The 222,632-nt window shown below is 64.6% G+C and carries 219 protein-coding genes, 2 tRNA genes and 2 pseudogenes (2 of these 223 running past the window's edge); 117 read left to right on the plus strand and 106 right to left on the minus strand.

The genetic code is table 11. The features are described 5' to 3' along the window. Together FJ979_RS05270 and FJ979_RS05275 are read left to right on the plus strand one after the other, a co-directional pair. On the plus strand, positions 1 to 219 hold the 3' portion of the coding sequence (locus tag FJ979_RS05270) for an ABC transporter permease (protein ID WP_140580181.1). The gene continues 729 nt to the left of window position 1, outside the view; only the last 219 of its 948 coding nucleotides appear in the window; the start codon falls outside the window, past its left edge; the stop codon is at positions 217 to 219. 145 nt (positions 220 to 364) lie between these two features. Continuing rightward, positions 365 to 2,437 (plus strand): 3-hydroxyacyl-CoA dehydrogenase NAD-binding domain-containing protein, encoded by a 2,073-nt coding sequence (locus tag FJ979_RS05275; RefSeq protein ID WP_140580182.1) that lies wholly within the window; start codon positions 365 to 367, stop codon positions 2,435 to 2,437. 27 nt (positions 2,438 to 2,464) lie between these two features. Here FJ979_RS05275 and FJ979_RS05280 read toward each other — a convergent pair whose 3' ends face one another. Further along, positions 2,465 to 3,271, minus strand: coding sequence for a LuxR C-terminal-related transcriptional regulator (locus tag FJ979_RS05280; protein WP_140513972.1), 807 nt, complete (start codon positions 3,269 to 3,271; stop codon positions 2,465 to 2,467). A 119-nt stretch (positions 3,272 to 3,390) separates the two neighbouring features. Between FJ979_RS05280 and FJ979_RS05285 the strand changes: the two genes are divergently transcribed. The 6 genes from FJ979_RS05285 to FJ979_RS05310 all read left to right on the plus strand — a co-directional run bounded on the left by FJ979_RS05285 (position 3,391) and on the right by FJ979_RS05310 (position 9,211). Continuing rightward, positions 3,391 to 4,527: an ABC transporter ATP-binding protein gene (locus FJ979_RS05285; RefSeq protein WP_140513973.1), complete on the plus strand. Its 1,137-nt coding sequence runs from the start codon at positions 3,391 to 3,393 to the stop codon at positions 4,525 to 4,527. Continuing rightward, on the plus strand, positions 4,508 to 5,671 hold the full coding sequence (locus tag FJ979_RS05290) for a spermidine/putrescine ABC transporter substrate-binding protein (protein WP_140492580.1): 1,164 nt from the start codon (positions 4,508 to 4,510) through the stop codon (positions 5,669 to 5,671). Before FJ979_RS05285 ends, FJ979_RS05290 begins: the two co-directional genes overlap by 20 nt. 77 nt (positions 5,672 to 5,748) lie before the next feature. Then, positions 5,749 to 6,606 (plus strand): ABC transporter permease, encoded by an 858-nt coding sequence (locus FJ979_RS05295; protein ID WP_140580183.1) that lies wholly within the window; start codon positions 5,749 to 5,751, stop codon positions 6,604 to 6,606. After that, entirely contained in the window at positions 6,606 to 7,418 is an 813-nt protein-coding gene (locus FJ979_RS05300) for an ABC transporter permease (protein WP_140580184.1), read from the plus strand. The genes FJ979_RS05295 and FJ979_RS05300 overlap by 1 nt, the downstream gene beginning before the upstream one ends. Before the next feature lie 10 nt (positions 7,419 to 7,428). Beyond that, complete coding sequence (locus FJ979_RS05305; RefSeq protein ID WP_140580185.1) at positions 7,429 to 8,190, plus strand: glucose 1-dehydrogenase; 762 nt, start codon at positions 7,429 to 7,431, stop codon at positions 8,188 to 8,190. 325 nt (positions 8,191 to 8,515) lie between these two features. Next, positions 8,516 to 9,211, plus strand: coding sequence for a hypothetical protein (locus FJ979_RS05310; protein WP_140580186.1), 696 nt, complete (start codon positions 8,516 to 8,518; stop codon positions 9,209 to 9,211). Positions 9,212 to 9,240: 29 nt separating this feature from the next. On the opposite strand, the gene FJ979_RS32445 is transcribed toward FJ979_RS05310, so the two are convergent. Next, a complete protein-coding gene (locus FJ979_RS32445) occupies positions 9,241 to 9,435 on the minus strand; it encodes a hypothetical protein (RefSeq protein ID WP_181167274.1) in 195 nt (64 codons plus the stop codon). A gap of 222 nt (positions 9,436 to 9,657) precedes the next feature. Between FJ979_RS32445 and FJ979_RS05320 the strand changes: the two are divergent. The 8 genes and pseudogenes from FJ979_RS05320 to FJ979_RS05355 form a co-directional block, all read left to right on the plus strand. After that, positions 9,658 to 10,035 (plus strand): annotated as a pseudogene (locus FJ979_RS05320) (nucleotide disphospho-sugar-binding domain-containing protein); the annotation flags it as partial. A 54-nt stretch (positions 10,036 to 10,089) separates the two neighbouring features. Next, on the plus strand, positions 10,090 to 11,463 hold the full coding sequence (locus FJ979_RS05325; RefSeq protein WP_140524685.1) for a glutamine synthetase family protein: 1,374 nt from the start codon (positions 10,090 to 10,092) through the stop codon (positions 11,461 to 11,463). A gap of 2 nt (positions 11,464 to 11,465) precedes the next feature. Beyond that, entirely contained in the window at positions 11,466 to 12,764 is a 1,299-nt protein-coding gene (locus FJ979_RS05330; RefSeq protein WP_181165198.1) for an FAD-binding oxidoreductase, read from the plus strand. A 199-nt stretch (positions 12,765 to 12,963) separates the two neighbouring features. Further along, positions 12,964 to 14,169 carry a 3-oxoadipyl-CoA thiolase gene (gene pcaF, locus FJ979_RS05335; protein WP_140524646.1) on the plus strand — a complete coding sequence of 402 codons (1,206 nt, stop codon included), beginning with the start codon at positions 12,964 to 12,966 and terminating at the stop codon, positions 14,167 to 14,169. 150 nt (positions 14,170 to 14,319) lie between these two features. Beyond that, complete coding sequence (locus FJ979_RS05340; protein ID WP_140513977.1) at positions 14,320 to 15,351, plus strand: BMP family protein; 1,032 nt, start codon at positions 14,320 to 14,322, stop codon at positions 15,349 to 15,351. A gap of 164 nt (positions 15,352 to 15,515) precedes the next feature. Beyond that, the gene (locus FJ979_RS05345) at positions 15,516 to 17,027 is read left to right on the plus strand and encodes an ABC transporter ATP-binding protein (protein WP_140580187.1); all 1,512 of its coding nucleotides are present in this window, start codon (positions 15,516 to 15,518) and stop codon (positions 17,025 to 17,027) included. Then, on the plus strand, positions 17,027 to 18,082 hold the full coding sequence (locus tag FJ979_RS05350; RefSeq protein ID WP_140492557.1) for an ABC transporter permease: 1,056 nt from the start codon (positions 17,027 to 17,029) through the stop codon (positions 18,080 to 18,082). Before FJ979_RS05345 ends, FJ979_RS05350 begins: the two co-directional genes overlap by 1 nt. Next, positions 18,079 to 19,023 carry an ABC transporter permease gene (locus FJ979_RS05355; RefSeq protein ID WP_140492554.1) on the plus strand — a complete coding sequence of 315 codons (945 nt, stop codon included), beginning with the start codon at positions 18,079 to 18,081 and terminating at the stop codon, positions 19,021 to 19,023. Before FJ979_RS05350 ends, FJ979_RS05355 begins: the two co-directional genes overlap by 4 nt. Positions 19,024 to 19,066: 43 nt before the next feature. On the opposite strand, the gene FJ979_RS05360 is transcribed toward FJ979_RS05355, so the two are convergent. Further along, entirely contained in the window at positions 19,067 to 19,834 is a 768-nt protein-coding gene (locus FJ979_RS05360; RefSeq protein WP_140580188.1) for an SDR family oxidoreductase, read from the minus strand. Between the two features lie 292 nt (positions 19,835 to 20,126). Between FJ979_RS05360 and FJ979_RS05365 the strand changes: the two genes are divergently transcribed. Together FJ979_RS05365 and FJ979_RS05370 are read left to right on the plus strand one after the other, a co-directional pair. Next, positions 20,127 to 20,282 (plus strand): hypothetical protein, encoded by a 156-nt coding sequence (locus FJ979_RS05365; protein ID WP_140492547.1) that lies wholly within the window; start codon positions 20,127 to 20,129, stop codon positions 20,280 to 20,282. A 137-nt stretch (positions 20,283 to 20,419) separates the two neighbouring features. Further along, positions 20,420 to 21,367: an LLM class flavin-dependent oxidoreductase gene (locus tag FJ979_RS05370; protein WP_140580189.1), complete on the plus strand. Its 948-nt coding sequence runs from the start codon at positions 20,420 to 20,422 to the stop codon at positions 21,365 to 21,367. Between the two features lie 98 nt (positions 21,368 to 21,465). Here the strand turns inward: FJ979_RS05370 and FJ979_RS05375 are convergent, their stop codons facing one another. Then, positions 21,466 to 22,140: an isochorismatase family cysteine hydrolase gene (locus FJ979_RS05375; protein ID WP_140580190.1), complete on the minus strand. Its 675-nt coding sequence runs from the start codon at positions 22,138 to 22,140 to the stop codon at positions 21,466 to 21,468. 219 nt (positions 22,141 to 22,359) lie between these two features. Between FJ979_RS05375 and FJ979_RS05380 the strand changes: the two genes are divergently transcribed. Genes FJ979_RS05380 through FJ979_RS05395 form a run of 4 tightly spaced genes read left to right on the plus strand, consistent with a single transcriptional unit; the run spans position 22,360 to position 25,548 of the window. Further along, positions 22,360 to 23,151, plus strand: coding sequence for an ATP-binding cassette domain-containing protein (locus FJ979_RS05380; RefSeq protein WP_181168544.1), 792 nt, complete (start codon positions 22,360 to 22,362; stop codon positions 23,149 to 23,151). Positions 23,152 to 23,206: 55 nt separating this feature from the next. After that, the gene (exbB, locus tag FJ979_RS05385; protein WP_140580192.1) at positions 23,207 to 24,127 is read left to right on the plus strand and encodes a tonB-system energizer ExbB; all 921 of its coding nucleotides are present in this window, start codon (positions 23,207 to 23,209) and stop codon (positions 24,125 to 24,127) included. A 12-nt stretch (positions 24,128 to 24,139) separates the two neighbouring features. After that, the gene (gene exbD / locus FJ979_RS05390) at positions 24,140 to 24,607 is read left to right on the plus strand and encodes a TonB system transport protein ExbD (protein ID WP_140492534.1); all 468 of its coding nucleotides are present in this window, start codon (positions 24,140 to 24,142) and stop codon (positions 24,605 to 24,607) included. Beyond that, positions 24,604 to 25,548 (plus strand): energy transducer TonB, encoded by a 945-nt coding sequence (locus FJ979_RS05395; protein WP_140580193.1) that lies wholly within the window; start codon positions 24,604 to 24,606, stop codon positions 25,546 to 25,548. The genes exbD and FJ979_RS05395 overlap by 4 nt, the downstream gene beginning before the upstream one ends. 74 nt (positions 25,549 to 25,622) lie before the next feature. Here the strand turns inward: FJ979_RS05395 and FJ979_RS05400 are convergent, their stop codons facing one another. The 5 genes from FJ979_RS05400 to FJ979_RS05425 form a co-directional block, all read right to left on the minus strand. Next, positions 25,623 to 25,946 (minus strand): hypothetical protein, encoded by a 324-nt coding sequence (locus FJ979_RS05400; protein WP_140580194.1) that lies wholly within the window; start codon positions 25,944 to 25,946, stop codon positions 25,623 to 25,625. A 252-nt stretch (positions 25,947 to 26,198) separates the two neighbouring features. Beyond that, the gene (locus FJ979_RS05405) at positions 26,199 to 26,450 is read right to left on the minus strand and encodes a hypothetical protein (protein ID WP_140513987.1); all 252 of its coding nucleotides are present in this window, start codon (positions 26,448 to 26,450) and stop codon (positions 26,199 to 26,201) included. A 69-nt stretch (positions 26,451 to 26,519) separates the two neighbouring features. After that, positions 26,520 to 27,614 carry a SagB/ThcOx family dehydrogenase gene (locus tag FJ979_RS05410; RefSeq protein WP_224655812.1) on the minus strand — a complete coding sequence of 365 codons (1,095 nt, stop codon included), beginning with the start codon at positions 27,612 to 27,614 and terminating at the stop codon, positions 26,520 to 26,522. 401 nt (positions 27,615 to 28,015) lie between these two features. After that, complete coding sequence (locus FJ979_RS05420; protein ID WP_140524635.1) at positions 28,016 to 28,762, minus strand: helix-turn-helix transcriptional regulator; 747 nt, start codon at positions 28,760 to 28,762, stop codon at positions 28,016 to 28,018. Positions 28,763 to 29,087: 325 nt separating this feature from the next. Next, a tRNA-Ala gene (locus FJ979_RS05425) sits at positions 29,088 to 29,163 on the minus strand. Between the two features lie 136 nt (positions 29,164 to 29,299). On the opposite strand from FJ979_RS05425, the gene FJ979_RS05430 reads away from it, so the two are divergent. Further along, positions 29,300 to 29,590: a YggT family protein gene (locus tag FJ979_RS05430; RefSeq protein WP_140492518.1), complete on the plus strand. Its 291-nt coding sequence runs from the start codon at positions 29,300 to 29,302 to the stop codon at positions 29,588 to 29,590. 13 nt (positions 29,591 to 29,603) lie between these two features. Beyond that, positions 29,604 to 29,921, plus strand: coding sequence for a DUF167 domain-containing protein (locus tag FJ979_RS05435; protein ID WP_140580195.1), 318 nt, complete (start codon positions 29,604 to 29,606; stop codon positions 29,919 to 29,921). A gap of 3 nt (positions 29,922 to 29,924) precedes the next feature. Here FJ979_RS05435 and FJ979_RS05440 read toward each other — a convergent pair whose 3' ends face one another. Genes FJ979_RS05440 through FJ979_RS05450 form a run of 3 tightly spaced genes read right to left on the minus strand, consistent with a single transcriptional unit; the run spans position 29,925 to position 32,671 of the window. Continuing rightward, the gene (locus tag FJ979_RS05440) at positions 29,925 to 30,806 is read right to left on the minus strand and encodes a MurR/RpiR family transcriptional regulator (RefSeq protein WP_140492512.1); all 882 of its coding nucleotides are present in this window, start codon (positions 30,804 to 30,806) and stop codon (positions 29,925 to 29,927) included. A gap of 24 nt (positions 30,807 to 30,830) precedes the next feature. Continuing rightward, positions 30,831 to 31,898 (minus strand): sn-glycerol-3-phosphate ABC transporter ATP-binding protein UgpC, encoded by a 1,068-nt coding sequence (gene ugpC, locus FJ979_RS05445; protein WP_140580196.1) that lies wholly within the window; start codon positions 31,896 to 31,898, stop codon positions 30,831 to 30,833. 2 nt (positions 31,899 to 31,900) lie between these two features. Beyond that, positions 31,901 to 32,671, minus strand: a complete 771-nt coding sequence (locus FJ979_RS05450; RefSeq protein ID WP_140580197.1) for an SDR family oxidoreductase — start codon at positions 32,669 to 32,671, stop codon at positions 31,901 to 31,903. A 281-nt stretch (positions 32,672 to 32,952) separates the two neighbouring features. Between FJ979_RS05450 and FJ979_RS05455 the strand changes: the two genes are divergently transcribed. The 4 genes from FJ979_RS05455 to FJ979_RS05470 all read left to right on the plus strand — a co-directional run bounded on the left by FJ979_RS05455 (position 32,953) and on the right by FJ979_RS05470 (position 37,607). After that, on the plus strand, positions 32,953 to 34,185 hold the full coding sequence (locus FJ979_RS05455) for a sugar ABC transporter substrate-binding protein (RefSeq protein ID WP_140580198.1): 1,233 nt from the start codon (positions 32,953 to 32,955) through the stop codon (positions 34,183 to 34,185). Positions 34,186 to 34,311: 126 nt separating this feature from the next. Next, positions 34,312 to 35,181 carry a sugar ABC transporter permease gene (locus tag FJ979_RS05460; RefSeq protein WP_140580199.1) on the plus strand — a complete coding sequence of 290 codons (870 nt, stop codon included), beginning with the start codon at positions 34,312 to 34,314 and terminating at the stop codon, positions 35,179 to 35,181. Then, positions 35,178 to 36,002 (plus strand): carbohydrate ABC transporter permease, encoded by an 825-nt coding sequence (locus tag FJ979_RS05465; RefSeq protein ID WP_140580200.1) that lies wholly within the window; start codon positions 35,178 to 35,180, stop codon positions 36,000 to 36,002. Before FJ979_RS05460 ends, FJ979_RS05465 begins: the two co-directional genes overlap by 4 nt. 78 nt (positions 36,003 to 36,080) lie before the next feature. Next, complete coding sequence (locus FJ979_RS05470; protein WP_140580201.1) at positions 36,081 to 37,607, plus strand: M81 family metallopeptidase; 1,527 nt, start codon at positions 36,081 to 36,083, stop codon at positions 37,605 to 37,607. A 113-nt stretch (positions 37,608 to 37,720) separates the two neighbouring features. Here FJ979_RS05470 and FJ979_RS05475 read toward each other — a convergent pair whose 3' ends face one another. The 6 genes from FJ979_RS05475 to FJ979_RS05500 all read right to left on the minus strand — a co-directional run bounded on the left by FJ979_RS05475 (position 37,721) and on the right by FJ979_RS05500 (position 42,985). Beyond that, positions 37,721 to 39,775 carry a M3 family metallopeptidase gene (locus FJ979_RS05475; protein ID WP_140580202.1) on the minus strand — a complete coding sequence of 685 codons (2,055 nt, stop codon included), beginning with the start codon at positions 39,773 to 39,775 and terminating at the stop codon, positions 37,721 to 37,723. Between the two features lie 85 nt (positions 39,776 to 39,860). Beyond that, positions 39,861 to 40,271 (minus strand): nuclear transport factor 2 family protein, encoded by a 411-nt coding sequence (locus FJ979_RS05480; protein WP_181168552.1) that lies wholly within the window; start codon positions 40,269 to 40,271, stop codon positions 39,861 to 39,863. 20 nt (positions 40,272 to 40,291) lie between these two features. After that, entirely contained in the window at positions 40,292 to 40,936 is a 645-nt protein-coding gene (locus FJ979_RS05485; protein WP_140492485.1) for a carbonic anhydrase, read from the minus strand. A 138-nt stretch (positions 40,937 to 41,074) separates the two neighbouring features. After that, positions 41,075 to 41,845 (minus strand): DUF429 domain-containing protein, encoded by a 771-nt coding sequence (locus FJ979_RS05490; protein WP_140524621.1) that lies wholly within the window; start codon positions 41,843 to 41,845, stop codon positions 41,075 to 41,077. Beyond that, a complete protein-coding gene (pdxY, locus tag FJ979_RS05495) occupies positions 41,842 to 42,726 on the minus strand; it encodes a pyridoxal kinase PdxY (protein WP_140524619.1) in 885 nt (294 codons plus the stop codon). Before pdxY ends, FJ979_RS05490 begins: the two co-directional genes overlap by 4 nt. A 7-nt stretch (positions 42,727 to 42,733) precedes the next feature. After that, positions 42,734 to 42,985 carry a hypothetical protein gene (locus FJ979_RS05500; RefSeq protein ID WP_140524617.1) on the minus strand — a complete coding sequence of 84 codons (252 nt, stop codon included), beginning with the start codon at positions 42,983 to 42,985 and terminating at the stop codon, positions 42,734 to 42,736. A 162-nt stretch (positions 42,986 to 43,147) separates the two neighbouring features. Here FJ979_RS05500 and FJ979_RS05505 point away from each other — a divergent pair, with 162 nt between their 5' ends. The 5 genes from FJ979_RS05505 (at position 43,148) to ppa (ending at position 46,638) form a co-directional block, all read left to right on the plus strand. Then, entirely contained in the window at positions 43,148 to 43,783 is a 636-nt protein-coding gene (locus FJ979_RS05505; RefSeq protein ID WP_140514006.1) for a LemA family protein, read from the plus strand. A gap of 51 nt (positions 43,784 to 43,834) precedes the next feature. Continuing rightward, on the plus strand, positions 43,835 to 44,644 hold the full coding sequence (locus FJ979_RS05510) for a YgcG family protein (protein WP_181165206.1): 810 nt from the start codon (positions 43,835 to 43,837) through the stop codon (positions 44,642 to 44,644). An 8-nt stretch (positions 44,645 to 44,652) separates the two neighbouring features. Then, positions 44,653 to 45,291 (plus strand): TPM domain-containing protein, encoded by a 639-nt coding sequence (locus FJ979_RS05515; RefSeq protein WP_140514007.1) that lies wholly within the window; start codon positions 44,653 to 44,655, stop codon positions 45,289 to 45,291. A gap of 116 nt (positions 45,292 to 45,407) precedes the next feature. Beyond that, entirely contained in the window at positions 45,408 to 45,914 is a 507-nt protein-coding gene (locus FJ979_RS05520; protein WP_140492466.1) for a GNAT family N-acetyltransferase, read from the plus strand. Between the two features lie 190 nt (positions 45,915 to 46,104). Continuing rightward, positions 46,105 to 46,638 (plus strand): inorganic diphosphatase, encoded by a 534-nt coding sequence (gene ppa, locus FJ979_RS05525; protein ID WP_140514009.1) that lies wholly within the window; start codon positions 46,105 to 46,107, stop codon positions 46,636 to 46,638. Between the two features lie 14 nt (positions 46,639 to 46,652). Here the strand turns inward: ppa and FJ979_RS05530 are convergent, their stop codons facing one another. From FJ979_RS05530 to ccmA, 5 genes are all read right to left on the minus strand, one after another. Beyond that, entirely contained in the window at positions 46,653 to 47,234 is a 582-nt protein-coding gene (locus FJ979_RS05530) for a DsbE family thiol:disulfide interchange protein (protein ID WP_140580203.1), read from the minus strand. After that, positions 47,231 to 47,404 (minus strand): heme exporter protein CcmD, encoded by a 174-nt coding sequence (gene ccmD, locus FJ979_RS05535; RefSeq protein ID WP_140524611.1) that lies wholly within the window; start codon positions 47,402 to 47,404, stop codon positions 47,231 to 47,233. Before ccmD ends, FJ979_RS05530 begins: the two co-directional genes overlap by 4 nt. Beyond that, complete coding sequence (locus FJ979_RS33310; protein ID WP_281405998.1) at positions 47,401 to 47,529, minus strand: hypothetical protein; 129 nt, start codon at positions 47,527 to 47,529, stop codon at positions 47,401 to 47,403. Before FJ979_RS33310 ends, ccmD begins: the two co-directional genes overlap by 4 nt. 7 nt (positions 47,530 to 47,536) lie before the next feature. Further along, entirely contained in the window at positions 47,537 to 48,202 is a 666-nt protein-coding gene (gene ccmB / locus FJ979_RS05540; protein ID WP_140524610.1) for a heme exporter protein CcmB, read from the minus strand. A gap of 196 nt (positions 48,203 to 48,398) precedes the next feature. Continuing rightward, the gene (gene ccmA / locus FJ979_RS05545) at positions 48,399 to 49,007 is read right to left on the minus strand and encodes a heme ABC exporter ATP-binding protein CcmA (RefSeq protein ID WP_140580204.1); all 609 of its coding nucleotides are present in this window, start codon (positions 49,005 to 49,007) and stop codon (positions 48,399 to 48,401) included. Between the two features lie 284 nt (positions 49,008 to 49,291). On the opposite strand from ccmA, the gene acnA reads away from it, so the two are divergent. After that, positions 49,292 to 51,982, plus strand: coding sequence for an aconitate hydratase AcnA (gene acnA / locus FJ979_RS05550; protein ID WP_140580205.1), 2,691 nt, complete (start codon positions 49,292 to 49,294; stop codon positions 51,980 to 51,982). 38 nt (positions 51,983 to 52,020) lie between these two features. Here acnA and FJ979_RS05555 read toward each other — a convergent pair whose 3' ends face one another. After that, complete coding sequence (locus FJ979_RS05555) at positions 52,021 to 52,698, minus strand: ceramidase domain-containing protein (protein ID WP_140580206.1); 678 nt, start codon at positions 52,696 to 52,698, stop codon at positions 52,021 to 52,023. A gap of 180 nt (positions 52,699 to 52,878) precedes the next feature. On the opposite strand from FJ979_RS05555, the gene FJ979_RS05560 reads away from it, so the two are divergent. Further along, on the plus strand, positions 52,879 to 53,694 hold the full coding sequence (locus tag FJ979_RS05560; RefSeq protein WP_140580207.1) for a thioredoxin family protein: 816 nt from the start codon (positions 52,879 to 52,881) through the stop codon (positions 53,692 to 53,694). A 91-nt stretch (positions 53,695 to 53,785) separates the two neighbouring features. On the opposite strand, the gene FJ979_RS05565 is transcribed toward FJ979_RS05560, so the two are convergent. From FJ979_RS05565 to FJ979_RS05590, 6 genes are all read right to left on the minus strand, one after another. Next, a complete protein-coding gene (locus tag FJ979_RS05565) occupies positions 53,786 to 55,171 on the minus strand; it encodes an FAD-binding oxidoreductase (protein WP_140580208.1) in 1,386 nt (461 codons plus the stop codon). A gap of 125 nt (positions 55,172 to 55,296) precedes the next feature. After that, positions 55,297 to 56,409: an ABC transporter ATP-binding protein gene (locus tag FJ979_RS05570; protein ID WP_140580209.1), complete on the minus strand. Its 1,113-nt coding sequence runs from the start codon at positions 56,407 to 56,409 to the stop codon at positions 55,297 to 55,299. Then, a complete protein-coding gene (locus FJ979_RS05575; protein WP_140492241.1) occupies positions 56,406 to 57,203 on the minus strand; it encodes an ABC transporter permease in 798 nt (265 codons plus the stop codon). Before FJ979_RS05575 ends, FJ979_RS05570 begins: the two co-directional genes overlap by 4 nt. Next, complete coding sequence (locus FJ979_RS05580) at positions 57,203 to 58,066, minus strand: ABC transporter permease (RefSeq protein WP_140580210.1); 864 nt, start codon at positions 58,064 to 58,066, stop codon at positions 57,203 to 57,205. Before FJ979_RS05580 ends, FJ979_RS05575 begins: the two co-directional genes overlap by 1 nt. A 23-nt stretch (positions 58,067 to 58,089) precedes the next feature. Beyond that, positions 58,090 to 59,160 (minus strand): extracellular solute-binding protein, encoded by a 1,071-nt coding sequence (locus tag FJ979_RS05585; protein WP_181165196.1) that lies wholly within the window; start codon positions 59,158 to 59,160, stop codon positions 58,090 to 58,092. Between the two features lie 35 nt (positions 59,161 to 59,195). Beyond that, positions 59,196 to 59,858, minus strand: coding sequence for an XRE family transcriptional regulator (locus FJ979_RS05590; RefSeq protein ID WP_140514019.1), 663 nt, complete (start codon positions 59,856 to 59,858; stop codon positions 59,196 to 59,198). Positions 59,859 to 60,395: 537 nt separating this feature from the next. On the opposite strand from FJ979_RS05590, the gene FJ979_RS05595 reads away from it, so the two are divergent. Continuing rightward, complete coding sequence (locus FJ979_RS05595; RefSeq protein ID WP_140524596.1) at positions 60,396 to 60,782, plus strand: DUF2794 domain-containing protein; 387 nt, start codon at positions 60,396 to 60,398, stop codon at positions 60,780 to 60,782. Between the two features lie 51 nt (positions 60,783 to 60,833). Here FJ979_RS05595 and FJ979_RS05600 read toward each other — a convergent pair whose 3' ends face one another. The 4 genes from FJ979_RS05600 to FJ979_RS05615 all read right to left on the minus strand — a co-directional run bounded on the left by FJ979_RS05600 (position 60,834) and on the right by FJ979_RS05615 (position 65,785). Further along, positions 60,834 to 61,403, minus strand: a complete 570-nt coding sequence (locus FJ979_RS05600; protein ID WP_140524595.1) for a GNAT family N-acetyltransferase — start codon at positions 61,401 to 61,403, stop codon at positions 60,834 to 60,836. A gap of 123 nt (positions 61,404 to 61,526) precedes the next feature. Beyond that, on the minus strand, positions 61,527 to 62,300 hold the full coding sequence (locus FJ979_RS05605; RefSeq protein WP_140492223.1) for a Bax inhibitor-1/YccA family protein: 774 nt from the start codon (positions 62,298 to 62,300) through the stop codon (positions 61,527 to 61,529). A gap of 240 nt (positions 62,301 to 62,540) precedes the next feature. After that, positions 62,541 to 65,090: an ABC transporter permease gene (locus tag FJ979_RS05610; protein WP_140580211.1), complete on the minus strand. Its 2,550-nt coding sequence runs from the start codon at positions 65,088 to 65,090 to the stop codon at positions 62,541 to 62,543. Further along, the gene (locus FJ979_RS05615; RefSeq protein WP_140580212.1) at positions 65,090 to 65,785 is read right to left on the minus strand and encodes an ABC transporter ATP-binding protein; all 696 of its coding nucleotides are present in this window, start codon (positions 65,783 to 65,785) and stop codon (positions 65,090 to 65,092) included. Before FJ979_RS05615 ends, FJ979_RS05610 begins: the two co-directional genes overlap by 1 nt. 82 nt (positions 65,786 to 65,867) lie before the next feature. On the opposite strand from FJ979_RS05615, the gene FJ979_RS05620 reads away from it, so the two are divergent. Both FJ979_RS05620 and thpR read left to right on the plus strand, forming a co-directional pair. Beyond that, a complete protein-coding gene (locus tag FJ979_RS05620; RefSeq protein WP_140580213.1) occupies positions 65,868 to 66,512 on the plus strand; it encodes an arylesterase in 645 nt (214 codons plus the stop codon). A 127-nt stretch (positions 66,513 to 66,639) separates the two neighbouring features. Beyond that, the gene (gene thpR / locus FJ979_RS05625) at positions 66,640 to 67,236 is read left to right on the plus strand and encodes an RNA 2',3'-cyclic phosphodiesterase (protein ID WP_140559221.1); all 597 of its coding nucleotides are present in this window, start codon (positions 66,640 to 66,642) and stop codon (positions 67,234 to 67,236) included. Here thpR and FJ979_RS05630 read toward each other — a convergent pair. Next, positions 67,140 to 67,658, minus strand: a complete 519-nt coding sequence (locus FJ979_RS05630) for a low molecular weight protein-tyrosine-phosphatase (RefSeq protein ID WP_140492208.1) — start codon at positions 67,656 to 67,658, stop codon at positions 67,140 to 67,142. The two genes, thpR and FJ979_RS05630, sit on opposite strands and share 97 nt — an antisense overlap. Before the next feature lie 51 nt (positions 67,659 to 67,709). On the opposite strand from FJ979_RS05630, the gene FJ979_RS05635 reads away from it, so the two are divergent. From FJ979_RS05635 to FJ979_RS05645, 3 genes are all read left to right on the plus strand, one after another. After that, positions 67,710 to 68,003, plus strand: a complete 294-nt coding sequence (locus FJ979_RS05635) for a 4a-hydroxytetrahydrobiopterin dehydratase (protein WP_140554789.1) — start codon at positions 67,710 to 67,712, stop codon at positions 68,001 to 68,003. A gap of 426 nt (positions 68,004 to 68,429) precedes the next feature. Further along, complete coding sequence (locus FJ979_RS05640) at positions 68,430 to 68,792, plus strand: YkvA family protein (RefSeq protein ID WP_140492202.1); 363 nt, start codon at positions 68,430 to 68,432, stop codon at positions 68,790 to 68,792. Between the two features lie 275 nt (positions 68,793 to 69,067). Next, positions 69,068 to 69,571, plus strand: a complete 504-nt coding sequence (locus FJ979_RS05645; protein WP_140492199.1) for an invasion associated locus B family protein — start codon at positions 69,068 to 69,070, stop codon at positions 69,569 to 69,571. 54 nt (positions 69,572 to 69,625) lie between these two features. Here FJ979_RS05645 and FJ979_RS05650 read toward each other — a convergent pair whose 3' ends face one another. Together FJ979_RS05650 and FJ979_RS05655 are read right to left on the minus strand one after the other, a co-directional pair. Further along, positions 69,626 to 70,981, minus strand: coding sequence for a chloride channel protein (locus FJ979_RS05650; RefSeq protein WP_140492196.1), 1,356 nt, complete (start codon positions 70,979 to 70,981; stop codon positions 69,626 to 69,628). Between the two features lie 307 nt (positions 70,982 to 71,288). Continuing rightward, positions 71,289 to 71,588 (minus strand): hypothetical protein, encoded by a 300-nt coding sequence (locus FJ979_RS05655; protein ID WP_140580214.1) that lies wholly within the window; start codon positions 71,586 to 71,588, stop codon positions 71,289 to 71,291. Between the two features lie 266 nt (positions 71,589 to 71,854). On the opposite strand from FJ979_RS05655, the gene rlmN reads away from it, so the two are divergent. The 3 genes from rlmN to FJ979_RS05670 are packed head-to-tail and all read left to right on the plus strand — an operon-like array spanning position 71,855 to position 73,985. Beyond that, positions 71,855 to 73,090: a 23S rRNA (adenine(2503)-C(2))-methyltransferase RlmN gene (gene rlmN, locus FJ979_RS05660; RefSeq protein WP_140580215.1), complete on the plus strand. Its 1,236-nt coding sequence runs from the start codon at positions 71,855 to 71,857 to the stop codon at positions 73,088 to 73,090. After that, positions 73,087 to 73,536 carry a hypothetical protein gene (locus FJ979_RS05665; RefSeq protein WP_140580216.1) on the plus strand — a complete coding sequence of 150 codons (450 nt, stop codon included), beginning with the start codon at positions 73,087 to 73,089 and terminating at the stop codon, positions 73,534 to 73,536. The genes rlmN and FJ979_RS05665 overlap by 4 nt, the downstream gene beginning before the upstream one ends. Continuing rightward, on the plus strand, positions 73,533 to 73,985 hold the full coding sequence (locus FJ979_RS05670; protein ID WP_140580217.1) for a hypothetical protein: 453 nt from the start codon (positions 73,533 to 73,535) through the stop codon (positions 73,983 to 73,985). Before FJ979_RS05665 ends, FJ979_RS05670 begins: the two co-directional genes overlap by 4 nt. A 79-nt stretch (positions 73,986 to 74,064) precedes the next feature. On the opposite strand, the gene FJ979_RS05675 is transcribed toward FJ979_RS05670, so the two are convergent. Further along, on the minus strand, positions 74,065 to 74,706 hold the full coding sequence (locus tag FJ979_RS05675; protein WP_140550602.1) for a LysE family translocator: 642 nt from the start codon (positions 74,704 to 74,706) through the stop codon (positions 74,065 to 74,067). A 192-nt stretch (positions 74,707 to 74,898) separates the two neighbouring features. On the opposite strand from FJ979_RS05675, the gene FJ979_RS05680 reads away from it, so the two are divergent. After that, positions 74,899 to 76,122 carry an argininosuccinate synthase gene (locus FJ979_RS05680; RefSeq protein WP_140492178.1) on the plus strand — a complete coding sequence of 408 codons (1,224 nt, stop codon included), beginning with the start codon at positions 74,899 to 74,901 and terminating at the stop codon, positions 76,120 to 76,122. Positions 76,123 to 76,307: 185 nt separating this feature from the next. Here FJ979_RS05680 and FJ979_RS05685 read toward each other — a convergent pair whose 3' ends face one another. Next, complete coding sequence (locus FJ979_RS05685; protein ID WP_140559214.1) at positions 76,308 to 77,108, minus strand: lytic transglycosylase domain-containing protein; 801 nt, start codon at positions 77,106 to 77,108, stop codon at positions 76,308 to 76,310. Between the two features lie 255 nt (positions 77,109 to 77,363). On the opposite strand from FJ979_RS05685, the gene FJ979_RS05690 reads away from it, so the two are divergent. The 6 genes from FJ979_RS05690 (at position 77,364) to rpsP (ending at position 82,924) form a co-directional block, all read left to right on the plus strand. Beyond that, complete coding sequence (locus FJ979_RS05690) at positions 77,364 to 78,461, plus strand: putative zinc-binding metallopeptidase (RefSeq protein WP_140580218.1); 1,098 nt, start codon at positions 77,364 to 77,366, stop codon at positions 78,459 to 78,461. Positions 78,462 to 78,523: 62 nt separating this feature from the next. After that, on the plus strand, positions 78,524 to 79,120 hold the full coding sequence (locus FJ979_RS05695; protein ID WP_140559212.1) for a DUF1236 domain-containing protein: 597 nt from the start codon (positions 78,524 to 78,526) through the stop codon (positions 79,118 to 79,120). 172 nt (positions 79,121 to 79,292) lie between these two features. Next, on the plus strand, positions 79,293 to 80,258 hold the full coding sequence (locus FJ979_RS05700) for a type II CAAX endopeptidase family protein (protein WP_140580219.1): 966 nt from the start codon (positions 79,293 to 79,295) through the stop codon (positions 80,256 to 80,258). Between the two features lie 289 nt (positions 80,259 to 80,547). Continuing rightward, positions 80,548 to 82,131, plus strand: coding sequence for a signal recognition particle protein (ffh, locus tag FJ979_RS05705; protein ID WP_140514036.1), 1,584 nt, complete (start codon positions 80,548 to 80,550; stop codon positions 82,129 to 82,131). 7 nt (positions 82,132 to 82,138) lie between these two features. Further along, positions 82,139 to 82,465: a chorismate mutase gene (locus tag FJ979_RS05710; protein WP_140492160.1), complete on the plus strand. Its 327-nt coding sequence runs from the start codon at positions 82,139 to 82,141 to the stop codon at positions 82,463 to 82,465. A 57-nt stretch (positions 82,466 to 82,522) separates the two neighbouring features. Beyond that, positions 82,523 to 82,924, plus strand: coding sequence for a 30S ribosomal protein S16 (gene rpsP, locus FJ979_RS05715; protein ID WP_140492156.1), 402 nt, complete (start codon positions 82,523 to 82,525; stop codon positions 82,922 to 82,924). 83 nt (positions 82,925 to 83,007) lie between these two features. Here the strand turns inward: rpsP and FJ979_RS05720 are convergent, their stop codons facing one another. Beyond that, a complete protein-coding gene (locus tag FJ979_RS05720; RefSeq protein WP_140492153.1) occupies positions 83,008 to 83,271 on the minus strand; it encodes a glycine zipper domain-containing protein in 264 nt (87 codons plus the stop codon). A gap of 275 nt (positions 83,272 to 83,546) precedes the next feature. Here FJ979_RS05720 and FJ979_RS05725 point away from each other — a divergent pair, with 275 nt between their 5' ends. Then, positions 83,547 to 83,954, plus strand: a complete 408-nt coding sequence (locus FJ979_RS05725; protein ID WP_140524566.1) for an ACT domain-containing protein — start codon at positions 83,547 to 83,549, stop codon at positions 83,952 to 83,954. A 176-nt stretch (positions 83,955 to 84,130) separates the two neighbouring features. On the opposite strand, the gene FJ979_RS05730 is transcribed toward FJ979_RS05725, so the two are convergent. Next, positions 84,131 to 85,165, minus strand: a complete 1,035-nt coding sequence (locus FJ979_RS05730) for an aspartate-semialdehyde dehydrogenase (RefSeq protein WP_140580220.1) — start codon at positions 85,163 to 85,165, stop codon at positions 84,131 to 84,133. Between the two features lie 463 nt (positions 85,166 to 85,628). Between FJ979_RS05730 and FJ979_RS05740 the strand changes: the two genes are divergently transcribed. The 3 genes from FJ979_RS05740 to FJ979_RS05750 all read left to right on the plus strand — a co-directional run bounded on the left by FJ979_RS05740 (position 85,629) and on the right by FJ979_RS05750 (position 89,065). Continuing rightward, positions 85,629 to 87,491: a DEAD/DEAH box helicase gene (locus tag FJ979_RS05740; protein ID WP_140580221.1), complete on the plus strand. Its 1,863-nt coding sequence runs from the start codon at positions 85,629 to 85,631 to the stop codon at positions 87,489 to 87,491. 116 nt (positions 87,492 to 87,607) lie between these two features. Continuing rightward, complete coding sequence (locus tag FJ979_RS05745) at positions 87,608 to 88,321, plus strand: DUF805 domain-containing protein (RefSeq protein ID WP_140580222.1); 714 nt, start codon at positions 87,608 to 87,610, stop codon at positions 88,319 to 88,321. Positions 88,322 to 88,393: 72 nt separating this feature from the next. Continuing rightward, the gene (locus tag FJ979_RS05750; protein WP_140580223.1) at positions 88,394 to 89,065 is read left to right on the plus strand and encodes a DUF805 domain-containing protein; all 672 of its coding nucleotides are present in this window, start codon (positions 88,394 to 88,396) and stop codon (positions 89,063 to 89,065) included. On the opposite strand, the gene FJ979_RS05755 is transcribed toward FJ979_RS05750, so the two are convergent. The 5 genes from FJ979_RS05755 to FJ979_RS05775 all read right to left on the minus strand — a co-directional run bounded on the left by FJ979_RS05755 (position 89,055) and on the right by FJ979_RS05775 (position 92,858). Continuing rightward, positions 89,055 to 89,537 carry a GNAT family N-acetyltransferase gene (locus tag FJ979_RS05755; protein ID WP_140580224.1) on the minus strand — a complete coding sequence of 161 codons (483 nt, stop codon included), beginning with the start codon at positions 89,535 to 89,537 and terminating at the stop codon, positions 89,055 to 89,057. The two genes, FJ979_RS05750 and FJ979_RS05755, sit on opposite strands and share 11 nt — an antisense overlap. A gap of 4 nt (positions 89,538 to 89,541) precedes the next feature. Next, positions 89,542 to 90,645 carry a 3-isopropylmalate dehydrogenase gene (gene leuB / locus FJ979_RS05760; RefSeq protein ID WP_140514043.1) on the minus strand — a complete coding sequence of 368 codons (1,104 nt, stop codon included), beginning with the start codon at positions 90,643 to 90,645 and terminating at the stop codon, positions 89,542 to 89,544. Between the two features lie 249 nt (positions 90,646 to 90,894). After that, a complete protein-coding gene (locus tag FJ979_RS05765) occupies positions 90,895 to 91,245 on the minus strand; it encodes a VOC family protein (RefSeq protein ID WP_140492127.1) in 351 nt (116 codons plus the stop codon). A 13-nt stretch (positions 91,246 to 91,258) separates the two neighbouring features. Continuing rightward, positions 91,259 to 91,642: a RidA family protein gene (locus FJ979_RS05770; RefSeq protein ID WP_140580225.1), complete on the minus strand. Its 384-nt coding sequence runs from the start codon at positions 91,640 to 91,642 to the stop codon at positions 91,259 to 91,261. 112 nt (positions 91,643 to 91,754) lie between these two features. Beyond that, entirely contained in the window at positions 91,755 to 92,858 is a 1,104-nt protein-coding gene (locus FJ979_RS05775) for a saccharopine dehydrogenase family protein (RefSeq protein WP_140524555.1), read from the minus strand. Between the two features lie 126 nt (positions 92,859 to 92,984). Here FJ979_RS05775 and FJ979_RS05780 point away from each other — a divergent pair, with 126 nt between their 5' ends. Continuing rightward, complete coding sequence (locus FJ979_RS05780) at positions 92,985 to 93,413, plus strand: Lrp/AsnC family transcriptional regulator (protein ID WP_140559207.1); 429 nt, start codon at positions 92,985 to 92,987, stop codon at positions 93,411 to 93,413. A gap of 40 nt (positions 93,414 to 93,453) precedes the next feature. Here the strand turns inward: FJ979_RS05780 and FJ979_RS05785 are convergent, their stop codons facing one another. Then, positions 93,454 to 93,939, minus strand: a complete 486-nt coding sequence (locus tag FJ979_RS05785; protein ID WP_140580226.1) for a hypothetical protein — start codon at positions 93,937 to 93,939, stop codon at positions 93,454 to 93,456. Between the two features lie 212 nt (positions 93,940 to 94,151). Between FJ979_RS05785 and FJ979_RS05790 the strand changes: the two genes are divergently transcribed. Continuing rightward, entirely contained in the window at positions 94,152 to 94,517 is a 366-nt protein-coding gene (locus tag FJ979_RS05790) for a RidA family protein (RefSeq protein ID WP_140524551.1), read from the plus strand. 40 nt (positions 94,518 to 94,557) lie between these two features. Continuing rightward, the gene (locus tag FJ979_RS05795; protein WP_140580227.1) at positions 94,558 to 95,793 is read left to right on the plus strand and encodes an amidohydrolase/deacetylase family metallohydrolase; all 1,236 of its coding nucleotides are present in this window, start codon (positions 94,558 to 94,560) and stop codon (positions 95,791 to 95,793) included. A 232-nt stretch (positions 95,794 to 96,025) separates the two neighbouring features. Here the strand turns inward: FJ979_RS05795 and FJ979_RS05805 are convergent, their stop codons facing one another. Together FJ979_RS05805 and FJ979_RS05810 are read right to left on the minus strand one after the other, a co-directional pair. Continuing rightward, a complete protein-coding gene (locus tag FJ979_RS05805) occupies positions 96,026 to 97,816 on the minus strand; it encodes an NAD(P)/FAD-dependent oxidoreductase (RefSeq protein WP_140580228.1) in 1,791 nt (596 codons plus the stop codon). A 195-nt stretch (positions 97,817 to 98,011) separates the two neighbouring features. Next, positions 98,012 to 98,956, minus strand: coding sequence for a MurR/RpiR family transcriptional regulator (locus FJ979_RS05810; protein WP_140492084.1), 945 nt, complete (start codon positions 98,954 to 98,956; stop codon positions 98,012 to 98,014). Between the two features lie 327 nt (positions 98,957 to 99,283). On the opposite strand from FJ979_RS05810, the gene FJ979_RS05815 reads away from it, so the two are divergent. The 5 genes from FJ979_RS05815 to FJ979_RS05835 all read left to right on the plus strand — a co-directional run bounded on the left by FJ979_RS05815 (position 99,284) and on the right by FJ979_RS05835 (position 105,098). Beyond that, positions 99,284 to 100,117 carry an ABC transporter ATP-binding protein gene (locus FJ979_RS05815; RefSeq protein ID WP_140554767.1) on the plus strand — a complete coding sequence of 278 codons (834 nt, stop codon included), beginning with the start codon at positions 99,284 to 99,286 and terminating at the stop codon, positions 100,115 to 100,117. Continuing rightward, positions 100,114 to 100,968 carry an ABC transporter permease gene (locus FJ979_RS05820; protein WP_140492076.1) on the plus strand — a complete coding sequence of 285 codons (855 nt, stop codon included), beginning with the start codon at positions 100,114 to 100,116 and terminating at the stop codon, positions 100,966 to 100,968. The genes FJ979_RS05815 and FJ979_RS05820 overlap by 4 nt, the downstream gene beginning before the upstream one ends. Positions 100,969 to 101,046: 78 nt before the next feature. Then, the gene (locus tag FJ979_RS05825) at positions 101,047 to 102,219 is read left to right on the plus strand and encodes an ABC transporter substrate-binding protein (protein WP_140514055.1); all 1,173 of its coding nucleotides are present in this window, start codon (positions 101,047 to 101,049) and stop codon (positions 102,217 to 102,219) included. Between the two features lie 172 nt (positions 102,220 to 102,391). Further along, positions 102,392 to 103,483: a Gfo/Idh/MocA family oxidoreductase gene (locus FJ979_RS05830; RefSeq protein ID WP_140580229.1), complete on the plus strand. Its 1,092-nt coding sequence runs from the start codon at positions 102,392 to 102,394 to the stop codon at positions 103,481 to 103,483. Between the two features lie 178 nt (positions 103,484 to 103,661). Further along, positions 103,662 to 105,098 (plus strand): amidase, encoded by a 1,437-nt coding sequence (locus tag FJ979_RS05835; protein ID WP_140580230.1) that lies wholly within the window; start codon positions 103,662 to 103,664, stop codon positions 105,096 to 105,098. A gap of 238 nt (positions 105,099 to 105,336) precedes the next feature. Here FJ979_RS05835 and FJ979_RS05840 read toward each other — a convergent pair whose 3' ends face one another. Both FJ979_RS05840 and FJ979_RS05845 read right to left on the minus strand, forming a co-directional pair. After that, positions 105,337 to 106,578, minus strand: a complete 1,242-nt coding sequence (locus tag FJ979_RS05840) for a Xaa-Pro peptidase family protein (protein WP_140580231.1) — start codon at positions 106,576 to 106,578, stop codon at positions 105,337 to 105,339. Positions 106,579 to 106,727: 149 nt separating this feature from the next. After that, positions 106,728 to 107,291 (minus strand): invasion associated locus B family protein, encoded by a 564-nt coding sequence (locus FJ979_RS05845; protein WP_224618147.1) that lies wholly within the window; start codon positions 107,289 to 107,291, stop codon positions 106,728 to 106,730. A gap of 284 nt (positions 107,292 to 107,575) precedes the next feature. On the opposite strand from FJ979_RS05845, the gene FJ979_RS05850 reads away from it, so the two are divergent. The 6 genes from FJ979_RS05850 (at position 107,576) to FJ979_RS05875 (ending at position 123,743) form a co-directional block, all read left to right on the plus strand. Then, positions 107,576 to 120,037 carry an S-layer family protein gene (locus tag FJ979_RS05850; protein WP_140580232.1) on the plus strand — a complete coding sequence of 4,154 codons (12,462 nt, stop codon included), beginning with the start codon at positions 107,576 to 107,578 and terminating at the stop codon, positions 120,035 to 120,037. A gap of 239 nt (positions 120,038 to 120,276) precedes the next feature. Beyond that, positions 120,277 to 120,780 carry a tail fiber protein gene (locus FJ979_RS05855; protein WP_140514061.1) on the plus strand — a complete coding sequence of 168 codons (504 nt, stop codon included), beginning with the start codon at positions 120,277 to 120,279 and terminating at the stop codon, positions 120,778 to 120,780. 12 nt (positions 120,781 to 120,792) lie between these two features. Beyond that, the gene (locus FJ979_RS05860) at positions 120,793 to 121,296 is read left to right on the plus strand and encodes a tail fiber protein (protein WP_140514062.1); all 504 of its coding nucleotides are present in this window, start codon (positions 120,793 to 120,795) and stop codon (positions 121,294 to 121,296) included. A gap of 12 nt (positions 121,297 to 121,308) precedes the next feature. Then, on the plus strand, positions 121,309 to 121,836 hold the full coding sequence (locus FJ979_RS05865; RefSeq protein WP_140514063.1) for a tail fiber protein: 528 nt from the start codon (positions 121,309 to 121,311) through the stop codon (positions 121,834 to 121,836). A 30-nt stretch (positions 121,837 to 121,866) separates the two neighbouring features. Then, the gene (locus FJ979_RS05870; protein ID WP_140514064.1) at positions 121,867 to 123,189 is read left to right on the plus strand and encodes a hypothetical protein; all 1,323 of its coding nucleotides are present in this window, start codon (positions 121,867 to 121,869) and stop codon (positions 123,187 to 123,189) included. An 11-nt stretch (positions 123,190 to 123,200) separates the two neighbouring features. Continuing rightward, positions 123,201 to 123,743 (plus strand): GNAT family N-acetyltransferase, encoded by a 543-nt coding sequence (locus FJ979_RS05875; RefSeq protein WP_181168545.1) that lies wholly within the window; start codon positions 123,201 to 123,203, stop codon positions 123,741 to 123,743. A gap of 146 nt (positions 123,744 to 123,889) precedes the next feature. On the opposite strand, the gene FJ979_RS05880 is transcribed toward FJ979_RS05875, so the two are convergent. After that, the gene (locus tag FJ979_RS05880; protein WP_140492044.1) at positions 123,890 to 124,165 is read right to left on the minus strand and encodes a hypothetical protein; all 276 of its coding nucleotides are present in this window, start codon (positions 124,163 to 124,165) and stop codon (positions 123,890 to 123,892) included. Positions 124,166 to 124,663: 498 nt separating this feature from the next. Here FJ979_RS05880 and FJ979_RS05885 point away from each other — a divergent pair, with 498 nt between their 5' ends. Beyond that, positions 124,664 to 125,461 (plus strand): SapC family protein, encoded by a 798-nt coding sequence (locus tag FJ979_RS05885; RefSeq protein ID WP_140514066.1) that lies wholly within the window; start codon positions 124,664 to 124,666, stop codon positions 125,459 to 125,461. 51 nt (positions 125,462 to 125,512) lie between these two features. Here the strand turns inward: FJ979_RS05885 and FJ979_RS05890 are convergent, their stop codons facing one another. From FJ979_RS05890 to FJ979_RS05925, 8 genes are all read right to left on the minus strand, one after another. Further along, positions 125,513 to 126,076, minus strand: coding sequence for a type 1 glutamine amidotransferase domain-containing protein (locus FJ979_RS05890; protein WP_140514067.1), 564 nt, complete (start codon positions 126,074 to 126,076; stop codon positions 125,513 to 125,515). 297 nt (positions 126,077 to 126,373) lie between these two features. Beyond that, on the minus strand, positions 126,374 to 127,189 hold the full coding sequence (locus tag FJ979_RS05895; protein ID WP_181165194.1) for a transporter substrate-binding domain-containing protein: 816 nt from the start codon (positions 127,187 to 127,189) through the stop codon (positions 126,374 to 126,376). Between the two features lie 38 nt (positions 127,190 to 127,227). After that, the gene (locus FJ979_RS05900) at positions 127,228 to 127,887 is read right to left on the minus strand and encodes an amino acid ABC transporter permease (RefSeq protein WP_140492032.1); all 660 of its coding nucleotides are present in this window, start codon (positions 127,885 to 127,887) and stop codon (positions 127,228 to 127,230) included. Then, complete coding sequence (locus FJ979_RS05905) at positions 127,884 to 128,528, minus strand: amino acid ABC transporter permease (protein ID WP_140514069.1); 645 nt, start codon at positions 128,526 to 128,528, stop codon at positions 127,884 to 127,886. The genes FJ979_RS05900 and FJ979_RS05905 overlap by 4 nt, the downstream gene beginning before the upstream one ends. Further along, positions 128,525 to 129,286 carry an amino acid ABC transporter ATP-binding protein gene (locus tag FJ979_RS05910; RefSeq protein ID WP_263483292.1) on the minus strand — a complete coding sequence of 254 codons (762 nt, stop codon included), beginning with the start codon at positions 129,284 to 129,286 and terminating at the stop codon, positions 128,525 to 128,527. The genes FJ979_RS05905 and FJ979_RS05910 overlap by 4 nt, the downstream gene beginning before the upstream one ends. A 39-nt stretch (positions 129,287 to 129,325) precedes the next feature. After that, complete coding sequence (locus tag FJ979_RS05915) at positions 129,326 to 130,495, minus strand: FAD-binding oxidoreductase (RefSeq protein ID WP_140514070.1); 1,170 nt, start codon at positions 130,493 to 130,495, stop codon at positions 129,326 to 129,328. A 62-nt stretch (positions 130,496 to 130,557) separates the two neighbouring features. Further along, entirely contained in the window at positions 130,558 to 131,856 is a 1,299-nt protein-coding gene (locus tag FJ979_RS05920) for an aspartate aminotransferase family protein (RefSeq protein ID WP_224618152.1), read from the minus strand. An 86-nt stretch (positions 131,857 to 131,942) separates the two neighbouring features. After that, positions 131,943 to 133,490 (minus strand): aldehyde dehydrogenase family protein, encoded by a 1,548-nt coding sequence (locus FJ979_RS05925; RefSeq protein WP_140580233.1) that lies wholly within the window; start codon positions 133,488 to 133,490, stop codon positions 131,943 to 131,945. Positions 133,491 to 133,782: 292 nt separating this feature from the next. Here FJ979_RS05925 and FJ979_RS05930 point away from each other — a divergent pair, with 292 nt between their 5' ends. After that, positions 133,783 to 134,625 (plus strand): IclR family transcriptional regulator, encoded by an 843-nt coding sequence (locus tag FJ979_RS05930; RefSeq protein WP_140554757.1) that lies wholly within the window; start codon positions 133,783 to 133,785, stop codon positions 134,623 to 134,625. Between the two features lie 381 nt (positions 134,626 to 135,006). Here FJ979_RS05930 and FJ979_RS05940 read toward each other — a convergent pair whose 3' ends face one another. Further along, positions 135,007 to 135,768 (minus strand): IclR family transcriptional regulator C-terminal domain-containing protein, encoded by a 762-nt coding sequence (locus tag FJ979_RS05940; RefSeq protein ID WP_140580234.1) that lies wholly within the window; start codon positions 135,766 to 135,768, stop codon positions 135,007 to 135,009. A 123-nt stretch (positions 135,769 to 135,891) separates the two neighbouring features. Between FJ979_RS05940 and FJ979_RS05945 the strand changes: the two genes are divergently transcribed. Genes FJ979_RS05945 through pcaF (FJ979_RS05955) form a run of 3 tightly spaced genes read left to right on the plus strand, consistent with a single transcriptional unit; the run spans position 135,892 to position 138,491 of the window. Next, the gene (locus tag FJ979_RS05945; RefSeq protein ID WP_140524516.1) at positions 135,892 to 136,614 is read left to right on the plus strand and encodes a 3-oxoacid CoA-transferase subunit A; all 723 of its coding nucleotides are present in this window, start codon (positions 135,892 to 135,894) and stop codon (positions 136,612 to 136,614) included. Next, positions 136,611 to 137,282, plus strand: a complete 672-nt coding sequence (locus FJ979_RS05950; RefSeq protein WP_140580235.1) for a 3-oxoacid CoA-transferase subunit B — start codon at positions 136,611 to 136,613, stop codon at positions 137,280 to 137,282. The genes FJ979_RS05945 and FJ979_RS05950 overlap by 4 nt, the downstream gene beginning before the upstream one ends. After that, the gene (pcaF, locus tag FJ979_RS05955) at positions 137,283 to 138,491 is read left to right on the plus strand and encodes a 3-oxoadipyl-CoA thiolase (protein ID WP_140580236.1); all 1,209 of its coding nucleotides are present in this window, start codon (positions 137,283 to 137,285) and stop codon (positions 138,489 to 138,491) included. Positions 138,492 to 138,734: 243 nt separating this feature from the next. Here the strand turns inward: pcaF (FJ979_RS05955) and FJ979_RS05960 are convergent. Beyond that, positions 138,735 to 138,809, minus strand: a tRNA-Gly gene (locus tag FJ979_RS05960). Between the two features lie 216 nt (positions 138,810 to 139,025). Here FJ979_RS05960 and FJ979_RS05965 point away from each other — a divergent pair. The 4 genes from FJ979_RS05965 to FJ979_RS05980 all read left to right on the plus strand — a co-directional run bounded on the left by FJ979_RS05965 (position 139,026) and on the right by FJ979_RS05980 (position 141,697). Next, on the plus strand, positions 139,026 to 139,523 hold the full coding sequence (locus tag FJ979_RS05965) for a prolyl-tRNA synthetase associated domain-containing protein (protein ID WP_140554753.1): 498 nt from the start codon (positions 139,026 to 139,028) through the stop codon (positions 139,521 to 139,523). A 78-nt stretch (positions 139,524 to 139,601) separates the two neighbouring features. Further along, positions 139,602 to 140,594: a thioredoxin gene (trxA, locus tag FJ979_RS05970; protein WP_140580237.1), complete on the plus strand. Its 993-nt coding sequence runs from the start codon at positions 139,602 to 139,604 to the stop codon at positions 140,592 to 140,594. 163 nt (positions 140,595 to 140,757) lie between these two features. Next, positions 140,758 to 141,429, plus strand: coding sequence for an LON peptidase substrate-binding domain-containing protein (locus tag FJ979_RS05975; RefSeq protein ID WP_140580238.1), 672 nt, complete (start codon positions 140,758 to 140,760; stop codon positions 141,427 to 141,429). Between the two features lie 19 nt (positions 141,430 to 141,448). After that, complete coding sequence (locus tag FJ979_RS05980) at positions 141,449 to 141,697, plus strand: Trm112 family protein (RefSeq protein WP_140514079.1); 249 nt, start codon at positions 141,449 to 141,451, stop codon at positions 141,695 to 141,697. A 281-nt stretch (positions 141,698 to 141,978) separates the two neighbouring features. Here the strand turns inward: FJ979_RS05980 and FJ979_RS05990 are convergent, their stop codons facing one another. The 3 genes from FJ979_RS05990 to FJ979_RS32885 are packed head-to-tail and all read right to left on the minus strand — an operon-like array spanning position 141,979 to position 147,804. Then, positions 141,979 to 145,335, minus strand: coding sequence for an error-prone DNA polymerase (locus FJ979_RS05990; RefSeq protein WP_140580239.1), 3,357 nt, complete (start codon positions 145,333 to 145,335; stop codon positions 141,979 to 141,981). After that, the gene (locus FJ979_RS05995; RefSeq protein WP_140491985.1) at positions 145,332 to 146,807 is read right to left on the minus strand and encodes a DUF6504 family protein; all 1,476 of its coding nucleotides are present in this window, start codon (positions 146,805 to 146,807) and stop codon (positions 145,332 to 145,334) included. The genes FJ979_RS05990 and FJ979_RS05995 overlap by 4 nt, the downstream gene beginning before the upstream one ends. After that, complete coding sequence (locus FJ979_RS32885) at positions 146,749 to 147,804, minus strand: hypothetical protein (RefSeq protein ID WP_140514081.1); 1,056 nt, start codon at positions 147,802 to 147,804, stop codon at positions 146,749 to 146,751. The genes FJ979_RS05995 and FJ979_RS32885 overlap by 59 nt, the downstream gene beginning before the upstream one ends. Positions 147,805 to 148,054: 250 nt before the next feature. Here FJ979_RS32885 and FJ979_RS06005 point away from each other — a divergent pair, with 250 nt between their 5' ends. Beyond that, positions 148,055 to 148,477: a metallopeptidase family protein gene (locus tag FJ979_RS06005; RefSeq protein ID WP_140491980.1), complete on the plus strand. Its 423-nt coding sequence runs from the start codon at positions 148,055 to 148,057 to the stop codon at positions 148,475 to 148,477. A 19-nt stretch (positions 148,478 to 148,496) separates the two neighbouring features. Here the strand turns inward: FJ979_RS06005 and FJ979_RS06010 are convergent, their stop codons facing one another. Further along, entirely contained in the window at positions 148,497 to 149,126 is a 630-nt protein-coding gene (locus FJ979_RS06010; RefSeq protein ID WP_140524507.1) for a TetR/AcrR family transcriptional regulator, read from the minus strand. 170 nt (positions 149,127 to 149,296) lie between these two features. Between FJ979_RS06010 and FJ979_RS06015 the strand changes: the two genes are divergently transcribed. Continuing rightward, positions 149,297 to 149,974 (plus strand): hypothetical protein, encoded by a 678-nt coding sequence (locus FJ979_RS06015; protein WP_210239597.1) that lies wholly within the window; start codon positions 149,297 to 149,299, stop codon positions 149,972 to 149,974. Here the strand turns inward: FJ979_RS06015 and FJ979_RS06020 are convergent. Together FJ979_RS06020 and FJ979_RS06025 are read right to left on the minus strand one after the other, a co-directional pair. Next, entirely contained in the window at positions 149,961 to 150,167 is a 207-nt protein-coding gene (locus FJ979_RS06020) for a DUF1737 domain-containing protein (protein WP_140493464.1), read from the minus strand. The two genes, FJ979_RS06015 and FJ979_RS06020, sit on opposite strands and share 14 nt — an antisense overlap. Before the next feature lie 55 nt (positions 150,168 to 150,222). Beyond that, the gene (locus tag FJ979_RS06025; RefSeq protein WP_140580240.1) at positions 150,223 to 151,119 is read right to left on the minus strand and encodes a CoA ester lyase; all 897 of its coding nucleotides are present in this window, start codon (positions 151,117 to 151,119) and stop codon (positions 150,223 to 150,225) included. Positions 151,120 to 151,182: 63 nt separating this feature from the next. Between FJ979_RS06025 and FJ979_RS06030 the strand changes: the two are divergent. Then, positions 151,183 to 151,305, plus strand: a pseudogene (locus tag FJ979_RS06030) (ATP-binding protein); the annotation flags it as partial. 28 nt (positions 151,306 to 151,333) lie between these two features. Next, positions 151,334 to 152,500, plus strand: a complete 1,167-nt coding sequence (locus tag FJ979_RS06035) for an FAD-binding oxidoreductase (protein ID WP_140580241.1) — start codon at positions 151,334 to 151,336, stop codon at positions 152,498 to 152,500. A gap of 60 nt (positions 152,501 to 152,560) precedes the next feature. Here FJ979_RS06035 and FJ979_RS06040 read toward each other — a convergent pair whose 3' ends face one another. From FJ979_RS06040 to FJ979_RS06055, 4 genes are all read right to left on the minus strand, one after another. Continuing rightward, positions 152,561 to 153,064 (minus strand): SRPBCC domain-containing protein, encoded by a 504-nt coding sequence (locus FJ979_RS06040; RefSeq protein ID WP_140580242.1) that lies wholly within the window; start codon positions 153,062 to 153,064, stop codon positions 152,561 to 152,563. 42 nt (positions 153,065 to 153,106) lie between these two features. Next, positions 153,107 to 153,553, minus strand: a complete 447-nt coding sequence (locus FJ979_RS06045; protein WP_140580243.1) for an SRPBCC family protein — start codon at positions 153,551 to 153,553, stop codon at positions 153,107 to 153,109. Beyond that, positions 153,553 to 153,864 carry a metalloregulator ArsR/SmtB family transcription factor gene (locus FJ979_RS06050; protein WP_210241463.1) on the minus strand — a complete coding sequence of 104 codons (312 nt, stop codon included), beginning with the start codon at positions 153,862 to 153,864 and terminating at the stop codon, positions 153,553 to 153,555. The genes FJ979_RS06045 and FJ979_RS06050 overlap by 1 nt, the downstream gene beginning before the upstream one ends. Before the next feature lie 90 nt (positions 153,865 to 153,954). Further along, positions 153,955 to 154,374 (minus strand): GNAT family N-acetyltransferase, encoded by a 420-nt coding sequence (locus tag FJ979_RS06055; protein WP_140491962.1) that lies wholly within the window; start codon positions 154,372 to 154,374, stop codon positions 153,955 to 153,957. 154 nt (positions 154,375 to 154,528) lie between these two features. Between FJ979_RS06055 and leuD the strand changes: the two genes are divergently transcribed. Then, positions 154,529 to 155,134: a 3-isopropylmalate dehydratase small subunit gene (leuD, locus tag FJ979_RS06060; RefSeq protein WP_140491959.1), complete on the plus strand. Its 606-nt coding sequence runs from the start codon at positions 154,529 to 154,531 to the stop codon at positions 155,132 to 155,134. 69 nt (positions 155,135 to 155,203) lie between these two features. Beyond that, complete coding sequence (locus tag FJ979_RS06065) at positions 155,204 to 156,127, plus strand: hypothetical protein (protein ID WP_140580245.1); 924 nt, start codon at positions 155,204 to 155,206, stop codon at positions 156,125 to 156,127. Between the two features lie 111 nt (positions 156,128 to 156,238). On the opposite strand, the gene lpdA is transcribed toward FJ979_RS06065, so the two are convergent. From lpdA to FJ979_RS06090, 4 genes are all read right to left on the minus strand, one after another. Further along, a complete protein-coding gene (gene lpdA / locus FJ979_RS06070; protein ID WP_140580246.1) occupies positions 156,239 to 157,636 on the minus strand; it encodes a dihydrolipoyl dehydrogenase in 1,398 nt (465 codons plus the stop codon). 234 nt (positions 157,637 to 157,870) lie between these two features. Then, positions 157,871 to 159,250: a dihydrolipoamide acetyltransferase family protein gene (locus FJ979_RS06080; protein ID WP_140580247.1), complete on the minus strand. Its 1,380-nt coding sequence runs from the start codon at positions 159,248 to 159,250 to the stop codon at positions 157,871 to 157,873. A 16-nt stretch (positions 159,251 to 159,266) separates the two neighbouring features. Continuing rightward, entirely contained in the window at positions 159,267 to 160,280 is a 1,014-nt protein-coding gene (locus FJ979_RS06085; RefSeq protein ID WP_140524493.1) for an alpha-ketoacid dehydrogenase subunit beta, read from the minus strand. Positions 160,281 to 160,283: 3 nt separating this feature from the next. Further along, positions 160,284 to 161,516 carry a 3-methyl-2-oxobutanoate dehydrogenase (2-methylpropanoyl-transferring) subunit alpha gene (locus tag FJ979_RS06090; RefSeq protein ID WP_140580248.1) on the minus strand — a complete coding sequence of 411 codons (1,233 nt, stop codon included), beginning with the start codon at positions 161,514 to 161,516 and terminating at the stop codon, positions 160,284 to 160,286. Positions 161,517 to 161,954: 438 nt separating this feature from the next. Between FJ979_RS06090 and holA the strand changes: the two genes are divergently transcribed. Then, positions 161,955 to 162,998, plus strand: a complete 1,044-nt coding sequence (holA, locus tag FJ979_RS06095) for a DNA polymerase III subunit delta (RefSeq protein ID WP_140524492.1) — start codon at positions 161,955 to 161,957, stop codon at positions 162,996 to 162,998. A 50-nt stretch (positions 162,999 to 163,048) separates the two neighbouring features. Here holA and FJ979_RS06100 read toward each other — a convergent pair whose 3' ends face one another. The 7 genes from FJ979_RS06100 to mnmE form a co-directional block, all read right to left on the minus strand. Continuing rightward, the gene (locus tag FJ979_RS06100) at positions 163,049 to 163,837 is read right to left on the minus strand and encodes a DUF2182 domain-containing protein (RefSeq protein ID WP_140514094.1); all 789 of its coding nucleotides are present in this window, start codon (positions 163,835 to 163,837) and stop codon (positions 163,049 to 163,051) included. 34 nt (positions 163,838 to 163,871) lie between these two features. Beyond that, positions 163,872 to 164,498 carry a DUF1326 domain-containing protein gene (locus FJ979_RS06105; RefSeq protein ID WP_140491936.1) on the minus strand — a complete coding sequence of 209 codons (627 nt, stop codon included), beginning with the start codon at positions 164,496 to 164,498 and terminating at the stop codon, positions 163,872 to 163,874. Positions 164,499 to 164,812: 314 nt separating this feature from the next. After that, entirely contained in the window at positions 164,813 to 165,700 is an 888-nt protein-coding gene (locus tag FJ979_RS06110; RefSeq protein ID WP_140491933.1) for a ParB/RepB/Spo0J family partition protein, read from the minus strand. A 57-nt stretch (positions 165,701 to 165,757) separates the two neighbouring features. After that, the gene (locus tag FJ979_RS06115; RefSeq protein ID WP_140491929.1) at positions 165,758 to 166,558 is read right to left on the minus strand and encodes a ParA family protein; all 801 of its coding nucleotides are present in this window, start codon (positions 166,556 to 166,558) and stop codon (positions 165,758 to 165,760) included. A gap of 57 nt (positions 166,559 to 166,615) precedes the next feature. After that, complete coding sequence (gene rsmG / locus FJ979_RS06120) at positions 166,616 to 167,248, minus strand: 16S rRNA (guanine(527)-N(7))-methyltransferase RsmG (protein ID WP_140580249.1); 633 nt, start codon at positions 167,246 to 167,248, stop codon at positions 166,616 to 166,618. After that, positions 167,245 to 169,119: a tRNA uridine-5-carboxymethylaminomethyl(34) synthesis enzyme MnmG gene (gene mnmG, locus FJ979_RS06125; protein WP_140580250.1), complete on the minus strand. Its 1,875-nt coding sequence runs from the start codon at positions 169,117 to 169,119 to the stop codon at positions 167,245 to 167,247. The genes rsmG and mnmG overlap by 4 nt, the downstream gene beginning before the upstream one ends. A gap of 543 nt (positions 169,120 to 169,662) precedes the next feature. Next, the gene (mnmE, locus tag FJ979_RS06130; RefSeq protein WP_140580251.1) at positions 169,663 to 170,985 is read right to left on the minus strand and encodes a tRNA uridine-5-carboxymethylaminomethyl(34) synthesis GTPase MnmE; all 1,323 of its coding nucleotides are present in this window, start codon (positions 170,983 to 170,985) and stop codon (positions 169,663 to 169,665) included. 64 nt (positions 170,986 to 171,049) lie between these two features. Here mnmE and FJ979_RS06135 point away from each other — a divergent pair, with 64 nt between their 5' ends. After that, the gene (locus tag FJ979_RS06135) at positions 171,050 to 173,071 is read left to right on the plus strand and encodes a thioredoxin domain-containing protein (protein WP_140580252.1); all 2,022 of its coding nucleotides are present in this window, start codon (positions 171,050 to 171,052) and stop codon (positions 173,069 to 173,071) included. 183 nt (positions 173,072 to 173,254) lie between these two features. Here FJ979_RS06135 and rho read toward each other — a convergent pair whose 3' ends face one another. The 3 genes from rho to hemE form a co-directional block, all read right to left on the minus strand. Next, positions 173,255 to 174,520 (minus strand): transcription termination factor Rho, encoded by a 1,266-nt coding sequence (gene rho, locus FJ979_RS06140; protein ID WP_140491913.1) that lies wholly within the window; start codon positions 174,518 to 174,520, stop codon positions 173,255 to 173,257. 174 nt (positions 174,521 to 174,694) lie between these two features. Then, a complete protein-coding gene (hemJ, locus tag FJ979_RS06145; RefSeq protein WP_140491911.1) occupies positions 174,695 to 175,231 on the minus strand; it encodes a protoporphyrinogen oxidase HemJ in 537 nt (178 codons plus the stop codon). Continuing rightward, the gene (hemE, locus tag FJ979_RS06150; protein WP_140514100.1) at positions 175,231 to 176,262 is read right to left on the minus strand and encodes a uroporphyrinogen decarboxylase; all 1,032 of its coding nucleotides are present in this window, start codon (positions 176,260 to 176,262) and stop codon (positions 175,231 to 175,233) included. The genes hemJ and hemE overlap by 1 nt, the downstream gene beginning before the upstream one ends. Positions 176,263 to 176,666: 404 nt before the next feature. Here hemE and FJ979_RS06155 point away from each other — a divergent pair, with 404 nt between their 5' ends. The 5 genes from FJ979_RS06155 (at position 176,667) to dnaQ (ending at position 180,371) form a co-directional block, all read left to right on the plus strand. Next, the gene (locus FJ979_RS06155) at positions 176,667 to 177,488 is read left to right on the plus strand and encodes a pyruvate, water dikinase regulatory protein (RefSeq protein WP_140491905.1); all 822 of its coding nucleotides are present in this window, start codon (positions 176,667 to 176,669) and stop codon (positions 177,486 to 177,488) included. Between the two features lie 57 nt (positions 177,489 to 177,545). Continuing rightward, the gene (locus FJ979_RS06160; RefSeq protein ID WP_140514101.1) at positions 177,546 to 178,145 is read left to right on the plus strand and encodes a Maf-like protein; all 600 of its coding nucleotides are present in this window, start codon (positions 177,546 to 177,548) and stop codon (positions 178,143 to 178,145) included. After that, positions 178,138 to 178,980 (plus strand): shikimate dehydrogenase, encoded by an 843-nt coding sequence (locus FJ979_RS06165; protein ID WP_140514102.1) that lies wholly within the window; start codon positions 178,138 to 178,140, stop codon positions 178,978 to 178,980. The genes FJ979_RS06160 and FJ979_RS06165 overlap by 8 nt, the downstream gene beginning before the upstream one ends. Next, positions 178,977 to 179,558 carry a dephospho-CoA kinase gene (coaE, locus tag FJ979_RS06170; protein WP_140514103.1) on the plus strand — a complete coding sequence of 194 codons (582 nt, stop codon included), beginning with the start codon at positions 178,977 to 178,979 and terminating at the stop codon, positions 179,556 to 179,558. The genes FJ979_RS06165 and coaE overlap by 4 nt, the downstream gene beginning before the upstream one ends. Before the next feature lie 108 nt (positions 179,559 to 179,666). Then, complete coding sequence (dnaQ, locus tag FJ979_RS06175) at positions 179,667 to 180,371, plus strand: DNA polymerase III subunit epsilon (RefSeq protein ID WP_140514104.1); 705 nt, start codon at positions 179,667 to 179,669, stop codon at positions 180,369 to 180,371. Positions 180,372 to 180,478: 107 nt separating this feature from the next. Here dnaQ and secB read toward each other — a convergent pair whose 3' ends face one another. After that, complete coding sequence (gene secB, locus FJ979_RS06180) at positions 180,479 to 180,976, minus strand: protein-export chaperone SecB (RefSeq protein ID WP_140491875.1); 498 nt, start codon at positions 180,974 to 180,976, stop codon at positions 180,479 to 180,481. 167 nt (positions 180,977 to 181,143) lie between these two features. After that, positions 181,144 to 181,644: an FxsA family protein gene (locus FJ979_RS06185; protein ID WP_140491873.1), complete on the minus strand. Its 501-nt coding sequence runs from the start codon at positions 181,642 to 181,644 to the stop codon at positions 181,144 to 181,146. Between the two features lie 213 nt (positions 181,645 to 181,857). Between FJ979_RS06185 and FJ979_RS06190 the strand changes: the two genes are divergently transcribed. The 4 genes from FJ979_RS06190 to FJ979_RS06205 are packed head-to-tail and all read left to right on the plus strand — an operon-like array spanning position 181,858 to position 184,596. Beyond that, positions 181,858 to 182,562 carry a Tim44/TimA family putative adaptor protein gene (locus tag FJ979_RS06190; protein WP_140514105.1) on the plus strand — a complete coding sequence of 235 codons (705 nt, stop codon included), beginning with the start codon at positions 181,858 to 181,860 and terminating at the stop codon, positions 182,560 to 182,562. A 24-nt stretch (positions 182,563 to 182,586) separates the two neighbouring features. Continuing rightward, on the plus strand, positions 182,587 to 183,690 hold the full coding sequence (locus FJ979_RS06195; RefSeq protein WP_140514106.1) for a murein transglycosylase A: 1,104 nt from the start codon (positions 182,587 to 182,589) through the stop codon (positions 183,688 to 183,690). Beyond that, the gene (locus FJ979_RS06200; protein ID WP_140491867.1) at positions 183,687 to 184,217 is read left to right on the plus strand and encodes a Smr/MutS family protein; all 531 of its coding nucleotides are present in this window, start codon (positions 183,687 to 183,689) and stop codon (positions 184,215 to 184,217) included. The genes FJ979_RS06195 and FJ979_RS06200 overlap by 4 nt, the downstream gene beginning before the upstream one ends. A gap of 10 nt (positions 184,218 to 184,227) precedes the next feature. Further along, positions 184,228 to 184,596, plus strand: a complete 369-nt coding sequence (locus FJ979_RS06205) for a helix-turn-helix transcriptional regulator (protein ID WP_140514107.1) — start codon at positions 184,228 to 184,230, stop codon at positions 184,594 to 184,596. Positions 184,597 to 184,684: 88 nt separating this feature from the next. Here FJ979_RS06205 and FJ979_RS06210 read toward each other — a convergent pair whose 3' ends face one another. From FJ979_RS06210 to FJ979_RS06230, 4 genes are all read right to left on the minus strand, one after another. Beyond that, the gene (locus FJ979_RS06210; protein WP_140514108.1) at positions 184,685 to 184,924 is read right to left on the minus strand and encodes a hypothetical protein; all 240 of its coding nucleotides are present in this window, start codon (positions 184,922 to 184,924) and stop codon (positions 184,685 to 184,687) included. 333 nt (positions 184,925 to 185,257) lie between these two features. Continuing rightward, positions 185,258 to 185,878, minus strand: a complete 621-nt coding sequence (locus tag FJ979_RS06220; protein ID WP_140491861.1) for a transglutaminase-like cysteine peptidase — start codon at positions 185,876 to 185,878, stop codon at positions 185,258 to 185,260. Between the two features lie 173 nt (positions 185,879 to 186,051). Continuing rightward, a complete protein-coding gene (locus FJ979_RS06225; RefSeq protein ID WP_140514109.1) occupies positions 186,052 to 187,329 on the minus strand; it encodes a polyhydroxyalkanoate depolymerase in 1,278 nt (425 codons plus the stop codon). Positions 187,330 to 187,561: 232 nt separating this feature from the next. Next, positions 187,562 to 187,930 carry a septal ring lytic transglycosylase RlpA family protein gene (locus FJ979_RS06230; RefSeq protein WP_140491856.1) on the minus strand — a complete coding sequence of 123 codons (369 nt, stop codon included), beginning with the start codon at positions 187,928 to 187,930 and terminating at the stop codon, positions 187,562 to 187,564. 309 nt (positions 187,931 to 188,239) lie between these two features. Between FJ979_RS06230 and FJ979_RS32450 the strand changes: the two genes are divergently transcribed. Beyond that, positions 188,240 to 188,425 (plus strand): hypothetical protein, encoded by a 186-nt coding sequence (locus tag FJ979_RS32450; protein WP_181165190.1) that lies wholly within the window; start codon positions 188,240 to 188,242, stop codon positions 188,423 to 188,425. Between the two features lie 7 nt (positions 188,426 to 188,432). Here the strand turns inward: FJ979_RS32450 and FJ979_RS06240 are convergent, their stop codons facing one another. The 4 genes from FJ979_RS06240 to tauA form a co-directional block, all read right to left on the minus strand. Beyond that, entirely contained in the window at positions 188,433 to 188,621 is a 189-nt protein-coding gene (locus FJ979_RS06240; protein ID WP_140580253.1) for a hypothetical protein, read from the minus strand. Positions 188,622 to 188,640: 19 nt separating this feature from the next. Beyond that, a complete protein-coding gene (tauC, locus tag FJ979_RS06245) occupies positions 188,641 to 189,504 on the minus strand; it encodes a taurine ABC transporter permease TauC (protein WP_140580254.1) in 864 nt (287 codons plus the stop codon). Further along, positions 189,501 to 190,274, minus strand: a complete 774-nt coding sequence (locus FJ979_RS06250; RefSeq protein WP_140514111.1) for a taurine ABC transporter ATP-binding protein — start codon at positions 190,272 to 190,274, stop codon at positions 189,501 to 189,503. Before FJ979_RS06250 ends, tauC begins: the two co-directional genes overlap by 4 nt. A gap of 153 nt (positions 190,275 to 190,427) precedes the next feature. Continuing rightward, complete coding sequence (tauA, locus tag FJ979_RS06255; protein ID WP_140580256.1) at positions 190,428 to 191,444, minus strand: taurine ABC transporter substrate-binding protein; 1,017 nt, start codon at positions 191,442 to 191,444, stop codon at positions 190,428 to 190,430. 611 nt (positions 191,445 to 192,055) lie between these two features. Between tauA and FJ979_RS06260 the strand changes: the two genes are divergently transcribed. From FJ979_RS06260 to FJ979_RS06300, 8 genes are all read left to right on the plus strand, one after another. After that, positions 192,056 to 192,547, plus strand: a complete 492-nt coding sequence (locus FJ979_RS06260) for an Rrf2 family transcriptional regulator (protein ID WP_140580258.1) — start codon at positions 192,056 to 192,058, stop codon at positions 192,545 to 192,547. 25 nt (positions 192,548 to 192,572) lie between these two features. Then, positions 192,573 to 193,913: an FAD/NAD(P)-binding protein gene (locus FJ979_RS06265; protein ID WP_140580259.1), complete on the plus strand. Its 1,341-nt coding sequence runs from the start codon at positions 192,573 to 192,575 to the stop codon at positions 193,911 to 193,913. Positions 193,914 to 194,117: 204 nt separating this feature from the next. Further along, the gene (locus tag FJ979_RS06270) at positions 194,118 to 195,575 is read left to right on the plus strand and encodes a pyridoxal-phosphate dependent enzyme (protein WP_140524460.1); all 1,458 of its coding nucleotides are present in this window, start codon (positions 194,118 to 194,120) and stop codon (positions 195,573 to 195,575) included. After that, positions 195,572 to 196,741: a PLP-dependent aspartate aminotransferase family protein gene (locus FJ979_RS06275; protein ID WP_140554727.1), complete on the plus strand. Its 1,170-nt coding sequence runs from the start codon at positions 195,572 to 195,574 to the stop codon at positions 196,739 to 196,741. Before FJ979_RS06270 ends, FJ979_RS06275 begins: the two co-directional genes overlap by 4 nt. Positions 196,742 to 197,023: 282 nt before the next feature. Continuing rightward, positions 197,024 to 197,989, plus strand: coding sequence for a GlxA family transcriptional regulator (locus FJ979_RS06285; protein ID WP_140514117.1), 966 nt, complete (start codon positions 197,024 to 197,026; stop codon positions 197,987 to 197,989). 168 nt (positions 197,990 to 198,157) lie between these two features. Continuing rightward, the gene (locus tag FJ979_RS06290) at positions 198,158 to 199,462 is read left to right on the plus strand and encodes a Xaa-Pro peptidase family protein (protein ID WP_140580261.1); all 1,305 of its coding nucleotides are present in this window, start codon (positions 198,158 to 198,160) and stop codon (positions 199,460 to 199,462) included. A 115-nt stretch (positions 199,463 to 199,577) separates the two neighbouring features. Continuing rightward, positions 199,578 to 200,258, plus strand: coding sequence for an isochorismatase family protein (locus FJ979_RS06295; protein ID WP_140491835.1), 681 nt, complete (start codon positions 199,578 to 199,580; stop codon positions 200,256 to 200,258). Positions 200,259 to 200,292: 34 nt separating this feature from the next. Next, positions 200,293 to 201,249 carry an alpha/beta hydrolase gene (locus FJ979_RS06300; RefSeq protein ID WP_140580263.1) on the plus strand — a complete coding sequence of 319 codons (957 nt, stop codon included), beginning with the start codon at positions 200,293 to 200,295 and terminating at the stop codon, positions 201,247 to 201,249. 18 nt (positions 201,250 to 201,267) lie between these two features. Here the strand turns inward: FJ979_RS06300 and FJ979_RS06305 are convergent, their stop codons facing one another. Further along, on the minus strand, positions 201,268 to 201,645 hold the full coding sequence (locus FJ979_RS06305) for a YraN family protein (RefSeq protein ID WP_181168306.1): 378 nt from the start codon (positions 201,643 to 201,645) through the stop codon (positions 201,268 to 201,270). After that, positions 201,638 to 202,549 carry a 16S rRNA (cytidine(1402)-2'-O)-methyltransferase gene (rsmI, locus tag FJ979_RS06310; RefSeq protein WP_140563839.1) on the minus strand — a complete coding sequence of 304 codons (912 nt, stop codon included), beginning with the start codon at positions 202,547 to 202,549 and terminating at the stop codon, positions 201,638 to 201,640. Before rsmI ends, FJ979_RS06305 begins: the two co-directional genes overlap by 8 nt. Before the next feature lie 199 nt (positions 202,550 to 202,748). On the opposite strand from rsmI, the gene FJ979_RS06315 reads away from it, so the two are divergent. After that, the gene (locus FJ979_RS06315) at positions 202,749 to 202,928 is read left to right on the plus strand and encodes a hypothetical protein (RefSeq protein ID WP_140491829.1); all 180 of its coding nucleotides are present in this window, start codon (positions 202,749 to 202,751) and stop codon (positions 202,926 to 202,928) included. Between the two features lie 73 nt (positions 202,929 to 203,001). Here FJ979_RS06315 and FJ979_RS06320 read toward each other — a convergent pair whose 3' ends face one another. The 5 genes from FJ979_RS06320 to rph form a co-directional block, all read right to left on the minus strand. Next, positions 203,002 to 203,436 (minus strand): EamA family transporter, encoded by a 435-nt coding sequence (locus FJ979_RS06320; RefSeq protein WP_140580265.1) that lies wholly within the window; start codon positions 203,434 to 203,436, stop codon positions 203,002 to 203,004. A gap of 98 nt (positions 203,437 to 203,534) precedes the next feature. Continuing rightward, complete coding sequence (gene hemW, locus FJ979_RS06325) at positions 203,535 to 204,713, minus strand: radical SAM family heme chaperone HemW (protein ID WP_140491825.1); 1,179 nt, start codon at positions 204,711 to 204,713, stop codon at positions 203,535 to 203,537. After that, the gene (rdgB, locus tag FJ979_RS06330) at positions 204,710 to 205,372 is read right to left on the minus strand and encodes an RdgB/HAM1 family non-canonical purine NTP pyrophosphatase (protein ID WP_140580266.1); all 663 of its coding nucleotides are present in this window, start codon (positions 205,370 to 205,372) and stop codon (positions 204,710 to 204,712) included. The genes hemW and rdgB overlap by 4 nt, the downstream gene beginning before the upstream one ends. Next, positions 205,372 to 205,782, minus strand: coding sequence for a VOC family protein (locus FJ979_RS06335; protein WP_140491818.1), 411 nt, complete (start codon positions 205,780 to 205,782; stop codon positions 205,372 to 205,374). Before FJ979_RS06335 ends, rdgB begins: the two co-directional genes overlap by 1 nt. Before the next feature lie 183 nt (positions 205,783 to 205,965). Continuing rightward, positions 205,966 to 206,682 (minus strand): ribonuclease PH, encoded by a 717-nt coding sequence (gene rph / locus FJ979_RS06345; protein WP_140491814.1) that lies wholly within the window; start codon positions 206,680 to 206,682, stop codon positions 205,966 to 205,968. A gap of 231 nt (positions 206,683 to 206,913) precedes the next feature. Here rph and hrcA point away from each other — a divergent pair, with 231 nt between their 5' ends. From hrcA to FJ979_RS06375, 6 genes are all read left to right on the plus strand, one after another. Further along, a complete protein-coding gene (gene hrcA, locus FJ979_RS06350; RefSeq protein WP_140491812.1) occupies positions 206,914 to 208,026 on the plus strand; it encodes a heat-inducible transcriptional repressor HrcA in 1,113 nt (370 codons plus the stop codon). Positions 208,027 to 208,063: 37 nt separating this feature from the next. After that, positions 208,064 to 208,264 (plus strand): hypothetical protein, encoded by a 201-nt coding sequence (locus tag FJ979_RS06355; RefSeq protein WP_140491810.1) that lies wholly within the window; start codon positions 208,064 to 208,066, stop codon positions 208,262 to 208,264. 124 nt (positions 208,265 to 208,388) lie between these two features. Further along, the gene (locus FJ979_RS06360) at positions 208,389 to 209,759 is read left to right on the plus strand and encodes a sorbosone dehydrogenase family protein (RefSeq protein WP_140491808.1); all 1,371 of its coding nucleotides are present in this window, start codon (positions 208,389 to 208,391) and stop codon (positions 209,757 to 209,759) included. Between the two features lie 127 nt (positions 209,760 to 209,886). After that, positions 209,887 to 210,504, plus strand: a complete 618-nt coding sequence (locus FJ979_RS06365; RefSeq protein ID WP_140563833.1) for a LysE family translocator — start codon at positions 209,887 to 209,889, stop codon at positions 210,502 to 210,504. 192 nt (positions 210,505 to 210,696) lie between these two features. Further along, positions 210,697 to 211,677 (plus strand): cysteine synthase A, encoded by a 981-nt coding sequence (gene cysK, locus FJ979_RS06370; RefSeq protein WP_140491804.1) that lies wholly within the window; start codon positions 210,697 to 210,699, stop codon positions 211,675 to 211,677. A 200-nt stretch (positions 211,678 to 211,877) separates the two neighbouring features. After that, positions 211,878 to 212,504, plus strand: coding sequence for a glutathione S-transferase family protein (locus FJ979_RS06375; protein ID WP_140514133.1), 627 nt, complete (start codon positions 211,878 to 211,880; stop codon positions 212,502 to 212,504). A 34-nt stretch (positions 212,505 to 212,538) separates the two neighbouring features. Here the strand turns inward: FJ979_RS06375 and FJ979_RS06380 are convergent, their stop codons facing one another. Both FJ979_RS06380 and FJ979_RS06385 read right to left on the minus strand, forming a co-directional pair. Next, positions 212,539 to 213,783, minus strand: a complete 1,245-nt coding sequence (locus FJ979_RS06380; RefSeq protein ID WP_140580268.1) for an RNA polymerase sigma factor — start codon at positions 213,781 to 213,783, stop codon at positions 212,539 to 212,541. 7 nt (positions 213,784 to 213,790) lie between these two features. Beyond that, complete coding sequence (locus FJ979_RS06385) at positions 213,791 to 214,159, minus strand: YciI family protein (RefSeq protein WP_140491798.1); 369 nt, start codon at positions 214,157 to 214,159, stop codon at positions 213,791 to 213,793. Positions 214,160 to 214,420: 261 nt separating this feature from the next. Between FJ979_RS06385 and FJ979_RS06390 the strand changes: the two genes are divergently transcribed. The 3 genes from FJ979_RS06390 to FJ979_RS06400 are packed head-to-tail and all read left to right on the plus strand — an operon-like array spanning position 214,421 to position 217,924. Continuing rightward, entirely contained in the window at positions 214,421 to 215,380 is a 960-nt protein-coding gene (locus FJ979_RS06390; protein WP_140514134.1) for a TAXI family TRAP transporter solute-binding subunit, read from the plus strand. A 58-nt stretch (positions 215,381 to 215,438) separates the two neighbouring features. After that, positions 215,439 to 217,544 (plus strand): TRAP transporter permease, encoded by a 2,106-nt coding sequence (locus FJ979_RS06395; RefSeq protein WP_140580270.1) that lies wholly within the window; start codon positions 215,439 to 215,441, stop codon positions 217,542 to 217,544. Next, on the plus strand, positions 217,541 to 217,924 hold the full coding sequence (locus FJ979_RS06400; RefSeq protein WP_140580272.1) for a DUF1850 domain-containing protein: 384 nt from the start codon (positions 217,541 to 217,543) through the stop codon (positions 217,922 to 217,924). The genes FJ979_RS06395 and FJ979_RS06400 overlap by 4 nt, the downstream gene beginning before the upstream one ends. Before the next feature lie 313 nt (positions 217,925 to 218,237). Here FJ979_RS06400 and FJ979_RS06405 read toward each other — a convergent pair whose 3' ends face one another. After that, on the minus strand, positions 218,238 to 218,378 hold the full coding sequence (locus tag FJ979_RS06405; protein ID WP_013892047.1) for a hypothetical protein: 141 nt from the start codon (positions 218,376 to 218,378) through the stop codon (positions 218,238 to 218,240). A 399-nt stretch (positions 218,379 to 218,777) separates the two neighbouring features. On the opposite strand from FJ979_RS06405, the gene FJ979_RS06410 reads away from it, so the two are divergent. The 3 genes from FJ979_RS06410 to ligD all read left to right on the plus strand — a co-directional run. Beyond that, the gene (locus tag FJ979_RS06410; protein WP_140491790.1) at positions 218,778 to 219,284 is read left to right on the plus strand and encodes a ferritin-like domain-containing protein; all 507 of its coding nucleotides are present in this window, start codon (positions 218,778 to 218,780) and stop codon (positions 219,282 to 219,284) included. Between the two features lie 111 nt (positions 219,285 to 219,395). Further along, positions 219,396 to 220,274, plus strand: coding sequence for a Ku protein (locus FJ979_RS06415; protein ID WP_140514137.1), 879 nt, complete (start codon positions 219,396 to 219,398; stop codon positions 220,272 to 220,274). 12 nt (positions 220,275 to 220,286) lie between these two features. After that, positions 220,287 to 222,632, plus strand: the 5' portion of a protein-coding gene (ligD, locus tag FJ979_RS06420; RefSeq protein ID WP_140580273.1) for a DNA ligase D. Its footprint extends 168 nt past the window's final position; 2,346 of the gene's 2,514 nt are visible here — the first part of the coding sequence; it begins with the start codon at positions 220,287 to 220,289; its stop codon lies beyond the right edge, outside the window.

Below are 222,632 nucleotides of genomic sequence, written 5' to 3' on the forward strand. Positions count from 1 at the left end.
TATTTGCTGGCTTCGATCGCCGTGGTGGTCATCGGCGGCACCTCGGTGGCCGGCGGCAAGGCCAATGTCCCCGGCGTCTGGGGCGCGGCGCTGTTCCTGGTGCTGCTTTTGACCATGCTCAACACATTCGGCTTCAGCGCCGGCGTGCGCCTGCTTTTGACCGGGCTGATCATCGTCGGCGTCATCACGGCGGCAGGCGGGGAGAAGGCGGTGCGGTGATATTCGCTTCTCTTCAACCGCAACTCGCCAGCGTGCCGTCTTACAGCCTGTCCTGACAAGTCCTGTGCCAGTGCGGCACGCGGTTCCCATTCGCGGCGCAGCCTAGTAAACCCTCCGGATCGCAGCCGGTGTCGGGAGGGTCAACTTGTCCAATTTTGTCAGCGTCGCCAGGGACAGCGACGTCGCCATCGTCACCATCGACAACCCGCCGGTCAACGCGCTGAGCTTTCATGTCCGCGAACCACTGATGCACGCGCTGGCTGCCTTGCGTGACGACGCATCCGTCGCGGTCATCGTCGTCGCATGCGCGGGCCGGACCTTCGTCGCCGGCGCCGACATCACCGAATTCGGCAAGCCCGTGCAGCAGCCCGAGCTGCGTGCCATCGTTGGGACGCTGGAAACCATCGCCAAACCTACGGTCGCCGCCATCCACGGCACCGCGCTGGGCGGCGGGCTGGAGCTGGCGCTCGGCTGTCACTTCCGCGTTGCCGATGCCGACGCCAGGCTCGGCCTGCCCGAGGTGAAGCTTGGACTGCTGCCGGGCGGCGGCGGCACGGTGCGGCTGCCGCGCCTCGTCGGCGCGATCAAAGCGCTCAGGATGATCGTTTCCGGTGCGCTGGTCGGTGCTGATGAGGCGCATGAAGCCGGACTGGTCGATGCTGTGTTCGAGAGTAACGTGATCACGCATGCCGTGAACTTCGCCAGGGAGATCGCTCGCAAGGGCGGGCCGTTCACGCCGGTGCGCGATCGCGATGACGAGATCAAGAAAACCGAGCTGGCCGCTTTCGATGCCGAGGCGGCGGATCTCGCCAGGAAAGCGCGCGGCCTCGACGCGCCGATCGCTTGCGCGCAAGCGGTGCGCAATACCGTCACGATGTCGTTCGAGGAAGCTCTGGCTGCCGAACGCGCGCTGTTCATGAAGCTGGTCGCCAGCGATCAGTCGCGGGCGCAGCGGCATCTGTTCTTCGCCGAGCGTGAAGCGGCAAAGGTCCCGGGCAAGGATCTTGTCCGGCGCAGGATCGCCCGCGTCGGCGTCGTCGGCGCCGGCACGATGGGCGGCGGCATCGCCATGGCCTTCGTCAATGGCGGTTTTCCAGTCACCTTATTGGAGACCAGCGAGGAAGCCTTGCAGCGCGGGCTCGGCATGATCGACAAGAACTATGCCGTCTCGGTCTCGCGTGGCTCCTTGACCGAAGACGCCAAGCGCCAACGCCTCGCTCAATTCAAGGGCTCCACCGACTATTCCGACCTCGCCGATTGCGACCTGATCATCGAGGCGGTGTTCGAGGACATGGCGGTCAAGAAAGAGGTGTTCGGCAAGCTCGATGCCATGGCCAAGCCGGGCGCCATCCTTGCCACCAACACCTCTTATCTCGATATCGACGAAATCGCCGCCTCGATCTCGCGCCCGCAGGACGTGCTCGGCCTGCACTTCTTCTCGCCGGCCAATGTCATGAAGCTGCTGGAAATCGTGCGGGCCGACAAGACCGCGCCGGACGCGCTGGCGACAGTTGTCGACATGGCGCGCAAGATCGGCAAGGTGGCCGTCGTCGTCGGCGTCTGCCATGGGTTCGTCGGCAACCGCATGCTGGCCGCGCGCGGCTCCGAATCGGAAGCCTTGCTGCTGGAAGGCGCGACGCCCAGCCAGATCGATAACGCCTTCACCGATTTCGGCTGGCCGATGGGGCCGTTCCAGATGGGCGATCTCGCCGGCCTCGACATTGGCTGGCGCAACCGCAAGGCGCGAGGCCAGACGGCCGTGATCGCCGACATGTTGTGCGAACAGGGGCGTTTCGGCCAGAAAACCGGCCGTGGGTTCTATCTCTACGAGAACGGGTCACGTATGCCGGTCCCGGACCCGCAGGTCGAGACGTTGATCCGCGATAAGGCAGCCGAGAAGGGCATCGCGCCGCGCGAAATCAGCGCGGAAGAAATCATCGAGCGCACGCACTATCCACTGATCAACGAAGGGGCGAAAATCCTCGAAGAAGAGATAGCCGCCCGCGCCTCCGACATCGATGTCATCTGGGTCAACGGCTATGGCTTTCCCATCGGCAAGGGCGGTCCGATGTTCTGGGCCGGTCTGGAAGGCGCAACCAGGATCGTCGAGCGGCTGGAATATTGGCATCAGCGGACAGGCAAGGATGTTTTCAAGCCGGCGCGGCTGCTGAAACGGATGGCCGAGACCGGCTCCTGGGAGGCTGGCGCAAGACCCTGATAGAAAGGTGGTCGAAGGCCGTTGGACTTATCTTATCCGCGCGTCGATGATTTCGACGAAGCGAGCGAAGAGACCGGCCTGCGACTTGATCTTGAGCTTGCGATAGATGTTGCGGCGATGGACCTTCACCGTCCCCGGCACGATGCGCATGGCCCGGGCGATTGATTCGGTGGAATGCCCTTGCAGCACTAGATCGACGACATGCTTTTCGCGCGGCGTCAGGGACAGGCTCTTCCAGATATGGGCGCGATCGAACTCGTTGACCGCCGCCAATGCATCGTCTTGCCCGGCCTCGGCCGGCTCGTCGGCGGGAAGGGCGGGCCAGCGCAATCGGGCGAAGGCGACCACCGCCGGCGCCATGTCGCGCAGCAGTCTGGCGTCGGCGGTCCCGAACGGACCTGAAGCGCGCAACCGCATCAGCGACAGCACCAGCGCATCCTTGCCCGGCAGCGGTACGAAGAAGCCGACCTCCTCGGCCAGCCTGGTCTGGCTGTAGTAGGAGCGAAAATATTCGCTGGCGTAGAAGCGGTCGGGCGCCAGCTCGCGCATGCGCCAGAACCCTTCCTTGCGTTCGACCGCCGCGTGATGGAACGGGTCGAGCAGGTATGGGCCTTCCTGATAGAGCGCGACGAAGACATGGCTCTCGGCCGACGAGAAGGTCTCGAACAGCAACGGCGGACGGGCAGCGCCGCGGTAGCCGAAGATCACGCAATGATCGAAGTCGACATGCTGCCGCAGCCAAGCGACCATCGCCCTGCCGAAGACGTCGCCGCTCGTCTCCCGCGTCGCCGCGACCAGCGCGGCGAGCTGGCTGTAGTCGTCGCTGCGGGACATCCAATACCCCCTTAAACAAGAAAATAGGTCAGATATACCACCTGCGAGGTATATACTAGTTGCCATTGGCTCTGGTAGCGTCCCGAAATCGCATCGTCCTGTCGCTGGAGCCCGCAGCCTTGACCGCAGTGCCCGACATCGAGTTTCGCGGCGTCACCAAGCGCTATGGCGCGGTGACCGCGGTCAGCGGCATCGATCTGGCCGTGCCGCCCTCCGCCTTCGTCGCCCTGCTCGGACCATCCGGCTGCGGCAAGACGACCTGCCTGCGCATGATCGGCGGCTTCGAACAGCCGAGCGAGGGCAAGGTGCTCATCCGCGGCCAGGACATGGCCGACACGCCGCCCTACAGGCGGCCTGTCAACATGGTGTTCCAGCAATATGCACTGTTCCCGCATCTGGACGTGAACGACAATGTCGCCTACGGGTTGCGCCAGGCACGACCGCGGCTGTCGTCGCGCGAGATCGGCCTGCGGGCAGGCAAAGCGCTGGAAATGGTGCGACTCGCCGGTTATGGCGGCCGCAAGGTCCACGAACTGTCCGGCGGCCAGCAGCAGCGTGTCGCTCTCGCCCGCGCGCTGGTCAACAAACCGGCGGTGCTGCTGCTCGACGAGCCGCTGGCGGCGCTCGACAAGAAGCTGCGCACCGACATGCAGATCGAATTGCAGAACCTGCAACGCGAGATCGGCATCACCTTCGTGCTGGTCACCCACGACCAGGAGGAAGCGCTGTCGATGAGCGATTTCGTCTGCGTCATGAATGGCGGCCGCATCGTTCAGCTTGGGCAGCCGAGCGAGATTTATGACGAACCGGCCGACCTGTTCGTCGCCGATTTCGTCGGCAAGACCAATCTCTTGAGCGGCGCCGTCGCAGGGCATTCGGGCGATCTGGTGGATGTGAAGCTGGCCGATGGCACCGTCATCGCGGCGCGCAAGCGGGTGGATTTGCGGCAGGGCGAAACCGTTTCGGTCAGCCTGCGTCCTGAATCGCTCAGTCTCGGTGGCCCGACTAGCGGCCCGCTCAAGGGCATCGTCCGCAACCGGATCTTTCTGGGCTCCACGGCGGAATACGCAGTCGAGGTCCAGGGCATCGGAACGCTGCTGGCCAAGGCCGACCACATGATCGGCCAGGGCAATCTCTTCAAGCCGGGTGAACCCGTCGCCATCGGCTTTGCCGCCGGAACGCCGTTGGCGTTCGCGGATCCAAAGAACAACGGGACCAACCAGAGGGTAGAAAAACATGTCGAAATCATATCGTGACGGACTGCCGATAAGCCCCGAGAATTTCGTCGACCAGCTAATGCGCCTCAAGCGCGGCTCGATCGGCCGCCGCGACTTCCTTGGCCTCACCGGCCTCGGCATCGCGACGGCGGTGATGGCGCGCGAGATCGGCATCATGCCGACGCCGGCCTTTGCCGCCGAGAACCTCGGCGACCGCATGTCGATTGCCACCTGGCCCAACTATCACGACCCGCAGACCTTCGAGAATTTCAAGAAGGACACAGGCGTGGCCGTCGAGGTCAACGTGTTCGGCTCGAATGAGGAGATGCTGGCCAAATTGCAGGCCGGGGCGTCGGGCTGGAGCCTGTTCGTGCCGACCAATTACACCATCTCGACCTACAAGAAGCTCGGCATCATCGAGCCGTTGGACATGGCTAAGCTGCCGAATTTCGACGGCACGCAGGAAGACCCGCGCTTCACCTCGGAAGGCACGATCGACGGCACGATCTACGCCGTGCCGAAGAATTGGGGCACGACAGGATTTGCCGTCAACACCAAGAAGCTGACCAAGCCGATGACGAGCTGGAAGGAATTCTGGGACACCGCCATGACCGAGGGCGACGGCCGCACTATGGTGCACGACTATCAGCTGACCACCATCGGCAATGCGCTGAAATATTACGGCTACTCCTTCAACTCGCTGAAGCAGGACGAACTCGCCAAGGCCGAGGAATTGCTGCTCAAGGTCAAGCCGCATCTGTTCGCGGTGTCTTCCGACTACCAGCCGGGCATGCGCGCGGGCGATGCCTGGATGACGATGTGCTGGACCAATGACGGTGCGCAGCTCCATCGCGACATTCCGGAGATCGCCTATGTGCTGGGCAAGGAAGGCGGCGAGATCTGGACCGACTTCTACGCCATCCCGAAGGACGCGCCGAACAAGCCGGCCGGCTACGCCCTGCTCAACTATCTGATGAACCCGCAGGTCGCGGTCAAGGAGCACCTCGCCAACGGCGCGCCTTCCACCGACGCCCGCGTCAACAAGCTGCTGCCGAAGGAGGTGCTGGACAATCCGATCCTCTATCCGGCGGCCGACCTGTTGACGCCGCTGGAATTCGGCGCTGCTGCAACGCTGACCGATCCGGGCCGCGCCGAGCTGATGGCGCGCTTCAAGTCGGCTTGAGCCAGGCGGGCAACAAATCCCATTCGAGACAACTTGACCGGCGGGCCCAGACCCGCCGGCACCGGGGCAATCCTTCGATGCGCGGCATTCGCAAAAATCTGCTGACGGCCATGCTGCTCGGGCCGGCGGCCGCGTGGCTCGTCGTGTTCCTGGTGCTGCCGTTCATGGCCATCGCCGTCTTCAGCGTCGGCGAGCGGGCGCCGGAGGGCGGCTATCGGGCGGCCTTCACGCTGGCGCAATATGCCAATCTTCCGGCGCGGGCGACCGCGTTCTGGAACACGATGGTGCTGGCTCCGGTGGGCGCGCTCGCCTGTCTGCTCGTGGCCTATCCCGTCGCCTATTACCTCGCCCTGCGGGCGCCGCAGGGCTGGCGGTTGATCCTGCTCGCGCTGGTCGTCATACCGTTCTGGACCAGCCTTTTGATGCGTACCTATGCCTGGATGTACATTTTGGGTGGACGCGGCATCCCGGCGCTGCTCGCGCTTGCCGGCATCGAGGACGTCAGGCTGATCAACACGCCGGGCGCCGTCCTGCTCGGCATCGTCTACGGCTATCTGCCGCTGATGATCCTGCCGATCTATGTCAGCCTCGAGCGGCTCGATCGCCGCCTGCTGGAGGCCTCCGCCGATCTCGGCGCGACGCCGCTCTCCACTTTCTTGGGCGTGACCTTGAAACTGTCGCTGCCCGGCGTGATGACCGGCTTCTCGCTGGTGATGATCCTGCTGCTCGGCGAATACCTGATCCCGACGCTGCTTGGCGGGGGCAAGGTGTTCTTCATCGGCAATGCGCTGGTCGACCTGTTCCTGCAGTCGCGCAACTGGCCGTTCGGATCGGCCATCGCAATCACGCTGGTGCTGGTTTCGGTTGTAGTGCTGATTGCCGCCAACCGCATCTCGACCCGCGTCTCGGGCGCCCGCCGGGTGGATCTGATCTGATGCGCGTCTTCGTCGTAGCCGTCTTCGCCTTCCTCTATCTGCCGATCGCGTTGGTCGTGCTGTTCTCCTTCAACGCCGGCCATCATGCCAGCGAGTTCACCGGTTTTTCGGTGCAATGGTACGGCAAGGCGCTGGCGAACCCATTCCTGGTCGAGGCGCTGAAGAACAGCCTGTTCATCGCCACCACCAGCGCCTTGCTGGCGGCGGTGTTCGGCACCGCGGCCGCGCTCGGCCTGGCACGCGTCGGGGTGCGGACCCGCGCCGTCTTCGACGCCTTGCTTGGAGCCGCAATCGTCGTTCCCGGCGTCGTCATCGGCATTTCGACACTGGTCGCACTCGTCCAGCTGTTCGCCGTCGTCAATCCGTTCCTCGCCTCGATCTGGCCGGACGATCAGCCGCCGCGCCTGTCGCTCGGCTATGGTTCGATCATCGCCGCGCACGGCCTGTTTTCGATGGCGCTGGTGACAATGATCGTTGGCACGCGCCTCGGCAGCCTCGACCGCAATCTGGTCGAGGCCTCGAGCGATCTCTATGCCACCCCGCTGACGACGTTCCGCTCGATCGTCCTGCCGCAGATCATGCCGGCCGTCGTCGCCGGTTTCCTGCTCGCCTTCACCTTCTCCTTCGACGATTTCATCATCGCTTTCTTCGTCGCCGGCGCGCAGACGACGCTGCCGATCTATGTCTTCGCATCGATCCGGCGCGGGGTGACGCCGGAGATCAATGCCATCGCGACGATCGTGCTCGTCGCCTCCGTCCTGCTCGTGGTGCTTGCCCAATGGCAGCTGCGCCAGCGCAAGCCGTCAAACTAAAGGTCGCATCATGATCCTCGAAGACCGCATCGCCGTGGTGACAGGCGCCGGTTCCGGCATCGGGCGCGCCGGCGCCATGATCATGGCCAGAGAAGGCGCGGTGGTCGTCATCGCGGACAGGGATCGGACCAGCGGCGAGGCGACGGCTTCGGATATACGCGCCGCGGGCGGCCGGGCGGAGGCGGTCGCCACCGACGTCTCGGACGACAATGCGGTCGAGCAGCTCCTTGCCGGCACGCTCAACCGGCATGGGCGCATCGACATCCTGCACAATCATGCCGGCATCCAGGTCGGCGGCACGCTGACCGAGGTCGAGGTCGGCGGCATGGATGCCTCCTGGCGGGTCAATGTGCGGGCGCAGTTCCTGGCGGCAAGGATCGTCATGCCATCGATGGTCGCGCAGGGCGGCGGCGTCATCCTTAATACGGCTTCGAATTCAGGCGTGTTCTACGACCGCGAGATGATCGCCTATGCGACCTCGAAACATGCCGTGGTGGCGATGACCAGGCAGATGTCGCTCGACTATGCCCGCCACAATGTGCGCGTCAACGCGCTCTGCCCCGGCTGGGTCGACACGCCGTTCAATGGACCGTTCATCGCCCAGATGGGCGGACGCGAGGCAATCGAAGCCTATGTCCGCACCAAGATCCCGATGGGCCGCTGGGCCAGCGCCGAGGAGATCGCCGAGGCGATCCTCTTCCTCGTGTCCGATCGGTCATCCTTCATGACCGGCCAGGCGTTGGTGATCGACGGTGGCGAAAGCATCGGCTGAATCAGCCGTCTGGGCCTTCGGCCGATTGGTGAAAAGCGCCGTCGCCTGCGCGTTCTGGGCCAGAGCCGCGGCGCCGGCCGGCAGCGCCGAAATCAACTCTGACCGACAGTTCGGACCATGGTCCGACCGGCATGGGACTTCAGTACCACAGCCGTTCAAAAACGTCGATTTCTGTTGGATATCAATCAGTTGCCGTACCGACAGGTTGCCCCTTCTCTCTTATTGAGACAGTCTTTGTCTAAAGTTTACTGCGCATAATTAGCGGCTTCTCATACGAACTTACGATAGCAGCGGGCGCAGAGCGGCGTTTCCCCAGGAGACTGACATGACAAACCGGAAAACTGTGTTGGCGGCGCTAGCCGCACTGGCGCTTCTGGCGTCTCCGGCACTGGCCGGCAATGGACACGGCGGAGGCCATGGTGGTGGTCACAGCGGCGGCAATGGCAATGGTGGCGCCCACGGCAACAGCGGCGCTACGCACGGTAAGTCCTCGTCGGCCCGCGGGCAGGTAGCCAAGGCGACAAGGGACGCAACGATCACGGTCGATACGAAGACAAAGGTTTCGTCCCTGCCCAAGGAAAAGAACCTCCACGCCAAGCTCGGCCGGCTGAACTCGCTCCAGCGCAACGTCAACGCCTATATGAATTCCAAGAGCAGGAAATTCGCTGCGCTTCAGGCTTTCGTGACGCAGTCGGCAAAAGCCAAGGTCGCACAAACCCAGCTGGACGTCCTGAATTCACAGCTGGACGCGCTGACGTCGCTGACGCCGGACCAGATCGCCGCCATGACCCCCGAGGAGCAGGCGGCCCTGCCTGGACAGATATCGGCTCTGCAGGACCAGATCGACGCCCAGCAGGAAGTGGTCGACGCGGCGGCGGTCGGCACCGACCCGGCCGCACTCGACGCGGCGTTGACCGATATGGCCAACAAGCCCGTCGACGCCGAGGTCACCGCTTGGGCCCAAGGCGTCCTTGCCGGCAAGATCGACGAGACGGCCGCTGCCATGCAACCGACGCCGTAGCATCGCCAGCGACAACGGGGCAGCCGGCCTCACACGTGTTTGCGGCCAATCGCTTCGTGGCCGATGCGTTGTCCGATCACCTTAAGCTGCGGCGGCTGTCGGCATCTATACCGGTGGCCGCCAATGTCTTTCGGCTGCGGCAATCGCTGCGCGAACGTCTGAAAGCACTCGACCAGCTCGAAAGCCGGCAGTATTAGGTTACTGCCGATCTGCTTCGCGTCCATCTGCGGCTCTCGCAAACTGCGACCGCAAGCGGCCGGCCGCGGCGCTCCCGCGCCGTTCGGCATGATCAGCCGGCCGGAATGAAGAGGAAATAATTGACGCGTAAAGTCAGCCCGACCATCGCGCTGTTCCCCGAAGCAGGCTTCGGCGCGGCGCTGAATTGCGTCGGCATCGCGCGGGCCGTGCGGGGCCCCGCCTTCATCTTCCATGCCGGCCTTTCCGGCGTCTTTGCCGACAAGCTGCCGGCGCGCTTCATCGTCAATGTCGGCGGCCTGCGCGACGCTTACCGAGCGGTGCCCGACAATGTCTATCTCGGCGCCTGGTTTCCGCAGTCCTCGGCGGTGGCGAAGTTGGATTTGTTCATCCACCACGGCGGCAACACCGGCTTTTGCGAGGCGTTGCGCTTCTGTGTGGCGTCGCTGATCATGCCCTATTGCCGGGACGGCCACGACAATGCACCTCGCGCCGAAGAGACCGGCACCGGCGATCATATCGGCCGTGACGGCTGGACCGAAGGAGGATTGGAGAGAGCCATTCCCGGCCTGCTGGCCGACCACGCCATGCGCGCCCGCCTCAAGGGAAATGCAGCCAGATGGCGCTGACACCCAGAACGTGGCCGCGCAAGCCATACTCTCTCTGATACGGACTTGAACGAAATGCTTGAGAAGAACACGAATACCGCGCCCTTCAGCGATCCCAAGGCATGGTTGGCGCAGCACGGCATCAACGAGGTCGAATGCCTGGTGCCCGACATGAACGGCGTGCTGCGCGGCAAGGCGCTGCCGACGGCAAAATTCCTCACGGCGCTGGAAGACCGCGCGCTTTATCTGCCGAGCAGCGCCTTCCTGGTCAGCATAGACGGGCGCTATTCCGGTTCCATCGACGAGGGTTTTGCGTATTCGGACCCCGACATGCGCATGGTGCCCGATGTCTCGACGCTTTGCCTGGCGCCGGGCGCCGGCGCTGGCAAGGCCTACGTCTTCGCCGACGCCTTCCACATGGACGGCCGGCCATGGATGGCCTCGCCGCGCCATGTTCTGCGCGCCGTGCTCGATCTCTACCGGCAGCGCGGCTGGCGGGCGGTAGTGGCGCCGGAGCTCGAATTCTACCTGACCGCGCCCAATCCCGATCCCGACAAGCCGCTGACCGCGCCGACCGGCGGCAATGGCCGCGCCGAGGCCGTGCAGCATCCCTATGACATGGCGGCGCTCGAGGAATATGAACCGGTGGTCCGGCGCGTCTATGACTATGCGGAGGCGGCCGGACTGCCGCTCGATACGCTGATTCATGAATCGGGACCGGGGCAGTTGGAGATCAACTTCCTGCATGGCGACGCGCTGCCGCTGGCCGACAAGGTGCTGCTGTTCAAACGGCTGACGCGCCAGGCCGCCCAGCAAGACGGCATGTATGCGACCTTCATGGCCAAGCCGATCGCCGCACAGGCCGGCAGCTCGATGCATCTGCACATGTCAGTCATCGACGAGGCCGGCAACACGTTGTTTGCCGGCAGCGATGATGCCGATACCGCGATGTTCGGTTATTTCATCGGCGGCCTGCAAAAATACATTCCCGAAATCATGCCGCTGTTCGCGCCCAACGTGAATTCGTTCCGGCGCGTTAGACCGAACCACAGTGCGCCGGCCAACATCGAATGGTCGCATGACAACCGCTCCTGCGGCCTGCGCGTGCCGGCCGGCGGGCGCGCCGCGCGGCGGGTGGAGAACCGGCTGCCGGGTGCCGATTGCAATCCGTATCTGGCGATCGCCGGCTCGCTTCTGGCGGGCTATCTGGGCGTCGAACAGAAGCTGGCGCGCTCGGCGGAAGCATCCGGAAATGCCTACAAGATCAAGAGCACGCTGCCGAAAACGATGGAGGAGGCGCTGGATCGTTTCGAGGCCTGTGAACCGGTGCGCAAACTGCTCGGCGAGGACTTCTTCCAGACCTATCTGCGCGTGAAAAGCGTCGAGCTCGACCTGTTCCAGAGCGTGGTGACGAGCTGGGAACGCGACCACCTGCTCTTGAAGGTGTGATCATGGCATCTTCAACGGGTTTCAATTCCGGTCTCGACATCGGCAAGTCCTACTATGTCGCCACCGCCAATCCGGCGCCGGACCATCCGGCACTTATCGGCGATGTCGAGGCCGACCTGGTGGTCGTCGGCGGCGGCTGCACCGGTCTGTCGGCCGCTCTTCACGCCGCCGAACGCGGCTTGAAGGTGGTGCTGCTGGAAGGCGGCAAGATTGGCTGGGGCGCTTCGGGCCGCAATGGCGGCCAGATGATCCCCGGCCTGCGCAAGGGCGCCAAGGGCCTGGTCAAGCTTTATGGGCCTGAACGGGCAAAGGCGCTGTTCGATCTCGCCTTCGAGGCGCGCAGCCTGGTGCTCGACATTATCGAGCGCCATACGATCGACTGCGATCTCAGGCTGACCGGCCATCTGGTCGGCGCGGTCAACGGCTCCGATCTCAGGGATTTGGAGGAAGAGGCGAAATGCCTCGAGAGCGTGATGAAATTCCGCGACCTCGAGATCCTGTCGGCGGCGCAGGCCCGGGCCAAGGTCGACACGCCCTATCACGGCGCGATGTACGAGCCGCTCGGCGGCCACATGCATCCCTTGAATTACACGCTCGGGCTTGCCCGCGCTGCAAGCGCGGCCGGCGTCGTCATCCACGAGAATTCGGTGGCCGTGCGGCTTGAGCGCGAGCCTTCGATCCGGGTCTCGACGTCAAAAGGATCGGTGCGCGCAAAGCATGTCGTGCTGGCTGGCGACGCGCTGCTCAATGGGCTGGAGCCGCGCGTCAACAGCCGCATCATGCCGGTCGGCAACTACATCGTCGCCACCGAGCCGCTGGAGGGCTCCCGCAACGTCATTCCTGCCAATGTCGCGGTGTCGGACACGCGCTTCGTCGTCAACTATTACCGCATGTCGGCCGACGGTCGCCTGCTGTTCGGCGGCGGCGAGCGCTACACGCCGTCGCCGCCGGCCGATATTGCCGGTTTCGTGCGGCCGCACATGGAAGGCACCTTCCCGCAGCTCAAGGGCTGCCGGATCGACCATGCCTGGGGTGGGCTGGTGTCGGTGACGACGTCGCGACTGCCGCATGTCGGGCACTATGGCGAGGTCTATTACGCGCACGGCTATTCCGGCAAGGGCGTCATCCTGTCGACCCTGTCGGGCAAGCTGCTCGCCGAAGCCATCACCGGCGACGCCTCGCGGCTGGACCTGTTCTCGACGTTGACCCCGATGCCCTTCCCCGGAGGCACGGCGCTGCGCGGGCCGCTCTATGTGCTGGGAATGCTGTGGTATGCGATGAGGGATCGGATGAAGCATTGAGCTCGCGGCCAACCCGCTGATCGTGGCGCTGCATCCAAGCGTGATTCGCCAGCAGGGGCAGGAGAGCTGTGGCTGGGTGGTTAAGTTCGCGCGGGCGCTTGACGAAATGTCGGCGCCAAGCGAACCGAGCTACGACATTGCGCGACCTGCACGCGTCGCACCAAGGCGGCGCATGAGGGAAACGGGAGAGCTGACTGACATGGCCGAAGCCTATATCTGCGACTATATCCGTACGCCGATCGGCCGCTTTGGCGGCTCGCTGTCCTCGGTACGCGCCGACGACCTCGGCGCCATTCCGCTGAAGGCACTGATCGAGCGCAATGCCGGCGTCGACTGGCAGGCGGTCGACGACGTTGTCTACGGTTGCGCCAACCAGGCCGGCGAGGACAACCGCAACGTGGCGCGCATGGCGCTGCTGCTGGCCGGCCTGCCGAAGGAAATCCCCGGCTCGACCGTCAACCGCCTGTGCGGCTCGGGCATGGATGCGCTGACCATCGCCGCCCGTGCAATCAAGGTCGGCGAGGCCGAGCTGATGATCGCGGGCGGCGTCGAATCGATGAGCCGGGCGCCCTTCGTCATGCCCAAGGCCGAGACGGCGTTTTCACGCAATGCCGAGATCTACGACACCACGATCGGCTGGCGCTTCGTCAACCCGCTGATGAAGAGTCAGTATGGCGTCGATTCCATGCCGGAGACGGGCGAGAATGTCGCCGAGGATTTTTCGGTTTCCCGCGCGGACCAGGACGCTTTCGCGGTGCGCAGCCAGGACAAGGCCGTCGCCGCGCAGTCCAATGGCCGGCTGGCCAAGGAAATAACCGCGGTGACCATTCCGCAGCGCAAGAGCGATCCGGTTGTCGTCTCGAAGGACGAGCACCCCCGCGCTGGCACCACGATAGAGGCCTTGGCCAAGCTGCCGACGCCGTTCCGGCAAGGCGGCACGGTGACCGCCGGCAATGCCTCGGGCGTCAATGACGGGGCGGCGGCGCTGATCGTCGCTTCGGAAGCGGCGGCCAGGAAATACGGCCTGACGCCGATCGCCCGCATCCTCGGCGGGGCCGCCGTCGGCGTCGCGCCGCGCATCATGGGCATCGGCCCGGCGCCGGCGACGCAAAAACTGTGCGCGCGGCTTGGCCTGACGCCAAAACAGTTCGATGTCATCGAGCTCAACGAAGCCTTCGCCTCGCAAGGCATCGCAGTGCTGCGCCAGCTCGGCATCGCGGTGGATGCGCCGCACGTCAACCCGAATGGCGGCGCCATAGCGCTCGGCCACCCCTTGGGCATGTCGGGCGCGCGCATCTCCGGCACGGCGGCGCTGGAGCTGCGCGAACGCGGCGGCCGCTATGCGCTGGCGACCATGTGCATCGGCGTCGGCCAAGGCATCGCTATCGCGCTCGAACGGGTCTGAACAACCGCTCTCCCGGCTAGTCCAGGAGAGTGGATATGATCGATCTGCCAAATTTGACCATGTGGACAAAAGTCCGGACCCGTTCCATAGTTCCTCGTCTGATTTTTAGAACGGCCGGCTCGACACGGCTGTCGAACAGAGGGGACTGCAATGGAAAACCGGAAGAACAAATCTCATTCAACGCGCGAAGGCCTTTCGCGGCGCGACGTGCTTGAGCTGGGCGCGCTTGGCCTGGCCGCGGCGATGCTGCCGGGCGCCGCCTTCGCCAAGGACAAGAAGCTGAAAGTAGCGGCGATCTTCGCCACGCCCATCGAGGAGCCGTGGGACAATCAGATCCATGTCGCTTTGCAGAAGGCCGAGAAGGAACTCGGCATCGAGTATAAATGGTCGGAGAAGGTGCAGACCGCCGACTTCAGCCGCGTCATGCGCGAATATGCACAGGGCGGCTATGAACTGGTGCTGGGCGATGCCTTCGCCGCCGAGCGTGAATCGCGCCGTACCGCCAAGCAGTTCCCGAAGACTGCTTTTCTGTTCGGCTCCGGCGCCGGGCCGGCGGAGCCCAATTTCGGCGTCTTCGACAATTGGATCCACGAGCCCGCCTATCTCTCCGGCATGATCGCCGGCAAGATGTCGAAGTCGGGCACGGTCGGCGCCGTCGCGGCGATGGGCATTCCGGAAGTGAACCGGCTGGTCAACGCCTTCTTCGCCGGCGCCAAGGAGGTCAATCCGAACATCAAGAAGAAGGTCGCCTTCATCGGTTCCTTCTTTGATCCTCCCAAGGCCAAGGAGGCGGCCGTGGCTCAGATCGACGCCGGCGTCGACGTCATCTATGCCGAGCGCTTCGGTGTCATCGAAGCGGCGGTGGAGAAAAAGATCTACGCCATCTCCAATATGTCCGACCAGTCGAGCCTTGGCCCCGACACCGTCATTACCGGCCCGGTCTGGGATATGTATCCCACCGTCGAACAAGCCATAAAACTGGTCAAGGCCGGCGTCTTCACGGCGCAGGACTATGGCGATTTCTCGCGCATGGCCAAGGGCGGTTCTCACCTGGCGCCCTACCATAAGTTTGACAAGACGCTGCCGGCCGAGGTCAAGGACATGGTCGAGAAGAAGAAGGCCGAAATCCTTGAAGGCAATTTCCGCGTCGACGTGGACGAGAACACACCGGTTTCGGATTGAGTTCCTTACCCTCCCCCTAGTGGGGAGGGTCGATCCGCGAAGCGGAGCGGGGTGGGGTCTTCGGCGCCGCACCCCCGTCTTACGATCTTCGCTTCGCTGCGATCGCAAACCGACCCTCCCCACAAGGGGGAGGGTGAAGCAGAGCCATCTCCGCAGGAGCGCCCTTGCCCGCCCCGCTCATCGAAATGCACGGCATCACCAAGAGTTTCGGCGCCGTCAAGGCGAACGAAGCCGTCGACCTCAGCGTGGCGCCCGGCGAGATCCTCGGCTTGCTGGGCGAGAACGGTGCCGGCAAGACGACGCTGATGAACGTGCTGTTCGGCGCCTATGCGCCCGACGCCGGCGAGATCCTCATCCAGGGCCGGAAGGTGCGGATCACCAGTTCGGCCGATGCACTGGCCGCGGGCATCGGCATGGTGCACCAGCATTTTCACCTGGCGCCACGGCTTACGGTGCTGGAAAACCTGCTTATCGGCATACCAGGCAAGTCCGGGCGGATCGACCGGTCCGGCGGACTGGCGCGGTTGGCCGAAATCAGCCGCCAGCACGGGCTGACACTCGATCCCAGCCTGCCGGTCTCGGCGCTGTCTGTCGGAGAGCAGCAACGTCTCGAGATCGTCAAGGCGCTGTTTCGCGGCGCAAAACTGCTGATTCTCGACGAGCCGACCGCGGTGCTGGCGCCGAGCGAAGTCGACGGTCTGTTTTCGGCCTTGCGGTCGATGGCGGCGCAGGGTCTGGGCATCATCTTCATCTCGCACAAGCTCAACGAGGTGCGCGCGCTCACCCATCGCTGCACGGTGCTGCGGCATGGCCGCGTCGCCGGCCGCGTCGACGATCCGGCCAACACCACGTCGGCGGAAATGGCGCGACTGATGTGCGGCCACGAGATCGTGCCGCCGGCCAAGGGGCCGTCGACACCGGGGGCAGCGGTGCTCACTCTCGACGGCATTTCCACCTCGAGCCATTCGGGCACGCCGCTGCGCGATGTGTCGCTTTCCGTGCGCGCCGGCGAGATCCTCGGCATTGCCGGTGTCTCCGGCAATGGCCAGCGGGCACTGGCGGAGGTGATCTCGGGCGTACGCGCCCCCGATGCCGGTCGGATGACGATTGCGGGACAGAAAGTGTCTCGCTTCTCGCCGCGCGAGGTGCAGGCGCTGGGCCTTGGCCGCATCCCGGAAGACCGCATGACGACGGGACTGGTTACCAATTTGCCGCTCGCCGATTCCATGGTGCTGCCGCGCATCGGCACCGCCGCTTTCAGCAGCAAGGGCCTGCTCAAGCCGGATGCGATCCGCGCCTTCGCCGAGGCGCAGATCAAGGCCTATGATATCAGATGCCCCGGGCCGATGACGCGCGCCGGCGCGCTGTCCGGCGGCAATCTGCAAAAAGCGCTTTTGGCGCGCGAGCTCGCCTTCGATCCGAAGGTGCTTGTCGTTTCGCAGCCGACGCGCGGCCTCGACATCGGAGCCGCCCGCTTCATTCATGAAAAATTCCTCGACATGCGCGCCAAGGGCTGCGGCATCATCGTCATCGGCGAGGATCTGGAAGAGTTGCTCGTGCTCTGCGACCGCATCGCGGTGATGTATGAGGGCCGCATCGCCGGCACGCTTCCCAGCGCCGAGGCGACGATCGCACGGCTGGGGCTGCTGATGACCGGGGCGGAGGGCCATAGCTGATGTTCCGCCTCGAAGTCCGCAGCTCGACGCCAGCCTGGTTCAACCTCGCATTGCCGCTGCTGGCGATCGGTGCCGCGCTGGTGCTGTGCAGCGGCCTGATCGCGCTGGCCGGCGCCGGCGTGCTCGAATCCTACGGCGTTATGTTCACGGCTTCGCTCGGCGACAGCTATGCGATCACCGAAACGCTGGTGCGCGCCGCGCCCATGATCTTCACCGGGCTGGCGGTGGCTGTCGCCTTCCGCGCCAAATTCTGGAACATCGGCGCCGAAGGGCAACTGCTTGCCGGCGCGGTGGCGAGCTGCTTCGTCGGCGCGATCCCGATGCCGGGACCGCTCGCCATGCTTTTGATGGCTCTGGCAGGCGCTGCGGCCGGTGCAGCCGTCGCGCTCGTGCCGGCAACACTGCGGGTGAAATTCAAGGTCGACGACGTCGTCAGTTCGCTGCTGCTCAATTCGGTCATCTATTACGCGCTGATGGCGCTGATCGAAGGGCCATGGAAGGATAGTTTCAGCGGCTATCCGATCTCGCCGCCGATTGAGGATTCGGCCAATTTTCCGGTGCTGATCGAGGGCACGCGGCTGCATCTCGGCGTCATCGCGGCGCTTATCGCGGCACCGCTGATATGGTTCCTGATCGTGCGCACCACGCTCGGCTTCCGGATCCGGGTCACCGGCGAAAATCCGGAAGCGGCCAGATATGGCGGCATCAATGTCCAGCGGGTGCTGCTCTCGACGGCGTTGCTGTCCGGTGCGCTAGCCGGGCTCGCCGGCGTCGGCGAGGTCGGCGGCGTGCATTTTCAGGTGATGAGCGACATCTCGCCGGGCTACGGCTATTCCGGCATCGTCGTTGCAATGCTGGCGCGGCTCAACCCGCTCGGCGTGGTGCCGGCGGCGATCTTCCTGGCTGCCGTGATGACCGGCGCCGAGGCGATGTCGCGCGCGACCGGCGTGCCGGCCTTCCTCAGCGATGTCATCCAGGGCACGGCACTGCTTGCCATGCTGGTGGCGCTGCTGTTCACCACCTATCGCATCCGCCGCGTCGGAGCCTCCCGATGAGCGCGGTGTTCGAACAGATCTTCCAGGTCGGCTTCTTGGCCGCCATCATCCGCATCGCCACGCCCTTGGCTTTCGCCACCCTCGGCGAAATGTTCTCCGAGCGCGCCGGCGTGCTCAATCTCGGGATCGAAGGCATCATGCTGTTGTCGGCGATGGCCGGCTTCACCGCCGCCAGCCTCAGCGGCAACCTGTGGCTGGGCGTCCTGGCGGCGGTGCTGACCGGCATGCTGATGGGGGCGCTGCATGCGCTGTTCACGGTGGCGCTGGGCCTAAGCCAGCATGTCTGCGGCATCGGCGTGACGCTGCTTGCGTCGGGTCTGGCCTATTTCCTCTACCGGCTGATCTTCGGCCAGCAATCGGTGCCGCCGAGCATCAACGGTTTTCAGACGCTGCCGATCCCGGTCCTCTCCGACATTCCCGTGCTTGGGCCGGCGGTGTTCAACCAGTTCGCGCTGGTCTACATGGCGATCCTGGCCATCCCTATCGCCGCCTTCGTGCTCTACCGCACGCCATGGGGGCTGTCGGTGCGCATGGTCGGCGAAAACCCGCGCGCCGCCGACTCCGCCGGCGTCAGCGTCATTGTCACCCGCTTCCAGGCGGTCATTCTCGGCGGGGCGCTGATGGGGCTGGCCGGCGCCTTCCTGTCGATGGCGCAGTTCAACGCCTTCACCTTCGGCGTCGTCTCCGGGCGCGGCTGGGTGGCGATCGCCCTGGTCGTGTTCGGCCGCTGGGACCCGTGGCGCTCGGCGGGGGCCGCGCTGCTATTCGCCTTTGTCGATGCCTTGCAGTTGCGCATGCAGGCGAGTGGTCTCGGGCATATTCCCTACGAGGCGTTCCTGATGCTGCCTTTCATCTTCACCATCGTCGCCATGGCGGTGATGTCGCGCAACGCGGTGGCGCCGTCGGCGCTGCTGAAGCCGTTTCGACGGGAAGAACGATAGACGAGTAGGGCTTGGGACGAAGACCCTGGACCTTTGGGACACCTCACATCGCGGTAAAACCATTGTCGACGAACAGATGGGCCCCGTTGACGAAGCTCGATTCGTCGCTGGCGAGGTACAGCGCCGCCTTTGCCACCTCTTCCGGTTCGCCGATCCGCCCCTGCTGCGCAGCCAGCGCCGCGTCGGAGACATCGACGCCGAGCTTGCCCAGATCGGCGATCTCGCGCAGCCCATGCGGTGTGCGGATGAAGCCGGGGCAGACGGCGTTGCAGCGGATGTTGCGGTCGCGGAATTCCACGGCGATGGCGCGCGCGAACATGTGACAGGCGCCCTTGGTGGTGTCATAGAGCACTTCGTTCGGCGTCGCCGCCACCGCCGAGATCGACGAGGTGCAGACGATCGAGCCGCCGCCGGCCGCGATCATGCCGGGCAGCACGGCGCGGGTCATCAGGAACATCGAGCGCACGTTGACGGCATGCAGCCAGTCCCATTCCTGCACGCTGGTCTCCAGGAACGGCTTTATCACGATGGTGCCGGCATGATTGAACAGGACGGTAACCGCGCCGAACTTCTCGGCCGCGCCCTTCACGGCCGCCTCGACCTGCGCCTCGTCGGAAACGTCGGCGACAAAATGCTCGGCGATTTGGCCGCGCGCCCGGATCGCCGCGGCGGTGGCTGCCGCCGCTTCGCCATTGCGGTCGATGATCGCCACCTTTGCGCCTTCCGCCGCGAACAGTTCCGAGGCCGCCCCGCCCATTCCCGTCGCGCCGCCCGAAACGATGGCGACCTTGCCGGCCAGTCTTGCTCCCATTTCCTTGCTCCTCCCAAATGTCCTTTGGACGATCTCGCATTGTCGCTCTGCCGCGATGCTATCCTGCCCGCGCGGGGCAGCCAATGCACGAATGGATCGGCAAGTGAAGCGCCGTCGAGCGCCGGAAGTGAAACCGACGCTGCCATGTCCGTCGATCACGCCGATGCCGCTCTGCAGCAACTCAGCGCCAGTTCTCACGGCGCTGTTAGAAAAAAATTCTGCGCATGGCCGAAAAATAGCAATCGACAAAGTCTACAACTTTTATAGATTAACCGGCGAGACGGAGGTCGACATGTCCTATATGCAGAACACCGAGACCCGCAGCAGCGGCCAGAGGCTGGCCAATGCCCAGAGCTTCCGCCCGGCCTATGCCGGTGCTTTCGCCTATGTCGTCTTTGCCCTTGCGTTCGTGTTCACCGGGGCTGTTGTTCTGGGCCTCATTCCCTGAGCCGTGGTCCGGCCAGGCTGACGACCCACCGCCTTCAGGCAATCGGAGTTGAATGAACAGGATCGCGGTGCGCTTTCGCGTGCGCCATTGATTCGTATTTGACCGCATCCGTGATTCCAGAGATGGAGGAGATGGCAATGCCGATCGAATTCACGCATGTGCCCGGCAAGACCCATCCTGCCGATAGCGCAGTTTCCTTTTTCTACGACTTTGCCGAGACGGCGACCAGGCTGGCGCTGATCGAGGATGGCGGTTTCCGCAACCTCGTCGTCGACGATCCGGCCGGCCTGCTGACCAATATGGATCTTGCCGCCCAGGTGCTGGACCGCAGCTCGTCGCTGGAAGTGGTCCTCACCCATTGGGCCGGCGTGGTCGAACCGACCGTGGCGGCGCGGCAACTTGCCTCGATCGACGCCCGCAGCGGCGGCCGCCTGGCGCTCAGGATGATCAGCGAGCCGTTAAGCGACGACGATGCCGAAGCGCGTCCGGTCGGACACGGTGTCCTCTGGCAGCGCATCGACGAATATCTGGTTCTGTTGAAGCGGCTATGGTCGAACGAGCAGCCTTTCGACCATGAAGGCGCGTTCTACAGCATCAAGGGCGGCTATGTTCCGCGCAAGGGGCCTCATGGTGCCGACCTCGTCATCCGCATGGGCGGGCAGTCCGGCACGGCACTGAAAGTGGCCGGCCGGCATGCCGACGTCTTCGAACTGGCGCCCGGTTCGATCGACGATGTCAGGCAGTTGATGGAGCGTGTGCGCGGCGCCGCCGCCGAACATGGCCGGGCCGCCAGACTACGCTTCGCCCTTCCGGTCCGCATCCACCGGGGAATTTCCTCGGCAGGGCACAAGGCGGTCGATGTCTCCGGTCCGCCGGCCCAGGCCGCCCTGTCGCTGCTTGCTTACGCGGCTCTCGGCATCGATGAATTCATGATCGTCGGTGTCGACACGCCGCGCGAGATCGCGACAGTCGGCCGCGAGACGATCGCGCTGCTGCGCAATTCGCTGGCGCGGCGTGAAAGCGGCGAGTTCCAGCATGGGGCTTTCGCGCAGCGCACGGGACTGGAAACACGGGCAACGGGCTGAACTGCGGAGAAATTTCCTTTCCAACCGCTCTGGCCTGCCGGAGGGTGCTATCCTGCCGTGTCTATGACGTGCGAGGCTGCTCTGCGGTACCTAATCCTTTAACGCGCCTTGTTACCCAGCCGTGACAGGCCTTCAATGACTGCACCAGAATCCGCCAGCACGCCGAAGACGCCGTCTTCGACCGTCACCATGTGAAGGGCCGCCTCATGCGCCCGTCTGTCGCCGCTGGCGCAGGCGTCGGAGATCGTCAAGCACTGGAAGTTGCGATCGCAGGCTTCGCGCAGCGTCGTGTGCACGCAGACATCCGTAGTGCATCCGCAAAACAGAAGATGCGTGATGCCTCGCGCGCGCAGCACGAGCTCGAAATCCGTATAGGTGAAGGCGCCGTTGCAGGTCTTGTCGACGATGATGTCCTGCGGCGCGACGTCGATCTCCGCAACGATCTGAAAACCCGGACCCGAACGAAGCAGGATCTCGGTGCCGTCGAGGCCGGCCCGCCTGCGGCGCCATTTCTCGTACGGCGTCATGTCGGCCATGTCGGCCCGGTAGCCCTGCCTTGTATGGACGATGCTGACGCCCGCCTCGCGGGCAGCGGCGATCAGCCGGCTCACCGCGGGCAGGATCGCTCTCAACGGCGATGGATCATATCCCTTCCTGGCGAAGTAACCCGTCGTCGACAGGAAATCCTGCTGCAGGTCGATCACGACCAGCGCGGTGTTCTCGGCCACCAGCCTGCCGTCATAGGGAAAATCGAAGGGTGTCGCCTTGATCATGCGCGGTTTCCTGTTTCAGCGAAGACCTTAGAGCGGTTCATCGCTTCACGGAAACGCTTCCTTGCCTGAAATTCGAAGCGGCATCAGGCGTCACGATGTCTTGTTGATGCAAAAACTCAACTTCATTGTTGACTAGTAAAGTCATGTTTCATAGTCAACCGGGCACGGCTGCCGAAAACCGGATTGATGACATGCCCGCAGCCGTACTGGAGACGGACCTTGACCGGAATTGACACCCAGACTGCTTTCCACATCGACACGGTGCGCTTTGCCGTGGGCGAGCGGACGCTGCTCGGTCCGGTTTCGCTCGAATTGCAGTGTGCGCGCGTCTACGGGCTGATCGGCCACAACGGGTCCGGCAAGTCGACGCTGGTCAAGCTTTTGGCGCGCCAGCAGCCGGCAAGCTCTGGCGCCATCACCTTCGCCAGGCGGCCTTTGGCCCAGTGGGGTGCGCGCGAACTGGCGCGGGCGCTTGCCTATCTGCCGCAGACGACGCCGGCGGCGACCGGCTTGACCGTGCGCGAGCTGGCGGCGCTCGGACGTTATCCGTGGCATGGCGCGCTCGGCCGCTTCGGCCAGGACGACAGACGGCATGTCGAGGAAGCGCTGGCCCTGACCGACATGGCCGGCTTTGCCGACCGGCTGGTCGACGAGCTGTCGGGCGGCGAGCGCCAGCGCGCCTGGCTCGCCATGCTGGTGGCGCAGAATGCCGGCGTCATGCTGCTCGATGAGCCTATCTCGGCGCTCGACATCGCCCATCAGGTCGAGGTGCTTGGGTTGGTCAGGGATCTCAGCCGCAAGCGCGACCTTTGCGTCGTCGTGGTGCTGCACGATCCCAACATGGCGGCGCGCTATTGCGACGAGCTGATTGCCCTGAAGGACGGCAGGCTGCTGACGCGCGGCACGCCCGGCGAAATCATGCAAGGCGATGTGCTCAAGGGCATTTTCGGGGTCGAGATGGGCGTGTTCGCGCACCCCGTCACAGGCCAGCCCGTCGGCTACGTCCAGTGACGCTTCAGCGCCACGGCGGGGGAGACCGGCGGCTGTGAGAACGAGGAAGAAGACGATGTCGAGAACCGGTTTGGTCGCAGCGCTGTTTGCATCCGCCATGCTGGCGGCCGCCAGCGCGCCGGCGCAGGAGCAGCCGGCAAGCGGCACGCCCGCCACCATTACGGCGCCAGCACCATCGCCGGCCGCGCCCGCCGCTCCCGTGGGAGCCCTAGCGCCTGCACAGCCGCAAGCCGGGGCCGGTACGGCGGCCGAGCCCTCGCCGGCGCTGAGCTTGCCGCACGATCTGTCGCCATGGGGCATGTTCATGGCTGCCGACATCATCGTCAAGGCGGTGATGATCGGGCTGGCCTTCGCCTCGCTCGTCACCTGGACGATATGGCTGGCCAAGTCGCTGGAAGTGCTTGCCGGCAAGCTTGGCGCTCGTCGCGCCGCGCGGGCCATCGGCAATGCCGCGACGCTGAAGCAGGCGAGCCGCGCGCTCGACCGCAACGGCGGCACCGGCGCCCTGCTGGTGCGGGCGGCGGAGGAAGAAGCGGCACTTTCGGCCGGCGCGCTCGACCATGCCGGCGGCGACGGGCTGAAGGAACGGGTCGCCTCGCGCCTGACACGCATCGAGGCGGCGGCGGCGCGACGCATGTCGCGCGGCACCGGCCTGCTGGCGACGATCGGCTCGACCGCGCCTTTCGTCGGTCTGTTCGGCACGGTATGGGGCATCATGAACGCCTTCATCGGCATTTCGCAGGCGCAGACCACCAATCTGGCGGTGGTGGCGCCGGGCATTGCCGAAGCCCTTCTCGCCACCGCAATGGGGCTCGTCGCCGCGATACCGGCCGTCGTCATCTACAACGTCTTTGCGCGCTCGATAGCCGGCTACCGGCAGATCCTCGCCGACGCCTCGGCTGGCGTCGAGCGGCTGGTCAGCCGTGACCTCGATTTCCGCACGGTGGCGCCGGCAACGGCGCTGGCGGCGCAGTAGCGGGGCAAGACCATGGGCAGCCGCATCCGTCAGACCATGGACGACGATCTCGAGGAAAGCCACGAGATCAATGTCACGCCCTTCATCGACGTCATCCTGGTGCTGCTGATCATCTTCATGGTCGCAGCGCCCTTGGCGACGGTGGATGTCAATGTCGACCTGCCGGGCTCGACCGCGACGCCGGCGCCGCGGCCGGAGACGCCGCTGTTCCTGACGTTGAAGGATGACCTCTCGCTAGCGATCGGCAACGACACCGTGCCGCGCCAGGTTTTCGCCGCCACGCTTGACGGCAGGACCAAAGGCGACAAGCAGGCGCGCATCTTCCTTCGCGCCGACAAGGCGGTTGCCTATGGCGACCTGATGGAGGCGATGAACCTGCTGCGCGGCGCCGGCTACCTGAAGATCGCCCTGGTCGGCCTGGAGGCTGCGCCCGCCGGCGGTGCTCCCGCAGCGGATCCAGGCGGAGCCGCTGGTCCATGACCGGGCAAGCGGCCGCCTCGCCCACGGTGGAGCTGTCGCGCCTCGGCTGGCGCGACCTCGGCCTGTGGGCGGTTGCGGCCGCGCTGGTGCTTGGGGCGCATGTTGCGGTCGCCTATGCGGTACAGAGCTTCACTCCGGTCGACCCGGCGGATGGCGGGCCGCCGCCGGCGCTGGCCATCGAGATGGCGCCGATGGTCGCGACGCCGGCCGTGCCCGAACAAGCCGCGATGTTGGACGCCGCTGTGCCCGACCAGGCCGAGCCGGTCGAGGACACCGAAAAGGCCGCCGAAGCCGAGCCCGAGAAAATGGCCGAGCAAGCGGAGCCCGTTGCCGAGCCGGATGCAACGCCGCCTGACACGACCGAACCGACTGAAACGACGCGGGCTGAGCCGGCCGACCAACCCCCGCTTGAAGAGATCGTCCCTGACATGGTCGAGACGGTCGCGCCTGACGTCGTCGTGCCGCTGCCGCAGCCGAAGCCGGTCGAGACGCCCACGGAAAAGAAACCCGTCCAGGCCAAGGTGAAAAAGCCGGTCGAGAAGCCCAAGCCGAAAAAGGATAAGGCGCCGCCGAAGACGATAACCGCCGCGAGCGCGGAAGCAAAGCCCGCCCCCAGGACAGCGGCGCCGAAATCGGCGTCCGGGGCGTCCGGCGTCAGCCCGGCCAAGTGGGAATCGCGGCTGCTGTCATGGATCAAACGGCATACGCGCTATCCGAGCGCCGCGAAATCGCGACGCTCGCAAGGCAATGCGAACGTCACCTTCACGGTGGACGCCTCAGGCCGGGTGACGTCGGCGCGCGTCGTCCGCTCCTCGGGCGATCCCGACCTCGACCGCGCCGCGCTCGCCGTGCTGCAGGGCGCCACCGTGCCGCCGCCGCCGCCGGAGCTGGGTTCGCGCGTCAGCCGCACGGCGCCATTCGTATTCAGCCTTCGGAACTGATGCATGTCGCCCAAGACTGAACCCGGTTCAGGAGAAACGACATACACGGATCAAAGCAAGGTCGAACGGTCGGCCTACCGATAGCTCATCGACAGACACAGGGCCTCGACCTGCTCGAGGTAGAAGCGGCATCTCATGCGCAGGATCCTGAGGTTCGGATCGTCGGCGCCGTTGATCTCGATGGTCTGCATCATGAAGTCGAAATGGGCATGGAAGGCATCCACCGCCCCCCAGAGACTGTCGGCGTGCCAGGTGTCGGCTATCGCCGTGGAAACCAGTTGGCGCGCTTGAAGGCGCGCCACATCCGGCGATGCCGGCCGGCTGGCGATCAGGGCATGGAGGCGGCTGAAGACACTTTCACCGGCATCGGCGCTTTTGATGGCTGCGATCATGTTCATTTGTGGGTTCCCCTCAGGTCGTCGTGCATAAAGGCCGGTTCGGCGGGCTGCGGGCGATCATTGCAGCGATCGCGGCGACATCGGCCGGCCGGCCTTGGATGATGTTGCCTCTGCGCCCGCGTGTTCCAACCAAACCAATAGGCCATCTCGATGCGGTCAAGCCGACGGCGGCCTTCCTCAAGGACGGCAGCAGGCCTTGCCGCGCACGTCCCGGGGCACGCCATTGCGCACCGAGATGATGGCCGGATCTGGCTATGCTCTCCTCGGCTGGACGCGATTGTCTTTCGCCTGCGTCCTGGGGTGCATCGAATTGCCGCTGAGCTGCGGATGCCTCGCCGGCCGGGCGCCGCGAAGGACGTCGAAAGCCTCGGCATAAGCCATGCCCAGCAGATAGGACATCATGGGGAAACGGCTTGCTTCGGCCATCTGCACCAGCTCATTGGCCATCGACGCGATATATTGGAGACTGTCGATCTCGGACTGGCGTAGGGATTGGTTGGCCACTTGCTGCTCCTGTGATGTGGTGGAATTCAGGGGACCCCCTCACCGGGCACTCTGAACATAATCAATCGGCTAATTGATCGACCCCGCTGCCGGGCGCGGATCGGTTTCCGGGATAGACAGTGTCAAGGCGTAGATGGGCGCGTCGGTGAGCCGGTCGAGGCCGAGCAGGCGCTTGATCGCCGAGTGGCTGAGCGCCGCGGTCGGGCAGGCCGACAGGCCGTGCCTGGTCGCTGCAAGCATCATGTTCTGGCCGATATGGCCAGCTTCGATCAGCACGACACGATAGGCGTTGGCGTCCTCATACTTCCACATGGTGCGGTCGAGCCTTGCGCAGAGCAGGACCAGGCAGGGCATGGGGTCGGCCCATTCCTGTCCGCCGACCAGCTCGGAGACTTTCGGCAGGTGGTTCGCCGAAATCCTTTCAAGATCGTGTCCGACAGCCGAGTAGTGATAGACGCCGGGCTCCAGCCCTTCCACCGCCGGCGCGACCACATAGGCTTCGTAGGGGTTTCTCGCGCCGCCGGAAGGGGTCATGCCCAGCGGCAGGGCGCCAACGCAGTTGCTGGTCTCGCCGGTGATGCCCATGCCCGCGAACAGACAGTCGGAAAGCTGTTTCGCGGTGATGGTGGGCGCCGCCGCCGTTCGGTTCGTGCGACGCTGCGCCATCAGGGCAATGAGTTCATTGTCGTCCAGCGCGTCCGGCAGCCGGATGGCCGCCGCGGAATTCCTGAGCACGAGGTCGGGCTGCACGGTGTGACCGGCGCGTTCGATCTGCCGTGCCTCCGCCTGTTCGATGGTCATGAACTCGCTGTCCTGGACGCAGAAATGCATCAGCGCGGTCGGAATGCCCCAGTTCCATTGTCCCGAGAATTGGCTCTCCTGTTCGGCCAGTTGCGACCCGGCGGTCACCAGTGCGGAAAAATCGAGCAATTGGGGGATGACGGCATCCAGCTCTGATCGCGACCATCCGTGGTCCCGCGCGATCTCCGCGGCGGATGCCCATTTGTCCCAGGATGCGAGAAGACCGATCACCTCGGAACTGCATTCGAAGACGCTTCTGGTCAGGAAATTGCACGCCGTGACCTTGTTGGCGCCGGGGTAGAAGACAAGCGTTTTTGCGGAGCGCATTTTCATGATGCCGAAAGCCGAATGCAGAAATGTCATTGCGAAGGCGAGGCGCCGACGAACAACCGTCGCCGGCGCCTCGGGCAGCTCAGCGCTTGTTGTAGTGCATGCCCTGCGAAAAGAAGACGGTCTGGGTGCCTGCGGCAATCGTCAGCTTCGGAGCAGTGTTCACTTTCTTCGCCATTTTCATCCCTTCCTGACCCCCAAATGGGATCTGTTGAAAAGATCCCCAAAAACGGGATCCACGGGCGGAAGGTAAGATCGAAAGAGTTAATGGTTTGTTAAAATGGTAGTAAAACTGCATTAATCTAAATTATCTTTCTTAGCCCTAAAGTACAAAAAATCGATTTTACTCACATACGGAGTAGATGACTGCCGGCATACGCTATTTCCGGATAGAGTTATTCTTATTTAGCGTAAAAGGGAAGATTCTGACGCGATCAGTCCAGCCCCTCCCGAGCGAGGCTGACCACGAGCTGGTCGAGGCTCGGGTCGTCGAGCTTGACGACGTGCGCCATGCGGATCGCCTGCCGCGGGCCGATGGATACGTCCTGCCGCATGATGACCGACACGAAGGCCGGCCCGGCTTCCGTCAGAAGCATGGCCTTGCCAATCAGTACCGGTTCCGAGATGGGAGCCCACTGCACCGAGATCAGCGATGGTTCACCGGTCTGGCGGCGATTGACGCCGCTGAAGTAGATCCAGTTCAGGCGCGAGATCGCCACGCCGTAATGATTGCCGCGCGCCCGCGCCCACGTCGTTCCCCGGCGCTCCGACCATCCGGTAACCCTTCGGAACGTCACCAGCTCGGCGTCGCGCCGCACGAAGGTCACCGACCGCATCAACAGGTCGGGGCGGGCCGGGATCGAAAAATAGGTGAAGTAGGTGCCGCCCGCGATCGACGGGGCGGGCGGCCGGATCATTTGGTTGAACAGGCTTTCGGAAATCGGTGGCAGGCCACGAACCGCAGGCTTCGGCGCGCCCGGTTCCCGGTACAATTCGGCTTCGTCGATGCGGAAATAGTCGCAGATCAGCTTGGCTGTCGCCTTGTTCGGAACGGTCTGTCCCTGAAGGTAGCGTTCGAACTGCGTGCGATTGATGCCCAGTTCCCGGCATACCGCGCTTACCGAGGCATGCTCCTTACAGAGCCGTCTGAGATTTGCAGCGAGATACTCGCGAATTGACACGTTTTGCTTCCGCGGGCGGGTTCTTCATATCGACTTCCAAATCCGTATAGCGCCGTCAGCCGCCCCCACCGAAACGCCTTGCTACAACACACAGAAAAAACTGATTTGGTAATGTCACTCTAATGGGGTGGATTCCAAAAAAAATAGCGCGATTCCATAGCGATCACCGCCATAAGTCCAATTGACAGGCGTTTGCCCCGGAAGGCTCTCGCAATCCTTCATGATGGACGGAAAAGGGCGCCAGTGTCGTGACATTTCGCACCGTAGCCACCGACGTGGGTTCGGCTGTTGCAATGCAGCGAAGAGAAGAAAACGACTATCCCGCTGGTGGAGCTGAGGGGGATCGAACCCCTGACCTCGTCATTGCGAACGACGCGCTCTCCCAGCTGAGCTACAGCCCCGTCCAGCGGATGGCGCATTTATCGGGCACGGCAGTTTTCTGTCAAGGCGACGTTTTGCCGAAATCCTGGCGGCCGAAGCCTGCCCTTGCCGGTTTCGCGCGCAATGGCTACATGTCGGCAACAATTGGAGACCGGCATGCTCGCCCTCATTCAAACAATCGTCATGGCGCTCGACCTCTATTGGTGGGTCATCATCATCTCGGCGATCTTTTCCTGGCTCTATGCCTTCAACGTCGTCAACTCGCGCAACCAGTTTGTCGGCAGCATCGGCAATATGCTCTACCGGCTGACCGAACCGGCGCTCAGGCCGATCCGACGTTTCATGCCGGACCTTGGCGGTATCGACATCTCGCCGATCATCCTGCTGCTGATCCTGTTCTTCCTCAGGCAGTTCCTGCTCACCACCGTGGCACCGCTGGTGCTGTGAACCCGATGCTCGCATGAGTGCCCCGTTCCGCATCCGCGAGAACGGCATCGAATTGTTCGTCCGGCTGACACCGAAGTCTTCCATGGACAGGTTCGAAGGCATAGAGACATCGGCTGATGGGCGAAGCCATTTGAAGGCACGGGTCCGCGCCGTGCCCGAAAACGGCGCCGCCAATCGAGCGCTGGAGAAGCTGGCCGCCAAGACGCTTGGAGTGCCGGCCTCGGCCGTTTCGGTTGTCGCCGGCGGCACGGCACGGCTCAAGACGCTGCGCGTGACGGGTGAACCCCAGGTGCTGATGCAGCGCATCGAGGCACTCAGTGCTTCGGCCTGAAGTTCAATCGCCCAGCGGCAAACGCGGATCGTCGACCTTCAGCGTGTTCACGCTCTGCTTGATGCGGCGCAAATTCTCCAGCACCTTCGGGCCGCGCGTCTCGGCCACCGACGTGACGATCATGTCGACGATCGCCAGCAGCGCATAGCGCGACGATGTCGGCTTGTAGATGTTGCCGTCCTCGAGCGGCTGCAAATGGATGACGGTGTCGGCGGCCCTGGCCAATGCCGAGTCCGGCGCGGTGACGGCGACCGTTGTGGCGCCATATTGCTGCGCGACCTGCACCGCCTCGATGACCGACCGTGCATAGCCGGAAACCGAGAAGGCGACCAGCGTGGTGTCGGGCGTGGCCACGGCGGCGTACATGCGCTGCAATTGCCCGTCGATCTGCGCCAGCACCGGCAGGCCCAGCCTGAACAGCCGGTTCTGCATCTCGGTCGCCATCATCGAGGAAATGCCGCCGGAGCCGACACACAGCACGTTGCCTGACGTGGCAATGCGCGCGGCGACATCGACCAGCGTCGTCATGTCGAGGTTTTCGCTGGCGCGCTGGATGGCCGATATCGCCGCCTCGGTGATGGCCGATGCGATGCGCTGCTCGCGGGCGTCGCGGCTCAGCGGCTCGGGCGACAGATACTGTCCGCCAATGGCGATCGCCTGCGCCAGATAGAACTTGAAGTCGCGCAGGCCTTCGCAGCCGAGATTGCGGCAGAAGCGGGTCACCGTCGGCTCGCTGACGCCGACGCGCGCGGCGATCTCCGAGATCGCCGCCTTGGAGGCGAAATCGAGATCGGACAGGACCAGGCCCGCCAGCCGGCGATCCGACTTGGTGCCGTCCTGCGACATCAGCTGCAACCGGGTGATGATGTCGGCCGGTGTCTTCATACCGGTGTCTTCACGCTTGTGCTTTCATAGAGGCAGGCCCGTCGCCTTGTCGAAAAGATGGACGTTGCGCGGCTCGACCGAGACCGGCAGGCGGTCGCCCGGCTTCACCTGCATCCGGTCGCGGAAGACGACGCGCACCGTATCGCTGCCAATGGCGCCGTAGACATGGGTTTCGGAGCCCGTCGGCTCGACGACGTCCACCTTGATGGTCATCGCGTCGGCAGCTTCGCCGATGACAAAATGTTCGGGCCGGATGCCGGCCTCCACCGCGCCGCCTGTCGGCACCTCTTTGCCGGCAAGCGCAAGCCTTCCGCCGCCAGTCGATTCGAACCAGCTGTTCGTGGCCGTCGTCTTGAGGGACCCGGAAACGAAACTCATCGAGGGCGAGCCGAGAAAGCCGGCAACGAACTTGTTGGATGGCCGGTCATAGAGCTCCAGTGGCGGCCCGACCTGCTGGATCCGGCCGCGATCCATCACCACGATGCGGTCGGCCATGGTCATGGCCTCGATCTGATCGTGGGTGACATAGACGACCGTCGATCTCAGTCTCTGGTGCAGCGCCTTGATCTCGGTGCGCATCTGCACCCGCAATTGCGCGTCGAGGTTGGACAGCGGTTCGTCGAACAGGAAGACCGAGGGTTCGCGCACGATGGCGCGGCCCATGGCGACGCGCTGGCGCTGGCCGCCCGACAATTGCCGGGGGTAACGGTCGAGATAGGAGAACAGGTTGAGGACGCCGGATGCCTTCTTGACCTTGTCCTCGACCGTGGCGCGGCTCTCGCCGCGGATTTTTGGCCCGAAGCCGATATTGTCGGAGGCCTTGAGATGCGGAAACAGCGCATAGGACTGGAAGACCATGGCGATGTTGCGCTGCTGCGGCGGCAGGTCGTTGGCGCGCACGCCGCCAATGACGAGATCGCCCGAGCTTATCGTTTCCAGTCCGGCCAGCATGCGCAGCAAGGTCGACTTGCCGCAGCCGGACGGGCCGACCAGCACGACAAATTCGCCGCTCTCGATGTCGAGGTCGATATTCTCGAGGATGCTGTGCTGGCCGAAGGATTTCGAAAGGCCGCGGAACTGGACGTCGGTCATGGTCACGCTCCCACTATGTCGTCGATGAACGGCAGGCAGCCGGCGGTCAGGCCGGCATCCACCGGCATCACCACGCCCGTTACGCCGGACGCCCGGTCGGAGGCAAGAAACGCCACGGCTTCCGCCACCTCCGAGGCATTGACGATGCGGCCGAGCGGATATAGCCGCTGGAGCTTGCCGAGAATGTCGGGGTTCTTGGCCAGGCGATGGTCCCAGGCGGCGGTACGGATCGATCCCGGACAGACGACATTGGCGCGAACGCCGCTGCGGCCGAGCTCGACGGCGATCGCCTTGGCATAGGCGTTGATACCGGCTTTGGCGGCGGCATAGGCGGGGTTGCCGAAATGGGCGATGGCGTTGACGGAAGAAATGAAGACGACGCTGCCCGAACCGCGCGCCGCCATCGCCTTGACCAGCGGGTCGGCAAAAGTCATCACGCCGGTCAGGTTGAGGTCGACTTCCTGCCCTATCCTGTCGGTCGTCAATGCGCCGAGCGTCTCCGCGCGCGTCCAGCCGGCATTGTTGATCAGGATGTCGGGCACGCCGTCCTTGTCGAGCACGGCCGCGACGGCTGCCTCGACCGAAACCCGGTCGAGAAGGTTGAAGACATGGCGCGAGGCGAGGTGCGGGCTTGCCAACGCCTCCTCCGATTGATCGCAACCGACCACCCGCGCGCCTCTTCCGGCCAGCAACGCGACGATCGCCGAGCCGAGGCCACCGCCGGCGCCCGTGACAACGACAGTGCGGCCTTCGAATTCGGCTTTCGAAACCACGGCGCTTGCTCCTCCGGCAGTTAGAGCAATTCCAGAAAAGTGTATACGGTTTTCCGTCCGGAATTGCGTCAAAACAAAGAGTTAGAGTGGTTCTCCGTTTTCTGTGAAACGGGGAACTGCTCTAGGTAGATGCCGGCAGGCTAGTGAATGGAATGTAATTAAGCAACACGATAATCTGCTTGCGTGCGGCCAGATCCTCGATAATGTAGGAAAGTCACATAATCCTGCGCCAACATCGGCGTGAGGAGCGCAAAAGCGCGGAACAAAATGGGAGAGATCGGATGAGCATTGCGAAATGGACTGTCGGCTTGATGGCCGGAATGAGCATGCTGGCCTTCGCGGCACAGGCGCAAGCCGGCGAGGTGCGCGTCACCGTCGCCGAATACAGCGCCAAGACCGGCCCCTACTTCGAGGAGGTCAAGAAGGAGTTCGAGGCAAAGAACCCCGGCATCACGGTCAAGTTCGAAGTGGTGCCGTGGGATGTGCTCTTGCAGAAGCTGACCACCGACATCACCGCCGGCACCAATGCGGATCTCTCGATCATCGGCACGCGCTGGCTGATCGACTTCGTGCAGCAGGACGTCGCCGAGCCGCTCGACAGCTACATCACGCCAGACTTCAAGGGCCGTTTCATCGACACGTTCCTGTCGCCTTCGATCATGGACGGCAAGACCTACGGCCTGCCGATCGCCGCTTCGGCGCGCGCCATGTATTACAACAAGGAGCTGTTCGAGAAAGCAGGCATCGCCAAGCCTCCGGCCAATTGGACCGAGCTGCAGGAGGACGCCCGCAAGATCAAGGCGCTGGGGTCCGGCACATTCGGCTTCGGCCTGCAGGGCAAGGAGATCGAGACCGACGTCTACTATTACTATGCGATGTGGTCATACGGCACCGAGATCCTCAACAAGGACGGCACATCGGGCTTGAGCACGCCTGGCGCGCTCGAAGCCGCCAAGCTCTACAAGTCGATGATCGACGAGGGCCTGACGGAGCCCGGCGTCACCTCCAACAACCGTGAGGACGTTCAGAACCTGTTCAAGCAGGGCAAGGTCGGCATGATGATCACCGCACCCTTCCTGTCCAACCAGATCAAGGAAGAGGCGCCGAGCCTGAAATACGGCGTGGCGGCTATACCCGCCGGCCCGACCGGCGAGCGCGGCACCTATGGCGTCACCGATTCCATCATCATGTTCAAGAACTCCAAGAACAAGGACGAGGCCTGGAAACTGCTCGACTTCCTGTTCACCACGGAACAGCGCGCCAAGTTCACGCAAGGCGAGGGCTTCCTGCCGGTGAACAAGGAAGAGGCCAAGATGGACTATTACGTCAACAATGCCGACCTCGCCGCCTTCACCGCGCTTCTGCCCGATGCCCGCTTCGCGCCGGTCATCCCGGGCTGGGAAGAGATCGCCCAGATCACCTCGGACGCGATCCAGAAGATATACCTCGGCGGCGACCCGGAGGCAGGTTTGAAGGATGCGGCGGCGAAGGCCAACGCCGTGCTGAAGAAATAGGGCGTATCTCCCTGCGCCCGTGGCGCGCCCCACTCAGGCGGGGCGCGCCACATCTTTGGTCTCCCGATCCGAAATCCGCATAAGCAGAACCTTCCGATCCCGTGCGCCGAGGTTGCAGGCCAGCCGATGCAAAATCGCTTCTTGCCCTATCTGCTGACCTTGCCCAGCCTGTTCCTGGCGGCAATCGTGATCTTCTGGCCGGTCTGGGACCTGATCCAGATCGCCACGCATGACGTCAACCGCTTCGGCCAGCTGCGCGAATTCAGCGGCCTTGCCAATTTCGCCGCCCTCACCACCGATCCCGATTTCGTCGCGGCACTGTGGCGCACGGGGATATGGACCGTGCTGGTGGTTGGCGGCGCGCTGCTTCTGTCGATCCCGGTCGCGATCATCCTCAACACCGATTTTTACGGCCGCGGCCTTGCCCGCGTCATCATCATGCTGCCCTGGGCGGTGTCGCTGACCATGACGGCGGTGGTCTGGCGCTGGGCGCTGAGCGGCGAAAGCGGCATGCTGAATTCGGCGCTGCTCGGCCTCGGCCTGATCGATCACAATGTCCAATGGCTGGCCAGCGCCGAGACGGCGTTCCCGATGCAGGTGCTGATCGGCATATTGGTGACGGTGCCGTTCACCACGACGATCTTCCTCGGCGGCCTGTCTTCGATTCCGGACGATCTCTACGAGGCCGCCGCGCTCGAAGGAGCGACGCCGGCACAGCAGTTCCGCGAAATCACCTTTCCGCTCCTGAAACCGTTCATCAACATCGCCATCGTGCTCAACACCATCTACGTCTTCAATTCCTTCCCGATCATCTGGGTAATGACGCAGGGCGGGCCGGCCAACTCGACCGACATCCTGGTCACTCACCTCTACAAGCTTGCCTTCCGCATCGGCAAACTGGGGGAGGCTTCCGCCGTGTCGCTGGTGATGTTCGCCATATTGCTGGTCTTCACCATGATCTATGTGCGCCTCGCCATGCGGGAGCAGCGCGTATGAGGAGCAAGCTGAAACGTACCGTCATCGCCTGGCTGCTGCTGGCGCCTTTGATCGTGGTGACGGTCTTCCCCTTCGCGGTGATGTTCCTGACCGCGGTCAAGCCGCGGCAGGAGGTGCTGTCGCCGACATGGTGGCCGAGCGAATTCCGCTGGTCGAATTTTGCCGACATGTGGGTGGCGACCGGCTTCGGCCGGGCGCTCGCCAATTCGCTCTATGTCTCGGTGATCGCCACCGTCGGGGCTATCCTGATCTCCGTGCCGGCGGCCTATGCCATGTCGCGCTTTCGTTTTGCCGGCTACAGCGCCTTCCGCCAGTTCCTGCTGATCTCGCAGATGATCTCGCCGATCGTGCTGGTGCTGGGCCTGTTCCGGTTGATGGCCGCCTGGGGGCTGGTCGAATCGACGACCGCGCTCGGCTTCATCTACATGGCCTTCAACGTCGCCTTCACCGTGTGGATGCTGCAGAGTTATTTCGACACCATCCCGCGCGATCTCGAGGAGGCGGCCTGGATGGAAGGCGCCGGCCGCTGGCTGACGCTGCGCAAAGTGTTCCTGCCGCTCTGCCTGCCGGCCATTGCCGTCACCGCCATCTTCACCTTCATCAACGCCTGGAACGAATTCGTCGTGGCGCTCACCATGCTGCGCAGCCAGGAGAGCTACACGCTGCCGATCCAGGTGTTCTCGCTGGTCGCCGGGCGCTACACCATCGAATGGCATCACGTCATGGCCGCCACGCTGCTGGCGACGTTGCCAGTGGCGATCCTGTTCATCTGGCTGCAGCGGTACCTCGTGCGGGGGCTGGCGCTCGGGGCCGTCAAATAGCAATTCCATTGAAAAAGTGTGTGGCGGTTTTCCGTCCGGAATTGCGAGAGCGAAGAGTAACCTGTCCACGGAGCTTTCATGCGCATCTTCACCGCCTCGCTGGCGACGGAAACCAACACCTTCTCGCCGGTGCCGACCGACAGGGCATCGTTCGAGATGGCCTTCTATGCCGGGCCGGGCAAGCATCCGGAGACGCCGACGCTGTGCTCCTCGCCGATCGTCGTGCTGCGCCGGCGCGCGGCCGCAGAGGGATTGACCGTCATCGAGGGCACCGCCACCTGGGCCGAGCCCGGCGGGCTGGTGCAGCGGCAGACCTACGAGGCGCTGCGCGACGAGATTCTGGGCCAGCTCCGAGCAGCGCTGCCGGTCGAGGCCGTCATTCTCGGCCTGCATGGCGCCATGGTGGCGCAGGGCTATGACGACTGCGAGGGCGACCTGCTCGAACGGGTGCGCGAGATCGTCGGGCCTGGCGTGGTGATCGCTTGCGAGTTCGATCCGCACAGTCATCTCACGCCCAAGCGCGTGGCGGCATCTGATATCATGGCCTATTTCCTCGAATTCCCGCACACCGACTTCTACGAGCGCGGCGAGCATGTCGTCGAGCTCGGCCTTGCCGCGGCGCGTGGCGAGATCAAGCCCGTCATCTCGACCTTCGACTGCCGCATGATCCAGGTGCTGCCGACCAGCCGCGAACCGATGCGCTCCTTCGTCGACCGTATCAAGGCGCTGCACGGCAGGGACGGCGTGCTGTCGGTCTCGGTCATCCATGGCTTCATGGCGGCGGATGTGCCCGAAATGGGCACGCGTATCCTCGTCGTCACCGACAATGACAAGGCCAAGGGCGACGCGCTGGCCGAAACGCTGGGACGCGAGCTCTACGCGATGCGCGAAAAGACGGCGATGACGATGCTGAGCGCCGGCGATGGCATCGATCGGGCGCTGGTGGTGCACGCTGAAAAGCGCGGCAGGCCGGTGGTCATCGCCGACATCTGGGACAATCCGGGCGGCGGCGTGCCGGGTGACGGCACCATCGTGCTGCGGGAGCTTTTGGCCCGCGGCATCGACAATGTCGGCGTGGCGACGATCTGGGATCCGGTCGCCGTGACCTTCTGCCGGGCCGCGGGCGAGGGCGCCGTCATCGACCTGCGTTTCGGCGGCAAGGCCGGGCCCCAGGCCGGCGAGCCGATCGACGCCCGTGTCACAGTGCTGAAAGTTCTCGCCGAAGGTTGGCAGAGCTTCGGGCCGAGCCGGGTGACGCTCGGGCCCGCCGCGTTGATCCGCATCGAGGGCACCGAGGTCGACATCATCCTCAACACCAACCGTACGCAGACCTTCGAGCCGGACATTTTTTCCAACATCGGCGTCGATCCGCTGGCCAAGGACATGCTGCTGATCAAATCGACCAACCATTTCTACGCCGGCTTCGAACCGATCGCCGCCGAGATCATCTATCTCTCGGCGCCGAGCGCGTATCCCAGCAATCCGGCGGTGACGGATTACAGGAAACTGAAGCGGGCGATCTGGCCAAGGGTGGCGGATCCGTGGAAGGACAAGGCTCCCCCTTCTTCCCTTGTGGGAGAAGGTGTCGCCGAAGGCGACGGATGAGGGGCGTTCCAGGGAACACCCACGCCTCACTCCGCTGGAACACCCCTCAACCGTCTCGGCGCTGCGCGCCGATCCACCTTCTCCCACAACAAGGGGAGAAGGGAAGGCTCGCCCTACACCAGCCCCCGCTTCACCATCATGGCTTCCGGCGACGGCATCTTGCCGCGAAACGCGGTGTAGAGTTCTTCCGGATCCTTCGAGCCGCCGGCGGCATAGATGTTCTTTCTCAGCCGCTCGGCCAGCGCGGGATTGAAGGGGTCGCCCGTCTCCTCGAAAGCGGCGAAGGCGTCGGCGTCGAGTACTTCCGACCACATGTAGGAATAGTAGCCGGCCGAATAGCCCTCGCCGGCAAAGACATGGCCGAAATGCGGCGTGCGGTGGCGCATTGCGATGGTGTCGGGCATGTCGAGTTTTTCGAGCGTTTCGGCCTCGAAACGAAGTGGCTCCTCAGGCGCGTCGGGCCTTGCATGGAAGGCCATGTCGATCAGCGCCGAGGCGGTGAATTCCACCGTGGCAAAGCCAGCCCCGAAAGTGCGCGCCGCCAGCATTTTGTCGAGCAGAGCCTTCGGCATCGGCTTGCCGGTCTTGGCATGCAAAGCGTGCTTTTCCAGCACCGCCGGCACGGTCAGCCAGTGTTCGTAGAGCTGCGAGGGCAGTTCGACGAAATCGCGGCTGACGGAAGTGCCCGACACCGAAGGCCAGGTGACATCGGTCAGCATGCCGTGCACGGCATGGCCGAATTCATGGAACAAGGTCTTCGCCTCGTCCACCGACAGCAGCGCCGGCTCGCCCACGGGCGGCTTGGCGAAATTCATGATGTTGTAGATGATCGGGCTCGCGCCGGGGCCCAGGCGGTAGCCTGATTTCAGTGCGCTCATCCAGGCCCCGGAGCGTTTCGACGGCCGCGCGAAATAGTCGGCCAGGAACAGGCCGCGCTCGCTGCCATCGGCATTCTTCACCACGAACACACGCGCGTCCGGATGCCAGGCGGCAATGCCTTTCCTCTCTTCGAAGGTGATGCCGAACAGTCTTGTCGCGACGTCGAAACAGGCATCGATGATCCGGTCGAGCTGGAGATAGGGCTTCAATTCCGCCTCGTCGAAGGCGAATTTCTCCGCGCGCAGCTTCTCCTGGTAGAAACGCCAATCCCAGGCGGCGAATTTTTCGTTGCTGCCGGCTTCCGCCGCCAGCCGTTCCAGCTCCTTTTGGTCGTCGGCGGCCTTTTCCAGCGCCTTTTCCCATACGGGATCGAGCAGGTCGTGCACCGCCTTGGGCGTCTTGGCCATGGTGTCGTCGAGCTTCAGCGCCGCGAAGGAGCCGTAGCCGAGCAGCTTCGCCTTCTCGGCGCGCAGCTTCAGCATGTCGCGCACCACGGCCGTATTGTCGGTCGCGCCGCCATTCTGGCCGCGCATGGTGAAGGCGCGGAAGGCGATCCCTCGCAAGTCGCGGCGCTCCGAGAAGGTCGAGAACGGCTCGTAGATCGAGCGCGACAAGGTGACGGCGTAGCGGCCTTTCTGGCCGCGCATCTCGGCGGCTTCGGCCATCGAGCTCTTCACGAAATCCGGCAGGCCGGCCAGGTCGGCCTCGTCGAGGAACAGCGCCCAGTCGCGTTCGTCGGCAAGCACGTTCTGGCCGAAGCTGGTGCCGAGCGACGAGAGCTCCTCGTTGATCCCTGCCAGCCGCTTCTTGCCATCCGCATCGAGTTTCGCGCCCGAGCGGACAAAACCCTTCCAGGTCTTTTCCAGCACATGCAGCGTCTCGGCATCGAGCTTGAGCGTCTCGCGGCGCCGGTAAAGGTCGTCGATGCGGGCAAAGAGCCTTTCATTCATCGAGATCGCCGAGAAATGCCTCGACATCCTTGGCGAGATGTCGCGCTCCAGCGCCTGGATGTCCTCGTTGGTGTGGGCCCCGGCACGGCACCAGAAGATCGACGAGACATGGTCGAGCGCTTCGCCCGCGAGCTCCAGGGCTTGAAGCGTGTTCTCGATGGTCGGCGTATCCTCGTTCGCGGCGATGGCCTCGATCTCGGCCTCATGCGCCTTCAGCGCCGCGTCGAAGACGGGTGCGAACTCGTCGTCGCCAAATCGGGCGAAATCGGGCAGGCCGAGTGGCCCTTGCCACGTGGTCAGCGGATGGGCGGCGAGGTCGACGGCTTTCGTGGCGGGCATGGATTGTCTTTCGGGCTGGCAGGTCGGGAGGGGCTGAAATCACCGATGTAGGGCGCTCGTCCGGCGCGCGCAACAGCGCTGCCGGTCAGTAGGCTTCGCAGCTTTCCGCAAGCGCTTTCTGCGTGCTGGCCGTGATGCGGTCGCCCGCTATGGCGAAGGTCTCATGCATCAGCATGTCGTTGTCGGGGAAGTCGTAGCAGGCGATCACCGTGGTGACGCCGCCTTCGTTCTTCTCGATCCGGTGTCGGATCGCGGCACCAGCAACCGCACCTTTCCATTCGTCGAGCGAGGCGATGAACTCCTGCTTTCCCTGCACGATGCCGAGGTCGTCGAGTTCGATGCGCACATTGTCGGCGAGCAGGTCGGAAAGTTCGGTGCGGTCGGCGACCAGCAGGGCCGAATACCACCGGCTGATGATGGCGCCGTCATCGGCGCGGGCGGCCATTATCGCCATCAGCAGTGCGGCGGCGGTGAACATGACCGGCCGGATGTTCATTGCCTGGCGTGCCGTTTCGGTCACTCCAGCACCGGGCGCTCGAAATCGCCGGTTTCCTTGTTCATCACCCAGAGCTCGCCGGTCGAAATGTCGAACCAGGCACCGTGCAGCGACAGCCGCCCCTTGCCCTCAAGGATCGAGACGCAGGGAAAGGTCCTGAGATTGGCGAGGGAATAGCGGATCGAGATGCGCTCCAGCGCCGTCTGGCGCTCCGTCGCAGTCATGAAGGTGCTGGCCGACACGGTCTCGGCGGCCGGCGCGATCAGGCTCATCCATTTGCCGATGAAATCGCCCGGCGACAGTGGCGCGGAATTGGCGTCGAGCGCGGCACGGATACCGCCGCAGCGGCCATGGCCCATGACAACGATGTTCTTGACCTTGAGGCTCTGCACCGCGAATTCGAGCGCGGCCGAGGTCGAGTGGAACTCGCCGTCCGGCTCGTAAGGCGGCACCAGATTGCCGACATTGCGCAGCACGAAGAGTTCGCCGGGCCCTGCGTCGAAGATCGCCTCGGGAGCCGAGCGGGAATCGCAGCACGCGACGATCATGGTTTCCGGCGCTTGCCCCTCCCGGGCGAGCTCGCGATAGCGGCCGCTCTCGGTGAGATAGCGACCGTTCATGAAATTGCGGTAGCCGGCAAGAAGGTGGTCGGGAAGGTGAGGCATGGGCGGCTTTCCGGGTTGGAGGCGGCAGCTCGTTGCGGTCGAGAAAACGCTCTAGCGGTAAAAGCCCGTCGCGAGCAATGCAGAATTGTGGGGTTGGTGAGAAATGCCCTGCGTCAGGCGCAAAGCTGGGCAATGTTGTCACGCCCAGATGGCGACCGGTATGCCAAAGCCGTCGGTAAGTGGCGGGTCGGGAAACGGCCGTGCCGTGCAGGCGGCGATGCGGCCGGCGATCAGCATCATCGCCGCCGCATCGAGGAAATCGTCGGCGGCCGCACCGCGCGGCGGCGCCTGATCGAGGAAGTCTATGGCATAGCCGTGCCGGCTAAGCAGCGCCTTGCGTTCCGCCATGCCGGCCGGATTGATGCTGCCCTTGACCTTCTTCGGCAGCAGCATGGCCTGCCCGCCGTTGAGCCGACAGAAAGCCACTTCCGGATGCGATTCGAAGACGCGGCCACGCAGTTCGGGCCGCGAGATCAGCAACGTATCGATCTCGCGTATTTTGCCAAAGATGCCGAATGCCTGGATCGAAACGCCGCGCGGCGGATCGGATGTCGTCCTGGCCACGTCGCTCGCCCGGCGGTGCGCGGCGTACCAGGCTTCGATCGAAGTGAACTCGGCGGTATCGGCGTAGAGTGCCGCACGAGACGGGATCGAGAAGACGCTGGATTGGCGCGGCCCGAGCAGCGACCTGACCTGCGCCTCCGGTCCGCGCCCGCCCTTGCTCGAAAATTCAGGCAGGCCGATCGGCATGTCGACGGCGACGATCGCGTCGTCGGGAACCGCAGCGAGCAGCATGGCGAAGCTGGCGAAAATTTCGACGGAGGGCAATGAGCCGGGTGCACGTCGAACGACGATCCAGCCGGCCTTGCAGCCGTCGACGCCGGCAACAACGACTTCGGCCGATGTCACGCGCGGCGGTCCCGCCCCGGATGCGTGAGACGGCGAAGCTGCACCATCGCCATCGGGTGCGACAGGCTCTGCGCATCGGTTTCGAGCTGCAATTCGTCGCCGCCGCGTTTGGCCGTGCGCGCCAGGATCTCGTAGACCGCCGCCGTCGTCGATTGCAGCGCCTTGATCGCCGGCTGGCCGGAGAGGATGCGCGCCAGGTAGACCGCCGCTGTCAGGTCGCCCAAACCGTTCGGCGGCTTGTCGATGACGCGGTGCTCGGCGAGCAGCGCCTGGCTGCCGTCGAGCAGAAGATTCCCGGTGCCGCCTGAAATCATCGACGGCGCCGAGGTGACCAGCATGGTTGAAGGCCCCGCATGGAGCGCCGCGGCCATCACCGACTTCAGGTCGGGCAACGGCACGCCGGCCATCCATTCCAGCTCATAGCGGTTAGGGGTAGCAATGTCGGCGATCGGCATCAGCCGGTCGCGCATGGCGATCGCCGTCGGCTCCGGCACATAGAGCCCGCCCGAATCGCCCATTACCGGATCGCAGATATAGACGGCGTCGGGCGTCCTCGCCTTGACCGCAGCGACCAGCGAGGCGACGGCTTCGGCCTGGCCGGCCTCGCCGAGATAGCCCGACAGCACCGCCCCGACCTCGCCCAGCCACGGCGCGCGCTCCAGATCGGCCATCAATGCCTTGAACTGATCGAGCGGCGGCACGATGCGGGTCGCGCGCCCATGGCCGGGATGCCAGGGCAGGATGATTGTCGGCACCGCCCATACCGGGAAACCCAGCGATTCCAGCGCAAAGACGGCGGCGCGATTGCCGACCGAACCGCGTGCGACATGGCTGGAAATGACGATGACCGCGCGCGGCGCGTCGGCTTGCTCGGTGCTCATTGGATTCCTAACTGCCCCGGGCGAGGAAAAGCACGAGCCAGACCATCAGGCCCAGCGCCAGCAGCAGCCCAATTATCCTGCCAATGCGCGTGCCCCAGACTTCGATCGGATCCGCGCGGTCGGCATCGGCCGCCGCGACGTGGTCGCGAACGGCCTTCGCGGTCCGCGCCGCGAGCGAAGTGGCGGCCGGATCGGTCTCGCGCGCGACGCGCTCGAGGATGCGGCGCGATTCGGTGTCGCTGTCCTGGCGCTGCGCCATGATGCTGTCCTGTTTCGTGGCGACCTTAGCGCGTTCGCCCCGTCAATTACAGCGCCTTGCGACCGACCGTGATCCCATCGACAACCGTCTGCGCCGAGGTCGTTTTCTTGTGCGCCGATTGTGGTAATGCTTCGCATGCAACTTCTACCGAGGGGACCGATCATGTTTGCCCAGCGCCTTGCTTTCCCGACATTCCGCACGCTGCCCGCCTTGCTGGTGATGGCCGTCATGCTGCCGCTGCTTGCCGGCTGCGGCTACAACACCATCCCGACGGCGGAGGAGAACGCCAAGGCGGCGTGGAGCGAGGTGCTGAACCAGTATCAACGCCGCGCCGACCTCATCCCCAACCTGGTCGAGACGGTCAAGGGCTACGCCTCGCACGAAAAGGACACGCTTGACGCGGTGGTCGAGGCGCGCGCCAAGGCGACGCAGGTCACGGTAACGCCAGAAACGTTGAAGGATCCCGAAGCCCTCAAGAGGTTTCAGGACGCCCAGGCAGGGCTGACCAGCGCGCTGTCGCGGCTGCTCGCTGTGTCGGAGGCATACCCGGACCTGAAGGCCAACCAGAACTTCCTGGCGCTGCAGGCGCAGCTCGAAGGCACCGAGAACCGCATCGCGGTGGCGCGGCGTGACTACATCCAGGCGGTCAGGGACTACAATCTGACGCTACGGACCTTCCCCTCGGTGCTGTGGGCGACGTTCTGGTTCCGCGGCAACGAGCCCTTCGCCAATTTCACGGTCGAGGAGGACAAATTGCAGACGCCGAAGGTCGATTTCGGCACGAAACAGGGCGGATGATTGCCGGATTCCGACGTGGTGATCCTGCTCGCCAATGAGGGACGACGCGCCATGTATCGCGTCGCTGTCCTGCTCCTCGTTCTCGTGGTGCCATTTGCGGCCCTCGCCGCCGAGCTCCCGGCGCTGACCGGCCGTGTCGTCGACAATGCAGGCATCATCGATGCGGCGACCAGGGCCGCACTGACGCAGAAGCTTGCCGATTTCGAGACGAAAGGCTCCGATCAAATCGTCGTCGCCACCATCCCCAGTCTCGGCGGCGAGGAGATCGAGCCCTATGCCAACCGGCTGTACCGGTTCTGGAAACTCGGCCAGGCGAAGGAGAACAACGGCGTGCTGCTTCTGGTCGCGCCGAACGACCGCAAGATGCGCATCGAGGTCGGCTACGGGCTGGAAGGCACGCTGACCGACCTGCACACCAAGCTGATCATCGAAAACGACATGGTGCCGGCCTTCCGTGCCGGCGATTTCTCCGGCGGCATCACCAAGGCCGTCGACGACATGATCATGGTGCTCAACGGCAATCCCGAGGAGCTGGAAGCACGCGGCAAGCGCAACCAGCAGGCGCCGTTCAATTCCGACGATTTGTTCTTCGCCATCTTCATCGGCATCTGGGCGCTCATCTTCTTCGGCAGCATAGCGGCCTCGGTGTTGCCGCCGATCTTCGGCCAGAAGATCGGTCCCGGCCGTTACCGCTGGCTCGGCATGACGTTCGAGCCGAGCCGGCGATCGTCGGGTGGCGGCTGGTCGTCAGGTGGCGGCGGCTGGTCGGGCGGCGGCGGCTGGTCCTCGGGCGGTAGCGGCGGTGGTTTCTCCGGCGGTGGGGGCTCTTCCGGCGGCGGCGGCTCTTCTGGAAGCTGGTGAGAGGGATCATGGCGATACGACCGATCAGCCCGCAGGACCATGAGCGCATCGCCGGGGCGATCCGCGCCGCCGAATCAAGGACCGACGGCGAAATCTACTGCGTGGTGGCGCATGCCAGCGGCAACTACTTCTTTCCGGCTGCCTTCGTGGCGGCTCTCGCCACGCTGCTGGTCAGCCTCGCCGTCGCCTATGGGCTCGAGGCCTGGTGGCTCACCATCCGTCTGCCGCACTTCGTCATTGCCCAGCTTCTGGCGCTGGCCTGCTTTCTTTTGCTGTTATGGGCCTTTCCGGGGCTGCGCATCCATATGGTGCCGAGACGGCTGCGCTATCAGACCGCGCATGACAACGCACTGAAGCAGTTCCTGGCCCGCAACGTCCACCGCACGACCGCGCGCACCGGCGTGCTGGTGTTCGTCTCGGTCACCGAGCGCTACGCCGAGGTGGTCGCCGATTCAGGCATCGACGCCAAGGTCGGCCAGCATGTCTGGGACGATGTGGTGCGCGAGCTTACCGCACATGCCGGCGACGACCGGCTTGCCGACGGCTTCGTCAAGGCGATCCGATCGGTTGGAGCGGTGCTCGCCGAGCACTTCCCGGTCACGTCGGGCGACACCAACGAGCTCGACGATCATCTGGTCGAGATTTGAGCTCCACCGACAGCCTCGAACGCGCATCGCGCAGGCGATGACGGCCTGTGAGAAAGCGTCCTCCGGACTGCCCGGACTCTTGCATTCGAGCGATGCGGGTTTATGGTTAACAAATCATGAATACGCTGAGCATCGATATCCGCAAAGCCGAATCGCGCGACGCCGCGGCGATCGCCGACGTGCATTTGCAGGCTTGGCGCGGCGCCTATAGCGGCATCATCCCGCACCGCACCCTGACATCGATGATCAACCGTCGCGGCGCCGACTGGTGGGCCAATGCCATCCGTCGCGCCGCCACCGTCCTGGTGATCGAGATTGGCGGCACGGTTGCCGGCTACGCCACGATCGGCAAGAACCGGGCCCGCGAACTCAAGCAGCAGGGCGAGATCTATGAATTGTACCTTCGGCCGGAATATCAGGGCATCGGGCTCGGCAGCCGGCTTTTCAAGGCGGCACGGGCGCGGCTTGCCGACCACGGATTGAAGGGCACGGTGGTGTGGGCGCTGGAAGACAATCAGAACGCGCTCGCCTTCTATTCCGGCGCCGGCGGCCGCGATATCGCCGAAGGCGTCGAGATATTCGAGCAGAAGGCGCTGAAGAAGGTTGCTTTCGTCTGGGAATGACCGGCGAGGAACGATCGCGTAAGCGGCGCGAAGCGCAACCTACGCAATCACGACACTGAAACATCTTCTGCTAATGATTGAACGCATTGAATGCCATTGCGTCTTGCTGGGCGTTCTTGAGCACCATTCGCCACATTGCACCATTTTGCGCCGCCCGCTATCGGTCTGCCAATCGAGAGAGGGATAAGTCATGCGTATTGAAGCCATCGCCACCGGAAAGAATCCGCCCGAGGACGTCAACGTCATCATCGAGGTGCCGATCGGCGGCGAGCCGATCAAATACGAGATGGACAAGGAGGCCGGCACGCTGTTCGTCGACCGTTTCCTGCACACCTCGATGCGCTATCCCGGCAATTACGGCTTCGTTCCGCACACGCTGTCTGGCGACGGCGATCCGATCGACGTGCTGGTCTGCAACACGCGCGCGCTGGTGCCCGGCTGCGTCATCAATGTGCGGCCGATCGGCGTGCTGATCATGGAAGACAATGCCGGCCAAGACGAGAAGGTCATCGCCGTGCCGTCGCCGAAGCTGACGCTGCGTTACGAGAACGTCACCGAATACACGCAGCTGCCCGAGATCACCCGCGATCAGGTGCAGCACTTCTTCGAGCACTACAAGGATCTCGAACCCGGCAAATGGGTCAAGATCGAGGGCTGGCACGATTCCAAATACGCCAAGAAGATGATCGTCGACGCGATCGAGCGGGCCAAGGCAGGCAAGTAGGCCGGCCAGTCGCCTCAGTTCGACGCGGCCAGCGCCTTCTCGATCTGCGGCAATAGCAGCGTCTGAGCCGTCTCGGCCGTCAGCGGGCCGACATGCTTGTAGGCTATTTTGCCGTCCTTGCCGATGACGAAGGTTTCCGGCACGCCATAGACGCCCCAGTCGATCGCCGTGCGGCCGGCCTCGTCGACGCCGATCGCCTGGAACGGATTGCCGAGATCGCCGAGGAATCGGCGGGCGTTTTCCGGCCGGTCCTTGTAGTTCAGCGCCGCCATGGTGAAGCGCCTGTCCTGCGCCAGCCCCAAAAGCACCGGGTGCTCTTCGCGGCAAGGCGCGCACCATGAGGCGAAGACGTTGACCAGCGTCACCTTGCCGGCAAACGATTTCGAATCGAGCCCCGGCAGGTTCGTGCCGTCCAGCGGGGGCAGTTTGGTCGGCGGCGCCGGCAGGCCGATCAGCGCCGACGGCACCTCCGAAGTGTCGCGCCCCGACAGGAGCTGCGCCAGGAACAGCCCCGCCAGCCCGAGGAAGACCAGCAGCGGCAACAGCACGAACAGGCGGCGCCGGGCCGGCGCCGGCGTTGGCATATCCGTGCTCATGACGCGCGCTCCCCGCCCTTGTCGGAGCGTCGGCGCACGCCCGCCGCCTCGAGTTCGGCCAGTTCGCGCTTGCGGGCCCGTTGATCGAGCAGGATCCAGCCGATCAGCCCGGCCAGCGCAATCGCCGTGACGGTATAGGCGGCGGTGACGTAGAGCGCATGCGGGCTCATGCCGTCCACCTCGTCGGCATGCCGCCCGCCAATTCGATCCTTCCGCCGTGCTCGATCATGCCTTCCCTTAGCCCCGCGCCGGTGACCGCGCAATTGGCCGCCGCGCCGCAGCCTCTGCCGGTCATGGCCGCCTCAATCCGTGCCATGGCGCAGCGCCACCGCCGCCGCCAGCGGTCCGAGCACGGCAAGAAACAACGTCAGCGCGGCAAGAATGAGGAAAGGCTGCAGGAACGGATCGGGATTGGCCGTCGCGCCGTAACTCGCCGAAACCCCGAAGATCAGCACCGGGATGGTCAGCGGCAGCACCAGCACCGAGATCAGGAGTCCGCCGCGCGGCAGCGCCACCGCCACCGCCGCACCGACGGCGCCGATGAAAGTGATCGCCGGCGTGCCGACCAGCAGCGTAAGCGCCGTGGCGCCGATGGCGACCGGCTCCATGTTCATGAACAGGCCGAGCAGGGGCGCGGCGACCACCAGCGGCAGCACGCTGCCCGCCCAATGCGCCAGGCATTTGGTGAGCACGGTCAGCGCCAGCATGTGGCGGTCGTTGCCGAGCACCAGGAGATCGAGCGAGCCGTCCTCGCGGTCGGCCTGGAACAGCCGGTCGAGGCCGAGCAGGCAAGAGAGCAGCGCCCCGATCCAGAGGATCGCCGGGCCGATGCGGGCTAGCAGTCTCAGGTCCGGCCCGACGCCGAAGGGAATGGTGGCGATCACGGCGAGGAAGAAGATCACGCCCGTCAGCGCCCCGCCGCCGGCCCGAATCGAAAGGCGGATATCGCGGAGGAGGAGGGCTAGCATGATATGAGATACTCGCGCTTGAGCGCCCCCCTCTGTCCTGCCGGACATCTCCCCCTCGAGGGGGGAGATTGGCAGCTTCGGTGGCGCGCCAATCTTTCAACCGTTGTAATTGGCGAAAGCCAAGCTGGCAGCCGATCTCCCCCCTCGAGGGGGAGATGTCCGGCAGGACAGAGGGGGGCGCCGTAGAGTGCCGTCATCAAAAGGCCTGCCCCATCCTCAACGTCTGCGCTCCCTCGATCCCGAGCGGCAGATGCGTTGCCGCGACGATCATCCCGCCCTCGGAACAATGCCCCCTCATCAATCCCGCGAATCGCGCCTCCGAATCCCTGTCCAGCCCGGCGGTCGGCTCGTCGAGCAGCCAGATCGGTCGGTGGCTGACCAGCAGTTTCGCAATCGCCGCGCGTCGTCTTTGCCCGGTCGAGAGATAGCCGAACGGCAGATGGCCGATGCCGCCCAGTCCGACCGTCTCCAGCGCCTCCTCGACGCCGAAGGATCCACCGCCGTTGAAGTCGCGCCAGAAGCGCAGGTTTTCCGTCACGCTGAGCGCCGTTTTCATTGCGTTCTGATGGCCGAGATAGTGGCAGGCCGAAGCGATCGACGGAAATTCATCGCCGCCGCCCTCGATCAGCAAATTGCCTTCAGCCTTCGGCAGCAGTCCGGCGACGATCCTGAGCAAGGTCGATTTGCCTGATCCGTTCGGCCCGGTGACGACAAGCGCCTGGCCTTGATCGAGGTCAAAGCCAATGCCCGAAAACACCGTCTCGCCGCCGCGTTCGCCGCCCAGATTTTCGGCGATAAGCCGCATCCCTCGCCCGCCCTGAAACAATCCGCCTCGGCCCCTGCCGCATCGCACAAATTTGCTTTTTAACTGTCTAGAACTATTCCAGAAAATTCTCTATATGCGGTGCATCCGTGCCAGCGGTCGGCGCGGGAACAGAACTAGCGCCGAACCAGCGCACGCGCCGCCTTGAACGGCTCGGGTTGCTTGGGAGCGGACAGCGGAAATGGCCGTACCCGCACCTTTGCGCGTGATTGCATGCCATCGGCGTCCGTTCCCTTTCAGGCTGAACAGACAAGGACGGATCGCACGTGTCAAAATCCCTCGACAGTTTCAATTGCCGCCGCACGCTGAAAGCGGGCGACGCCGAATATACCTATTTCGACCTCGTCGAGGCCGAGAAGAACGGGCTCACCGGCATCGCCCAATTGCCTTATTCGATGAAGGTTCTGCTGGAGAACCTTCTGCGCAACGAGGACGGCCGCTCCGTCACCAAGGACTCGATCAAGGCCGTCGCCGGCTGGCTGACCGACAAGGGGACGGCCGGCGTCGAGATTGCCTATCGCCCTGCCCGCGTCCTCATGCAGGATTTCACCGGCGTTCCGGCGGTGGTCGACCTGGCGGCGATGCGCGACGCCATGGCCTCGCTCGGCGGCGACCCGCAAAAGATCAACCCGCTGGTGCCGGTCGACCTCGTCATCGACCATTCCGTCATTGTCGACGAGTTCGGCTCGCCGATGGCCTTCGCGCGCAATGTCGAGCTCGAATATGAGCGCAACGAGGAACGCTACAAGTTCCTGAAATGGGGCCAGCAGGCGTTCCGCAATTTCCGCGTCGTGCCGCCCGGTACCGGCATCTGCCATCAGGTCAACCTCGAATATCTCGGCCAGGTGGTGTGGACGAACACCGAGGACGGCGAAACATCAGCCTATCCCGACACCTGCGTCGGCACCGATTCGCACACCACCATGATCAACGGCCTCGGCGTGCTCGGCTGGGGCGTCGGCGGCATCGAGGCCGAGGCGGCGATGCTCGGCCAGCCCGTCTCCATGCTTTTGCCCGAGGTCATCGGCTTCCGCCTCACCGGCAAGCTGAAGGAGGGCGTCACCGCCACCGACCTCGTGCTCACCGTCACCCAGATGCTGCGCAAGAAGGGCGTCGTCGGCAAGTTCGTCGAATTCTTCGGCCCCGGTCTCTCCAATATGACGCTGGCCGACCGCGCCACCATCGGCAATATGGCGCCTGAATATGGCGCCACCTGCGGCTTCTTCCCGGTCGATAGCGAGACCATCCGCTATCTCACAATGTCGGGCCGCGAGGAAAGCCGCATCGCGCTGGTCGAAGCCTACTCCAAGGCGCAAGGCATGTGGCGTGACGCAGGCTCCGCCGACCCGGTCTTCACCGATTTGCTGGAGCTCGACCTCGGCGACGTCGTGCCGTCGATGGCTGGCCCCAAGCGCCCCGAGGGCCGCGTCGCGCTGGAAGGCATCCCGGCCGGCTTCGTCAAGGCGATGGACACCGAATACAAGAAGGCGGCGGAAATCTCGAAGCGCTACGCCGTCGAAGGCACCGGCCATGATCTCGGCCATGGCGATGTCGTCATCGCCGCCATCACCTCCTGCACCAACACCTCGAACCCGAGCGTGCTGATCGGCGCCGGCCTGCTCGCCCGCAACGCCAATCGCCTCGGCCTCAAGCAGAAGCCCTGGGTGAAGACCTCGCTGGCGCCAGGCAGCCAGGTGGTCGCCGAATACCTCGAGAAATCCGGCCTGCAGAAGGAGCTCGACCAGATCGGCTTCAACCTGGTCGGCTTCGGCTGCACCACCTGCATCGGCAATTCCGGCCCGCTGCCGGCGCCGATCTCCAAGACCATCAACGATAAGGGGTTGATTGCCGCCGCGGTGCTTTCCGGCAACCGCAACTTCGAGGGCCGTGTCTCGCCCGACGTGCAGGCCAACTATCTCGCCTCGCCGCCGCTGGTCGTGGCGCACGCGCTGGCCGGCACGGTGACGAAAGACTTGACCACCGAACCGCTCGGCGAGGACAGGAACGGCAAGCCGGTCTACCTCAAGGATATCTGGCCGAGCTCGGCGGAAATCCAGGAATTCATCGAGAAGAACGTGACGCGCGAGCTGTTCGCCCGCAAATATGCCGACGTCTTCAAGGGCGATGAGAACTGGCAGAACGTCAAGGCGCCGGAAGGCCAGACCTATGCCTGGGACGACAATTCCACCTATGTGCAGAACCCGCCCTATTTCGCCGGCATGACCACGGGCTTCGGCAAGATCGGCGACATCAAGGGCGCCCGCGTGCTGGGCTTGTTCGGCGACAAGATCACCACCGACCACATTTCGCCAGCGGGCTCGATCAAGGCCGCCTCGCCGGCCGGCAAATACCTTACCGAGCATGGCGTCGGCGTTGCCGACTTCAACCAGTACGGCACGCGCCGCGGCAACCATGAGGTGATGATGCGCGGCACCTTCGCCAACATCCGCATCCGCAACCACATGCTGGGCGAGAATGGCAGGGAAGGCGGCTACACCATCCATTACCCGTCGAAGGAAGAGGAATCGATCTACGACGCGGCGATGCAATACAAGAAGGAAGGCGTGCCGCTGGTCATCTTCGCCGGCGTCGAATACGGCAACGGCTCGTCGCGCGACTGGGCGGCCAAGGGAACGAATCTCCTTGGTGTCCGCGCGGTCATCGCCCAGTCCTTCGAGCGCATCCACCGCTCCAACCTGGTCGGCATGGGCGTCATCCCCTTCGTCTTCGAGGAAGGCACCTCATGGGCTTCGCTCAACCTGAAAGGGGATGAGCTGGTCGAGATCGACGGCCTGGACGCCCTCAAGCCGCGCCAGAAGATGGAAGCCAGGATCACCTATAGCGACGGCACGGTGAAGAAGGTGCCGATCATCTGCCGCATCGATACGCTTGACGAACTCGACTACTTCAAGAACGGCGGCATTTTGCAGTACGTGTTGCGCGATCTTGCCGCGTAGCGGCAAGGGAGTAGGGCTTAGGCAGTAGGAAATAGGACCTACTGCCTACTGCCTCGCTGTGGCGCGCCGTAGCGCGCCGCGGCGGCCAGCAGCACGCCCAGCATCAGCCCGTTGAGCAGGTGCCAGAGGAAGTGCGTGCCGAGCGGGAAGCTGGTGCAGACCAGCGGATCGACCATGCGGCAGATGACCGACAGCACGAAGATCGCCGATCCGGCCAGATTATACCAGCCGGCGCGATTGCCGCTGGCCGCCACCCAGACACCGAAGAAGGCGAGCGCCAGGAACGGCGGCAGGTAGCCTGTGGTGCCGTTCGACGCCTGGCGCAGCCAATCCGGTACGGCCAGAGTTATCGCTCCGACAACGGCATAGAAAACGACGAAGATCGCGATCGCCTTGCCCCATTCCAGGCGCAGGAAGCGGCGCAGGTTGAACAGCGTGTAGGCCAGCGTGAAGCCGGCGATCGGCACCACGTCTGCCCAGACCGTTCCCTTGGTAGCGAAGATGTGAAAGATCGTCGAGCCGACGCCGATCGCCACCACCCACCAGGCCAGGACCTCGGCGAAAATGCCGGTCCTGCATCGCCGCACTTCGCGGACGCCCCATAGTCCCGCGGCAATGAAAGCCAGGTTGGTCAAAGCATTCACCGGCTCGGCCCAAAGTTCAGGACCCGTTCGCTCGCAATAGAGATCGACTGGAGCCAGGAAACTTTGCCACATGATGATGATCCCGCCCCCGAATCGAACCGCCGGTTGAAATGCAGTGGGCTTCTCCTATTGCCGCCCTACCCAGGCTTGCAATGGCAAAATTTCACCGCAACGTGACTTCCCGTTGACTTCCGGTTCTGCCACATATTTCAGCCAATCAAAACAAAGCCGGCATCACCGGCGGGAATTGGAATGGTCATGGCCTCGCGTAGATCATTGTGGCTGGCAGCGTTCGCGCTGGCCTTCTCGGCGTTTGCCGGTGCCGGGCACGCCGGCGAGTCCGGCAGGCTCCCGGCCGACAAGCCCCAGGGCGACAGGCCCGTGGGCGTGGTCGAGCTGTTCACCAGCCAAGGCTGCAGTTCCTGCCCGCCTGCCGACGCCTTCTTCTCCGAACTTGCCGCCAGGCAGGATCTTGTCGCGCTCTCCTATCACGTCGGTTATTGGGATTATCTCGGCTGGCGGGACACGCTGAGCAGCAAGGAAAACACCGAGCGGCAATATGAGTATATGCGGGCCTTCGGCAACCGCTCAGTCTATACGCCGCAGGCGGTCATCAACGGCCGGGTCCATGTGAACGGCGCCAATCGCGGCGAGGTCGATGGCCAACTCGCCCGCATGGCAAGGATCGGCGAAGACATGCGGGTCGCCATCAAGGTCAGCCGGACCAGCGACCGCGTCATGATCGATGCCGGCGATGGCGGGACCGGTCCCAGCGATGCTCATGTCGTCATCGTCTATTTCGAGCCGCCGCAGACGGTCACGATCGGCCAGGGCGAGAACACGGGCCGCAAGATGACCTATTGGAACGCGGTGACCGGCATCCAGACAGCGGGCATCTGGCACGGCAAGGCGCAGCGCTACGAATTGCCGATGAGTGAGATTTCCAAGAAGGGCGGCTGCGCCGTGCTTTTGCAGTCCGTCGGCAAGGACGGCCTGCCAGGGCCCATCCTGGGCGCCGCCTTCATTCACCGCCCCGGTTCCGATGCGCCGTTCGATCGAAGGCTCTGAAGCGCGCCGCCGAAAACGGAAATGATGCGACGCGCTGTCGGTCTCCATTCATGCCTGTCGACCAAACGGAATCGCGTTTGAGTGACCTGCCTCAATGGCCGGTCAGGCGATCAGCGAAAGCGGCGAGGCGCGACGTCCGCCCCAGGCCGTTTGCCTCCCGCCGGTCGGCGATGCGGTAGAGCTGGTACATGGCGTGGACGCCGAGCCAGCGCAGCGGCTCCGGCTCCCATTTCTTCACCGTGCGGTTGACCCAGGGCAACCGGGTCAGCTCCGTGTCGTGTCCGAGCACCAGGTCGCGCAAGGTGCGGCCGGACAGGTTCGAACTGGAAACACCGAGCCCGACATAGCCGCCGGCCCAGCCCATGCCGCTTTCGCGATCGAAGCCGCACGTCGTGCACCAGTCGCGCGGCACGCCGAGCGTGCCGCACCAGGCATGGTCGAGCCGCACGCCTTTGGTCTGCGGCAGCAGCCTGGTCAGGATCTCGTGCAGCTGGTCGATGGTCGCCTGTTGTGTCTTGCCGCGCGTGTCGGTGCGCGATCCGAAGCGGTAGGGCACGCCCCGGCCGCCCATGGCGATCCGGCCTTCCCGCGTGCGCTGCGCATAGCAGTAGGTATGCGCGGCATCGCCCAGCACCTCGTAGCCGCTCCAGCCGATTTCGTCCCAGAGCTTCTGCGGCAGCTTCTCGGTCACCACGATGGCGCTGTTCAGCGGCAGCCAGAGACGCTCGTAGCCGGCAATGCCGGCGGTGAAGCCCTCGGTGGCGCGCACGATCTTTTCGGCGCGCACGACGCCGCGGTCGGTGGTGACCTTGCCCTTCTCGAGCGCCAGCACCTGCGTCTGCTCGTAGATCGGAACGCCGAGCCGCGCGACCGCCGCCGCCAGACCCTGCACCAGCTTGGCCGGCTGCACGCGCCCGACGTCGCGCACGACGAAGGCGCCCAATACATTGTCGATGGCGATGCGCTCGCGCGCTTCCTGCGCACCGAGGAAGGCCAACCGCTCCGGGGGCATTTCCCAGTGCCGGGCCTCTTCGTACTCGGCTTTGGCGCGCTCAAGCTGCGCGGCGTTGGTGGCGACGGTGATGTTGTCGACGCGGCGGATGTCGGCGTCGATCCCTTCGGCAGCGGCAATCGCGATCACCTCGTCGACCGTGCCGGACATGGCGCGCTGCATGTCGATCACCGCCCCGCGCGAGGAGGTTTTTGCATATTTCTCGCGCGACCAGCTGAAGCCGCCGGACAGCCATCCGCCATTGCGGCCCGAGGCGCCGAAGCCGGCGAACTCCTTTTCGACGATGGCGATGCGCAGCGCGGGCTTCGCCTTCTTCAGATAGTAGGCCGCCCAAAGTCCGGTATAGCCGGCGCCGACGATGCAGACATCGGCCTCGATGTCGCCGGGCAAGGGTGGGCGGCTGGCCGGCGGGCCACCTATGTCGGCATACCAGAACGACACGTCGCCATTGCGCTGGGCTTGCATCTTGTGATCCGTTCTCCGTGCGATTCCAGGAAAAGTGTGGAGCGGTTTCCCGTCCGGAACTGCGTTAAACACCAAGAGAGGAAGCGGCCCCGTCGTTTTCCATGGAAAGGCGAGGCCGCTTTGTTTCAGGTAAGCGTCAGGTCGGCCTTGTCGTCATCGGCGAGCAGCTTCACGTCGCCGCCGGCGAAGAGCACGTCGACCTCGTCTCCAATGGCAAAAGTGTCCGCCTCGAGCGTCGAGCGCACGATGGCTTTCGAGCCGTCGGCGAGCTCCACCTCGTATTTGGAACCGGAGCCGAGATAGATGGCCTCGCCGATACGCCCGGCGAGCCGGTTGCGGCCATCCCCGCCGCCGCCGCGACGCGCAAGCGCCAGCTTTTCGGGGCGCAGCAGCATCACCGGCTTGCCGCCATCGGCGAGACGCTTGGCGGTCGCCACTCTCTGCCCGGATATCTCGATCGCCGTCTCCTTGCCGGAAGTGGCGGCGGGGCCGCGCAGCACGGTGGAATCGCCGATGAACTTGCCGACGAAAAGCGTCGCCGGCTCGTCGTAGAGTTCGCGGCCGGTGCCGATCTGCTCGATGCCGCCGCGGTTGAACACGGCGATGCGGTCGGAGAGCACCAACGCCTCCTCCTGGTCGTGCGTCACATAGACGAAGGTGGTGCCGAGTTCGCGGTGGATGCGCTTGATCTCGAGCTGCAGCCATTCGCGCAGTTTCTTGTCCAGCGCGCCGAGCGGCTCGTCCATCAGCAGCAGCGGCGGATCGAAGACGATGGCGCGGGCCAGCGCCACGCGCTGCTGCTGGCCGCCCGAAAGCTCGCTTGGAAAGCGATGGCCGAAATCGGCCATCTTGACCATGTCGAGCGCGTGGCGGACGCGGCGTTCGCGTTCTGCCCCGGTGACGCCGCGCAGCTTCAGCGGATAGGCGACATTGCGGCCGACCGTCATGTGCGGGAACAGTGCATAATGCTGGAAGACCACGCCGATGTTGCGCTTGTGCGCCGGCACGCCGACCACGCTCTTTTCCCCGACCAGCAGCTTGCCGCTGGTCAGGTCGGTAAAGCCGGCGATCACGTTCAGCGTCGTCGTCTTGCCTGAGCCGCTCGGGCCGAGCAGCGTCATGAATTCACCCGGCTCGATTCGCAGCGACACGCCGTCGAGCGCCTTGAAGGAACCATAGGCCTTGCTTACCGACTCCAGGTCGATCGCCGCACCGCGACTTTCCGCTTTCTGATTCATAAGCCTCCCTTCCGCTCACGGCCAAGAAGCAGCATGCCGCCGCCGATCAGCAGTGTCGTTGCGCATAAGAGGATCGTGCCGACGGCCGCGACCGTCGGGTCGGCGTCGCGCGTGATGGAAGCGAAGATCTGCACCGGCAACGTCTTGAGATAGGGATTGGTGATGAACAGCGACACCACGATCTCGTCGAAGGAGGTGGCGAAGGCGAACAGCAGGCCTGACAGTACCCCGGGGGCGATCAGCGGCAGCGTCACCGTGCGGAACGTGGTGAGCGAACCTGCGCCCAGGCTCGCCGCGGCTGTCTCCAGCCGCTTGTCGAACACTTCGAGATTGGCCGAAACGGCGATCAACACGAAAGGCAGCGCAAGGATGGTGTGGGCCAGAACGAAGCCGAGCAGCGTGCCGACAAGCCGCGTGTCGAGATAGACGGCGTAGATGCCGATGGCCAGGACCACGCCCGGCACCACCATCGGCGTCAGCATCAGCATGCGCAGGAGATTTGCCGGCCGCGCCTGCATGCGGTCGAGGCCGAAGGCGGCAAGGGTGCCGAGCACGGTTGCCAGAACCGCAACGATCGATGCGACCTTCAGCGAATTGAGGAAGCTGGTCGACCAATCCGGATTGGTGACGAAATTTTCGTACCATTGCCAGGAGAAGCCCTGGGGTGGAAATGCCAGCGATTTATTCTCGTTGAATGACATCGGCACCACGACGAGCGTCGGTGCCACCAGCCATATGGCTACCAGCAGGCAGACAAGACCCAGCATGACGCGGGTAAGCGGCTTCATCTCCATCAGGGCCGCCCCGCTTGCCGATGGCTGGACCGCATCACGGGCGCGGCAAGCGCCAGCAGCACGAAGGTCGTGACGAGCAGCACCACGCCCATGGCCCCGCCCCTGCCCCATTGCAGGAGGCTGAGCACCTGTGTCTGCACCAGCGTCGACAGCATCGTCGAGCGCGGTCCGCCGAGCAGGGCCGGCGTGATGTAGAAGCCGAGCGCCAGGATGAAGACGATGATCGCACCGGCATAGACGCCAGGCAGCGACAGCGGCAGATACACCGTGAGGAACGCGCGCGAGGGTCTCGCCCCGAGGCTCCGCGCGGCTTGCATCAGCCTGAGATCGATGCCTTTCATGACCGAATAGAGCGGCAGGATCATGAAAGGCAAAAGCACCTGCGCCATGCCGATGACCACGCCCGTCTGGGTGCGGATCAGCCTGATGCCGCCGAACCCGAGCGCCCGCAGGATCGAGTTGATGACCCCCGAATCCTGCAGCAGTATCACCCAGGACAAAGTGCGTACCACGCCGCTCACCCAAAACGGGATCAGCACACATAGCAGCAGCACCAAGCGCACGCGTGGTCGGACCGCGGTCATCAGATAGGCATAGGGATAGGCGCAAACCACGCAGACCAGCGTGACCCATGCTGAAATGAGGAAGGTCCGCCGGAGCACGGCTAGGTTGATGGGCGCGCCGAAGAACCAGATATAGTTCTGTAGGCCCCACTGCGGCTCCGACAGGCTGCGCACGACGATGGTGAGCAGCGGATAGCCAATCACCGCGAAGAGCAGGACCAGCGCCGGCAGCGCGAGCGCGAACGGCCGCCATGCCCGGCGCCTTTCGGCGGCCGGAATGGCTGGCTGGGACGCGCTCACGGCTTTTGGTCTCCCTCAGCCGGTCAGTTGCCGGACATCAGCGCGGACCACTTCTCCTGCGCCACCGCGAAGTTCGGGACCCAGAACTTGAAGTTCTGCTTGTAGCCCTGCTTCTGGCGTTCGGGCGTGTTGGTCAGGAAAGCGGAGACGGAAGCGTCGACCTTGGGCTGCGCTTCACTGTTGATCGGCGTGTAAGACGTTTGCTCCGTCAACACCTCCTGCGCGTGCTTGCCAAGATAGGCGTTGAGCAGCGCGTAGGATGCCTCCGTGTCCTTGGCGCCGACGGGGATCGTCATCTGATCCATCACCACCAGCCAGTCCTGCCAGGCCGGTGCGTATTTGGCGCCGTTCTTGACCGCGGTCATGGCGCGGCCTGTCCACATCATCAGCATGTCGGCCTCGCCGGATTCGGCGAGTTGCTGCGATTCTGCACCCGTCTTCCAGAAGATGGTATCGGGGCCGAGCTTGCGAACCACATCGATGGCCTTGTCGATATCGGCCACCGTCATCGCCTTGGGGTCCCCGCCGGCAACCTTGAACGCCTGTTCCAGCAAGCCACCGGTCGGGCTGCCGGAGCCGTCGATTCCGCGCACGCCGGGGAATTTCTGCGTGTCGAAGAAGTCGGCCCAGCTCTTGGGCGGATTGTCCTTGTACTTTTCGGTGTTGTACATCAGCACGACGCCGTAGTTCATCGCCGGCACCGAGCACTCGCCGACCTGGCCCTCGGGAATTTTCGAGACGTCGAGTTTGGTGAAGTCCAGCTTCTGGAACAGTTTGCCGCAATAGACATAAGGCGGCAGATCGTCGGTATCGACAACGTCCCATGTCACATTGCCGGACTCGACCTGCGCCTGCAGCTTGGCGATCTCGGTCGGGCCGTCATTGAGCAGCTTGACGCCCGACTTGTCCACGAACTCCTTGAGCGCTGCCGCCTGGCCGTCCTGGTAGATGCCGCCATAGGACACGAAAGTCAGGGTCTTGCCCTTCAGCGAGCCTTCGGCCACCTCTCCGGCAACCGGCTTCGATTGCGCGAGCGCGGCCGTCGCCGCCAGAAGCACGCCCAGGCACGCCGCATGTGCAAATTTCACTCTCATGTTCAACTCTCCCATTCCAGAGCTCGCATTTGTTCTCATTCACCCGGATGCGAGCGGTTTCCGGTCCTGTACTGATCGAGTTCCAGCGCGCCGGCGGTCGGCGGCGCGATGATCCAGAGCACCTCCGCCGGTGTGTCGCCGACATTGACCGTGCGGTGCGGCACCGAGGTCGCGTATTCGACGCTGTCGCCTTCGCGCATCAGATGGCGCTCGTCGGCAAGCGTCAGTTCGACGGTTCCCTTGAGCACCATGAACATCTCATGCTCGCCGCCATGCACATAGGCGTCGTCGCCGGTCGAGCCGCCGACCTCGAAATGCCCCGCATAAACCTCGAACTGATGGATCGGCCGCCGCGACAAAAGCATCTTGCGGCCTCGCACGCCGACGGGAACGACAGGCCGTTCCTCGCGCCTCAGCACCTTGTGCAACGGACGGCTGCTGCCCTCGAACAGGTCGTTGATGCCGAGATCGAGAGCGGCGGCGATCCTGAGCAGCGTGCCTGTGTTGGCGCCGCACAGATTGCGCTCGAGCTGGCTGATGAAGCTCGCCGTCGTGCCGGTCATGTCGGCCAACCGGCGCAGCGAGACGCGCCTTGCCATGCGCAGCGCCTTGATGCGGGGACCGACGCCGCCGGCCTCAGGGGTGGCCGCGACCGTACCATTCACCTCTTTCGCCGTGGAGTCCGATATGCGTGGCATTGCCGCTCCCGTTTCACTTAACACCTTATTAAGTGGTGATGGCGTTGGCAAGCGCGGACGGCATGCCAAGATTTCGGCGCCCATCGATCCTGCCGGTCGCACCGGATCGGGCTGAAAACCGTCCATACGGCGGGAAATCCGCATTAGCGGCGACCCAGGCATGAAAAAACCGACGTCAGCTTGCTTCTGACGTCGGTCATTTAGGTTTTGGGATCGTCGCACCCGGTCTTTCCGAGGAAAGACCGAGGTTGGTTCGATCCGACGCAGACCCGTGGGCGGGGGGCTTGGGGTTTACGAGCCGGTGCCGGACCGAACCGTCTCAGGCAACGCCGGTAAATTCGTCGGACATTGGGGCATGAGCGCGGATAAAAAATGGCGAGAATGTGGCGGAGCATCACCAATTCCAACATGTCGTTTGCAAACGTGACTGGACGCGACGGAAATGGCGCGGGTCCGCACCGCTTCGCCGGCACTTGCAATTCGATGGCGAAAGCGCCAACTTTGGTTGGCAAAGATTCATTTTTGAAGGATCGAGGCATGACCGATCACGGCGGCGGGACGGAGGATGGCGACGCATCCGCGATACTGATCCCGCTCCACGAGGCACGCCGTGCGCGCCTCGACCAGCCGGTGCGCTTCGAGCGGCGCGAACTGGACCAGATCCTGAAACTCTACGGGCGCATGGTTGCCGCCAATGAATGGCGCGACTACGCTATCGATCATCTCACCGACAGGGCCGTGTTTTCAGTGTTCCGCCGGGCCAGCGAGGTGCCGCTGTTCCAGATCGTCAAGGACCCGAAACTGGCACGCAAACAAGGCGCCTTCGCCGTCATCGCCGCGGGCGGCCGTATCCTCAAGCGCGGGCAGGAGCTTGGCCGTGTGCTCGGCGTCTTCGACAACAAGCTGAAGCTGGTCGAGGCCTGAACCGCGGCGCAATTGCTCGGTTGACCTCCGTCTTGGCGCTCATCTAAGCCCTTATTTTTCTTGACGGAATTTCCGTTCCGGCAATGATTCCGGATCCGGCGGAGCCGAGGCCCCGCCGTTCAGCGCCAGTTGCATGAACACGGTGTCCAGCCAGCGTCCGTGCTTGTAGCCGGAGCCTTCAAGGCGGCCGGAATGACGAAAGCCGAGCTTTTCGTGCAGCTTGACGGAAGCGCTGTCGGGATGGCCATCGCCGATCACAGCGACGATCTGGCGAAAGCCCGCCGCCTCGGCGGCCGCGATCAGGCTTTGCATCAGTTTGAGGCCGACACCCTGGCCCTTGGCATCAGGCGCGACATAGACGGAGTCCTCGACGACAAAGCGATAGGCCGGGCGCGGCCGGAAGGGACCGGCATAGGCATAGCCGAGCACGGCGCCATCCTTTTCCGCCACAAGGTAGGGGAAGCCGCCGGCCTGGAGCGTGTCGAATCGCATGCCCATTTCGGCGCGCCCCGGCGGCTCCAGCTCGTAGCTCGCCGTGCCGCGGGTCACAGCGTCGGCATAGATTTGCGTAATGGTGTCGAGGTCGGCCGCGCGCGCGGCCCGTATAACGATAGTGCTCATTCTTTATGCAGGCCTCTTTGTCTGCCTGCAATAACAGCAAAGGTCGGCGCAAAAGAAAAGGGCGGCCGTTGGGCCGCCCCTCCAAACCCGATGGTCCAGTCAGACCATGACGCGGACCAGCCCTTAGCGGCGGTCGCCCATGAACTGGAGCAGGAACATGAACAGGTTGATGAAGTCGAGATAGAGCGTCAGCGCTCCCATGATGGCCTTGCGGCCGGCAACGTCGGAAGCGTCGCCCTCGAAATACATCTCCTTGATCTTCTGCGTGTCGTAGGCGGTGAGGCCGGCGAAGACCAGCACGCCGATCGCCGAGACGGCGAAGGACAGCGCCGACGACTGCAGGAAGATGTTGATCACCATCGCGATGATGATGCCGAACACGCCCATGATCAGGAACGAGCCCATCGCCGTCAGGTCGCGCTTGGTCGTGTAGCCGAACAGCGACAGCGCGCCGAAGGCCGCGGCGGTGGCGAAGAAGGTCTGCGAGATGCTGGCGGTGGTGTAGACCAGGAAGATCGACGACAGCGACAGGCCGACTAGGCCCGCATAGACCCAGAACGTCGTCTGCGCCGCCGACACGCTCATCGACTGGACGCGGAACGACAGGAACAGAACGGCGGCCAGCGGGGCCAGCATCACCAGCCAGCGCAGCGGCGAGCCGAAGATCGCGTAGCCGAACGAGGTCAGCATCTCGCCGCTCGGCAGCGTCGCGACAGCCGAGGCCGGATCGGTGGTTGTGGCCAGCATGATCGTGCCGACGGCGGCAAGACCAGTGATGAGGAGACCAAGCCCCATCAAATTGTAGACCTTGATCATATAGGCGCGCAGGCCCTGATCGATGTCGACGGCGGCGCCGGGCACGGCGCGCGTCTGATAGTTGCGAATGGGTTCAGCCATTGTGGTCCTCTATTGCTTCTGCCCCGTCCGGTGTCGGGTCCACCCGGACCCAGGCGCCGCTGGCGGGACTCCAGCATGCCTGCGGCGAAATATGATGGTTATTCGCGTCAAGAACAAGACCGTAACCGGGTGTAATGCTTCGTGAGGCACGCATGGCGCGGTTTTCCAGCCCTTTGGCCGCGAAACATTACGTCGATTTAACCAAATGCCGGCCGTCGGCGGGGTGGAACCGATGCGGACTCAGAGGTTTCGCAGCACGGGCGCTGCTTTGTGGCCGAGCACCCGCCAGGTGCCGGCGAGACCGATGCCGACGGTGATGACCAGCGCAAAGAGAATGGTCGCCACCGCCACTTCCGGCATGAAATGCGACGGCAATGTCATGATGCGGGCGACGACGAACCATGCGGCGGCACTGCCGGCGGCGAGCGCGAAGACCGCCGTGGCGAGGCCGATCAGCATGTATTCGAGCGAGAAGGCCGATATCAGCGTCAGCCGCGTCGCACCGAGCGTCTTCAGCACCACCGCGTCATGGATGCGCGCCCGGTTGCCGGCGGCGAGCGCACCGGCCAGCACCAGCACCGACGCGATCAGTGCCACGCCGGCCGCCGCCCTGATCGCCGCGCCGAGCTGTCCGACCAGACGGTTGACGATGTCGAGCGCGTCCTTGACGCGGACCGTAGTGACTGCCGGGAAGGCGCGGGTGACGGCATTGAGGATGCGGGCGTCATCAGCCGCGGTGGCGCTCTTTTCGGTCAGCGTCGCCACCCAGCCATGCGGCGCGCCGGCAAATGTGTTGGGCGAGAACACCATGACGAAGTTGATGCCCATCGTCTCCCATTCGACCTGGCGGAAATTGGCAATCCTGGCCGTGACATTGCGGCCGAGCACGTTGACGGTGACGGTATCGCCGAGCTTCAGCCCGATTTCCTTGCCTTCCTTGTCGGAAAACGAGACGAGCGGCTCGCCGGTATAATCGGCCGGCCACCAGCTGCCCTCGGTCAGCGTCGCGTTGTCCGGCTGCTTGGCCTCATAGGTCAGGCCGCGATCGCCGCGCAGCACCCAAGCGCCCTCCGCCGGTACCTTGACCTTGTCGACGGCAACGCCGTTCAGCGCCATCACCCGGCCGCGCAGCATTGGCACCTTGGCAAGCGTCCCCTGCGGGGCCTCCTTGCTGATCAGACTGGAGAAGCCGTCGACATCGCTGCTCTGGATATCGACGAAGAAGAAGTTCGGCGCCCGCTCCGGCAGGCTGCCGGAGATCTGCCGCCGCAGATTGCCGTCGATCAGCGCCAGCGTCACCAGCAGCGTCAGGCCAAGGCCCAGCGACAGCACCACCGACGGCGTCAGCGCGCCTGGCCGATGGATGTTGCCGACGGCGAGCCTGAGCGCCACGAAGCGCACGCGCGGGCTCTTCCTTGCCGCCCATTGCACCAGCGCACCGACCAGGCGCAGCACCAGGAAGGCGAAGATGGTGGCCCCGACGAAGATCGAAGCGATGCGCTGGTCGCCCGAAAACAGGATGGCGAGCGCTGCAAGAAGCACTGCGATGCCGAGCGCCGAAACGACATAGATAGCGCGTGGAAAACCGCGGCCTTCCAGTCCCATCTCGCGGAACAGCGCGGTCGCCGGCACATCGCGGGCGCGACCGAGTGGCAGCAGCGCGAAGGCCAGCGTCACCAGCAGCCCGAACAGCGCTGCCATGCCGAGAGCGCCGGGATAAAAGCCGCCTTGCGCCGGCACCGGAACGACCGACTGAAGCGCGGCGCTCGCGGCAAAGGGCATCAGTGCGCCGAGCACCAGACCTGCGGCGATGCCGAGGGCCGCGATCATCAGGATCTGCACGAGGTAAACGGCAAAGACGAAGCCGCCCGATGCGCCCAGGCTCTTGAAGGTGGCGATGACGCCGCGCTTGCCGTCGAGATAGGCGCGCACCGCGTTGGCGACGCCGACGCCGCCGACCACCAGCGCCGTCAGCCCGACCAAAGTCAGGAATTGCGAAAAGCGTTCGATGTTGGAAGAGAGCGCCGGGGCCGCATTGCTGCGCGTGCGGATCGACCAGCCGGACTCCGGGAAATCCTTGGCAGCCTCGTCCTGGATGGCCTTGAGCCGCGCCTCGTCGGCGTCGGCGGCCAGCCGGATCTTGTAGGAATTCTCGACGAGGCTGCCCGGCTGAACCAGCCCTGTCGCGACCAGGCCCTCGGTCGAGATCATCAGGCGCGGCGCGAAACCGAAACCTTCGGACACGGCATCGGGCTCGGTGACCAGCCTGGCGCGCAGTTCGAAGGTGGCGGTTCCGAGCTTCAGCCGATCGCCGAGCTTCACATGCAGCCGCTCGAACAGCAGGTCGGGCGCGGCCGCGCCGAAAACACCGAACTGTTCGCCAAACAGTTCCTGCTTCGTCAGCGCCGGCTCGGTTTCCAGGGCACCGTAAAGCGGATAGGCCTCGTCGACGGCCTTGGCCTCGACCAGTGCCTGATCGGAGCCGTCGGCAAGCCGCGCCATCGAACGCATGCTGACGGTTCTCGACACCGTGCCCAGCCCATCGAGGAAGCCGCGTTCGGCTTCGCTTGCGTCGCGCTGGTTAAGCTGGAAGCGCAGATCGCCGCCAAGCAGCGTCTGGCCCTGGTTGGCGACGCCGGCACTGATCGAACGGGCCACGGAATTCACGCCGCCGATCGCCGCGACGCCGAGCGCGATGCAGGCAAGGAAGATCAGGAAACCGGACAGGCCGCCGCGCATCTCGCGCAAGGAGAAGCGGACGGCGAGTTTTAACGTCCGCGCCGGTGACATCAGGCGATGGCCTTGGTCGGCGCCGGTGTCTCGATCCTGCCGGAGCGCATAGAGACCTGGCGCGAACAGCGCGCCGCGAGCGCCGGATCATGCGTGACCAGCACCAGCGTCATGCCGCGCTCGGCCGCCTTGGCGAACAAAAGGTCGGCGACCTGCCTACCGGTCGCCTGGTCGAGATTGCCGGTCGGCTCGTCGGCGATGAGGATGCGCGGCGATGGCGCAAGCGCCCGGGCGATCGCGACGCGCTGCTGCTCGCCGCCCGAAAGTTCGCCGGGATAGTGCGTCACGCGGTCGCTCAGACCGACGGCCGCCAGCTCGCGTTCCGCCACCGAGAACGGATCGGCATGACCGGCCAGCTCCAGCGGCACGGCGACATTTTCGAGCGCCGTCATATTGGGGATGAGATGGAAGGACTGGAACACGATGCCGATGTTTCGCCCCCGAAACGATGCGATCTGATCCTCGCTCTTGCCGTTGAGCAGCTCGCCGGCGATTCGTACCGTGCCCGAATCGACCCTTTCCAGACCTGCGAGAACCATGAGCAGCGTCGACTTGCCCGACCCCGACGGTCCAACGATGCCGGTCGCCTCGCCGCGCGCCACATCGAGGCTGACGCCCTTCAGCACATGGACGGACGAGGCGCCTTCGCCCAATGTCAGCGATACGTCTTTCAGCTCGATGACGGCTTCTGTCAAAATGAAAGCGTCCTATATGGAGATGAGGGCTCCGCCTGCGGGCCGTCGCCGGAAGAATTCTCTGTCATATGGGACCTGCCGCATGTCTTTCCAACGCAGAATTGCCGCAGGCCTGATCGTTTTCCTCGCCATTTGCGGCGCCATCTCGTCGGCACGCGCCGAGCCTTTCAAGATCGTCGGTTTCGGTGATAGCCTGATGGCCGGCTACGGCCTCGGACCCGACGAGGGTTTTACCGACAGGCTGCAGGCGGCGCTGCGCGCCAGGGGCAGGGATGTAACCGTCGCCAATGCCGGCGTTTCCGGCGACACCTCCAGCGGCGGGCTGGCGCGGCTCGACTGGTCGGTGCCGGACGGCACGCAGCTTGTCATCCTCGAACTCGGCGCCAACGACATGCTGCGCGGCGTTTCGCCCGACATCACCCGCAAGAACCTGGATACGATGCTGGCCAAGTTGAAAGAGCGCAAGATCGCCGTTCTGCTGGCCGGCATGCGCGCAGCGCCCAATCTCGGCGCCGACTATCAGAACGCCTTCGACGTCATCTTCCCGGAACTGGCTGCAAAATACGGCGTTACCTTGTACCCGTTCTTTCTCGACGGCGTAGCCGGCCAGTCCGCCCTGCAGCTTGAGGATGGCTTGCATCCGAACGCCAAGGGGGTCGCCCAGATGGTCGAGCGCATCCTGCCTGCGGTCGAGAAGGCCATCGCGGCGGCGCCGGGAGGATCGTAAGACGGGATAGGCCCTTTCCGTTGGGGAAATCTTTTTGACGAGACCTGTGACCAACAAACCTCTTGCCCCGCTTGATTATCGATGATTCGCTGGGGGCACAGTTCGATTCGAGGAAGGGAGGCTCTTCATGCCGCGTCTTTTCACCGCCCTCGAAATTCCGCGTGACGCCGCCCTTTCGCTGTCCCTGCTCAGGGGCGGCCTGCCCGGGGCCCGCTGGATCGACGTCGAGAACTATCATCTGACGCTGCGCTTCATCGGCGATGTCGAAGGCCATGTCGCCGACGAGATCGCCAACGCGCTCGACCGCGTCCACCGCCCCTCCTTCCCGCTGACGCTGGCGGGCGTCGGCGCTTTCGGCCAGAGGAAACCCCATGCCGTATGGGCCGGGGTCTCTGCCTCGCCGGATCTCTCGGCGCTTCAGGCTGAAATCGAGCGCATCTGCCAGCGGCTCGGCATTCCGGCCGATCCGCGCAAGTTCATGCCGCATGTCACACTGGCCCGCCTGCGCAATTCGAGCCCGCTGGACGTCGCCCAATATCTTTCGGCGCGCGGCAATTTTTCGACATTGCCGTTCCGCATCAGCCGGTTCGTCTTGATGTCGTCGCGCGATTCGGTCGGCGGCGGCCCCTACATCGTCGAGGAAGCCTGGCCGCTGTCGGGCGCCGATACGCGCGCGGCAAGCCGCGTCGCCAGCGCCTCCGACGCTTCGCGGATCATGCGGTAGACCTCGGCGAAGGCTTCCTCGCCGTCGTGATAGGGATCCGGCACGTCTCGCGCCTTTCCCTGCGCAAATTCCAGGAACAGGTGGATGCGGTCGCGCACGCCGGCGGGCGCCAGCGTCTTCAGGTCGGCGACGTTCGACCTGTCCATGCCGAAGATCAGGTCGAAACGCGAGAAATCCTCGGGCGCGATCTTGCGTGCCCGCAGTTCCGATATGTCGATGCCGTGGCGCGACGCGATGGCGATCGAACGCCGATCGGGGGCGGAGCCCGCCTCCCAGTCGCTGGTTGCGGCTGAATCGAGCACTATGTCCCGGCCCAGTCCACGTTCCGTCAGCACGGAACGAAGCACGCCTTCCGCCAGCGGCGAACGGCAGATGTTGCCCAGGCAGACGAACAGAATGGATTTTATGGGCTTCGTGCTCATCGATCCGGCGCTATGGTGAAAGTCATCTTCGAAATAGCACAGGAACCGGACATGACGAGAGAGAAACTTGGCAAGGAAGCCATCGTCGCGGCGCTGACAGACCTCGAAGGCTGGTCGCTGGCTGCGGATGGCGCTTCCATCAAACGGACGTTCACCTTCAGGAATTTCTCCGAAGCCTTCGCCTTCATGACCCGCGTCGCGCTTGCGGCCGAGAAGATGGACCATCATCCCGACTGGTCGAATGTCTACAAAACCGTCGACGTGACGCTGAACACGCACGATGCCGGCGGAGTCACGGCGCTTGACATCGAGTTGGCGAAGAAAATGGACCGCTTTGCTGGCTAGGGTAATTCATAGGTGCGGCAACCCCGGCTTCGTCAGCCACGGGCGGAGCGGGAGCGAAGCGGACGCGCAGACCCGAGGATCCATGCCGCGACGTTGACTAAGGGGTGCAGTCGAGCAGAATTCAGCACCGCTGCGTCGCTCTTGAGTCGCGGCATGGATTCTAGGGTCTGCGCCGCGTCGCTTCGCTCCTTGCTTCGCCCTAGAATGACGACGGGAGGTGCGTTTGCCGCCGAACTCCAAGGGAGGACGACTGCCAGTGGAGTGTCCGCTAGGCCGACATCACCTGATCCGCAGGACAGCACGGTAAAGATTGATCCGATTTTCAGGCCAGCGATCTCCCAAGCTCTTGCAGCAAGCGTCGGGTTTCACCACATTTTGCCCCGCGGCCATGCGCAGGCAAGCGCATGAGCCCGCAAGGAGAAATTGATGGCGCAAAAATCCGGTTTTGATTTCTTCGGCTTTGGCGACAGGCTGGGCGGTGAGGGCGAGGTGCGCGAGAAATTCTGGCGCACGGCCAAGAAGGCCGCGCGGCAGATCCCGTTCATGGAAGATGTCGTCGCGGCCTATTACTGCGCCATGGACAAGAACACGCCGCTGCGCGCAAAAGGCATCCTGGTGGCGGCACTCGGTTATTTCGTCCTGCCGGTGGATATGGTCCCCGACTTCATCCTCGGCCTCGGCTTCACCGACGATATCGCCGTGCTCACCGCCGCGATCACCGCCGTCAGCGCCCATATCACGCCGGCGCACCGGCAGGCCGCCAAGGACGCCATATCGGACAAGGGCTGAGCCCTGGAACCGGCCTTCGCGCGCGCTGGACACCAGCGTTCAGGGGGCTTGTGGAAAAGTCAAACTCTTGCCGCTTTCATGCCCTCCAAGTCGCCGAAGGGACATCGCGCCAGCCGCTTGAAAGGCGGCGGCGCGAAGACGGCGGCGGTTTCCTGGGGTGAGCGTCCTTTTCTCAGAGGTAATTCACCGTTTGGTAACCCAGATTAAATCAAAATGAAGCGACGGCAGGACGCCACGCGGCCCGCCTCCGCACCATTTGGAATACGGGAAAAACGATGCGCGGATTGATTGCTACAGTTTCGAGCCTGGTCCTGGTGGCCTTCGCAGCGCCGGCGATGGCGCAGCAGGCGACCAAGATCGGCCAGCACAATGCCTGGGGCACCTACAGCTACCAGGCATCGGGCGGCAAGGTCTGCTATGTCCTCACCGTGCCGACCGACAAGCAGCCGCCGACGCTCGACCATGGCGACATGTTCTTCTTCGTCAGCCAGCGGCCCGGCCAGCAGGTATCCTACGAGCCGCAATTCATCGCCGGCTACACTTTCCAGGAAAACTCCAAGGCCACCGTCACAATCGACAAGAAGACGTTTTCGATGTTCACGCGCGGCAAGTCGGCCTGGGTCGAGAACGCCGCCGAGGAGCCGGTGCTGATCGCCGCCATGAAATCCGGCACCGACATGAAGGTGCAGGCCAAGTCCGGCCGCGGCAACACCACCTCCTACGTCTTCTCGCTGAAAGGCATCTCGGCGGCGCTGTCGTCGATCGCCAACTGCAAATAGTCGAAATTTCGCTTTGAACAGAGAGGCCGGACCGCTGGGTCCGGCCTTTGTTTTTCACGCCGGACCTGGTTCCGGCGCCGCCTCCGCCCTGCGCCGGCGGATCGCTTCCGCGATGAAGACGCGCGACAGCGCATGATAGAGCGGCTCGCGCGAGATCATGCGCGCCGTGCCGTAGCCCAGCATCGAGGCCAGCATCAGCGCGATGACATTGTCGTGATTGCCGGTCATCTCCAGGATGATGACGAAGGCCGTCATCGGCGCCTGCACGACGCCGGCGAAATAACCGGCCATGCCGAGCAACGCGGCCGCACCCGTGCTGGCGCCGAAGACGAGGCCGAGCGAGCTGCCGATGCCGGCGCCGACCGAAAGCGAAGGCGCAAAGATGCCGCCCGGAATGCCCGAGACCATCGACAGCAGCCCGGCAAGGAACTTCTCGGCGAAGAAGAACCAGGGCAGCGGCGTGCCTTCAACGGCGCCGCGCGCCTGCGCGTAGCCGGTGCCGAAGGTCAGGCCGCCCGAGGCGATGCCGATCGCCGCGACGCCGAGCCCACAGATGGCGGCGACCAGCAGGACGCGCCGCAAGGGCTGCCCCGTGTTCCAGCGCCGGATCCGGCGCGTCGCCTTCAGCGCCAGGAGCGAGAACAGCGCGCCGAGGCCGCCGCCGATGACGCCGCAGGCAATCACAAGCGGCCACTCGGCGGCAAACGAGATCGTCTCCTTCGAGACACCGAAATAGGTGTAGTTGCCAAGCAGGCCGAGCGAGGCGATGCCGGCCAGGATCACCGCCGTCAGCACCAGCCCGTTGGTCCGCGCTTCGTAGGTGCGGCCCATTTCCTCGATGGCGAAGACGATGCCGGCCAGCGGCGTGTTGAAGGCGGCCGCGATGCCGGCGGCCGAGCCGGCCAGGATCAGGCCGCGCGCCTGCGCCATGCCGCCCCAGCGTGCCGCCTGCAGCATCAACGACGCGCCGACCTGCACGGTCGGTCCCTCACGGCCGATCGAAGCGCCGCAGAACAGGCCGACCAGGGTGAGCGCGATCTTGCCCGCGACCAGCTTCAGCGACAGGATGTGGCCACGGTCGTCGTCGTCGCGCAGATGCCGCGCCGCGATCGCCTGCGGAATGCCGCTGCCTTGCGAGCCCGGGAAGAAGGCTTGCGCCAGCCAGGCACACAGCACGAAGCCGAGCGGCGTGATCGCCAGCGGCAGATAGAAACGCCAGCCGCCGTCATCGCCGGTCATGGCATGGAACAGCGCCTGCGCCTTGTCGGCGAGCACCGCGAACAGCACGCTGATCACGCCGATGCAGATCGCGCCGGCCCAGAACACCAGCCGCGGCTGCCACACCCGGCGAGAGCCCCACATCGCGCGCGAACGCCGCAGCAAGGGGTATTTTCGCACTGTACCGTTCATGTGTGTCCTCTCGACGGAGCCCCAGCCCTAACACAGGCATGGCCTCGATCAAGCGTTCGCATCAAACGTGAAATGGAAGACGGACGTGGAGCAAAAGTCCATGGCTGCGGTTTGGCACCATGAACAAGGAACCATGAGTTATGCCGGTTCGGCGCAATGATCGTCGTCTCCGCATTGATCATGAGACACCCTCAACATCGACAGGTGGATATCTCGACCTGCGTGTGCTGAGTGGTCTGCGGGAACAAGGCTCGGATGGGCTCCCGCCGACCTTCGAGCCGGCGGGAATATCGATCGACGGCAGGCCTCACATGGCCATTTTTTCGCATTCCGCCTGAGCCTTCTTGGTCGACGTGTCGATCATGAAGGCTTTGCCCTTGGCGTCGGTCATCATCATCATGCAGTGCTTGATCGGCTTTGCCATCTTCATCATCTCGGCACTCATTTTCGCGTCCGGCGTCATGGTGCCCATATGCCCGTCCGGCATGATTGCCGTGACTTGCCCTGCCTTCATCATGGTCATTGTGCCCATCGCGTCTTCGGCAAATGCCTGCGAGGCGGAAAGGCCGACGAAACTGGCAATGACGGCGAGCTTGATAAAGTTCATCGTGCATACTCCCATTTGTCGGGGCATGGTTGCCCCATTCAGGGTTCGAACGCGCGGTGAGAACCGTTACTTCAACACGATCAAGTGATCCGTTTTCGGGCGAAAAGCAGGGACCGCAGGTCTGACCGGCCGGCGCATCTGTCAATCGGTCGGCGCACGGATCGCCTCGCCATCGCATGACTCCGCCGCCAAGCTGTGCTATGGGCCGCGCTTCATATCGGGCCGATGGATGAAATCGGCCGCAAACCGCTTATATCAGTGCAACCATGACCCTTTCATTCGACCTCACCGCCGAAGGCGCCCGCGACGCGTTGCGCGCCCGCGCGATACAGCCGGAAAAGCCGTCGCTGATCGGCCTGACGCGCGCCGAACTGGGCGAGGCGCTCGTCGCGTCCGGCATCGTGCCGGAGCGCCAGGCAAAAATGCGTGCACAGCAGCTCTGGCACTGGATGTATGTGCGCGGCGTCTCCGATTTCGCCGGCATGTTCAACATTTCCAAGGATCTGCGCGCCGAACTCGACAGGCATTTCACCGTGGCGCGGCCCGAGATCGTCGAGGAGCAGGTCTCCGCCGACGGCACGCGCAAATGGCTGTTCCGCTTCCCGCCGCGCGGCGCCGGTCGCCCGGTCGAGATCGAGACTGTCTACATCCCCGAGGAAGGCCGCGGCACGCTCTGCATCTCCTCGCAGGTCGGCTGCACGCTGACCTGCTCCTTCTGCCACACGGGCACGCAGAAGCTGGTGCGCAACCTGACTGCCGAGGAAATCCTCGCCCAGTTGCTCACCGCGCGCGACCGGCTCGGCGATTTCCCCGACCGCGACACGCCCGACGGCGCCATCGTGCCGGCCGAGGGCCGCAAAGTGTCCAACATCGTCATGATGGGTATGGGCGAGCCGCTCTACAATTTCGAGGCGGTCAAGAAGGCGCTGCTGATTGCTTCCGACGGCGACGGCCTTTCGCTGTCGAAGCGCCGCATTACCCTGTCGACCTCAGGCGTGGTGCCGGAGATTTTCCGCACCGGCGAGGAGATCGGCGTCATGCTCGCCATCTCGCTGCACGCCACCAATGACGATCTGCGCGACCTTCTGGTGCCGATCAACAAGAAATATCCGCTCAAGGAGCTGATCGCCGCCTGCCGCGCCTATCCCGGCCTGTCGAACGCCAGGCGCATCACCTTCGAATATGTGATGCTGAAGGACGTCAACGATTCCCTCGACGACGCCAAGGCGCTGGTCAAGCTGCTCAGGGGCATTCCGGCCAAGATCAACCTGATCCCGTTCAACCCCTGGCCCGGCACCAACTACCAGTGCTCGGACTGGGAGACGATCGAGAAATTCGCCGACTACATAAATAACGCCGGCTATGCCTCGCCGATCCGCACGCCGCGCGGCCGCGACATCCTCGCCGCCTGCGGCCAGCTCAAATCGGAATCGGAGCGCATGCGCAAAGTCGACCGGCTGGCGCTGGAAGCCATGATGATCGCGGGGCACGGCGAGGCGTGAGGCGTCTCGTCGCCGGGCTCAAGCGCTTCGTCTTCATAGCAGTCGGCTATATCGCCGCCGTGCTGACCTCGATCCTGGTGCCTGTGCTGCTGATCGCTCTTCTGGAAGGGCTCGAATATGGCAACTGGTCCATCGTTTTCGCATTCGACTGGCTGGTTTCCTTCCCGCTCGCGGTAGCGACGGTGGCGGTCTGCGCGCTGTTGATCGTCGGCCCCGCGATCTTCATGGCCGAACGCTTGTCGCTTCGGGGCTGGTTCTACTTCGCGGCCACGGGCGCGATCACGTCCATCGCATTCGGGGTTCTTGTCCCGGGCTCGGCCGGAGGGTTTGTTTTCAACCCGGGCTTTCTCGGGTTCCTGGCCACCGCCGGCATTGCCGCCGGTTCGGTCTACTGGTTTCTGGCCGGGCGCAAGTCCGGCCATCCCTTACGCCGGGATTCGCAATGACCCGTCTCGTCGCCTATATCGTGCGCCTTGCCGTCATCCTGTTCGGCTATGCCGTCGCCGCGCTGGCGGCCAGCGCGTTCCTCAATGTCCTGTTCCTGGCCTCCCTCGGCTACACGCCGGCGCATGCGGAGCCGGCGGCGACCGCCTCGCTCTATTTCTCGATCCCCTTCGTCGCGCTGTTTGCCGCCTATTTCGCCTTCATGCCGGCGGCCCTCGTGATTCTGATCGCCGAGATTCTCGGCCGGCGCGATTGGCTGTTCTATGCGCTGGCCGGTGCGATCGTCGCCGCCGTCTTCGTCGGCTTCGCCGACCAGATGGGCGACACGCCATTCGCCGTCACCGAGCCGCGCGCCATGGCCGCCGTCATCGGCGGCGGCATGGTCGGCGGCATCTTCTATTGGCTCAGCGCCGGGCGCTGGGCCGGAACCTGGTGGAAAGCCGAACCCTGACCTCGAACCGAGCGCCCACGTAAGCAGGGAGCTTTGCTGACCTCCGGTTCGGAAGAGATCAGCAGCGAACAGCAAAATCCTACTTCGCCTGGGCAGTCAGGATTTTGAGCGCGAACGCGGAAAACACGCCGGCGAAGAGATAGTCGACCACCCGCGTCACGCGCGGGCTGGCCTTCATCGCCGCCGAGAATTTCTCCGCCGCCAGCACCATCGGGGTTGTCACCGGGGTCGAGAGCACGACGAACATGGCGCCGAGGAAGAACAGCTTTCCCGGCGCGTGCGGATCATGCGCGGAGACGAATTGCGGCAGGAAGGTCATGAAGAACAGGATGATCTTCGGGTTGAGCAGGTTGACGCCCAGCCCCACCATCCAGCTCCGGAACAGCGAGATTTGCGGGCCCGTCTTCTTCTCCGGCGAGAAGGCCGAACCCTTGGTGATCGCCTGCCAGGCCAGGAAGACGAGATAGCCGGCGCCGAAGATCTTCAGCACGAAGAAGGCCATCGGCGAGGCGACGATCAGCGCCGAGACACCGACCACCACCAAGGTGGTGTGGATCAGCGTGCCGCACAGCGCCCCCGCCATCGAGGCGAAGCCGGCGGCGCGGCCCTGGCTCAGTGTGCGCGAGACGAACAGCGTCATGTCCGGTCCGGGCGTGATCGCCAGGATGAACGTGGCGATGGCGAACTGGATCAGCGTTGCGGTGTCGGGAATGAAGGACATGGTAGGCCCGTTGACTTTCGATACGCAGCTATAATGAACGGGGCCTGCCGTTGCCAGCGGCTGTGCGACGGAAAGGATGATCCAGCTGTCCCGTATGCCTGTTTCTCCGCGCCTTGCCCCGTTCATCCCTTGCGGTGACCGGAAACGGCGTGATACCTCGCCGGCCGAGAACTCTTGTCGCGGAAACAGCAAATGTCGAAAACAAAAGACGTCAAGAAGGTCGTGCTCGCCTATTCCGGCGGCCTCGACACATCAATCATCCTGAAATGGCTGCAGACCGAGCTCGGCGCCGAGGTCGTCACCTTCACCGCCGACCTCGGCCAAGGCGGCGAATTGGAGCCGGCGCGCCGCAAGGCCGAGATGATGGGCATCAAGGACATCCGCATCGTCGACGTGCGCGAGGAATTCGTTGCCGACTTCGTCTTCCCGATGTTCCGCGCCAACGCCGTCTACGAAGGGACCTATCTGCTCGGCACCTCGATCGCCCGGCCGCTGATCTCGAAACACCTCGTCGAGATCGCAAAGGAGACCGGCGCCGACGCGATCGCCCACGGCGCCACCGGCAAGGGCAATGACCAGGTGCGCTTCGAGCTTTCGGCCTATGCGCTCAATCCCGATATCAAGGTCATCGCGCCCTGGCGCGACTGGTCGTTCAAGTCGCGCACCGACCTCATCAACTTCGCCGAGCAGCACCAGATTCCGGTGCCGAAGGACAAGAAGGGTGACGCGCCGTTCTCGGTCGACGCCAATCTCCTGCATTCCTCTTCCGAGGGCAAGGTGCTTGAGGACCCGTGGAGCGAGCCGCCGGAATTCGTCCATCAGCGCACCGTCTCGCCCATGGACGCGCCGGACAAGGTCACCGAGATCGAGATCGAGTTCCTGAAGGGCGATCCGGTCGCGCTCGACGGCAAGAAGCTGTCGCCGGCAACCATGCTCGCCGCCCTCAACGATCTCGGCCGCGACAACGGCATCGGCCGGCTCGACCTCGTCGAGAACCGCTTCGTCGGCATGAAGTCGCGCGGCGTCTACGAGACCCCCGGCGGCACCATCCTTATCGCTGCCCACCGAGCCATCGAATCGATCACGCTCGACAGGGGAGCTGCCCACCTCAAGGACGAGTTCATGCCGCGCTACGCCGAACTCATCTACAACGGCTTCTGGTTCGCGCCCGAGCGGCTGATGCTGCAGACGATGATCGACAAGAGCCAGGAGGATGTCGAAGGTACGGTGCGTCTGAAGCTCTACAAGGGCAATGTCATCGTTACCGGCCGCAAGTCGAAGAAGACGCTCTATTCCGACGCGCTGGTGACCTTCGAGGACGACCGCGGCGCCTATGACCAGAAGGACGCCGCCGGCTTCATCCGCCTCAATGCGCTGAGGCTGCGGACCTTGGCGGCGCGCAACCGCCGGGACTGACCGCTTTACCGGTCAGCGAACAGGAAACCCGGCAACGCGGCCGGGCTTTCTGCTGAAAAGCAATTCCAGGAAAAGTGTGTCCGTTTTCCCGGGAAAAGCGCGTAGCGCTTTCCCTTGGGAATTGCGCAAAAACAAAGACATAGAGCGGTTCGCCGTCTCCGTGAAACGGTGAACTGCCCTAACGATTACTCGCCATCGATCGCCGTGGCGATACGGGCGATGGCCTGTTGATAGACACTCGCGGAGTTCCAGCCGGCAATTGCACCCATATTCGACTGAGCGCTCGCGCCGGCCTGCCAACCATGCGCCTTGAGGAAGTTGGCCGTGGAAGCCAGCGCGGTGCTCTTGTCGCGCAGGTTTCCGCTGCCCACTCCATATTTCAGGACATTTCCGGGCAGGAACTGCGTGTGGCCGATCTCGCCATGCATGGCCCCGACCGACGAGGCGGTCAACGTTCCGCGATCGACCAGCTTCAGCGCCGCAATGGCATGCGGCTGAAAGTAATCCGGACGGCGGCAGTCATAGGCAAGCGTCAAAATGGCGGACACCGTGTTCTGGTTGCCCATAGAGGCGCCGAAGCCCGTCTCCATGCCCCAGATGGCAAGCAGCACGCCCGGCGAGACGCCGTAGGTCCGTTCGATCTTGTCGAACAGCGCCGCATTCGATTTCTTCAGCGCCCGGCCCTTGGAAATGATCGCCGCCCCGCCGCGGCGCTTCATGAAGGCTTCCACCGAGCCGCTGAAAGCCTTGTGGATGGCGCGGTCCGCGGAAATGGTCCTGGTCGCGTAGGTCGCGCCGGCCAGGGCCGCCAGTCCTCTCGAACCCACGCCCTCGGCCCTGGCCTCCGCTGCGAAGTCCTGCTTCCAGGCATCGAAGCCGGCTCCGGTCTTGCCACAGCTGGCCGCCGCCTGTGCGCCCGTCGCCAGCGCAAGCATCGCCACCACAGTGGCCGCTGCAAACATCTTACCTTTGGCAAGAAATGCCATGTTGTTCTCTCCTGGTTGCCTGAATCACGTCCCGGCCGGAATTTGCCAGTGAAACGCGCACTTGTCACTGTCGCGCGCGCAAGCTGGCCAATGGAAGGGAATTTGCCTACGATCAAGCAAATATTGTGGCAAGAACCACCCATGGCCTGACGATCCTTGCGCCATGTTGCTCAATGACGTCACAGTCGGGAACGACGTCTGTCGGCCGGCGTTTTGCACGACGCGCCTTCCCCTGTTCCCTGGTCCGAGACCGAGATGAAACTCTTCGACTGTCCTCATTGCGGCCATCGTCTCTATTTCGAGAACGCCCGGTGCCTGAACTGCTCCAGTGCCGTGCTCTATGATCCGCAGCGCGCCTGCTTTGCCCTGTCCGGTGCCGACGGCGGCTCCCCATGCGCCAACGCCGACGAATGCGCCTGCAACTGGATGGCCGAGCCGGGACAGCCCTTCTGCCGCGCCTGCGCGCTCAACCAGCTGATCCCGGACCTCTCCGTCGACGGCAACCGCCGCCGCTGGATACGGGTCGAGGCCGCGAAGAAGCGCGCGGTCTATTCGCTGCTGGCTTTCGGACTGCCGGTGGCGCCCAAGCAGAACCCCGCCGACGAGGCCGGCCTTGCCTTCGACTTCCTTGCCGATCCGATCGGCGGCGGCCCGGGCGGCGAGCGCATCCTGACCGGCCACGACAATGGCCTGATCACCCTCAACGTCGCCGAAGCCGACTCCGCCGAGCGCGAAAGGCGGCGCGTTGAGATGGGCGAGGCCTATCGCACCTTGCTCGGCCATTTCCGCCACGAGCTCGGCCACTACTACTGGGACCGGCTGATCCGCGACAATCCGCAAAGGCTTGACGCCTTCCGCGCGCTGTTCGGCGACGAGCGCACCGGCTACGAGCAGGCATTGAAGAACCACTATGCCAATGGTGCCCCACCCGACTGGCAGCAACGCCACATCTCGTCCTACGCCACCTCCCATCCCTGGGAGGACTGGGCCGAAAGCTGGGCCCACCACCTGCACATCACCGACACGCTGGAAATGGTCCATGCGCTGAACTTCCCGCTCGGCCGGCTGGAGACGGTGGAAGCCAACGAATTGCCCCAGGGCGACACCGGGGGCAGGCTGCAACCAGCGCCGTCCGAACCGACACCCGCTCCCGAACCGTTCGAAAAGATCCTGTCGCGCTGGCTGGTGCTGTCGGAAGCCTCCAATTCCATCAATCGCTGCATGGGTCTGCCCGACCTTTACCCCTTCGTCATCTCGGATGTCGCGGCGCGCAAACTGGCCTTCGTTCACGACCTTCTGACCGGCCTGCCGCAAGAAACGGGAACAAATCGTGAGTTGGCTTCAACATTTTAGCTGGAACGCATGCGCCGCTCCCCCGTTTTCGCTGCCGAGGGACCATGAAACGGAGAGAAACCATGAAATCCGTATTGTTTCCCGCGGTCGCCGGAATGCTCACGCTCTTCTCGGGCGCCGCCATGGCCGACACCCCCGTCTCCGCAATCACCGATCTCAATGTCCGCGCTGGCCCGGGCCCGCAATATCCTGTCATCGGCGTGCTCGCCGCCGGCCAGTCGGCGACGCTCAATGGCTGTATCGAAAACAGCAAATGGTGCACCATCGCCGAAGCCGGTGGCCAGGGCTGGGTCTATTCGGACTATGTGACGGCTGATTTCGGCGGCAACCGGGTCGTGTTGACGCGACGTCCGCTCGGCTCCAGCGTCGCCGTCGTGTCGCCGCCCGAGGGCTATTCCACCGACTACACCGGCTCGATCATCGCCGGCGAGCCGGTCGAGGACGCCATCCCGCAGCCTCCCGCCGAAGTCAGGACCTATGTCGACACGCATCGCGTCGACCCTGTCTATCTTGAGGGCGAGGTGGTCACCGGGGCCGTTTTGCCCGAGAGTGTCGAACTGCGCGAGATCCCCGATTACGACTACCGCTACGTCTATGTGAACGGCCAGCCGGCGCTGATCGACCCGCAGACGCGGCGCATCGTCTATGTGGTCCGCTGAGGCGGATAGGACACGGGGTTAATCATCGGAGCATGCCTTTCGCCTGCCGGCAGGCAGGCGAGGGCGGCGCGAATGCGCCGAAGGCTGGCGGGGCGTATCGAATAGGAATGATTGCGCAGAACCGCCCGATCCCATAGATCATGCGACGCGAAGCACCAGCTTGCGAGAGAGCGTGATATCGGACCCTGCCGCCTTCGAGCACTATCGAAACACAGCCAACGAAAAGACGACCCTGCCGCGCCTGCTTCTCGGGACCGGGATCGTCGTCCTGTTCTGGGCCGCGTCGACGGGGGTCGTGCTGCTGGGCGGCACCTATGCCTTTTTCGCCTGGCGGACAGCGCAAGGCGCGGCTGCGCCCGCCGGCGGCATGCAGGGTTTCCTTGCGTCGCCAATCGGCATTCTCACCGCGCTCGCGTCTTTCGCCGGCATCTGGATCGGCTTGTGGATCGCCATGCGCTGGGTGCATGGCGAGAAGCTGTCGGCGCTCCTCGGCAACAGCCGTCGCATTTCGCGCTCGGGTTTCATCAAGGGACTGGTCGCGGTGTTGGTCACTTCGCTCGTGTCCGAGGTCCTGCTCTACCTGATGCAGCCCGAGATCGCGCGCGGCTCGATCGCCCTGTCGTCCTGGCTGCTGTTCCTGATCCCGATCCTGGCGCTCACTTTTCTGCAGACGTCATCGGAAGAGGTGCTGTTCCGAGGTTACCTGCTGCGCGGTCTTGCCTACCGGTTCAGGAGCCCGTTCGTCTGGGCGCTGCTGCCGGGCCTGCTGTTCACCTCGCTGCACTGGAGCGCGAACGCCTCGGCCGCCATCAACGCCTGCGTGCTGGTCTCGATCGCCGCTTTTGCACTGCTTCTGACGCTCGTCGTCTATGCCACCGGCAATCTCGGCGCGGCCCTCGGCGCCCATCTCGGCAACAATCTGACCGGCTTCCTGCTGATCTCGCATCAGGAGAGCTACAATTCCTTCGCCCTGTTTACCGCCAGACCACTCGAAGGGCCGGGCTGGGCGACGTCGGACGCGGTCCTCATCGCCACGATCGGCATCGCCTGCAGCCTGCTGACGATACTGCTGCTCTTACACCCGCGCTCGCCGCTGAGCGTCTCGGCCGAACCTGCAGACGGAACGAAGGCGACCTGATTGCTGCGCGGGGAGACCGGCGGAACGGTCCTTGTCTTGACTCCGCGGCCGTTTTCCTGTCTACAGCCCCGAATTCCGCGACGAGTATCCCTCCGAGCAAGCCGACCAGGATGCCGAAGCCTCTTTGAGGCCAAGTGCTGTAAACAGATCCTGGAGGCCAACACCCGGCAGCGCTGTGCGCCCCCGGGTGCTTTTTGGTTTTGGCTTTTGCTTGCCACGAGACTTGGACACTTGGCGCGAACGCATTACCTCTCGGGCACCATCAGGTTGCCAGGGAAAAGGAAACAGAATGTTTGAATCACTTCAGGAGCGCCTTGGCTCCATCCTGAACGGCCTGACCGGCCGCGGCGCGCTGTCGGAGGCGGATGTCTCGGCGGCGCTCCGCGAGGTGCGCCGTGCGCTGCTCGAGGCCGACGTGGCGCTGGAAGTGGTGCGCTCCTTCACCGACAAGGTGCGCGAGAAGGCGGTCGGCGCGGCGGTGCTGAAGTCGATCAAGCCCGGCCAGATGGTCGTCAAGATCGTGCATGACGAGCTGGTCGACATGCTCGGCGCCGAAGGCGTCGCCGTCGACCTCAACGCACCGGCGCCCGTCGTCGTCATGATGGTCGGCCTGCAGGGTTCCGGCAAGACGACGACCTCGGCCAAGATCGCCAAGCGGCTCACCGAGCGTCAGAACAAGAAGGTCCTGATGGCCTCGCTCGACACGCGGCGCCCCGCCGCGCAGGAGCAGTTGCGCCAGCTCGGCGAGCAGGTCAAGGTGGCGACGCTGCCTGTCGTCGTCGGCCAGAACCCGGTCGATATCGCCAAGCGCGCCGTGCAGGCGGCCAGGCTCGGCGGTCACGACGTGGTCATCCTCGACACTGCCGGCCGCACCCATATCGACGAGCCGCTGATGGTCGAGATGGCCGACATCAAGAAGGTGTCGGGCCCGCACGAGATCCTGCTGGTCGCCGACTCCTTGACCGGCCAGGACGCCGTCAACCTTGCCAAGAGCTTCGACGAGCGCGTCGGCATCACCGGGCTGGTGCTGACCCGCATGGACGGCGACGGCCGTGGCGGCGCCGCGCTCTCGATGCGCGCCGTCACCGGCAAGCCGATCAAGCTGATCGGCACCGGCGAGAAGATGGACGGGCTGGAGGAATTTCACCCCAAGCGTATCGCCGACCGCATTCTCGGCATGGGCGACATCGTTTCGCTTGTCGAAAAAGCCGCCGAGAACATCGACGCCGAGCAGGCGGCGGCGATGGCCAAAAAGATGCAGTCGGGCAAGTTCGACCTGAACGACCTCGCCCAGCAGCTTCAGCAGATGTCGAAAATGGGCGGCATGGGCGGCATCATGGGCATGATGCCCGGCATGGGCAAGATGAAGGACCAGATGGCCGCCGCCGGTCTCGACGACAAGATGTTCGGCCGCCAACTCGCCATCATCTCCTCGATGACCAAGGCCGAGCGCGCCAACCCCGACATTCTCAAGCACTCGCGCAAGAAGCGCATCGCCGCCGGCTCCGGCACCGACGCGGCCGAGATCAACAAGCTCTTGAAGATGCATCGCGGCATGGCCGACATGATGAAGGCGATGGGCGGCAAGGGCAAAGGCGGCGGCCTGATGCGCGGCATGATGGGCGGGCTCGCCTCCAAGATGGGCCTCGGCGGCATGATGCCCGGTGGCATGGGCGGCATGCCTGACCTCTCCAAGATGGATCCCAAGCAGCTCGAAGCCTTGCAGAAGCAGGCGCAGGCCGCCGGCATGAAGGGCCTGCCCAGCGGCCTTCCCGGCGGCGGTGGCCTGCCCGGCTTGCCCGGCGGCATGAAGCTTCCCGGGCTTCCCGGTCTCGGCGGCGGTGGCCTGCCTGGCCTCGGCAAGAAGAAGTGAGGACGCGATGAACGAGGAAAAGGACATGGCGGACGCCCGCACCATCCTGGCCGGCTACCGTGCTTCGATCGACAACATCGATGCCGCCCTCATCCACATGCTGGCCGAGCGCTTCCGCTGCACCAAGGCGGTCGGCCTGCTCAAGGCCGAGCATGGCTTGCCGCCGGCCGATCCGGCGCGCGAGCAGCAGCAGATCGCCCGTCTTCGCCAGCTCGCGGACGATGCGCATCTCGACCCGGATTTCGCGGAGAAATTCCTCAACTTCGTCGTCCGCGAAGTGATCCGCCACCACGAACAGATCGCCGCTGCCAACGGCGTGACGAAAACCGGCTGAAGACAAGGATTTAGCCGCAACCCTACCAACGAAATCAGAGCTTTTAGGAGATAAGAAATGGCACTGAAGATCAGACTGGCCCGCGCGGGCTCGAAGAAGCGTCCCTACTACCACGTCGTCGTCGCCGACGCGCGCTCGCCGCGCGACGGCCGTTTCATCGAGTCGCTCGGCTCGTGGAACCCGCTGCTGCCGAAGGACGGCGAGCGCGTCAAGGTTGACGCCGAGCGCGTCAAGCACTGGCTGTCGCACGGCGCCCAGCCGACCGACCGCGTGCTGCGCTTCCTCGATGAGGCCGGCCTCGCCAAGCGCGACGCCCGTTCCAATCCGAAAAAGGCCGAGCCCGGCAAGAAGGCACAGGAGCGCGCCGCGCTTCTGAAGAAGGCGCAGGACGACGCCGCTGCCGCCGTCGCGGCGGCTGCGGCCGCGCCGGCCGAGGCGGAGCCCGCCACGGCCGAGTAATCGATCACCGATCGTCTTTTTCGAAACGGCGGGCCCTTAGCCCGCCGTTTTCTATTTCGAATTCATTGGGCGGATGCTGCCGCTCAATAGCCGCTCGGGCAACGATCGACATAGACATGGCCGCGGCTGTCGCGATAACGGCAGCGGCCCGGTTCGCTGGCCCGCCCGATCAGCGCGCCGGCCACGGCACCGACCGCGCCGCCGACCACGGCGCCCTGGACGGGATCGCCCGCCACCGCCGCGCCGACCGCTGCTCCGCCCAGGCCGCCGACGGCCGCGCCTTTTTCCGTCTGCGAACAGGCGCCAAGCGCTGCCGTCAGCACCAGAATGGTCATGATTTTCTTCATTGTCGTTCCTCTCTCACGGGGATCGCCGTCCTCGCCGCCATGTTCCTAACTCCCAGGCGGCCGATTTGATCCCTAGACATTGAAGGCCGGCGCTTCGCCGCGCCTGCCAAGGCCATGCCGATCTCCGGCAAGCATGTGAAATCGTTGATGTTCCCACGCCGCGGCGCAGTCTCTCGCCGGGTTGTCCGTGCAGCGCGCCGGCGTGGCTATCGGCGCGCTTCGGTCGCGTATATGAAGAGCCGGCGGGCGTGGCCCGTCAGACAAGAGCAGGCGAGATGGCCGGAGAGACAGATCTGAAGACATTGCTGGCGTCGATGATGCCGCAATTGATTGCCGGCATCCATGTCTTCGCCACGCTGCCGGCGGGTGTATCGGTTCCGGAAGGACTCGAAGCGGTCATGCTGTTTCGCGAATGCGAAGGCACGACATTGATCCTGCCCGAAGACGAGGCGCAGGCAGCCGGGCTGGAAGCCGTTTTCCGCTGCCGCATGATAACGCTGAACATCCATTCGTCGCTGGAAGCCGTCGGCTTCCTCGCCGCCATCACCGCACGCCTCGCCGCCGCCGGCATGGGCGTCAATCCCGTCTCCGCCTTCTATCATGACCATCTGTTCGTGCCGGTCGACCGGGCCGAGGAAGCGATGAGGTTGCTGCGGGAACTGGCGGCGGAAAATCGGACATAGGCCGGCGCCCCCCTCATCCGCCTGCCGGCACCTTCTCCCCATATAAGGACGGGGGGAAGGTGAGCTAACGGCCGAAGGCCGAGCCCGCGACTGCGGGCCGCCGGTCGTCCGGCGCCCTCGCGGAGGGCCAGCCGCGGCAGCGGCGGTGCGGCCCGCGAGCGAAAGCCAAACAGCCGTCAGGCTGCCTTCTTCTTCGGCTGGATCAGGCCGCGCTCGACCAGCAGTTCGGCGATCTGCACTGCGTTGAGGGCGGCGCCCTTGCGCAGATTGTCGGAAACGATCCACATCGACAGGCCGTTGTCGATGGTCGAATCCTCGCGGATGCGCGAGATGAAGGTGGCGTCCTCGCCGGCCGATTCCAGCGGCGTGATGTAGCCGCCGTCCTCGCGCTTGTCCAAGACCTGGCAGCCCGGCGCCTCGCGCAGGATGTCGCGCGCCTCGTCGGCGGTGATCGGGTTCTCGAACTCGATGTTGACCGCTTCCGAATGGCCGATGAACACCGGCACGCGCACGCAGGTCGCCGTCAGCTTGATCTTGGGATCGAGCATCTTCTTGGTCTCGGCGACCATCTTCCACTCTTCCTTGGTGAAGCCGTCATCGAGGAAAACGTCGATATGGGGGATCACGTTGAAGGCGATGCGCTTGGTGAACTTCTTGACGTCGACCTGGTCGGCGACGAACACGGCGCGGGTCTGCGTGAACAGCTCGTCCATGCCTTCCTTGCCGGCGCCCGACACCGACTGGTAGGTGGCCACGACGATGCGCTTGATGGTGGCCGCGTCATGCAGCGGCTTCAGCGCCACGACGAGCTGCGCCGTCGAGCAGTTCGGGTTGGCGATGATGTTCTTGCGGGTGAACAGCGAGATCGCATCCGGGTTCACTTCCGGGACGATCAGCGGCACGTCGGCGTCGTAGCGGAAGGCCGAGGAATTGTCGATGACGACGCAGCCCTGCTTGCCGATCTTGGGTGACCATTCCTTCGAGACATTGCCGCCGGCCGACATGATGCAGATGTCGGTGTCGGAAAAGTCGTAGGTGTCGAGTGCGCGGACCTTCAGCGTGCGGTCGCCGAACGACACTTCCGTGCCCTGGCTGCGGCGCGAGGCAAGCGCCACCACTTCGCTGACCGGAAAACCGCGCTCTTCCAGTATGTTGAGCATTTCGCGGCCCACATTGCCCGTGGCGCCAGCTACCGCAACCTTGAAACTCATAAAGATCTCCTATCCCTCTCCGCTTGGTTGTTGGAGAAAACCCGCCGGCCAGGTGCGGGTTCCGTCCCCCGGGCCGAACCCGGGAGAGGGTGGTCAGGCCAAGGGAATCACACCGTTTTGGTGGTGGTTTTGGCCGTTACTTTGCTGGAACGGGGGGACGCGCCGAAACGCCCGGCGCAATGATGCTCATTGCGGCTGGGGGCATCGAATGCAAGAAGAGCCATCAAAAGGCCGCGCATCGAAAAACGATCCCGTTCGAAGCGGGCTTTTACGCGGTTTGCGGCAGGAGTCAATCAGTGGTGTTTCTTCCTTCCCTCCTTGCGGGAGAAGGGAAGGCGGTGCCGCCTGCCCTGTACAAGAGCGGCGCCAGCAAGTACGAACGGGCGAGATCGTCTGGCTGGCGCTGCGCCAGCCCTGTATGTGCTCCATGATGAGCGCAAGCCCTGAATTCCGAAAGAGTGAGATGTCCAACTTCGAAGCACTTGTTCCTGCGCTGGCAAAGGCGCTGGAAAAACGCGGCTATGCCGAGCTGACGCCGGTGCAGAAGGCGGTCCTGGAACTTGGCCAGGCCGACGCGCTGGTGTCGGCGCAGACCGGCTCCGGCAAGACGGTGGCCTTCGGCCTTGCCATGGCGCCGACGCTCCTGGGCGGCGCCGACCGCTTTGCCCATGCCGCGGCCCCGATGGCGCTGGCGGTGGCGCCGACGCGCGAGCTGGCGCTGCAGGTGACGCGCGAACTGGAATGGCTCTACGAGCTGACCGGCGCCACGGTCGCCTCCTGCGTCGGCGGCATGGACATGCGTACCGAACGGCGCGCGCTGGAGCGCGGCGCCCATATCGTCGTCGGCACCCCCGGTCGGCTGCGCGACCACATCACGCGGAACTCGCTCGACATGTCGGCGCTGAAGGCGGTGGTGCTGGACGAAGCCGACGAGATGCTCGATCTCGGTTTTCGCGAGGACCTGGAATTCATCCTCGACGCCGCCCCCGCCGAGCGCCGCACGCTGATGTTTTCGGCCACCGTGCCGCGCTCCATCGCAACCCTCGCCCAGGGCTATCAACGTGACGCCGTGCGCATCTCGGCCGCCGGCGAGGAGAAGCAGCATCTCGACATCGAATACCGGGCGCTCAGCGTCGCCCAGGCCGATCGCGAGAACGCCATCATCAATGTGCTGCGTTTCTACGAGGCGAAAAACGCGCTGGTGTTCTGCAACACCCGTGCCGCCGTCAACCATCTCACCGCACGCTTCAACAACCGCAATTTTTCAGTCGTCGCGCTCTCGGGCGAGCTCAGCCAGAACGAACGCAGCCACGCGCTGCAGGCGATGCGCGATGGCCGCGCCAAGGTCTGCATCGCCACCGACGTCGCGGCGCGCGGCATCGACCTGCCCAATCTGGAGCTGGTCATCCATGCCGACCTGCCGACCAACCCGGAAACGCTGCTGCACCGAAGCGGCCGCACCGGACGCGCGGGTCGCAAGGGCGTCAGCGCGCTGATCGTGCCCAACAGCGCCCGCAGGCGAACCGAACGCCTGCTGGCGAGCGCAAAGCTGACCGCGACATGGGCAAGTCCGCCATCCGCCGACGACGTGATCCGCCGCGATGACGAGCGCATCCTTGCCGATCCCACCTTCGATGAACCGGTGAAGGACGACGAACGCGGCTTCATCGACGCGCTTCTCGCCAAGCACGGCGCCGAGCAGGTGACGGCCGCCTTCGTGCGGCTGTGCCGCTCGAGCCGCTCGGCGCCAGAGGATCTGATGGACGTCGCGCCGTTCACGCCGTCGCGTGAAAGACCGGCGGGCGAAAACTTCGCGCGCCGCGACGAGGCGCCCAGCCGCCGCGACGATTTCGGCGCCAGCGTCTGGTTTTCGCTGTCGGTCGGGCGCCGGCAGAATGCCGAGCCACGCTGGCTGATTCCGATGCTGTGCCGCACCGGCAGCATCACCAAGCGCGAGATCGGCGCCATCAAGATGCAGCCGGAAGAGACCTTCGTGCAGATCGCCGCCGACTGGGCCGACCGTTTCCTTGCCGCCGTTGGTCCCGACCGCAAATTGCAGGGTAACATCGTGGTGAAACGGCTGGACGGCATGCCGGACCTGTCGCGCGCCGGCTACCAGCCGCCAGGTCCGGACAAGAAACCGCATCGCGGCAAGGCGCCGTTCGACCCGAACGCGCCGAAGCGCAAATTCGAGAAGCGCGCGCCGGCTGGCGACCAGCGCCCCGCCGCATCTGACGCGAAGCCCTGGGCGAAAAAGCCGGGCAAGCCGAAATTCGACAACGCCGGACCGCCGAAACCCAAGAAGGCGAAGAAGCGGCCGAGCTGAGATCTCCCGGCCATGTCGTCACGATGGCTGCCGCGCCAGCCGTCGCATTTTCATGCTGCCCCTTGCGATCCGCCGGAACTTTGAACAGTCTGGTCGGGCGTTCGGGGGATCGGGGCATGCGCGGCGAAGTTCTTCACTATGACGAGACCCAGGGCTTCGGCTTCATCACCGGGGCGGATGGTGAGCGCTATACTTTCGCGCGTGAGGATCTGCGCCGCGAAATCGCAATTGCCCGAGGCACGGCCGTTGAATTCCAGCCCGGCGGCGGCCAGGCGCGCGACATCTTCCCGGCCGGCGCCCAATCCGCGCCTCCAACTGGCGTGGCCGCCGCCGCCCATGCGCGAACCGGTGCGTCCGTCTCTTCCGCTGCTCAAATCGCACAGCCGCGGCATTTTGGCCGCGCCGCCAGCACCGGGCCGGCCGAGCCCGGCCTGTGGGGTTATTTCTGGCGCGGCATCACCGAGAATTATTTCAACTTCACCGGCCGCGCCCGCCGCAAGGAATACTGGGCCTATTGCCTGTTCTGGTTCGTCGCGCTGCTGGCAGTGACCGGCATCGGCATTTTCGCCGATGCCGCGATGGGCAATCTCGACGACGCTGAAATGCCGGCGGTGACGATTGGCCTGTTCGGCCTTTTCCTACTTGCGACCTTTCTGCCTGGCCTCGGTATGACCGTGTGTCGCCTGCACGATATCGGCCTGACCGGCTGGCTTTTCCTGGTGATCCTGATCCCCACCATCGGCAGCCTGATCATCCTGGTCTTCGCGCTCATCCCGACCCAGGCCCGGGAGAACCAGTGGGGACCGGTGCCGGCGGGCGCCAGAACGTAGCCCTGCGTGCGTATTGCAATTACATGCAACTTTAAGTAGCGTCTCGCGACGCAATGTGAAATGGGGCAGAGCATGCGCGGGACGGTGTTCCACTATGACGAAGGCCAGGACTACGGTTACATCAACGGAACCGACGGCAAACGCTACATCTTTTCCCGTATCGATTTCAGCCTGGAACTGCCCCTCGGCAGGGGTACCCTTGTCGAGTTCCAGCCGGGCGACGGCACGGCGCACAATATTGTCGCCACGGCCTCGGCCGCATCGTCGTCAACCACCAGTCAGCCACGGCAGACCAGCCGTTCTGCCCGAAGCCGGCCCGCCTACTCCACGGGGCTGTGGGCTTATTTCTGGCGCGCGGTGATCGCGGATTATGGCAATTTCACCGGACGCTCCCGCCGCAAGGAATTCTGGGCCTTCTGGCTATTCTACACCCTCGGGGTGCTCGCGCTTTTCGGCTTCGGGATACTTGTTGAACTGGCGATCAACGGCTTCGAAACCAACGCGGACAGGACGCCGATGGGGTTCATAGGGTTCATACCCCTACTGGTGTTCTTTTCGGGATTGATCCTGCCTTGCATTGCGCTCCTCGTACGGCGTGCGCATGACGCCGGCCTGAGCGGCTGGTTTGCCCTGCTTTGCTTCATCCCGCTCATTGGCGGTATCGCCGTGCTAGTCTTCGGGCTTATGCCGCCTCAGCTGGGCGAAAATCCTTGGGGACCGGTGCCGGCGGGCGTCAGGGTCTGACCGCCCCCAGCGCCTCGCCCGAAAGCCTGAGAAAGATCTTCTGGCCGTGGCGTTCGGCGCCAAGCCGGTCGTAGAAGCGCAGCGCGCCTTCGTTCCAGTCCTCGGTGGTCAGGTCGATGCGGCCGATGCCGTTGCGCCGGCAATGGTCGGCGAGAAAGCCGACCAGCGCCCGGCCGACGCCGGCGTTGCGAGCCTTGTCGCGCACGAACAGATCCTTGAGGAACAATAGCCGCTCGAGGTCGATGCCGGGATGCGCGATCGCCACAGATGCCAGGCCGCTGATCTCGGCCCCGACGAAAGCCAGCGCGAAATGCGGATAGGCCGGGCTTTCCTCATCCAGCCATTTGCGTGCCGCCGACAAGGCGCGCTCGTGGTCGAGCGGCGGCTGCCGGTAGTACACCGCCATTTCGCACAGCATCGTGGCGAGCGCCGTCGCGTCGCCGGTCGTCGCCCAGCGGACGGCGATCATCATGGGCTCAGCCCAGGAACTTGGCGATGATCGCGTCGCTCATCTCGACGGTGCCGACCTCGGTCATGCCGGCGGAGAGGATGTCCTTGGTGCGCAGCCCGTCGTCGAGCACGGCGGCGATTGCCGCTTCGAGCTTGTCGGCTTCATCGACCATGGCGAAGGAATAGCGCAGGCACATGGCGAAGGAAGCGATCATGGCGATCGGGTTGGCGATGCCCTTGCCGGCGATATCGGGCGCCGAACCGTGCACCGGCTCGTAAAGCGCCTTGCGCTTCTTGGTCTTGGCATCAGGCGCGCCGAGCGAGGCGGAAGGCAGCATGCCGATCGAGCCGGTCAGCATGGCGGCGATATCGGACAGCATGTCGCCGAACAGGTTATCGGTGACGATGACGTCGAACTGCTTGGGCCAGCGCACCAGTTGCATGCCGCCGGCATCGGCCAGCATGTGGTCGAGCTTGACGTCGGAATATCGGGCCTTGTGGGTCTGGGTGACGACCTCGTTCCACAACACGCCGGACTTCATGACGTTGCGCTTTTCCATCGAGGTGACATGGTTCTTGCGCGTGCGCGCCAATTCGAAGGCGACGCCCGAAATGCGCTCGATCTCGAATGTGTCGTAGACCTGGGTGTCGATGCCGCGCTTCTGGCCGTTGCCGAGATCGATGATCTGCTTGGGCTCGCCGAAATAGACGCCGCCGGTCAGTTCGCGCACGATCAATATGTCGAGGCCTTCGACCACCTCTTGCTTCAGCGAGGAGGACGCCGCCAGCGCCGGATAGCAGATCGCGGGCCTGAGATTGGCAAACAGCTCCATGTCCTTGCGCAGGCGCAGCAGGCCGGCCTCGGGGCGAACCTCGTAAGGCACGGCATCCCATTTCGGACCGCCGACGGCCCCGAACAGCACGGCGTCGGCGGCAACAGCCTTTTCCATGTCGGCATCGGAAATCGCGGCACCATGTGCATCGTAGGCGCAGCCGCCGACCAGCCCCTCGTCGGTGGCGAAGCCGCTGCCGAGCTTCTCGTTCATGGCCGCTATCAGCTTCTTGACCTCGGCCATGGCCTCGGGGCCGATGCCGTCGCCGGGAAGCAGGAAGAGATGTTTCGAAGCCATGGAGAGCCGTCCCAGAAAGAATGCGTTTCGATTTGCACAGCATCCTTCGCGCGCCAATGAGGCGCGCGGCGCTGTGCGACCGCGGCCTTGCTAACCGCCAAGCGGTTGCGACGCAAGGAAGAACAATTGGCGAAGGCGGCTAAGTGCGTAATCTCCCCCCCTTGAGGGGGAGATGGCCGCCAGGCCAGAGGGGGGCGCTGTCCCGCCAGCATGTCCAGGTCAGCAGTCGCCTCGGCGCTTTGCAGATATTCACCGATGCGAGAGAATGTTGACCAGCCGGCCGAAAGGATCGCGCACATAGAAGCGCCGCACGCCCCAGGGCTCGTCGGCCGGCCCGTATTCGATGGCGAAGCCGGCTGCCTTCATGGCGTCGAGTGCGGCATCAACATCGTCGACCTCGATCGACAGGTCCGGCACCGGCGTGCCCGACCCGCCTTGCGCCATGAAGCTGACCTGCACCTGCATCCTTTCCTCGGACCCGTAGGTGACGATCCAGCCTTGATCCATGAGCATATCGAGGCCGAGCACGTCATGGTAGAAGCGCCTCGCCGATGCCGCATCCTTTGTTTCGATATTGGCTACGATACGCCGCACTGCCATGGCATTGGCCTCCTCAGTCTGTGCACCGAAGCGCCGTCACCTCGATTTCGATCTTCATCTCCGGCCTGTTGAGCTGGCACACGATCATCGTTGCCGCCGGCCTGATCTCGCCGAACGCTTCGCCGAGAATGGGGAACACCACGTCGACGAAGGCCTGGTCGGTGATATAGTAATGCGCGCGCACCACATCTTCCATGTCGAAGCCGCCGTCCCGCAAGGCACTGGCGATGGTTGCCAGGCAATTGCGCGTCTGCGCCTCGACCGTTTCCGGCATCGTCATCGAGGCATAGTCATAGCCGGTCGTTCCGGACACGAAACACCAGTCGCCCTGCACCACGGCGCGCGAATAGCCGGCGGTCTTCTCGAAGGGCGAACCGGTGGAGATCAGCTTTCGCATGGCATCCTCGCAAGGGGTGTTCGCAACCACTTTGCGGGCAAAGGCCTCGCACGGCCATAGGCCAGACGGAGCTGGCCGTTGTCCCGAGGGCCTTGGCCGTCCGCTGGGCGCGTCAGCTCGCCAGCCGGCTGACCATCTCGTGCTGGGCGTAGGCACGGCCGAAGCGGTTGGCGAGGAAGGCGTCGAGCGCGATGTCCTCCTGCTTGACGAAGCCGGTCGCCGGCAAGGTGCCGTCGGCCAGCATGTCGAGCACGGCGCAGATTCCCGATGCCGTGGTGATCTGGATGGCGCTGCGCACCGTCTGGCCGACCCGCTTCGAATAGATCTTGTTGGCGTAGGTCTCCTGCAGCAGGCGGCCGTTCTTGCGCCCCGAGACGGTGACGAAGACGATGACCACGTCCTGCAGCGTCGCTGGCAGCGCGCTTTCGAAAATGTCCTTCAGCACCTCGCGGCGGTGGCGCAGGCCGAGGTCGTTGAGCAGCGCCTTCATGATGGCGGCGTGGCCGGGATAGCGGATGGTGCGATAGTTGAGCGTGCGCACCTTGCCCTTCAGCGTCTCGGCCAGCGTGCCGAGCCCGCCCGAGGTGTTGAAGGCCTCGTAGGTCACCCCGTCGAGCGAGAATTCCTCACGCTCCTCCAGCGGCGGCACCTCGACCAGCTCGCCCTCGACGATCGCCTCGCAGGGCTCGCAATATTCGTTGATGACGCCGTCGGTGCTCCAGGTCAGATTGTAGTTCAGCGCGTTCGAAGGATATTGCGGCAGCGCGCCGACCCGCATGCGCACGCTCTCCAGCGTATCGAAACGGCTGGCGAGGTCGTTGGCGACGATCGAGATGAAGCCCGGCGCCAGCCCGCATTGCGGGATGAAGGCGTTGTTGGCCGAACGCGCCAGTTCCTTCACGCGCCGGGTCGAGACGACGTCCTCGGTGAGGTCGAGATAATGCACGTCGGCGCTTGCGGCGGCTTCGGCGATGCGCGTGGTCAGATGGAAGGGAGCGGCGCTGAGCACCGCGAATTTTCCGGCGAGCGCAGCTTCCAGCGTGCCCGCGGCCGCGATGTCGAGTTCCAGCGTCTCGACCCCGTCAGGCAGTTCGGCCGCGGCAAGCTGCGCGGCCGAGCGGTCGACGAGAGTGACGTGATAGTCCCCGGTTGAAAACAGCATCTCGGCAATGGTCGAGCCGATCTTGCCGGCGCCGACGACAACAATTTTCTTCATGACCCGGTTCCCTCGCCCGACAGTTGATTTGTCCCGCTACAATCGCGGCTTGCCGGACGAAAGGAAGCGTGGAATTGTACGAAATGAAGTACCCTTTTTGCCGATATGCCGACCAGGTTCGTTGAAATGCTGAGTGATGCCGACCAGGCCCTGCTTGTCCTGTTGCGCGAGAACGCCCGCGCCTCGACCGCCGCTCTGGCGCGCCGGCTCGGCGTGTCGCGCACCACGGTGCAGAGCCGCATCGAACGGCTGGAGCAGCGCGGCATCATAGCCGGCTACGGCGTCAAGCTTGCGCCCGATTATGAACAGGGACTGGTGCGGGCGCATGTGCTGCTCACCGTAACGCCCAAACTCGCCGACAAGGTGGTGCGCAGCCTGCGAGCCCTGGCGCCGGTCAGGACGCTGCATTCGGTGAGCGGCAATTTCGACATGATCGTCATCGCCGACGCGCCGTCGATCAAGGACCTGGACACGCTGCTCGACCAGATCGGCGCCCTCGAAGGCGTCGAACGGACGTCGTCATCGATCATCCTGTCGACGCGCATCGATCGCTAGAGCACTTGGCTCACAGACGATCTGGATGAAGGCGCCCGCCTCAGCCTCCCAGCGGGTAGGGCATGTAGCCGACGAAGCCCGCGATCTTCCAGCTGCCGCCGACCTTCCTGCAGAAATACAGCGTCTGCCATTTCAGCCGATCGACATCGCCATCCGCCTTGGCGACGGTGCCGTCGAACTTCTTGTGCAGCACGGCGCGGTCGCCGTCGACATCGATGTCGCGCAGGTTGGTGACGCGGAACAGCGCCTCGCGCAGCGGCTCCGCGAATTTGGTCGCCGCCGTTTCCTTGGCCTGGCGCAGCCACTCGTCGCGATAGATCTCCAGCCGCGGGAACTGCAGCCGCCAGGCGTCGGCGTTGGCAAGAAAATGCGCGTGCATGCCGAAGAAGCTTTCGGCGACGAAATCGTCCTCGACCATGGACCAGTCCTGACCGATAAAGGCATCGATGTCGCGCCGCACCAGCATCTCCCAGAGGGCGTGGCGGTCGGCATCACCTGGTGGAAACGGGTTCTTGTCGAAGGTCATTCTCGGTTCTCCGCTCTGGAAATGCGCCCGTCCGTTTCAAGCCCGGCCGGCGAGCGCGCACGATGCAAGCGCTTCTGTAATAAAGCAACATGGATTTCCAGGAATGTTGCTTTCCAACAAGACCTCTATCGGGATCGCCTCGATCGGGGTAAATCTCGGCCGAAGCGGGCGCTCCCATCGTGTCCCGTCATAGCATCAGAGGAGGTCCGCTCTTGCCCAAGCAATGTTTTGGAACGTCGCATGTCCCGCTGTCACCCGCGGTGCGGGCCGGCGACTTCGTCTATATCTCGGGCCAGGTGCCGGTCGGCGGCGACGGCATCGTGGTCAGGGGCGGCATATCCGAACAGACGGAGCAGGTGCTTTCCAACGTCAAGGCGGCGCTGGCGCTGGCCGGCTGCACCATGGACGATGTGGTCAAGACCACCGTCTGGCTGGAGGACGCGCGCGACTTCGGCGCCTTCAACGCCGTCTATGCGAGGCATTTCCCGAAGAACCCGCCGGCCCGCACCACGGTCGAATCGCGGCTGATGATCGACATCAAGATCGAAGTGGAAGCCGTCGCTTACCGGCCGCTCTGACGGCCGTCGGCGGGGATGGGACGAAGCGGAGGCGCGCCCGATGCAATTTGATCTTCTGTTCAAGGGCGGGCGGCTGATCGATCCGGCGGCCGGGCTCGACGCGCCGCGCGATCTTGCCATCGCCAATGGCCGCGTCGCCGCCATCGACGCCGACATTCCCGCCGACCGCGCGGCCAGCGTCATCGATGCCAAGGGCTGCATCGTGGCGCCCGGCCTCGTCGACCTGCACAGCCACGTCTATTGGGGCGGCACCTCGCTCGGCGTCGATGCCGACCGGCTGGCGGCCAAGAGCGGCACCACCACCTTCATTGATGCCGGCAGTGCCGGCGCCGGCAATTTCCTCGGCTTCCGCCGCCATGTCATGGAGCGCTCGAAGGTGCGCATCCTGGCTTATGTCAACATCTCCTTCGCCGGCATTTTCGGCTTCTCGCAGACCGTCTCGGTCGGCGAGTGCATGGATCTCAGGCTCTGCGAACCGCGCGAAGTGGTGGCGGCGGTGCGCGAGCACGCGGACGTCGTCGTCGGCGTCAAGGTCCGCTCCGGCAAGCATGCCGGCGGCACCAGCGGCATCGCGCCGGTCGATCTGGCGCTGGAGGCGGCCGACAAATCCGCTCTGCCGCTGATGGCGCACATAGACGAACCGCCGCCCGGGCGCTCGGAAGTGCTGCCGCGCCTGCGCAGGGGCGACATTCTCACCCACTGCTTCCGACCGTTTCCGAACGCGCCGGTCTTCGCCTCCGGCGCCGTGCGGCCCGACATGCGGCTGGCGCGCGAGCGTGGCGTCATCTTCGATCTCGGCCACGGCATGGGCTCGTTCGACTTCGAGGTCGCTCGCGCCATGCTGGCCGAAGGGCTGGCGCCCGACGTCATCTCGAGCGACGTGCATCTCTACTGCGTCGACGGTCCGGCCTTCGACATACTGGTGTGCATGTCGAAGCTGCTGGCGCTCGGCATGCCGCTGGTCGAGGTGTTGCGCGCCGCCACCCAAGCGCCGGCGCAGGCGATCGCGCGGCCTGATCTGGGCACGCTCAAGGTCGGAACCGCCGGCGACGTCGCGCTGCTGCGGCAGCATTCCGGCCGCTTCACCTTCATCGACGCGGTCGGCGCCTCGCTGGTCGCCGACCAGCGGCTGGTCTGCGAAGGCATCGCCATCGGCGGCGCCTGGTGGCCGAACGAGACGATGAACGATGTCGGCGACACCGAGCGTTTCGAGGCGCATGTGGGGCATACGCATGTCGAGGTCGCGGCCAGGCATTTTGGGCACCGGCATGATTGATTGATCTCGGTAGCACTGCGCCGCCTGTCTTGCCGCGGCTGCGAGTTTGGCGAACGGCTTCCCCCACTCCGTCGCTGCTCCGCAGCGCCACCTCTCCTCCCTCCGGAGGGAGAGGAAGGGAGCCTCCCGGCATAAGCTCGCGCCCTTCCTCTCCCCCGTCGATCGGGGGAGAGGTGTCGAGCGAAGCTCGACGGAGTGGGGGTCGACCTTCCCTTGAACCAACGCTTCCGCTTCACCGCCGCGCGTTGCTGACCGGCCCATAAACCGGCGTCGCAATCCCCTCCATCCGCGCCTTGATCTGCAGCGCCACATATTTCGAATAGAAGCGCGAGAGCGCCAGATTGCCGCCGTGGAACCACAGCGCTTCCTGCGCCGTCGGTTTCCACATGTTGCGCAGTTCGCCCTGCCATGGCCCGGGGTCGCCCTTGACGCCGGAGCCGAGGCCCCAGCACGGGCCGACCCTGTCGGCGACCTCGCGCGAGACGATTTGCGCCACGGTTTCATTCATCGACTGATAGCCGGTGCAGGCGATGATGGCGTCGGCTTCAAGTTCGCTGCCGTCCTCGAAGAGAATGCCTTTCCCCGTCAGCGACTTGATCGCCACGCCGCTGCGGATGCCGATCTTGCCGTCGATGATCAGGTCCGAAGCGCCGACATCGATGTAGTAGCCGGAGCCGGTGCGGTAGGCCTTCATCAGCAGGCCGGTCTCGTCGTCGCCGAAGTCGAGGGCGAACCCGGCGGCGCGAAGCCGCTCGTAAAAAGCCGCGTCGCGTGCGCGGATGACGTCGTAGAGCGCCCGCTGGCCCTTGGGCACCAGCGCGAAGGGCGTCGAGGCGACGATCATGTCGGCCTTTTCGGTGGTGATGCCGCGCGCCAGCGCGTTCTCCGAAAAGATCTCGAAACCGACTTCCATCAGCGTGTCCGATTTGACCACGGTCGTCGGCGAACGCTGGATCATGGTGACCTCGGCGCCGCTTTCCCAGAGATCGACGCAGACATCGTGCCCGGAGCTCGCAGCGCCGATGACCGCGGTCTTTTTGCCGCGGAACTTCTCGCCGCTGGAATACTGGCTGGAATGCAGCAGCTCGCCCTTAAAGTCACCGGCGCCCAGCAGGTCGATCGGCCGCGCCGGACCGTAGGCGCCGGTGGCGAATACGATGTGCTTGGGCTTCAGCGTGATGTGCTGGCCGACGCGGTCCACGACCACGGTCCAGACCTTCTCGGCCTCGTCATAGCTGGCGCTGACGCATCTGGTGGCGACCCAATAGTTGAGCTCCATGACGCGCGTGTACATTTCCAGCCAGTCGCCCATCTTGTCCTTGGGCGTGAAGACCGGCCAATTGTCGGGAAACGGAATGTAAGGCAGATGGTCGTACCAGACCGGATCGTGCAGCACGAGGGTGCGGTAGCGCTTGCGCCAGGAATCGCCCGGCCGGGCATTCTTCTCGATGACGATCGAGGGCACGCCGAGCTGCCTGAGCCGCGCGCCCAGCATGATGCCGCCCTGGCCGCCGCCGATGACCAGGCAATAGGGCTGCTCCGAAGCGCCAAGCTCGCGGGTCTCGCGCGCCCGCGCCTCCGACCAGGTCTCGCGCTCCGGGTCGGCCTTGTGGCGCACGCCCAGCGGCCGCGTCGCGCCCTTGCGCTCCTCGAATCCTTTCAGGTCGGTCATTGCCGTGAACAATGTCCGGCAGCGGCCGTCGCGCAGGCGCATGATGCCCTGGCCCGAGGCCACGGCGGTCTCGAAGGTGAACCAGGCCTCGATTATCCCCTCGTCCGAGGTGGCTTCGCCGGTGAGCTGCCATCTTGCCGGCCGCGTCGCTGCCAGCGTCGCCTTCAGCATGTCGGCGATCGCCTCGCGCCCTTCCATCGTGGTGACGTTCCAGGTGAAGGTCAGGAGGTCACGCCAGTAGCAATCGTCGACGAACAGGTTGGCCGCGGCCGCTATGTCACCGGCTTCGAGCGCCTTGTCGAAAGCGCCGAGCCATGCGGCTGCCTGTTGCGATGGTGCTATTTCGAGCATTTGTTTCCCTCTTTTTCGCGTTGGCGCTGTCCGGTGTTCCCTTCTCCCCTTGTGGGAGAAGGTGGCCTCGCGGAGCGAGGTCGGATGAGGGGTGCTCCAGCTCGGGACGGCCGGCACTCCGTCACCCACCCCTCAACCGTCTCGGCGCTGCGCGCCGATCCACCTTCTCCCACAAGGGGAGAAGGGAAAAGCCTCCTAATCCCCGAGCGGCTCCATCTCCTTGCCGGTGCGGTGGATCTGGGCATTGTATTTGATGCGGCGGACCGTCTCGCGGGCCGAGCCGTCGAGCTTGTAGGCGGCAGCCACCGCCATGAGGTCGATCATGGCCAAAAAGGCGAAGCGCGATGCCGTCGGCTTCAGCGTATCGGGATATTCCGGCACCGCTACGGTCAGCCTGACGTCGCCGACGCGCGCGAGCTCGGTGTCGGGCGCCGTCACGCAGATGGCATTGGCGCGGTAGTGCTTGGCGAGTTCGACCGCCTCGATCACCTCGCGCGTGCGCCCCGTCGCCGAAATGGCGATCACCAGGTCGCCGGGCTTCAAGGTCGAGGCGGTCATGCGCATGAGATAAGGGTCGCATTGCGCGCTGATCGATATGCCGTAGCGAAACAGCCGGTACTGCGTTTCCTGCGCCAGCGCCGAGGAACTGCCGCCCAGTCCGAACACCGTAACCTGGCGCGCCTTGGCGATCAGCTCGGCGGCCTTCTGCAGCTGGACCGGATCGAGCTGCCGCTCGGCCTCCTGCAGCGCCCGCCGCGCTTCGCCGAACACCGCGTTCCAGAACGGCATGCCGGTGTCGTTCTCCCTGGCTGGCGAAGTGTCCAGATAGAGCGCGCCGACGACGAGGCTCTGCGCCAGCTTCAGCTTGAAATCACGCACGCCCTCGCAGCCGATGGCGCGGCAGAAGCGGGTCACCGTCGGTTCGCTGACGCCGGCACGCTGGGCAAGGGCGGCGTTGGAGGCATCGACCGCGTATTTGACGTCGTCGAGCACGACATCGGCGACGCGGCGCTCGGCCGGACGCAGCTCGGCATAGGTATCCTTGACCAGCGAGATGATGTCGGGAATGCGCCGCACAGGCTCACCCCCGTCCGCCTCGCCATCCGTCATCAGGTTTTCCCGGCTGTCAGCTTCGGTCATGAAGTGGCCTTCCCTGGTCCCTTGTCGACCTCTTACCATGCTTGCACGCTGTCGTTCCATGTGCACGGCCCCGCTGCAACTGCTGCGTGCCGTTGCGGCATGTCACCCGGCTTTGCCCATCTGCAACGCCCGCCTTGTTGTGCCACTTTTCCCGAGTATGTAGGAAAGCAACACGCATTTCAAGATAAAGAAAAGACAATGAAAGCAGACATATAGGGGAATAGGCGGCTCTCAACGACGGAACGATCGCGCTCTTCGCTTGACACCAAAGTAGGATAGTTACACACTGACTTTGGCAGTCGATTGGACGCACTCTCCGAGGGGCGGATGAACGCGGGCGAAACAACAGCGCCGAAGCTTGGTGTGCAGGCAGCGACCAAGATCTATCACACCGCATCCGGCGACCTCCTGGCGCTGGACCGCTGCAGCCTCGACGTCCACGCCAATGAAATCGTTTCGATCGTCGGCCCGTCCGGCTGCGGCAAGACCACGCTTTTGTGGTCGATGTCGGGCTTGCACAGCCTGACCGGCGGCGAGATCCGGCTCGACGGCGTCAAGATCACCGGGCCGCATCCCGACATCGGCATCGTGTTCCAGGAAGCGAACCTGCTGCCTTGGCGCAATCTCGATGCCAACATCCGCTTTCCCTTCGAGATCAAGGGCGAGAAACCAGACCGCGCATGGATCGCGCATCTGCTCCACCGCGTCGGGCTCGACGGTTTCGGCGGCAAGTTCCCGCGCGAGCTTTCGGGCGGCATGCAGCAGCGCGCCGCGATCGTGCGGGCGCTGGCGCCAAAACCCTCCGTGCTTTTGATGGACGAGCCGTTCGGCGCGCTCGACAGTTTTACCCGCGAGGAGATGAACCGTCTCGTCGAGGAGATCTGGCTCGACACCAAGACCACCATCGTCTTCATCACCCACAGCATTGAGGAAGCAATCTTTCTCTCCGACCGCGTGGTGGTGCTGAGCGCGCGGCCCGGCCGCGTCGCCAGGGAGTATCGCGTGCCGTTCGCGCGACCGCGCTCGCTGGAGATCATGGCGACGAAAGAGGTTTTCGACCTCACCAACCGGATCAAGATGGACATCGTCGGCGAGCGCGCCAGGCCCAAGGCACCGGAGCAGGAACGCGTCGGCGCCGAGATCGTGAGGATCAGGCCGTGAGCGACGCCATCCCGGAATTCTCGAAATCGAAATCGGGGGCCAAGTCCGGCGATGGGCAGGACGTCAGCCTGACCAATCTCTCGGCCTTCGCCAGCGGCCCCGGCATCAAGTCGGGCAAGGAGGTGGCGGCGATCATAGCTGTCGCCGTGATCATCATCGGCGGCATCGAATTGGCGCTGCGCCTGTTCCATGTGCCGCTCTATATCATGCCGCCGCCAAGCTCGATCGCCTATGCGCTGTTCGACGAGTTCCCGCTTATTGCGCCGCATCTCGGCTATACGCTGGTCGAGCTGGTTTCCGGCTTCGCCATCGGAGCCGTCGTCGGCCTGGTGCTGGCCGCCGTCATCACCCAGTTTCCCTTCGCCGAAAAGATCGTCGCGCCCTACATCCTGCTTCTCGTCACCACGCCGATGCTGGCGCTGGTGCCGCTTTTGATCCTTCGCTTTGGTTTCGGCTACACGCCGCGCATCATCGCGGTGGCGCTGGCCGCCGGGCCGATGGTGATGATAAACGCAGCCACCGGCTTTCGCCGCGTCGACAGCGCCAAGATCGCGCTGGCGCGCTCCTACGGCGCCAGCACCTTGCAGATATTCTGGAAGATCCGCGCGCCGATGGCGCTGCCTATGATCCTGGTCGGGCTGATGATCGGCGCCATCTTCGGCCTGCTGACCGCAGTCGGCGCGGAGATGGTCGGCGGCGGCTTCGGCCTCGGCAACCGGCTCACCACCTATTCGTCGATGATCCAGATGCCGCAATTCTTCGCCGTGGTGCTGATCCTGTCGACGCTCGGCATCCTGATCTACGTGCTGTTCTTCCTGATCGGCAAGAAATGGGCGAGCTGGGAGGCTTGAGCACGAGATCATGAACGCCCCGGAGCGGGCGAAAGGCCATCGATCAACAAGAAGGTCAATCAACAAAAGGGGAATGCCATGACCGACCAGAACTCATTCCAGACGGCGACAAGAACGGGCATCAGCCGCCGCACCTTCCTGCAGGTGACGGCAGCCGGCGTCGTGACCGCCACCGCGCTCGGTGCATCGGGCTTGAAGGCCAGGGCGGCGGCCTATGAGAAATTCACCTGGATCTCGCCGCGCGGCACGCTCGAAGTGCTCGACGACTATCCTTATTGGGCAGCCAAGAAGGCAGGCTATTTCGATGGGCTCAGTACCGACATGCAGCCAGGCCCGTCAGACGGCACGGCGACGGTGAAGTTCGTCGATGTCGGCCAGGCCGATATGGGCTTTCCCTCGCCCGGCGTGTTCTCCTTCGCCATCCAGAACGGCATGAAGCTGAAGTCGGTGTTCCACATGGGCGCGCGCGACACGTTCTCCATCGCCTTCCGCAAGGGCGAGGGTACGAACGACTTGAAGAAGCTGGAAGGCAAGACCATCCTGCTCGGCTCCGCCGCCTGGCAGTCGATCACCGATCCGCTGCTCGCCGCGCAAGGCGTCGACATCAAGAAGGTCAAGTATGTCGAGGCCGGCTGGCCGACGTGGGGCACCGCGCTCGCCGGCGGCCAGGGCGACGCTGCCTTGTCGTGGGAGGGGCTGCGCGCCGAATGGATCGCCAAGGGGCTCGACTTCGAATACTGGCTCGGCGTGAAGAATTCCAAGCTGCCGGCCAACACCTTCGTCGTGCGCGCCGCCGATCTCGAAGATCCCGACAAGAAGGCGTTCCTGGAAAAATATCTGCGCGGCTGGGCGATGGGGCTGGAGTTCGGCTACCAGAACCCACGCGCGGCGGTCGAAGCGGTGTTCGAGCAGTTCCCGACATTGGCCAAGAACCTCGGCCCCGAGCTCGGCACCACCTCGATCCTGCAGCAGATCAACGTCTTCCGCGGCGACATGGACAAGCGCGGCGGCTGGGGCTCGCACGACATGGCGAGCTGGCAAGGCTTCTTCGACGAGATCCACAAGATCGGCCAGATCACCAATCCGGTGAAGGCCGAGGATGTCTGCACCAACGAGCTGATTCCGGCCGCCAACGACTTCGACAAGGCCAAGGTCAAGGCCGATGCCGACAGCGTCAAGCTGACGGAGGGCTTTGCCGCGCTCGATGTCGAGAAGATCAAGGCGCATCTGTTCGATTCGGCGGTGAAGTAAGAGCTGCAAAAAGAGGTCGTTCATTGCCCTGTCTTGGCTCCTTTCCTCTCCCTCCGGACAGGGGAGAGGAAAGGGCAGGCGGATGCGGGGCGGCGCCAACCTGAAGTGATTGTTCTGGATGCCCAGGCGCGGCAGCAGCTCGCCAGGTCCTATCAAAAATTGGGAGGCTGAATTGGCCGACAAAATAAAAGTGCTGGTTGTGGGTCTCGGCAATATGGGCGCCTCGCATGCCAGCGCCTATCACCGCTCGGACGGCTTCGAGATCGTCGGCATCATGAGCCGCTCGATCAAGAGCAACAAGAAAATCCCCGCCGAACTTGCCGGCTATCCGCTCTACGAGGGTTTCGACCGGGCGCTTGCGGAGACCAGGCCGGACGCCGTGTCGATCAACAGCTGGCCCAACACCCATGCCGAATACGCGCTGAAGGCGATAGCGGCCAACTGCCACGTGTTCATGGAAAAGCCGCTCGCCACCAACATCGAGGATGCCGAAAAGGTCGTCGCGGCAGCGCGGGCGAAGAACCGCAAGCTGGTGCTTGGCTACATCCTGCGCGTCCACCCGTCCTGGATAAAATTCATCGAGGTCGGCAAGACGCTGGGCAAGCCGCTGGTGATGCGCCTCAACCTCAACCAGCAGAGCAGCGGCAGCGCCTGGCACTGGCACAAGAACCTGATCGATTCGCTGATCCCGATCGTTGATTGCGGCGTGCACTATGTCGACGTCATGTGCCAGCTCACGGGCGCCAGGCCGGTGCGCGTGCACGGCATCGGCGCGAAGCTCTGGGCGGAAGCCGACAAGCAGAATTACGGCCATCTCCACGTCACCTTCGATGACGGTTCGGTCGGCTGGTACGAGGCAGGCTGGGGCCCGATGATGAGCGAGACGGCCTATTTCGTGAAGGACGTGGTGGGGCCGAAGGGCGCGGTGTCGATCGTCGCCGGCCAGCAGGCGAGCATCGCAGCGGAAGCGGCGGAGGTGTCGAACTCGGCCGACATCGACCGCCACACCAAGACCGACGCGCTGAAGATCCACTATGCCGCGGTCGACGCCGACAAGAATTTTGCGAAGCCCGACGAGATCGTCAGCATGGAGGACGAGCCCGGCCACCAGGAACTCTGCGACCGCGAACAGGCCTTCTTCCTGCGCGCCATCCGCGAGGATCTCGATTTGACCGAGCAGATGGACGCCGCCGTCAACAGCCTGCGCATCGTGCTCGCCGCCGAACAGAGCATCGAATTGGGGCGCACCGTCGAGCTGGCGTGAGAGCGCGCTGCCGGGGGCAACAGCTTCAGATCGGCGCCGCCCCTCACGCAGCGCCCCCGAGAAGATTCTCCCGTCACTCACGGGGAGAAGGTGCCGGCAGGCGGATGAGGGGCGGCGCCAACGTCGGCCCGAAGCGATAGCTCGGGCGCGGCGCGAGGCAAAGACTGGGAGGAGAGATATGGTCACCGACAGCCTGCTGAAAACCTATGCGAACTCCGATGCGCTGGACCTTGCTGACTTGGTGCATCGGGGCAAGGTTTCACCTGCGGAACTGGTCGAGGCGGCGATCACGCTGGTCGAGCAGCTCAACCCGGCGCTGAACGCGGTCATCCATCGCCTCTACGACATGGCGCGTGCCCAGGCGCAGACGGTCGACAGATCAGCACCTTTCGCCGGCGTGCCGTTCCTGCTCAAGGAACTGGCCTCGTCCTGGACCGGCGCCCCGAACACCAACTCTTGCCTCTACCTGAAAGATGTCGTCGCCGATTTCGACACCGAAGTCGTGCGCCGTATGAAGGCGGCCGGGCTGGTGCTGGTCGGCAAGTCGAACGCGCCCGAAAACGGCTGGTCGATCACGACGGAACCGAAGCTCTACGGCACGACGAAGAACCCGTGGAAGGAAGGCATCACGCCAGGTGGCTCGAGCGGCGGCGCGGCGGCGGCCGTCGCTTCGCGCATGGTGCCGATCGCCGAGGCCAGCGACGGCGCCGGTTCGATCCGCATTCCGGCCTCCTGCTGCGGCATCGTCGGGCTGAAGCCGTCGCGCGGCCGCGTCAGCCTGGCACCGTTCGGCGACTATTGGTATGGCGGCGCCTATTTCCTGTGCTGCTCGCGCAGCGTGCGCGACACCGCGGCCTATCTCGACGCGGTGGCCGGCGCCTTGCCGGGCGACCCCTATACGCCGCCGGTCCCCGACGCCTCCTGGCTCAGCCTGTCGTCACTGGCGCCGAAGAAGCTGCGCATCGGCTTCACCGTCACCCCGCCCAACGGCACGGCCATCGATGCGGAAGTGAAGGCGGCCGTGCTGGCCACCGTGGCGGCGCTGGAGCGGCTGGGACATGACGTCGAGGAACACGACATGCCGCTCGATGCCGATGCCATGTGGACCACCTACACCAACATGACCTGCGTACAGACGGCGGCGACCTTCGACTATCATGAAACGGTGATCGGCCGGCCGGTGACGCCTGATGATGTCGAACCGGTGACCTGGGCGATCATCGAACGCGGCCGTGCGACCAGCGGCACCAGGCACATTTCCGATGTCGAGCAGCTCAGGCAGGTCGGCCGCGACATCGTCGGCGACCTTTCGCCCTACGATCTCCTCATCACCCCGACGCTGACGCAACTGCCGCGTCCGTTCGGCTATTACGATATGTCGGAGACCGACATCGACCGCTACAACGCCAAATGGACGGATGCGGCGTTCGCCTTCCCCTTCAACATCTCAGGCCAGCCGGCCATCTCGCTGCCGCTCGGCTGGTCGAAAGACGGCGTACCGATCGGGGTGCAGCTTGTCGGCCGCTACGGCGACGAGGCGACGGTGCTGGCCGCGTCGGCGCAGCTCGAGCGGGAAATGCCGTGGAGGGACAGGCGGCCGCCGGTGAGCGGTTAATCGCTCGCGGCAGGGCACCCATCGCCGAGTTCTGTGGCGCCCCCTCTGTCCTGCCGGTCATCTCCCCCTCAAGGGGGGAGATTGGAAGTTTCGGCGCCGGCTCATCTTGTTCTTGCAACGTTGAAAAATGGCGAAAGCGGGAGCGATAATCGATCTCCCCTTGAGGGGGAGATGCCCGGCAGGGCAGAGGGGGGCGCCGTAGGGCGCTGACAGTGACACCGTCACGATCCCGCCCTCGCTATCCTATCCTCTCCAACCGCCTCGGCAGCCGGTTCATGGCGACGGGCCCGTTCGGCGTGATCAGGAATTGGTCCTCCAGGTTGAAGCTGGCGAGGCCGTCGATGTAGAGCGGGATCTCGAAGGCCAGCACCATGCCGGCTTCGACCACGACATCGCTCTCGGCCGCAATGAACGGCCATTGCTCCGAAAACACAGACTGCCCGACACCGTGGCCGAAATGCCCACGGCGGTAGGAGCGCAGGCCTTGCCGCGTCAGGCTGTCGGTGGCGGCGCGGTGCACATGGCCGAGCGAATTTCCCGGCACGAGTGCCGCCAGCCCGTCCTCGAAAGCGCGCTCGGCGATCGCGTGCAGTTCGACCTGGTCGGCGGAAGCGGGGCCGAAAGTGAAGTTGCGCGACATGTCGGAGGCATACCCGCCGACCGTGCAGACCATGTCGCATTTCAGCGGATCGCCGGGCATCGCCTTGGCATCGGCACCTTTGGCCCGGGCGCCGAGCGTCACATATTCCGCCGTCGCGACCGGATGGGAGAGGCCCGCCGCCGCCGCGGCCACGCCTTGCCGGTAGAGCGCGACGAGATCGGCCTGGCGCATGCCGGCCATCGCATCCACCTGCAGCCGCTCCAGCCCTGCTTCAGACAGGATAATGCCTTGCTGCAGGAGCTCGATCTCGCGTTGCGACTTGATCGCCCGCAGCCGATCCAAGACCGACGAGCCGTCGACCATCCGGCACTGCGGCAGCAGCGCCTGCATGGCCGCGAAATCGGCGGCCGGAACAAAGTCGAGGTCGACGCCGAGCGTTGCGCGCTCCAGTCCGAATTCGGCAAGCAAAGCTTGCAACTGGCGCACCGAGCCGGCGAGATCGAAGGTGGCGGGGCGCGCGAAATCCGGCGCGCGGCCAAGCGAGACAAGGCCAGCCTCGATACGCTCCGCCAACGGGCCGCGGGTTCCCGTCTCGACCGGCGCGAATTCGATCCAGATCGGGTGCGAACGCACAACCGCTTCGGGCGCGGCGATCCGCAACTGTCCCGCACTGAAATCCGCGACGACGACGCCGATCGGCAGGTCCTGCCGGGCCGGGATGACAACGAAGCCGGCGCCGGCACGCCGGAACAGCCCCGCCGGGCCGATCGACGCGCCGGTCGCATAGTGGAAGGCCTCGGGCGCTGAGAGCACCAGCGCCTGCAGGCCGGCGCGTTGCATCAGTTGCATCGCGCGCTGGCGGTCGACAAAGCCGGTCATGGTTCTCTCCGGATGGCTGAAGCGACATCGGAGCATTGCGGAAGCGGACAATCAAGCGGCACGATGCCGGTAGTCTCCGCCACAAGATGGAACCTGTCGTGGCCTGGAGCATTGCCCGGCGACGGCGGCGGGGGAGCGCGGCGAGCCCGCTACTTGATCGATTCCAGCTTGGCGATTGCCGCGGTGAAGCCGGCCAGCGAGACCGGGATGGTGACCGGCTTGCGGGTCACCGATTCCATGCCGATGTTGAGATTGGTTCCCGATTTCATCGCCTTGATCAGTTCCGGCGGCAGCGGCGTGGCGGCATAGGCGCCGTTCTGGTCGCTGGTCTGGATGGCGATGGTCGTCTTCTGGCCCTGATCGATCTGGTAGCTGGCGCCGGAGGGCAGGAACAGCCCGTGCGGCAGGGCGAGCAGCATGGCGAGGGAGCCGTTGCCGTTGTCGCGGCGCACGGTCACGGTCAGCACGCGCTGTCCGGTCTTGGCTTCGGTCAGGTTCTGCGACACCTGGCATTGAAGCTCGCTGTTGGCCGCGCCGCTTGAACAGTTCACCGCCCATGGATTGGCGTCGGCCGGCTTGGATTGAGCGGCCGGGGGCTGCGCCGGCTTGGCGTCCTCGGCAAGCGCCGGCCCGGCGACCGATGCGATCAGCCCCAGGGCGCCCAGTGCTGCCGTCACATTTAACAGATTAGCACGCGCTAAAATGGCTGCCATGTTCTTCACGCCCCGCATTTTTCTCGAAACGGCAGGTATTTTCCCACCGGCGGCTTGATACAATACTCCTGACTGTTCCGGAAGCCGCGCACAGGCGAGGAAAGCCGGCAAAATTACTGTTGCGGCATTGCCACAAGTGAGAACTTTACGGCGCAACAACAGCAGTCACGACGTTGGGGACTCGCTATACAATGGAATTCGCGCAAGAATTGGTGCGGGGGCGAGCAGTCCCCAAAGGGCGGCCAGGGATGGGAACTACCGAGACGTCTCGGCAGGTTGGGGAGATGGCGGCGCGCGGGGAGGATTTCCGCGCGCGCGTGGCCTATGGTCGCTCGCGTTTTGCAAGGCATCTCTGGAAGACGACGGCGCTTTCGACGCTGGCGCTGGCGTTGTCAGGCGTGGCCGCCTATGGCGACGACGCCCTCTGGCAGCCGCAGATACGCGCCATCATTGGCGCCGACAACAATGGCGGCAACGCCGCGCTCGAAGGCTTCATCCCGATCAAGCAGACCGCCGAATCGGTGCTGTTCCTGGATGTCAGGGCTAAGCACGATTTCAAGGACGCGTTCGGCCAGGATGTCGGCCTGGGCATTCGCCGCATCGTCAATCCCGACCTGATGCTCGGCGGCTACGCCTATCTCAACGTCGAGAACTACAACTCCAACCAGTTCACGTCAGCCACGCTGGGCGCCGAGGCCATCACCCCGCATTTCGACGCGCATGTGAACGTGCTCGTGCCGATCAAGGGTGACACGACGGACCATTCGGTCTCCTCGACCCTGTCGATGGTCTCGAACCAGTTGATCGAACAGATCTCGGTGCTCGACCATCGCGACTACGCTGCCTGGGGCATCGAGGGCGAGGTCGGCGCGCGGGTGCCGCTCAACCTTCCCGATAAGCATTCGCTGCGGCTCGACATAGGCGGTTACCATTTCGAGGATCCGCATGGCGACGACAGCGGCGTCACCGGGGTCAAGGCCGGCATCGAATATGAAATCGGCGATGTCTTCGGCACCGGAACGGCGCTGACCTTCACCGGCGAGGTGCGCAACGACAATCGCGACGACACCCAGTTCGCCGGCAGCGTGCGGCTGAGCATCCCGTTCAATCCCGGCCAAGGCGGCGCGGACAGCGGGCCGGAGCCGGTCTATCCGGTCAGCGAAGGCCTGCGCAAGCGCGTCAACGAGCGGGTGCGCGGCGACATCAGCGTCAGGATCCAGAGCCAGGAGCTGCCCGGCGGCTCGACGACGCGCGTCGCCATCAACGCCGCCACCAATGCCGCCTTCGGCAAGTTCTACTACGCCGATGGCGGCCTGGCCGGCGCCGGCACGCTGGCCGATCCGACGACGCTGGGCGACGCTGTGGCCAAGGCAGGCGCCGGCGGCTTCGTGGTGGCGCTGGGCGGCAACGGCAACATCACCACCACCGGCACGACGCTCGCAGACGGCCAGACCGTCATCGGCGGCGGCCAAAGCGTCACCGCGAAGCTGTTCGGCGGCGGCACCGGCACCTTCAATCTGGGCGGCAGCGACGGCACCATCCAGGGCACCAACGTCGCTAGCAACGTGATCGCGCTCGGCAATGGCGACACGCTGAACGGCATCACCATCACCGGCGGCGCCGACGGCATCTTCGGCAACAACATCACCGGCGCCACGCTGACCAATGTCACGGTGACAGGCGCCGGCGGCAATGGCGCCGCCTTCACCGGCACCTCGACCGGCATCACCGGTTCCAATTTCACCGCGACCGGCAACGGCCTCGACGGCCTGCACATCGAAGGTGACGGCACCTACAATTTCGCCGGCACGACGCTGCTCCAGGGCAATGGCGACGACGGGCTGGATGCCACCGGCCATGGCACCTATACATTCGCAACGCTTAACGCCAAGGACAATGCCGACCGCGGCATAACCGTTCAGGGCACCTCGACATCAGGCAGCTTCACCACCGCCGGCGGCACCGTGTCGGGCAATGGCGGCATCGGTGTCTATATCGATCCGATCACGGCGCATGTGGTGCTGGATTCGATCGCTCAGACCGGCGGTCCATCGGGCATCGTGCTCGATCAGGTCTCGGGCAGCTTCACCGTCAACGGCAGCATTACTATTTCGAACACGTCAGGGCCGGCGATCGCCATTTCCAACTCGCCGGCGTCGATCCGCTTCGGCGATATCGACATCAGCGCTCCCGCCGGCGACGGCATCTCGTTTACCGGCGTCAACGCGGCGGTTGTGGCCGGCGACATCGTCATCTCGGGCCTCGGCGTCGGCACCGGCCTCGACTTCTCCGGCAGCCATACGAACTTCACCGCACAGTCGCTCAACATCGCCGGCACGGGTGCGGCCGGCTCGATCGGCATCGACCTCACCTCGCCGACCTCGGGCGGGGCAACGATCGTCATCACCGATGGCGGTGCGATAGCAGGCGTCGACACCGGAATGCGCTTCGGCATTTCCGGCTCGCTGCTGAACTCGGCCAATGCCGAATTCTCCTTCGGCGGCGGTTCCATTGCCGGCAGCACCGCCTCGCTCGACGCGCGCGGCCTTAACCAGACGCTCGGCCACTACGCCTTCGGTTCGACCACCTTCAGCGGCCGGCAACTGTTCGACCAGCAGAATGTCATCTTCGTCGGCGCGGCCGCGACCGGCTCGGGCACCGGCTCCTCGTTGCTCGACCTTGCCTCGATTGCCGACGCCGATGCCAACCCCGACGGCACAGCGATCTTTGTGCTGGTCAATCGCGGCACCATCGACGACACCGACGGGTTCTCGCTGAGCGCCGGACAGACGCTGGCTTCCTTCGGCAACGGCCGCACATTCTCGCTCGGCGGCATCCCGGTTAACGTAACGGGCGACAACATCGCGCACACCAGCGCCGTCTCGGACGGCGCGGGCGCGGCGACGCTCACCAGTTCGGCCGGCGCGGACACTGTCACGCTGGCCAACAACAGCGCGCTGCTCGACTTCAACGTCTCGAACGCCAATCCGGGCGGCGGCAACGGCATCCACGGCAACAATGTCACCGGCGTGACGATAAGCGGCATGAATGTCAGCGGCGCCGGCCTGGACGGGCTGCTGTTCGAAGGCGCCAGCAACGTCGCGGCCAACAATGTGACCTCGACGAGCAACGCCAGCGAGGGCCTGCATATCGACGGCGACGGCAGTTATGCCTTCACCGGCACGACGACACTGTCGAACAATGCCGGCAATGGCCTGTTCGTCGGCGGCAACGGAACATATGCATTCCAGACGCTGAACGCCTCCAACAATTCCGGCTTCGGCGTCAACGTCCTCTCCACCACCGGCACGTTCAGCACCACCGGCGGCACGATCTCCGGCAATGGCGCGGCCGGCGTCGCCTTGCTCGGCGCCAATCTCGACGTCACGCTGGCCAGCCTGACGCAGGACGGTGGCCTGTTCGGCGCGACGTTGGCAGGCGTGTCGGGAAATTTCACCGTTTCCGGCGCGACGACGATCAGCAACACCGTCGTCGGCGGCCTCGGGATCTTCGACAGCACCGCCGATTTCACGTTCGGAGCCGTCGACATTTCGGACATCACCGCCCCCGGCGGCATCGGCATCGACGTCCAGAATTCCGGCGGCGCGGTCACCTTCGGCGGGCCGGTCATGCTGACCCATATCGGCAGCGAGGGCATCCTCGCCACCGACAACACCGGCACGCTCACCTTCAGTGGCCCGGTGAGCATGACCGGCCCCGGCGACGGCGTCTGGCTGGAAAACAACACCGGCGCCGTTTCGTTCGGCGGCGCCGTCACCATCGACCAGCCGCTCAGAAGCGGCATCGAGGTCGTCGGCAGCAACGGCGTCATCAGCTTCGACGACATCGACATCACCGGCCTGTGCAATTGCTCCACCGCGCTCGACCTCTCGGGCAGCACGTCGACCTTCACCGCCGCCACGCTCGACATCAGCGGCAGTTCCGGCGGCTCCTCGATCGGCGTCGACCTGTCCGGCACCAATGGCGGCTCGGTGACCATCGGCGGCGGCGCCATCACCGGTGTCGACACCGGCGTCCAGATGGGCACCAACGGCCTGGCCGGAACCACCGCCAGCACGGCGTTCTCGTTCGGCGCGGCCGGCGGCGCATCGATCACCGGCGTCATCGCCTCGCTCGACATGCGCGGCCTGCTGCCCGGCAGCGGCACCTATGCCTTCAACGGCACGCATCTGGTTGGACCGCAGCTGTTCGATGCAGCCAACGTCGTCTTCGTCGGTTCGAGCAGCACCGGAACGGGCGACGGCTCAAGCGTCGCCAACCTGATCGATGCCGCCGCGGCCGACGATCTGACCACCAATGCCAACACGACCTTCGTGCTGGTCAAGACCGCGGCCGTGCAGACCACCGACACCGATGCCAACGGCTTCACGCTGGCCAGCGGCCAGTCGCTGGTCTCCTTCGCCAACGGCGCCACCATCAGCCTGGGCGGTCCGCCGGCCAATGTCACCGGCACGGCGGTCGTCACCGGCGCGACACAGGCCGATCCGTTCGGCTTCGGTGGCGCGACGCTGAACAACGGCGGCGGCAACACCATCGACCTCGCCAGCGGCAACACCGTCTCCAACCTCAGCGTCAACAGCTCGTTCCTGGCGATCGACGGCACGGCGTCGATCAACGGCCTCACCAGCACTGGCGTGACGATCGTGGGCGGGACCATCGGGCTTTACCTCGGCAGCGCGTCGGGCGCGATCACGATCAACGATCTGACCATCCAAGGGTCGGTGCCGACCGGCGTCGTGCTGGCCAACACATCCGCGACGGTCGACTTCACCGGCACCACAACGATCGCCGGCGGCAGCAATATCGCGCTGCTGGTCAATAATTTCGGCGGCACCGCCAATTTCGCCGATCTCGACATATCAGGCGGCAGCGGCCTCGGCATCGTGATCCTCAACGGCTCGAGCGGAAGCCTGGCCTTCGGGGCGGCCAGCTCCATCGCCAATACCGGCGGCAGCGCGATCGTTATCGGCAGTTCGTTGGCCGACGTCACCTATGACGGCACGATTAGCCAGAGCAGCGCGGCAAAAGCCGTTAGGATCGACGGCACCACCGGCGGCCTGATCACATTCGGCGGCGCCATCACCTCGACCGGCACCGGCGGCCTCTTCGATATCGGGGAGATAACCGCTCCCACCGACACCGCGATCCGCTTCACGGGTCCGCTCACGGCGACCGGCGGCGGCGGCGCGTCGATCACCAGCCTTGGCGCCGACTCGACATTCGAGGTCAGCGGCACGCTGTCGATCACCGGCACGACCGGCGCCGCGCTGTCCATCTCGAATGCGGCCGGCAGCGCCACCTTCGGCACGACCAATGTGACGCTGGGCGCGACCAGCACTACCGGCATCGATTTCTCCGGCACCAACAACGACGTCAGCTTCGGCACGACCACCGTCAGCGGCCTCGGCGCGGGCGCCAGCCAGACCGCCATCGACTTCTCCGGCTCGGCCACGACCGCCGATTTCGGGCTGACGACGATCACCGGAAACGACGCCGCGAGCTCGCGCGGCATCGACCTGACCTCGACCACGGGCAACCGCACCATCACCTTCTTGACCGGATCGTCGATCTCAGGCGCCGGCATCGGCGTCGATCTGTCGTCCGGCCAGACGGCGGCGACCAGCGCCAACGCCAGCTTCACCTTCGGCGACGGCGAATTCGCCGACGCCAACGGCCGCAATTCGACGATCACCGCGGCGGCGGGCAATTTCACCGTCAACACCGTCGGTCTCGCCGCGCTCGGCAATTATGATTTCGATGACGTGCTCTTCACCGGCAGCGCGAATCTGGCCAGCGCCGTCGGCGGGGTGTTCATGGTGTCGCAAAATGGCGGCGTCATCGCCGCCGGCTCATTTGGGCTCAGTACGTCAGTCAATACCATCTCGGTTGCCGATGCCGATCTGAAGACCGGCACCCAGACCTTCGCCTTCGTCGGCACGGTCGACCTCAGCGGCACGCCGTTCACGCTCGATTCCGGCCAATCGATCACCGGCTTCGGCAACGGCAACGCCATCACCACGACCGGCACCATCCAGCCGGTGAACGTGCAGGGCAATCTCGGTGCCACCGGCGGCGACGTCACCGGCGACGAGGGCGTGGTCAAGAGCACGGGCAGCGATACCCTGCATCTGCTCGGCAGCAACCAAGTGCGCAACACCGCCTTCGACTTCACCGGCGGCAGCGGCTCGGTCTTCACCATCGACCAGAGCGCGGGCAGCTTCAACAATGCCGGCGGCATCGTCATCGAAGGCGTCACGGTCGGCAATGTCGGCGCCGGCCAGACGGCGTTCAAGGTCGCCGGCCTCGACAGCAATTTGTCGATCACCAACAACAACGTCAACGTCGCCGGCACGCTGCTCGACGTCGACGGCGGCGCCGGCAACATCACCGTGACGCGCGGCATCTTGCCCAACAGCGGGCCGGCCGGCACGCTGACCGGCGGCGGCATCTCGATCGCCAATCACGGCGGCGGTCTGATCAATTTCACCGACAAGGTGACTGTTGGCGGCAACGGCGTCTCGCTCACCAACAACGCCGGCACCGTCAACTTCACGGATGTGGACATTTCCACGAACGGCGCGACGGCGTTCAGCGCCAGCGGCGTCGGCACGGTCAATGTCCTGACGGGTACGGTCAATGCCACCAACGCGCAGGCGGTGGCCCTCGACGGCATCGCCGGCAATATCGATTTCGCCTCGACCAGCGCGTCGTTCGGTTCCGGCAGCGGCATCGACCTGCAGAACCTCAGCGGCACGTTCAATTTCGGCACCGGCACGCTGACCAACACCGGTTTGGGCACGGCCTTCAATGTCGGCTCGGGCACCAATGCGAGCGGCGGCAACGCGAACATATCCTACGCGGGCGCCATCGTCAGCAACGGCACCGGCGCGGCGGTCTCGGTCCAGGAACTGACCGGCGGTTCTGTGACGCTGTCGGGCAACCTGACCGATGGCCTTGCGGGCGCCGGCGGCAATATCGTCGTTGCCGGCATCGACAACGGCACGGCGGCGACCGTGACCTTCTCGGGCGCGACCAAGCAGATCAGCTCGGGCGCGACGGACGGCGTCAGCCTGATCGGCAACCCGAACGCCACGATCGGCTTCGGCAATGGCGGCCTTGACATAACGACGACGGCAGGAGCGGGTTTTGGCGCGGGCTCCGGCGGCACGATCAGCATCTCCGGCACCGGCAACACCATCACGACAACGACTGGAACCGCGCTCGATCTCGACGGCGCATCGGTCGGCGCGGGCGGCGTTATTTTCGATTCCGTTTCGGTCAATGGCGCGGCGACCGGCGTTTCGCTCAACAATATAGTCGGCGGCGCCATCGATCTCGGCGCGGTCGACCTGCAGAACATCACCTCGCGCGGTGTCGACATATCCGGCACGCTCGGCTCGACCTTGGGCTTCGACAGCCTGAACATCGGGCTCAATGCAGCCAATGCGGTCGGCTTCGACCTCAACGGCGCTGCGCTCGGCACGAGCAACATCAAGGCCGGCGATTTCGACGTCGACGGCGGCAGCTTCGCCGGCACTATCGGCATCGACATGGCCGGCACGACCGGCACCGGCACGATCCAGCTCGGCGACACTGCCAACAACAATCCGGCGGGCCAGACCTCGAAAATCGAAAATGTCGGCTATGGCGTCCAGTTCTCCAGCGCCACCAACGCCAGGCTGGTGTTCGGCGACGGCGCTGGCCTGGCCGAATCGACGATCGCGACCACCGGCGGCCAGGCCATCCATGCCATCGACACCCTGCCGACCAATGGCGACTACAATTTCAACGACGTCACCTTCACCGGCGACACGTCGAATCTGTCCGCTTACAAGGTCTACTACGTCACCACCGACGCCACCGGCGGCGGCGACGGCAGCTTCGTCAATCCAGGCACCTATGCCAACGCCCAGGCGTCCACGGCCAATGTCATCGTGCTGATCGACAAGAACGGCACCGGTAGCCAGGAAACGATCGACCTGAGCGGCACGTCGTTCCAGCTCGATGACGGGCAGGTGTTGCTCGCCTTCGGGCAAAACGATACGGCCATCGATGTCTCGCAGCTCGGTGTCGACACCAGCAGCGGCGCGTCGGCGGCATTCCACTTCACCACGGTGCAGAATTCGCCGATCATCGCCGCACCGGCCGGCATCGACACGCTGCGGCCGATCCTGCAGAGCAACACTGCCGGGTCGGTGATCACCCTGGCGACCAGTGGTACCAGCCCGATCACCGGCGGCATCGAGAATCTCATCATCCGCAACACCGGCACCGGCGCCGGTGTTGCCGTCGATGCGTCGGCCGCGTCGAGTTTCTTCCTCCGCAACAATGACATATCAGCCGGCGGCAGGGCGCTCGACTTCTCCACGACCGGTGCGGCGGCCAACACGCTGCTGCTTTCGATCGACGGCAATACGCTGCGATCGACGGGATCTGCGCTGGCCGCGTCCTTCGCCGGCCAGAACATCAGCGCGACGGACAATTCGATCGCCATCCGCTCCTTCGCCGGCAACACGGTGCTCGGCGGCACCGGCGGCGGCATTGCCTTCGACAATGTCACGTTCGACTCCACTGGCGCCGGCGGCACGGTCAGCGCCGGCACGCTCGACGTCGGCACATCAGGCGCGCGCGTCCAGGGCAACGGCCTTGCCTTCACCAGCACCAGCGGCACGCTCGATCTCGGCACGTTCACCACGTTCAATGATGGCGGCACTGGCGTCCTCGTCGACACCAAGGGCCCCCCGGCCACAACCTTTGCGCTGAACAGCAGCGGCGGCACCGTCGACACCATCAACGGCGTGGCGTTCAATCTCGATCCGCTGACCGTCAGCATGATCGTAAACAGCGTCAACGCCAGCGGCGGCGCCAGCGGCATCATCTTCGACGGCGTCGCCGGCACGTTCACGGTCACGGGCGCGACCACCGTCACCGGCACGACGGGTGCCGGCATCAGTTCGAACGCCAGCAATCCCACCGGCACCTTCAATTTCAACACGGTGACGGTGAACAACACGGCTTCGACGGGCGGCGGCATCGGCTGGGAGAGCGGCACGCTCAACGTCGGCGGGCTCGCCGACATCGATACGACCAGCGGGGCCGGCCTGTTCCAGGGCGGCGGCACGACCAGCTTCAACGGCGGGCTGACAATCGACACCACCACCGGCGCCGGCATTACCGGCCCCGGCGGGACGATCAACATCATCGCCACCGCCGGCAGCGAAACGGTGAATTCCACCAGCTACAAGGCGATCGATCTCACCAATGCCGCCCTCGACGTCGCGCTCGACTCGACGTCGTCCGGCGGCGGCGGTGTCGTCCTGACCCATGTCACCGGCACCGCCGGCCTCGGCACCGGCACGCTGAGCGGCGGCGGTGGCACGGCATTCAGCGTCGGCGGCGGCACCGTAAGCACCACCTATGGCGGCAACATCACCCAGGCGGGCAACGCCGCCCTGGTGTCGGTTTCAGCAGGCCATACGGGCACGCTGACCTTCTCGGGCACGCTGTCGGCAACCAACGGCACCGGCCTGCAGTTCGACAATGCCGACGGCACCTACAATTTCAACGGCACGACGACGTTGAATGGCGGCGACGCCGGCATCGATATCGTCAACAATTCGGGCGGCACGTTCAACTTCGGCACCGGCACCTCGATCACCAACCCGAACAGCACGGCCTTCAACGTCGACGCAAGCGCGGCGAACATCACCTATAGCGGCAACATCACCCAGGCCGGCAATGCCGCGCTGGTCGCCATCGCCGGCCACACCGCGGGAACGATCACCTTCCAGACGGGCACGCTGTCGGCAACCAACGGCACCGGCCTGCAATTCGACAATGCCGACGGCATCTACAATTTCAACGGCACGACGACACTGAATGGCGGCAATGCCAGCGTCGACATCCTCAACGATTCCGACGGCACGTTCGGCTTCGGCGTCGGCACCTCGATCACCAGCCCGAACGGAACCGCGTTCAGCGTCGATGGCGGTAACGCGACCGTTACCTATGCCGGCACGATCACACAAGGTACCGGCGGCCAGCGCCTAATCGTCGTCGCCGACACCACCGGCGGCGCGGTGAACTTCACCACCGCCCTGGCGAATGGGCTCAACGACACCAGCGGCACCGGCATCGTGGTAGACGGCGCGGCGGGTAACGTCACCGTCAACAATGCCAGCCTGACCGGGACGACCGGCATCACCATCCTTGGCGATGTGGCGAACAACGCGACCGGCACTTATACGTTCAACAACGTCGCTATCGACACGGTTGCCGGCGCGCTGACGAACCATGCGTTCGCCGTCGACGGCGATCAGGGTACGTTTACCAACGACGACGTGAGCGCCACGATCAATCTCAACAATGTCGACATCACCAACCCTGGCGGCAACGTCGCCAACATTCGCGGCATGGCTGGTGGCTCGGTCAATTTCGACAACGCCAGCTCCATCACCCGAAACGATGGCGGACTGGGCATCGTCGCGCTCAGCAACTCCGGCGGCACGATCAATTTCGGCGGCGCGTCGAAAACGCTCTCGACCGGCGCCAACGCCGCCGTGCTCCTGACCAGCAACGCCGGCGCGACCATCAACTTCACCAATGGCGGCCTGGCGATCACCACCACGAGCGGCATCGGCATCGGCGCCTCGGGCGGCGGCACGGTGACGGTGACGGGCGCTGGGAACTCCATCACCACGACGAGCGGTGTAGCGGTCAATCTCGACACCGTCATCGTAGCCGCCGCCGGCCTGAATTTCGCCACGACTACAAAAGGCGTCGGCGGCACCAGCGCCGTTGTCATGAATACGGTCACCGGCACTGGCACGGTCAGCCTCGGCGGCGGCTCTCTGGTCGGCGGCGCCGTGGCGGGCGTCAACGGCGCGGTAATCCGCATCGGCGATGGCCTCGGCACCGTCAACAGCGGCGGCACCGCGGGTCTCACCTATGCCGGTACCATCACCAGCGCTTCGGGCGAGGGGATCGATATCCAGGATCGCGCCGTGGGCGCGCAGGCTATCACGCTTTCGGGCAACATCTCGCATAACGTGGCGGGTCAGACAGGCATCCTGCTGGACGACAACGCCGCCGGCACCATCGCCTTCTCCGGTGCCTCCAAGTCGATCACGTCGGGCAGCGCGGCCGGCGTCAACCTGACCGACAACACCGGCGCGACGATCAACTTCACCAATGGCGGACTGGCGATCACCAGCACCAGCGGCACCGGCTTCGGCGCCACGGGCGGCGGCACGGTGACAGTGACAACCGGCGCCAATCCAAACACGATCACATCCGGTACCGGCACCGCGCTCAACGTCGCCAACACGACGATCGGCGCGAGCGGTCTCACATTCCGGAGCATTTCGGCTAACGGCGCCGCCAACGGCATCGTGCTCAACAACACCGGTGCCAGCGGCGGGTTGACGGTGACGGGCGACGGCGGCGGTGCGAACAATGGCTCGGGTGGAACAATCCAGAGCTCGACAGGAACCGGTATCAGGTTGATATCGACGGCCAACGTAAGCCTTGGCTACATGAATGTCCAAAACAGCGGCGACGACGGGCTATATCTGACCAATGTCACGAACTTCGCGCTCAATCGGGCCAATGTCACCAACAATGGCAACAGCACGACCGACGAAGGCATCCAGGTGGGCGAGAAAGTGGGCGCGCCGGGTCCGTCGGACGATCTTGCAGGCATTTTCGGCACCAACAGCATCACCAACAGCGTGGTCACCGGCAATGCCCACAGCAACGTCTACGTCTATCAGTCGTCGGGTACGCTGAATTCGCTGACGGTGACGGGAAGCACATTCAGCAATCTCACCGGCGCAAACGCCGCGAACTCCTTCGAATTCGAACTGGCGGGCTCAGCCGTGGTCAGTTCGGTCAACATCAGCGGGTCGACTTTCGCCAACAATAGGGATAGCCCCACCTCCGGTTATCGGGCACTGGACGTGAACGCCAACGACAGTTCTGGCATTTCGAGCTTCGTCGTTTCGGGAAATACGTTCGCCAACAATGGTATCCAGACCTCGTTTGCCGTCGGCAGCAGCGCCAGTGCGACGTTCAAGATACTCAACAACAATATGACCGGCAGCCAGCTTCAGGCGATCAATGTGTTCTCGTCGGCGATATCGACTGGCGGCTCGATTGTCGGAACGATCCAAGGTAACACTATCGGCAACGCCGCTTCCGCGGGGTCTGGTTCGACGCAAGGCCCGGGCATCAGCGTCCTTATCCAGGGCCAGACCGACTCGACCCTGCTCGTCAACAACAACACGATCCGCCAAGTCGGCCAGACCAGTGGTTCAGCAGGTATTTCCCTGGACTATCGAGGCGCCACAACCACCGGGCTTGGCCTCACGTCGCTCAACGATGTGACGGTCACGAACAACATCGTGCAGACTGATGCTCCAGCCTCGACGTTCCCCCTGGCAGCCATCTTCATCCGCGCGGACGATCAGGGCAGCCCGGCTCGAGTGCGCGCGGACGTCCGGGGCAATACTGTTCCTGCGACAGGATCCTATGACTATCCGACGTTCGACGGAAATGGAGCTCAGCTTGTCTTTGTGAACGTCGGAACTGCTTCAGTAGCTCAGTTGGTGGACAACTCGCCGGGTAGTGTCGACGCAACGGCCGAATTGCAGAGTCACAATACCGGTCTCATGTATGCAGATCCGACGGTGAACCTAATTATCGGTCCGATCAACACGCCGCCGTAACGGATTGTGGCAGCGCTAAACTTTATCTCATGCCGGTATTCTGCTTGATGTTTTTCGAATGTGAAGTATTGTTGAAGTAAGCGTCGGGCAAAGGCGTGATGTGCATCGAGGATACCGCAATGAAGATAAGGCCAGGCGTGATTATTCTGCGGTAAGTGCAGCGCAATCAGCTTTGCCGGATATCCGCACGACGCGTCGTGTTGCGATACTCTCTGAAAATCAGGCAAGCGGGAAGAAGCATGGCGGAACCATTTCTTTCGGAAATCAGGCTGTTCTCGTTCGATTTCGCGCCGAAGGGCTGGGCGTCATGCAGCGGTCAGCTTCTGCCGATCAACCAAAACCAAGCACTTTTCTCTCTGCTGGGAACGACGTTTGGCGGTGACGGCAGAGTAAATTTTGCGCTGCCTGATTATCGCGGACGTATTCCGATCCATGTCGGAGCCGGTCACGTTCTAGGCGAACGAGGCGGTGAACAGAACCATATATTGAGCATTCAGGAACTACCCGAGCACACACATGTCGCAAGCGGCTCTGCAGTCGATGGCACGCAGCCGATTCCGTCTGGCTCGTACCTCGGCAAGGCAGCACCCGCCAACCCTTATGCTGCACCGACGAATCTCGCGGCAATGGGCCTGGGGACCGTAGGCAATATTGGCGGAAGCCAGGCGCATACCAACATGCAGCCCTACCTTGCGTTGAATTTCTGTATCGCCCTGCAAGGCATTTTCCCGTCGCAGAACTGAGGACAAGCAATCATGGCACAACCTTATGTTGGTGAAGTCAGGATGTTTGCCGGCAATTTCCAGCCGGCTGGCTGGATGTTCTGCCAGGGTCAGCTGCTGCCGATCTCCGAGAACGAAACTCTGTTCCAGCTAATCGGCACCACCTATGGCGGTGACGGCCAATCGACCTTTGCACTGCCAGATCTACGCGGTCGCCTGCCGCTCAATCAAGGCAACGGTTTTTTTCTTGCCGGCAACGGGGGCATCGAAGAGGTAGCATTGTCGATCCAGCAGATCCCCGCGCATTCGCATCCGATGCTCGCGTCAAATACGCTCGGCAACGATCCTAATCCGGGCGGTCACCTAGCTGCGGAATCTTCGGCAATCAGTCTCTATTCGAATGCCGCTCCTTCCGTCGCGATGGGGGCTTCGTCGACTAGCCTCATCGGCCTGGCCCAGCCGCACTCAAATTACCAGCCTTATCTCTGCGTCAATTTCATCATCTCGCTGTTCGGCATATTTCCGTCGCCAACTTGAAGAGAGACTGTCATGGCCGATCCTTTCGTCGCCGAAATCCGCATCTTTCCGTTCAATTTCGCACCCAACGGTTGGGCGTGGTGTGACGGGCAGTTGCTGCCGCTGTCGCAGAACACAGCGCTGTTCTCGCTACTCGGCACCACCTATGGCGGCAACGGCCAGTCCAACTTTGCCTTGCCGGATTTACAAGGTGGAGCGCCGATGCATCCCGGCCAAGGCCCGGGTCTTTCGTTGCACTATCTCGGCGAGACTGGCGGCTCGGAGACCGTGCAACTGCTAGAGTCAGAGATGCCGGCCCACAATCACCCTCTTGTCGCGCAAGGCGCGGTTGCGAATAGAACGAACCCGGTCGGCAACTACTTTGCGCGTGCATCCGCCGGCACTCCATATGTTCCGGGCACGCCAATACCTGCGCTAACAGGCCTTGCGGATCAGGCACTCGCCCCCGCCGGCGGTGACCAGCCGCACAACAATTTGATGCCTTATCTCACCTGCTACTTCTGCATCGCGCTGCAAGGCGTCTTCCCGCCGAGAGGCTAAATTCCCCGCCAACAGGGCAGGACCAATATCATGGCCAAGACAGCAGAACCAAAATCGAAGGCCCCCACGGCCAAGACGCCGGCAGCAGTGCCAAGGACCGCCTCCAAGGCCCGCGAGAGCGCTCGCTCGCGGCGACCCGGTACTGCGCCGGCCTACCAGCACATGCCCGCCGGCGCGACGTTTTTCGAATTGTCGCGGCTGATGGTCGTCGGCATCGATTCGGCCAAGGGACAATTGATCCAGAAGGCACAGACATCGCCGAACGGACCATGGCCGTCGGCCTGGTCTGTCATCGCGCCCGGCGCCTGGGTGATCATGACCGCGGGTCTCACCAAGGATGGTCGCGTCGCCGTGGTCGCGCAGCCTTCGGGCACCACCAGCCTGTCCTTCATCACCGAGGACGCCAACCAGATCGGCCCGATCGACAAGTGGACCGCGCCGGTCGGCATCGGCGCGCCGCCCGGCGCCTTCAGCTACCAGAAGCTTTCCATGGCGCGCGATGCCGATGGCCGCATCGAGATCTTCCTCACCGACAATCTGGGCCGCGTCTGGTGGATCTACCAGAACCCGGATGTGATCGTGCAGGTGCAGAAGACCATCACGCCGCCCGGCACGACGACACCGATCGTCGTCACCGTCGACGAGCTCAGGCCGCCTGCCCAGCCGTGGAGCGCCTGGATTCAGCTGACCGGCCAGCTTGTGGCGATCACCGCGCTGCGCCAGGCAGACGGCCGCATAGCGCTGTTCGGCATCAACTCCGCCCTCCATCTCTATCGCTGCCAGCAGGCCAAGGCCCAGGCGCTGACGGTCGCCGACTGGACGCCATGGGTGCAGATCGACGCCGGCTACCCCTTCACGGAAATGGCACCTATCATCGGTCCGCTGGGCGGCACCAATCTGTTTGCCATGACGCAGCAGGGCCAGGTCCTGCACACCAAGCAATTGCCGGCCGGCTCCGACACCTGGACGGCCTGGGCGACGCCCGGCTACAGCAGGGTTCCCAAATATACGCTCTGCGCCGGCATCCAGGGCGACGGCGACATCATGCTGGTCGCCTCCGACCAGCAGCATGCTCACTCCTTCAACGCCCAATACGACGCCGCCACCCAGAACTGGTCGGGATGGCGCGATTTCAACGCCTCCGGCGCCAACACCCGCCTGTCGCTCGACTACAATGCCGATGGCCGTCTTGCCTTGTTCTCGATGATGATCCAGAACGACGGCACGAATGGTCTGTGGACCATCAATCAGATGGCCATGGACAGTTCGGAATGGGAGTGGACCTGGACGGCGCTGGCCACCAGCAACCTCAAGCAGATTGCCGTGGTGCGCGACCTGACGCCGCCGGTGTGACGTCAGGCAGCATGACAGAAGCGAAACAGGCGCAGCGGCTCCCGACCTGGCCGCGGTCGCGGCAGGCCGGCCTCGCTTTCCGCGCCGCCGCGGAGGCCGACATGCCGTTCCTGGCGCGGCTCTACTCTTCGACGCGCATGGAAGAGCTCGCCGTGACGGACTGGAGCGAGGCGCAGAAGGCCGCCTTCCTCGACATGCAGTTCCAGGCGCAGCACGCGCATTACCGCAAGCATTATCCCGAGGCCGACTGGCTGGTGGTGGAGCGGGCCGGACAGCCCATAGGCCGCCTCTACATCGAGCGCTGGCCGAGCCAGCACCGCATCATCGACATCGCCTTGCTGCCGGCCCATCGCCGCAAGGGCCACGGCGCCGCACTGCTGCGCGACCTCATCGACGAGGCATGGTCATCGGGCAAATCGGCCTCGATCCATGTCGAGAAGAACAATCCGGCCAGGCGGCTCTATCTCGAGCTCGGCTTCGCAGCGGTCGAGGACAAGGGTGTCTACGATCTCATGGCATGCGCGCCGCCGCGGGGTGGCGCAGACAGTGGGTGAACGGGGACGCCATCCGCTTCGTCATTCCCGGGCCGAGAATCCTGTTCCGGTCGTCGCACAATTCGGCGGTGCTTGTTCGGTATCGATCCTTCGCGCCAGCGTCTCACAAATCGCACCGCTGCTGCGCTCACGCCTGCTTCCAAACTCTAATTGAACACCGCCTCATACAGCCGCCCCGTAGCGTCGGCGGCCACGGGCACGATGAAGATATCGTGGGTCGCGCCACTGCCGGCGAAGCGGTAAGTCGCCTGCGGCAGCGCGGTTTCGCGCGGACCCTTGAACAGCAGCGAGAAACCGCCGCCCGGGCGCGGGCTGGAGGCGATGCGGTTGACCGCGCTCAATTCGAGCGCGATCTGCCTGCCGCCGGCCTCGACGGTGAATGCCTGTCCGACCGCCTGTTCGAAATCCGATGCCGACGCCATGCCACCCCGCCTCAAAGCGCTTGCTGAGCGGGCGGCCAAGGGCAGACCCGCTCCGGTTCCTCATATCCTCGCAATTTCCGGACGCAAGACCGCTACGGCTCCCGGATTTTGCCATGCGAGGCCACTGTCGCCGCTTCGCGGCAAGCTGTCCATAGAGCCATTCCAGGAAAAGTGTGTACGGTCTTCCCGGGAAAGCGCGCAGCGCTTTCCCTGGGGAATTGCGCAAAAACAAAGAGATAGCGCGGCTCGCCGTTTCCGCGAAATGGTGAACCGCTCCAGGGCCGGCATGGTTGCGGGCGTCCCGCAAGGCGATTAGGGCGCAAACGCCAAAATACAGCAGCGCGTGTCCTTTTATGCGCGCCGGCGACGCTGTAGTACTTTGTCCCTGCGCAGGATTGCTTCGAAGCAAGGCCGGCGCGACAAGAACAGACCCCGCTTTGGGAATTCAATGCTGGACGGGCCGGCCTGGTTGGCCGGCGCGAGGAGGAAAACGGACACATGGCTGACAGCGGTGCGAAGACGGAAACGGCGGGCGAGACCTTGCCGCTGTTCTATTCCAGGCCCGAGGCGCTCAATCCGGCGCGGCACGGCTCGCTCGGCCTGACGGCGCGCAGCGATTTCTCCTTCGCCCGCTCGGCGCATGCCATCCCTGTGGTGGCCTCGGAAATGCCGGCGGCGATGCGCTCCTACCCAATCGTTTTCATCGGCGCCGCCAAGGCGCCCGTCATCATCACCGGCCTGCGCCAGGACGAGAACCTGTTCGTCGACGCCGACGGCAACTGGGCCGGGCCGCACTACATCCCCGCCTATGTCCGCCGCTATCCCTTCATTCTCGCCGACGATCCCAAGCAGCCCGGCCGGCTGACGCTGTGCGTCGACCGGGCGAGCGAGCGCGTCATCGACCAGCTGCTGGCGCCGTTCCGCGACGACAAGGTGCTGCCGTTCTTCAGCGGCAACGAGGCGACCGAGGCGACGAAGCAGGCGCTCGCCTTCTGCAACCAGTTCCAGATCGACTTCAGGGCGACCCGCGAGATGGTCGACAAGATCGACGCGCATGCCCTGTTCGCGCCGCGCCAGAGCAAGGTGACGCTGGAAGGAGGCGAGGTGCTGAACCTCACCGATTTCCAGGTGATAGACGAGGCTGCCTTCAACAGATTGAGCGACGAGGCCTTCCTCGACCTGAGAAAGTCAGGCGCGCTCAGCCTGCTCTACTGCCACCTTGCTTCGACCAACAGCTGGACGTCGCTGGTGCATCAGGCGTCGCTGCGCAAGGCGGAGGGGGCGAAGAGCGCCTGAACAACCCACGCCGAGATCCTTCGCGGCGCGGCTGGGGAACAAGGTTCGGTGCTAAGCCGCGGCCCGCCTGTCGTGCCGCCCTTCCCTGATCTCCTCCGTGAGCTTGTCGCAGAAGGCCTCGAGATCGCCGGGATTGCGACTGGTGACCAGCCCCTGGTCGGTGACGACCTCGCTGTCTTGCCACAGGCCGCCGGCATTGATCACGTCGGTCTTGATCGACTTGTAGGATGTGACGCGGCGGGCTTTGATGATCCCGGTCTCGACCAGAAGCCAGGGCGCATGGCAGATCGCGCCGACGACCTTGTTGGCCGACCAGAACGAACTGATGAAATCCAGCGCCTTGCGCTCGACCCGCAAGAGGTCGGGATTGATGACGCCGCCGGGCAGAACGATCGCATCGTAGGCATCGGCGCGGGCCTCGTCCAAGGTCTTGTCGACCGGAACTTCGCGGCCCCAATCCTTGTGGTCCCAGCCCTTGATCTTGCCGCTTTCGAGCGACACGATTTCGACCTCGGCGCCGGCCTGGCGCAGCTTGTTCAGCGGTACCTCAAGCTCGGACTGTTCAAAACCATTCGTCGCAAGGATGGCGACGCGCTTGCCGGAAATATCCTGCATCGTTTTTCTCCATGATTGGATTGGATGCAGGGCTAACGAGCCTGAACCGGTACCGTTCCTCGCTGTAACCTTATGTGACCGGAGGGATCTGTGGTGCGCTGTACTGCACCACGGGTCTCCTTTCCTCATCAGCTCTCCTTAGTGAAGGACTGTTACCCTTTTCGTGTCTCAGACTCGGGGTGCACTACGGAATTCTGCTCGCGGATCGCAGCCGCGCGGCAAACGTACAGGCCGCCCCCCGCACCCGGTTTTCTTCCTAGAAGCGGGGCAGGCAGGGCGGCCCTTCATACCAGCGGCTTACTCGATGACGCGGGCTTCACCGACATCTGCGGCCGACGGATCCAGCCCGTAAGCCTTGAGCGCTTCGGCGATAGCCCCGTTCTTCCGGTAGACATCGAGCGAAGCGTCAACCGCCTTAACGAAGCCCTCATTGCTCTTGTCCAGCAGGAAGGCGGTCTGCGACGGGTTCATGGTCGCATCGATGCGCGGATCCGGCTTCAGGACATGCACCTTGTAGTTCTGCCCTTCGTTCTGAATGACAGCGGAGCCGAAGCCGTCGAGCGCCGCCTCAATACGACCGGCATGAAGGTCCTGAGCGAGGTTCAGCGACGACGGATAGGTCTTGGAGCCTTCGTAGAGCTTCTCCATGTCCTGGACCCACAGATATCCTTCCACGGTGCCGACCTTCTTGCCCAGCAGACCGTCGACGGTATCAATGCCGTTGGTCGAGGTGACGGACAGTTGGTCGAGATAGACCGGCGTGGACAGAGCGACGACCTTCGCGCGGGCGGCGGTACGATAGAAGCCGCCAAGCGCGATGTCCGCGCGCCGCGACTGAACTGCGGAAACCGCGCCTGGATATGTGAATATCTCATAAGCGATCTCCAGGCAGTTCTCCTTGGCAAAACGCTTCACGAGATCGCCGTCGATACCCGCGATGCCGCCGTCTTTTTCGAGCGAATACGGAGCGGTGTTGGTGAGCGCGACGGTGAGTTTGCCCGCCGACACGGTTTCGAAAGCATGCTGCGGCTTGCAATCCTGTGCGGACGCGACGCTGGCACCCAAGGCCGTGGCAATGGCTGCGGCCGAGATGATCTTACTCCAATTTTTCACTTTGCTCTCCTCTGACATTGATGGTTTTTGATTGCAGGTCAGCCGAGATGGCTGCCCAGCCTACGTTCGGTGTACGAGACCAGCCACCCGAACGGGACGGTGATGGCGAGGTAGAACAGGCCCGCCAGGATCAGGACATCGAGGTAGAGGTAGGTGGCCGCACCCACGCGATAGGCGCGCGCCAGAAGTTCGGGGATGGCGATCGTGTATGTAAGGGCCGTCGCCTGGAAGATGAGAATGGCAAAGCCCATCAGCGCGGGTATTGCGAACAGGATTCCCTGGGGGACCACCACGAAGCGCAGGATGTCCCGGCGGGTCATGCCGAGCGCCAAGCCCGCCTCGATCTCACAATGCGGAACCGCGTTCAGACCGGCCCGAAGGATCTCGCTGGTGTAGGCGCCTGTCGTTAGCGCCAACGCAATCACGCCAGAGGTGAAGGCACTTACGGTCATCCCCGAAGCAGGCAATCCATAGTAGACCATCTGCAGGACGACGAGTGCAGGCGCGCCGCGCCCGATCTCGACCAGTACCACCGCGAAATAGCGGACGAGCCTGTTTCCAGAGGAGGAGGCAAGCGCAAGAACGAGACCGATAGGCAATCCGAACAGCAGCGCCAGGCCCGCCAACTGGAGACTGACAAGAACTCCTTGGAAAAGCTGGGGGGACCAGTCCAGCCAGTTGGCCAGCATCTCGCTCATTTCGCTTGCCCTCTTGAGCGCAGCCGCTCGTCCACGGCGCGTGCCAACACGACAATGGGTATCGACAGCGCGATGTAGAGAAGCGCAGCGAAAATGAACGGCATGAAGCTGCCGCCTCCGCCTTGGGCCTGCTGCGATGCGTACATCATCACGTCGCGGACACCGATCGTGGAGGCCACGGTCGTGTCTTTGAGCAGGCTGACAAGAAAGGTCGCCATGGGCGGAACCGAGACGCGCAGGACCTGCGGCGCCAGGATGTAGCGCAGCGTATCCAGGCGCGTCATACCGAGCGCCGTGGACGCCTCCCGCTGGCCCTTCGAGAGGGCCAGGAAGCCACCCCTGTAGATTTCAGCGAGATAGGCCGTTGATACCAGCCCCATACCCAGGATGGCAGCCTGATAGGAACTGAGAACGATCACTCCGCTGCCCAATCCGAAGAAGATAATGAACAGCCAGACGATCGGCGGGATTCCCCGGACAACGTCGATGTATATGCGCGCCGGCATGCTTAGAAGGAGCCACCGGGAACGTCGCATCAGCACCAGCGGCACGGCTGCGATGGCCCCGACTGCGAAAGCGCCGAAGGTCACCAGCAGCGTGGCCGGAACGCCTCTGAGCAGTGAAACCAGCAGGTCGATCATCTGCGATCGACCACGGCACGGAAGAACTGCCGCGTGCGCGGCGACGACGGGTTGCGGATCACGGCATCAGGCGGACCCTGCTCGATGATCTCTCCATTGGCCATGACGATCACGCGGTCGGCGACGTCTGCGGCAAAGGCGATCTCGTGCGTGACGATGATCATTGTCATGCCTTCCTGGGCGAGCTCGCGCATCACGGCCAACACCTCAAGCCCGAGTTCGGGATCCAGGGCGCTCGTGGGTTCGTCGAAGAGCATCACCTTGGGGTCAAGAGCCAGGGCGCGTGCGATCGCGATACGCTGCTGCTGGCCACCCGACAGGCGCGCCGGGTAGGAGTGCGCCTTGTCCGTAAGGTGTACGCGTTCGAGCAATTGGGCGGTGCGCGCGTCCGCCTGCTCCCTGGTGCGCCCCAGAACCCGCATCTGCGGCAGCGAAATGTTGCGCTGCACGGTCATGTGCGGAAACAGGTTGAAGGACTGGAAAACCATCCCGGTGGAACGTCGGAGCCTCAACAGCTCTCCGGCGGACAGATTGCGGTCGACCGAAAACCGGATGGCGCCCACTTCGAGGGTACCGGATGACGGCTGTTCGAGCATGTTGATCGCACGCAGCAGCGTGCTCTTCCCCGCGCCGCTGGGTCCGACGATCGCCACGACCTCGCCGCGCGTAATGTCGAGCGAGACGTTTTTCACGGCGTGATGGCCGCCATAGATCACGTTGATGTTCTTGATGCGGACGATGTTTTCTGCCTCGGGCATGGCTTCTTTGTCCTTGCGCTAACGCCGGTGTCCTACTGGTCAAGCCGCCGCAGTATGTACGGCGGGGACGTTTCTTTCCGGAGTTGGAGCGAGACTCTCGGTGCCTGGGATCGATGCGGGAGAGCCCTTGAGCACCCAGTCCGCGACGATCAGGCCTATCACCGGCGCGAGCTGGATCCCGTAGCCGCCCGCACCGGCCGCGGTGATCAGACCGGGCTCGGACTGATCGACTGGTCCGACATGGGGACGGTGGTCGGCGGTGACAGGGTAGAGGCCTGCCCAGCCCCGGCCGAGCCGGGCGCCCGGCAGATCAGGCACGCGCTCGATCAGCATCTCGGCCAGCATGACCTTGGACCCTTCCTCGCACTGCTCGTTGTAATTGTCCGGATCCTCGGGCGAGGGCGAACTTACCTTGTGTATCTCGGCGATGAGCTCGCTCGCTTTCTCGTGCCGAAAGTTGAGTCCGGTGCCCTGCCCGTTCACCAGATCCATGACCATCGGCATTGTGTAGGGGAGCGGCGCGTCCAGGTGGATTGTCAGCGCCTCGTGGCGCTCGGGGTGGATGTGAAGCGTCTGTCCAAGCATCTCGGCAACGCGTGGCGCCCAGGCGCCTGCCGCGTTCACGACGAAGTCGCAGCCGATCGGACCCTTGCTGGTGTCCAACCGATAGCCACCGGATGTCCGCGCGACACCAAGCAGCTTGCGGAACTGGAAAACCTCGGAGCCGAGCTTCTTCACCTCTTGCGCCAGCAACGTGCACATTTCGTGGGGATCGAGGAAGCCGTCGTCCGGCCCGAAGATGCCGCCTTCGAGCCCATCTGAACTCAAGTGCGGCACGAGCTGCTGGAGCTCGTTCGCCTGGTAGACCCTGGACCTGAAGCCGGCATCGCGCTGGATCTCCACCGAGCGGGCGAACAGTTCCATCTGCTCGGAGGTGCGCGCCAGACGCAGATAGCCGATAGGGTTGAAGCCGAGACCGAGGCGCTCCTGCCATCGACGGATGCGCTGCACGGATTGCATGCGCAGCTGGATCTCGAACGAATCCGTCAGCTGTGTGCCAACGACGCCGACCGAGCGGCCGCTGGATCCTGACGCAATGGATTGTGCGTCGATGACGGTGACGCGAGCGCCCTGTTCCGCGAGCGCGTGCGCAGAGCACATGCCGAGGGTGCCTGCACCGATGACGACGACGTGAGGAGAAGCTGTCATGTGACTTCCATCTGTTGCTGCGTCGTCCCGTGCCGGATGGATCCGGCGCCGGACGCGCTACGTCATTGCTTCGCCGCGATTGCTGCGAGGGCGCCGTCGATTGCGGAAAGGATTTCGCGTGCGTCTTCCTCGGTCATCGAGGTGGAAAGCGCGAAGAGTCCGTAACTCGCCGAAAGCACGCCGCGGTCGAGCAGACCCTTGTGGAACAGGTCGAGCTTCGTGCGTTCGGACGCACCCGGATAGACCGACCGATAGTCCGTGATCGGCAACGCCGTGAAATGGACTTTGAAGAGCGAGCCGAGACCGACGCACTGCCCGTTGAGGCCGTGGCGAGCAAGCGAGGCCGTGATGCCGTCGCGAAGCAGGCTGCCGATAGCGTCCAGATGCGCGAAGCTGGCCGGGGTCAACGCGCGCATCGCCGCCAGACCGGCTCGCATCGTCACCGGGTTCGCGGTGAAGGTGCCGCCATGCGGCAATGCAGGCTTGCCTCGCGTTGGATCGAACACCGCCATCACGTCGGCGCGGCCGCCGACGGCGCCGACCGGGAACCCTCCGCCGATGATCTTGCCGAGAGCCGTCAGATCGGGCGTGATGCTCCACAGGCCCTGCGCCCCCGAATAGCCAAGGCGGAGCGAGATCACCTCGTCGAAGATCACCAGCGAGCCGGCGGCATGAGCGATCTCGACCATCGCGTCGAGATAATCCTTCCGCGCGGGAATAAGTCCGGCGCGGTTCGGCATCGGGTCGATCAGAACACCCGCTATCGAGTCTCCATGCGCGTCGAAGACGGCACGCAGCGCCTCCGTATCGTTGAACGGCACCGCGATGACGTCGTCGAGAACTCCCTTCGGCGTGCCTTTCGCGTATGCCGTCGAGGCAGGCATGTCGCCCCAGTTGGCGGGCGAGCTGTCCAGGCTGACTTCCGCGAAGTCGTAGGAGCCATGGTAGGCACCTTCGATCTTGACGATCTTCGGCCGCTCAGTGAACGCCCGAGCCGCCTTGATCGCCATCATGACGCCTTCCGTGCCGGAGTTGGCGAAGCGAACCTGCTCGACCGACGGGAGGCGCTCCACCAACAGTTCAGCAAGATCAAGTTCGCTCTCGGTGGGCGCTCCGAAAGCCGATCCCCGGGGCATCTGGTCCACCACCGCCGCCGTGACGGCGGGATGGCCGTAGCCATGGATCATGGCCGTGAAATTGTTGATGCAGTCGTAGTAGACGTTTCCATCGACGTCCCAGACGCGGCAGCCCTCGCCGCGCTGGGCATAGATCGGAAACGGGTCGATGAAGACCGTTGTCCGGGTGTTCCCTCCCGGCATGACCTTGCGGGCCCGTTCGAACATCTCGCGGGATTTCGACATTGAATCTGGATAGTGGCGCATAATCTTGTAAACCGATGAAGGAGACAGCCTTGGATGGCCGCGGCGAAGAGCGCGACCTCTTTCGATCACCTGGTCATGATCGTGTGGCTCTGCTCGCGCAGGTACTGTGGCAGGAACCACGAGCCGAGACCGCCCTTGCCGCTGACCCCGGTGCCCTTCCAGCCGCAGAATGGCTGCGCGCCTGGCCATGCACCCGTCGTCGCGCCGCTCGCACGGTTGGCGTAGAGAACCCCTGCTTCGGCGGTGTCGAGGAAGTGACGCAACTCTTCCTGGTCGTTGGTAAAGATGCCGGCGGATAGTCCGTAGGCGATGTCGTTGCCCTCTTCGATCGCGGCATCGAGACTATCGAAACCGCGGACGACCACGAAAGGCATGAAGAGTTCGTCGCGGGTCAGCCGGCCCGGACCATCAAGTTCGACGACCGTCGGCAGGACGTAGTTGTCCGCAAAGCGCTGGCCCAGGGCGGCGCCCCCAAAATGCACCTTGCCTTTTTCCTCGACTTCCGACAGTGCGGCCTGGAAAAGGGCGACTGTGGCGTCGCCATAGACAGGGCCCATAAAGGTCTCGGCCTTGCGAGGATCTCCGACCACCAGCTTTGCGGCGAATGCTACCAGCTTCTCGATGAATTCCGCCTTGACCTTCTCGTCGACATACACGACCGAGCATGCGGAGCACTTCTGGCCTTGCAGGCCAAAAGCGGAGCGCGCCACTCCCTGCGCCGCACGGTCGAGATCGGCCTTGCTGGTCACGTAGGCAGGGTTCTTGCCACCCATTTCGGCGATGACGGGCTTCATGTGGGGCAGCGTTGCCATATGACGGAAGATGCTCATGCCGGTCTTATGGGAGCCCGTGAATGCAACGCCGTCGATGCCGTTGTCGGTGGCAAGAAGGCGCCCCACCTCTCCATCGCCAAGCACGATGTTGAAAACACCTTCGGGCAATCCCGCCTTGCGAAGCGTTTCGGCAATCAGCAATCCGGTCAGCGCGCAACCCGGCGACGGCTTGTAGACCACCGCATTGCCTGTCAACAGCGCACCCGAGACCATGCCGATCGACAAGGCGAGCGGAAAGTTGAAAGGAGCGATGACCGCGAAGACGCCATAGGGCTTCATGACGCTCGTAGCGGTCTCGTTTTCGACCAACATGTTCATCGGCCGGACGAACCCGTTGTTCGCCTTCATCTCCGATGCGTAGTACTCGACCATGTCGAGGCATTCCTCGGCTTCGCCGACTGCCTCGAGGCGGGACTTTCCGATCTCGTATAGCGCTGCCAAACCAAGGTCATACTTCCGCTCCGCCAGCGCCTCTCGCCAGCGGGCGCCGAATGCAAGGCGATCGTCCAGCGTCGAACGGTTCCAGGCCTTCGCGCCGGCTCGGGCAGCCTGGATCGCCGACTTGACGTCTGACGGGGTTGAAGCCGGGAACTTGCCGAGAGAGATCTTCTTGTCGATCGGGCTCAGGATCTCTTTCCGAGCGCCAGTCGCAAACGGCGTCGACCACTCGCGACCCAGTGTGTTCTTCTCGAAATCCGGGATCATTGCGTCGAGGTGAGCGTGAACCGGGGAAAAATCCACTCCGATGTTCGAGTAGGTCACACGCGGGAGTTCAGCCATTTCAAGTTCCTCCGAAAATCGGTATTTAGTCCGATAATCAGGATTTGGCTTGCGAGTCAATCGAGGGGACCATAAAATGGGGATAATACCGAATTTCGGAATTTGCGAGGACATTTCCGGATTCGGGTACTAACGGAGCCCGATTGATCGAGGGCGTGCGGCCGTTCGGCTATTCTACGGAGACCCCGGGCTCAAGGCGCGGCGGAATAACAAGGGACCGACCTTGCCCCTCATGTCTGTTTTGAACGATAACCTTCTTGCAGTTGCAATTGTCAGATCGGCGTAGGTGCCCTTGAATACGAAGTCGAAGAAGCCGAGCGCCAAGGACAGCCCCCTCGAGCGCTACATCTCGATCATGGAGACGGTCGCGCCGTTCGAGCATGGCCTGACGGCGATCGAACTCGAAACGACGCTTGGACTGCCCAAAACCACGATCAACAGGCTGCTGCACGCCTTGATCGAAAGCGGGATGATCACCGCCGAGAGCGTTCGCAATCGGACATACCGTCTCGGCGATCGCTTGCTGCAGCTGCTACAGATGTCTCCGGATAGCGGCTGGCTGACGACGCTCGCGCAGCGACCGCTTCAGGATTTGGCCGACCGCACCGGCCAGTCGGCGTTCCTGTCGAAGTTCGACGGTACCGAAGTGCGCTCGGTCACCTGCGTCGCGCCCGACACTCCGGTCCGGACCTATGTCATGCCGGGCATGGCCATGCCTGTAAATGCGACCGCTTCGGCCAAGGCGATCCTTGCGTTTCATCCGCAGGAGACCGTGAAGAGGATCCTGGCGACGGAGCTGCGCAGCTATACCGATCGGACGAAAACGAAGATCGCGGAGTTGACCAGGGAATTGGCCGAGGTTCGGGAGCAGGGTTACGCCATGGACCTGGCCGAGCATGTTCCGGGCCTTGGCTCGATCGCATTTCCGATAAGGCCGACGAGCGGTGAGGTGATATACGCGGTGGGACTTACGGGACCCTACGGTCAGATCATAGAGCAAAACTTCAAGCAGCATTGCGCAGCGCTCGCGGAGGCCGCCCAGCGCATGGCGAAGCTGGCGCAGATGCACGCCTACAACGGATCGGCTATGGCCGCAAAGAATGCCGCAGCGGATCAGCGACAGGGCGGTGCGTGAGCGGCCAGTCACTTGCGCGAAGAAACGTCGCGCTTTGAACCGAGAATGTAGTTTCGCGATCTCCGTCTCGACGGCGGCGAATGTCCGGCTCCACCCTCCGAAACCACTCGATGGAAATCCTCGGGGTTGAAGGCCTCGCCCATTGCGTTCAGGGTTTGCTGCCCGGATCGAATATCGCCTCACGCCCAAGGGTGCAGGCGCTGGAGACCGCCTTCTCGCGGATGTTCCGGACGAGGATGTGTTCGGCGTGATCCGCCACCTCGATCTTCCATGAGCTCGCCCGCCGCGGCTACGATGAAGCGGGCGTCGACAAGATCATGGGTGGGAACATGCTCTCCTACTTCGAGCGACTTGGACGCTAGTTCCCTCTGTGCCAGCGCCCTAACGTAGCACTGCCCGCAGTTCAGCTTGAAGTGCACGCAACGGCTCCAGGTAGAGCGCAACGAGATTGCTGACACTCACCTGTGTCGCCGCCACGCCGACGTTCACGGCTGCGATCACTGTCCCGCGCACGGTCATCAACGGCACGGCGATCGAGCGCAATCCGAGCTCGACCTCCTGATCGATCAACGCGAACCCTTGCGTCCGCACCCGCCCCAACTCCGCAAGGATGGTGTCGGGGTCGGTCAAGGTGTGAGCAGTCCGCGCCGGCAGGGCATGGGAAGATAGAAGATGTGCAGCGCGTTCCGGAGGCATGGCTGCCAGGAGCACGCGCCCCATGGAAGTGCAGTATGCCGGAAGCCGCGAGCCGGGCATCAGCGCGATCGACATCACCTTTCGCTGCGCCGCGCGCGCGACGTAAACGACGTCGGTGCCGTCCAGAATCGAGACGGACGAGCTTTCGCCGAGCCGCTCCGAAAGGTCATCCAGCAAAGGCTGCACCAGATGCGGCAGCGGCATGGTTGCCAGACAGGCTGTCCCGAGCCTCAACACGCGCGGAGTGAGCGTGAAGAACTTTCCGTCGTAGTCGGCGTAGCCGAGATGGGAAAGCGTAAGGAGACAGCGTCTGGCTGTCGCCCTGTCGAGACCGGACGCATTCGCGACGTCCGTGATCGACTGCCGTGGCCGTTCCACCGTGAACGTCTCTATGACAGACAACCCCTTGGCCAAGCCACCCATCGTGTCTCGTTCGGAAATGGGCATCCATTCACCTTGTGCGATATGTCAACAAACGAATGATATCGCACAAGCCAGCTTGCCGAAAGATCTCGTCTGCCGATACGTGTGGCGGCGAAATCGATCTTGGAGCCGGGAAAGGCTGGTTACGTGGACAAGACAATCGCGAGCCTCGCGGAAGCAGTGGCAGTCGTCGAAGACGGCATGACCGTCATGATCGGCGGCTTCGGCGGCGCAGGTGCTCCGATAGAGCTGATCCACGCCCTGATTGACCATTTTCGCGCTACCGGCGCCCCGAAAAACCTTACGATCGTCAACAACAACGCAGGGAACGGACGGATCGGCATCGCCGCCATGATCGACAATGGCATGGTCGCCAAGATGATCTGCTCGTTCCCGCGCTCGTCCGATCCGCGGGCATTCACCGAGCGGTATCTCGCCGGGAAAATCGCGCTCGAACTGGTTCCACAGGGGACCCTGGCCGAACGAATCCGCGCCGGTGGCGCGGGCATCCCGGCTTTCTACACGCCGACGAGCTACGGGACCGATCTCGCGGCCGGCAAGCCTGTGGCCGAGTTCGAGGGGCGCCACTATGTGCAGGAACGTTGGCTGAAGGCGGATGTGGCCCTCATCAAGGCGGAACTTGCCGACCCTCATGGTAACCTCACCTACAGGAAGGCGGCACGCAACTTCTCGCCGCTGATGGCGATGGCCGCACGCACGACCGTCGTTCAGGCGCGCCGGATCGTCCAGCCCGGTGCGATTGATCCCGAGCTGGTCGTGACGCCCGGGATCTTCGTGGACCAGGTGATCGAGGTCTCGAACCCGATGCAGGAAGAGGCGCTTATCCGCCAAGGGGTCGCATACGCATGACAGTCAAGCTGACCAACGCGCAGATTGCATGGCGCGCCGCGCAGGACATCGAGGACGGCGCTTATGTGAACCTCGGCATAGGCTTTCCCGAGATGGTGGCGAGCTTTCAGCCGCCTGGGCGTCGGGCGATCTTCCACACCGAAAACGGCATCCTCAATTTTGGCGAAGCCCCGGCGGCAGGCGACGAGGACTGGGATCTGATCAATGCGGGGAAGAAGGCGGTCACGCTCAATCCGGGCGCTTCGTTCTTCCACCATGCCGACAGCTTCGCGATGGTGCGCGGCGAACACCTCGACGTTGCCATTCTCGGCGCCTACGAGGTGGCCGAGACCGGTGACCTTGCGAACTGGAGCACAGGACCCAAGGGCATACCAGCGGTCGGTGGTGCCATGGATCTGGTGCACGGAGCAAAACGCGTGGCCGTCATCACCGATCACGTCACCAAGGACGGTCGTCCGAAACTGGTGAAAGCCTGCAGCCTTCCCCTGACCGGCGTGCGCTGCGTGACGAGGGTCTACACGAGCCTTGCGGTCATAGACATCATCGATTGTCGTTTCGTGCTGCGCGAGAAGCTGCTTGCGATGAGCTTCGATGAATTGCAGGCGCTGACCGGCGCAGAGCTTAAGGTCGATGGCGAAATCAAATCCTTGGCGGCACCGGAGCTCTGAATGACCGAGGCCTTCATCTGCGACTACATCCGCACCCCGATCGGCAGGTTTGGCGGTTCGCTGTCCTCGGTCCGGGCCGACGATCTCGGCGCGGTGCCGCTGCGAGCGCTGCGGCACCGCAATCCAGGCCTGGACTGGTCCGCGGTGGATGAGATCATCTTTGGCTGCGCCAACCAGGCAGGCGAGGACAACCGCAATGTCGCGCGCATGTCATCGCTGTTGGCTGGACTGCCGATCGAAGTCCCCGGCAGCACCGTCAACCGCCTGTGCGGTTCTGGAATGGACGCCGTGGGCATCGCTGCACGGGCCATCAAGGCCGGCGAAGCCGACCTGATCATCGCCGGTGGCGTCGAATCCATGAGCCGCGCGCCGTTCGTGCTTCCGAAGGCGGGCGAGGCGTTCTCGCGCAACGCCGAGATTTACGACACCACGATCGGTTGGCGCTTCGTCAATCCATTGATGAAGAAGCAGTACGGCGTCGATTCGATGCCGGAGACGGGTGAAAACGTTGCGGAAGCCTTCAAGGTCAGCCGCGCCGATCAGGATGGCTTCGCCGCACGCAGCCAGGCCAGGACCGCCGCCGCTCAGGAAAATGGCCGGCTGGCGCTGGAGATCACTCCGGTGACCGTACCCCAGCGCAAAGGCGATGCTATCGTGGTCGATCGCGACGAACATCCACGCACCGGAACGACAACCGAGTCGCTCGCCAAGCTTCCAGCGCCGTTCAAAAAGGAAGGTGGCACCGTCACAGCGGGCAACGCTTCTGGCGTGAACGACGGAGCGGCAGCGCTGATCATCGCGTCCGAAGCCTCCGTCAAGGCATTCGGGCTCACACCGATCGCCCGGATTCTGGGCGTCGCGACGGCCGGGGTTGCCCCACGGATCATGGGGATCGGCCCGGCTCCGGCGACACGCAAGCTTTGCGCGCGCCTCGGCATCGCGCCTTCGGACTTCGATATCATCGAGCTGAATGAAGCATTTGCCTCCCAAAGCATCGCCGTGCTCCGCGAACTCGGGATCCCCGAGGACGCGGAGCATGTGAACCCGAACGGCGGAGCGATCGCGCTCGGGCACCCGCTTGGGATGTCGGGCATTCGCATCACCGGCACTGCCGCGCTCGAGTTGCGGTCCCGAAAAGCACGACTGGCCCTGGCCACGATGTGCATCGGTGTCGGACAGGGTATCGCGATCGCTCTGGGCAGTGCGTAGCGGAGATGGTGCGACAGTCCGAGTCAGGCGGATTGCATCGATCCGCAGCAAAGCAGCCACGGGTATGGATCGGTTGACGTTTGTCAGCTTGTCGATTCGCTAACAGACCAGAGCTATGGCGAGCCGACAAAGATCGTGCCCTGGCTCGCCAAGTCATGGGAGATATCAATGACCTACGCGCAAAAAAGAAGCGCCGCACTAGGCGGCGCTTTCTTTTAATTGCTTAATTCCCCAAGAGGAAACTGGAGCGGGTGAAGCGATTCGAACGCTCGACCCCAACCTTGGCAAGGTTGTGCTCTACCCCTGAGCTACACCCGCTCGCGCGGCTTTGGGCCGCAAGCCGGGCCTATATGGCTGAAGAGCGCGGCGATTGCAACAGGGAAATCGCAGGCTTTTTTCAATGCGCCGGACGAGGCCGGCGGGCCGCCGGCGGGAGGCGGAAGGATTCGGCGCCGCGTCGCGCGGCGGTCTTGTCTCGACCATGTCATTGGCCGTAAACGGCATGGCTGGAAACCAGCCGAAGACGAGAACCCCATGCCCAGGACCGAAGCCGAGCTCTTTGCCTTTCTTGCCGAACTCGGCATCGCCGTTTCGACGAAACGCCATCCGCCGCTCTATACGGTCGCCGATTCGCAGGCGCTGCGCGGCGGAATCGCCGGCGGCCACACCAAGAACCTGTTCCTGAAGGACAAGAAGGACGCCTTCTTCCTGGTCACGGTCGGCGAGGATGCTGTCGTCGACCTGAAGCAGATCCATCATGTGATCGGCGCCGCCGGCCGCGTTTCCTTCGGCAAGCCGGAGATGCTGATGGAGCTTCTGGGCGTCGCCCCGGGCGCAGTCACGGTGTTTGGCCTGATCAACGACACGCAGCACAGGGTCAGGGTCGTGCTCGACGAGGCGCTGATGCGGCATGCGGTGATCAACGCGCATCCGCTGACCAATGAGGCGACGACGTCGATCGCATCGGGCGACCTCGTCAGATTCGTCGAGGCAACCGGGCACGATGCTGCTATCTTGAAAGTCTCGGCATGATCGCCACATGGATGGCGAAACCGGTTTCCAACCAAGGACAGTGCGCCGATCCGCTGGCGCCACCGAAAGGGCGACGACATGAGTGACAACAATCCGTTTGGCGGCTCCTTTGGCAATAGCGGCGGCCAGTATGCCACGACGGTGCAGTATGGCGGCGGCGCGAAACCGCAGAAACCTGCGGCCGGCGCCGCCCCCGCCGGCGACGTCATCAAGGATACGACCACCGCGGCCTTTGCCGCCGATGTCATCCAGGAATCGCGCCGCCAGCCGGTGCTGGTGGATTTCTGGGCGCCGTGGTGCGGGCCGTGCAAGCAGCTGACGCCGCAACTGGAAAAGGCGGTCCGCGCCGCCGGCGGCAAGGTCAAGCTGGTCAAGATGAACATCGACGACCATCCCTCGATCGCCGGCCAGCTCGGCATCCAGTCCATTCCGGCGGTCATCGCCTTCAAGGACGGCCAGCCGGTCGATGGCTTCATGGGCGCCATCCCCGAGAGCCAGATCACCCAGTTCATCGACAAGGTCGGCGGCAAGGGCAATGGTGCGGCTGATGTAACCGAGGCGCTGGCGGCGGCGGCCGAGGCGCGCGCTGCCGGCGACGTGCAGACGGCGGCCGACATCTATGACGCCGTGCTCGAGCAGGCGCCGGAGACGATCGAGGCGATAGCGGGGCTGGGCGAATTGCTGTTCGAGGCCGGTGATACCGAAGGCGCCGAGGCGATGCTGGCGCGGGCGCCGGAGGCCAAGGCCGATGCGCCGCCGCTGGCCGCGCTGCGCGCCAGGATGACCTTGGCCGCGCAAGCGTCCGAACTCGGCAACCCGGCGGAGTTCGAGCGCCGGCTGGCTGAGAATCCCGGCGACCATCAGGCCCGCTTCGATCTGGCCATGGTCCAGAACGCCAGGGGCGAGCGCGATGCGGCCGCCGACAATCTCCTGGCCATCATCAAGGCTGACCGCGGCTGGAACGAGGACGGCGCCAAGGCGCAATTGCTGCGCTTCTTCGAGGCCTGGGGCATGACCGACGAGGCGACGCTTGCCGCGCGGCGCAAATTGTCGTCGCTGCTGTTTTCCTGAGCCGGCGCGGCCGAATGGTCGCGCGGGACTTGCACCCGGCGCCGGCCGCGCCAGATAGGACGAATCCGGCCCGCCTTTCCCTCGGGAAGCCAACAACCCCGGGCAGCGACAGGCGGATCGCGGCATGGAGGCGCTTCCCAGGCGAAGCGATCGGAGGAACGAGGTGCAAGCGGGAAACGCTCACTACCGGCTCGCCAGGGATCTGCCGTCGACCATCCCGGTCTTTCCGCTCGAGGGCGCGCTTCTGCTGCCGGGCGGCCGCATGCCGCTCAACATCTTCGAGCCGCGCTACCTGCAGATGGTCGACGAGGCGATCGCCGGCTCCCGGCTGATCGGCGTCATCCAGCCCAGCCTCGACGGCGCCTTGCGCGACGATGGCGAGCCGGAACTCTGCAATGTCGGCTGCGCCGGCCGCATCATAGCGCTTTCCGAGACCGGCGACGGCCGCTACCTGATTTCGCTGCAGGGTGTGTGCCGGTTCCGTGTCACCCATGAGCTGACGGTCAAGACGCCGTTCCGCCAAGGCAAGATCGCCCCCTTTCTCGCCGATCTCGACGACGAGCAGGCGGCCGCCGAGGTCGACCGGCCGGCGCTGCTGCGGGCGTTCCGCTCCTATCTTCAGGCCAACGACCTGGAGGCCGACTGGGAAAGCGTCAGCCGGGCCGAAAACGCCATGCTGGTCAACGCGCTGTCGATGATGGCGCCCTATGGGCCGGCCGAGAAGCAGGCGCTGCTCGAAGCGGCCGATCTCAAGACCCGCGCCGAAACGCTGATCGCCATCACCGAAATGGCGCTGGCGCGCGAGAACGAGGATTTTGGCTCGAGCCTGCAGTAGGATGTTGAGAGAGGACACGATGGCGGCGGATGGGCGTGACGGAAAGAGAGCGAATGTCGACCCCAGGATGCTGGAGCTGCTGGCTTGCCCGCTGACCAAGGGGCCGCTGGCCTGGGATCCCGAGCGCGGCGAACTGATCTCGCGGGTCGCCAAGCTCGCCTATCCCGTGCGCGACGGCATCCCGATCATGCTGCCTTCGGAGGCACGGAGCATCTCGGCGGAAGACGTGCTGCCGCCGCGGCTGGGCGGGCCGGCCGGCTCGACGTGAAAATTATCAAGGTCGGCATTCTACGGCGCCCCCCTCTGCCCTGCCGGGCATCTCCCCCTCAAGGGGGGGAGATCGAATGTCATCTCCGCCTTCGCCAATCTCCATTGTTGCAGGCGGAGCGTTGAAACTGCCAATCTCCCCCTTGAGATGGCCGGCAGGTCAGAGGGGGGCTCGCCCACCAGCGTCAAGTTTCGCACCGCTGCGGTGCGGAGACGTCGCGGTATGGATCCTTGCGCCGCGTCGCTTCGCTCCGCCCGTAGATGACGAAGGCATTGATGTGCCTACTGAAAATTGCGGCCCCTGGGCATGACGCTTTCCGCTTCTTCCGACAGTGTTGCCAAATCCTGCCCGGCCGGTGGGTTCCGCATCGCGGGCCGGCCGGGACGATCCGGATCCTCCCTCGAGGCATGCCCCTGAGAACCGGCCCCCGGCAAACTGGCCTGGTCGACCTTCTCCAGCAACACCGTCAGCCAGGGCGTCAAATCCTCGATCTTCTCGGCGACGATGTGGACGACATCCGATTCCGACTGCAATTTGCCGGTGACCTTGACGAAGCGCGCGCCCATGACGATGGGACGGAAGCGGTCGAAGGTCCGCTGCCAGAAAATGACGTTGGCAACGGCCTCGTCATCCTCCAGCGTCAGGAAGACCGCATTGCCCTTGCCGGGGCGCTGCCGCACCAGAACGAGCCCGGCGACCGAGACGCGCCGTCCGTCCCGCACCGAGCACAGCCTGGCATTGGGCGTCACGCCGGCCCGGTCGAGCCGTTCGCGCAGGAAGGCGACCGGGTGCGCCTTCAAGGACAGGCCAAGCGAGCGGTAATCGTGGATGACATGCTCGCCGAGCGGCATTTTCGGCAGCTTCGTCTCCGGCTCCAGCTCGCGTAGCCGCAGCGCCGGCCGGTCGAAAAGCGGCAGCTTTTCGGCGGCACTCTTGCCGTCGAGGGCGCGCACCGCCCAAAGCGCGGCGCGGCGGTCGAGGCCGAGCGAGCGGAAGGCATCGGCCTGCGCCAGTCTTTCGATCTCGGCGACATCGAGGCCGGAGCGCAGCCAGACATCCCGCACGGATGCGTAGCCTGAACCGCGCCACTCGACGAAGGCGTCCATGCGCTCCTTGGAAAGTCCCTTGATCTGCCTGAAGCCGAGCCGCACCGCGTGCTGCGTCGCGATGACGCCGCGCATGTCGGCATGGCGCGGCAGGATGCGGGCCGGGTCGAAAGCCGCCTGTTCCAGCGTGCAGTCCCAGACGGAGAAATTGACGTCGACCTCGCGGATTTCGACGCCATGGTCGCGCGCGTCGCGCACCAATTGCGCCGGCTGGTAAAACCCCATCGGCTGTGAATTCAGGATCGCGGCGCAGAACACGTCGGGATAGAAGGTCTTGAACCAGCAGGAGGCATAGACCAGCAGCGCGAAGGAGGCGGCATGGCTTTCGGGAAAGCCGTATTCGCCAAAACCCTCGATCTGCTTGAAACAGCGTTCGGCGAAATCCCGGGTGTAGCCCTTGCCGACCATGCCGTCGATCATGCGCCGGCGGTAATTGCCGATCGTGCCGGTGCGCTTGAAGGTGGCCATGGCGCGGCGCAACTCGTCGGCCTCGCCCGGCTTGAAGCCACCGGCCACGATGGCGATGTTCATCGCCTGTTCCTGGAACAGAGGAACGCCCAACGTCTTGTGGAGGATCGCCTCCAGCTCCGGTTTCTGATACTCGGGCTGCTCCTTGCCTTGCCGGCGGCGCAGATAGGGGTGGACCATGTCGCCCTGGATCGGGCCGGGCCGCACGATCGCCACCTCGATGACAAGGTCATAGAATTCTTTTGGCTTGAGACGCGGCAGCATCGACATCTGCGCGCGCGATTCGATCTGGAAGACGCCGATCGTGTCGGCGCGACCGATCATCTTATAGACCGGCTTCGCCTCTTCCGGCAGGGTGGCAAGGACATAGGGCTGCCCGTAAGGGTCTCGCGCCTGCGGATAATGGTCCGTCAGCAGAGTGAAGGCGCGCTTCAGGCAGGTCAGCATGCCGAGCGCCAGCACGTCGACCTTGAGGATCTTGACCGCGTCGAGATCGTCCTTGTCCCACTCGACCATCTTGCGTTCCTCCATCGCCGTCTTGACGATGGGCACGATCTCGTCGAGCCGGTCCCTGGTGATGACGAAGCCGCCGACATGCTGGGAGAGGTGACGGGGAAAGCCCATGATCTCGTTGGCGCGCTCCATCACGTGCCGCGATATGGGATCGGCGCGGTCGAGGCCGCCGGCCCGGGCTTCCTTCTCGCCGAGCTCGGAGGTCGACCAGCCCCAGATCGAGCCGGAGAGCGATGCCCTGACATCCTCGGACAGGCCCATCGCCTTCGACACTTCGCGCAGCGCCGAGCGGCCGCGATAGCTGATGACGGCGGCGGCCAGCGCGGTGCGCTTGGAGCTGTATTTCTCGTAGATATATTGGATGACCGTCTCGCGCTTCTCATGCTCGAAATCGACGTCGATGTCGGGCGGCTCGTTCCTCTCCTCGGAAATGAAGCGTTCGAACAGCGTGTCGATTCGCTCCGGCCCGACCTCGGTGATGCCGAGGCAGAAGCAGACGACCGAATTGGCGGCCGAACCGCGCCCCTGGCAGAGAATATCCTGGCTGCGGGCGAATTTGACGATGTCGTGGACGGTCAGGAAATAACGGGCATAGTTCAGGCGCTCGATAAGGGCGAGCTCTTCCTCGATGCGCCTCGTCACCGATTGCGGCACGCCCGAGGGATAGCGCCTGGCCGCCCCCTCCCGCGCCAACCTTTCCAGCTCCGCCTGCGGGCCGAGCCCTGATTGCGTCGGCTCGTCGGGGTAATTGTACTGAAGGTCGCTGAGCGAGAAGGTCAGCTCCTGCGCGAAGCGCAGCGTTTCGGCCAGTGCCTCCGGGTGCCTGCGGAACAGGCGCGCCATCTCCAGCGGCGGCTTCAGATGGCGCTCGGCATTCGCCGTGAGTTCCAGCCCGACCTCCGAAACGGGAATGTTGAGGCGAATCGCGGTCAGCACGTCCTGCAGCGGGCGCCGCTCGGCCGTGTGGTAGAGGACGTCGTTGGTCGCCATCAAGGGCAGGCCGGCCAGCTCCGCCATCGCCGCCGCCTGCTCGATCCTGAAGCGGTCGTTTCCCGCATAATCGGGCGAAACGCCAAGCCGCAGGTTTTTACCGAAACGGTCCTTGAGCTCGCCAAGCAGGGCTAGTGTGCCCTCGGCCCCCGCCGCCAGGTCGGGCAGGACCGCCAGCGACATCAGATCCCCCCATTCGAGAAGGTCGTCGCGCCGCAGAAGGGTCGCGCCCTTTTCGTTCTCCTCGCGCAGATTGGCTTGCGTGAGCATGCGGCACAGATGCCCCCAGCCCTTGCGGTTCTGCGGATAGGCGAGAATATCAGGCGTGTCGTCGCAAAAAACCAGCCGGCTGCCGGGGTGGTAGGCAAGCGTCTCGACCTTGGCCTGCTGCCAGGCGCGCACCACGCCCGCCACCGTGTTGCGGTCGGCGAGCCCGATCGCGGAGAACCCCATGAGCTTGGCCGCGACCACCAGCTCCTCCGGCTTGGAGGCGCCGCGCAGGAACGAGAAATTCGACTGGATGCCGAATTCCGCATAGGGAATGGCGGTCAGCGCGTTCATGCGAAGACCCCGTGCAGGAACCAGCGCGGCGGGATTTCAGAGCCGCCATAGAGACCTTGCCGGTAGAGCCAGTAGCGGCGGCCGTCGGCATCCTCGATGCGGAAATAGTCGCGTGTCGACGCCGCTTCGTCGCTCGAAAATTCACGCCACCATTCCGGCGCGATGCGTTCAGGGCCTTCGGCGCGGGCGACCCTGTAGAGCGCACGCCGCCAGCGGAAATTCAGCGGCGGTCCCTCGGGCATTTCGGTGGCCGGCACCTCAATCGGCTCGGGCGAGCGGAAAAGCCGGATCGGCCGCTCCGGCGGGAAGATGGTCATCGGCGCCTGCATCCTGTCCGGTTTCTTCGGCGGCGTGATGCGGCGCGGGGTTTCCGTGAAGGGGATGGTGGCGACGGCACGCTCGGGCAGATGGCTTTCCACGACGACCGGCTTGAGAACCGCGCCCTCGCCGAGCCGGGCGCGGATGCGGTCGGCGAACAGCGCGATATCGGCGCCGTCGTCGGTCGTTTTGCCTGTCAGGTCGGCCTGCGGCATGTCGAAGGCCGCCGCCGCCAGCACCGAAAGCCGCACCAGGTCGAAGCCATAGCCGGCATCGATATGCTGCTCGAGGGCGGCCAGCCGCTCATGGAACAATTTCTGGATCAGCCGGGGTTCGCGCATCGGTCGCGACGTGCCGAGCGCGATGCGGCTGACGGCGCCGTCGACGCGGAACAAGAGCAGCGCCAGGCTTCTCGCGCCTTCGCCGCGCCGCTCGAGGTCGATCTTCAGGGTCGTCGCCAGCATGCCCACCAGCCGTTCTATGTCCTCTGTCAGCGTGACGGGCTCGGCCAAATGGCGTTCGACCGAAAGCGGCGCGACGGGCAGGCGCGGCGACACCGCCTCGTCGAGACGGCCGAGCGCCTGGTCGAGGCGCAAGAGCAGGGAGGCACCGAAGCGGCGGGCGAGCGGCGCGCGCGGCGCGGCCATCACCGCGCCCGCCGTGCGCAGGCCAACACTTTCCAGGCTGGCGCGGGTTTCCGGCGCGATGCGTAGCGCCGCCAGCGGCAAGGGCGCCAGGAGCGCTTCCTCCTCGCCGCCGGCAACGATGCGGTCGCCGCAGAACCGCGCCGCCGCCCAGGCGGCGCCGGGTGTCGCGGCAAGGCCGGCACGGACGTCGAAGCCCTGATGGAAGAAGCGCGACAGGATCTCGTCCAGCATGGCGCGTTCGCCGCCGAAAAGATGGGTGCAGCCGGTGACGTCGAGGAACAGGCCGTCGGTCCCGTCGAGCGCCACCAGCGGGGTATAGCGGTCGCACCAGTCCGCAAGGCCTTCGAGCAGGCGCCGGTCGGCTTCGGCATCGGCCTCCATTATGTCGATCGACGGATGCATGGCGCGCGCATCGGCGATGCCCATGCCGGGCTTCAGATGCAGCGCCTCAGCCCGCTCGTCGAGGGCTAAGATGCGCTGCGCGTTGCTGTCGCGATGGCTGATCACCAGCGGCCGGTGATCCGATGGCCGGGAACGCCAGGACCGCCCCAGGCGCTGCCGCAGGATCCGTTCGGCCGCGAGATAGGGAAACCACAGGGACAGGATTCTTTGCTCGTTCTTCCCCAATCCGTCTTTCATCGAATATGCGTTCATCGGGGTTCCACTCCAATATGAATTGTCCTGGCAGGGCCGTGCGGCTCTTGCCGATGCTGATGGTGAAGGCGGGGCGGCCGATCGAGCCGGCAAGCGGCCCGGCGACCGTGTCGCGCGGCCCTGCCGGCGCCGGCGAGACGATGAGGCGGACGGGCGCCGCCGTCGGTTCGGGTTCGGCCGCCTGCCGCAGCAGGAAGACCGGCCGGCCGGCGCTCTGCGCGCGGGCGTGCAGCCGGCGCGTCGCGGTCAGGTCCAGCCGCTGCGGATTGCCGCGGACTTCAAGGATGACGGCGGCGAGCGCCGTCATGCGGGCCGCCTCCTCGGCGACCCACAGCGCATCGGCGAGCCTTGGCGCCTCGGAAAACAGCAATTGCTCCGGCTCGATGCCGAAGGCGGCGTGAAGGCCCCGGGCATAGGGAAAGCCCGCCTCGCGAAAAACCTCCTGGGTGCCGATCCACAGCACCGGCAATCGCGGCCCTTGCTTGAGGATCAGGCTGGGCTTGAGGATCAGGCTGGCGAGCGACAGGGCGAAGCCGGCGACCGCTCCGGCATCGCGGGTCTCGACGCCATGGATTTCGCTCAAGGCCGCTTTCGGCAGGCCGCCGCCCAAATCGCCGCCCCAATCGCCACCGAGGGCGGCATCGAGCCGGCCGATGCCGGTGCGCAGGAAAGCATCCGGCCTGGCTACGGCGATGCCGCGCCGGACCACGGTGCGGTCCGCGGCGGCCATGCCGGCGTCGGAAACCGCGCCGGCCGGCGCCTGCAGGCGCTCGGGCAGCGTTCCCTCGATCTTCGCGATCTGGCGGCGCAGGGCAAAAACAGTCTCCCGCGCCACGGCGCTCATCGCCATGACGGTCAGTGTCCACTCACAATTGTTCCTGTTATGTTCTTATAGATTCCAGAGGCGACCCGAAGAGTCAAGCAGACTCATGGGGGAATTTATTCCTCTCCGATAAGAGGGCCAACATGGGTCGGACAGCCGACCGCCCCTCAAGCCATGCGAAACGGCTCCCGGTGCCGTAAGCAATCCTGGGGTTGGCCGCCGCGTCATTTGCCGATTGTGGCCCAAAAGCCTATATGCCGGGATCAAAGGACAAAGCATGGCCCGCATCTACAAGACCCGCATTTGGCACGACCAGCTTTCGCCGTCGATGGACGAGATCGAGTTCCTGGCGCTGGAGGCCTACGCCCATCTGCCCGAGGATTTTCGCAAGCTGACCGGCGAGATCGTCATCCAGATCGCCGAATTCCCCACCGACGAGATCATGGACGACCTGTCACTGGAAACCCCCTTCGACCTGCTCGGCCTATTCGAGGGACGCGGCATTGCCGAGCGCTGGAACCCGCAGACCGGCGAAGGCCCGAACCGCATCACGCTCTATCGCCGCGCCATCCTCGACTACTGGGCCGAGAACGAGGAGACTTTGGGCGACATCGTCACCCATGTGCTGATCCACGAGATCGGCCACCATTTCGGCCTGTCGGACGACGATATGGAGAAGATCGAAGAGGCAGCCGAGTGACCGGTTCTACGTCAGGCCGTCATTTCACAATGAGTGTGATGAAATGTTTTAATACGTTCTGCACAGTCTGCTCCCCGGTATGTCCTGCCACTGCCCATTGCGCAAAATGTCCATCAATGTACATGCGTGCGAGCCCGTAGACGAGCGCCCTCGCGGCTATCTGGGTCTCTGCCATGTCGTCCGACCGGAGCATGTTTCGCCGCTGTGCTTCTGCCATTGACGCTTCCATCAGCGAACGCACCGCTTCATTATCGTGACGCAGCGACTCCGAAGCATCCCAATCAATAAGATTGCGTGTCGAGATGATCTGGAAGTGGGTGGGGTTTCGAATTGCCCAGCGCAAATAGGCGATTCCAACAGCGGCAAAGCGTTCGATCGGATCGTCCGTCGCAACCTTCTCGACCGCATTCGTGATCTCCGAGCGGAATCGGCTCATTGCCTGCTCCGCGACAGCCGTCATCAACGCGGTCTTGTTGCTGAAGTGACGGAATGGCGCGCCGGGGGAAACCCCGGCACGTTTTGCGGCTTCGCGCACGCTCACATTGTCGGGGCCGCCTTCCTCGACCAGTTGAACCGCGGCATCGATCAGGACCTCCCGCAAATTGCCATGGTGGTAACCAGTGCGATGAGGCGCCTTGGCTTTTGCCATCTCTTTCCCTTCGTTCCGTGGAGCAGCTTCCCGCCTCTGTAGCATGATTCCGCGATTTATGTAATCGCCGTTTACAATCCCGGCCAGAGGATGTAAGCAGTGATTACTGATGGGATCGGAACAGGCCTACGGTCTTCGCGGCTCCCGAACTCCCAGCTGAGGAGACGAACATGCTCGCCAGAACAGCCCCACCCCGCCCGCAATCGGTCATTTCGCATCAGAGTCCAGCCGAAGAACTTCAGCAGGAGAATTTCGCGATTGTTCAGTCGAGCGCGACTGTGCCCAGCCTCACGCTTTATCGGCTTGCCGCCGTCGCCGGGATGGGAAGCGCGCTTATTCTTCTGGTCAACGCGGCTAAACGCAGCTCGCTCATCGCGACCACCGATCTGACGCAACTTCTCGCACCAGTCGCCGAGATATTGGCACTTGGCCTCGTCGTGGGCCTGTTTCTTGCGTTTGGCCGGCGCGCGGGGCTGTTCGGCACTATCGCGTTTGTCATCAACTTCGTTGCGTTGGCAAGTTTGGTAGGCGTGGAAGCAGTGATCAATCTGGTATTTTCGAAGCTTCCGCTCACAACCATCGTCGAGCTGCGAGCCGGACCGCTCGGTCTGGCTCTGGTCGCCAGTTCGGTTCTTTTTCTGGTTGGAACGCTCGCGTTTGTAATCTCTCTCGCCGTTGCAAGAGGCGTGCCGCGCATTCCTCTCGCTCTTTATCTCATTGGCGCGGTGCCGATCGCGCTTCGTGCGTTCGTTCCGGAGCTGGCTCTTGACCTGGGCTTGGCGATGCTTGCGGCATCGATCGCCTGGCTGGCGGCGTGGCTGTGGATGCGAGGGGCTACCAGTCGCTGAGCTTGGTGTCCGGCCCGTATTCCTGGCCCTCGACATCCTTCACCACGGCCTGGCCGCAGCGCATGGTCTTGGTCTTCTTGTCGTAGGCGTAGGTGGGGGAGCCGAACAGGTGCCAGCCCTTGTTCAGCGCCGCCGTCACCTTGTGACAGAAGCTGGCGTCGTCCGGAGCGGTGAGAAAGCGGTAGAGTTTCATCATTCAATTCCTGTCGTCAGTCCATCGCCCGCGATCGGCAATCCAACACGGCACATCATGCGCCGACGGCCGCCGCCTTCGCCAGCAGTTTTTCGGCCTGCGCAAGGTGCAGCCGTTCGACCATCCTTCCCTCCAGCGCAATCACGTTCTTGCCGGCATTTTCCGGAAGCGCAAAGGCCTGCTTCACCGCGCGGGCCTTGGCCACCGCCTCCGCCGACGGCGCAAAGGCGCGGTTCGCCGCCTCGATCTGGGCGGGATGGATGAGCGTCTTGCCGTCGAAGCCCATGGCGGCCGCTTCCGTGCATTCGCGGCTGAAAGCATCGAGCGCGCGAAAATCGTTGAAGACGCCGTCGACGATATCGAGATCGCCGGCACGCGCCGCCAGCACCATCTGCATCAGCCACGGCAGGAGATAACGCCGGTCCGACGTCGCCATAATGCCGGTGTCCTTGGTCAGGTCATTCGTTCCGGCAACGAAACAAACAAGCCGCGAGGCAGGATCGCGGCCAAGTTCGGCGATGGCGCCGACATTGAGCACAGCCTTCGGCGTCTCGATCATCGCCCATAGTTTCACGCTGTCGGGGGCGGAATTGTCGTCGAGCACGTCACCCGCCTCGAGCACGTCGCGGGGCGTGTCGACCTTGGCCAGCAGGATGCCGTCCGGCTCCGCCTTGGCCGCCGCCAGCAGGTCGGCGCCGCCCCATTCGCTCGAGAGCGCATTGATGCGCACCACCATCTCGCAGCGCCGGCCACTATGGTTGGTATCAGGACGATTGCTGAAGATGCCGGCCAGTTTTTCGCGCGCCGCGACCTTCTCGGCCGGGGCGACGGCATCCTCCAGGTCGATGATGACGGTATCGCAGGCAAGCTGCGCCATCTTGGCCAGCGCCTTGTCGTTCGAGGCGGGAACATAGAGCACCGAGCGGCGCGGGCGGTAGAGATCGGTCGTCATGCCAGATCTATGCCGCCTGCCGCGGGTTGAGGCAAGGGAGCAGGCGGCATCGCGCGGTGCTCTACCGGGGGCACCGGCATGGGGCTCGGCATCGTGCTGGCCCTCCTGAAAGCGCAGGATGGCACGATCAGGCTGGTTGACTCCGAGCGCGGCACGCGCTTCGAGATTGTCTTGCCGGTTGCGTAAGGACGCCGGCAGCGGATCGGAGAAAAAAGTGCGCTACGACATCGTCATCATCGGCGGAGCCATCGTCGGCTCCTCGATCGCCTATTATCTGCGCGAGGAGGGCTTTTCCGGCAGGATCGCGCTGGTCGAGCGCGACCCGCAATTTTCCCACGCGGCGACAACGCTATCCATGGCCTCGATCCGTCAGCAATTCTCCATTCCGGAAAATATCCGCCTGTCGCAATTCACGCTGAAACTGTTCCGCCGGCTGAAGGAAGAATTCGGCGCAGACGCCGACATCGGTTTTCGCGAGGGCGGCTATCTCATTCTCGCCGGCGAGGCCGGGCTGCCGATCCTCAGGGCCAACCACGAGGCACAGCTTGCCGAAGGCGCCGACATTTTGCTGGAGGACGCCGAACAACTCGTGCGCCGTTTCCCTTGGCTGTCGGCCGACGGCATCACCGCCGGCGCCTATGGCCGCAGCGGCGAGGGCTGGTTCGACGCGCATGCCATGCTGATGCTGTTCCGCAAGGCGTTGCGCGAGAAGAAGATCGACTTCATCAATGCTTCGGTCACGGGCATCGAGCGGCAGGGTGACCGCGTTACCGGCGTCAGCCTCGACAATGGCGAACGGCTCGAGGCCGGCATCCTTGTCAATGCCGCAGGGCCGAATGCGGGCAAGGTCGCCGCACTCGCCGGGCTGGCGCTGCCGGTCGAGCCGCGCAAGCGCAACGTCTTCGTCTTCGAGGCGCGCGAGAAATATGCCGACATGCCGCTGCTGGTCGACCCGTCCGGCATCTATGTCAGGCCGGAAGGCTCGGTCTATCTCACCGGCGGCGCCGAGCCGGAGGAGGGCGACGGCCCGGCCGATCCCGCCGATTTCGACGTCGACTGGCCGCTGTTCGAAGAGGTGATCTGGCCGGTGCTGGCGACCCGCATCCCGGCCTTCGAGGCGATCAAGCCGACGCGCGCCTGGGCCGGTCATTACGACTACAACACGCTCGACCAGAACGCGGTGATCGGCCCGCATCCCGAAGTCGGCAATTTCCTCTTCGCCAACGGCTTTTCCGGCCACGGCCTGCAGCAGGCGCCCGCCGTGGGCAAGGCGCTGGCCGAGCTGATCGTCCATGGCGGCTACCGCACGGTCGATTGCTCCCCCTTTGGCTACGAACGCGTTGCCGAAGGGCGGGCGTTCCGCGAGTTGAATGTGATTTGAGCCGAGTCAAGGTCCCTCTTTGACGCTGACATCAAAAGGGTCTGCACCGCCACCAGTCGGCTAAGCCGCCACTCGGCTTCCCGCACCCAAATACGCCTGTAGCCAGCCCAGCACGCGTCCCCAGCCCTCGGCATGTTCGGCCGCCGCTTCGGCCAGCCCGGCGAAGCCGCCATGGCAGATGGTGAGGCGCGTGCCCGCGGCGGTTGGTTCCAGCAGCCAGGCGACCGTCGTTTGCCGGCGGCCAAGCGTCGGGTGATCCCAGGCATAGAGCCTTGTCTGCACGATCCGCCGCGGCACCTCGATATCGAGGAATTCCCCGTTGGCCGGCAGCTCCCTGCCGTCGGCTTCACGGACCGTGACGGCCCATCGGCCGCCGGCGCGAAGGTCTGCCGACCATTTCACCATCCGGTAGGTGTCCGCGGACCCCCACCATTGTTCGACCTCGTCGGAGATCAGCGCGCGGAAGACGCGCTCTGCCGGCGCGTCGATCTCGGCCTGGGCCATAACGGTCTCGCCATTGGTCATGCTCTGCACGGCTGAAGTTGGCACTGGGACATGCAACATCGATGCCTCCGGATGATTGTTTCGGCTCGAAAACGATGATTTTCAGCCTTTCGACGCCGGCCGAGACAGGCCCTGCCCGGTTTCGAGCAGGCTTTTCAGGCTCGACAGGACGAGCGGCCAGCCATTGCCGACATGCTCCAGCAGCTTGTGCGGGCCGTCGGCCGCATGGGTGACGGCCAGCTTCATCATGTCGCCCTCCTGCTCGATGACGAAGGTGCAGGTGGTGTAGCCGTCGGCCTTCACGTCCGGCATGAACTCATTGCGCCATTTGATCACCAGGCGCCTTGGCGGATCGATCTCGAGGATCTCGCCGCTGTCGGTCACCCGGCCGTCGGCATAGACCATCTTCCACGCCGAGCCCTTTCTCCAGTCGCTCTGCATGCGGGCGCCGAGAAAATATTGCTGGTGGAATTCCGGTTCGGTCAGCGCCTGCCAAAGCTTGTCGGGCGTGGTGCGGATGTAGGTCACATAAACGAAGGCGTTGCTCATCAGTCTTCCCTTTCGAGGCGTCTCTTCAGGTCGCCGAGGGCGGAGAGCCACCCCCGCTCGAATTTGCCGATCCAGCGCTCGGCGATCTCGTTGATCGGAACCGGGTTGAGGTAGTGCTCCTTCTCGCGCCCCTTGCGGATTGTGGTGACAAGGTTCGCCTCCTCGAGGATCGCCAGGTGCTTGGTCACCGCCTGGCGCGTCATATCCATCTCAGCGCACAGCCCGTTCAGCGTCTGCCCGTTCCTGTCATGAAGGCTGTCCAGCAATTGCCGGCGGGTCGGGTCGGCCAAAGCGCGAAAGACGGCGTCCATGCTCATGGCTCTAATATGCAACCATTTGGTTGCATGTCAAGGCGACATGTCATGCCAACGGCTGCTGAATCCGGCCACAGGAGAAAAATGTCAGCGCGTGCGGGAGAACCAGAAGGCGTCGGCCATGCGCATCATGCCGATGCGCTCGTAGAAGCCGGCGGCGTCGGGCACGGAAACCAGGCTGATGGCGACGGACGGGCCGAGCTGCCGCCGCGCCTCGTCCATCAGTCCCTTGCCGATGCCGAGCCCCTGCGCCGATCCGGAAACGGCGAGATCGGAGATGTAGCAGACCCAGGAGAAGTCCGTCACGGCCCTGATGACGCCGACCAGCGGCTTGCCTTCGGTATCCAGCCGCGCGGTCAGCACCAGATTGGCGCCCGACAGCATCGCCCGCAGCCTGTCGGCATCGTCGACGGGACGGATCTCGCCAAGGCCGGAGTCCACCAGCACGCGGCGGAATTCGGCGACGTCGAGCGCGGGTTCGCGTGCATAGAGGATTTTTTCAGCCATCACAGCCAGACTGCACCATCGGGCCGCGAATTCGAAGCCGTTTGTGCGGCACCCCGTGCCGACGCGCGCGAACACCTGCCTTTTATTTGTCGCCGGCTTTGTGTAAACCGGGCGCCAGCAATCCCCCGCAATGCCAGGAAGACGGGCAAAGACCATGGAAAAATTCACCAAGCTCACCGGCGTCGCCGCGCCCATGCCGATCGTCAACGTCGACACCGACATGATCATCCCCAAGGATTATCTCAAGACGATCAAGCGCACCGGGCTCGGCAGCGGCCTGTTCGCCGAGATGCGCTACAAGGACGACGGTTCGGAGAATCCGGATTTCGTGCTCAACAAGCCGGCCTACCGCAAGGCGCAGATCCTCGTCGCCGGCGACAATTTCGGCTGCGGCTCCTCGCGCGAGCACGCGCCGTGGGCGCTGCTCGATTTCGGCATACGCTGCGTCATCTCGACCTCCTTCGCCGACATCTTCTACAACAACTGCTTCAAGAACGGCGTGCTGCCCATAACCGTCAGCCCCGAGGATCTCGACAAGCTGATGGACGACGCTTCGCGCGGCTCCAACGCCACTCTGTCGATCGACCTCGAGGCCAAGGAGATCCGCGGGCCCGACGGCGGCGTGGTCAAGTTCGACCTCGATGACTTCAAGCGTCATTGCCTGCTGAACGGCCTCGACGATATCGGCCTGACGATGGAGAAGGCCGGCGCCATCGCTTCGTTCGAGAAGAAGAACGCCGAGCTGCGCCCCTGGGCCTGAACGGCGCGGCTGACGACATCGGCCCGGCCGTCGCTGGCCGGGCTTGCGGCGGCTGAAGGAGGAACAGTCATGACACGCCCGCTTCTTGCCAGCGCCTGCGCCCTGGCCATGACCGTGGCGACGATGGCCGGCGCGCATGCGCAGGCCGAGACGCCAGAGGCGCAGCCACCGGCGGCAAGCGAGACGCCGGCCACGGATCAGGGAGCCGCCGACGTTTCCGACGACGACAAACAGGCGCCGGTGCCGTTCGAGGGCGGCCAGTTCACCATCACCCAGCAGGAACAGTATGGCGAGAAGGTGCTTGCCTATGACGGCAAGCAACTGGCCGGCAATTACGACGTCTTCTTCGACAAGATCGTCGAGGTCGGCGGCGTCAAGGTGGCGCTGTTCGACGTCGGCGACGGCGGCAACCAGTGCGGGCCGGCGACGGTGATCGTCTGGAAACCGGAAGGCGCGGAGATCCAGAGCACCACCGTCGAGCAGGACGAGTGCGGCGCGCCGCCCACGGCCGTCTCCGACAGCGCCATCTATTTCGTGCCTTATCTCCTGCCTGGCGATTCGAAACCGGCATTGCAGTGGTCGCCGACATCGGGGCTGACGATCGCGGGCAATCTGACCTACATGCCCGAACCCGGCACCGACTGGAAGGACATCGATCCGTCGAAATACGACAACATCATCGACGCCTTCCACAATGAGGCCGTCTACAAGGCGGCCGAGGCGCTGCTCGGCAAGGACATGCCCGACATGGCGACCAGCCTGCTGGTCGGCGGCGGCACTGAAAAGACCGCGTCCGGCGCCTTCTACGCCAGCGGTTGCGTGCCGCACGATTGCGGCGGCAATGACGGCTTCATGGCGGTCGATCCGGGCCAGCACAAGCTCTATTTCGCCCGCCGCGGCGACAATGGCGAGCCGGACGCCAAGCCCCCGGTGAAGACCTGGCCGGCCGACGTGAAGGCAGCGCTCGACAAGGCGATGAGCGCGGCGAATTAACTCCGAATGCGCACCGTAGGCGGGATGTGCGGGGCGCCTAAGCTGCCAATCTCCCCCCTTGAGGGGGAAATGTCCGGCAGGACAGAGGGGGGTGCTTTCCGCCGTCCCGAATTAGATATGCAGCGCGTGTCCCAGCGCCTTCAGGGCCGCTTCCTGGAAGCCTTCGCCCTGTGTTGGATGGGCATGGATGGTGCCGGCGATGTCCTCCAGCCGCGCGCCCATTTCGAGCGCCAGGCCGAAGGCCGTCGACAGTTCCGACACGCTTTGCCCGACCGCCTGGATGCCTAGCACAAGATGATTGTCCGCGCGGGCGACGACGCGGACAAAGCCATCCTCGCCAATCCTGGTCATCGCGCGGCCATTGGCGGCGAAGGGAAACATCCCGACCTTGATTTCCCCGCCGAGCGCCTTGGCCTCTTCGGGCGACAGGCCGACGGTGACCAGCTCCGGATCGGTGAAGCAGACGGCGGGGATAGCCCGCTTGTCCCAGCCGCGCTTATGGCCGGCGACGATTTCGGCGACCATCTCGCCTTGCGCCATCGCGCGGTGCGCCAGCATCGGCTCGCCGGTGACGTCGCCAATGGCGAAGATGCCGCGCATGGAGGTGCGGCACTGCTCGTCGATGCGGATGAATCGCCCCGCCATGTCGAGGTCGATCTGGTCGAGCCCCCACCCTTCCGCCACCGGCTTGCGGCCGACCGTGACCAGGATCTTGTCGGCGGCGATCCTCGCATCCTTGCCGTCCGGGGTCTCGACCAGCAGCGCATCGCCTTTCGTCGACAGGCCCTTGGCCTTGGCGCCTGGCATCATTTCGATGCCGAGCGCCGCCAGCCGCTTGACCACCGGCCGCGTCAGTTCGGCGTCATACTGCGCCAGCACGCGCGGCAAGGCCTCGACCACGGTCACCGCCGCGCCCATCTTGGCGAAGACAGTGCCGAGCTCCAGGCCGATATAGCCGCCGCCGACCACCGCCAGCCGCTGCGGCACCTCCTTCAGCGCCAGCGCTTCCGTCGACGAGATCACCGGCCCGCCGAACGGCAGGAACGGCAATTCGACCGGCGCCGAGCCGGTGGCGATCACCACCGCTTCGGCGCGGATCACCTGGCTTCCCGTCTCGGTCTCGACCGCGACGGTCTTGCCGTCTCGAAACGTCGCCCAGCCCTGCACGGTCTTCACCCCGGCCTTCTTGAGCAGGCCGGCGACACCGCTGTTAAGCCGACTAACGATGCCGTCCTTCCAGGCGACCGTCTTGCCCAGATCCAGCGCCGGAGCGGCCAACGAAATGCCGAGCGGGCTGTTGCCGCCCGCCATCTGCGCGACCTTCTCGAACTCCTCCGCTGCATGGATCAGCGCCTTGGAGGGAATGCAGCCGACATTGAGACAGGTGCCGCCCGGCTTGCCGGCCTCGACGATGACGGTATCGACGCCGAGCTGCCCGGCACGAATAGCGCAGACATAGCCGCCCGGCCCGGCGCCGATGACCAGCAGCTTGCAGGAGATTTCTTTCATGACGTGACCCTTCGATCCGAGGAAACGCTCCGTCGAGATTCTTCGCGCCCCCCTCTGTCCTGCCGGACATCTCCCCCACGAGGGGGGAGATTGGAGGCTTCGGCGCCTCGCTCAATCCCGCAGCGCTGGTGATTGGCGAAAGCCGGCGTGACATCTGATCTCCCCCCTTGTGGGGGAGATGCCTGGCAAGGCAGAGGGGGGCGCTCTCCCGCCATCATCTCGAATGATCCACCCTCAATCCACGAAAATCAGCGCCGGCGTTTCCAGGAGCGTCTTGATGCGCTGGATGAACACCGCCGCGTCCCAGCCGTCGATGACGCGATGGTCGAAGCTCGACGACAGGTTCATCATCTTGCGCGGGATGAACTGGGTGCCGTCCCATACCGGCCGCACCATCATCTTGTTGACGCCGAGGATCGCCACTTCCGGGTGGTTGATGACCGGCGTCGTCGCCACGCCGCCCATGGCGCCGAGCGAGGTGATGGTTATGGTCGAACCGGAGAGCTCGACGCGCGTCGCGGTTCCCGACTTGGCCGCCTCGGCCAACCTGGCGACCTCCGCGCCGCATTCCCAGATGTCCAGCGCTTCGGCGTGCTTGACGACAGGCACCACCAGTCCCGACGGCGTCTGCGCGGCGATGCCGATATGGACGCCGCCATGCTGGTGGATGATGCCGGCCTCGTCGTCGAACAGCGCATTGAGGTTGGGCTGGTCCGCAATCGCCTTGACCATCGCTCGCATCAGAAACGGCAGCAGCGTCAGCTTGGGCCTTTCCGTCCCCTTGGCCGCCCGCTTCTCCTTGTTGAGCGCGGCGCGCAGATCCTCGAGCGCGGTGACGTCGATCTCCTCGACATAGGTGATGTGCGGGATGCGCGACGTCGCCAGCGTCATCTTCTCGGCGATCTTGCGCCGCAGGCCCACCACCTTGATGTCCTCGACGGCATCGTTGCGGGCGAGGCCGGATGCCTTTGCCATGTGCGGCCCGCGCGCCAGGAACGCCTCGATGTCCTCATGGCCGATGCGGCCGGCCGGGCCGCTTCCCTGGACCTGCCTGAGGTCGATGCCCGCTTCCTTCGCACGCAGCCGCACGGCCGGCGAGGCCAGCGGCCTTTCACCTTGCGCACGCGGCGCGCTGTTGACCTTGGACCTGGCGCCGTCATCCTCGGGCTTGTCCCGAGGATCTACCGACCTTCCGGAACTGGTCGCGTCATATCCCTGTGGGACGGCGGATCCTCGGGACAAGCCCGAGGATGACGGCGACAGATTGGGCGATGACGGCTCCAGGTCCGAGACCGGGCGAGCCCCCGTATCATCGGAGATACTTTCAGCCGTCACTTCCGCCGGCATCGCACCGCCAACGACATTGCCCTCGCCGGCCACCTTCAGCCGCACGATGGGCGAGCCGATCGCCACCGTGTCGCCGATATCGGCGCCCAGCCACAGGATCTCGCCGTCGACGGGGGAAGGGATCTCGACCGTGGCCTTGTCGGTCATCACGGCGGCAAGCATCATGTCCTCGCGCACGATGTCGCCGACCTTGACATGCCATTCGACGAGTTCCGCCTCGGCGACGCCCTCGCCGACATCGGGCAGCTTGATGATGTGTTCGCCCATGTCGGGCCTCCCCGTTCTAGGCTTCCAATGTTTCCGTAAGCGCCCGGCCGACGCGGGCCGGACCGGGGAAATAGTCCCATTCCTGCGCATGCGGATAGGGCGTGTCCCAGCCGGCGACGCGGGCCACCGGTGCCTCCAGATGGTAGAAGCAGTTTTCCTGCACAAGCGCGACCAGCTCCGCTCCGAAGCCGGAGGTCAGCGTCGCCTCGTGCACCACGACGCAGCGTCCGGTCTTCTTCACCGACGCCACGATGGTGTCGAGGTCGAGCGGCAACAGCGTCCTGAGATCGACGATCTCGGCATCGATGCCGGTCTCCTCGGCCGCCGCCTGCGCGACATAGACCATTGTGCCGTACGCCAACACCGTGACGGCGGAGCCGGCCCGGCGGATCGCGGCCTTGCCGAGCGGCACGGTGTAGTGGCCGTCGGCGACCTCGCCCAGCTCGTGCTTCGACCACGGCGTCACCGGCCGGTCGTGATGGCCGTCGAAGGGGCCGTTGTAGAGCCGCTTCGGCTCGAGGAAGATGACCGGGTCGGGATCCTCGATCGCCGCGATCAGCAACCCCTTGGCGTCATGCGGGTTCGAGGGCACGACGGTCTTCAGCCCCGACACATGGGTGAACAACGCTTCCGGGCTTTGGCTGTGCGTCTGGCCGCCGAATATGCCGCCGCCGGTCGGCATGCGCACCACGATCGGGCAGGTGAAGTCGCCGTTCGAGCGGTAGCGCAGCCTCGCGGCTTCCTGGGTCAGCTGGTCGTAGGCCGGGTACATGTAGTCGGCAAACTGGATCTCCACGCACGGCTTCAGACCATAGGCGGCCATGCCGATGGCCGAGCCGACAATGCCGGATTCATTGATCGGTGCGTCGAAGCAGCGGCTCTTGCCGTATTTCGCCTGCAGGCCTTGCGTGCAGCGGAACACGCCGCCGAAAAAGCCGACATCCTCGCCGAACACCACCACTTTCTCGTCGCGCCCCATCGACACGTCCATCGCGTCGCGAATGGCCTCGATCATGGTCCGCCTCGGCATGGCTCAGACCCCCGCCTGCTGGCGCTGGCGCCTGAGATGCGGCGGCATCTCGGCATAGAGGCCCTCGAACATGTCGCGCGTCGACGGCTTGCCGCCGGCGTGCAGCGTGCCGTGGCTTTCGGCTTCCTTCTGCGCCGCGATCACCGTGTCGAGGATTTCCGCTTCGGCCTGCTTGTGCCGCTCCTCCGACCAGACGCCGAGCCGGATGAGATGGTTCTTCAGCCGAACCACCGGGTCGCCGAGCGGCCAGGCATCGGATTCGGTCTTCGGCCGGTAGGCCGAGGGATCGTCCGAGCTCGAATGCGCGCCGGCGCGGTAGGTGACATATTCGACCAGCGTCGGCCCCAGGTTGCTGCGCGCGCGCTCGGCCGCCCATTTCGCCACGGCGTGGACGGCGAGATAGTCGTTGCCGTCGACGCGCAGCGCCGGGATGCCGAAACCCAGCCCGCGCGCGGCGAAAGTGCCTGAACCGCCGCGCGCTATGCCTTGAAAGGTCGAGATCGCCCACTGGTTGTTGACGACGTTGAGCACCACGGGCGCCTTGTAGGTGGAGGCGAACACCAGCGCCGAATGGAAGTCGGATTCCGCCGTCGAGCCGTCGCCGATCCAGGCCGCGGCGATCCTTGAGTCGTTGGAGATCGCCGAGGCCATCGCCCAGCCGACCGCCTGGATATACTGCGTCGCCAGATTGCCCGAGATCGAGAAGAAGCCGTGCTCCTTCGACGAATACATGATGGGCAATTGCCGGCCCTTCAGCGGGTCGGCCTCGTTGGAATAGATCTGGTTCATCATCGTGACCATCGGGTAGCCGTCGGCGATGAGCAGCCCGGCCTGCCGATAGGTCGGGAAATTCATGTCGCCGGGGGCGAGCGCCTTGCGGAAGGCGCAGCTCACCGCCTCTTCGCCCAGATGCTGCATGTAGAAGGAGGTCTTGCCCTGCCGCTGCGCCATCTGCATGCGCGCATCGAAGGTCCTCAGCGTCATCATGTGGCGCAGGCCTTCGAGCAGTTCCTCGTCGGAGAGCAGCCCCGCCCACGGCCCCACCGCCTCGCCGGCGCGGTTCAGCACCCGGATGATCGAGAATGCCATGTCGCGGATGGCGCGTGGATCGACGTCGATTTCGGGGCGCGGCACCGAGCCGGCGGCGGCGATGGTCACGTTGGAGAAATCAGGCGTGCCGCCCGGCCGCACCTCGGGCTCCGGAACATGGAAGCGCAACATCCCAGCATCGGCCATGACCTTCGTCCTCCATGTCGCCCGGCACCGATATTTGCATATCCGCGCCGCCAGTGCGAATTCACCGGGCAAGCCTCCGGGCATCGGGCCGGCCAAGCCGGCCGATACAGCCTGCCGCGCACCAAGATGAAGATATGTCGGCGAAATTTCTTGTCGATGTTGGGCGGCGCCGCGCAACTAGGCGCAAGGTCGCGTGAGGTTTGTCGCCAGATAAGGTGATTGTTTGGCAAGCTTGGCTGCCGCGCCCACTTCACGCCTGCGGAAGGAGAGGAGAATCGCGGGTCCGCCAAACGTGGCGCCCTTCCTCTCCCCCGTCGATCGGGGGAGAGGTGTCGAGCGCAGCTCGACGGAGTGGGGGTCGATCTTCCCTCGAAGCAGTTCTTCCGAGGTGAACTGGAAAGCGTTCACTCCGCCCCAACATCATGCTAACCACCCTCGATGGCACAGAAGAAAGCATACGAGGTGGATTCCTGGCTCGCGAAGCCGGACCCGCGCATGGCGATCGTCCTGCTTTATGGCCCCGATCGGGGCCTCGTCTCGGAGCGCGCCAAGGCTTTTGCCGCCGCGACCGGCCTGCCGCTCGACGACCCCTTCTCGGTGGTCAGGCTCGACGGCTCCGAAGTCGAGCGCGACGAGGGCCGGCTGCTCGACGAGGCGCGCACCGTGCCGATGTTTTCCGACCGCCGCCTGCTGTGGGTGCGCAATGCCGGCGGCCAGAAGGCGCTGGCCGACGACGTCAAGGCGCTGACGGCGGAGCCCGTACGGGACGCGATCATCCTCATCGAGGCCGGCGATCTCAAGAAGGGCGTCGGGCTGCGCGCCGTCGTCGAGGCGGCCGACAACGCCATGGCGCTGCCCTGCTATGCCGACGAGGCCAGGGACATCGATGCCGTTATCGACGATGAGCTGCGCAAGACCGGCGCGACGATGACGCTTGAGGCAAGACAGGCGCTGCGCCGCAATCTCGGCGGCGACCGGCTGGCCTCGCGCGGCGAGATCGACAAGCTGCTGCTTTATGTCCATGGCCAGAAGGAAATCGGCCTCGACGACGTCAGGGCGATGTCCGGCGACGTTTCCGGCGCGTCCTTCGACGATGCCGTCGACGCGCTTCTCGAAGGCAAGGTCGGCGAGTTCGACACCGCCTTCACCCGCCATTGCCAGGCAGGCGGCCAACCCTTCCTGGTGCTGTCCTCGGCGATGCGGCAGTTTCAGGCGATGCAGTCCATGCGCGGCCAGATGGAGGCCGGCGGCCGCAATGCCGCGTCGGTGGTGGCGGCGGCGCGCCCGCCGGTTTTCTTCTCGCGCCGCAAGCTGGTGGAGAAGGCGCTGGAACGCTGGAGCGTCGAGGCGCTCGGCCGCGCGCTGACCCGGCTGCAGACCGCCGTGCTGCAGACGCGGCGAAGGCCGGACCTGTCGGTGGCGCTGGCAAGGCAGGCGCTGCTCGGGATCGCGGTGGAAAGCGCGAGGCTGGCACAGCGTTAGGCCCTTTCGGCACCGGGCGCCTGCCTCCGTTGGTCAATTCCCTCCTTTGATCAATTCATTGTCATGGCGCCTACCGGCTCAAAAGTCGGCAGCGCCTGTGGAAAGACCAGCACCGCCGCGCCATAGAGCAGCAGAGCGATCCCCGACAGCTTCGCGATCCCATTTCCAGACGGCAGGGTCTTTTCCGCGAATATCAGCAAGGTGACCACGGCCATTGCGGCAACGTTCATGATCCCGAGAGGAAAGAGGGCGAGAAACAAAAGCCAGCAGCAGCCGAGGCAGAAAAGTCCATGCTCCAGGCCCATGCGAACCGCGCCCCAGTAACCATCGCGCCATGAGGTCAGGATGAAGCCGATCGGCGTGCGGCATTTGGCCAGACACAGATCCTTCAGCGGGGAAAGTTGATAGGCGCCCCCAAGCATCAGCAGCGCGCCGCCGAAACGCGCGGCCGTCGCCGTTGACAATCCCACATGCCCGGCGAGCACCTCCGCACCCGCCGCGCCGGCAAAGGCGATAACGCCCATCACGCCCCAGACCAGCATGTACCCGGCCACGAACACCCAGCTCGAGACAAAGGTCTCGCCCCGGCCCCGTTTGCCGGCCTGGACCCGGTGAAATGTCAGGATCATGGGGGCGGCCGTCGGAAACATCATGGCAATCATCATGATCATCCAGACGGCAAGAAACAGCGGCGCCTTCATGCCCATGGTGAGCGAGTACATTTCCATGCGCATGTCCGCGTCCATGCCCGTCTGCTGCCGGATGAGCAAGGTCCATGCCGCCGCCGCGATAGCGATCAGCAGCGCGAGAATGATGTATCGCTGCAACGTCTGCACCATGGACGAAGTACGTCCCGTACTCTGCGGCCAACGGCTACTGCTGGCCGGACCAGTTGATCGGGGCGTAATGTCCGTTCCGGCGGGAATTGTCCCAGCTCATGCCATGGTCGCTGAATGTACTGCCTTCCGCCCCCATCGCCAAGGCGAGCCAGTCGGGATTGACGGGATGGCCAGTGGCCGCCCACATCTGCCCGTCCTCGCGCATCGTCGGCAGCGGCTCGACCGCCATTCGCATGACGCCGGCAATCTCCGCCGACCGCTTCTTGCCGTCTATCCGGTAGCTTATCGGCACCTTCTTGGCGCCGAGATTCGTGCCGATCAAGGGTGCCAGCACCGCCATGGGGCCGCCCGCGACGCCAGTGAAGATGGCGCCTAGCGCCTCTGTCTGCCTGTCATCGGCCCGTTCGTCGATATAGGCGGCGGCCGTCCAGTTGCCGTCTGCCATCGGACCCGGCGTGTGGGCAACCATGGCGACGCTGAGCCCATCCAACCGAACGTCGCCGTAACTGCCCGTATCGATATGAAAGACCAGACCGACGTCGCAAAAACCTTTCGTCGGCCTTGATGTCAGCTGCGCGTTGGTGGACAGCAGGCAAGGACACACGACATCGCAGCTACAGTTTTCGAAGTAACTTCCGGACAATTGCCAACGGACTGCCATTTGCACCTCCCATTTGCGTCAGGCGCGCGTCGGCATATTGCTTTGGCGAGGCGGTGCCATTTCACGCCTGTTGCAGGAATGGCAGATAGCCCTCGCCGCGACTGACCGGCACGCTAGGGCAATGAATTTAAGTCTTGTCTAATAGAGGTTACGCCGTTGCCGGGCACTGTCAAGCCGCGAGCGCGGCTGGCGACAGATACCGATGGCGCTGCTTTTTCGCCAATCGCCAGCGCTTCAAACGAAAGGGCTGGCGGACAGCCAGCCCTCGTTTTCCCTGCGTTGTAGCTTCCGCTTTGTTGAAGTTCGCCGGCTAACTACCGCTCTTGTTTCAATCTCCGACACAGCTCGTCAAGCTGCTCCAGCGTCCGGTACGCCACGCGAATCTCGCCGCCTTTGTTCGTGTGGTCGATGGTCACGATCATGCCGAGCGTGCCGGTCATCAGCTTTTCCAGCGCCAGCGTGTCGGCGTCTTTTTCCGGCGCGCTTTTCGCCTGCTTCGGCTTCGCCGGGGTCGGACCGGCCGGCATCTGCGCCAGCGCTTCGGCCTGGCGCACCGAGAGCCCTTCCTCGACGATGCGCTTGGCAAGCCCCGCCGGGTCCTCCGCCGTCACCAGCGTGCGGGCATGGCCCGCCGACAAGGCCCCGTCGACCAGCATGTCGCGGATCACGTCGGGCAGCTTCAGCAGCCGCAGCGTGTTGGCGACATGGCTGCGGCTTTTGCCGATGACCTGGCCGAGATCGGCCTGGGTGTAGCCGTGATCGTCGATGAGCTGCTGATAGCCGAGCGCTTCCTCGACCGGGTTGAGGTCGGCGCGCTGGACGTTCTCGATGATTGCCAGTTCCAGCGCCGTGCGGTCGTTGACCTCGCGCACGATGACCGGGATCTCGGTCAATCCGGCGCGTTGCGCGGCACGCCAGCGCCGCTCGCCGGCGATGATCTCGTAGCGCCCGGCCTGCGACGGCGAAGGCCGCGCCACCACCGGCTGCACCACCCCATGCTCGCGGATCGATTGCGCCAGGTCGGTCAACTCGGCGTCGCCGAAATGCCGGCGCGGGTTTTTCGGATTGGGCGTCAGGAACTCGATCGGTACCTTGCCGTCGGCACTCATCCCAGGCTTCTCCGGCGCGCTCGGACGGTCGATCTCGCCGATCAGCGCCGCCAGCCCGCGGCCCAGTCTCTTTCTCGAAAGGTCTTCGCTCATTTCGGTTCCAGATTGTTTCGGTATCGAATCGGCTTTTGCTCCATGCGCGGCCGCTTGTTAAGCGGCGCGCAATTTACGCTCGCGGCGGATCACTTCCGACGCAAGCTGCAGATAAGCCTGGCTGCCGGAGCATTTGAGGTCGTAGAGGATCGCCGGCTTGCCGTAGGACGGCGCTTCCGACACCCGCACATTGCGCGGAATGATGGTCTCGTAGACCTTGTCCCCCATATGCTCGCGCACGTCCTGCACCACCTGGTTGGCGAGGTTGTTGCGGCCGTCATACATGGTCAGCACGATGCCCTGGATGGTGAGATCCGGGTTGATCGAGCGGCGCACCTGCTCGACGGTTTCGAGCAGCTGGCTGAGACCTTCCAGCGCGAAGAACTCGCATTGCAGCGGCACCAGGACGGAATCGGCCGCCGCCATCGAATTCAAGGTCAAGAGATTGAGCGACGGCGGACAGTCGATCAGCACATAACCGAAACCAGCCGAACGCGCCGACGCGGCGCGCAGGGCGTTGCGCAGCCGCAGCACCCGGTCCGGCGCCGAGGCGATCTCCATCTCGATGCCGAGCAAATCGAGGGTCGATGGCACGATCGACAGGCCGGGCACGGCCGTCGGGATCGCCGCCTCCTCCAGCTCCAGCTCGCCGGTCAGCACGTCATAGGACGACACCGTGCGGTCCTTGCGGTCGATGCCGAGGCCGGTGCTGGCATTGCCTTGCGGATCGAGGTCGACGATCAGCACCTTCTCGCCGATCGCCGCCAGCGCGGTGGCCAGGTTGATGGCGGTGGTGGTCTTGCCGACACCGCCCTTCTGGTTGGCTACGGTGATGATTCGAGGGCCGTTCTTCATCATGGGTCTATGCCAGGAATTCATTTTGGGTCGCCAACACGGATTCGGACAGGTCTTTGTTCAGACAGGTCGCACATTGGACAGTTCAAGGATGACGCCGCCAGGGTCGGTCATGCTTGGATGTTCTACCAGATCGAAGCTCCAGCGGTTAACGCTTTCTTGCACTTCGGCGCGGTAATCCCGGCCTTTGTGGAACAGCCCGCGCGCGCCTGATGTCAGCCACGGCCCCGCCAGCTCAAGCAAGGTCGAAAGCGGCGCCAGCGCCCGCGCCGTGACGATTTCCGGTGCCGCGACAAGCGCATGGCTCTCGTCGATGCGGCGCGCCACGACACGCGCCGGCAGGCCGAACTGGCCCACGACGGCTTGCAGGAATCCCGCTTTCTTGCGATTGCTTTCGACCAGGTCGATGCTGGCGCCGTCACGCTCGGCAAGCAGGAACGCCAGGACCAGTCCCGGAAATCCGCCGCCCGAGCCGATATCGACCCATCGCCGCGCTTTGTCCTCGATTCGCCAGAGCTGCGCGCTGTCCAGTATGTGGCGTTGCCAGACATCGCCGGCCGTCGACTGCGCGACGAGATTGATGCTGCGGTTCCATTTCTGGAACATCCCTTCGAACACCACGAGGCGATCGAATGTTTCACGTGAAACCGGACCGGCGGCGTTGCGCAGGCTCTCCCAGGAGCCAGCGCTCACGCGACGTCCCTTTGCGCGCTCTCGGAATGCCTGATATGAGCGACGATGATGGCCAGCGCCGCCGGCGTCATGCCTTCCATGCGCTGCGCGTCGGCAACCGAACGCGGTCGCCGCGCATGCATCTTCTGCTTCAGCTCGTTCGATAGTCCCGGCACCTCGGCGAAGTCGAGCGACTCGGGGATGAGCCGGCTTTCCTCGTGCCGGATTTGGGCGACGTCGCTCTTCTGGCGATCGAGATAAACCGAATATTTCGCTTCCGTTTCGAGGCGCTCCGCCGTCCTGGCGTCGATCGTCCCGAAATTCCTATCGATTCGGGCCAGCCAAGCCACGTCGACGCCGGGATAGGCGAGCAGTTCATAGGCGGATCTGCGCACGCCGTCGCGATTGACCTCCAGCCCGTGGCGCGCCGCCTCGTTGGGTGTCAGCTTTACGCCGAGCGCCAGCCGGCGCGCTTCGGCGAGGCGCTGCTCCACCTCGCCGAACCGCTGCATCCGCCGGGCTGACGCTATACCCAGCCTTGCAGCCAGCGGCGTTAGCCGCTCGTCGGCATTGTCGGCGCGCAGCGAAAGCCGGAATTCGGCGCGCGAGGTGAACATGCGGTAAGGCTCGCTGATGCCGCGGCTGGTCAGATCGTCGACCATGACGCCGATATAGGCTTCGGTGCGGCTGAGCACGACCTGCTCGCTGCCCGACGCCCGCCTTGCGGCATTGAGGCCCGCCAGCAGACCTTGCGCGGCGGCCTCCTCATAGCCGGTCGTGCCGTTGATCTGCCCGGCTAGAAACAGGCCCCCGACGCGCTTCGTCTCCAAGGTCGGATGAAGCTCGCGCGGGTCGACATGGTCGTATTCGATGGCATAACCGGGCTGCAGCATCACCGCTCGGTCCAGCCCCGGGATGGTCTTCAAGATTTCGAGCTGAACCTCCTCCGGCAGCGAGGTCGAGATGCCGTTGGGATAGACCGTGTCGTCGTCCAGGCCTTCCGGCTCTAGAAAAATCTGGTGGCCTTCGCGGTCGCCGAACTTGACGATCTTGTCTTCGATCGACGGACAGTAGCGCGGCCCGACGCCTTCGATCGAGCCCGAATACATGGCCGAGCGCCCGAGATTGGCGCGGATCAGTTCATGCGTGGCCGCGGTCGTGCGCGTGATGCCGCATTCGATCTGCGGCGTCTCGATGCGGTCGGTCAGCAGCGAGAACGGCACCGGTTCGTCATCCGCCGCCTGGCTTTCCAGCGACGCCCAGTCGATCGTGCGCCCGTCGAGGCGCGGCGGCGTGCCGGTCTTCAGCCGGCCGAGCTTGAAGCCTGCGCGGCTCATCGTCGCCGACAGCCCTAGGCTCGCCTGTTCGTTCATGCGGCCGGCGACAATCTTCTTCTCGCCGATATGGATCAGCCCGCGTAGGAAGGTTCCGGTGGTCAGGACCACCGCGCCGCTGGCAAGGCGCCGGCCATCGGCCAGGAGAACGGCGCGCAGGCATCCCGAATCGTCGATGTCGAAGTCGAGCACCTCGCCCTCGATCACATCGAGACCGCCCTGCTGCCTGACCGCCTCCTGCATGGCGAGCCGGTAAAGTTTCCGGTCGGCCTGGGTGCGCGGGCCGCGCACGGCCGGCCCCTTGCGCCGGTTGAGCAGGCGAAACTGGATGCCGGCGGCATCCGCCACCCGGCCCATCAGTCCGTCCATGGCGTCGATCTCGCGCACCAGATGGCCCTTGCCGAGCCCGCCAATGGCCGGATTGCAGGACATCACGCCGATCGTGTCGAAACGCAGCGTCACCAGCGCTGTCCTGGCGCCCGCACGCGCAGCCGCGCTGGCCGCCTCGCTGCCCGCATGGCCGCCACCCACCACAACCACATCATAGTGATCGGTCATTTCAAAACGCCCTGGATTCGAAGTTTGGTGGAGAGATGTCCCCGCAGCGGGACGGTGTCAAGAAACTTCGCGGGAGTTTCACGTGAAACAGGACGGCGAGCCTCATTGTAGTGTTTCACGTGAGTCACGTGTATCGACCGCCGGCGCCGCCCCCCGGCGCCGTGTCGGCACTTCTCCCTGGCACAGGGAGACAGCGCTGACCGCAAAGCCGGCACCTTCATTTACAAGGCTGATAATTGCCGAAACTGGAAATAACAGCGCGCCCTCTCCCCGTCCTTGTAAGAGAATGCCGGATAAGAGAATGCCGGCAGGCAAGTGCGGGGTAGCGCCGACGCTGGCGATTGACCCCGGCGCAGCCGTTTCACGTGAAACAACGTCGGTCGGAGAGCCCTTCTGTTTCACGTGAGTCATCGGCCGGGCCCGTCGTGATAGAAGCCGAGGTCAGCGCTGCCCCTCATCCGCCTGCCGGCACCTTCTCCCCGTATAGTGACGGGGAGAAGGGAGGCTTGACGGCGTCCGCGCCCCGACAATGTTCCACGTGAATCATTTCCCGATGCAGAACTGCGAGAAAATCACATCCAGCATGTCCTCGACATCGACGGCGCCGACGATCCGTCCGAGCCGGTCGGCGGCCAGCCGGAGATCCTCAGCGCGCAGTTCCTGGCCGGCGTCCGGGCTCTCGGCCGCGCGCAATAGGAAGCGGTTGGCTTCGCCTAGCAACTCGACATGGCGAAGCCGCGAAGGCAGGATGTCGCCCGCTTCGCCGATCTGCGCTGTCGCTCGCCTGGCGATCTCAGCCAACAGCTCCGCCACGCCGGTCCCGTCCTTCGTCGAGATGGCGCGATCATAGCCCCCGGCAGCGGCTTGCCCGTGCACCAGATCGAGCTTGGTGCCCACGCGCAAGGTCGCGATCCCCTCGCGTTGAAGAGCAACGGGATGCGGGTCGGCCATATCCTCGAGGATGAGCAAGAGGTCGGCGCCATGCGCCTTGGCTCGCGCCTTCTGGATGCCGATCGCTTCCACCTTGCCGGCCGCATCGCGCAGACCTGCGGTGTCGGTCAGCCTGACCCGCAGGCCTTCGAGGTCAAGCACGATCTCGAGCAGGTCCCGCGTCGTGCCCGGCTCATCCGTTACAATAGCTGCATCGCGCCGCGCCAAGGCGTTGAACAGGCTCGACTTGCCGGCATTCGGGGCGCCGAGGATAACAACCTCGAACCCGTCGCGGATGATTTCGCCGGCACGAAACCCGGCAATGTGGCGCTCGATCTCCCCGATCATCGCCGAAACATCAGACCAGACCGTATCCGAAACGGAACCGGGAATGTCGTCTTCGTCGGCAAAGTCGATCTCGGCCTCGATCATGGCGCGCGCATGGATCAGCCGCCGCCGCCAGCTCAGATAAAGCTCGGCTTGCGCGCCCTCGGCATTCTGCACCGCGAAGCGCCGCTGCGCCTCGGTCTCGGCGTTGACCAGATCGGCCAGCGCTTCCGTCCTTACCAAATCGACCTTGCCATTGAGGAAGGCCCGGCGCGTGAACTCGCCCGCTTCGGCGTGCCTGACGCCTTCGAAACCGGCGATCGTCTCCAACAGCCTCGCCACCACGGCGCGGCCGCCATGCACCTGGAATTCCGCCACGTCCTCGCCGGTGAAGCTGCCGGGGCCGGGGAAAAAGATCACCAGGCCACTGTCGAGCACGCCGCCATCGGGCGCCCGCAGCTTGCGCAGGCTGGCCACGCGGCCCTTAACCATACCGCCGGCGATCGTTTCGACAACGAATCGAGTCTTTGGCCCCGAAATGCGGATGACGGCGACGCCGGCCGGCAGGCGGCCGCTGGAAAGCGCGACGATGGTGTCGGCCGAAATCATTTGCCCGCCTTGTTGGACCGCCCTAGCTTCACTATCCAACCCCTGTTTCGCCGGACCGCTCATCGTGACACTGCCTGCGCAAAATCTGCTTGCCGACGAAGCCAGCCCCTATTTGCAGCAGCACAGCGGCAATCCGGTGCATTGGCGGGCCTGGTCACCGGCGTCGCTTGACGAGGCGAGGGCGCTGGATCGGCCGATCCTGCTGTCGATCGGCTATGCCGCCTGCCACTGGTGCCACGTCATGGCCCATGAAAGCTTTGAGAATGACGACGTCGCCGCCGTCATGAACCGTCTGTTCGTCAATATCAAGGTCGACCGCGAGGAGCGCCCCGACATCGACCAGATCTACATGGCGGCGCTGTCCTCGATGGGCGAGCAGGGCGGCTGGCCGCTGACCATGTTCCTGACGCCGGACGGCAAGCCCTTCTGGGGCGGCACCTATTTCCCGCGCGAACCGCGCTACGGCCGCGCGGGCTTCATCCAGGTGATGGAGGCGGTCGACAAGGCGTGGCGCGAGAAGAGGGCAAGCCTCAACCAGAGCGCCGACGGGCTGACTTCGCATGTCGAGACCCGGCTCGCCGGCGCGCATGCCCGCACCGCGCTCGACCGCGACACGCTTGCCGCGCTCGCCAGAGGCATAGACGGCATGATCGACAAGGATCTCGGCGGCCTGCGCGGCGCGCCGAAATTCCCCAATGCGCCATTCATGCAGACACTGTGGCTGTCGTGGCGGCGCGACGGCAATGCCGGTCACCGCGACGATGTCCTCCTGAGCCTCGAACGGATGCTGGCCGGCGGCATCTACGATCACGTCGGCGGCGGGCTCAGCCGCTATTCCACGGACGCGCAATGGCTGGTGCCGCATTTCGAAAAGATGCTCTACGACAACGCGCAGCTCATCCGTTTTTGCAACTGGGCCCATGCCGCGGGCGGAAAGGATTTGTTCCGGGTCCGAATCGAGGAGACCATCGGCTGGCTGCTGCGTGAGATGCGCGTCGAGGGCGGTGCCTTCGCCGCCAGTCTAGATGCCGACAGCGAGGGTGAGGAGGGTCTTTTCTACACCTGGAGCCGGGAAGAGATCGAGGCCGCGCTCGGCGACGATTCACCATTGTTTTTCAATCACTTCACACTCTCCAGCCCACCCGGTTGGGAAGGCAAGCCCGTTGTCCACCAGACGCCGGCCCAGCAGGTGCAAGGCATTGCCGAGCAGCCACTTCTGGCCGCTCTCAAGGCAAGGCTGCTTGCAGTCCGGGAACGGCGCGTCAGACCAGGCCGCGACGGCAAGGTCCTCGCCGACTGGAACGGCCAGATGATCTCGGCACTCGCCGAGGCCGGCCGCTCGCTGGCGCGGCAAGACTGGATCGACGCCGCCAAAACCGCATTCGACCAGATCGCCTCCGCCGCCGAGGGCGGACGGCTGCCGCACTCCATGCTCGGCGCCAAGAAACTGTTCCCGGCCCTGTCGAGCGACTATGCGTCGATGACCAATGCGGCGATCGCCCTGTTCGAAGCCACCGGCGACTGGAGCTACGCCGATCGGGCCCGGCAATCCGTCGAGCAGCTCGACCGCTGGCACGCCGATGCCGACGGCACCGGCTATTATCTCACGGCATCCGACAGCACCGACGTGCCGATCCGCATCAGGGGCGATGTCGACGCGGCTATTGCGTCGGCCACCGGTCAGGTCATCGAGGCGCTGGTCCGGCTCGCCGCGCTGACCGGCGATCTCGACCTGCAGGAGAAAGCGACGAAAGTCGCCGAACATGCCGCCGGCCGCGCGGCGCACCAGGCCTATGGCCAGGCCGGCATCGTCAACGCCTCGGCGCTCGCCATAGAGCCGCTAAAGCTGGTGCTTGTGGACGATTTGACAAATCCAACGCTCGTTCCGGTAGCGAATCGCAATCCCGATCCGCGTCGGGTGGATATCGTCGTGTCAGTCGGTACGCAGGCGAATCGACCGCTGTTGCCAAGCGGGATCCTGCCTCCCGCCGACAGGCCGGGCGCGTGGCTGTGCACGGGGCAGGTGTGCTTGCCGGCGGTGAGCGATCCGGATGAATTGGAAGGGTTGTTGCGACGAAGACCATAGAGTTCGTCATCCTAGGGCGAAGCAGGAGCGAAGCTCCGTCGCGGAGACCCTAGGATCCATGCCGTGACTTTCGAGCGCTGCAACAGGTGGAGATCCAGTCCGCCGCGCTCTTTGGGAGAGGCCATGGCATGGATCCTCGGGTCAAGCCCGAGGATGACGAAGAAGTGGAGCTCGCTCTGCGAACTACGTATTCATTGAATCGAAGAAGTCCGCATTGGTCTTGGTCTGCTTCAGTTTGTCGATGAGGAACTCGATCGCGTCGGTGGTTCCCATCGGCGCCAGGATGCGGCGCAGCACGAAGATCTTCTGCAGGTCAGCGCGCGGCACGAGCAGGTCTTCCTTGCGGGTACCCGACTTCAGAATGTCCATGGCCGGGTAGATGCGCTTGTCGGCGACCTTGCGGTCGAGCTGGATTTCGCAGTTGCCGGTGCCCTTGAACTCTTCGAAGATGACTTCATCCATGCGGCTGCCGGTGTCGATCAGCGCGGTGGCAATGATGGTCAGCGAACCGCCTTCCTCGATGTTGCGGGCAGCACCGAAGAAGCGCTTCGGCCGCTGCAGCGCATTGGCGTCGACGCCGCCGGTCAGCACCTTGCCCGAGGACGGCACCACGGTGTTGTAGGCGCGCCCGAGGCGGGTGATCGAATCGAGCAGGATGACGACGTCGCGGCCATGCTCGACCAGCCGCTTGGCTTTCTCGATGACCATCTCGGCGACCTGCACGTGGCGCACCGCCGGCTCGTCGAAGGTCGAGGAGATCACCTCGCCCTTCACCGAGCGCTGCATGTCTGTCACTTCCTCCGGCCGCTCGTCGATCAGAAGCACGATCAGGTAGCATTCCGGATGGTTGGCGGTGATCGAGTGGGCGATGTTCTGCATGAGAACCGTCTTGCCGGTACGCGGCTGCGCGTTGATCAACGCGCGTTGGCCCTTACCGATCGGCGCCACCAGGTCGATCACGCGCGGCGAGATATCTTTGGAGGTCGGGTTGTCGATCTCCATCTTCAGCCGCTTGGTCGGATAGAGCGGCGTCAGATTGTCGAAGTGGATCTTGTGGCGGATCTTTTCGGGATCGTCGAAATTGATCGTGTTGACCTTGAGCAGCGCGAAATAGCGCTCGCCCTCTTTCGGACTGCGGATCGGCCCCTCGACCGTATCGCCGGTCTTGAGTGAAAAGCGTCGGATCTGCGAGGGCGAAATATAGATGTCGTCGGGACCCGGCAGATAATTGGCGTTGGCCGAGCGCAGGAAACCGAAACCGTCCTGGAGCACTTCGACCACGCCGTCGCCGATGATTTCGATGTCCTGGGCGGCCAGCTTCTTGAGGATTGCGAACATCAGCTCCTGCTTGCGCATGACGCTGGCGTTCTCCACCTCGAGCGATTCGGCATAGGCGATCAGCTCTGGCGGTTTCTTGTTCTTGAACTCGGTGAGTTTCATTTCTTGCATTAGGATAGACTCTGGGTAGGCTTTTGGGAGGAAATCGGCGGGATGCGATAAATGCCGGGCGCGGCCAAAAGCAATGAAGGGCGGCGCATGACGGGAAGGAAGACCCGTCTTTTATCGTCGGCCGGCTGAAAGAGCAAGCCGCCTTTTAGCAGGTCGTGAGAGAGGTCCGAAGGTTCAGAACGGCTTGACGACGACCAGGATCACAATAGCGATCATCAGCAATGTGGGGATCTCGTTGACGATCCGCCAGTGCCTCGCGGGCTTTTCATTGCGGTCCTCGGCGAATTTTCGCACAGCGCCGGCCAGATAGCCGTGGATGCCTGACAGAACCAGCACCAGCGCGATCTTGCCGTGCAACCAGCCACCCTGGAAACCAAAACCTTTCCAGGCCAGCCACAGGCCGAACACCCAGGTGACGATCATCGCCGGGTTGATGATGCCGCGCAGAAGCCGGCGCTCCATCACCTTGAAAGTCTCCGACTGCACCGAACCCTTCTCGGCGTCGGCGTGATAGACCAGCAGCCGCGGCAGATAGAGCATGCCCGCCATCCACGAAATGACGGCAAGAACGTGGATCGCCTTGGCCCAGAGATAGAAGCCGTCTGGGGCCGCCAGAAACAGCAGCGCGGTGAGCACGACCAGGGCCGCGATGCCGATCACCATCCGCATCATCGCCTGGCCCGTGCTGTTGGTGTTGCTCATCCCGGCCATCAGCGTGTCGCGCTCCTCACCAGTTTCACCATCGCCTCGACATGCGCAATCGGCGTTTCCGGGGTAATGCCGTGGCCAAGATTGAAGATCAACGGTCCGCTTCCCAGGCTCTCCAGGATCGCGCTGACGCCGTCGGCCAGCGCCTTGCCGCCGGCGACCAGCCGCAGCGGATCGAGATTGCCCTGGACGGCCCCTTCCCGCTGCAACGCCTTCGCTGTCTCCAGCGGCACCGTCCAGTCGATCCCCAGCCCCGTGACGCCGGTCTTCTCGCGATAGCTCCGGTAGCGCGCGCCGGCGCCCTTGGGAAAACCGATGATCGGCACATCGGGATGGACCGCTCGAACCTGCCTCACGATCTCGGCCACCGGCTCGACGCAGAACAGCTCGAAACAAGCATCGTCGAGCACGCCGGACCAGGAATCGAATATCTGCACCACATCGGCGCCGGCCTCGATCTGCCTGATGAGATAGGCGGCCGAATGATCGGTCAGCACCTTGAGCAGCCGACGAAACGCCGCCGGCTCCCGATAGGCGAACAGCCGCGCCGGCGCCTGGTCCGGCGTGCCGTGCCCGGCGATCATGTAGGTCGCCACCGTCCACGGCGCGCCGCAGAAGCCGATCAGGGCGGTTTCATCGGGCAGTTTCGCCCGCAACCGGCGAACCGTCTCGTAGACCGGTTCGAGATTCACGTGAAACACCGTGCTGTCCAGGGCCGCGATTTCAGCCGCCGTGATCGGCGTCAGCAGCGGCCCTCGCCCCTCTTCGAAGCGTACGTCGCGGCCAAGCGCATGCGGAACGACAAGGATGTCGGAGAACAGGATCGAGGCGTCGAAGCCGAAGCGCTCGATCGGCTGCATGGTCACCTCGAAGGCAAGGTCGGGATCATAGCAGAGGTCGAGGAATGAACCTGCGCGTCGGCGCGTCTCGCGGTATTCCGGTAGATAGCGCCCGGCCTGGCGCATCATCCAGAGCGGCGGCGGAAACACCGTCCCACCCTTCAGCACGTCCAGCATGATCCGTCTTGCAGGCATAGAGCGCTCGCCTCTCCCGGCTTCCCTTTAATCAAATATCTTATTTTAAAGAATCTTCTGATTCTAAGAGTCTGTTGGTTGTGGTGGTTGTCACCTGTCCCGCTTTGGCCGTCAAAACACCAGCAAGCATATTGTCGCGCATTTCCAATCGCCGCTTGCATGGTTCTGGGGACGATCCGGAATCTTCCATTGGACTCAACACGCTAGAGCAGCGATCCTGCAGGTACGTCCTGTGGACGGACAAAAGGCAGAAATCTTCGTCCACGGACTTGTCCCCAGCCGCCCGACGAAGCCTACAGCGCATCGAATTGTGGACAAACCGGCATCTGATACAGTCGCTCCGGCCGGCGGGTTTTCCGAACCCTGCTTTATCCACATCCGCCCACAGTCCTAGGTAAAACCCTGTGAACAAACCCCAGAGCTTCTTCCACCTGCACCTGATCTCCGACGCCACCGGCGAAACGCTGCTCGCGGCCGGCCGCGCGGCTTCGGCGCAATACAAGGATGCGCGCGCCATCGAGCACATCTACCCGCTCATCCGGACCGAAAAACAGGTGGCCAAAGTGTTCGAGGACATCGAGGAGGAGCCGGGCATCATCCTCTACACCGTCGTCGACCAGAAGCTGGCGCGCGGCATCGACGAGCGCTGCGCCGCCATGGGCCTGCCCTGCGTCTCCGTGTTGGAGCCGGTGCTCACCGTCTTCCAGTCCTATCTGGGCACGCCGGCCGGCCGCCGCGTCGGCGCCCAGCACGTCCTCGATGCCGAATATTTCCGCCGCATCGACGCACTCAACTTCACCATGGAACATGATGACGGCCAGTTGCCGGCCAATATGGACGATGCCGACATCGTGCTGGTCGGCATTTCGCGCACGTCCAAGACGCCGACCAGCATCTATCTCGCCAACAGGGGCATCAAGACCGCCAACATTCCGATCGTGCTCGGCGTGCCGGTGCCCGAAAGCCTGGTCAACGCCAGGACGCCGCTGATCGTCGGCCTTGTCGCCACCGCCGAACGCATCTCGCATGTCCGCCAGAACCGCATCCTCGGCAACAGCAGCGCCTATGTGCCAGGCGACTATGTCGACCGCGCCGCCATCAACGAGGAGCTCGCCTATGCCCGCCAGATCTGCACCCGCCATGGCTGGCCGATGATCGACGTCAGCCGTCGCTCGATCGAGGAAACGGCGGCGGCAATCGTTGCCCTGCGGGGGAAGACGCGGTAGGTGCAGGTGAGATAAGTGAGGGGTGCGCGACGGAACGCCAATCCTGGGTGAACCAGCATGACCGAAAAAATCATCCTCGCCTCCGGCAGTCCGTTCCGCAAGGCGATGCTGCTCGATGCCGGCATCGACGTCGAGGCGGTTGCGCCTGAGGTCGACGAGCGCGCGCTCGAGGCACCCCTGCAAGGCAGCGGCGCCTCGCCCGAGGATGTCGCGCTGGTGCTGGCCGAGGCCAAGGCCACCGAAGTAAGCGAGCGCAGGCCCGGCGCGTTGGTGCTCGGTTGCGACCAGACGCTGTCGCTGGGCGACGAGGTGTTCCACAAGCCGGCCGACATGGAAGGTGCGCGCCGCCATCTGCTGGCGCTGTCGGGAAGGACCCATCAGCTCAACAGCGCCGCGGTCCTGGTCCGCGACGGCGAGGTGCTGTGGCGCCATGTCGGCATCGCCAGCCTCACCATGCGCAAGCTTGACCCGGCCTTCATCGGCCGCCATCTGGCGCGCGTCGGCTCAAGGGCGCTGTCGAGCGTCGGCGCCTACCAGGTCGAAGGCGAAGGCATCCAGCTCTTCGAGAAGATCGAGGGCGACCACTTTACCGTTGTCGGCCTGCCGCTGCTGCCGCTGCTGGCCGAACTGCGCACGCTGGGAGCGATCGATGGCTGAGGCGACCAAAAAGGCCTTCGTCACCGGTCACCCGATCAAGCATTCGCGCTCGCCGAAGATCCACGGCCACTGGCTGGCCAGATACGGCATCGACGGCAGCTACCAGGCGATCGATGTCGCGCCGCAGGATTTCGCCGAATTCCTGAGCACATTGCAGGCGAACGGCTATTTCGGGGGCAATGTCACCATCCCGCACAAGGAGGCCGCCTTCGCCCTGGTCGAGCACCTTGACGAGGCGGCCCAGCAGATCGGCGCGGTCAACACGCTGTGGCTGGAGGACGGCCAATTGTGGGGCGGCAACACCGACAGCCATGGCTTCGCCGCCAATCTCGACGATCACGCGCCGGGCTGGGCATCCAATGGCCCGGCGGTGGTGCTCGGCGCCGGCGGCGCCTCGCGCGCCGTCATCCACGCGCTGAAGCAGCGGGGCATCCACGATATCCGCATCGTCAATCGCACGCTTGCCCGGGCGGCGGAGTTGCGCGACCGGTTCGGCGCCGGTGTCTCCGCGCACGGCATGGCGGTGACCGGTGAACTGCTTGCCGATGCCGGCCTGCTCATCAACACCACGGCGCTCGGCATGCAAGGCAATGAGGGTCTCGCCGCCGACCCGGCCCTTTTGCCGGACCACGCCATCGTCACCGACATCGTCTATGTGCCGCTCGAGACGCCGCTGCTTGCCGCGGCAAGCGCGCGCAAGCTGAAGACGGTGGACGGTCTCGGCATGCTGCTCAACCAGGCGGCGCCGGGTTTCGAACGCTGGTTCGGCGTCCGGCCCCGTGTCACACCCGAATTGCGCGCGCTCGTCGAAGCCGATCTGGCGCCAAAACCATGATGGTGCTCGGCCTCACCGGTTCGATCGGCATGGGCAAGTCGACCACCGCGAAAATGTTTGCCGAGGCCGGCGTCCCGGTCCACGATTCCGACGAGACGGTGCATCGCCTCTATGCCGGCAAGGCAGCCCCCCTGGTCGAGGCCGCGTTTCCAGGAACCACCGGCGCCGGAGGCGTCGACCGGGCAAAGCTCGGCGCTCGGGTGCTTGGCGATGCGGCCGCGCTGAAAAGGCTGGAAGCGATCATCCATCCGCTGGTGCGCGCCGACGCCGACGCGTTCCTGGCGCGCAACCGCGCCGCCGGCGCGCCGCTTGCCGTCCTCGACATTCCGCTCCTGTTCGAAACCGGCGGCCGCGACCGCGTCGACAAGGTCGTCGTCGTCACCGCGCCGGCCGAAGTCCAGCGCCAGCGCGTGCTGGCGCGGCCCGGCATGAGCGAAGAGAAACTCGCCTCCATCCTGGCCAGCCAGGTGCCGGATGCGCAAAAGCGCCGCCAGGCCGACTTCGTCATCGATACCAGCCAGGGCCTGGATGCCGCGCGGGCTGAGGTCGAAGCTATCATCGCGGATTTGAGAGGTTAGATCGGCGCCTCTTTTTCCTTCTCCCACAGGGGGAGAAGGAAAAAAGTCATTGCCCATTGCCATTTTGTTCCGCTCTCACGATTCTGCTTGCCAGGAGCGACTGATTCGATGCGTGAGATCATTTTCGATACGGAAACCACCGGCCTCGACATGCGCGACGACCGCATCATCGAGCTTGGCGGCGTCGAGCTGGTCAACCGCTTTCCGACCGGCAAGACCTTCCACCACTACATCAACCCGCAGGGCCGCTCGATCCACGCCGAGGCGCAGGCCGTGCACGGCATCAGCATGGCGGACCTGCAGGGCAAGCCGTCCTTCGCCGAGATCGTCGAGGAGTGGATCGCCTTCACCGACGGCGCCAAGCTGGTCGCCCACAACGCCACCTTCGACATCGGATTCCTCAATGTCGAGTTCGGCCGGCTCGGCCATCCGGCCGTCGACATCGGGCGCGTCGTCGACACGCTGGCGCTGGCGCGGCGCAGGCATCCGATGGGTCCCAATTCGCTCGACGCGCTCTGCCGGCGCTATGGCATCGACAATGCGCGGCGCACCAAGCACGGCGCCTTGCTGGATTCGGAGCTGCTGGCCGAAGTCTATATCGAGCTGATCGGCGGCAAGCAGACGGCTCTGATCCTGGACACAGTTTCAGTGCAGATGAACGGCGCGGGCGAAGTGGCAGACATCGACATCTCGGTCGGTGCGCGGCCGATCGCCCTCCCCCCGCGCCTGAGCGAAGCCGAGCGCGCGGCGCATGCCGGCATGGTCGCCACGCTGGGTGAGAAGGCGCTGTGGCTGAAGGTGATGGGCGCCTAAGCGCGCCGTTCTCCTCGAAGTCGGGGGGCTTCGCGGCCAAACCGGCCTCGAAAACGAAAAACCCGGCGCGAGGCCGGGTCTTTCTGCAATATCCGTACGAGCCGGAATCAGCTCACCTGGACCTTCGACGCCGCCTGGTCCTCGGCCAGCTTCTGCTGGAACATCTGCGCGAAATCGATCGGGTCGAGCATCAGCGGCGGGAAGCCGCCATTGCGCGTTGCCTCGGCGATGATCTGCCGGGCGAACGGGAATAGCAGCCGCGGGCATTCGATGAACAGGATCGGCAACATGTGTTCCTGCGGGAAGCCACTGATGGCGAAAACGCCGCCATAGACCAGCTCGACATTGAACAGCACTTCCTGGTCGAAGGACGCCTTGGCGTTCAGCGTCAGGTTGACGTCGAACTGCTTGTCGGAGAGCGGATTGGCGTTGACGTTGACGTTGATGGCGATACCAGGCGCCTTATCGCGGCCGCGCAGCGAGTTCGGCGCGCCGGGGCTCTCGAAGGAAAGGTCCTTCACATACTGGGCAAGGACGTTGAGCGAGGGCTGCGCCGTGTTGCCGTTTCCGTTGGCGCCGACCGGCGCGTCATCTTTGCTGGCCATGAGCCTTGTGTCCTTTTGCCTGGGCAGCATTGCTGACCGAATTGAAATCGGGCGTTCGCTACCATGGCCGGCATGACAAGACAAGGTTTGCCGCCTTGCGACCGGAGGGGATCCAGACTGCGTCGAGATTCAGGTCAGGCCGGCATCACCTGAACATCAATATAGCCTCAGTCGTCCTTCAGGCGGCGCCATGGCGAATTGTGGTCCGGCCCGCGCTTGAAATCGTCTTCGCGCGAATAATCGCCGTCGTCGAGGTCGATGACCCTGTCGCGCGGCCGGCCGCGGAAGCCGCCGGCCGAGAAATTCGTCGCCACCACGATGCGGCCCTTGAGCCTGCGCCAGGCAAGATCGCGCACCGGCGGCAGGAACAAGAGAATGCCGAAAATGTCCGATATGAAGCCCGGGATGATCAGCAGGATCGCGGCGAGCACGATCATGGCGCCGTGCGCGAGCTGGCGGCTCGGATCGCGGCCGGCGCCCATCTCGGTGCTGATGCGGCTCATGACGCCAAAACCCTGATGCCTGAGCAGCAGCGCCCCGGCGATGCTCGAGGCGAGCACCAGGCCGACCGTCGCCAGCGCGCCGATCTGGCGCCCGACTATGACGAAGCCGGCGATCTCCAGCAGCGGAAGCGCCAGAAGAAAAACGGGAAATAACGAAATGCGCAAGTCTTGCCGATCCTTCCGATCGTTCTGGCGTTGGTCTGTTTTGCCTGCCAGCGGCCGCCGGCCGCTGGCGCCGAGGCTGTTAGATAGGTATGGCTGCCTTTGATTTGAATGATTGCGCCTTGCGTTCTATATGGTTTGCATGTTGAACGCTATGCGACCGCTGCCCTGTTGGCCGGGCGGTCCGGCCGAGGGCAGGATTGATTGGCGGAAGATATGGGTTTCTTCGACTTCGGCACGATTTTCTTTCTGATTGCGGCAGTTGTGATCTTTTTCCAGCTGCGCAATGTGCTGGGCCGTCGTACCGGCAGCGAACGGCCGCCTTTCGATCCCTATACCGCCGCCCGCACCGGCGACAAGGATGCGCAGAAATCCGAGAATGTCGTGTCGCTGCCGCGCAAGCGCCAGCCCGGCGAGCCGGCCGGCGAGGTCTATGCGGCCATCGACGCCTTTGCCAAGCCCGGCACCGACCTCAACAAGGGCCTGCGCACGATCAAGGACAACGATCCGTCCTTCGACCCGAAGGGTTTCGTCGACGGCGCCAAGATGGCTTACGAGATGATCGTCATGGCCTATGCCGATGGCGATCGCAAAACGCTGAAGAACCTTCTGTCGCGCGATGTCTATGACGGTTTCGTCGCCGCGATCGGCGAGCGCGAGGCGCGGTCGGAAAAGATCCAGTCTTCCTTCGTCGGCATCGACAAGGCCGACATCGTCTCGGCCGAGATGAAGGGCGGCGAGGCGCATGTCACGCTGCGCATCATCAGCGAGCTGATTTCGGCGACGCGCGACAAGGCCGGTGCGGTCATCGACGGCGACCCCGAAACCGTCGCCGAGGTCAAGGACGTCTGGACCTTCGCCCGCGACACGCGCTCGCGCGACCCGAACTGGAAGCTCGTCGCCACCGAAGAAGAAGATTGAATCCCTGACCGCGGCGGGCCTGTCGTGTCCTTCCATCAGGCATTCAGCGAAAGATCCTTCGGCGCTCTGCCCGGCTGGGATGACGACGACCATCTGGCGGCCTTCGAGGCCTTTCGCCGCTCCGCCTTCCATGTCCTGGCCAAGCCCTATCGCAGCGGCGCGCTCGGCGTCGACTTTGACGCCTTTGCCGGTGCCTATGCCGAGGCGCGCGCGGCCCCTCCTGCCAGCCGGTCGGAGGCCCGCGCCTTCTTCGAGCGTCATTTCGTCCCCATGCAGGTGCGTCCAGAGACCGGCGCCGGCCTCGTCACCGGCTTCTACGAACCGGAGGTCGAGGCCTCGCCGGTGCGCACGGAGCGTTTTGCCGTGCCGCTTCTGTCGCGTCCCGCCGATCTCGTCGATGTCGACGACGCCAACCGGCCCGACGGAATGGACCCCTATCTCGCTTTCGCGCGCCGGACGCCGGACGGGCCGGCCGAATATTTCGACCGCGGCGCGATCGAGCGCGGCGCGCTCGCCGGCAAGGGCCTGGAGATCGCCTGGCTGGCCGACAGGGTCGATGCATTCTTCATCCATGTGCAGGGCGCGGCGCGGCTTCTCATGACCGACGGCAGGCTGTGCCGCGTCACCTATGCGGCCAAGTCCGGCCAGCGCTTCACCGGACCCGGCAAGGTGTTGAGCGAACTGGGCGAGATCCCGCTGGAAAACGTGACGATGCAGTCGATCCGCGCCTGGTTCAGGGCGCATCCGGGCCGCGTCGACGAGATCCTGTGGCGGAACCGTTCCTATATCTTCTTCCGCGAGGCCGCGGTCGAGGACGCAACGCTCGGGCCGATCGCTGCCGCCAAGGTGCCGCTGACGCCGGGCCGCTCGATTGCCGTCGACCGGCTGCTGCACACATTCGGCACGCCCTTTTACGTCGATGCGCCATCGCTGACGGCTTTCGAGGCAAAACCGTTCCGGCGCCTGATGATCGCGCAAGACACGGGCTCCGCCATCACCGGGCCGGCGCGTGGAGATCTCTTCGCCGGCTCGGGCGACGCCGCCGGCGAGATCGCCGGCGTGGTGCGCAATCCGGCCGATTTCTACGCGCTGGTGCCGCGCCCGCTCGTCTCGGGTTCGAAGCCATGACCCGCCGCAGCGACAGGTTGAGCGAGGACGACCGGGTGCTGTGGAACTTGGTGGCGCGCACGGCCAAGCCGCTGAAGGGCAAGGCCGCCGTGCCTGTCCCGGATTTCGGCATCGAGGCGAAGCCGGCGCCGACGCAACAAGCCCGGCCCGTTGCCGGTCCGGCCGGCGCGCCTAAGCCGAAGGCCCAGCATGTCTCCCATGCACTCGACGAGCCGACGCTGGACAAATTGTCGAAAGGCCGGCTGCCCATCGAAGGCCGGGTCGACCTGCACGGCATGACGCAGGACGAAGCCTATTCGCTGCTGTTCTCCTTCCTGCACCGCGCGCATGCCGGCGGCATCCGCTATGTCCTGGTCATCACTGGCAAGGGCTCTTCGTCGGGCGGCGACGGCGTGCTGCGCCGCGCGGTGCCGGCCTGGCTGTCGACGCCGGCGTTCCGGCCGCTGGTCTCCAGTCACGACCACGCCGCGCGCAACCACGGCGGCTCGGGCGCGCTCTATGTCAGGCTGCGGCGGGTCCGGTCGTGAGGATGGGGTCGTGACCCCGTTCGGCGAGAGGCTGCGGGCGCTGAGGGCCGAGCGCGGCGTCACCCAGAAGGACATGGCCGCCGCCATCGGCGTCAGCGCCGCCTATCTGTCGGCGCTCGAGCACGGAAGGCGGGGCGCGCCGACCTGGACGCTGATCCAGAAGATCATTGGTTATTTCAACATCATCTGGGACGACGCGGAGGAACTGGCGCGACTGGCCGAAGGCTCGCATCCGCGCGTCAGGCTCGATACGTCGGGCCTGAGCCCGGCCGCGACCGAGCTTGCCAACCTCCTGGCCGAGAACATCGAAAAGCTCGACGAGGAGGAACTGCGCCGTATAACCGCCTCCATCCGCGCGGCGCTGGGGCGGCGGCGGTAGGCCGGGTTTGCCCGGCTCTGGCGTCGGCTGAGCTCCCGATCGTAAAACGGTGCCCGCCAGCAGCAGCCGGCGGGCCGCCGTGATGAGATCAGTTCTTGCCGGCCGTGCTGCCGCCATTGCCACCGCGGCCGTGATCACCATGGCCGCGGCCACCATTGCCGCCGCCAAGGCAGTCCGATGCGCCGGCGGCGCCGCAACAGCGGCCGCTCCACAGGTCGTCGAGATTGGTGTTGGCGCAGCTTGGAATGGTCTGATCGGCCAGAGCGGATCCGGCCATGCCCGACACCGCGACGGCGGCGAGAAGGGTGTTACGCAGGAAAGCAGTCATTTGAAGTCTCCATGGTTGGTTTCGGTTCACGGCTGTGTGTCGCCGGCCGGGCCGAAATGGTTCATGGAGGGTGGGAATTTTTTGGGGAGTGCGCGCGGCGCGTGACTGCAACGTCGGCGCCGCCCCTGATCCGCCTGCCGGCACCTTCTCCCCGTATAGGACGAGGAGAAGGGAGACAGCCGCGCCCTTGGCGTATTTCTTGCGACGTCGGCAATTGGGGAAATCGTCGATGACAGCGTCTTTCTCCCCGTCACTATACGGGGAGAAATGCCCGGCAGGGCAATGAGGGGCGGGGCCGACATCCGGCGGTGGGCGCGCCGCCCGCCGCAGTCCCTACTCCACGGACCCCACCAGCACCTGCTGGCCGCCGCGGATCGAGACCCAGCGGCCGGTGTTGTCGATCGCCTGGCGCTTGAGGAAATGGTAGCCAGTGTCGTCCCAGGCCTTGACCTTGTCGGTCAGATTGTCGAGCACATAGTCGCCCCTGTCGGTGCGCACCGTCAGCACCGAGTGCCCTTCGCCGTCGGGTTTGCGCACCACGGTGATGAGAAGATCGGCAAGCGATATGCCCATCCGGGACAGCAGGCGCCGCTTTTCCAGCACATAGTCCTCGCAGTCGCCGACGCCCTTGGCGGGATAGGCCCAGACCTCGTCCTTGCCATAGATGTCCATGTCGCTCATCGGCTTGACGGCGGCATTCACCCTGGCGGTGACCTTGGCCAGCTTGCGCCACAATCTGTCCGTCATCGCGGCCGGCGCCAGATTGCCGGGACGGATCGCGCATTCGCGGGCATTGAGCCTGCAGAAATCATAATGGCCGATCGGTTGCGACGCGACGCCGCCGGTCGTCATCGCTCCGGCCGCCAAGGCCGGCGCCACCCAGCCTCCCATCATTGTCGCCAGTCCGGCTACTGCGCACGCACGAAGCGCTCGCGCCATTGGTGAGGAATTCATTGTCCCCGCTCGCCCTTGTTATTAATGAAAGGTTAAGGGCGATCTACAGTCCGTGTCAATTACCACGATTGGGTGATTTGCGACATGGTTACCCGCGAGACGCATGGCAGCGGCACCCGTGCGACAGGCCTGCCCGGCCTGTCCGGCGCTATCGGGCCGGCAATGCAGGCTGCCTATCTTTTGGCGGTGCGGACCAGCTTCGGTTTCACGGCGACCCGGTTCTGGCGGCCATAGCTGGTGATGAAGTCGACGATGCGCGGCACGATCTCGGCGCGGAAGCGCGAACCGTTGAAGACGCCGTAGTGCCCGACCGCGGGCTGCATGTAATGCGCCTTCCTGTCGGCGGGAATGTTGACGCACAGATCGTGCGCCGCCCGCGTCTGGCCAAGGCCGGAAATGTCGTCGTTCTCGCCCTCCACCGTGAACAGCGCGACATTGCGGATGGCCGAGGGATCGATGGGCGTGCCGCGATGCGTCATCTCGCCCTTGGGCAAAGCATGCCGGACAAACACCGTGTCGACCGTCTGCAGGTAGAACTCAGCCGTCAGGTCCATCACCGCCAGATATTCGTCGTAGAAGTCGCGGTGCTTCTCGGCGCTGTCGCCATCATGCTTCACAAGGTGCATGAAGAAGTCCTTGTGGGCGATGATGTGGCGGTCGAGGTTCATGCTCATGAAGCCCGAAAGCTGCAGGAAGCCTGGATAGACCTCGCGGCCGAAGCCCGGCACCGGCCAGGGCGCGCGCATCACGACATTGTCGCGGAACCAGTCTATGCCCTTCTCCTCGGCCAGAAGGTTGACCGCGGTCGGGTTGCGGCGCGTGTCGATCGGCCCGCCCATCAGGGTCATCGTCGCAGGAACGAAGGGGTCGCCGCGCGTTTCCATCAGCGCCACGGCCGCCAGCACCGGCACGGAAGGCTGGCAAACCGCCATCACATGCGTGTCGGGGCCCAGCACATGCAGCATGTCGACGACATAGTCGATATAGTCGTCGAGATCGAATTGGCCGTCGGCCGTCGGCACCATGCGGGCGTCGATCCAGTCGGTGATGTGCACGTCGGCATGGGGCAGCATGGCTTCGACCGTGCCGCGCAGCAGCGTCGCATAGTGGCCCGACATCGGCGCCACGATCAGAAGCTTCGGATCTCGCCGCCGCCCGGCGGGAACGGCGCGCTCGAAATGCACCAGGTTGCAGAACGGCCGCGACCAGACGGTCTTCTCGGTCACTGCCACGCTCTTCCAGTCGACCACCGTCTTGTCGAGGCCGAATTGCGGCTTGCCGTAGCGGCGCGTGGTGCGCTCGAACAACTCGGCGCCCGCCGCGATCGAGCGGCCCCAGGACGTGTGCGAGAACGGATTGAGCGGGTTGGAATAGAACAGCCGCACCGCATCGGCATAGAGACGGGCCGGCTGCAGGGCGGCGTGGTTCATTTCATAGAGCTGGTAGAACATCCGTTTACCCCGCGGCGGCCTGCGACCGAAGGGGCGGCGAGCAGTGCCTGGCCCTAACTGTCTCGCGGGGAAGTTAACAACTAATTGCTGCGATGCAATACGTCACGTGGCGTGATCTATACGCATTCTTGGTCCAAAGCGTTGGAAATCAGCCTTGGACGGTACAAGCCGGCTCATTGTGCAGGTGCGAAGGCCCGCCAGGCGGCCCGGCCCTCGGGCCGGGCAGTGGTGGTCAGACGCGCGCCATGCAGACCGCGGTGTGGCCCGAACCGATGAAGCCGAGCTGGCCGGCGGCACCCTTCGACAGGTCGAGCACGCGTCCCCGGATGAACGGTCCGCGATCGTTGATGCGCACCACGACGCTGCGGCCATTGTTCTGGTTGGTGACCCGCAGCTTGGTGCCGAAAGGCAGCGTGCGGTGTGCGGCGGTCAAGGCCGAAGGGTTCATCCGTTCGCCCGACGCGGTCCTGGAGTGCAGGGCGTACCAGGAAGCGCGGCCGCATTGACCGGCGGCGGAGGCGGCTGGAGTGGCGGAGGCGCCGACCATCAGGCCAGCAGCGATCGTCACCGCGGCAAGCGCGGTCCGGTTGTTGTTATTCATATTTGGGGGAAGGCTCCGTTTTTGACAGGCCCCAGCCGTTACGGAGACAATAAGGCACGAAATGCGGCAATCATCCGGCAGTTCCATGGCATCGGCACACGTTTGGAGTCGCCCGGTAACAGTCTGTCAGTGATTTCCCGACGGTCGGCGATCAACTCACGATGATGTTCCAGCGGATATCCATGTCTTGTTTGACAAGATCGAGCGGCAACATCCAAGTAGAAGATGCTGCTGCCGAACCGATTCCTTTGCCTCTTTCATCGCGGTGGCGACGACGCGACCGATCAACTTCGGAAGGAGAATCCGGCAATGAGACTGATCAAAAATCTGCTGGCATTGATTGTGCTGGCGGTCGGCGCGCTGTGGTCGCTGCAAGGCATCGGCGCGATCGGCGGCAGCTTCATGACCGGCCAGTCGCAATGGCTCACCATCGGCATCATCGTCATGCTGGTCGGTCTCGCCGGGCTCGTGTGGGCGAACCGTTCGCGCGGTTGAGCCGCTCTCACTGCGACCAGTACTGCCAGGCCCAGTAGAAGCTTTCGTCTCGCGGCGGCAGGCGGTCACGCCCGGCCGGGAGTCGGACGGGCGCCGGCGAGCGCGGACCGTCCTCCCTTGTCGCCTTGCCATGGGATGTCAGGCCCAGCAGCCAGGTGCCGAAATGGGCGAACAGCATGGCGGTGGAATGGGTCATCGTCATCTCCGTTTCCTGATCATTCGCGTCCCGCCCACGGCACGAGCGCGCGCTCGATCCTGCGGATGGCGAATTCGAGCACGAAGGCGATGGCCGCGATCACCAAAATGCCCATGACCACCACGTCGGTGACCAGGAACTGCGCCGCCGACTGGATCATGAAGCCAAGCCCGCGCGTCGCCGCCACCAGTTCGGCGGCGACCAGCGTGGACCACCCGGCGCCGAGCGCGATGCGCAGTCCGGTCAGGATCGACGGCAGCGCGCTGGGCAGGATCACGTGGCGGACCACCTGGCGCCTCGTCGCGCCAAGCGAACGCGCGGCGTTGATGCGCTCCTGCGAGACGCCGCGGACGCCGGACGCGGTCGACAAGGCCACCGGCGCCAGCATGGCGATGGCTATCACCAGGACCTTCGACGGCTCGCCGATGCCGAACCAGATGATGACCAGCGGCAGATAGGCGAGCGGCGGGATCGGCCGCAGGAATTCCAGCAGCGGATCGAAAATGCCGCGGCCGACGGTGCTGATGCCGATGGCGAGGCCAACCGGCACGCCGACGAGGAGCGCCGCGACGAGCGCGGCGAACACCCGCCCCAGGCTGGCGGCGATATGCTGGAAGAGCGTTGCGTCGACAAAGCCATCGCGGGCGACGATGATGAATTTGTTCCACACCGCGACAGGCGAGGGCAGGAATACCGGCGACACCAGTTGCAGGCGGGCCGACAGCGTCCAAAGCGCCAGCACCAGAAGAATGGTGGCCGCGCTGACCATGCGCGCCGAAACGCCCTTGCGCTTCGGGACCGGGCGCGACCATGGCACCGACAGGCCGTCGGCCTCTTCGGTCCTGGAGCCGGAGCGTTCGGTGTAGGAGGAGAAAATGGTCATGCCGCCTCTCCCTCGAAGATGGCGTCGGTCAGTTCGCCGCGCGCCGCGGCGAAGCCAGGATCGGCCTTGATGGCGCGGATGGCCTCGCCCGCTGCGTAGCGCCTGGAGAAGCCCGGCTCCAAGGTCCGCACCACCCGGCCCGGCCCGGGCGCCAGCACCACGATGCGGGTGGCGAGCACCAGCGCCTCGTCGATGCCGTGCGTGACCATCAGCACGCCGACCTTGCTTGCCGTCCACAGGTCGAGCAGCGTCGTCTGCATACGCTCGCGCGTCAGCGCATCGAGCGCGCCGAGCGGCTCGTCGAGCAGCAGGAATTGCGGCCCGGCAGCCAGCGCCCGGGCAAGGCCGACGCGCTGGCGCATGCCGCCGGACAGTTCCCAGATGCGCTTGTCGCCGGCATCGGTGAGCTTGACCAGGCCGAGCAATTCGTCGGCGCGGCGCGCCCGCTCGGATGGCCCGACACCGCGCAGCCTGAGCGCGAAGGCGACGTTCTCGCGCGCCGTCAGCCAAGGAAACAGCGCGTCGTTCTGGAACACCACCGCACGGTCCGAACCGGGTGCTGCGATCGGCCGGCCGTCGATCGCGGCCGTGCCGCGTGCCGGCGCAACAAAGCCGGCGCCGACATTGAGCAGCGAGGTCTTGCCGCAGCCGGAACGGCCGACAAGGACGACGAAGTCATCGCTGGCGACGTCGATCGATACCCGCTCGACGGCGGGTGCGGGCTGGCCGTCATAGTGGATCGAGATTCTGTCGAGCACGAGATGCGACATGAGCCCTCGCAGGGAGTTCGTTGAAGTCCGCCTGCCCGAAGCCGCGCCTCGTCAGCGGCTCCGGGACAGGCGACACGCGGCGTCAGGAAAGACGTGCGCGTCTCATAGGGGCGCCACCTGCCCGTCGTGGCATGGGGCGCTCCAACGCTCGGGTCAGTTCGAGGCCAGCGCCTCGGTGACGTATTTCGATGTCACATATTTCGAATAGTCCGGCAGCACGGCGTCTACCTTGCCCTGCTCCTTGAGGAAGGCGGACGCGGCCGCGATCGCCTTGACCGTGCCGCCGCCGAGGAACTTGTCGGAGGCCTGTTCTTCGAGTGTCGGGAAGACATAGCCCTTGAGCAGCTCAGGCACTTCCTCGACCTTGGCGCCGGTCAGTTTGGCGATCTCGGCCGCCTGCGGCGACGCTGTCGACCAGGCGTCGGGCTTGGCCAGGTACTCGGCATAGGCCGCACCCGTCACCTTGACGAAGTCGCGCACCGCTTCCGGGTTCTTTTCGGCAAAGTCGGTGCGCACGATCCAGGCGTCGAAGGTCGGCGCGCCCCAGGCGGCGACCTGGGAGGAATCCAGCACCACCTTGCCTGATGTCTTGACCTGGCCGAGCGCCGGATCCCAGACATAGGCCGCATCGATATCGCCGCGCGAAAAGGCAGCGGCGATTTCCGGCGGCCTGAGATTGAGGATCTCGACCGATTTCGGGTCGACATTCTCATGTTTCAGCGCGGCAAGCAGGCTGTAATGCGTCGTCGAGACGAAGGGCACGGCCACCTTCTTGCCGGCGAGGTCGGTGACCTTCTCGATGCCGGCGCCGTTGCGTGCGACCAGGGCCTCGGATGGCCCGATCAGGCCGACGACGAAGATGGTCTGGACCGGCAATTCGCGGCTCGCCGCCGCCGCCAGCGGGCTCGAACCGACATAGCCGATGTCGACCGAGCCGGATGCGACCGCGGCGATGACATCGGCGCCGGAATCGAATTTGCGCCAGTCGATGGCCGCCTTGGCGGCCTTTTCATAGGCACCATCGGCCTGCGGCACCTTGGAGGGTTCGACCACCGTCTGGTAGCCGATGGTGATCTTGAGGTCGTCGGCAAAAGCCGGGCCGAGGAAGGCGGCGCCGGCAAGTGCGGCCGTAGACAGGAGAAGGATGCGTCGCGAAATGGTGGTGGACATCAAGGGCTCCATGAAACAGGGGAAAACCGGATTGCTTCATGATAGTCCGCTAATTCTATGGTTCTTGTAGAGTTAAATTCTTCTAGCGGGGCTGGATTTGTTGGAAAAAGCTGCCGGTGCCGAGGTCCCCAGGCGGATTTGGCGGCTATGGCGCTTCAAGAGTGGCGAGATCATCACGTTCGGGAAGCTCCAGCCACCGCTACGGCCTCCGATCGCGAACGAGAATTCACGTTGCAGCCGCTTGAAAGGCAAATCCATGCTTCAGATGGATTGGAATTTAAAAACGTGTTCCGCCTGTTCGCGTTTAAGTATAGTAAACTTATCGACATAGAGACTTGGAGGCGACGATGAGAGGTCATACCCATCCGTATCGCGGCGATCGCCGGTGGCACCGGTCTCGGGCCGTCGCGCCACGGTTTGTGTCCCCGGCATCACAAGTCAGGTCCAAAATCGCCGCAATGGCTTGAAAATCAAGCAAGATCAATCGCGATTGGCTTGTATATCATGTCGATAGAATTTATGTCATGGATGCTTGAGCGCGGCGGGAGGCACGCCAGGCGTTTCGCAACGGATGGCCTCGAGCCATCGCATGACAGAGAAACGTTCGGATCATGCTCACCAAGAAAGGCAAGTACGGCCTCAAGGCGCTCGTCCATCTGGCGCGGATGCCGGCCGGGCAGCTTGCCTTCGTCAACGACATCGCGACCGGCAACAACATCCCGAAGAAGTTTCTCGACGCCATCCTGGGCGAACTGCGCAATGCCGGTTTCGTGCAGAGCCGCAAAGGCAAGGATGGCGGCTATCGCCTGGCGCGGCCACCGGAGGAAATCAGGGTCGGCCATGTCGTGCGTGTGCTCGACGGCCCGCTGGCGCCGATCCCTTGCGCCAGCCGTACCCAATACCAGCGCTGCGAAGACTGTAACGAGGCGACATGCCAGGTTCGACATCTGATGCTGGAAGTCCGGCAAGCGATCGCCGAGGTGCTCGACCAGCGCAGCCTCGCCGAGATGCGCGACATCGGCCTCGACGACCTTGGGGTCGCAAGGGGCCTCGACGACATCTCGGTCGCGAGCGACGATCTGCCGGTTGCGGTGAAGGCCTGACGCCGGCGCGTCGCACGGGGCTGGCATGAGCGGCCGCGGCAACTCGATCATCATCGTCGGGGGCGGCGCCAGCGGGGTCGTGCTCGCCGCGCATCTGCTGAGACAGCCCAATCCCGACCTTCGCGTCACGCTGGTCGAGAAGCGCCCGCATTTCGGCCAGGGCATCGCCTATTCCACATTGCTCTCCGCGCATGTGCTGAACGTCAGCGCCGCCGGTATGAGCGCCTATGCCGACGATCCCGGCAATTTCTGGCGCTGGCTGCTGGAACGCGACCTGGCAACGCCCGAGCAGGTGCCGGTCTACGCGCCGCGCAGCATCTATGCCCGCTATCTCGGCGAATTGCTGGACGATCTCGAGGCGCGCGAGAGGGAGACCGGACGCCTCCGGCTGATCCATGAGGAAAGCCTGTCGATCTCGCCCACGGCCTCGGGGGTGGAAGTGGCGCTCGCCAACGGCACCAGCGTCGTCGCCCATCTGGCGGTGCTCGCCACCGGCCATGACGAGGTGCCGGCCATGGGGCAAGGCCATGCGGTTCGGATGGGGTCTGAGGCCGACACCGCGCTCGATCCCGACCGGAGCGTCATGGTGCTGGGAACGGGCCTCAGCATGGTCGACGCGTTCCTCGCCCTCGAACAGCGCGGCCACCGCGCCGAGATCGTCGCGGTGTCGCGGCGCGGCCTGCTGCCCTCGCCGCACCGCAAGGGCAATCCGATCAAGCTCGACGTCGCCGATATCCCGCTCGGCACCCAGCTTTCCTATTTCGTCGGCTGGTTCCGCGATTTGATCCGGGAAAACCAGAAGGCCGGCATCGACTGGCGCGACGTCGTCGACGGCCTTCGCCCGTTCAACCAGAAGATCTGGCAGAACTGGCCGGCCTCCGCCAAGCGTCGTTTCGTCGAGCACACCAAGGCGTGGTGGGACATCCACCGCCACCGCATGGCGCCCGAGGTCCATGCCCGCGTCACGCAAGCCGTGCAGTCCGGCCGCATCCGCCTCGTCGCCGGCCGTGTCGTCGACATCGCGGCGGGCGGCGAGTTCACGGTCCAGGTCCAGTCGCGCCACACCAAGCGGCTGGAGAGGTTCGAGGTCGCCCGCATCTATGATTGCTCCGGTATCGTCAGGGACATCTCGGCCTCGTCGAACAGCGTGGTGCGCTCGCTGGTCGACCGCGGGCTGGCGCGGCCGGATCCGCTGCGCATCGGCCTCGACGTGACGGCCAATTGCGAGATCATCGCCGGCGACGGCACGGTGTCCAGGAAAATCCTCGCCGTCGGCCCGCTGACCAGAGGCACCTTCTTCGAGATCGACGCCATTCCGGATATTCGCGTCCAGTGTGCGAGGCTGAGCAAGCAGCTGCTGGGGTAAAGTGTTGACGTCGGCGCTCTACGGCAGGCCAGAGGGGGGACGTGCCGCACAGTCCTGCAGCCGTTGCGCGTCGCAACCCGGAATTTCATTCTCCATCTAGCCGGTCGATTGGCACGATCTATCTTCTTTCCCACTGCAAAGGGCTGGAAAAGAGGATACGCTGCCGCCCTGCACGAGGCGGCCGCTTGATCATGGAGCATCGATATGAGCAGGCACAAGATTGCGCCCTCGGATAGCGCCCCTTTGGAAAGCGCCGCTTCGGAAAACGCAACGTCGCGCCTGCGGCCGCCTTACGGATCGGTGCTCGACCTGATCGGCCAGACCCCCGTGGTCGAGCTGACCCAATTCGACACCGGCAAGTGCCGGCTGTTCATCAAGCTCGAAAGCCAGAATCCCGGCGGCTCGATCAAGGACCGTATCGCGCTGTCGATGATCGCGGCGGCCGAGAAGGAGGGCAGGCTGAAGCCAGGCGGCACGATTGTCGAGGCGACGGCCGGCAATACGGGCCTGGGGCTGGCCCAGGTCGGCATCCCCAAGGGCTACCGCATCATCCTGGTCGTGCCCGACAAGATGTCGCGCGAGAAGATCCAGCACCTGCGCGCACTGGGCGCGGAAGTGCGCATGACGCGCTCCGATGTCGGCAAGGGCCACCCCGAATATTATCAGGACATGGCCGAAAAAATCGCGGCCGAGCTGCCCGGCGCTTTCTACGCCAACCAGTTCGCCAATCCGGCCAACCCTGAGGCGCACGAAACCACCACCGGTCCGGAAATCTTTTCGCAGCTCGACGGCGATGTCGACGCGGTGGTGGTCGGCGTCGGCTCCGGCGGCACGCTGACCGGCCTTGGCCGGTTCTTCGCCAAGGCATCGCCGAAGACGGAAATGGTGCTGGCCGATCCGGTCGGCTCGGTGCTGGCGCCGCTGATCAAGACCGGCAAGATGGTGGAGGCCGGCAGCTGGACTGTGGAAGGCATCGGCGAGGACTTCGTGCCGCCCAATGCCGAGCTGTCGCTGGTCAAGAAGGCCTATTCCATATCGGACAAGCAGAGCATGCTGGCGGTGCGCGATCTCCTGTCCCGGGAAGGCATCCTGGCCGGCTCATCTTCGGGCACGCTGCTGTCGGCCGCCTTGCGCTATTGCCGCGAGCAGACGTCGCCCAAGCGCGTTGTCACCTTCGTCTGCGACAGCGGCAACAAATATCTGTCGAAAGTCTTCGACGATTTCTGGCTGGCCGAGCAGGGGCTGGCCGAGCACGAGCAGCATGGTGACCTGCGCGACCTGGTGATGCGCACGCACCGCACCGGCGACACCGTCTATGTCGGTCCGGACGAAAGCCTGCTCAACGCCTATGGCCGCATGCGCCGCTCCGATGTCTCGCAGCTGCCGGTGCTCGACGACGGCAAGCTGGTCGGCATCGTCGACGAAAGCGACATTCTGGCCAAGGTCGACGGCCCCTATGAGGGCCGCTGGGAGCGCTTCAACGCGCCGGTACGCACGGCGATGACCTCCAATCTGCATACTTTGCAGGCCAGCCAGACGCTGGACGCGCTGCTGCCGGTATTCGACCGCAACGAGGTCGCCATCATCTTCGACGGCGACGAGTTCGTCGGCCTGATAACCCGCATCGACCTGATCAACCATTTGAGGCGCCGTGCACGATGACCGCATCCGGAAAGAACCGCCTGGCCTTCTCCACCCGCACCATCCATGGCGGCCAGAGCCACGATCCCCTGACCGGAGCGGTGATGGTGCCGATTTACGCCACCTCGACCTATGGCCAGCAGTCGCCCGGCGTGCACAAGGGCTTTGAATATGCCCGGAGCCAGAATCCCACGCGCTTTGCCTTCGAGCGCGCGGTGGCCGATCTTGAAAGCGGCTCGGCTGCCTTCGCCTTCGCCTCCGGGCTGGCGGCGATCGCCACCGTGCTGGAACTGCTCGATTCCGGCGCCCACATCGTCGCCACCGACGACATCTATGGCGGCTCCTTCCGCCTGATGGAGCGTGTGCGCAAGCGCTCCGCCGATCTCAAGGTGAGCTTCGTCGACTGCACCGACCTTGCGGTTATAGAGGCGGCAATCCGCCCGGAGACGAAAATGCTCTGGGTCGAGACGCCGACCAACCCGCTGCTGCGCATCGTCGATCTCGAAGGCGTCGCGGCCCTTGCAAGGCGCAAGGGCATCCTCTCGGTCGCCGACAACACATTCTGCAGCCCCTATTTGCAGCGGCCGCTGGAGCTCGGCATCGACGTCGTGGTGCATTCGACGACGAAGTACCTCAACGGCCATTCCGACATGGTCGGCGGCGTGGCTGTTGTCGGCGACAACAAGGATTTGGCCGATCGCCTGAAATTCCTGCAGAACGCCATCGGCGCCATTTCGGGCCCGTTCGACAGTTTTCTCGCCCTGCGCGGCCTCAAGACATTGGCGCTGAGGATGGAGCGGCACTCGTCGAACGGCCTCAAGATCGCGCAGTGGCTGGAGGCCCGCAAGGATGTGCGCCGGGTCATCTATCCCGGTCTGGCCAGCCATCCGCAGCATGCCGTCGCCGTCCAGCAGATGCATGCGTTCGGCGGCATGATATCAGCCGTGCTCGACCGCGACCTCGCCGGCACGAAACGGTTCCTCGAACGCACGCAATTGTTCACATTGGCCGAAAGCCTCGGCGGCGTGGAAAGCCTGATCGAACACCCTGCGCTGATGACGCATGGATCGATCCCGGCGGAGAAGCGCGAAGAGATCGGCATATCGGATTCGCTGGTGCGGCTGTCGGCGGGCATCGAGGATGGCGACGATCTGATCGCGGATCTGGAGCAGGCGCTGGGGGGCTGAGCGGCGGCGCCCCCCGCTGAGACGAGCCAGTCTCCAAAGCCAGCGCTGCCCCTTACCTGCCTGCCGGCATCCTCTCCCCGTATAGTGACGGGGAGAGGGGCGCTGTGTCTCGATTTGCGCCAACGGCGGCAAGAGGGAGCCGGGGTTGCGGTATCTCCCTTCTCCCCGTCACTATACGGGGAGAAGGTGCCGGCAGGCGGATGAGGGGCAGCGCCAACTTCGCAGAAAGCCAGCCACAACCCCGTTGACCCCAAACCCCATCTGCCCGAATTGTAGCGCCCCATGCCCACGCGCGACACATCTCCCGATACGCCCCTCACTTTCGCGGTGCTGGTCTTCCCCGGCTTTCCGATGATGGCGTTCAGCTCGGTCATCGAGCCGCTGCGCGCGACCAATGTGCTGGCGAAGCGGGAATGCTATCGCTGGATCATCGTCGGCGCTACCCAGGGCGCGGTCGAGGCCTCGAACGGCGTCGTCATCCAGCCGCGCTTCTATGCCGGGGATGCGCCGAAGGTCGACCGCATCGTCGTCTGCTCAGGCGGCGATGCCGATCATCTCGTTGCCGAGGATGCGGCAAGCTGGATCCGCCGCAGCTTGCGCAGTGGCGCCCATATCGGCGCGGTGGCGGACGCCGCCTTCTTCCTCGCCCGCGCCGGCCTGCTCGACGGCCATGCCTGCACCTTGCACTGGACCAGCCAGGCGGCCTTCACCGAGGCCTTTCCCAATGTCGAGCTGAGGCGCGACCTCTATGTCATCGACCGCAAGCGTTTCACCTCGGCCGGCGGCGTCGGCAGCCTCGACATGATGCTGGAGATCATTACCCGCGACTACGGCGCCGAGCTTGCGGCCGGCGTCGCCGAATGGTTCGTGCACAGCCAGCTGCGCTCCAGCGTCGACCGCAAGCTGATGCCGCTGCGCCTGCGTACCGGCGTCCGGAACGAGCTGGTGCTGTCGGCCATCGCCATCATGGAGGACGCGGTCGAGGAGCGGCTCGGCATGGCGGAGCTCACTGCGCGGCTCGGCGTGTCGTCCGATAAGCTCGAACGCTCCTTCCGCTCCGAACTCGCCATCTCGCCCAATGGCTACTATCGGCGGCTCAGGCTGAAACGCGCCGCCGATCTCCTGGCGCACTCGACGCTCGCCGTGCGCGACGTGGCGCTCGCCTGCGGCTTTGCCTCGATGTCTAGCTTCGCGCGTGCCTTTCGCGAGGAGCACGGCCATCCGCCGAAGCTGGCGCGACGGCATTAGAGGTCCTGCTGGCACTGAGAGACGTTGGCGGGACAGCGGGGGGCGACTGGCACCTGCATCTCTCATTACCCCAGCGGCATCCCGCACAACCCACGCGGTTTTCCGCACAATTCCCCTGCCCCTCCTGCGCCATGGTCTGATCTTGCAAACCACCCAAGGTCAGCCCCCATGAGCATCGTCGTATTCGACCCCGACAGCACTGAAGACGTCGACTTCAAGGACCGCATGCGCCACCCCGCGGCGGCCGATTCGGCGGGCGGCATGTGGCTGTCCGACACCGAGCCGTCCTTCATCGATGCCGACGCCCTTCGAAAAGGCCGGCTGGCCAAGCTGCGCGGCTGGATGCGCGAGGCCGGCTATGGCGGCGTGGTGCTGTTCGACCCGTACAACCAGCGCTACGCCACCGGCTCGCGCAACATGTTCGGCTATTTTCTGCGCAACTCGACCCGTTATTTCTTCATTCCGACCGAAGGGCCGATCGTGCTGTTCGAATATCCGCAGAGCTACCATGTCTCGATGGTGCTCGACACGATCGACGAGGCGCGTCCTTCCAAGCTCGTCTGGTCGTCGGTATCGGGCCGCGACGACGAGACCGCCGGTCCCTTCGCCGACGAGATCGCCGAACTCCTGAAGCAGCATGGCGGCGGCTCGATGAAACTCGGGCTCGACCGTTGCAGCCATCTGCAGGCGCTGGCGCTGGAAAAGCGCGGTTGCGAGGTCCGGGATTGCCAGGGCGAGATCCTGGCGGTGCGCGCGGTCAAGACGCCGGAGGAAGTGAAATGCCTGCAGGTGTCGATGGCCGGCGCGGAAGCCGCCGTCTATGCCGTGCGCGAGGCGATCAAGCCCGGCGTTTCCGAGAACGAGCTGTTCGCCATCATGTATGGCGAGGTCATCCGCCAGGGCGGCGAGTTCATCGAGACGCGGCTCTTGACGTCGGGCCAGCGCACCAATCCCTGGTTCAACGAGGCCAGCGGGCGAAAAATCCGGCCGGGCGAGTTGCTGGCGCTCGATACCGACACGATCGGCTGCTATGGCTATTATTCGGATTTCTCGCGCACCTTCCGCTGCGGGCCCGGCAAGCCGACCCCCTATCAGAAATCGCTCTACCGCATGGCGCACGACCAGGTTCAGCACAATATCTCGATCGTGAAGCCGGGCATGGCTTTCCGCGAGATCGCCGAAAAGGCGTGGAAGATCCCCGACCGCTTCGTCGACCAGCGCTACACCTCGGTCATGCACGGCGTCGGCATGCATGGCGAGACGCCCTTCATCGCGCACGCCATGGACTACGAGACCTATGGCCGCGACGGCCATATCGTGCCAAGCATGGTGGTGAGCGTGGAAAGCTATATTGGCGAGAAGGGCGGCCGCGAGGGCGTCAAGCTGGAGGATGAAATCCTGATCACCGAGACCGGCACCGAGCTCCTGTCGCGCTTCCCCTATGAGGATGAGTTTCTGGAGAAACAGGTTTGACATCCACTGCCCGCCTCGGCGACGCATCGCAGCTGAAGAACGAGCGCCTCATTCCTTGGCGCCCCCCTCTGTCCCTCCAGCGTTTGGAAGTATCTTGGGGGCCAGGCGCATCCGCATGAAAAGCCCTATCTCCGTCAAGCGCGGCACCGTGGCCGCTGTCTTCATCGACCTGCAGGAAGAGCACCGGCAGGACCCGCGCTACCTGGTCGAGGGTTTTGACAAGATTCTCGCCAACGTCCAGCGGCTGCAGGCGGCGGCGCGGCAGAACAATGTGCCGCTCTATCACTGGGCCTACATTGTCGATCTCGACAAGCAGGAGCGGCCCTTTCACCCTGTTGGAACCGACGGCAAGTCGGCCTTCTCCGACAAGAGCGATCCGCTGACCGAGATCTGCCGTGAGGTGGCGCCTGCTGATGGCGAGGCGCTGCTGATCAAGGCCGAGGCCAGCGCCTTCCGCGCGGGACCGGCCGCCGATCGGCTCAAGGCTTCCGGCGTCGAATGGCTGGTCATATCTGGCGTGTGGACCGAGGCCTGCATCGATGCCACCGTGAAGGACGCCGTGGCGCGCGGCTTTCGCGTGCTGCTGGTCAAGGACGCCTGCGGCAGCGGCAGTGCCGCCATGCACCAGACCGCAATCCTCAACCTCGCCAACCGGCTCTATGGCGGCGCCGTCACCGACACCGACGGCGCCTGCCTGCTGCTGGCTGGCGAGAGCGTCGCCGTCTGGCAGGTCGAGGGCTCGGTGCCGCTGCGCTTCAGCTTTGAAAACGCGGCCAGGCTTTACAGCGAGCTTTGAGGCAATGCCTTCCGAAACCGTGGGCAGCACTGAAATGACCGGTCGCAGCAAATACACGACGCGGCTCGACCCTGCGCTGTGGGCCTATATAGACGGCATCAACGCCTGGTATCCGCCCGAGACGATCGACCTGCCGATCGCCAAGCAGCGTGCGATCTATGACAGGATGTGCCGGGCGCTTCGCCAGCCCTATCCGCCGGGGGTGACGGCGAGCGACGACCTCATCGCCGCCCCCGGCCGGAACATCGCGGTGCGGCACTATGGGATGGCAGGCACGGCCGCGCGGGCCACGGTGCTTTATTACCATGGCGGCGGCTTCATCCTGGGCGGGCTCGACAGCCATGACGACATCTGCGCCGAGATCTGCGCCGGCACCGGCTTTGCCGTGCTCTCGGTCGACTATCGGCTGGCGCCCGAACATCTCCACCCCGCCGCCTTCGACGACGCTCTGGCCGCCTTCGAATGGGCGGCGGCTAGAGCGAACGGGCCACTGCTGCTGTCCGGCGAGAGCGCCGGCGGCAATCTGGCGGCGGCGGTCAGTCACGCGACGCGCGCTCGCGCGAAGAGGCCGACCGGCCAGGTGCTGATCTATCCCGGCCTCGGCGGCGACGAGACTGCCCGCTCCTACATCGAGCATGCCGAGGCGCCGCTTCTGTCGACCGGCGACGTCGCTTTCTACCGCCACGTCCGCTCGGCCAAGAGACAGGCGCCGGACGATCCGACCTTCTCGCCGCTGCGCGCCGCCGACTTCTCCGGCCTGCCGCCCACCATTGTCGTTACCGCCGAATGCGACCCGCTGTCGTCGGACGGCGAGGCCTATCGCGACCGCATCCTGGCCGCCGGCGGCAAAGCGAGCTGGCACGAGGAGAAGCGCCTCGTGCACAGTTTCCTGCGCGCCCGCACCACCGTGCCGGCTGCCGCCGAGGCGTTCCGGCGCATAATCGCGGCGATCGCGGCACTTGGCGCGGGCGAATGGCCCGTCGAACACTGAACCCGAGCGACGCAGCCCTCAATTGCGCCCGTAAAACGCGTTCGGGACATGCACCGGCCAGCGCCATGGCAGCACGGCGATCATGTCGAACCGCATCGACAGCCTGCCGTAATCCGGCTGGCGCGACAGCCAGATGTCGGCGGCGCCTTCGATGCGGCGCTCCGATTCATGGGCGATCGCCTCCATCGCTTCCATCAGCGTGCGGCGCGCCTTGACCTCGACGAACAGCACCAGGTCGCCGCGCCGCGCGATCAGGTCGATCTCGCCGAAACGGGTGCGATGGCGGCGCGCCAGGATCCGGTAGCCCTTCAGCACCAGCGCCGCCGCTGCCAGCCATTCGCCGCGATGGCCGCGCCGGTAGGCCTTTTGACGGCTGGCGCTCGGGAGCCTAGCCACGGTCCTCTCCAGAGGCATCCCTGAGTTCCAGCAGCCGTCGGTAAAGCGCCTGCTTCTGGCCCCCGGTCATCTTCGCCGCTTCCGCCGCCGCCTTCGAAGCCGGCATTTCGGCGGCGAGCGACAACAGCATCCGGTCGATATCGGCCGGCTCGTCCGCTCTGGCTTCGGCCGGGCCGACGCACACCACGATCTCGCCCTTCGGCGTGTCGGCCGCCGCATAGTGGTCGGCCAGCGCTCGCAGCGTGCCGGTGCGCATCTCCTCGAAGGTCTTGGTCAATTCCCTGCCGATCGCTGCCTTGCGCTCGCCGCCAAGCGCTTCGGCCATCGCGCCGAGAGACTCGGCCAGCCGGCGCGGCGATTCGAAGAAGATCAGCGTCGCCGGCACCGCTTTAAGCGCGTCCAGCCGCGCCAGCCGCTGCCCCGCCTTGACCGGCAGGAAGCCGGAGAACAGGAAGGCATCCGAAGGCAAGCCGGATGCGGTGAGCGCGGCAAGCGGCGCGGACGGACCGGGGATGGGCACGACGCGAATGCCCTGGTCGAGCGCCTCGCCGACCAGCCGGTAGCCGGGATCGGAAACCAGCGGCGTGCCGGCATCCGAGATCAGCGCCACGCTCTGCCCCGACTGGAGCGCCGCTATCAATTTTGGCCCGGCCTCGCCGGCATTATGCTCGTGATAGGCCGTGGTGCGGCGGCGGATGCCGTAGCGGTCGAGCAGCACGCGCGACACGCGCGTGTCCTCGCAGGCGACCATGTCGGCGGCGGCCAGCGTCTCAAGCGCGCGCAGCGTGATGTCGGCGAGATTGCCGATCGGCGTCGCCACCAGATAGAGCGCGGGTTCGAGCGGCCGGGCCGCGATCTCGGTCTGCCCGATCACATAGCTGCGCTTTCCCGTCTCGCCAGTCACCGGTGCCTTCTCCGTCAGCGGCGCGCCCGCGTCCAGATGGAGCCGCGAAGGACGTTCCGAAATCATCCGCCCTGTTTGGCACGGCCCGCGCCGGGTTGCAAAAGCCGCTGTAATGCAAGGCGAGCGCCATTCCTTCGCCACAGTAGGGAACGAAACCGTCTTTCGCAGATTTAGCCCCTGATTCCCCCGGGAGGACAGGATGGACAGACTGACCATACAGGACGCTTTCGAGCCCTACTATGCAGGCCGCAAGCGCTTTGCCGCGCAAGGAGACGGGAAGCCGCCCGCCACCACGGACGGCAAGCAGGGGCCCGCGCGCCGCCCGCCACCAGAGATCAAGCTACCCGACAACGAACCCGACAGCACGACGGAGCACTGACCGGACGATGCCCAATCGCTTCGATATTTTCATCACCCGTCTCGAAACCAAGAACGCCCGCCACGGCGCAGCACTACCCTCGATAAGCGACCAGCACCGCGCCCGCCGCGATAAGGGCGACGCCAAGCCAGTTCGCACCGGTGAGCCGCTCGCCGAGAAAGACCGTGCCAAACACCGCCACAAGCACGACGCTTAGCTTGTCGATGGGCGCCACCTGCGCCGCATTGCCGATTTTCAGCGCGCGGAAATAGCAGAGCCACGAGGCTCCGGTCGCCAGTCCCGACAGGCCGAGGAAAAGCCAGGTCTTCCCGGAGATCGAGGCCCACGATTGGAATTGGCCGCTGGCGGCGAGGATCGCCGCAAGCACGACCAGGATGATGGCTGTCCTGATGAGGGTGGCGAAATCGGAATTGATGGTCTCGATGCCGACCTTGGCAAAGATCGCCGTCAGTGCCGCGAAAGTCGCCGACAACAGCGCCCAGAATTGCCAGGAAAGCGTCAGGTTCATTCGGATAGCCTCACCGGTCGGGTCTCAACTCAGATACCGCGAAACAGCTGCCTCCAGAAGCGTAATCTTGGCTTCGAGATTGGGAGCAGCATCCCCGCCTACCGCGCCAGATCGGCCACCACGGCGTCGAGCACGATCATGCCGGCGGGCGTGGCGCGCAGGCGGGCGTTGCCGATCGGCGCCACCAGCCCTTCGCCCTGCAGCACCGACAGCCGCGCGCTCGACAGGCCGCGCCCGGAAAACGCTTCGTAACGCGACAGGTCGATGCCTTCCGCCAGCCTCAGTCCCATCAGCAGGAACTCGTCGGCCTCTTCGGAGCGCGTCAGGGTCTCGCCGCCGGTGACGCCATGGCCCTTGGCCTCGACCAGATTGGCCCAGGTTTCCGGCATCCTCTCCGCGATGGTCACGACGCGGTGGCCGTTCTCGACGAAGCGGCCATGCGCGCCGGGGCCGACGCCGACATATTCGCCATAGCGCCAGTAGGTCAGATTGTGCCGGCTTTCGGCACCCGGCCGGGCGTGGTTTGAGATCTCATATGCCGGCAAACCATGGGCTGATGTCACCTCTTGCGTCAGCGCATAAAGGTCGGCGGCGTGGTCGTTGTCGGGGATGATGAATTTCTTCGCCGCGTGCAGCGCGTGGAACGGCGTGCCTTCCTCGATGGTCAGCTGATAGAGCGACAGATGGTCGGCGGCGTGGCCGATCGCCTGTTCGAGCTCCGATGCCCAGGCCTCCGGCGTCTGGCCTGGCCGTGCGTAGATCAGGTCGAAGGAGAGCCTTGGGAATATCTCCCGCGCGAGCCCGATCGCGTGCAGCGCCTCGTCCACATTGTGCAGCCGGCCAAGGAAGCGCAAATCCTTGTCGTTCAGCGCCTGCACACCGAGCGAGACCCGGTTGACGCCCGCAGCGCGATAGCCGCGAAAGCGTTCGGCTTCGACCGAGGAGGGATTGGCCTCCAGCGTCACCTCGATGCCGTCGGGCACCGTCCAGTTCTTCGCCACGGCGTCCAGGACCCTGGCCACCGTTTCCGGCTTCATCAACGACGGCGTGCCGCCGCCGAGAAAGATGCTGGTCACCTCGCGTGGGCCGGTGCGCTGGCGCATCGTCGCCAGTTCCGCCTCGAAGGCGGCGGCAAAGCGCTCCTGGTCGACCGGCTGGTGGCGGACATGGCTGTTGAAGTCGCAATAGGGGCATTTGGCCGCGCAGAACGGCCAATGCACATAGACGCCGAAACCGGGGCTGCGGTCGAGCGGCATGGTGGCGCCGGGCCTGATCATGCCGAGCCTAACCGGGCCAGACCCAATCGGGCTTGGGCGAATTTCTGGAAGGCGCGCGCGCGGTGCGACAGCGCCGTAGCCTGGCCGGGTTTCCAGCCGTGTTTTTCCTCGGCACTCATCTCGCCGAAGGTCTTTTCGAAGCCGTCGGGCAGGAACACCGGGTCGTAGCCGAATCCGAGCTCGCCGCGCGGCGGCCAGACCAGCGTGCCTTCGGCCTCGCCGCGGTAATATTCGGCCTCGCCATCGGGAAAGGCGAGGCAGATGACGGCGACGAAGCGTCCCGTGCGCTGCTCGGCCGAGGCGGCGCCGACTTCCTGCAGCGCCACTTCGGTGCGCTGCATGGCGATGCCGAAATCCCTGCTGCCATCAGGCGTTTCGGCCCAGTTGGCGGTGTAGACGCCGGGCGCGCCGTCGAGCGCGTCAACGCACAGGCCCGAATCGTCCGACAGCGCCGGCAGGCCCGTCGCCTTGGCCGCGGCGAAGGCCTTGATATAGGCGTTCTCCTCGAAGGTTGTGCCGGTCTCCTCGGGTTCGGGCAAGCCATAGTCCTTCGCCGATTTCGCCTCGAATCCGAATGGCGCCATCAGATCGGCGAATTCGCGCAGCTTGCCTTCATTGTGGCTGGCGACGACGATCTTTTTTCCGTCGAGAGAATGCATCAAAGTCCCCAGATTCTCGGCTCGGCGAATTCGATCGAATTGCCGGAGGGATCGCGGATATAAAGCGAGCGGCCGCCTTGCGGCCATTCGAATTCGCTTTCGACAGCGATGTTCTTCGCCTTCAGATGGGATTTCCAGCGGCTGATTTCATCGGCGGTCGCCGCAAAGCAGAGATGGCCTTCGCCCGATGTGCCGTGTGGCGGCACTTTCAGCCTCGCGTCGGGCGCGGGCGGGACCTTGGTCGCCTCCGCGTTGAAGATCAGCAGCACGCCGGCTCCGCAACGGAAGAAGAGATGGCGGCCCTCGACCTTGCCGAGAGGAGTGAGGCCGAGGATGTCGGTGTAGAAGGCTTCGGCAGCGGCGAGGTCGGTGACGTAAAGAGCGGATTCAAGAATGGCAGAGGGGATCACGAGGCACCCCCCTCTGGCCTGCCGGCCATCTCCCCCGCAAGGGGGGAGATTGGCAGCGTGAGCGCCGGCTCATGGTATTCTATTCTGATTATTGGCGAAGCTCTAGACAACAGCCGATCTCCCCCCTTGCGGGGGAGATGCCCGGCAGGGCAGAGGGGGGTGCCCAGGCTCCGCATGAATAAACTACGCCACCGCCATCTGCTGCAAACTCACCAGCCTCTGGATGCCTTTCTTGGCCAGGCCCATCAGCTCGGCGAACTGCCCTTCCGAAAAGGGCTCGCCCTCGGCCGTGCCCTGGATCTCGACGATGCCGCCCTTGCCGGTCATGACGAAATTGGCGTCGGTGCCGGCGGAGGAATCCTCGAGATAGTCGAGGTCGATGACCGGCTGGCCGTCATGGATGCCGCAGGAAATCGCCGCGACATGGTCCTTCAGCACCTTGGCGACGCTCACCATCTGCCGCGCTTCCATCCAGCGCAGGCAATCGTAGAGCGCCACCCAGCCGCCGGTGATGGAGGCGGTGCGGGTGCCGCCATCGGCCTGGATGACGTCGCAGTCGACGGTGATCTGCTGCTCGCCCAGCGCCTGCAGGTCGACCACGGCGCGCAGCGAGCGGCCGATCAGCCGCTGGATCTCCAGCGTGCGCCCGCCCTGCTTGCCGGCGGAGGCCTCGCGGCGCATGCGCTCGCCTGTCGAGCGCGGCAGCATGCCGTATTCGGCCGTCACCCAGCCTTTCCCGGAATTGCGCATCCAGCCCGGCACTTTTTCCTCCAGGCTTGCCGTGCACAAGACATGCGTGTCGCCGAACTTCACCAGGCACGAGCCTTCGGCATGTTTGGAGACGCCGCGCTCGAAGGAGATGGCGCGCATTTCGTCGAACTGGCGTTTGGAGGGGCGCATTCGGCCTGCTTTCTTGTCAGCTTTTTTGAATCTTGGCCGGCTTTTAGACGCATGCGGGGCACGGCGTAAAGGAAAATGGACCGGCGGCCGCAAACGCGGCGACACCGGGGCGATCGCGCAACACGACACCGGGGTGATCGCAAGTGCGACACCGGCTGATCGCGCAACGCGACACCGGGTTGCGCGCAGCGCCGCGAAGTCTATATCCTTGAACCGGAGGTTATGGCCGCAATGACCAAGGCAGTCGATCCCGCTTCGCAGTCGCTCGCTCTTCACGCGCCGGCACTTCAGGCGCCCGCACTTCAGGCGCTCGACATGCGTTCGCGCGACATCTTCCGGCGTATCGTCGATTCCTATCTGAGGGACGGCGAGCCCGTGGGATCGCGCAGCCTGTCGCGCATCCTGCCGTCCTCGCTGTCGCCCGCCACCATCCGCAACGTGATGAGCGATCTCGAACATCTCGGCCTGATCTACGCGCCGCACATCTCGGCCGGTCGCCTGCCGACGCAGGCCGGCCTGCGCTTCTTCGTCGACGCCTTCATGGAATTGGGCGACCTCTCCGACGAGGAGCGGCGCAGCATCGAGGCGCAGGTGCGCGCCTCCGGCTCGGGCGCCACGCTGGAACACATGCTGACCGAGGCCAGCCAGATGCTGTCGGGCATGTCGCGCGGCGCCGGCCTGGTGCTGGCCGCCAAGAACGAGGTGGCGCTCAAGCACATCGAGTTCATCCAGCTCGAGCCCACCAAGGCGCTGACCGTGATGGTGTCGCAGAACGGCGACGTCGAGAACCGGGTCATCGATCTGCCGGCCGGCATCACCGTCTCGCAATTGCACGAGGCCTCGAATTTTCTCAACGCCCATATTCGCGGCCGTACGCTGGCCGAGGCGCGGGCGGAGGTCGAGCGTATCAAGGAAGAGACAAGGGCAGCGCTCGACACGCTGTCGCAGGACCTGGTGGAGAAAGGGCTGGCGGTGTGGGCCGGCGCGGAAAGCGGCCTGCCGGCGCGCCTGATCGTGCGCGGCCGCGCCAATCTGCTCGAAAACGTCACCGCCCAGGCCGACATCGAACTCCTGCGCCACCTGTTCGAGGACATGGAGACGCAGGACGGGCTGATCCAGCTGCTCGACCTCGCCGAGGCGGGACCGGGCGTGCGCATCTTCATCGGCTCGGAAAATAAGCTTTTCTCGCTCTCCGGCTCGTCGCTGGTCGTGGCACCCTACCGCGACAAGGACGCCCGCGTCGTCGGCGCGCTCGGCGTCATCGGCCCGACCCGGCTCAACTATGCCCGCATTGTCCCGATGGTCGACTATACGGCGCAGCTGATATCGCGCATGCTGCGCTGAGAGCTGGGATCGATCCAGACGGCCGAGGAGAGAAAAGATGGCGCTGGAATCGTTCAAGGCCCAGATCAGCCTGCTGCTGGAGGAGATGGTCAACCAGCCTGAGGATGTGCGCGAAGTGCAGGAGCAATTGCGCGAGAAGCTGCGCGAAATCCGCGCCATGGGCATGCCGCTGCCGGCCGATCTCGTCGAACTGGAAAAGAACCTCGACGCCGATCTCGATCTCGACGCGGATAGCTGACCCGAATTCCTTCAACTCCCCGTGTCGTCCGGAACGACTGCCGAGCCCGCCCGTTCCCTTGATGCATGTGACTTCGGTCTTGGGACAACGACATGCATGAAGAAGCGAGAAGCTGGAGACTGGGATGATCCGACTTGCCGGCGCCGTGGTAATCGCTGCTGCCTTGCTCTTCGCCGCGACGGCATTGGCCCAGCAGGAAGAGCCGGTGCTGAAGGGCGCGGCCGCATTCGGTGACTGGCGGGCCGATGCGCCGGGCGTGCGCCGGTTGATCAGCCCGCAAGACCAGCCCAGGCCCTATGTCACCAGATCCGCCTCGAACGGCGCCGGTCCGGTGCAAAGGCCGCAAGGCGCCGAGCCGCGGCTGCCGGCGGGCTTTTCGGCGGAACTGATCGCTTCGGGCATCGACAATCCGCGCGTCGTGCGCGTCGCGCCCAATGGCGACCTGTTCGTCGCCGACAGCGAGGCCAACCAGATCCGCGTCTACCGTCTCGGCGAGGGCAGCGCGAAACCTGTCAGGGACGGCATCTTCGCCCGCAATCTCAACCAGCCCTACGGCATCGCCTTCTACCCGCCAGGGGACAACCCGCAATGGGTCTATGTCGCCAACAGCGACAGCATCGTGCGCTTTCCCTACCGCGATGGCGACCTGGAGGCCTCCGGCGAGCCGGAAACCATCGTCCGCGATATTCCGGCCACTCATCACTGGACCCGCGACATCGCCTTCTCGCCGGACGGCAAGACGCTGTATCTCTCGGTCGGCTCCGGCTCGAACGCCGCCCAGGACATGGCAAGGAAACCGCGGGGCGGGCTCGACGCCTGGGCCAGGTCGAAGCCGCTCGGCGCCACCTGGGGCGCGGAGGAAGGCCGCGCCGACGTCAGGGCTTTCGACCCGGACGGTAGGAATGGGCGCATCGTCGCCACCGGCCTGCGCAACTGTTCGGGCATGGCCATCCAGCCGGCGGCGGGCGCGCTGTGGTGCGTGGTCAACGAGCGCGACGCGCTCGGCGACAACGTGCCGTTCGAATATGCGACCGAAGTGAAGGAAGGCGCCTTCTACGGCTGGCCCTGGTACTATATCGGCGACAATGAGGATCCGCGCCACAAGGGCGCGCGTCCCGACCTTGCCGGCAAGGTCACCGTCCCCGACATTCTGATGCAGGCGCATTCGGCGCCGCTCAACATCGCCTTCTACGACGGCAGGAATGTCCGCGCAGGATCCGGTTTTCCGGCCGAATACAGGGGCGACGCCTTCGTCGCCCTGCACGGTTCGTGGAATCGCGGCAACAGGACTGGCTACAAGGTGGTGCGGCTCAAGTTCAAGGACGGCAAGCCGACCGGCGAATATGAGGATTTCATGACCGGCTTCGTCACCTCCGGCGGCGAGGTCTGGGGCCGGCCGGTCGGCGTGGCGGTGGCGAGCGACGGCGCGCTGATCGTCACCGAGGACGGCAACGGCACCATCTGGCGCGTGACCTACGGCGACGGCCGGTCCTGATCCGCTTGGGAGGCCTCGAGCACTGGGCATGCCTGGTGCAACCAAATCCGGCTCCAGGCAATTCCCGCCCGCGAAACTCTGTGCGACAAGCCGCCGTCCCACAGTTTCGCGGACGCAAGGCCGATCCATGACCCTCACCGGCTTCCTCGCCTACAGCGCCGCCCTCGGCTTGGCCGCGGCCATTCCCGGCCCCGGCGTCACCGCGCTTGTGGCGCGCGCGCTCGGTTCCGGCTTCCGCTCGTCGCTGGCCATGTCCTTCGGCCTGATGCTCGGCGACCTCCTTTATCTCACCGCCGTGGTGCTTGGGCTTGCCTTTGTCGCGCAGACCTTCGGCCTGGTGTTCCTCGCCGTCAAATGGGCCGGCGTCGCCTATCTCGCCTTCCTCGGCTGGCGCTTCTGGACCGCCGGCATCACGCCCGAGACGGTCGAGGCCAGGAAAGGCAACGGCGGGCTGGCGTCGAGCTTCCTCGCCGGCCTGACGGTGACGCTCGGCAATCCGAAGACGATGATCTTCTATCTCGCCATCACGCCGACCATCGTCGACCTCAAGACCATCACGCTGGCCGATTACGGCATCCTCGCCGCACTCACCGTCCTCGTCCTGTTCGTGGTGCTGGTGCCTTATCTGGCGCTGGCGGCCAAGGCACGCTGGTTCCTGCGCTCGCCGCGCGCCCTGAAGGCGCTGAACCGCACCGCGGCCGGTTTCATGGTCGGCGCGGCGGCGGCGATCGCTGCCCGCCAATAGGGCCATTTTTGCCAAAGCATTCCGCCGGACCGGCTTTTGCGGGAACGCTTTTCCGAGGCCGAGGCGTTTTAGACACGCGCCCCACTCGGATATTTTCGGGCGACGGTCTATCTTGCGTCCGTGGAAGGCCTATCTTGGCGGGCCATCCGTCTGAGATCAGTTCATCCGCCTGACATTCTGGGAGCCAAACCAATGAACAAGTCCGCCGCCTCCGCTCGTGTTCCCGGCCGTGGCCGCATCTACAATTCCATCACCGATACGATCGGAGACACGCCACTCGTGCGGCTCGACAAATTCGCCAAGGAGAAGGGCATCGTTGCCCATCTCCTTGCCAAGCTCGAATTCTTCAACCCGATCGCCTCGGTCAAGGACCGTATCGGCGTGGCGATGATCGAGGCGCTCGAGGCATCGGGCAAGATCGCTCCCGGCAAGACGACGCTGATCGAGCCGACTTCGGGCAATACCGGCATAGCGCTTGCCTTCGCTGCCGCCGCCAAGGGCTACAAGCTGATCCTCACCATGCCCGAGACCATGTCGGTCGAGCGCCGCAAGATGCTGGCGCTGCTCGGCGCCGAACTGGTGCTGACCGAAGGGCCGAAAGGCATGAAGGGCGCCATCGCCAAGGCCGACGAACTGGCGGCCACCATCCCCAACGCCATCATCCCGCAGCAGTTCGAGAACCCGGCCAATCCCGAGATCCATCGCACGACGACTGCCGAGGAGATCTGGAACGACACCCATGGCGAGGTCGACATCATCGTCTCCGGCATCGGCACCGGCGGCACCATCACCGGCGTCGGCCAGGTGCTGAAGAAGCGCAAGCCTTCGCTGCATGTCGTCGCGGTCGAACCGGAAACCTCGCCGGTGCTGTCGGGCGGCCAGCCCGGTCCGCACAAGATCCAGGGCATCGGCGCCGGCTTCGCGCCAAAAATCCTCGACACCACCATCTATGACGAAATCGTCACGGTCTCGAACGAGGATTCGGTCGCCAATGCCCGCCTCGTCGCCCGGCTGGAAGGCGTGCCGGTCGGCATCTCCTCGGGCGCCGCTTTGCAGGCGGCGATCGTCGTCGGCTCGCGGCCGGAGAACAAGGGCAAGAACCTGGTGGTGATCATCCCGTCCTTCGCCGAGCGCTATTTGTCGACGATCCTATTCGAAGGGCTGGGCGCTTAGGCCAGCATGGCCTCGCGATCCTCCACGACCCTCTGCCCTGCCGGGCAGAAGCGCGCGCTGTCCCGCCAAGGTCAACAGATTCTATTTCCGCCTCGCCTGGCCCGCTGAAAAACCAGCCGTGGCGGATGCCGCGGGCTTGAGCAGCGCCCTGCTTCCGGTTCATATCGCCCCCGGCCCCCGCAGGGCCGGCGGAGGACCTCATGTACAAGCTCTACACCCGTCCCGGCAGCGGCGGCTTCGTTGTCGAGGCGGCCCTGGCGCTGGCCAAGGCGCCGTTCGAGCAGATCGACGTACCGAAATCCGACCGGCCCGATCCCGCTTTCCTCCACATCAGCCCGCTGAACCAGGTGCCGGTGCTGACCTTGCCGGACGGCCGCTCGCTGACCGAATCGGCGGCCATCTGCATCCTGCTCGCCGAACGCCATCCGCGGGCCGGACTGGCGCCGGCGGCCGATGAACCGGCCCGCGCCGACTTCCTGCGCTGGATGGCGTTCATGTCGTCCGCCCTCTATCCGGCGGTGCTGCGTTTCTACTACGCGCCGCGCTACACGGCCGACGCCGACGGCGCCAAGGCCGTCAAGCAGGCGGCCGTGGCCGAGATGGACCGCGGCTTTGCCGTCGTCGATGCCGCCTTGCGCGGCCGCGACTGGCTGGCAGGCGAGGCGATGTCGGTGGCCGATATCTATCTGGCCATGCTGGTGGCCTGGCATCCCGACAGCGGCAAGGCACGCACTGCCTGGCCCGACATCGAACGCCTGTGGGCCAGGCTTCGCGAGCACCCGCTGATGAAGACGCTCAACGCCTCGCACGAAATGTGGCCGGGCTGAACGGGTCGCCGGCAAAGCACCGCCGTCGGGCATTTCAATGCCTGAGCGTCGCGCGTTTTACCTGCAGGAAACGGCGTACCGCCGGATCGCTTTCGAGGCCGATCGCGCGGTCATAGGCCTCGACCGCCTGCGGCACCTGGCCGAGCCTGGCCAGAAGGCCGGCGCGGGCGGCCCAATAGGGCTGGTAATCATTGAGTCGCTTGTCGTCGCCAAGCACGTACAGCGCCGCCAGCCCCGCCACGGCGCCCTCGGCTTCGGCGATCGCCACCGCGCGGTTGATCGCCACCACGGGCGATCGTGCGATCGAAAGCAAGGCGTCGTAGAGTTCGCGGATCGCCACCCAGTCGGTCTCGCCGCTCAGCCGCCGCGCCGCGTGAACGGACTGCACGGCCGCTTCGAGCTGGTAGCGGCCGATGGCGCCCATGGAGGCGGCGCGGCCGAGCAGGGTTTCCGCCTCATCGATCAAGGCATGATCCCACAGCACATGATCTTGCTCGGCGAGCGGCACATAATCTCCGGACCCATCGCGGCGCGCGGTGCGGCGCGCCTCGGCGAACAGCATCAGCGCAAGCAGGCCCAGCGCCTCCGGTTCGTCCGGCAGCAACGAGGCCACCAGCCTGCCGAGCCAGATCCCTTCTGTGGCCAGGTTCCGGCGCCGCGTCTCGCTGCCCGCCGGGTCGGACCAGCCCTCGGCGAAGGTCGCGTATATGGCCTCCAGCACGGTATCCAGACGCTCGCCGAGTTCGGCCCGCTCCGGTACGCGGAACGGAATGCCGGCTTCACGAATGCGGGCCTTGGCCCGCACCAGGCGCTGGCCCATTGTCGCCGGCGGGACCAGGAAGGCGGAGGCGATCGTTGCGGCGTCGAAGCCAAGCACGGCCTGCAGGATCAATGGCGCGCGCACGCCAGGTTCGATCGCCGGATGCGCGCAGGCGAACATCAGCCGCAGCCGCTCGTCGGGCAGGTCCTGGTCGGTCATGCACGCCTCCGCCTCCTCGGCAATCAGCTTGAGATGGTCGCGGCCGGCTTCGCTGGTGAGCCGCCGCCGCACCGCGTCGACACGCCGCCGCCTTGCCACGGCAAGCAGCCAGGCCTCCGGCTTTTCGGGCACGCCGGTTCGTGGCCAGCGTTCGAGCGCCGCGGCAAAGGCGTCGGCCAGCGCGTCCTCGGCGGCGGCCACGTCGCGCGTGGGCGCCGCGAGCCAGGCGACCAGCTTGCCGTAGCTTTGCCGGGCGGCGGCCTCGGCGGCTGCCCGGGCAATCTGCGAGCTGCTGTCCATCACATCGTCATTTCTTGGGCATGTATTCGGCCATTTCCCAAATCGGCCGCAACTCGACCGTGCCTGTGCTGGCCGCCGGGCAGCGCGCGGCCCATTCGATGGCGGTATCGATGTCGGCCGCTTCGATCATGTAGAAGCCGGCAAGCTGCTCCTTGGTGTCCGCATAGGGGCCGTCGATCACGTTGGTCTTGCCGTCGGTGATCCGCACCGAGGTGGTTGCCTGAGTCGGGCGCAGCCTTTCTCCGGCCAGCCACGCGCCGGATTTCTTCAACGCTTCGGTATAGGCGCCATAGGCCGCGCTCATCTGTTGAGCCTTCTCGATCGGCGTGTTCGCCAGTGCGGCTTCGTCGTTGTTGATCAAAAGCATGTATCGCATGGGTCTTCTCCCGTGGTTTCGTAGGCCGCGTCCTTGCGAGCCGGACATATGTCGCGCGGCAAGGGCCGATTTCGACAGGTGCCGGAAAAAATCTTTCGGCCACGGTCGCGTCCCGCGCAAGCCGGAGCTGTTTCCGCATCCATTCAACCGTTCGTCTAATGAATGCAATTGCGGGTTGGCATTTGCGGCCCGCCGTCTAAACTCGGCCGGTTCGCATCGAGGAGGTGGTGCGGCAGCCAATATTTTCAGGGAGGAAACCGGATGTTCCATTTCAGAACGAAGTTCGTTGCAGCCGGCGCAATGGCGCTTTCGCTTGGGCTCGGCATTGCCTCGGCCAGGGCACAGGAATTCATCAACGTGCTGACCGGCGGCACGTCGGGCGTCTACTACCCGCTCGGCGTGGCGCTGTCGGAAATCTACAGCAAGGGCATCGCAGGCGCCCGCACCCAGGTGCAGGCCACCAAGGCTTCGGTCGAGAACCTCAACCTGCTGCAGCAGGGCAAGGGCGAGATCGCCTTCGCGCTCGGCGATTCCGTCAAGATGGCCGCCGAAGGCAATGCCGAGGCCGGCTTCCCCGGCAAGCTCGACAAATTGCGCGGCATCGCCGCCATCTATCCCAACTACATCCAGATCGTCGCCAGCCAGGAATCCGGCATCAAGACGCTGGCCGACCTCAAGGGCAAGAGCCTGTCGGTCGGCGCGCCGGCCTCCGGCACCGAGCTCAATGCGCGTGCCATCTTTGCCGCCGCCGGGCTGAAATACGAGGATCTCGGCCGGGTCGAATACCTGCCCTTCGCCGAATCGGTCGAGCTGATCAAGAACCGCCAGCTCGATGCCACGCTGCAGTCGGCCGGCCTTGGGGTCGCCTCGATCCGCGACCTCGCCACCTCGGTGCCGATCAATGTCGTCGCCGTGCCGGCCGAGGATGTCGCCAAGATCGGCGCGCCCTATCTGTCGGTCGTCATCCCCAAGGGCACCTATGAGGGCCAGGCTGAGGACGTCGCGACCGCCGCCGTCGGCAATTTCCTCGTCACCCGCGCCGATGTTTCCGACGAGACGGCCTATCAGATGACCAAGCTGATGTTCGAGCATCTCGACCAACTAGCCGCCGCCCACGCCGCCGCCAAGGCGATCGATCCTGCAAAGGCGCTCGACGGCATGCCGGTGCCGCTGCATCCGGGCGCTGAGCGGTACTACAAGGAGAAGGGGTTGTTGAAATAGGGCGAGGACTTTCTGAGATGTCTTCGCACTGTCATTCGCTCATTTTGGAGTGCGTCGGATGAGCGAAGCAGCCGACGGCAAATCCTCCACCTTCCATCTCCCCGTCGCCGAAGAGCAGGTCGAAGGCTTGCCGCCGGGCTTTGGCGAGGGCATCGCCGGCAAGGCTGCCTTCCTCATCGCCGTCGCCTTTTCCGTGTTCCAGATCTACGTCGCCGCCTATGGCAGCATCCCGAGCCAGGTGGTGCGGGCCATGCATGTCGGCTTCCTGCTGCTGCTCGGCTTTGGCCTGATCGCCAACCTGCGCACACGAAGCCTGCCGGCCAAGGCCGTGTTCTGGGCGCTCGGCGTGCTCGGCTTCGGCACCGGCCTCTACAATTGGGTGTTCTACACCGACCTCATCCGCCGCTCCGGTTTCCTCACCACGCCGGATCTTGTCGTCGGCGCGGTGCTGGTGGTGCTGGTCTTCGAGGCGGCCCGGCGGCTGATGGGACTGCCGCTGGCGATCATCGCTTTCATCTTTCTCGCCTATTGTTTCGTCGGCAACCATCTGCCGCCGCCCTTCATCCATCGCGGCTACGATTTCGCCCAGCTCGTCGACACTTTCGCCTATGGCACCGAAGGCATATACGGCACGCCGGTCTATGTCTCGGCCGCCTATATCTTCATCTTCGTCGTCTTCGCCGCCTTCCTCGAACGCGCCGGCATGATCGCGCTGTTCAACGATTTCGCGCTCGGCCTGGTCGGCTCGTGGCGCGGCGGCCCGGCGCAGGTCTGCGTTTTGTCCTCGGCGCTGATGGGCACCATCTCCGGCTCCGGCGTTGCCAATGTCGTGGCCAGCGGCCAGTTCACCATCCCGCTGATGAAGCGCTTCGGCTTCCGCTCGGCCTTCGCCGGCGCCGTCGAGGCGACCTCCTCGATGGGCGGCCAGATCATGCCGCCGGTGATGGGCGCGGTTGCCTTCATCATGGCCGAGACGCTGAACATCCCCTATGCCGAAGTGGTCAAGGCGGCGATCATCCCGGCGCTGCTCTATTTCGGCGCCTGTTTCTGGCAGGTGCATCTGGAAGCCGGCAAGGCCGGCCTGCACGGCATGGCCAAGGCCGAACTGCCCAATCCCTGGGATGCCGTGCGCCAGCACTGGCCGCTGGTGCTGCCGCTGGCGGCCCTCATCTATCTCCTGTTTGCCGGCTACACACCGATCTTCGCCGGCACGATGGGGCTGGCGCTGACCATCGTGCTCATCCTCGGCACGCCACTGGCGGCCCTGATCGGACCGCTCGCCTTCCGCGTCGTCTTCTGGCTGGCGCTCGGGCTCGCCGCCGCCTCGTTCATGCGCTTCGGCGTCAACATACTCGGCCTCGTCATCGTCGCTCTCGTCGTCGCCTGCTTCGCCTTCAAGGGCGGGCGCGAAACGCTGCGGATCTGCGTGGATTCACTCGCCGAAGGGGCCAAGAACGCGCTGCCGGTCGGCATCGCCTGCGCCATCGTCGGCATCGTCATCGGCACGCTGACGCTCACCGGCATCGCCTCCACTTTCATCGGCTGGATCATCTCCATCGGCCAGGACAATCTGTTCCTGTCGCTGGTGCTGACCATGCTCACCTGCCTGGTGCTCGGCATGGGCATCCCGACCATTCCCAACTACATCATCACCTCCTCGCTGGCCGGCCCGGCGCTTCTGTCGCTCGGCGTGCCGCTGGTGGTCAGTCACATGTTCGTTTTCTATTTCGGCATCATGGCCGATCTTACGCCGCCGGTGGCGCTGGCCGCTTTCGCGGCCGCCCCGATGGCCAGGGAAAGCGGCCTCAAGATCGGCATCCAGGCGACCAAGCTTGCCATTGCCGGTTTCGTCGTGCCGTTCATGGCCGTCTACACGCCGGCGCTCATGCTGCAGGATCCAGGCCCGATCGCCGCCCAGTTCGGCTACCCCCTCGAGGTCGCCTACATCGTCGTCAAGGCGTGCATGGGCATCGTGCTGTGGGGCGCGGCCGCCGTCGGCTTCCTTGCCAGGCGCATGGCGTGGTGGGAACGGCTCGTCGCCTTCTGTGCCGGCGTGCTGCTGGTCGCGGCGATCCCGCTCACCGACGAGACAGGCTGGGCATTGTCGTTTGCCTGGATCGGCTGGCATTTCTGGCGCGCGCGGCGGGCGACGGCCCAAGCATGAGCCTGTGTATCCTTGCCGCCGGCAAGACGGTGACGCTGGCGGCCGCCGCCTTCACCCTGTCCTGGACGCACTCGGTGGAGCGCACGCGCTGGGAGGAACACTGGAAGGTGATGCCTTCCGGCCTGCAAGTCACCGAGGCGCGCATAAAGGGCTCGGGCGCCGGCATGGAACCACCCGAGGGCGCGGTGCTGCGAGACGGCTGGTGGGCCTATGCGCCGAAGGCCGGGCCGCAGCGAAGCCTTATGCTCGCCGCCTCCGGCGCGACCGGTGATGGTTGGACACTGTGCACAGATCAGGGTTGCCGAGAACTCGGCAAGGTGGCCGGCGGCACGATTGTGCTGGAGCCGTGTGGTCCGGACGGCACGAGCCGGCCCCGGTAGCGCACGATCATCCCGGCTGGAGCCGACGCCGTCGAAGACGGTCAGCGGCTGGGTTGCATCGAAGGGTATTCAGAAGGACGGCTTGGACTGGACCCGACTGGACTGGGGCCGACTGGACTGGAGAAGGTCGCTTACGCGGGCCTCGGCGGCTCGTGTCCTGAGACATTAAGCCGGCGAAGGCGGTCTCAAAGCCGCGGCGATGTCGCACGCCGCCGATCGGCGAAAGCCGGGCGCTCGGCGCGATAGGTGGTGGCGCGCGACTCGGCGTCAGGCCTGCAGATGCGGCTGTTGTGTCGGCTCTCGAAAGTCATGGTCAGTGCGCGCCCAGCGAGGTGCCGCGACGAGCGCAGGCCGGGCCTGGTCCGCGCATGTAATAGCGCTCGGGCCGATAGGTCGGCGCGACGAATTCGCGGATGGCTGCGGCATAGCCGATGAGGTGCGTAAGGAAGTTCATTTTACCTGTCCCTGTCCCGACTTTCGGGTGTCCCTTCCGAATTGCGGAAATCATAGCGTCGAGGCGTGAATAGTCGGTGAACGCGATGTTAATTTCTGGTCGAAAACCCGTCGCTTCATGGCCGGAATGCGGCTGATTCGGGGTCTTTCCACGCCTTTTGTCGCCATTTCGGCGTGTGTGACTTTTGCATCACATATGTTTCGTTTGAATGTCGCCTGGGTGCGGTTGCGTTTCAGCTTTCGCCCTGGCGGGAGAATTTCCTTGCTCGCCGCCGCAAGTCCGGAACCCGGCCCGGGACGAGACGTTGATTCTTCGAGCCGGCATGGCCGGCCCATGGGGCCGCCGACCTGCGGCCCCACGCTAACCCGCAACCGCAAGAGCAAAGGAAGGGCCGCAATCATGGGCTTCTTTTCGAAGGACATCAAAACCCTGGACGACCTCTTCGTGCACACGCTGCGCGACATCTATTATGCCGAAAAGCAGATCGAGAAGGCATTGCCGAAGATGATCGACAAGGCGACGGATCCGCAGCTGAAGGCCGGCTTCGAGAAACATCTCGAGCAGACCAGGGGCCATGTCGAGCGCGTCGAGCAGGTGTTCGAACTGCACGGCGTCAAGGCCAAGGAGGTCAACTGCCCGGCCATAGACGGCATCCTCGAGGAAGCCGACGACGTCAGCGGCGACGTCGACGACAAGGAGGTGCTGGATGCGGCGCTGATCGCCTCGGCGCAAGCGGTCGAGCACTATGAGATGACCCGCTATGGCACCTTGATCGCCTGGGCCAAGCAGCTTGGCCGCAGCGACTGCGCCAACGTGCTGGCCAAGAACCTCAAGGAAGAGCAGGCGACGGATCGCAAGCTGACCGAAATAGCGGAAAGCAAGATCAACCTGCAGGCCGCCGAATAGGGGCTGAAAGAGCCGGGGCCGGTGGCAATCGCGCCGGCCTTGGCTCGACCGGATTGGAACCGTTGGGGTCGTCGTCCGTTCCAGCCAGGTCCTTCTCTACAGGAAATCATCATGGCGCCGCGTCCCGCCTGGAGAGGCTATCTGAAGCTTTCGCTGGTCACCTGCGCCATCGAACTGACCAATGTCGTCACCCATGCCGAGAAGGTCTCTTTTCGCATCCTCAACCGCGAGACCGGCAACACGGTGAAGCGGATCTATGTCGACGCCGAAACCGGCAAGCCGCTTGAGGATGGCGACGAGATAAAGGGCTACGAGGACGACGATGGCAAGTTCATCCACATCGAAGAGGACGAGATCGAGGCCATCCAGATCGAGTCCTCGCACACGATGAGCCTCGACGGCTTTGTCGACAAATCCTCCATCGAGCAGATCTATCTCGATACGCCCTATTACGTCGCGCCGGCCGACAAGGTCTCGCAGGACGCTTTCGCCGTCATCCGCGACGCGATGGCCGGCAAGAAGATGGCGGGTCTGGCGCGCATCGTGCTCTATCGGCGCGAACGTCCCGTGGTCATCGAACCGCTCGGCAAGGGCATGGTGCTGACGACGTTGCGATACGACAACACGGTGCGCCAGCCGGACACCGTCTTCGGCGACATCGAATCGGTAAAGACGGATCAGGAGATGACCGATCTGGCCGAGCTCATCATCGACAAGAAGAAGGCGAAGTTCGATCCCTCGAAATTCGAGGACAAGTATGAGGATGCGCTGCTCGAACTGATCCGCGCCAAGAAGGCGGGCCGCAAGGCGCCGAAGGCCAAAGCGGCGCCCAAGCCGTCCAACGTCGTCAATCTTTTCGACGCTCTGAAGAAGAGCCTTTCGTCGGACGGCGGATCGGGCGAACGCCGCGGCAAGGCCTCCGCGAAAGCCAAACCGGCGGTCAAACGCGGCAAGCCGAAAGAAGCCGCGCCCAAGCGCAAATCGGCGTGAGGACATCAAGGGATGGCTAGCCTCGAACAATATCACGCCAAGCGCGATTTCAGGAAAACCGCCGAACCCCCCGGCAAGGTCGCCCGCGGCAAGAAGAGCGAGGCAGGCGGCATCTTCGTCATCCACAAGCACGCCGCGACCAGGCTGCATTACGACCTGCGCCTCGAACATGCCGGTGTGCTGTGGAGCTGGGCGGTGACGCGCGGGCCCAGCCTCGATCCGCACGAGAAACGGCTCGCCGTGCATGTCGAGGACCATCCGATCGACTATGCGCCGTTCGAGGGCACCATTCCCAAGGGCGAATATGGCGCCGGCTCGGTCATCGTCTGGGACGAGGGCACATGGGTGCCCGAGGGCGATCCGGCCAAGGCGATGAAGAAGGGCCATATCAACTTCGAGCTCAACGGCCACAAGCTGCACGGCCGCTGGCACCTGGTGCGGCTGAGACCGCGCCCCGGAGAGAAGCGTGACAACTGGCTGCTGATCAAGTCCGACGATGGCGCGGCCCGGCCAGGCGAGGATATTCTGGAGGAAGCGCCGAAATCGGTGAAGTCGGGCCTGACGATCGAGGAGGTCGGGGCGGGCAAGGCCGCGAAAGGGGAGAAGGCGAAGGTCTGGCACTCCAACAAACCGGCCGCCGCCCAAGCCAAGGCCGGACACGCAAAGCGCCTCGACTTCATCGAGCCGCAACTGGCCACGCTCGAGCGGGAAGCGCCGCCGGGCGAGGACTGGCTGCATGAGGTGAAGTTCGACGGCTATCGCATGCAGACGCAGATCGCCGGCACGGACGTGCGGCTGCTCACCCGCACCGGCCTCGACTGGACGAAGAAATTCGGCGACGCGATCGTCGCCGAGCTCGCCGGATTGAAATGCAGCGACGCCATCATCGACGGCGAGATCGTCGTGCTGGCCGACAGCGGCGTCTCTTCCTTCGCGCTTTTGCAGGCCGACCTGTCGGCGAAGCGCACGGATCGCTTCATCTACTACGTCTTCGACCTGATGCGGCTGAATGGGCGGGACCTGCGCCGCGAGCCGCTGGTCGAGCGCAAGCAGGCCTTGCAGGAATTGCTGGCCGGCCAGCCGGAGGATTCGGCGGTCCGCTTCAGCGACCATTTCGCCGAGCCCGGCAAGGTCATGCTCGAGCATGCCTGCCGCATGGGACTGGAGGGCGTCGTCTCCAAGCGCGCCGACGCGGTCTACCGCAGCGGGCGCGGGCCGTCCTGGGTGAAGTCGAAATGCACGCTGCGACAGGAGTTCGTCATCGCCGGCTACCTGCCGTCCGACAAGACCGGGCGCGGGCTGCGTTCGCTGCTGCTTGGCTATTTCGAGGCCGGCAAGCTGCACTATGCCGGCCGCGTCGGCACCGGCTTCTCGACCGGCGGCGCCAATGCCCTGAAGAAGAAGCTCGATGCGCTGCAAACGAAGTCGTCGCCCTTCGACAAGGCCGTGCCGAGGGGCAAGGGCCTGGTCTGGGTGAAGCCGGAGCTTGTCGGCGAAGTGGAGTTCCGCAGTTGGACCTCCGACCGTATAGTACGCCACGCCTCGTTCCAGGGGCTGCGCGAGGACAAGCCGGCGGAGGAAGTCGTGCAGGAAAAGCCGAAGGCACCGACAGGCAAAAGCACGGCCCGGGCCAAGCCGGCGTCAAGCGGCGCAACGCCGGCAAGGGCGGCAACCACCACGGTGAAGCTGTCCCACCCGGAAAAGCTGCTGTGGCCCGACGAAAAGATATCCAAGCAGGGGCTGCTCGATCATTACGCGCTGGTGTGGCCGCGCATGAAACAATTCGTGGTCAACCGCCCGCTCAGCCTGGTCAGGGCCCCCGACGGGGTCGGCGGCCAGCGCTTCTTCCAGAAGCATGCCTCGCCAGGCATGCATGACAAGATCGAGAAAACGAGGGATCCCACGGATGGCGAGGAAATCCTGTTTATCCGTGACTTCGACGGCGTCGCGGCACTTGTCCAGCTCGGCGTGGTCGAGATCCACATCTGGGGTTGCACCATCGACGAGCTCGAACGACCTGACCAGATCGTCTTCGATCTCGACCCCGATGAAGGCGTCGACGTGAAGGCGGTGCGGGCGGCGGCACTCGACATAAGGGGCAAGCTTGACGAGCTGTCGCTGCCCAATTTCGTCAAGACGTCGGGTGGCAAGGGCTTTCATGTCGTCGTGCCGCTGAAGCCGTCGGCCAACTGGGAGGAGGTGAAAGGCTTCGCCCATGATTTCGCGCGCGCGCTGGAACAGGGCGCGCCCGACCGCTACACCGCGACGCTGTCCAAGAAGGCGCGCACCGGCAAGATATTCGTCGACTATCTGCGCAATGGCAGCGGCGCGACCACGGTCGCGCCCTACTCGTCGCGG

The organism is Mesorhizobium sp. B1-1-6, assembly GCF_006443035.1.
Lineage (GTDB): Bacteria > Pseudomonadota > Alphaproteobacteria > Rhizobiales > Rhizobiaceae > Mesorhizobium.

Excerpts from the sequence above, each read along its gene's own strand:
- FJ979_RS05330 (WP_181165198.1), top strand. The coding sequence starts at position 11,466 with ATGGCATCTTCAACGGGTTTCAATTCCGGTCTCGACATCGGCAAGTCC.
- FJ979_RS05435 (WP_140580195.1), top strand. The coding sequence starts at position 29,604 with ATGAGTGCCCCGTTCCGCATCCGCGAGAACGGCATCGAATTGTTCGTC.
- ccmA (WP_140580204.1), bottom strand. The coding sequence starts at position 49,007 with ATGCGGCTTATCGCCGAAAATCTGGGCGGCGAACGCGGCGGCGAGACG.
- ffh (WP_140514036.1), top strand. The coding sequence starts at position 80,548 with ATGTTTGAATCACTTCAGGAGCGCCTTGGCTCCATCCTGAACGGCCTG.
- FJ979_RS06410 (WP_140491790.1), top strand. The coding sequence starts at position 218,778 with ATGGGCTTCTTTTCGAAGGACATCAAAACCCTGGACGACCTCTTCGTG.
- FJ979_RS05475 (WP_140580202.1), bottom strand. The coding sequence starts at position 39,775 with ATGCCCGCCACGAAAGCCGTCGACCTCGCCGCCCATCCGCTGACCACG.
- FJ979_RS05950 (WP_140580235.1), top strand. The coding sequence starts at position 136,611 with ATGACAGTCAAGCTGACCAACGCGCAGATTGCATGGCGCGCCGCGCAG.
- FJ979_RS05730 (WP_140580220.1), bottom strand. The coding sequence starts at position 85,165 with ATGAGTTTCAAGGTTGCGGTAGCTGGCGCCACGGGCAATGTGGGCCGC.
- FJ979_RS05725 (WP_140524566.1), top strand. The coding sequence starts at position 83,547 with ATGGCCGGAGAGACAGATCTGAAGACATTGCTGGCGTCGATGATGCCG.
- FJ979_RS05305 (WP_140580185.1), top strand. The coding sequence starts at position 7,429 with ATGATCCTCGAAGACCGCATCGCCGTGGTGACAGGCGCCGGTTCCGGC.
- FJ979_RS05695 (WP_140559212.1), top strand. The coding sequence starts at position 78,524 with ATGAAATCCGTATTGTTTCCCGCGGTCGCCGGAATGCTCACGCTCTTC.
- secB (WP_140491875.1), bottom strand. The coding sequence starts at position 180,976 with ATGGCCAGCAAAGATGACGCGCCGGTCGGCGCCAACGGAAACGGCAAC.
- FJ979_RS05585 (WP_181165196.1), bottom strand. The coding sequence starts at position 59,160 with ATGAGAGTGAAATTTGCACATGCGGCGTGCCTGGGCGTGCTTCTGGCG.
- FJ979_RS05350 (WP_140492557.1), top strand. The coding sequence starts at position 17,027 with ATGTTCCGCCTCGAAGTCCGCAGCTCGACGCCAGCCTGGTTCAACCTC.
- FJ979_RS05965 (WP_140554753.1), top strand. The coding sequence starts at position 139,026 with ATGCCCAGGACCGAAGCCGAGCTCTTTGCCTTTCTTGCCGAACTCGGC.
- FJ979_RS06355 (WP_140491810.1), top strand. The coding sequence starts at position 208,064 with ATGGCGCTGGAATCGTTCAAGGCCCAGATCAGCCTGCTGCTGGAGGAG.
- FJ979_RS05470 (WP_140580201.1), top strand. The coding sequence starts at position 36,081 with ATGCGCATCTTCACCGCCTCGCTGGCGACGGAAACCAACACCTTCTCG.
- FJ979_RS06275 (WP_140554727.1), top strand. The coding sequence starts at position 195,572 with ATGACCGCATCCGGAAAGAACCGCCTGGCCTTCTCCACCCGCACCATC.
- FJ979_RS06295 (WP_140491835.1), top strand. The coding sequence starts at position 199,578 with ATGAAAAGCCCTATCTCCGTCAAGCGCGGCACCGTGGCCGCTGTCTTC.
- FJ979_RS05295 (WP_140580183.1), top strand. The coding sequence starts at position 5,749 with ATGCGCGGCATTCGCAAAAATCTGCTGACGGCCATGCTGCTCGGGCCG.
- FJ979_RS05680 (WP_140492178.1), top strand. The coding sequence starts at position 74,899 with ATGTCGAAAACAAAAGACGTCAAGAAGGTCGTGCTCGCCTATTCCGGC.
- FJ979_RS06365 (WP_140563833.1), top strand. The coding sequence starts at position 209,887 with ATGACCCTCACCGGCTTCCTCGCCTACAGCGCCGCCCTCGGCTTGGCC.
- FJ979_RS05765 (WP_140492127.1), bottom strand. The coding sequence starts at position 91,245 with ATGGCAGTGCGGCGTATCGTAGCCAATATCGAAACAAAGGATGCGGCA.
- FJ979_RS05630 (WP_140492208.1), bottom strand. The coding sequence starts at position 67,658 with ATGAGCACGAAGCCCATAAAATCCATTCTGTTCGTCTGCCTGGGCAAC.
- hemE (WP_140514100.1), bottom strand. The coding sequence starts at position 176,262 with ATGCCTGCAAGACGGATCATGCTGGACGTGCTGAAGGGTGGGACGGTG.
- FJ979_RS06210 (WP_140514108.1), bottom strand. The coding sequence starts at position 184,924 with ATGACTGCTTTCCTGCGTAACACCCTTCTCGCCGCCGTCGCGGTGTCG.
- FJ979_RS05770 (WP_140580225.1), bottom strand. The coding sequence starts at position 91,642 with ATGCGAAAGCTGATCTCCACCGGTTCGCCCTTCGAGAAGACCGCCGGC.
- FJ979_RS05940 (WP_140580234.1), bottom strand. The coding sequence starts at position 135,768 with ATGCCCATTTCCGAACGAGACACGATGGGTGGCTTGGCCAAGGGGTTG.
- FJ979_RS06415 (WP_140514137.1), top strand. The coding sequence starts at position 219,396 with ATGGCGCCGCGTCCCGCCTGGAGAGGCTATCTGAAGCTTTCGCTGGTC.
- FJ979_RS05440 (WP_140492512.1), bottom strand. The coding sequence starts at position 30,806 with ATGAAGACACCGGCCGACATCATCACCCGGTTGCAGCTGATGTCGCAG.
- FJ979_RS05555 (WP_140580206.1), bottom strand. The coding sequence starts at position 52,698 with ATGTGGCAAAGTTTCCTGGCTCCAGTCGATCTCTATTGCGAGCGAACG.
- FJ979_RS05870 (WP_140514064.1), top strand. The coding sequence starts at position 121,867 with ATGGCCAAGACAGCAGAACCAAAATCGAAGGCCCCCACGGCCAAGACG.
- FJ979_RS05325 (WP_140524685.1), top strand. The coding sequence starts at position 10,090 with ATGCTTGAGAAGAACACGAATACCGCGCCCTTCAGCGATCCCAAGGCA.
- FJ979_RS05515 (WP_140514007.1), top strand. The coding sequence starts at position 44,653 with ATGGCGATACGACCGATCAGCCCGCAGGACCATGAGCGCATCGCCGGG.
- FJ979_RS05920 (WP_224618152.1), bottom strand. The coding sequence starts at position 131,856 with ATGTCGAAATCCCGCGAGATGTTCGAACGGGCCCGCAAGGTCATGCCG.
- FJ979_RS05880 (WP_140492044.1), bottom strand. The coding sequence starts at position 124,165 with ATGGCGTCGGCATCGGATTTCGAACAGGCGGTCGGACAGGCATTCACC.
- hemJ (WP_140491911.1), bottom strand. The coding sequence starts at position 175,231 with ATGGCCGGGATGAGCAACACCAACAGCACGGGCCAGGCGATGATGCGG.
- FJ979_RS05850 (WP_140580232.1), top strand. The coding sequence starts at position 107,576 with ATGGCGGCGCGCGGGGAGGATTTCCGCGCGCGCGTGGCCTATGGTCGC.
- FJ979_RS06265 (WP_140580259.1), top strand. The coding sequence starts at position 192,573 with ATGAGCGGCCGCGGCAACTCGATCATCATCGTCGGGGGCGGCGCCAGC.
- FJ979_RS05840 (WP_140580231.1), bottom strand. The coding sequence starts at position 106,578 with ATGACCGGCTTTGTCGACCGCCAGCGCGCGATGCAACTGATGCAACGC.
- FJ979_RS05855 (WP_140514061.1), top strand. The coding sequence starts at position 120,277 with ATGGCGGAACCATTTCTTTCGGAAATCAGGCTGTTCTCGTTCGATTTC.
- FJ979_RS05505 (WP_140514006.1), top strand. The coding sequence starts at position 43,148 with ATGTTTGCCCAGCGCCTTGCTTTCCCGACATTCCGCACGCTGCCCGCC.
- FJ979_RS06090 (WP_140580248.1), bottom strand. The coding sequence starts at position 161,516 with ATGGCCGATGCTGGGATGTTGCGCTTCCATGTTCCGGAGCCCGAGGTG.
- FJ979_RS06165 (WP_140514102.1), top strand. The coding sequence starts at position 178,138 with ATGGCTGAGGCGACCAAAAAGGCCTTCGTCACCGGTCACCCGATCAAG.
- thpR (WP_140559221.1), top strand. The coding sequence starts at position 66,640 with ATGCCGCGTCTTTTCACCGCCCTCGAAATTCCGCGTGACGCCGCCCTT.
- FJ979_RS06380 (WP_140580268.1), bottom strand. The coding sequence starts at position 213,783 with ATGGACAGCAGCTCGCAGATTGCCCGGGCAGCCGCCGAGGCCGCCGCC.
- FJ979_RS05365 (WP_140492547.1), top strand. The coding sequence starts at position 20,127 with ATGTCCTATATGCAGAACACCGAGACCCGCAGCAGCGGCCAGAGGCTG.
- FJ979_RS05670 (WP_140580217.1), top strand. The coding sequence starts at position 73,533 with ATGACCCGTCTCGTCGCCTATATCGTGCGCCTTGCCGTCATCCTGTTC.
- FJ979_RS06400 (WP_140580272.1), top strand. The coding sequence starts at position 217,541 with ATGAGCCTGTGTATCCTTGCCGCCGGCAAGACGGTGACGCTGGCGGCC.
- FJ979_RS05775 (WP_140524555.1), bottom strand. The coding sequence starts at position 92,858 with ATGAAGAAAATTGTTGTCGTCGGCGCCGGCAAGATCGGCTCGACCATT.
- FJ979_RS05310 (WP_140580186.1), top strand. The coding sequence starts at position 8,516 with ATGACAAACCGGAAAACTGTGTTGGCGGCGCTAGCCGCACTGGCGCTT.
- FJ979_RS05565 (WP_140580208.1), bottom strand. The coding sequence starts at position 55,171 with ATGCAAGCCCAGCGCAATGGCGACGTGTCGTTCTGGTATGCCGACATA.
- FJ979_RS06050 (WP_210241463.1), bottom strand. The coding sequence starts at position 153,864 with ATGGACGCCGTCTTTCGCGCTTTGGCCGACCCGACCCGCCGGCAATTG.
- FJ979_RS05845 (WP_224618147.1), bottom strand. The coding sequence starts at position 107,291 with ATGGCAGCCATTTTAGCGCGTGCTAATCTGTTAAATGTGACGGCAGCA.
- FJ979_RS06020 (WP_140493464.1), bottom strand. The coding sequence starts at position 150,167 with ATGAAACTCTACCGCTTTCTCACCGCTCCGGACGACGCCAGCTTCTGT.
- FJ979_RS05360 (WP_140580188.1), bottom strand. The coding sequence starts at position 19,834 with ATGGGAGCAAGACTGGCCGGCAAGGTCGCCATCGTTTCGGGCGGCGCG.
- ppa (WP_140514009.1), top strand. The coding sequence starts at position 46,105 with ATGCGTATTGAAGCCATCGCCACCGGAAAGAATCCGCCCGAGGACGTC.
- FJ979_RS05610 (WP_140580211.1), bottom strand. The coding sequence starts at position 65,090 with ATGTCACCGGCGCGGACGTTAAAACTCGCCGTCCGCTTCTCCTTGCGC.
- FJ979_RS05650 (WP_140492196.1), bottom strand. The coding sequence starts at position 70,981 with ATGAACGGTACAGTGCGAAAATACCCCTTGCTGCGGCGTTCGCGCGCG.
- FJ979_RS05860 (WP_140514062.1), top strand. The coding sequence starts at position 120,793 with ATGGCACAACCTTATGTTGGTGAAGTCAGGATGTTTGCCGGCAATTTC.
- FJ979_RS06190 (WP_140514105.1), top strand. The coding sequence starts at position 181,858 with ATGGGTTTCTTCGACTTCGGCACGATTTTCTTTCTGATTGCGGCAGTT.
- FJ979_RS05755 (WP_140580224.1), bottom strand. The coding sequence starts at position 89,537 with ATGATGATCGCCGTCCGCTGGGCGACGACCGGCGACGCGACGGCGCTC.
- FJ979_RS05675 (WP_140550602.1), bottom strand. The coding sequence starts at position 74,706 with ATGTCCTTCATTCCCGACACCGCAACGCTGATCCAGTTCGCCATCGCC.
- FJ979_RS06250 (WP_140514111.1), bottom strand. The coding sequence starts at position 190,274 with ATGTCGCATCTCGTGCTCGACAGAATCTCGATCCACTATGACGGCCAG.
- FJ979_RS06005 (WP_140491980.1), top strand. The coding sequence starts at position 148,055 with ATGGCCCGCATCTACAAGACCCGCATTTGGCACGACCAGCTTTCGCCG.
- tauA (WP_140580256.1), bottom strand. The coding sequence starts at position 191,444 with ATGTCCACCACCATTTCGCGACGCATCCTTCTCCTGTCTACGGCCGCA.
- exbB (WP_140580192.1), top strand. The coding sequence starts at position 23,207 with ATGTCGAGAACCGGTTTGGTCGCAGCGCTGTTTGCATCCGCCATGCTG.
- FJ979_RS05685 (WP_140559214.1), bottom strand. The coding sequence starts at position 77,108 with ATGGCATTTCTTGCCAAAGGTAAGATGTTTGCAGCGGCCACTGTGGTG.
- FJ979_RS05465 (WP_140580200.1), top strand. The coding sequence starts at position 35,178 with ATGAGGAGCAAGCTGAAACGTACCGTCATCGCCTGGCTGCTGCTGGCG.
- FJ979_RS05280 (WP_140513972.1), bottom strand. The coding sequence starts at position 3,271 with ATGTCCCGCAGCGACGACTACAGCCAGCTCGCCGCGCTGGTCGCGGCG.
- hrcA (WP_140491812.1), top strand. The coding sequence starts at position 206,914 with ATGACCAAGGCAGTCGATCCCGCTTCGCAGTCGCTCGCTCTTCACGCG.
- FJ979_RS05745 (WP_140580222.1), top strand. The coding sequence starts at position 87,608 with ATGCGCGGCGAAGTTCTTCACTATGACGAGACCCAGGGCTTCGGCTTC.
- FJ979_RS06405 (WP_013892047.1), bottom strand. The coding sequence starts at position 218,378 with ATGAACTTCCTTACGCACCTCATCGGCTATGCCGCAGCCATCCGCGAA.
- FJ979_RS06115 (WP_140491929.1), bottom strand. The coding sequence starts at position 166,558 with ATGATGAAGAACGGCCCTCGAATCATCACCGTAGCCAACCAGAAGGGC.
- FJ979_RS05645 (WP_140492199.1), top strand. The coding sequence starts at position 69,068 with ATGCGCGGATTGATTGCTACAGTTTCGAGCCTGGTCCTGGTGGCCTTC.
- FJ979_RS05400 (WP_140580194.1), bottom strand. The coding sequence starts at position 25,946 with ATGAACATGATCGCAGCCATCAAAAGCGCCGATGCCGGTGAAAGTGTC.
- FJ979_RS05455 (WP_140580198.1), top strand. The coding sequence starts at position 32,953 with ATGAGCATTGCGAAATGGACTGTCGGCTTGATGGCCGGAATGAGCATG.
- FJ979_RS05570 (WP_140580209.1), bottom strand. The coding sequence starts at position 56,409 with ATGAATCAGAAAGCGGAAAGTCGCGGTGCGGCGATCGACCTGGAGTCG.
- FJ979_RS32885 (WP_140514081.1), bottom strand. The coding sequence starts at position 147,804 with ATGGCGATGAGCGCCGTGGCGCGGGAGACTGTTTTTGCCCTGCGCCGC.
- FJ979_RS06015 (WP_210239597.1), top strand. The coding sequence starts at position 149,297 with ATGCTCGCCAGAACAGCCCCACCCCGCCCGCAATCGGTCATTTCGCAT.
- exbD (WP_140492534.1), top strand. The coding sequence starts at position 24,140 with ATGGGCAGCCGCATCCGTCAGACCATGGACGACGATCTCGAGGAAAGC.
- FJ979_RS06385 (WP_140491798.1), bottom strand. The coding sequence starts at position 214,159 with ATGCGATACATGCTTTTGATCAACAACGACGAAGCCGCACTGGCGAAC.
- FJ979_RS33310 (WP_281405998.1), bottom strand. The coding sequence starts at position 47,529 with ATGACCGGCAGAGGCTGCGGCGCGGCGGCCAATTGCGCGGTCACCGGC.
- FJ979_RS06085 (WP_140524493.1), bottom strand. The coding sequence starts at position 160,280 with ATGCCGAGGCGGACCATGATCGAGGCCATTCGCGACGCGATGGACGTG.
- FJ979_RS05905 (WP_140514069.1), bottom strand. The coding sequence starts at position 128,528 with ATGATCGACCTGCTGGTTTCACTGCTCAGAGGCGTTCCGGCCACGCTG.
- FJ979_RS05810 (WP_140492084.1), bottom strand. The coding sequence starts at position 98,956 with ATGACCGAAGCTGACAGCCGGGAAAACCTGATGACGGATGGCGAGGCG.
- FJ979_RS05710 (WP_140492160.1), top strand. The coding sequence starts at position 82,139 with ATGAACGAGGAAAAGGACATGGCGGACGCCCGCACCATCCTGGCCGGC.
- FJ979_RS05395 (WP_140580193.1), top strand. The coding sequence starts at position 24,604 with ATGACCGGGCAAGCGGCCGCCTCGCCCACGGTGGAGCTGTCGCGCCTC.
- FJ979_RS06300 (WP_140580263.1), top strand. The coding sequence starts at position 200,293 with ATGACCGGTCGCAGCAAATACACGACGCGGCTCGACCCTGCGCTGTGG.
- FJ979_RS05375 (WP_140580190.1), bottom strand. The coding sequence starts at position 22,140 with ATGATCAAGGCGACACCCTTCGATTTTCCCTATGACGGCAGGCTGGTG.
- FJ979_RS05750 (WP_140580223.1), top strand. The coding sequence starts at position 88,394 with ATGCGCGGGACGGTGTTCCACTATGACGAAGGCCAGGACTACGGTTAC.
- FJ979_RS06225 (WP_140514109.1), bottom strand. The coding sequence starts at position 187,329 with ATGTTCTACCAGCTCTATGAAATGAACCACGCCGCCCTGCAGCCGGCC.
- FJ979_RS05890 (WP_140514067.1), bottom strand. The coding sequence starts at position 126,076 with ATGCAGGATATTTCCGGCAAGCGCGTCGCCATCCTTGCGACGAATGGT.
- FJ979_RS05655 (WP_140580214.1), bottom strand. The coding sequence starts at position 71,588 with ATGAACTTTATCAAGCTCGCCGTCATTGCCAGTTTCGTCGGCCTTTCC.
- FJ979_RS06160 (WP_140514101.1), top strand. The coding sequence starts at position 177,546 with ATGACCGAAAAAATCATCCTCGCCTCCGGCAGTCCGTTCCGCAAGGCG.
- FJ979_RS06110 (WP_140491933.1), bottom strand. The coding sequence starts at position 165,700 with ATGAGCGAAGACCTTTCGAGAAAGAGACTGGGCCGCGGGCTGGCGGCG.
- FJ979_RS05340 (WP_140513977.1), top strand. The coding sequence starts at position 14,320 with ATGGAAAACCGGAAGAACAAATCTCATTCAACGCGCGAAGGCCTTTCG.
- FJ979_RS05825 (WP_140514055.1), top strand. The coding sequence starts at position 101,047 with ATGACCGACCAGAACTCATTCCAGACGGCGACAAGAACGGGCATCAGC.
- coaE (WP_140514103.1), top strand. The coding sequence starts at position 178,977 with ATGATGGTGCTCGGCCTCACCGGTTCGATCGGCATGGGCAAGTCGACC.
- FJ979_RS05635 (WP_140554789.1), top strand. The coding sequence starts at position 67,710 with ATGACGAGAGAGAAACTTGGCAAGGAAGCCATCGTCGCGGCGCTGACA.
- FJ979_RS05530 (WP_140580203.1), bottom strand. The coding sequence starts at position 47,234 with ATGAGCACGGATATGCCAACGCCGGCGCCGGCCCGGCGCCGCCTGTTC.
- rho (WP_140491913.1), bottom strand. The coding sequence starts at position 174,520 with ATGCAAGAAATGAAACTCACCGAGTTCAAGAACAAGAAACCGCCAGAG.
- FJ979_RS05690 (WP_140580218.1), top strand. The coding sequence starts at position 77,364 with ATGAAACTCTTCGACTGTCCTCATTGCGGCCATCGTCTCTATTTCGAG.
- FJ979_RS06040 (WP_140580242.1), bottom strand. The coding sequence starts at position 153,064 with ATGTTGCATGTCCCAGTGCCAACTTCAGCCGTGCAGAGCATGACCAAT.
- FJ979_RS05885 (WP_140514066.1), top strand. The coding sequence starts at position 124,664 with ATGGCTGACAGCGGTGCGAAGACGGAAACGGCGGGCGAGACCTTGCCG.
- FJ979_RS05485 (WP_140492485.1), bottom strand. The coding sequence starts at position 40,936 with ATGCCTCACCTTCCCGACCACCTTCTTGCCGGCTACCGCAATTTCATG.
- FJ979_RS05355 (WP_140492554.1), top strand. The coding sequence starts at position 18,079 with ATGAGCGCGGTGTTCGAACAGATCTTCCAGGTCGGCTTCTTGGCCGCC.
- FJ979_RS06390 (WP_140514134.1), top strand. The coding sequence starts at position 214,421 with ATGTTCCATTTCAGAACGAAGTTCGTTGCAGCCGGCGCAATGGCGCTT.
- FJ979_RS05370 (WP_140580189.1), top strand. The coding sequence starts at position 20,420 with ATGCCGATCGAATTCACGCATGTGCCCGGCAAGACCCATCCTGCCGAT.
- FJ979_RS06220 (WP_140491861.1), bottom strand. The coding sequence starts at position 185,878 with ATGAATTCCTCACCAATGGCGCGAGCGCTTCGTGCGTGCGCAGTAGCC.
- FJ979_RS05900 (WP_140492032.1), bottom strand. The coding sequence starts at position 127,887 with ATGAGCGAGATGCTGGCCAACTGGCTGGACTGGTCCCCCCAGCTTTTC.
- FJ979_RS05300 (WP_140580184.1), top strand. The coding sequence starts at position 6,606 with ATGCGCGTCTTCGTCGTAGCCGTCTTCGCCTTCCTCTATCTGCCGATC.
- FJ979_RS06100 (WP_140514094.1), bottom strand. The coding sequence starts at position 163,837 with ATGGTGCAGACGTTGCAGCGATACATCATTCTCGCGCTGCTGATCGCT.
- FJ979_RS06240 (WP_140580253.1), bottom strand. The coding sequence starts at position 188,621 with ATGACCCATTCCACCGCCATGCTGTTCGCCCATTTCGGCACCTGGCTG.
- hemW (WP_140491825.1), bottom strand. The coding sequence starts at position 204,713 with ATGATCAGGCCCGGCGCCACCATGCCGCTCGACCGCAGCCCCGGTTTC.
- FJ979_RS05290 (WP_140492580.1), top strand. The coding sequence starts at position 4,508 with ATGTCGAAATCATATCGTGACGGACTGCCGATAAGCCCCGAGAATTTC.
- FJ979_RS05605 (WP_140492223.1), bottom strand. The coding sequence starts at position 62,300 with ATGGCTGAACCCATTCGCAACTATCAGACGCGCGCCGTGCCCGGCGCC.
- ccmD (WP_140524611.1), bottom strand. The coding sequence starts at position 47,404 with ATGAGCCCGCATGCGCTCTACGTCACCGCCGCCTATACCGTCACGGCG.
- FJ979_RS06395 (WP_140580270.1), top strand. The coding sequence starts at position 215,439 with ATGAGCGAAGCAGCCGACGGCAAATCCTCCACCTTCCATCTCCCCGTC.
- FJ979_RS06290 (WP_140580261.1), top strand. The coding sequence starts at position 198,158 with ATGAGCATCGTCGTATTCGACCCCGACAGCACTGAAGACGTCGACTTC.
- mnmE (WP_140580251.1), bottom strand. The coding sequence starts at position 170,985 with ATGATTTCGGCCGACACCATCGTCGCGCTTTCCAGCGGCCGCCTGCCG.
- leuD (WP_140491959.1), top strand. The coding sequence starts at position 154,529 with ATGGAAAAATTCACCAAGCTCACCGGCGTCGCCGCGCCCATGCCGATC.
- FJ979_RS05980 (WP_140514079.1), top strand. The coding sequence starts at position 141,449 with ATGGCGGCGGATGGGCGTGACGGAAAGAGAGCGAATGTCGACCCCAGG.
- rlmN (WP_140580215.1), top strand. The coding sequence starts at position 71,855 with ATGACCCTTTCATTCGACCTCACCGCCGAAGGCGCCCGCGACGCGTTG.
- ugpC (WP_140580196.1), bottom strand. The coding sequence starts at position 31,898 with ATGACCGACGTCCAGTTCCGCGGCCTTTCGAAATCCTTCGGCCAGCAC.
- leuB (WP_140514043.1), bottom strand. The coding sequence starts at position 90,645 with ATGGCTTCGAAACATCTCTTCCTGCTTCCCGGCGACGGCATCGGCCCC.
- FJ979_RS06285 (WP_140514117.1), top strand. The coding sequence starts at position 197,024 with ATGCCCACGCGCGACACATCTCCCGATACGCCCCTCACTTTCGCGGTG.
- FJ979_RS05560 (WP_140580207.1), top strand. The coding sequence starts at position 52,879 with ATGGTCATGGCCTCGCGTAGATCATTGTGGCTGGCAGCGTTCGCGCTG.
- FJ979_RS06065 (WP_140580245.1), top strand. The coding sequence starts at position 155,204 with ATGACACGCCCGCTTCTTGCCAGCGCCTGCGCCCTGGCCATGACCGTG.
- pcaF (WP_140524646.1), top strand. The coding sequence starts at position 12,964 with ATGGCCGAAGCCTATATCTGCGACTATATCCGTACGCCGATCGGCCGC.
- FJ979_RS05915 (WP_140514070.1), bottom strand. The coding sequence starts at position 130,495 with ATGACAGCTTCTCCTCACGTCGTCGTCATCGGTGCAGGCACCCTCGGC.
- FJ979_RS05835 (WP_140580230.1), top strand. The coding sequence starts at position 103,662 with ATGGTCACCGACAGCCTGCTGAAAACCTATGCGAACTCCGATGCGCTG.
- FJ979_RS32450 (WP_181165190.1), top strand. The coding sequence starts at position 188,240 with ATGAGACTGATCAAAAATCTGCTGGCATTGATTGTGCTGGCGGTCGGC.
- pcaF (WP_140580236.1), top strand. The coding sequence starts at position 137,283 with ATGACCGAGGCCTTCATCTGCGACTACATCCGCACCCCGATCGGCAGG.
- FJ979_RS06230 (WP_140491856.1), bottom strand. The coding sequence starts at position 187,930 with ATGAATAACAACAACCGGACCGCGCTTGCCGCGGTGACGATCGCTGCT.
- FJ979_RS05595 (WP_140524596.1), top strand. The coding sequence starts at position 60,396 with ATGACCGATCACGGCGGCGGGACGGAGGATGGCGACGCATCCGCGATA.
- ccmB (WP_140524610.1), bottom strand. The coding sequence starts at position 48,202 with ATGCTAGCCCTCCTCCTCCGCGATATCCGCCTTTCGATTCGGGCCGGC.
- FJ979_RS06360 (WP_140491808.1), top strand. The coding sequence starts at position 208,389 with ATGATCCGACTTGCCGGCGCCGTGGTAATCGCTGCTGCCTTGCTCTTC.
- FJ979_RS05520 (WP_140492466.1), top strand. The coding sequence starts at position 45,408 with ATGAATACGCTGAGCATCGATATCCGCAAAGCCGAATCGCGCGACGCC.
- FJ979_RS06055 (WP_140491962.1), bottom strand. The coding sequence starts at position 154,374 with ATGGCTGAAAAAATCCTCTATGCACGCGAACCCGCGCTCGACGTCGCC.
- FJ979_RS05720 (WP_140492153.1), bottom strand. The coding sequence starts at position 83,271 with ATGAAGAAAATCATGACCATTCTGGTGCTGACGGCAGCGCTTGGCGCC.
- FJ979_RS05910 (WP_263483292.1), bottom strand. The coding sequence starts at position 129,286 with ATGCCCGAGGCAGAAAACATCGTCCGCATCAAGAACATCAACGTGATC.
- FJ979_RS05805 (WP_140580228.1), bottom strand. The coding sequence starts at position 97,816 with ATGCTCGAAATAGCACCATCGCAACAGGCAGCCGCATGGCTCGGCGCT.
- FJ979_RS05430 (WP_140492518.1), top strand. The coding sequence starts at position 29,300 with ATGCTCGCCCTCATTCAAACAATCGTCATGGCGCTCGACCTCTATTGG.
- rdgB (WP_140580266.1), bottom strand. The coding sequence starts at position 205,372 with ATGCATTCTCTCGACGGAAAAAAGATCGTCGTCGCCAGCCACAATGAA.
- trxA (WP_140580237.1), top strand. The coding sequence starts at position 139,602 with ATGAGTGACAACAATCCGTTTGGCGGCTCCTTTGGCAATAGCGGCGGC.
- FJ979_RS05740 (WP_140580221.1), top strand. The coding sequence starts at position 85,629 with ATGTCCAACTTCGAAGCACTTGTTCCTGCGCTGGCAAAGGCGCTGGAA.
- FJ979_RS05590 (WP_140514019.1), bottom strand. The coding sequence starts at position 59,858 with ATGCCACGCATATCGGACTCCACGGCGAAAGAGGTGAATGGTACGGTC.
- FJ979_RS05500 (WP_140524617.1), bottom strand. The coding sequence starts at position 42,985 with ATGGCGCAGCGCCAGGACAGCGACACCGAATCGCGCCGCATCCTCGAG.
- FJ979_RS05780 (WP_140559207.1), top strand. The coding sequence starts at position 92,985 with ATGCTGAGTGATGCCGACCAGGCCCTGCTTGTCCTGTTGCGCGAGAAC.
- FJ979_RS06320 (WP_140580265.1), bottom strand. The coding sequence starts at position 203,436 with ATGAACCTGACGCTTTCCTGGCAATTCTGGGCGCTGTTGTCGGCGACT.
- FJ979_RS05575 (WP_140492241.1), bottom strand. The coding sequence starts at position 57,203 with ATGGAGATGAAGCCGCTTACCCGCGTCATGCTGGGTCTTGTCTGCCTG.
- FJ979_RS05815 (WP_140554767.1), top strand. The coding sequence starts at position 99,284 with ATGAACGCGGGCGAAACAACAGCGCCGAAGCTTGGTGTGCAGGCAGCG.
- FJ979_RS32445 (WP_181167274.1), bottom strand. The coding sequence starts at position 9,435 with ATGGACGCGAAGCAGATCGGCAGTAACCTAATACTGCCGGCTTTCGAG.
- FJ979_RS05865 (WP_140514063.1), top strand. The coding sequence starts at position 121,309 with ATGGCCGATCCTTTCGTCGCCGAAATCCGCATCTTTCCGTTCAATTTC.
- FJ979_RS05620 (WP_140580213.1), top strand. The coding sequence starts at position 65,868 with ATGTCTTTCCAACGCAGAATTGCCGCAGGCCTGATCGTTTTCCTCGCC.
- FJ979_RS06045 (WP_140580243.1), bottom strand. The coding sequence starts at position 153,553 with ATGAGCAACGCCTTCGTTTATGTGACCTACATCCGCACCACGCCCGAC.
- FJ979_RS05480 (WP_181168552.1), bottom strand. The coding sequence starts at position 40,271 with ATGAACATCCGGCCGGTCATGTTCACCGCCGCCGCACTGCTGATGGCG.
- FJ979_RS05875 (WP_181168545.1), top strand. The coding sequence starts at position 123,201 with ATGACAGAAGCGAAACAGGCGCAGCGGCTCCCGACCTGGCCGCGGTCG.
- FJ979_RS05410 (WP_224655812.1), bottom strand. The coding sequence starts at position 27,614 with ATGACATTTCTGCATTCGGCTTTCGGCATCATGAAAATGCGCTCCGCA.
- FJ979_RS05510 (WP_181165206.1), top strand. The coding sequence starts at position 43,835 with ATGTATCGCGTCGCTGTCCTGCTCCTCGTTCTCGTGGTGCCATTTGCG.
- FJ979_RS05925 (WP_140580233.1), bottom strand. The coding sequence starts at position 133,490 with ATGGCTGAACTCCCGCGTGTGACCTACTCGAACATCGGAGTGGATTTT.
- cysK (WP_140491804.1), top strand. The coding sequence starts at position 210,697 with ATGAACAAGTCCGCCGCCTCCGCTCGTGTTCCCGGCCGTGGCCGCATC.
- pdxY (WP_140524619.1), bottom strand. The coding sequence starts at position 42,726 with ATGAGCACCGAGCAAGCCGACGCGCCGCGCGCGGTCATCGTCATTTCC.
- FJ979_RS05460 (WP_140580199.1), top strand. The coding sequence starts at position 34,312 with ATGCAAAATCGCTTCTTGCCCTATCTGCTGACCTTGCCCAGCCTGTTC.
- FJ979_RS06200 (WP_140491867.1), top strand. The coding sequence starts at position 183,687 with ATGACCCGCCGCAGCGACAGGTTGAGCGAGGACGACCGGGTGCTGTGG.
- dnaQ (WP_140514104.1), top strand. The coding sequence starts at position 179,667 with ATGCGTGAGATCATTTTCGATACGGAAACCACCGGCCTCGACATGCGC.
- rph (WP_140491814.1), bottom strand. The coding sequence starts at position 206,682 with ATGCGCCCCTCCAAACGCCAGTTCGACGAAATGCGCGCCATCTCCTTC.
- rpsP (WP_140492156.1), top strand. The coding sequence starts at position 82,523 with ATGGCACTGAAGATCAGACTGGCCCGCGCGGGCTCGAAGAAGCGTCCC.
- lpdA (WP_140580246.1), bottom strand. The coding sequence starts at position 157,636 with ATGAAAGAAATCTCCTGCAAGCTGCTGGTCATCGGCGCCGGGCCGGGC.
- FJ979_RS06080 (WP_140580247.1), bottom strand. The coding sequence starts at position 159,250 with ATGGGCGAACACATCATCAAGCTGCCCGATGTCGGCGAGGGCGTCGCC.
- tauC (WP_140580254.1), bottom strand. The coding sequence starts at position 189,504 with ATGACCATTTTCTCCTCCTACACCGAACGCTCCGGCTCCAGGACCGAA.
- FJ979_RS06315 (WP_140491829.1), top strand. The coding sequence starts at position 202,749 with ATGGACAGACTGACCATACAGGACGCTTTCGAGCCCTACTATGCAGGC.
- FJ979_RS06270 (WP_140524460.1), top strand. The coding sequence starts at position 194,118 with ATGAGCAGGCACAAGATTGCGCCCTCGGATAGCGCCCCTTTGGAAAGC.
- holA (WP_140524492.1), top strand. The coding sequence starts at position 161,955 with ATGGCACAGAAGAAAGCATACGAGGTGGATTCCTGGCTCGCGAAGCCG.
- FJ979_RS06375 (WP_140514133.1), top strand. The coding sequence starts at position 211,878 with ATGTACAAGCTCTACACCCGTCCCGGCAGCGGCGGCTTCGTTGTCGAG.
- FJ979_RS05785 (WP_140580226.1), bottom strand. The coding sequence starts at position 93,939 with ATGACCTTCGACAAGAACCCGTTTCCACCAGGTGATGCCGACCGCCAC.
- FJ979_RS06025 (WP_140580240.1), bottom strand. The coding sequence starts at position 151,119 with ATGACGACCGATCTCTACCGCCCGCGCCGCTCGGTGCTCTATGTTCCC.
- FJ979_RS06260 (WP_140580258.1), top strand. The coding sequence starts at position 192,056 with ATGCTCACCAAGAAAGGCAAGTACGGCCTCAAGGCGCTCGTCCATCTG.
- FJ979_RS06105 (WP_140491936.1), bottom strand. The coding sequence starts at position 164,498 with ATGGCAGTCCGTTGGCAATTGTCCGGAAGTTACTTCGAAAACTGTAGC.
- mnmG (WP_140580250.1), bottom strand. The coding sequence starts at position 169,119 with ATGACCGATCACTATGATGTGGTTGTGGTGGGTGGCGGCCATGCGGGC.
- FJ979_RS05795 (WP_140580227.1), top strand. The coding sequence starts at position 94,558 with ATGCAATTTGATCTTCTGTTCAAGGGCGGGCGGCTGATCGATCCGGCG.
- FJ979_RS05640 (WP_140492202.1), top strand. The coding sequence starts at position 68,430 with ATGGCGCAAAAATCCGGTTTTGATTTCTTCGGCTTTGGCGACAGGCTG.
- FJ979_RS05600 (WP_140524595.1), bottom strand. The coding sequence starts at position 61,403 with ATGAGCACTATCGTTATACGGGCCGCGCGCGCGGCCGACCTCGACACC.
- FJ979_RS05990 (WP_140580239.1), bottom strand. The coding sequence starts at position 145,335 with ATGAACGCGCTGACCGCCATTCCCTATGCGGAATTCGGCATCCAGTCG.
- FJ979_RS06010 (WP_140524507.1), bottom strand. The coding sequence starts at position 149,126 with ATGGCAAAAGCCAAGGCGCCTCATCGCACTGGTTACCACCATGGCAAT.